Consider the following 191,351-nt stretch of genomic DNA (forward strand, 5'->3'; position numbering starts at 1 on the left):
ACCCGCGCTACCGGAACAGTAGTCCTGCACTGCTGCCAGTTTTACTTGCTCTGTGTACTTACCCATGACACCCCCAAAGGTTGTGTTCAACCTTTGGGGGTCAGTTCACTCTGCGTGGGAACGATCAACAATCCCGCCGTTGAGAATTCCTGCCAATTGACGCCCAACCCCCGCCCATGCTCTCCTACACGCCTTGTTACGGGTGCCCTTCACAGGGTGAAACGGGAAACCGGTGAATCATGTGCTTTACTCAAAGCCATGTCAGTCCGGTGCTGCCCCCGCAACGGTAAGCGAGCGGAGAATCGAATCCACTGTGCCAGCAGTTCGGCATGGGAAGGTGATTCTTGCAGGTTTCGGCTTTAGCCCAAGCCCCTCGTGAGCCCGGAGACCGGCCCGCAACACATAGATAACAAACCCGCGGTGGGCGGGCGCTGTTTGAATCTCTGCGTGCCCGATTCGCAGGGTTTTCATGCGCTCAATTCACCCACTGACAGACCAGAGGGAAGCGCCATGTCGATCATCAGCAGCACCGGCAGCAACACCGATAAGAGCAGCGCCAGCACTACCACGACCCTGACCCAACGCCTGAGCGCCGCCGCGTGTGCGTCGATCCTTGGCGCGTGCCTGGTGTATTTTGCCGGTTTCTCGCACATCGAAGCAGTACACAACGCCGCGCACGATACCCGTCACAGCTCCGCGTTCCCGTGCCATTGAGACCTGCCGACATGATCAAGCGTATTGCGCAAACCGCAGGTTTCACCGGGCTGCTGGCCGCCCTGTTGCTGACCCTGCTGCAAAGTTTCTGGGTGGCTCCGCTGATTTTGCAGGCCGAGACTTACGAAAAGTCCGAGCCAGCCGCTGTTGAAGTTCACGAACACGCCGCGGGTGCTGTCGCCGCTCACTCCCACGATGGCGAAGCCTGGGAACCGGAAGACGGCTGGCAGCGCGTGCTGTCGACCACAGGTGGCAACCTGGTGGTTGCCGTGGGTTTCGCCCTGATGCTCGCCGGCCTCTACACCTTGCGCGCCCCGACCAAAACCTCTCAGGGCCTGCTCTGGGGTCTGGCCGGTTACGCAACGTTTGTGCTGGCACCGACCCTCGGCCTGCCGCCTGAACTGCCAGGCACTGCTGCTGCTGATCTGGCGCAACGGCAAATCTGGTGGATCGGCACTGCTGCCTCCACTGCGGTCGGCATTTCACTGATCGTGTTCAGCCGCCATTGGCTGATGAAAGCCCTCGGCGTGGCAACTCTGGCCGTTCCTCATGTGATCGGCGCGCCGCAACCGGAAGTGCATTCGATGCTCGCTCCGGAAGCGCTGGAAGCACAGTTCAAAATCGCTTCGCAGTTGACCAACGTAGCGTTCTGGCTGGCCCTGGGGCTGATCAGTGCCTGGTTGTTCCGCCGCAAAAGCGATGGCCAATATCACGCATGACTGATACCCGCACAGTGCCGACGTTAGTGGTCGGCCTGGGCTGCCAGCGCGGCTGCCCTGTCAGCACGCTGCGGGCGCTGCTCGATCAGGCGTTACAGGCTCACAAAATCGAACTTCACCAGATCAAGGCCTTGGCCAGCATTGATCTGAAGCGCAACGAGCCTGGCCTGATCGAACTGGCTGAACAGCTTGGGTTACAAATGATGTATTTCAGCAGCGAACAATTGGCCGGTTATCAAACGCAACTCAGCCACCATTCGGACATCGCGTTCGAACGCACCGGCTGCTACGGCGTGGCGGAAAGCGCCGCTCTGGCCCTCGCTGAACAGCTGGCCCAGGCACCGGCAAAACTGCTGATTTTGCGACAAAAATATGCCCAGGCCACCTTGGCATTGGCCGGCGCGGCCTGAAATCCCCAATAATCCCGCCTTCGATCATGAGCAATATTCATCTGAAGCCTTGCCCAGCCCCCTTTTTTGACAGGAAACGACATGACCGTCTACTTCATTGGCGCAGGTCCTGGCGACCCCGAACTGATCACCGTCAAAGGCCAACGGCTGATCCGCAGCTGCCCGGTGATCATTTATGCCGGCTCTCTGGTGCCCGCCGCTGTGCTAGATGGACATTGCGCCGAACAGGTGGTCAACAGTGCCGAACTGCACCTGGAACAAATCATCGAGCTGATCAAAGCCGCCCACGCCAACGGCCATGACGTGGCCCGGGTACACTCCGGCGATCCGAGTCTTTACGGCGCCATTGGCGAGCAGATTCGCTACCTGCGCGAACTCGACATCCCTTTTGAAATCATTCCTGGCGTCACGGCCACTGCGGCCTGCGCCGCACTGTTGGGCGCCGAGCTGACGTTACCCGACGTGTCGCAAAGCGTGATCCTGACCCGCTACGCCGACAAAACCGCGATGCCCGCCGGCGAAGAGCTGGGCAGCCTGGCGCAGCACGGGGCGACTATGGCGATTCATCTGGGGGTCAATCATCTGGAGAAGATCCTGGCCGAATTGCTGCCGCATTACGGCGCGGATTGCCCGATCGCGGTGATTCACCGGGCGACCTGGCCGGATCAGGATTGGGTGGTCGGGACGTTGGCCGATATTGCCGAGAAGGTCGAGGCGAAGGGGTTTCGCCGTACCGCGTTGATTCTGGTGGGTCGCGTGCTGGGCAGTGACCACTTCAGCGAATCATCGTTGTACCGCGCGGGGCACGCGCATCTCTTCCGACCCTGATCGTTCCCACGCAGAGCGTGGGAACGATCAAACGCGCAGCATGGAAACGATCAAAAAAAACGGCGCTCACGGGGCGCCGTTTTTTTATGTCTGCAGCGAACACCTTACTTAGTAGTAGGCGTTTTCTTTCTGCGTGTGGTCGGTGACGTCACGAACACCCTTGAGCTCGGGAATGCGCTCGAGCAAGGTGCGCTCGATGCCTTCGCGCAAGGTAACGTCTGCCTGGCCACAGCCCTGGCAACCCCCGCCGAACTTCAGTACGGCAATGCCGTCTTCGACCACATCGATCAGGCTGACCTGACCGCCGTGGCTCGCCAGCCCCGGGTTGATCTCGGTTTGCAGGTAGTAGTTGATGCGCTCGTTGATCGGGCTGTCGGCATTGACCATCGGTACTTTGGCGTTTGGCGCCTTGATGGTCAGCTGGCCGCCCATACGGTCGGTGGCGTAGTCGACTACCGCGTCGTCCAGGAAGGCTTCGCTGAACGAATCGATATAAGCGGTGAAGCTTTTCAGCCCCAGCGCCGTGTCTTCAGGTTTTTCTTCGCCCGGCTTGCAGTAGGCAATGCAGGTTTCGGCGTACTGGGTGCCAGGCTGGGTGATAAAGACGCGGATGCCGATGCCCGGGGTGTTCTGCTTGGAGAGCAGATCAGCCAGGTAATCGTGGGCGGCGTCGGTAATGGTAATAGCGGTCATGGAAACTCCTCGCAGGCTTGGGCGCAGTTTACGCCAATCATCGCGCCGTACAAAGTCCTAGTATTTTTGTCGGGAAAGCACCCGCTCGCCACGACCGAACAATTCCTCGCCGATCCAGTCTTTGTCAACCCAGTATTTAAAGCCACCAATAGCCTCAGATCACCGCAAATCCCCGTGGGAGCGGGCTTGCCCGCGATAGCGGTGGATCAGTCGCTACCAGTGGTGAGAGTGAAGGTCCCATCGCGGCAAGCCCGCTCCCACAGTGGTTCGTTGGTGTCCCTGAATTGGGACACCCGCCAAACATCAAAGCTCGATCAAAGATTCTCGTACCGGTTCATGTCCAGCACGCCCTCTTCCACCGGGTCGGTCTGGTGCACGTACCGGCTCAGGTCGTGGAAGTAAAACCAGAACTGCGGATGGCTGCGGCGAATGCCCCAGCGCTCCACGATCTTCTCGAAGCGGTGGGCGTCCTTGGCGTTTTCCATTGCATCAACGAACGCCGGCACTTGCTCGGCCGGAATATTGAACATGAAGTTCGGGTAACTGCTGAGTACACCCGGAAAAATGGTGATCGTGTCCAGTCCCGGCTGATAACGCAGCGATTCACCGAGCAGGAACGCCACGTTGCTGTGAGCGCGGTTGCGCAACAGGCTATAGACCTCGCGCTTGCCACTCGTGGTTTCAATTCGCAGCAGGGTGGCTTCCGGCAACTGATCGATAACCTTCAGCCCGGCGGCCGGACGTGACGTCAGGCGACTCAGAGCCTGCTCGGCACTCTGCAAGGCCGGGTCGATGTTCGGCCGCGAACAATAGGCCCCGTCGCAGCGATTGATCGGATCGGGCCTGGCGTCGAGCTCACCGTAACGGGCCAGCAACTGCATGGCGAAGTCGCGCTTGGGATCCTTTTCGTCCAGTACCAGCGCCGTAGGCTTGTCGTTGTCGATGGACTCGTAATCCATCCACATCTTGAACTTGCCACCGCTCTGGTACCAATCGTCGAGGTAATCGTCCCTGGAATCGGCGGGCATCAGGCGCAGGAAGTTTTGCTCGGCGCCGTTACGAATCAGGTCGAAGTACAGGCGCGTCTGGGCCTGATGGGAGACGTTGCCGAAGACATCGAAGTCGACCGCCAGCTGGTAATACGTACGCTCCAGCAGCGGGTAGTCGAACAACCACATCGTTTGCGGCACGTCACCGATCAGGCCCTTGCTCACCGAGGCGCTGTCGAAGTGCCGGAAGATCGTCAGCAAGGCGTTGTCGTTACCGGCCCACAAGGTCGACCAGCTCGGCGCCGGCACATCGGCGTAACTGTCGCGGCGCAGCGCTTCGTACTCGTTGCGCTTGTCGCGGTAGTCGTGCCACAGGCTCAGGACGCTGCCGACATCGTCATTCTGTCCCGGCATCGCCAGCAACGGTGTGGCCTGGCCACGGTAGTTCGGGTCGGTGATATAGAGATCGTGTTCAGGCGCCTGGAACAGCGCCCAAAAGTTGTCGCGAATAACGTCAGTGGCGATCTGGCCACGACAGACCGGGCCACGAATAAAGGTACGCACGAAGTACTCGGCGTTATCGAGCATGAACTGATAACGCGCCTGGGCCGGGATCGCCTCGAATGTGGTGAACGGATTGGCCCGGCGTTCCGGCCCATACCCCGGCAAGGCGTAGACCTGCCAGTTGCCGCTATAAAAGAGGCTTTTGATCCGCGCCATCTTCGCCGCGCTCAGCGGATAGGTGATGTGGGTTTTCTGCACAATCACGCCTTGCACCGGCCACAAACGGTAATACACCTGAGTACCAGGATCGTCGTTCGGGCGGCGGGTATTGATCAGATCGATAGGTTGCCCGGTCGGGGTTCGGGAACGTACCCATTGGAAGAAGTGCCCCGGCTCGTCATCCTTGAAGTAGATATGAGCGAGAAACCAATGCTCGAACAACCAGCGCCCCACCAGGCTTTGCCGGGCACCGGGGCATTGAGCAGGTTTTCCCACTGCACCACTTGCAAGGCTTCTTTAGCGGAAGGCACCAAACCTTGCTCATCGATCGGCGCGCCGGAGGCCAGCCAGCGTTGCAGCGTCTGATATTGCTGGTCGGTCAGGCCGGTGACTGCCAGCGGCATGCCTTCTTTCGGATGCGCGCTGGCGTAGCCGTCGAACTCCGCCGGCATGGCGCAGGTGTTTTCCCGATTCAGTCCCAGAACGATGTCTTGGGGCAACTTGGCATTGGGCTGCAACGGAGTTTGGTGGCCCAGCTCCAGCATTCGCGCCATCAGTGCTGCTTGGCTGCCCTGTGCATCGAGCACCGAATAGAAACCCTTCTGCTGCCAGGCTGGCTTGCCAAAGGCGTCATGAAACAGCCGGGTCGGCGCCGCGGCCACACTGCGTTCGCCATCGTAGACCGGGACTGTGGTGGCGCCACGGGCCGCACCTTCGCCGCTGCCCAGGTTGAGCTGACAGGCGGAGTCGTAGCAGGCGTGGCAGGCCACACACTTTTCAGTGAAAATCGGTTGTATGTCGCGGGTATAGGAAATTTCGGGACTTTGCCCAGCGGCGCCCCAGCTTGAAAGCAGCAAAAAAATACTGATGACAATGCGATACGACATGTCCCTAGTCCCAAATCCTGAAAAACGCCGCGATTCTACCGGTCCGGCTCCCGCACCAACATGAATGATATTCATGCAAAACCGCGACATGCTCTAACACCGCGCAGGTTTGCTATTATCCCGCCCCTTCGTCATGGTCTTTCCGAGTAGTCCAAATGTCCGATCGCAGTGTTCGCCTTCAAGCTCTCAAGCACGCCCTCAAAGAGCGCATCCTGATTCTCGACGGCGGCATGGGCACGATGATCCAGAGCTACAAGCTCGAGGAGCAGGATTACCGCGGCAAACGCTTCACCGATTGGCCGAGCGATGTCAAAGGTAACAACGATCTGTTGATCCTGACGCGCCCGGATGTGATCGGTGCAATCGAGAAAGCCTATCTCGACGCCGGTGCCGATATTCTGGAAACCAACACCTTCAACGCCACCCAGGTTTCCCAGGCCGACTACGGCATGCAGGAACTGGCGTACGAGTTAAACGTAGAAGGCGCACGCCTGGCACGCAAGGTGGCCGACGCCAAGACCCTGGAAACCCCGCACAAGCCGCGCTTCGTCGCCGGCGTCCTCGGTCCGACCAGTCGTACCTGCTCGCTGTCGCCAGACGTGAACAACCCCGGCTACCGCAACGTGACTTTCGATGAACTGGTGGAGAACTACACCGAGGCCACCAAAGGCCTGATCGAAGGCGGTGCCGACCTGATCCTGATCGAAACCATCTTCGACACCCTGAACGCCAAAGCTGCCATCTTCGCCGTGCAAGGGGTTTTCGAAGAGTTGGGCATCGAACTGCCGATCATGATCTCCGGCACCATCACCGACGCCTCCGGCCGTACGCTGTCCGGCCAGACCACCGAAGCCTTCTGGAACTCCGTGGCCCACGCCAAGCCAATCTCGGTCGGCCTGAACTGCGCCCTCGGCGCCAGCGAATTACGCCCGTACCTGGAAGAGCTGTCGAACAAGGCCGGCACCCACGTTTCGGCGCACCCGAACGCTGGCCTGCCAAACGAATTCGGCGAGTACGACGAACTGCCGGCGGAAACCGCAAAAGTCATCGAAGAATTCGCCCAAAGCGGCTTCCTGAACATCGTCGGTGGTTGCTGCGGCACCACGCCTGGCCACATTGAAGCCATTGCAAAAGCCGTGGCCGGTTATGCACCGCGTGAAATACCGGAGATTCCGAAGGCCTGCCGCCTGTCGGGCCTGGAACCGTTCACCATCGATCGCAGCTCATTGTTCATCAACGTCGGCGAGCGGACCAACATCACCGGCTCCGCAAAATTCGCCCGTCTGATCCGTGAAGACAATTACACCGAAGCCCTGGAAGTCGCCCTGCAACAGGTCGAAGCCGGTGCCCAGGTGATCGACATCAACATGGACGAAGGGATGCTCGATTCGAAGAAGGCCATGGTGACCTTCCTCAATCTGATTGCCGGTGAACCGGACATCTCGCGCGTCCCGATCATGATCGACTCCTCCAAGTGGGAAGTGATCGAAGCCGGCCTCAAATGCATCCAGGGCAAGGGCATCGTCAACTCCATCAGCATGAAGGAAGGCGTCGAGCAGTTCATTCATCACGCCAAACTGTGCAAGCGCTACGGCGCCGCCGTCGTCGTGATGGCCTTCGATGAATCCGGTCAGGCCGACACCGAAACGCGCAAGAAAGAAATCTGCAAACGCTCCTACGACATCCTGGTCAACGAAGTCGGCTTCCCGCCGGAAGACATCATCTTCGACCCGAACATCTTCGCCATTGCCACCGGCATCGAAGAACACAACAACTACGCTGTGGACTTCATCAACGCCTGTGCCTACATCCGCGACGAACTGCCGTACGCGCTGACCTCCGGTGGCGTGTCCAACGTGTCGTTCTCGTTTCGTGGCAACAACCCGGTGCGCGAGGCGATTCACTCGGTATTCCTGCTGTATGCGATCCGCAACGGCCTGACCATGGGTATCGTCAACGCCGGTCAGCTGGAGATCTACGACCAGATCCCGACCGAGCTGCGTGACGCCGTGGAAGATGTGGTGCTCAATCGCACCCCGGAAGGCACCGACGCCCTCCTCGCCATTGCCGACAAGTACAAAGGTGACGGCAGCGTCAAGGAAGCCGAGACCGAGGAATGGCGCGGCTGGGACGTCAACAAGCGTCTGGAACATGCGCTGGTCAAAGGCATCACCACGCACATTGTTGAAGACACCGAAGAATCCCGTCAGTCGTTCGCCCGCCCGATCGAGGTGATCGAAGGCCCGCTGATGTCCGGCATGAACATCGTCGGCGACCTGTTCGGCGCCGGCAAAATGTTCCTGCCGCAGGTGGTGAAATCCGCCCGCGTGATGAAACAGGCCGTGGCCCACTTGATCCCGTTCATCGAACTGGAAAAAGGCGACAAACCGGAAGCCAAGGGCAAGATCCTGATGGCCACGGTAAAAGGCGACGTGCACGACATCGGCAAGAACATCGTTGGTGTGGTGCTGGGCTGTAACGGCTACGACATCGTCGACCTCGGCGTGATGGTGCCGGCCGAAAAAATCCTGCAGGTGGCCAAGGAGCAAAAGTGCGACATCATCGGCCTGTCCGGCCTGATCACCCCTTCGCTGGATGAAATGGTCCACGTGGCCCGCGAGATGCAGCGTCAGGATTTCCACCTGCCGCTGATGATCGGCGGTGCGACTACGTCCAAGGCCCACACCGCGGTGAAGATCGAGCCGAAATACAGCAACGACGCAGTGATCTACGTCACCGACGCCTCCCGCGCCGTGGGCGTGGCGACACAGTTGCTGTCCAAGGAATTGAAACCCGCGTTCGTCGAGAAGACCCGTCTGGAATACATCGAGGTCCGTGAGCGTACTGCCAATCGCAGCGCTCGCACCGAACGCCTGAGCTACCCGGCCGCCATCGCCAAGAAGCCGCAGTTCGACTGGAGCGCTTACACGCCGGTCAAACCGACCTTCACTGGCGCCAGGGTGCTGGACAATATCGATCTCAAGGTTTTGGCCGAGTACATCGACTGGACGCCGTTCTTCATCTCCTGGGATCTGGCCGGCAAGTACCCGCGCATCCTTCAGGACGAAGTGGTCGGTGAAGCCGCCACCGCGTTGTTCGCCGATGCCCAGGAAATGCTCGCCAAACTGATCGACGAGAAGCTGATCAGTGCCCGTGCGGTGTTCGGTTTCTGGCCGGCCAACCAGGTGCGCGACGATGACATCGAAATCTACGGCGATGACGGCAAGCCATTGGCCAAGCTGCATCACCTGCGCCAGCAGATCATCAAGACCGACGGCAAACCGAACTTCTCCCTCGCCGACTTTGTTGCACCGAAGGACAGCGAAGTCACCGACTACGTAGGTGGTTTCATCACCACTGCCGGCATCGGCGCTGAAGAAGTGGCCAAGGCGTACCAGGATGCTGGCGACGATTACAACTCGATCATGGTCAAGGCGCTGGCCGACCGTTTGGCCGAGGCCTGCGCCGAGTGGCTGCACCAGCAGGTACGTAAAGAACACTGGGGTTACGCCAAGGACGAGACGCTGGACAACGAGGCGCTGATCAAAGAGCAATACACCGGTATCCGTCCTGCTCCGGGCTACCCGGCGTGCCCGGACCATACCGAGAAAGGCACGCTGTTTGCCCTGCTCGACCCTGAGGCCAGCGAAATGCAGGCCGGGCGCAGCGGCGTGTTCCTCACCGAACATTACGCGATGTTCCCGGCAGCCGCGGTCAGCGGTTGGTATTTCGCTCACCCACAGGCGCAGTATTTTGCCGTGGGCAAGATCGACAAGGACCAGGTGCAGAGCTACACCTCGCGCAAAGGTCAGGAGTTGAGCGTGACCGAGCGGTGGTTGGCGCCAAACCTCGGGTACGACAACTAAGCTGCCACTGGACACCTTGTAGAAGCATGCGGGCGACGATCCGCATGCTTCTACAAAAGCAGTTCAGGCGCGTGAGTTAAATGCCCTCAACCTCATTTCGTGACAGCTCGATCATCTTGCTGTTACGCGCAGCCGCAAGCTCAAAAAGCTTTACCATCAGCGCGGCATCGTCCGCGTCCGCAACCTCCTCGGACATATCAGCCTCATCGAGTTTCCTGAATACTTCCGGATATTTTTCCTTGAGGTAATCCACCCAGTAATCACGCTGGATCAGGTCTTCAAAAAACCCATCGCTACGTTCGGCATTGATCACCTCGAGGCGAGCGTCGGCCAGTTGCTGGGGTGAGACACCCGAGGCATAGGTCATGTGTTTCGGTTGCCCGGGCAGTTCCAGACCGTCGCTCCACCCGCCTGTCAGACCGATTCGATAACCCAGGCGCACTTCTGCCTGATCCTGACCGTTGCGGACAGCCGCTTTCGTCGCCAGGTCGTCTACCTTGTCCAGCCGGAAAAGTTGCCTCGACAACTTCAATAGCGCTTCCCCCTTCAGCGCCAGTCGCCCGGCAGGAATGTCGAGCAAGGCGTTGTGTGTGAACACCTTGCTTTCCAGCCCGCTGAACGTGAGGATTCGGCCATCAACACAGGTGCCATGGGTACTCGAACTGGCGAACAGGATTTCCCTGAGTTCGGAATTGCTGGCAGCGGCATCCATGACAATCCACACCCGGCGTGTCAGATCGGCATTCGCCACCCTGAATTCGCGCGTGTCCTGCAATCGCGACAGTAGATGAAAGAACGCAGCGTTGTCGGGTTCCGTCGCAAGCTGATCCCAGATTTGCGTTCTGGAAGCCAACTGCTCGGGAGTAGCGTTGGCTAACCACGGCGCTTTCTGCGCGGAGTCCGGCACCTCATCAGGCAGCGTCTCATCGGACTCGACGCTTTCACTTTCACTTGCGGCCTCACCCTCAGCTTCCTCAAACAACTCGTCGAGATCAGAGCGCGACAGCCCCAGGACCGTATCGCGCTCACCTGTCTCGCGGTAATCCCTGAGTTGCTCAAGGCTCTCTCGCGTCAAGTTGAAGTTGTCGCTCAGGTCAGTACCGGCCATCAACACATCGTGACTGCCATCAAGGGCCCTTGAAGGAATGGACGTGATGTCGTTACTACTGAGGTTCAGCGTTCTCAGGCTGGACGCATCCAGCACACCTTCCGGCCAGTCGGTCAGACTGTTGTTGCGCAGATCGAGCGTCTCAAGCCGCTCGAAACTGCCGGCATCGAAGGCGTCCAGCTCGTTGTAGCTCAGATCCAGCCATTGCAACCGTCCCAGCCGGCTCAATGAGGCATACAACGGCTCAGCGTCACTCAACATGTTGCTAGATAGCTCCACCCTTTCTAGTGTGTTCATGAACTGGACCTGCTCAGGGATCGTTTCTAGGTCATTGCCACTAAGCTCCAGGGTTTTCACCTGAGTAAAAGCCTTCAGAAAACCATCAGAGCCCTGGGCGGACAGCCGCACACCGGTCAGATTCAAGGTGCTTACATGAGAGAACTCCGCCGGCAGTTCGGGAAGATCGCCGAGTAACAGTCCGTTCAGACTCAAGACATGATCCGCGACACCCTCTCCCACGAGCAGGCCTTCGCGCCAGCACTCGATAATTCGTAAGGCACCAAGCCTGCGACTTTCGGCCGACACTATCCATCCAGTACCGTGCGACTCCCGCGTAAACAGCCAGCCATTCAGCCGGCGCGTCAGCGTTTCGCAAGATTGCTCCCACCCTACCAACCGCTCACCGATCTGCACGTCAGTAGCCCCGCCCCCGCGCAGTCGCTCAATCGCTTGCAAGGCTTCATCGTCCGCGAGTTTTGGATTCAACTGTTGCAGGCGTTTTGCAAAATGCGCGGAGCCTTCGCCCACAGGAGCTTCGGGTAGTGGCAGCAAAAGGCGTGCGAGTGAAAAGCCGCTTTCGGTCGGCGGGAAGTTTGGCGGCACTTCATCCAGAGCAAATCTGCCTAGCGTGCCGGCTGGCAGGCCTTTTGCTATCTCGATCCGCCGCCAAGCCGTTTCCAGATATGCCACGGATTGTGCAGTCAACGGCGCACCGGTGAGATCAGTTTTGAGCAGCACATCATCCTGAAGCACTGAATCCGGCAACGAAGTAATCTTGCTGTCACGTAAATCCAGCCAAGCCAGCTCCGTCAGATCTTGCGTTCCCGCCGGCCACTCGTGCAGCTCTGTTCCCCTTAGACTCAGCGCCTTGAGACGCTTCATGCCGCTGACATCAAGCGTATTGAGCGGGTTGTTGCGCAAATCCAGATATTCGAGGGAGGACAAACCGGCAAGACCTTCCTGGACCGCAGGGCCGGATACAATCCGGTTATCCGAGAGATCCAGACGGGTCAACTTTACCAAGTCACCAGACGCAATCGGCACTTCGGTCAGGCCATTGCGGCTCAGGTCGAGTGTGTGCAGCTCGGTAAATCCGCGAATAAAGCCTTGCAGCTGTCCGGCAGTAGTTTGTGTCCCTGTCAAATACAAGGTTTGTACATGCGCAAAGGCGCCATCGGGCAACTCGGGGAGCGATTGCAATTGCAAATTCGGCAACTCGAGCACCGAGGCGTCAGCCGTCGCAACGTAGCGTTTGAAGGCGCCGTTACGCCAACAGGCTTTCAGGGAGATTGTCGCCATTGATCGCTTGACGACCTCCTCAACGTCCAGCTCCAACTGCATCGCCTGCCTGGTCCATTGATGAAGTTGCCGATCAAGCAATTGATACTGCTCACTCAAGGCGTCCACTGCCTCGAACCTTGCCTCGGCGCCCTGCCATTGCTCGAAAAAACGGCCAGGCAAGGTGTTGATGGTCTCACCGAGACCCTCGCCAAGGCGTCGCAGTTCAGCCTCGGAATAATCTCTGACCATCTCTTCCCGATCGAGAAAATGTTGTGGTCGACTTTTGAGGTATTCATAAGCCGGTTTGAAGTTCTCGCGGGAAAAATTCGACCATTCCAGAGACAACCCGGACCACAGTTGTTCATGTCCCTCGTACATGGCGCGGGGTAATGTGCTGATTCCCGTGCCTTTCAGGTTCAGCTGCTCAAGGTTTGGCAATTCGAGAATACCGGCCGGCCATTCCCGCAGTCCGCTTGCCGTTATTCCCAGCCTGCGCAGGTTGCGCAAACCGCTCAGATCGAAAGCCACCGGGGCGTAACCGGGTAAATAGACGCTGAGCTCTTCAAGATGGGTCAACTTGCTCAGTTTCGCCGGCATCTGCGCTGCGAAAGGCTCGGCCGAATACAGGCTCAGACTCTTGAGACGCTGCATCCCGGCCAACGCGTCGGGTACATCAGTGAAGCCGCTTCCGGTCGCATTTATCCGCAGACGTTCTACCTGGGGGAAGTTCTCTAACAGCGCACCGATACTCGCATCAGTGATAAAGCGTCCGCGCATACTCAACTCGCGAACATGTGAGAAATCCGCTGACAGCGCAGGTATAGGGTCATCGCAAGTCAGGTCGAGCCAACTGAAACGCGGCTGCTCCTCGGCCAGCGGTGAATTTCGCCAGCACTCCTTGATGTTACGAGCGACTGAAGCCCTGCCTCCGAGCATGGACTCCAAAACAGGCTGCGCCCCCGATTCACCAACCCACGGATCGAGCGTCGATTGAAGCTGCTCCCACTCACGCATACGCGTCTGCAAATGGCTGAAAATCTGCGCGTCGGTTTTCCCCGCACGCAACTGCTTGAGAATAAACCCGCTGGCCTGCTGATCGGAAAGTCCCGGATAGACATCCCGCACGCGAGTCACCAGCGAAGGATTTATGCCTTGTCCGCGCCCGCTGGCGTAGTACCCCAGCGTGCGTTCTGTCACACGAACCGGCGGTTTGAATGCCTTGCTGCCGCCCTTTCGTTTCTCCAGTCGCTGTGCCAGTTCAGCGCGATGTCCGATTGCCGAGTCGATGACTGCAGTTTGCAGATCGGCACGTTGGCTGACGTGAGGAACCCCCAACGACTGACGTGATTCATCGGGTAAGGCATGCATGATCGAGGTGAAAAAGTTGTCGCCACTCGCAGGGACACCATTGAGTTCCTCTCCGCGCTCATCAAACGCCTGATAGACCGCCCCCTTTTTGACGACATACTTGCGGCTCGCGGCGTTGTCGCTGCCAATGCCATCAATCAAGGGGCCGGTGATGTGGCCGTCACGGATTTCCAGGCGCACGTTGTCGGACCAGCCCGGCAGTTTTTCCAGAGCATGCAATGCAAGCCACTTGCTGTCAGCCGACCCCCCACTCTTCATGTGCAGACCGGCAAACGCCTGATCCGCTCGCCCCTGTTGTGCATACCAACGGGCCTCCTCAAGGATTCGAAGAGGGATTCGACGAGTCGTTTTCAGGCGTGTGAGTTCCTCGGCACTGGCATCCAGCAAAACCCTCTGCGCCGCGGACTCGCCAAGCCCCGGACAGGCTCGTTGTAGCCTGTTGATGAATGGGTCACTGCTGATCTGTTCGCTGGCTTCAACCAGCCCAAGGTCAGCGGCGAACAACTGCATGGCATCAGCCAGTTCAGGTGACGGAGGTAAATGATCAAGGTGCATTTTGCGCAAGGCGTTGTCATTGATACCCACGGCATCGGCAACCTTGAGCAGTTGCTCGTCTGTCAGCGCCTCGGTCACATGCCCCATGCGCCGCAGCAGCGTCAAGCGGTCCCACTGCAATGGACGCTCCAGCGTATGACGCCAGGCCCCGTGGCCGTTATGCTCAAGTATGGGCTGATAGGCAGCTGTGTCGGTGGGATGTTTGATGCGCCATTTTTTCAGTGAGTCATCGAAGGTTGTTTCATAGACCTTACCGTTCTGTCGGATGCAGGTCTTGCCGTTTACCTGAAATTGCCCCAGTGCGTCAGGGGCGGCGTCGCGATCCGGAACGACTTCATGCTCATAAGCCTCAAGATCCGGTTTCCACAATCGGCTTTCGCCATTGGGCAGCGTGACGGGCTCCAGGCTTTCGATCACGGGTTCGGGTTTCACCGCCGTCAGTTTGCCAACCCCTTTGCCCACGCCCGCCATCACTGCGATGAACGCAAGGTTTTCCGCCACGTCGATCAGATGCGCCTTGGCGGCTGTGCGATCGCCCTCGCTCCACTCGATCGCCCCCTCGAGGGATTCATAAAGCAGCTGCCCGGCCATCACCGTGATCATGATCTCGCCCAGCACCGGTACGAACATCGACACCATGTTCAATCCCAGCATGCCGATTTCCAACAGATGATTGAGCTTCTCCGCGCGTACTCGCGCATCGACATCGGCCGTAGGGACCGCGTGGCTGCGCGCATCGGCGATGACCTTGGCGCGGTTTTGTTCAAAGAGATAGGTCCAGAGATCGGTGTTGGCGGACCAGATGCCGGCAACCCCTTCACGATTGATACCGAAAGGATTGAGGTAAGGATCATCGACTGCCTCCAGCTTGGCCCGGGGCTCAGGTGGCAATTCTTTGATGCGGGTGATGGTCGAAAACGGCGGAATGAGCTGGGCGACTTTCACCCAGATGGAGCGCAAGGGATCAGACGGAGAATCTGCGGCTTTACGGGTGAACTGGCTGAAGTAAAAAGGACGGTCGGCGTAGGCCACGAACTGGCTGAAAAAACGTTGGTGAGCAGTCGGCCCCTCATCGCCGGATGGCGATGTATCGCGGAGCGTAAACTGGCGCTTGAATTCATCGCGCCACTGCGCGGTCGTGTAGCGTTTGAGCGGGTGCTGCGGATCATGCGGAACGTAGACAATGAAATCACTGGTATAGCGGAATTGCTCACTGATACTAAAAACCACGCAGCCCGTCATCCTGCGCTTCATCAAACTCAGGTCGCGAAACCAGACTTGCTTATCACCCAGTCGTGGATGGACTTCACCGTTAATGATCGACAGGATCATTGTGTAGTCTTCGGGCTCGATATCCTTTTTCAGCAGGGCGAGTTCGGCAGCCGCCCGCAATGCCGTTTTTTGACTGGTCATGAATTGCTGGCGCAGTGTCGTATCCGCCTGCGCATCCGCAGGCTGTAAAAACGCCTTCACGCAGGTTTGATATTGCGCGCCGATATCCAGGGTGCGACAGAGGGACAAGAACTGCCTGACCGTCATATTGACGTTAACGTTCTGAAACGTACCGGGAGTCGATGTTTCTACAACGAATCCGGAGTTGCGATGGAAGGCGCCTTCCTCGCACTCGGACGCTTCAAAGTTATGCAAAGAAGCCTGTAGCAGCGAAAGTTTCATGACCTCGAAGTTGGCAATTTCAATTTCAAGATCACCGATTTCCAGTGGTCGCCTCAGACACACAAAGGTCTTGTTGACATCCACTTCTACGCCGAGCTGATCCTTCAGCGCCTGATTCAGTCGTGGATGCGCGAAGGTGTCGATGTCCTCAAGTGTCGACATCGTTTTGTCCAGCAGAGTCTGGGCAGTAAAACTGGCGGTGAAACTTTCCCTCAATGCCTGCTGTTGCGCGATAGAGGCGCGCAAGTACCAGTCTGGCAGGCGCGTGCCGGTCTCTTTCAGCGCGGCACGCCTTTCGGGCGTAGCATGGATCAGCCAGTCGGGAGACATCTGTTTAAGCAGGTCGCCATGAATGCTGGTTTTTTCCGGGGGAGTGGTGGACATGTGGTTGCTCCTGACAAGTGGAGCGACAGAACACCATTTCAAGCGGCAGCATCTGCGGTACATAGTTATTGCGTGAACGCCGGTTTGTTACCAACGGCTTCGATCGCACCAAGGGTGGCCACAGCACAATTCATCGGATTGGCTATGCTCTTGGGACATTCTTTCAGACGAGGGATTTATGAACGACCCAGTCGACAACAAGCCGCCAACGTTCTGGCAGATGCTGCACAGCGTGATGGCGGCGGCGTTCGGGGTGCAAAGCGGAAAGAACCGGGCCCGGGATTTCACTCACGGCAAGCCCAGTCATTTCGTGATTCTGGGGATTCTGTTCACGGCGGTGTTTGCACTGACCCTGTTCGGCATCGTCAAACTGGTGCTGCTTCTGGCGGGCATTTAGGCGTGGCTCAGTGCATCAGGGTTTGCAGGCTGAACGGGTAGCGATAGGTCGTTGGCTTGCTCTTGGCCGAGAGCTTGTGAAAATTCACGCCGTAATCCTGCGACGCGCCCATCGCCAGCAATTGCCTGGCTTGTGCCCGATCAATCAGTTGCAACAGCGGAATCTGCCGGTCACGACCACCGTACTGACTGACGTCCACGCCCTGGTCGTAGTCATGCAACTGCACCACGGCCCACCCTCCAAGACTGAAATGCCCGCCCAGCAACACGCTCAATCGGTTGTCCAGCAGCGCCTGTAATGCGGCGGGAGAAGTGTTGATGGCGCCAAACAGCACACCCGTGCCCGGTTTTCCGCCAGTTTCGGAATATGCCTGCATGGCACCAAAGGCCATTTCGTCATTGGCAGACCAGACCAGTGAGGCCTGTGGGTAACGCTTGAACAACAATTTGGCCTGCTCGTAGGCTCGCTGATGGGTCCAGCCGCCATACACCAATTGCCGTAAACGCACTTCAGGGTGCTCGGCCAACGCCCGCATCATCCCTTTCTCACGCAACTGCGCGGCCGGCGTGATCTTCAGACCGGAAAAGGCCAGCAGTTCGATGAACTGACCGGGAGCGACCGGGCGGTGCAGGCGAATCAGCTCCTTGAGCATCAGGTAGCCGCCCTCCTCATCGTTGGGCACCAGGCTACCCAGCCAATCGGGGTATCTGTCGGGTTGCGAGCCGAGCAGCCTCATCTGGTCCGGGGTCGGGGCGTTGTTGACCATGAACAGCTTCACGCCACTGCCTTGAGCCAGGCGCAGAATTTCGGGAGCTACATACTGCTCGTTGACGAACACCAGATAGTCCGGACGGTCTGGCCCCTGCAAGACTTCGCGCGCGTGTTTGATGGTGGTTTCAGCCACCCGGTCGGAGTACAGAATGCGCAAATCCATGTCCAGGTCCTTCGCGGCGGCCTGCATGAACTGCGAGTAGCTGACCCAAAAATCTTCCCTGGTGGTTCCGGGATTCAGGAATGTCACCGACGCCGCATGGGCACACGGGCCCACGACCGCACCCAGCGCCAGTAATACACCACAGAGAAACTTCAACATTTGTCGTCCGAGCCCCGGAAATTCGCCGCGCATTATAGCCAGCGAACTCCCGTAAAACGGCGTTTATTCCGGTTTTTGTCCGACAATCGCCGGAACAGGCCCGGACGGGGTCGGTTATTGATGGCTGACCCAGAATACCGCTGTACCCACGACCAGAATGATCAGAAACAGAATCGCCCAAGCATCCGCTGTGCTATCGGGTTTTGTCGCTTTGGTAGGGTTGCTCATTGCATCGCCTCTTGTCGGTTTTATCGGTGATTGCATAAAGACTCGACCACAGTAAAGACGACGATTGCCCGCACTACAAATACGGGTTTAGTAATAACGGTTCTCGTTAGTCGTTTTGGTTCTTTACATATACTCAAACATCACTTTTGCGCATAACTACAAACTGGTATCTTGCCCCGGCTCCGTTGGGAGTGCGCGGCCGTGCGCGCAGAATTGCCGAGGCAGTATCGGAGACTTCAGCAAGCGAAAAACGCAGCTGGATCCGACCGGCCCAAGCCTGAGAACAGGACTTATATGTACGTATACGACGAGTACGATCAGCGGATCATCGAGGACCGCGTCAAGCAGTTCCGTGATCAGACCCGACGCTATCTGGCAGGCGAGCTGAGCGAAGAAGAATTCCGCCCCCTGCGCCTGCAAAATGGGCTTTATATCCAGCGCTTCGCGCCGATGTTGCGGGTTGCGGTGCCTTACGGCCAACTGACTTCGCGCCAGACGCGAATGATGGCCAAGATTGCCCGCGACTATGACAAGGGCTATGCCCACATCAGCACCCGGCAGAACGTGCAGTTCAACTGGCCGGCGCTGGAAGACATCCCGGACATCCTGGCTGAACTGGCTACCGTGCAGATGCACGCGATCCAGACCAGCGGCAACTGCCTGCGCAACGTCACCACCGACCAGTTCGCCGGTGTCGCTTTCGACGAGTTGATCGATCCGCGCCCGTGGTGCGAGATCGTCCGCCAATGGACCACGTTCCACCCTGAATTCGCTTACTTGCCCCGTAAGTTCAAGATCGCCATCAACGGTTCGACGTCCGACCGAGCGGCCATCGAAGTCCATGACATCGGCCTTGAGCCGGTGCACAACGCCGCTGGCGAGCTGGGCTTCCGTGTGCTGGTGGGTGGCGGTCTCGGCCGTACCCCGGTGGTTGGCGCGTTCATCAATGAGTTCCTGCCCTGGAAAGACCTGTTGAGCTACCTCGACGCCATCCTTCGGGTTTACAACCGCTACGGCCGTCGTGACAACAAGTACAAGGCGCGGATCAAGATTCTGGTCAAGGCGCTGACGCCTGAAGTGTTCGCGCAAAAAGTCGATGCGGAAATGGAACACCTTCGCGGTGGCCAAACCACATTGACCGAGGCCGAAGTGCATCGCGTTGCCAAACACTTCGTTGATCCAGAGTACAAGGCTCTGGATAACCAGACCCAGGCGCTGGCCGACCTTGATAAAGAACACCCGGGTTTCGCCCGCTGGCGTACCCGCAACACCCTGGCCCACAAAAAGCCGGGTTATGTGGCCGTTACGCTGTCCCTGAAGCCGACCGGTGTTGCACCGGGCGACATCACCGACAAGCAGCTCGATGCCGTTGCCGACCTGGCCGATCGTTACAGCTTCGGTCAGTTGCGCACTTCCCACGAGCAGAACATCATTCTGGCCGACGTTGAACAACAACAATTGTTCGCGATGTGGGGCGAACTGCGTGAGCAAGGTTTCGCCACGCCGAATATAGGCTTGCTGACCGATATCATCTGCTGTCCGGGGGGCGACTTCTGCTCCCTGGCCAACGCCAAGTCGATCCCGATCGCCGAGTCGATTCAGCGTCGTTTCGACAATCTGGATTACCTGTTCGACATCGGTGAACTGGACCTGAACATCTCAGGTTGCATGAACGCCTGCGGTCACCACCACGTCGGCCACATCGGCATCCTCGGGGTGGACAAGAAAGGCGAAGAGTTCTACCAGGTTTCCCTGGGTGGCAGTGGCAGTCGCGACGCCAGCCTGGGTAAAATCCTCGGCCCGTCCTTTGCCCAGGACGCCATGCCTGATGTCATCGAAAAGCTGATCAACGTGTACATCGAACAACGTACCGAAGACGAGCGTTTCATCGACACCTATCAGCGTATTGGCATCGACCTCTTCAAGGAGCGTGTCTATGCAGCGAATAATTAAGAACAACGAAGTCGTCGACGAAACCTGGCACTTGCTGCCCAAGGACTTCAACATCGACGAGATCAGCAACTGCGACGACTACATCGTCCCGTTGCAGCTGTGGCGCGAGCACAGCCGTATGCTCAAGGCCCGCGATGGCGGCCTGGGCGTGTGGCTGGATGCCGATGAAGAAGCTGAAGAGATCGGTGAAGACGTGGAGAATTTCCAGGTCATCGCCTTGAACTTCCCGGCCTTCACCGACGGCCGCAACTACTCCAACGCCCGCCTGCTGCGCGACCGTTATGGTTTCAAAGGCGAATTGCGGGCGATTGGCGACGTGCTGCGCGACCAGTTGTTCTACCTGCACCGCTGCGGTTTCGACGCGTTTGCAATCCGCGCTGATAAAGATCCGTACGAAGCCCTGGAAGGTCTCAAGGACTTCTCGGTGACGTATCAGGCTGCTACCGACGAACCGCTGCCGCTGTTCCGTCGCCGCTAAGTACGTGTAAAACAAAAAGCCCTGAATCGGAAATCCGGTTCAGGGCTTTTTTGTGTCCGGCGTCAACGATTACCGGATGATGCTTACCAGAAGCGTTGTTGGGTCAACCGGCTCCACCAGCTCAACAGCACCCGATCGACCGAACCGCTGGCCGCCATGCCGATGCGTTCCTGCAGGCTTTTGCGTTCGGCGTAGTGCAGGTGATAGAGCTCGGACTTCTTGGCGCGTTCGGCGAGGTACTCGTCGCTGGTCTTGAGTTCATCCACCAGTTGTTTGTCCAGTGCCGCGACGCCGAGCCAGATTTCACCCGTGGCCACTTCATCAATGGCCAGTTGCGGGCGATAGCGGGAAACAAAGTTCTTGAACAGCTGATGGGTGATGTCCAGGTCCTCCTGGAACTTCTCACGGCCCTTTTCGGTGTTTTCGCCAAACACCGTCAGGGTGCGCTTGTACTCACCGGCGGTCAGCACTTCAAAGTCGATGTCGTGCTTTTTCAGCAGGCGGTTGACGTTAGGCAACTGCGCCACAACACCGATCGAGCCGAGGATCGCGAACGGCGCGCTGATGATCTTCTCGCCGATGCACGCCATCATGTAGCCGCCGCTGGCCGCGACCTTGTCGATGCACACGGTCAAGGGCACACCGGCATCACGGATACGCGCCAGTTGCGAGGACGCCAGGCCGTAGCTGTGAACCATGCCACCACCGCTTTCCAGACGCAGCACCACTTCATCCTTGGGCGTGGCGAGGGTCAGCAGCGCGGTGATTTCATGGCGCAGGCTTTCAGTCGCCGATGCCCTGATGTCGCCGTCGAAATCCAGCACGAACACGCGCGGTTTGGCCTCGGTTTTTTTCTTTTGTTTTTTCTCGGTTTTAGCCTCTACCTTGCGCAAGGTCTTGAGCTGGTCCTTGTCGAGCAAGGTTTGCTCCAGGCGTTCGCGCAGCCCTTTGTAGAAATCATTGAGTTTGCTGACTTGCAACTGGCCGGCCGTTTTGCGTCGACCTTTGCTGCGCAATGCCGCAAAACTGGCCAGGACCACCAGAATGGCGATCACCAGTGTCACGGTCTTGGCCAGAAAAACGGCGTACTCGGCAAAAAACTCCACAGGGACTCCTTTAATACGATGCGCTGCAAAAACGCGCGCGGGATACCGCCAGCATACCCATGCACCGGCTCGGCGGCCAGCCGTGAAACCTCTGGCAACAGCCCTGTAACGGACATTTCAAACAAGCGTATGTTTTTTCATTGACAGCTCACCGTCATCCTCATAACCTCGCCGGACCTTCAACGTACCGGGATGACGCGGACGTGGGCAGTATCTATTTGATTCGACATGGCCAGGCCTCCTTTGGTGCAGACGACTATGACGTCCTGTCGCCGATCGGTGTTCGCCAGGCAGAAGTCCTCGGCCAGCACCTGGCCGGGCTGGGTATCAGCTTCGATCGCTGCCTCTCGGGCGACCTGCGCCGCCAGCAACACACGGCCAACAGCGCGCTGGAACAGTTCGCTGTCGTGGGTCTGCCGGTTCCGGTCCTGGAAACCGATTCCGCCTTCAATGAATTCGACGCCGATGCGGTGATCCGCGCGCTGCTGCCGGCCCTGTTGCCGGACGAACCCGAAGCGCTGCACATCCTGCGCAATGCGGTGCAAAACCGCGGTGAGTTCCAGCGTATCTTCGCCCTGATCATCGAACGCTGGCTCGCCGGCACCTACGACACACCGGGTCTGGAAAGCTGGCTGGGGTTTGTCGAACGCGTGCAAGCCGGTCTGCAGCGCATTCTCGAACAGGCCGACAACACACAGAAAATCGCCGTGTTCACCTCCGGCGGCACCATCACTGCCCTACTCCACCTCATTACGCAAATGCCGGCTAAGCAGGCGTTTGAACTGAACTGGCAAATCGTCAACACCTCGCTCAACCTGCTGAAGTTTCGCGGCCGCGAGGTGGCACTGTCTTCTTTCAACAGTCATGCGCACCTGCAACTGTTGAAAGCCCCGGAACTCATCACGTTTCGCTGAGTCCGGACTATTGTGACCCTGGCTGTATTCACACAGCTCTACTTACCCAAGAAAGGATCGAACCATGACCTCCGTAGCTGATGCCGTACAAGCAATGAAAGCCAAGTTCAACCCAGCCGCTGCTGCCGGTCTGGACTTGGTATTCGGTTTCCGCATCGACGACACCAAGAACTTCTCGCTGATCGTCAAGGACAGCACCTGCGAGCTCCAGGAAGGCGAGAACCCGGACGCCCAGGTGACGCTGGTGATGGACGGCGAAACCCTGGAAGGCATCGTCAGCGGCGAAACCGACGGCATGCAAGCATTCATGGGCGGCAAATTGCGCGCTGAAGGCGACATGATGCTGGCCATGAAACTGTCCGAGCTGTTCCCGGCCTGATCGCGTCGCTCCCGACCTTCGGGGGCACACTTGGCTGCAAACGAATCCCGCCCCTCGTGGCGGGATTCGTCGTTTTTCGCCAATGGAAACGGCCACCCGCGGATTTGCCGTCTATATTCCTTCTGGCCGCATGCGTCAGACATCGGCTGTTCAATCCGATTATTTTTGCGGAGAACATTGCATGAGCCCACCTGACGACCACGGCGGTTTCAACCGCCGACGTGTACTGCAAGGCCTGACGGCAGGTGCCGTTGGTGCCTGGATCAGCCCGTTAATCGCAGGGAGTAAAACCATGCCCGATGCCCCGGCCGACCTCATTCTGTACAACGGACGCTTGCACACCGTCGATCGCAAGAAACCCCAGGCCAGTGCTGTCGCGATCAAGGACGGACGCTTCGTGGTGGTCGGTAGCGATGCGCAGGCCATGGCCCTGCAAGGCCCAGGCACGCAGATCATCGACCTGCACGGTCGCACGGTGATCCCCGGTCTCAACGACTCGCACCTGCACCTGATCCGCGGGGGCCTCAATTACAACCTCGAACTGCGCTGGGAAGGCGTGCCGTCATTGGTCGATGCCTTGCGCATGCTCAAGGATCAGGCCGACCGCACACCAACGCCACAATGGGTGCGGGTGGTCGGTGGCTGGAACGAATTCCAGTTCGCCGAAAAACGCCTGCCAACCATTGACGAACTGAACAAGGCCGCACCCGACACCCCGGTGTTTGTCCTGCACCTCTACGACCGCGCCCTGCTCAATCGCGCTGCGTTGAAGGTGGTGGGTTATACCCGTGACACGCCGAACCCGCCGGGCGGAGAAATCCAGCGCGACGCCAATGGCGACCCAACGGGCATGTTGATCGCCCGTCCTAACGCGATGATTCTCTACTCAACTCTGGCCAAAGGGCCGACACTGCCACTGGAATACCAGGTCAACTCAACCCGCCAGTTCATGCGCGAACTCAATCGGCTCGGCGTCACAAGCGCCATCGACGCCGGCGGTGGTTATCAGAATTATCCGGACGACTATCAAGTCATCCAGCAACTGGCCAAAGACCAGCAGCTCACGGTTCGCATCGCCTACAACCTGTTCACCCAGAAACCGAAGGAAGAACTGACTGATTTCAAAAACTGGACCAGCACCTCTCACTACGGTCAGGGCGACGACTTCCTGCGACACAACGGCGCCGGGGAAATGCTGGTGTTCTCGGCGGCGGACTTCGAAGACTTCATCGAGCCACGCCCCGACCTGCCACAAACCATGGAGCAGGAACTGGAGCCGGTGGTGCGGCATCTGGTGGAACAACGCTGGCCATTCCGTTTGCACGCCACTTACAACGAATCCATCAGCCGCATGCTCGATGTGTTCGAGAAGGTCAACCGCGACATTCCTTTCGATGGATTGCCGTGGTTTTTCGACCACGCCGAAACCATTACTCCGCAGAACATTGAACGGGTAAAAGCACTCGGCGGCGGCATTGCGATTCAGGACAGGATGGCGTTCCAGGGTGAATACTTCGTCGACCGTTACGGGGCGAAGGCCGCTGAACACACGCCGCCGATTGCCCGAATGCTGGCCGAGGGTATTCCCGTCGGTGCCGGTACCGATGCCACGCGCGTGTCCAGCTACAACCCCTGGACTTCGTTGTATTGGCTGGTCAGCGGCCGCACCGTCGGTGGTCTGGAGCTGTACCCGCAAGGCTTGAGCCGCGACACCGCACTGGAACTCTTCACCCACGGCAGCGCCTGGTTTTCCTCCGAGCAAGGCAAGAAAGGCCAGATCAAGGTCGGGCAACTGGCAGACCTGATTGCGCTGTCGGCGGACTATTTCCACATCGAGGATGAAGCAATCAAATGGATCGAGTCGGTGCTGACCATTGTCGACGGCAAGATCGTCTATGGCGCCGTCGAGTTCGAAAAACTCGGGCCGCCCCCAGTGCCTGTGGTGCCTGAATGGTCGCCGGTCACCAAAGTACCGGGCCACTGGAAACCCTTGGCGCCACTGACCGCGCAGGTTCATCAATGTGTAGGGGCTTGCGCGGTGCATGCCCACAGTCATGAACGGGCGCGGTTGTCGTCAGCACCAGTCAGTGACTTTCAGGGGTTCTGGGGAGCGTTTGGCTGTTCGTGTTTTGCGTTTTGAACTGAAGCGGTCGGGGCGCCAGAACGGCCGCCCCTCGGGGCCGTCTTTCAGCGCCGAGCGTTCTCGGCAGCGTCGAGTTCACTGAATATTTTTCGATATTGCGTTTGGGGTACGCGCTCGCCTTCGATTTTTTCCGCGCTCAGTTTAGGGAGCATTTTCTGGCGAACTGCTATTGCTGAGATTGGTGCCGTGCCTGGTCACAGGACAGGTATTGAGATCACTGAGTCGAGCGGCTGGTTTCGCCATCGTCTACGTCCTTGTATGAGCCAGGGCGGCGGATTCACCCGACTTGCAACAACAGCGCCACCAACGCACTCCACCCGGTTTGATGACTGGCCCCCAGACCGAGCCCGGTTTCTCCATGAAAATACTCATGGAACAACACCAGGTCGCGGCTGGCGGGGTCCGCCTGCAACTGCGGATACCCCGCCATCGACGGCCGATTACCCTCTTCATCGCGAAGAACAAGCTTGGTCAGCCGCTGACTCAAGCTGTCGGCCACCTCGTCCAGTGAAGCCAGAAACCCCGATCCCGAAGGATATTCCACCGAGAAGTTCTGATCGTAATAGCGGTGAAATTCACGCAAGGATTCGATCAGCATGTAGTTGATCGGCATCCACACCGGCCCGCGCCAGTTGGAATTGCCGCCATACAGACGCGATTCGGATTCTGCCGGCTCGTAATGGGCACACAGTGCGTCACCGTTGATCCGTATGCCAAAGGCCATCTCGGCGAAGGCTTTTGACAGCGAACGGATACCGAATGGCGAGAGAAACTCGCCCTCGTCGAGCATGCGTTTGAGTAAGTCTTTGGTGCGCTCGCCCCGCAACAATGCCAACAGCATCCGGTTGCCTTCACCCGGTTCGGTCCAGCGCGAGACCAGGCTGGCAAGGTCCGGCCGGTGGCGCATAAAGCCGAACAAACGCTCACGCGATCCCGGCAACCCTTCGTGTTCGTGCTGCTCCAGCACTTGCACGGCGAACAGCGGCATCAGGCCGACGATCGAACGCAAGCGCAGCAGCTCGTTGACGCCGTCGGGACGGTGCAGCACGTCGTAGAAAAACCGGTCTTGTTCATCCCACAAGCCTTCGGCATCGGAGTCGACCCGATTGATGGCACCGGCGATGTACAGGAAGTGCTCGAAGAATTTCACCGCGATGTCGACGTACACGCTGTTGCGCTTGGCCAGTTCCAGAGCGATGCGCATCAGGTCCAGCGCATAGGCGGCGACCCACGCGGTGCCATCGGCCTGGTCCAGTTGGTAACCGGGCGGTAGCATCGCCGAGCGGTCGAACAGCGCGATGTTGTCCAGCCCGAGAAAACCACCCTGAAACAGGTTGCCGAAGCCTGCTGCTACATGAACTGGCTTACAATGCCCGCACTTTCCACACCGGCCGCCCCATGGACATCGATCTCGCCCGCACCTTTCTGGAAATCGTCCGCCACGGCAGCCTCGCCGCTGCCGCCGAAAAACTCCACGTCACCCAGACCGCGATCACCGCGCGTGTGCAGAAACTCGAGAGCCATCTGGGCAGCACGCTGTTCGTGCGTAATCGCGCCGGAGCCCGTCTGACACCGAACGGCGAGGCTTTTGTGGTCTACGCCAATCAACTGGTCGAGACATGGGAAGCAGCGCGCCGGGACTTGCCACTGCCCGAGGGTTACCACGACGTACTGCACATTGGTGGCGAGGTCAGTCTGTGTAACCCACTGATGCTCAGCTGGGCCGGCGAGCTGCGCGAGAAAATCCCCAGCCACGCCCTGCGCATGGAAATCCGTGACGGCGAAAACCTGCTGCGCCAACTGGAACTGGGGGTCCTGGATGCGGCGCTGGTCTATCAGCCCGAATATTGGCCGCGCCTGCAAGTCGAGCAGGTACTGGAGGAAAAGCTCATCCTCGTCCGTCTGGCCGGGCGCCCCGACCCTTACATTTACATCGACTGGGGCCCGGACTTCCGTCGCCAGCACGATGCTGCTCTGCCGGAAAAGGCCAAGGCTGCCCTGAGCTTCAACCTCGGCCCCCTGGCCTTGCAATACATTCTGGAAAACGGCGGCAGCGGCTACTTCCGCACACGGGTGGTCCAGAGTTACCTGGAAAACGGCCTGCTGGAGCAAGTGCCCAAATCCCCGGAATTCAGCTACCCGACCTATCTGGTTTATTCCCGCGACCGCGACTCGGCGACCCTGCAACGGGCCTTCGACCTGCTGCGCGAAGTCATCAAATCCGATGAAGACTGGTCGCAACGCTGGAACCCTCTGACCTGAGTGCGGTTTGCACCGGATCATGGCGCTTGTGCCATTCAGGTTCGGTCCGCCTGAAACGGCGGGATCGACTAATCTGCTGGTTATAACAATAACCACAGGTGAACGCAGTGAGGCAGACCACCGAAGCATTTCGCGCTCGTTATCGCGCCGACATTCATCCGCTCTATAACCCATGGCTGCACGGTGCTTTTGTGCTGCTGTTCGGGTTGCTGGCCATCGCCGGCTTCTGGAGCACCGTGCACCAGGTTCAGCCTCTGGAATGGCTGGCAGTGCCGCTGACCTTATTGTTTTTCAACTTCGGCGTGTACATGGTGCATCGCCACCTCGGGCATCACAAAAAGAGCTTCGCGCGGATGTTCTATGCCCGGCATGCCGGCGACCACCACAGCTTTTTCGCTCCCGGGCACATGACCTACTCCAGCGCCCGCGACTGGCGGGTAATCCTGTTTCCGGCGTGGCTGATCGTGTTGCACACGGTCGTCATCACTCTGCCCCTCTGGTGGTTGCTTGTGCAGTTCGATGCCAACGTCGCCGGGTTGTTCGGGGGCTGTCTGGTCCTCGGTTACCTGATGTATGAAGTGTTCCATGCCTGCGAGCACCTGCCACCCGAAAACCCGGTCACGCGTTTGCCGTGGATCCGCCAGATGCGCCGCCTGCATGAACTGCATCACCGCCGCGAGGTGATGCAGGAACGTAATTTCAACATCGTTTTCCCACTGATGGACTACCTGTTTGGCACCCTCTACTGGGAGCCGGAGCAGATCACCCCGCACCTGACGAGCACGCCCATGACCCGCATGCAGCATCAGATCGATATTGCTGGAAACCCGATTGCCGTGCTCGCCTACGCCAGCACCGTGACCCACTGGCCGCAGTGGCACCCCTCCTCCCTCAAGATCGATGGCCAGGGCGGTCCGCTGCATGCCGGGTCGCGATTCGAGGAAGACATTCGGGCCGGCGGGCGTGAGGGGCATTTGAGCTGGGTGGTCGACGAGTATTTGCCTGGACGCCGCTGGAGCGCTCGGGCCCGGGGCGATCATGGTCTGTCGCTGGTGGTCACTTACGAATGCGAGGCCGAAGGTGACGGCACGCGGTTTGTCCGCACCCTGGAGTATCGGTTCAGCGGTCTGGCGATGCGCATTGCCAATCGACTGCTGCTCAAGCGGCGCATCGATCATGAGTCGGCAGCGTCGATGCTGGCGTTACGCGAAATGGCGCAAAAACATTTGGCTTCGACAGGAGTCACGGCGTGAGTCGAACCGTCAAGTTTCGCCACTGGGTGTTGCTGGTGATCGTGGCCATCGCCGCGTTCCTGTTGTTGATGCCGACCAAGGTGCAACCGGTGGCCTGGACACCGTCGCCGGCGCCCTCCCTCACCAGTGGACTCTACGCCGACAACCTGCGCCTCAAAGGCGTGGAGCGCGTGGGTGCTGAGGGCATCGACGGGCCGGAAGCATTGCTGCTGGAGGATGACGTGCTCATCACCGGCTTGCACGACGGCCGCTTGATTCGCACCAGCCTCGACGGCAAGGTCACCAAGGTTCTAGCCGATACCGGCGGCAGGCCCTTGGGCCTGGCCCGCCACCCCAATGGCTTGCTGGTGATCGCCGACGGGGTCAAGGGCTTGCTGTCGCTGGACGCCCAGGGCCGGTTGATTCCATTGACCACCGCCGCCAACGGCGTGCCCTTCGGTTTCACCGACGACGTGGCCATCGACAAGTCCGGGCACTATGCCTATTTCAGTGATGCGTCCAGCCGCTTTGGTTACGGCAACGACGGCGAGGCGATCATCGAGCACGGCGGCGACGGTCGTTTGCTGCGTTATGACTTCCAGACCGGCAAAACGACGGTCCTGCTGGACAAGCTCGAATTCGCCAACGGCGTGACCCTGGGGCCAGACGATGCGTATGTGCTGGTCAATGAAACCGGTGCCTATCGCATCAGCCGCTACTGGCTGAGCGGGCCGAAAGCCGGCACCCACGATGTGTTCATCGACAACCTGCCGGGGTTACCGGACAACCTGGCGTTCAATGGTCGTGATCGTTTCTGGGTGGCGCTTTATTCACCGCGCAATGCGCTGCTTGATGCCACCGCCCCGCATCCATTTGTACGCAAAATAATTGTGCGGGCGATGACAGTGCTGCCCAAACCGGTGGAGAAGCGTGCATTTGCGTTGGGGCTGGACCTTCAGGGCAAGGTGATTGCCAATCTGCAGGATGGCAGCGGCGGTAACTATTCACCGATTACCACCGTTCGCGAGTATGGAGATTGGCTGTATTTGGGGTCATTAAAAGCCAAACACATGGCGCGATTGCCGCTAAGCAAGGCATTGCAATAAACCTGTGGGAGCGAGCCTGCTCGCGAAGAGGCCATGCCAGTCAACACTGATGGTGACTGATAAACCGCTATCGCGAGCAGGCTCACTCCCACAGGGGATTGTGGTGGGCCAACTCAGCGTGTGTCCATCTCGTCATCGCGTACCGCGTTGTCCGTTTCTTCCCGCGCGCGCTCCGGATCTATGGTGGTGATGTCATCGTCGTCCATCGGAATGGCACCTTCGTTATCCGGCAGTTCGTCGATGCCCGGTTCATCTTCCGGATTGATGGTGGTGCGGCCCGGACTCAAGGGTTCGGGGTGCGTCGGAATCGGGTCGTAACCGCCCTGTTCTTCGCTGGGGTACTTTTCTTTGCCGGGAAAGGTTGGATCAGTCATGGGGCACCTCGCATGGAGCCGTACATTCGGACTCTGATCATTCGAGGTGCCGGTATTTATCGCCGTTCCAATTATTGCGTCACCGATCGTCGGTGGCGACTCGGCACGTCAGGAGGGCGTCTGAAGTCGGTCAACGATCTGGTTCTTGACCTGCACGCGCTTCTCCTTGAGCTTCTTCAGGGCGTCATCGCTCGGCGCATCCGATTTGGCGGACTCAGCCTTTACCACCTCGGCGTCCGCTTGCGAATACTTGTTGATCAGTGAATCCAGTAATGGATCCTTGGTGCGTTTTTGCTGGATATCTTCCTTTGACAGTTTCAGGTCCTGATAAAGATCGTGTGGCACCGGCATGGAACACCTCCGTTTGTTGATCGGAGGCAAACGCGATCAATTGCGTTCACCAACTATCAGAATGGCCTCGGTTAGCCGGTTCTGTCGACCGCCTATCAGACCAGCGGTGTCCGTTCGTCGTCCTGTCGCAAATGCGATAAAACCTTTGTCCGCTCGTCAGTCTCCACAGATTAACGATCACCCGATCGCCCATGAAAACCTGTGTGGAGAATAACCAATGGACGGATTTACCCCGCGCCACCTGACTCTGGCCGTCGCCTTGAGCACCAGCATGGGCATGGCCTGCGCTGCCAGTTCCAATGACTTCGTCGATAAAGCAGCTGCGGGCGGCATCGCCGAAATCGAAACCAGCCGACTGGCCTTGGAAAAAAGCTCATCGGCGGACATCAAAGAGTTCGCCAACATGATGATCACCGATCATTCCACGGCCAACGATGAACTGGCAACGATAGCGAAAAAGAATGACATCGAGGTGCCGGACACCACGACGCTGGTCAAGCAGGCGAAAGAGAAAATACTCGACATGCGCGATGAGTCCTTCGATGCGGCCTATGCCAACAATCAGGTCAAGGCCCACGAAGAAACCATCGAGCTGTTCAAGAAGGAAGCCAACACGGTGACGGACGACAAAGTCAAAGGTGCCACGGAGTTGAAAGGTTTTGCGCAAAAAATGCTGCCCGGGCTGGAAAAGCATCTGGATATGGCGAAAAAACTCCAGGCTGCTCATCCGAGCAAATAACTCCAAAACAAAAAAGGCCGCATCAATGGATCGGGCCTTTTTGTTTGATCCAGATCTAACCGCCGTCGGTATCAATGTCGGCGTCGGTGTCATCACTTGGTTTCGGCCGGTCCGGATTCGGTTTGAAGCCCGGGCTGAACTCATTGTCGTTATCGGTGTGGCGGTTTTTCTGGTCGACCGCATCATCGGCACTTTCTGGCGCCGGGGTTTCTCCTTGGTGTTGACTGCCTGGTTCACCCGGAGCCTTGGGGTCAATCGCCGGATCATCTCTTTGGACCGGTGCCCCCGTTTGATCCTGCTCCTTCGTCATCGATGGTTCTTTCATAAGTACCTCATTCATCACGGCATGTGCGCGGCTGAAACAGTCGGCCTTGTAGATTCGAAGCCTTGCGGCACCCAACGTTCCATCAAATGGTTTATCGCACCTACAGGAGATGCCAGCGCCAACTAGAGTTCATAGGCGCCGCATGAAAAAAACCTGGCAGAACAACCAACTATTTCATACGGCAAATGTCACTGATTTGACCGGTCATTTTTTGGGGAACCGGACACACACTTCCAAGGAGTCAAGGCACATGGCGGCACTGCAAACCAGCACACTCGATGCGATGAAAAAAAACCAGACGCAACTGCTTGCCGAATGGACGAGCGGCCTCGAGGCCAGCGGTGCCACACGCAACCTTAAGGAGCAGGATCTACGGCAACAGACGTCAGAGTTTCTGCAACTGATCATCGCCGGCCTTGAACACGGTAACAGCCAGAACGTTGTGGCCCCCGGCTGGGATGAGATTCGTCAGTTCCTGGAAAAACTCTCCCACAGCCGCGCCCTGCTCGGCCAGGACTCGCACCAGACCGCCAGTTTCATCTTTGCGCTGAAAGGCCCGCTGTTTGTGCTGCTACAAAATCATTACCAGGACAATCCAGCACTGCTGGCCGAGCAACTATGGGAAATCTCTGAATTGCTCGATGCTCTGGGCATGCACACCATCCGCACCTTCCAGAAGTCCCGCGAAGCAGTGATCAAGCGCCAGCAGGAAGACTTGCTGGAGTTGTCTACCCCGGTGGTCAAGTTGTGGGATGGCGTGTTGGCACTGCCGATGATCGGCACCCTTGATTCGCAACGTACCCAGGTCGTCATGGAGTCGCTGTTACAGCGCATTGTCGACACCGGTTCGGAAATCGCCATTATCGACATCACCGGCGTGCCGACCGTCGACACCCTGGTGGCCCAGCACCTGCTCAAAACGGTGACTGCGATTCGCTTGATGGGCGCCGATTGCATCATCAGTGGCGTGCGCCCGCAGATCGCCCAGACCATCGTGCACCTGGGGCTGGACCTGCAAGGCGTGGTGACCAAAGCCAATTTGGCCGATGCCCTGAAACTGGCCCTGACCCGGCTGGGATTGACTGTCAGCAAGGCGGACTGAGCCGATGGAGCGCATTCCGATTCTGCAAATGGGCGACTTCCTGCTGGTGACCATTCAGGTCGACATGCATGACCAGTTGGCCCTGACCCTTCAGGATGACCTGTCCGAGCGCATCAGCAGGACCTCGGCACGCGGTGTGCTGATTGATATCTCCGCGCTGGACATGGTCGATTCGTTCATCGGCCGAATGATCGGAACCATCTCCGGGCTGTCGAAAATCATGGATGCCCAGACTGTGCTGGTGGGGATGCAACCCGCGGTTGCGATCACGCTGGTGGAGCTTGGCCTGACCCTGCCCGGCGTCAGCACCGCGCTGAACGTCGAGCGAGGGATGAAACTGTTGCGGGACCGAGTACGCGAACAATGACCGTGTGCAGCAGCGGCACTCACCCGATTCACATTGAGCAGGACGTGGTGCTGGCCCGGCAGCTGGCGCGCAAGCTGGCCACCGAGTGCGGCATGCGCCTGATCGACCTCACCAAACTGGTGACCGCCGTCAGCGAGCTGGCGCGCAACACCATGGTGTATGGCGGTGGTGGCGACATGGACTGGCAGATCCTCGACGAAAACGCGCGCACCGGCCTGCGCCTGACCTTCCGTGACGAAGGCCCTGGCATTCCCGACATCAAACTCGCGATGACCGACGGCTGGACCTCCGGCACCGGCCTCGGGCTGGGCCTGACCGGTGCCAAGCGGCTGGTGGAAGAGTTCGAACTCGATACCGCGCCCGGCAAAGGCACTCGCATAACGATCACCCGATGGACATGAACATTGGCGGTTCAATGACGCAAGTGCTGCCGATCGAAGACAGCAGCCAGATCGGTCATGCGCGACGCATCGCGCAGAAACTGGCGGAAGAACATGGCTTCGACGCGACCGATGCCGGACGGGTGGCGCTGGTGGCCACCGAACTGGCCAGCAATATTCTCAAGCATGCCACTCGGGGCGAACTGCACCTGAGGGTCTTGCCGCGCCGGTCCGGCGCGGGCATTGAGATGCTCGCCGTTGACCGCGCTAACGGCTTCGATTTACAGGCGTGCCTGACCGATGGGTTTTCCACTGGTGGCACCCAGGGCATCGGGCTGGGCGCGGTGTCGCGCCAGACTGAAGTGTTCGATGTGTATGCCGACTCACGGGGCGCTGTGTTGCTGGCCCGGTTGTATCCGCGCAGCGACAAGGCCCCGGATCGACGAATCGGCGTCAGCCAACATTCTTTGGGTAATGACCCCGCCTGCGGCGATGTCTGGCATCTGGCGTTTGACGGACAACGCATCAGCGCCCTGGTGATCGACGGCCTGGGGCATGGAGAAGAAGCCAAACGTGCGGCCCGCGCCGGTGAGAAAACCTTCGCCCTGTCGCCGTTTGCCTCACCGCTGCTGTTGCTCGAGGACATTCATCACGCCATGACCGGCACCCGTGGTGGTGCCCTGGCCATCGCGCAGTTCGACGGCGACAGCGACGCACTGAGATTCGTCGGCATCGGCAACATTGGTGCCTGCCTGATTGCCCCGGACAAATCCCGCGGCCTGGCCTCCCACCCCGGCATCGTCGGCGGACAGTATCGAAAGGCGCACCCCTTTGACTATGCTCAAGTGAACGGACATTTACTGATCATGTACAGCGACGGCCTGCAGTCCCGTTGGAACCTGCAAGATTACCCCGGCCTGGTGCATCGCCATCCCGCCGTGATTGCCACCATTTTGCATCGCGACTTCTGCCGTGGACGGGACGATGTCACGGTGCTGGTCATTGCTCTGGAGGCAGCCCATGGCTGAGACACCCATGAGTCAGATTGACGAGCAAGCTGCGCTGATCGTCCAGTTGCAGGGCGAAGCCAATGCCCTGCGCGAAGAACTGAATGAAACCAACCAGGGCGTCCTGGCGCTGTACGCCGAGCTCGACACCCAGGCCGAACAGTTGCGCCAGGCCTCAGACCTCAAAAGCCGTTTTCTGTCGTACATGAGCCATGAGTTCCGCACGCCACTGGGTTCGATCCTGAGCATTACCGGTCTGCTGACCGATGAGCTCGACGGTCCCTTGAGCCCCGAGCAGCATAAGCAGGTGGCCTTCGTCAGTGGTGCCGCGCGCGAGCTGAGCGACATGGTCGACGACCTGCTGGACCTGGCGAAGATCGAAGCCGGACGCATCACCATTTCACCGGCCTGGTTCGACATGTTCGACCTGTTCGCCGCCCTGCGCGGCATGTTTCGACCGATTGTCGATGCCAGCGCCGTGGACCTGATTTTCGAAGAGCCGGTTGGCCTGCCCAGGCTGTACACCGACGACAAGAAACTTGCGCAGATCCTGCGCAATTTCATTTCCAACTCACTGAAGTACACCACCCGTGGGGAAGTTCGTGTTTCGGCGCAGCTGGAAAACAGCTCCCACGTGCGGTTCGCCGTCAGCGACACCGGAATAGGTATCGCCCCGGAGCTACATGGCGCATTGTTCGAAGACTTCTCTCAAGTCGACTCACCGTTGCAAAAACGCCTTCGCGGAACCGGGCTCGGACTGTCCTTGTGCAAACGCTTCGCGGCGCTGCTGGGCGGCGAAGTCGGGGTTCAGAGTACGCCAGGCACGGGTTCGACCTTTTTTGTGATCATCCCGCTGGCCATCGCCATGGAGCCTGCCGATGAAGCGTGACATTCGTTTGCTGATCGTCGACGACAACGTCGTCACTCGCTACGCCCTGCGCCGGCGCCTGGAGCGCCACGGCTACGAAGTGCTCGAAGCCGGCACCGGCAGCGAAGGCTTGGTGTTGATCGAGAGCGTCGCGATCGACGCGCTGATTCTTGACGTCAACCTGCCGGACATGAGCGGTTTCGACATCGTGCGCAAACTGCGCTCCGAAAGCACCACTGCCCTGCTGCCGGTGATTCACGTGTCCGCAGCCTCGATCCAGACCGGTGACATCATCACCGGTCTTGACGCTGGCGCCGATGCCTACCTGATTCACCCCGTGGACCCGGATGTGCTGCTGGCGACCCTGCGCACCCTGCTGCGGGTGCGTGAAACCGAAAACGCACTGCGCGAAAGCGAGGCGCGGTTTCGGGAGATCTTTGTCAATGTGTCGGCGCCCATCGCGGTGCTGGACGCCGAACTGAAAGTGCACGAATGCAACCATGCCTTCGCGCAGCTGATACAGGACAACCTCGACCCGGACGCCCTGCGCGAGTGCTTCGCCGAGGACCAGAGCACCGTGATCGAAGAACTGCGCCTGCGCCTGGCCTACGGCGAGCGCTGGAAAGGCACGTTGGCCATGCGGGCCCACGGTGCGGTGCGCGAAACCGAATGGCAAATTTCTCCCTACCGCACCCCGGAATTGAGCCTGGTGTTCGTCGAGGATGTCACCGAACACCGTCACCGCGAACGCTCGCACCTGGCCCGCCTTGACGATGCGACTACCCAACTGGCCAAAGAAGTCGCCGAGCGCGTGCGTACCGAAGCCCAGCTGTTGCAAGTGCAGAAGATGGATGCGCTGGGCAAGCTGACAGGAGGCATCGCCCACGACTTCAATAACTTGCTGACTGGCATCATCACCAGCCTGGAACTGATTCAGAAACGGATCGCCGCCTCGCGCACCGACAAGGTCCAGTTTTACGCCGAAGCAGCGTTGAACTCAGCCATGAGCGCCGCGTCCCTGACCCATCGCCTGCTCGCCTTTGCGCGCCAACAGCCACTCGATACCCGGCCCGTGGACATCAACGAGCACGTGCGTTCCCTTGAGGAACTGCTGGTGCGCACCATCGGCGAGCGCATTTCCCTGAAACTGGAATTGACCTCTAAAGCCGCCATCGCCCTGGTCGACCCGATTCAACTCGAAAGTGCCATGCTCAACCTGGTGATCAACGCCCGCGATGCGTTGCCCCAGGGCGGCAACATTTGGGTCAGCACCTATGCCGCCTATTCCCACGGCGACCCCAATCTGGCCGATGGCGCGTATGTCGCGTTATCGGTCCGCGATGACGGCACCGGTATCGAACACAGTGTGATCGACAAAGTGTTCGACCCGTTCTTCACCACCAAACCGCTGGGCCAGGGCACCGGGCTGGGGTTATCGACCATCTATGGTTTCGCCCGGCAATCGGGGGGTGATGCGCACATCCGCAGCGTCGCCCGGCGCGGTACCGAAGTCACCATCATGCTGCCGGCCAGTTCCGACCCCATGGCTGGCGAAGTCGAGTCGCCGACCGTGGATTGCCAGGGTGCCGGCGAGCACGTATTGATCGTTGAGGACATGCCGTCGGTGCGCATGTTCGTGGCCGAAGTGTTGGTGGATGCCGGGTACCGCTGCACTCAGGTGGGCGACATCGAAACGGCCCTTGAGCGCTTGCAGAACGACGAGTCCATCGACCTGTTGCTGACGGACGTCGGGCTGCCCCGCATGAGCGGTCGCGAGTTGGCGGATGTTGCGCGCGGCTGGCGCCAGAAATTGCCGATCCTGTTCATGACCGGTTACGCCGAAACCGCGATCAATCGCCAGGTGTTCCTCGGCGACAGGATGGAGATGCTGATCAAGCCGTTCCAGATCAATGAATTGCTGGACAAGGTTCGGCGCACGCTCCACGGCACCTGACCAATCGCCATCGCGGGAAAGCCCGCAAGAACACCCTGCATTCAAGCCAAACCAAGGACCCTGGCCAAAAACGGCGCCGTCCGGCTCTTTTTGCTTTTAGCCACTTTCTGCGGCGTACCACTGACGACAATCTTCCCGCCCTGATCCCCTGCCCCCGGCCCGATATCGATCACCCAGTCACTCTGCGCAACCACGCGCATTTCGTGTTCGACGACGATCACCGTGTGCCCCGCCGTCACCAGCGTATTGAGCTGTTCAAGCAAGCGATCGACATCCCTTGGGTGCAAACCGGTGGTGGGCTCATCGAGCACATACAAGGTCGCTCCACGCTGGTTACGTTGCAGTTCGGTGGCCAGTTTGATCCGCTGGGCTTCGCCGCCCGACAACTCGGTCGCAGGCTGGCCGAGGCGCAGGTAACCCAGACCGATATCGCGCAGCACCTCCAGAGAGCGGTGAATGCCCGGTTGTTCGGCAAACACTTCGACCGCTTCGTCCACCGTCAACTGCAACACCTGAGCGATGTTCAATCCTTGCCAGATGATCGCCAGCGTCTCGGGGTTATAGCGGGCACCGTGGCAGGTCGGGCATGGTGCATAGACGCTAGGCATGAACAGCAACTCAACACTGACAAAGCCTTCGCCTTCGCAGGTCGCGCACCGGCCCTTGGCGACGTTGAAGGAGAACTGGCCGGCGTCATAACCCTCGGCCTGCGCTTCGGGCGTGGCAGCGTAGAGCTTGCGCACGCTGTCGAACAGCCCGGTGTAAGTCGCCAGGTTTGAGCGCGGTGTGCGGCCGATGGGTTTCTGATCGACTTGCACCAGGCGCTTGATCGATTCCAGTCCAGCCGTCACCTGGCCGCCGCTGACTTGCGGTGTGTCGTCTTCAAGGCTCAACGCTTCGGGCTCGCTGTCACTTATCGCCCGCCCAAGATGAGCGCCGACCAGTTCGAGCAACGCCTGACTGACCAGGCTCGATTTACCGGAACCCGAGACACCGGTCACCGCAGTAAAACAACCCAATGGAAACTCCGCGCTGAGGTTGTTCAGGTTGTTGCGGGTGATGCCTTCGAGCCGCAGCCAGTCGGTCGGCTTTCGGCTGACACGCGGTTGGGTGACCTGCTCGGCGAACAGATAGGCGCGGGTCTGGGAGTTCGTTACCCCGGCCAACCCTGGCGGCGGCCCGCTGTACAGAATTCGGCCGCCATGCTCGCCAGCCGCCGGGCCGACGTCGATCAACCAATCGGCGCGGCGCATGGTTTCCAGGTCATGCTCGACCACAAACAAGGTGTTACCGGCGGTTTTCAAGCGTTGCAGGGCTTCGAACAGCGCTTCGCCATCCGCCGGATGCAGACCGGCCGACGGTTCATCCAGCACGTAGATCACGCCGAATAACTGCGAACCCAATTGCGTGGCCAGACGCAAGCGCTGCAACTCGCCAGACGACAACGTCGGCGTGCTGCGCTCCAGTGCCAGGTAACCGAGCCCCAGGTCAGTCAAGGTGCTGACCCGTTCCAGCAAGTCCTGGGCGATGCGCTGCGCAGCCAGGCGTTTCTCCACCGACAGGTTCGGCGTGTGGCGCACATCCGGCGCGTTGGCGTGACCACTGGCGCCATGGGCCACGCGCTGCTCACGCGCCTCGCGGGTCTGACGGTGAGTCAGCACCTCGCCCGCCTCGTCAGCCTGTTCGAGGTAACTGTGCGCGGCCACCGGTTTGAGCACTTGCGCCACTTGCAGCAATGGCATCTGCGACAGTTCGCCGATGTCGTAACCGGCAAAAGTCACCGACAACGCCTCGCGCTTGAGCCGTTTGCCGTCGCACAACGGGCAAGGGCTGCCGAGCATGAACTGCGAGACCCGCTTCTTCATCAGCGCGCTTTGCGAATGGCTGAAGGTGTGCAGGATGTAGCGCCGGGCACCGGTGAACGTGCCCTGGTAGCTCGGTTCCATTTTGCGTTTTAGGGCGTCTTTGGTTTCTTCGGGAGTGAGCCCGGCATACACCGGAACCGTTGGGGTTTCTTCGGTGAAGAGAATCCAGTCGCGCTGCTTTTTCGGCAGATCACGCCAGGGTTTGTCGACGTTATAACCCAGGGTCACCAGGATGTCGCGCAGGTTCTGTCCCTGCCAGGCGGTGGGCCAGGAGGCCACCGCGCGCTGGCGAATAGTCAGGCTCGGGTCTGGAACCATCAGGGCTTCGGTGACTTCATACACCCGGCCCAAACCATGGCATTCGGCGCACGCCCCCTGCGGCGTGTTAGGCGAGAAGTCTTCGGCATACAGCATCGGCTGCCCCGGCGGGTAACTGCCGGCGCGCGAATACAGCATGCGGATCAGGCTCGACAACGTCGTCACGCTGCCCACCGAAGAACGCGTACTCGGCGTGCCTCGCTGTTGCTGCAACGCCACCGCCGGCGGCAAGCCTTCGATGGAGTCGACGTCCGGCACGCCGACCTGATCAATCAGGCGCCGAGCATAAGGCGCCACCGACTCGAAGTAGCGTCGTTGCGCTTCAGCGTAGAGGGTCGAGAACGCCAGCGACGACTTCCCCGAACCGGACACACCGGTGAACACCACCAGGGCATCCCGGGGAATATCGACATCGACGTTCTTGAGGTTGTGTTCCCGGGCGCCGCGCACCCTGACCATGCCGGAGGGAGGGTTGGAAGTCATGGACCAGCCTTGATTTGAGAGTTCGAAGGAATGATTTATCTCTGATCGTTCCCATGCTCCGCGTGGGAACGATCAATGTGTTCAGCCGTTGAGCACTGTGCGAACCATTCGTGTCAGTGCCTCGGGGCCATAGGGTTTGCTCAGCAAATACGTATCGGGGCTGAGCTGGTGATTGCGCGAGATAATGTCACGGGTGTGGCCCGAGGTGAACAGCACCGCCACCGGCGGATTCTGCACCTTGGCCCAGGCAGCCAGGTCCGAACTTTTGATCAAGCCCGGCATGACCACATCAGTGAAGATCAGGTCCACCGCCACACCCTCCAGCAACATCTGCATGGCAGTGTCGCCGTTAGTGGCCGTCAAGACCTGATAGCCCTCTTCGCGCAGCAATTCCACCGCCGAAACGCGCACCGCTTCATTGTCCTCGACCACCAGAATGTTTTCGTGTCCACCGCGTTGCTGCACATCATTGATCGTGGTTTCGCTGAGTATCGGGCGCAGGCTGCGAGGGAAATAAAGCTGCACCCAAGTGCCTTGCCCGACCACGCTGGAAATCTCGATATGACCGCCGCTCTGCTTGACGAAACCGAACACCATGCTCAAGCCCAGTCCTGTGCCCTGGCCGTCGGCCTTGGTGGTGAAAAACGGTTCGAAAGCCTGCGCGAGCACTTGAGAGGGCATACCGACACCCGTGTCGGCCACCGCGACGCAAACATAGTCGCCGGCGGTAATGCCCTTGCCTGCGCAAAATTTGCTATCGAGGGTTATGTTCTCGGCGCTCAGATTAATGGTCCCCTCGCCTTTCATGGCGTCCCGGGCATTGATCGCGAGATTGAGGATGGCGTTTTCCAGTTGGTTGCGGTCCACGTAGAGGTGCCAGGAATCTTCGGGAACAGTCACGTCGATCTGGATGGTTTCCCCCAGCGCCCGCTGCAACAGCTCACCAAGCCCATCAAAGATCTGCTGCGGGTTGCAGACCGCTGGCGACAAAGGTTGCCGGCGGGCAAACGCGAGCAATTGCGAGGACAGCTTGGCACCACGTTCGACCGCGGCAATCGAAGCACTGACCCGGCGCTGCACGTTGGCGTTGTTCGGCTCATGTCGCGCCAGCAAGTGCAGATTGCCGGCGATCACCTGCAACAGGTTGTTGAAGTCATGGGCTACGCCGCCGGTGAGGCCGCCGATGGCTTCAAGCTTCTGGGATTGACGCAGTTGCTCTTCAGCGGCCAGCCGCGCTTCGACTTCGTCGGCGACGCGCTGTTCCAGGTTTCGGGTGAACTTGAGCAAGGATTCTTCGGCAGTCTTGCGCTCGTGGATGTCGATCAGTACCCCGGGAAACCGAAACGCTTCGCTTTGTTCATTGAACTCGCAGCAACCACTCGCCAGCACCCATAAGTAACTGCCGTCGGCGCGCAGGACCCGAAACTCGGCGTTGAAAGGCACGCCGGTTTCCACTGATTGATTGACCTGCTCGCGGACCCAACTGCGGTCGTCGGGATGAATATGCGCTTCAACGATGTGTGCGGGCAAATTGTCCAGGTCCTGGCCGGCAGGATAGGAAAAGGTGCGGGCGAATCGTTCATCACCGGTCAGCACACTGGCCTTGATGTCCCAGACGAACGAACCGAGCAAGGCCCCGGCATTCAGTGCCAGCCGTACCCGTTCGTTGTCGGCGCGATAGGCGTTTTCGGCGGCCCGACGCCGGCGCTCGGAAATCACATGCTCAGTGGTGTCGACCACCATCGCCATGACCCCAGCCGGTTGCCCGTGATCATTGGCGACCGGGCTGTAATAGAGGTCCAGCCAGACGTCTTCGGGGACGCCGTCGCGTAACAGCACCAGCACCTTATTGCGATAGGACAAGGTGCCGCCCGCCAGGCAGATGTCGACCACGTGCCGATTGAATTCGGCGACCTCCGGCCAGCCCAGCTCCACCGGTGAACCCAGCAGATAGGGATGGCGACCACCGGCGAATACCGAGTAAGCGTCGTTGTAGATCATGTAACCGGGCCGGCCCCAGAGCATCACCATCGGCAGTGGAGACGCGAGCATCAACTGCACCGCGCTGCACAGGCTTCTGGGCCAGTTGTCCATGTTCCCCAGCTCGGTCAGGCTCCAGTCGAACGTGCGAATACGCTCGGCCATTTCACCGTTCCAGCCGGCACACCCATGGCTATCGTCTAGAAACTGCATCAGCTGGTTCTGTGTCCCTGTAAGTGGCCGACTTGCGGGATCGCAACTTCATGAGAACAGCACGAGCCCGTTTGTTTCGAGCGTCGCCGTCGCCAATGGTTTCATAGAGGTTAGCTGATTCTTGCCCGGCGGATCTTTGTGGCAATGCAGCTTGCCCTGAGCACGAACCTTTATAGCGGCTGCAACCCGTCCCTGGCGGATGAACAGCCATTCAGGGAACGGTCAGTGTAGCGGGGATCAACGGAAATCCCGGCTGTGCACGCTGATGCCATCCAGCAACGGGCTCAGATCACTCAAGCGTCCGGCAATCAGATGTCGCACCTCGCCTTCCTTTTCCCAGCGCCCATCAACTTTGAGCAGCTGCGAGCCGACCAGTACCTGGCGCTGCCGGTCGGCCAGGTCGCGCCAGACGATGACGTTGACGTTGCCGAACTCGTCTTCCAGGGTAACGAAGGTCACGCCACTGGCGGTGCCCGGACGTTGCCGACCGGTCACCAGCCCGGCGACGCTGACGGGACGGCCATGCTCGACATCGAGCAGCTCCTTCGAACTGCGGCAGCGTCGGGATTTCAACTCACCCCGCAGCAGCGCCAGCGGATGCGGCCCCAGGGTGGTGCCGACGCTGGTGTAATCGGCTTTCAGGTCCTCGTCCACAGTGGGTTTGGGCAGGTACACCGCCGGTTCTTCCTGACTGGGCAAACCGGAAAACAAGCCGAGCTGTTTCTGCACACCCGCCACTTCCCAGCGCGCCCGATGACGGTCGCCGGCCAGCCCACGCAGCGCACCGGCATCGGCCAGTTGCTCCTGAGCGCGAGCATCAAGGCGCGCCCGCTCGCCGAGGTCGGCGATGTCGATAAACGCCCCCTTCGACCGAACGGCTTCGATACGCCGGGCATCGTCCTCGCGAAAGCCCTTGATCATCCTCAACCCCATGCGAATCGCCGGTTGCGCGCCGGTGATCGGCTCAAGGCTGCAATCCCAATCGCTGGCGCGCACGTCCACCGGTCGAATCTGCAAATGATGCCGGCGCGCGTCCTGCAGAATCTGGTCCGGGCTGTAGAAACCCATGGGCCAGCTGTTGATCAGCGCACAGGCGAAGGCCGCCGGCTCGTGGCATTTCAACCAGCAACTGGCGTAGGTCAACAAGGCGAAACTGGCGGCGTGGGACTCGGGAAAACCATAACTGCCGAAGCCTTTGATCTGCCCGAAAATCTGCGCGGCAAACTCGGCTGTGTAGCCGTTTTTCTTCATCCCGACGGCCAGACGATCCTTGTGCGGTTCGAGCCCGCCGTGGCGTTTCCAGGCGGCCATGGAGCGGCGTAACTGATCGGCCTCGCCGGGGCTGTAATCGGCGGCGACGATGGCGATCTGCATCACCTGCTCCTGAAACAGCGGCACGCCGAGGGTGCGTTTGAGCACGGTTTCCAGTGCAGGGGATGGATAAACCTCCGGTTCTTCCTTGTTTCGACGGCGCAGGTACGGATGCACCATGCCGCCCTGGATAGGCCCCGGACGGACAATCGCCACCTCAATCACCAAGTCATAGAACTTCACCGGTTTGAGCCGGGGCAGCATCGACATTTGTGCCCGGGACTCGATCTGAAACACGCCGATGGTGTCGGCGCGGCCAATCATTTCGTAGGTAGCCGCGTCTTCGGACGGGATCGTCGCCAGGCTCAGATCAAGGCCCCGATGTCGTCGCAGCAAATCGAAACAGCGGCGAATCGCACTGAGCATGCCCAGCGCCAGGATATCGACCTTGAGCAGCCCGACCGCGTCCAGGTCGTCCTTATCCCACTGAATGATAGTGCGCTCGGCCATGGCGGCGTTTTCCACCGGCACCAGGCTGTCCAGCGGCTGCTCGGAAATCACGAAGCCGCCGGGGTGCTGGGACAGGTGTCGGGGGAAACCGATCAGCTGTCCCGTCAGGCTCAGTACCCGGCGCAACACCGGGCTCTCAGGGTCGAAGCCGCCTTCGCGCAGGCGCTCCACGGGCGGTGTTTCATTGCTCCAGTGGCCGCAACAGTCGGCCAGGGCGTTGATCTGATCCGGCGGCAAGCCCAAGGCCTTGGCCACATCACGTACCGCGCCGGCCGCATGGTAAGTGCTGACCACTGCTGTCAGCGCCGCGCGAGTCCGGCCATAACGCTGGAACACGTACTGCAAGACCTCTTCGCGACGTTCGTGTTCGAAATCGACGTCGATGTCCGGCGGCTCGTTGCGCTCTTTGGAGAGAAAGCGCTCGAACAACAGCGTGGTGCGATCCGGATCGATTTCCGTGATGCCCAAGGCATAACACACCGCCGAGTTGGCGGCTGAACCACGTCCCTGACACAGAATGTGCTGATCACGGGCGAAACGCACGATGTCGTGAACCGTCAGGAAATAACTTTCGTAGGCCAGTTCGGCGATCAGTTCCAGTTCCTTGTCGATCTGCACCAACACCTCGGCTTGCGGTCCTTTTGGCCAGCGCCACTCAATGCCTTTTGCAGTCAACTCGCGCAGCCAGGTCGTGGCCGTGTAACCGTCTGGCACCAGCTCGCGGGGATACTGATAACGCAACTGGCCAAGGTCGAAAGTACAACGCCGGGCGATGTTCAGCGTCTCGTCGAGCAAGGCCTTCGGATAAAGACCGGACAAGGCATCGAGACCGCGCAGGTGCCGCTCGCCGTTGGGGTGCAGACGCATTCCGGCCTCGGCCACCGGCAGGTGATGACGGATCGCGGTCATGGTGTCCTGCAAGGCGCGCCGGCCACGGGCGTGCATGTGCACATCGCCGCTGGCCACCGCAGGGATTCGCAGTTCGCCCGCCAGGGTCAACAGCGCGGCCAGTCGCCGGGTGTCGTCCTGGCCACGATGCAACTGGACCGCCAGCCACAGGCGTTCGGCGAAGGTCTGCCTCAGCCAGTGACCGTTTTCAACATCATCGACAGCGTCCGGCACCCACAACGCCAACAGCCCTGGCAAGGGTGCGTTGAAGTCCTCGCGCAGCACTTGATACTGGCCTTTCTGCGTGCGGCGTCGCGCTCGGGTAATCAGTCGGCACAGGGTTTGGTAACCCTCGAGATTTTCCACCAGCAGCACTAGTTTCGGGCCGTCTTCGATGCGAATTTCGCTGCCGATGATCAGCGGCAGTTCCGAGGATTTGGCCGCCTGCCAGGCGCGGACGATGCCGGTCAGGGTGCATTCATCGGTGATCGCCAAGGCTTTATAGCCCTGCTTTTTGGCCCGTTGAAAGAGTTCAAGGGCACTGGAAGCGCCGCGCTGGAAACTGAAGTTCGACAGGCAGTGCAGCTCGGCATAGTCGACGCTCATGCGAACCAGCCTTGCAGCCACAACGGGCCGTCTTCACCCACCGCCCGATAGGCCCAACCCTGTTGACCGGAGCGGGTTTCAATCAGGTAGTAATCCCGACGCACGTCGTCGCCGTCCCACCAGCCGGACTCGATGCGCTCCGGCCCCATGAGAATGCGCGTCGAGCCTTGGTGTACCGCCAGCGGTTCAGTCAACAGCCAGCCCGGCCGATGCAGGGCTGGGAGCCCCGCACAGCGCTGACTGTCGACACGGGCCTGCCACGCGCATTCCGGGCGGTGATCGGCCTGAAACCGCAAGCCATGCACCGCGTCATCCCCCAGCCGTGCGCGCAGGCGCTCGCGCAGTTGTTCCCAGGGCAAGGACTGCTGCGGGCGATCGTCGAACAGTTCCTGATACTGGGGAACGAAGACTGGCAAGTCTTCGGCGCGCAGACGAAAGCCGCGCACCGGGGCCTCGACCTGGACCTGTTCCAGCCGCCCCCGGGCCAGTTCGAAGAGCATCGCCGGATCGCGTTCGGCGCTGAGCAGGCCGACCTTGATCACGGTGTCCGGCAAGCCTGCGTGCTCAAGATGCAGGTCAAAACGCTGCACACCGCTGTCCCGACCGCAGAGAAACGCCGACAGATCGCCGGTCAGCCGGCGTAACGGAAACAGCAGCGCCTGATGGGACTGCACATCGAAGTTGAGCTCGATGCGCACATCGAAGCGGTCCGGCGGCAGGTAGAACGCGAGCGCCAGCCGCCGCTCACCGAACAAGGCATCCAGGTGCTTGAGCACTTGCGCTTCGAAACGACGCGCAAGGCTATGCCGCGGCAGCGCCTGAACCTGACTCAAGGTGCGCAGCCCCATGCGCGATAACGCCGTGGCCACCGTTGGTTCCAAGGCAATCCGGTCGATGGGCAGCTGCCCGAGGTGGTAGTGCAAGGCTTGATCGTCCGGCACCACCAGACCGTCATAAACGTTGGCCAGCACCCGTGCGGCCACCGGGTTGGGCGCAGCGACGATCCGATGACGAAAGCCCAACTCGCCGAGCTCAGCCCGTAAGCGCGCCTCGAACTGTGGCCAGGGCCCGAACAACCCCAGGCTGGATTCGATTTCAAACACCACCGCACGTGGGTAATGCACGCTGACCTGAGAGCTGAACCGATAGGCCCAGGCGGCCAGAAACTGCTGCCAGTGTTCGATCTCGGCAGCGTCGTATTCCGCCGTGACAAACCCTTTACTCAGGGTCTGCGCAGCCGTCATTGATTGGCCCGGACGCAAGCCCAGCGCCCGCGCCGGACCATTGACCGCCTGCAACACCCGGCGCTGAGCCGGGCCAGTCAGCAGCGCCAACGGCTCATCGGGGTTGGAGCGCTGACGCAGTACCGCGTCCAGCGCCAATTGCGGGAAGAGAATGCAAACCCAGCGCATGGCAACCTCAATGCCCCACGGCAAAGGCAATCGGCGCCGAACGCGCCAACCCGCCGCGACACTTGAGCACCCGTAATTGCGCAGGCCTGCCGTCGATGGCAATGCGCAGGGCTGCTGGTGAAGGGTTGATCGCTTCACTGATCGAGCGATAGGCAAACGCCAGGGTCTGGCCGGTTTCCGCGGCCACTTGCAGGCGTCGCAAGGCGCGGTCATCGGCCTTGTGAGGCCAGCACAACACCGCACCGCAACTGCCCGAACGCAGGCATTGTTCCGTCGCCCACAGCGCATCGCGTTCGCTGGCCTGGATGATCGACAACTGCCGCAGGTCGACCCCGGCGTTCTGCCAGGCCTGGGGATACGGCACGTAAGGCGGCGCTACCAGCACGATGCGTTCACCCGCCGCCGACAACCGCGCCAGCGCCGGCCACACCAGTTGCAACTCACCGACGCCCTGCCCGGCCAGGAGGATTTCAGTCAGCGCCGCTTCCGGCCAGCCCCCCGTGGGCAACGCCGCATCCAGCGTGGCATGCCCGGTGGGTTGCGGGCTGACGGCAGGTGGCGCAGGCCGGCCCTTCCAGACCTGGCCGCCATTGAACAGCGTATCCAGCGCAACGACGGCGCCCATCACCCTTGCCTCACCAGACCGCAGAACACCCCTTCGATGGCCAGGTCCTGATCGACGCGAACGATGATCGGCTTATAGGCCGGGTTGCGCGGTAACAGGCGAACAGCGTCGCCGACCCGCTCGAAGCGCTTGATGGTGACTTCCCCGTCAAGTCGCGCCACCACAATCTGGCCGTTGAGCGCCTCGGGATTGCGGTGCACGCCCACCAGATCGCCGTCGAGAATGCCGTCCTCGATCATCGAATCGCCCTGGACCCGCAGCATGTAATCCGGCACACGGGAGAAGATCGACGGGTCGAGCAGCAAGCGGCTATGGACCTCGGCATCGGCACCGATCGGCGCACCGGCCGCCACCCGGCCGAGTACCGGAATGTCCAGCAACTCGGGCCGTACCGGCTGCCCGAGCAAACGAATGCCCCGGGCCTGATGGGGGTTGACCTCGATAAAACCGGCTTCGGTCAGCGCGAGCACATGCTTGCGCGCCACGCTACGGGAGGCGAAACCGAACGCCTCACTGATTTCAGCGAGGCTCGGGGACTGACCGTGCTCCGCGATTCGATCACGGATAAAAGTCAGGATGGCGGTACGGCGGGGAGTTAAAGTCGTCATGGAGTACATTTGTACTCTTTCTGGATTTTCCTGGCAAGGACCGCCAGTCAGTTCAACTCTCAGACCTTGTGGTTTCCCCTTGTGGGAGCGGGCTTGCCCGCGATAGCGATTTCTCATTCAACATGGATGTCGCCTGACACGACGCCATCGCGGGCAAGCCCGCTCCCACAGGGGATTCAGTCGTTTTAGGGGGAGAGTTGTGCCAGGTAGGGCCATGGGTAGATTCCGCGTTCGTGGCCATCGCTGAACACCAGTTGCAAGCCATAGCCCTGGACGTTGAGTTCGATCACGCGAACCCGGGCATCGACCTTCGGCGTCACGCCTTGCAGACGGAAGGCGCGGCACTGAGAGCAAGGGCACTGACGACGTAACTCGGCGTGATCGAGCAGTTGCTCGCGGCCGCCCGGCCAGTTCAATCGCAACTGCTGTTTGCTCTGGGAATTACCGATCGCCACCGGGTTCATTGCAGCTGGCTCAAGGCGATGCGCACGGCTTTGCGCACTTCCGGGTCGCCATCATCCTGCGCGGCCTGCAAAGGCGCGATGGCATCTTTGTCGTTCAATTCTCCGAGGGCCAGGGCGGCTTCCTTGCGCAGGTTGCTGATGCGATGCGCGAGGGTTTCGATCAGCGCATCGAGGGCCGGAACGTAACGCAAGCGACCAAGGCTGCGGGTGGCGCGCAGGCGGACTTGCCAGTAATCGTCGCTCAAGGCTTCGACCAATGCTGAACCTGCATCGACGTGCCCGACCTTGCCCAGCGTGGTGGCGGCTTCTTCGCGCACTTGCCAGGCCGAATCCTGCAACGCCTGGCGCAACGCTGGCAGCACTTGCGCGTCGGATGCCAGGCCGAGGGCGCCGGTGGCCGCGCGGCGGACTTCGGTGTCCGGGTCGTGGCTGGCCAATCGAGCGAGCGCCGGCAAGGCATCGAGCTGCTTGAGCCAACCCAGCACACCGACCGCCTCGCGTCGGACATTGGCGTCTTCATCATTCAATGCACCCGCCGCCGCCTGAGCGGCATCGGGAAAACGCAGCTCGCGCAATGCCCTGAACGCGGCGATGCGCACGCTAATATCGGTATGCCCGGTCCACGGCAGAATCACCCGGCCCGCCGCCTCGCTCTTGAGCAAGCTAAGGCTTTGCGCCGCGGCAGCCTGCACCACTTGCGAGGGATCGGTCAGGGCCTGGCACAGCGCCTCGACCACGGGTTCATCTTCCCAGGCTTCCAACAGCCTCGCGGCTTCGGCACGAACCTCTTCAGTGGGGTCTTCAGCCAGTCGATTGACCAGCCAAAGCAGGCCATCCGGCTCCTCAAGATCAGCCAGTTCGATCAGGGCGACCCGGCGTACGCCGGGGTCTTCATCGGTCAGGCGCGTTTGCAAGGCAAGAATGTCGTCGTTATCGGTTACATCAAATAGAGAGGTCATAGGGCAAATCGCGGCAGTTTGTTTTCTACAGGAAGTCCGAGAGGGTTCAGGCGCGGTAACTGCCGACCGTCTTCGTGACGCAGCAACTCGAGGCAGTGACGCTTCAAGCGGGAAAATTCGTGGCGGGTGACCAGTTCGGTGGTGCGTGGCCGAGGGAAATCGAGGCGCAGGTCTTCGATGATCCGCCCCGGTCGCGAACTCATCACCAGCAGGCGATCGGCGAGGAACAGCGCTTCGTCGATGTCATGGGTGACGAACACCACGGTGGTGCGAATCTGCGTCCAGATGTCCAGCAACAATTCCTGCATGTTCAACCGGGTCAACGCATCGAGGGCGCCGAAGGGTTCGTCCATCAACAACAGGCGCGGACGGTTGATCAACACCCGTGCGATTTCCACGCGTTGCTGCATGCCACCGGACAGTTGATCCGGCCAGCGCTCGGCAAAGCCTTCGAGGCCCACCAGGGCAAGGATTTCATCGGCGGCTTTATGGCGTTCGACCTTACCGATGCCGCGCATTTTCAGGCCGAAGGCGACGTTGTCACGCACCGTGCGCCAGGGAAACAGCGTGTGTTGCTGGAAGACCATGCCGCGCTGGGGCGATGGCGCCGAGACTTCTGCGCCGTCGACCTTGAGGGTGCCGGCGCGGGGTTGCAGGTGTCCGGCCAGCGCGCCGAGCAAGGTCGATTTGCCGCAACCGGATGGCCCGAGGATGCACACAAACTGCCCCGGTTCGATCTGGCAGTCCAGGCCTTGCACGGCTTCGAAAGCAGCGCTGCCCTCCCCCAGACTGATCGCCAGGCCGCGAATATCGATTTGCCCTTCAGGGTGTTGAAAAATGCTCATCAGGCTTTTCCTCGTGGTCGATGCCAGGGCGTAAACAACCCGCCCAATCGTTTGATCAGCAGACTGCTGCCCATCCCGAGTACGCCAATCAGCAACATGCCGACCACGATGTCGGCGTAGTTCTGAATGGTGTAGGACTCCCAGGTGTAATAGCCGATGCCGTACTGGCCGGAGATCATTTCCGCGGTCACCAGACAAAACCACGAAGTGCCCATGCCGATGGCCAGCCCGGTGATGATGCTCGGTGCGGCGCCCGGCAAGATGACCTCCAGCAGAATCGCCCGACGCCCGGCCCCGAGGCTTTTTGCCGAAGCAATCAGCCGAGGATCGACGCCTTCAACGCCGTGCACGGTGTTGAGCAGGACCGGAAACAGCGCACCGGTGAAGGTGATGAAAACCATCGACAGTTCTGACGACGGGAACATCAGGATTGCCAGCGGAATCCACGCTACCGCCGGGATTGGTCGCAGCACTTCCAACGGTGGCAGCAACACATCTTCGGCCCATTTCGAGCGACCGATCGCCAGGCCCAGGGCGATGCCGATGATCAGTGCGCTGAGATAACCGGCGAAGACCCGGCTGAGGCTGCTGCCGAGGTGTTGCGCGAGTTTGCCGGAGTCGCCTAGGCCGAGGGCGGCTTCGATGACCGCCAGTGGCGTCGGGACGTTGGCGAAGGTGACCAGGCCGAGGTTCCAGTGGTGGCAGGCGGCGAGTTGCCAGAATAGGAGGCAGAGCAGTAAGGAGGCTGCTCGGGGGATCCAGCGGGCGAATGATCTGTGCATGGATGGAATACCAGCTTGATTCGGTTGGATTGAAGATCTTTGTGTGGGTTGAAATCCACCCCTCACCCCAGCCCTCTCCCCAGTGGGGAGAGGGGGAAAGGGAGCCGATCTCCATGTTTTTCAAGTCCTGAGTTCGACTCGTAGTGCCAAGTCGGCAAAGTTTGACCAAACACCTCGATCAGCCCCCTCTCCCCTCTGGGGAGAGGGTTGGGGTGAGGGGTAGTTCTTGAGTCCACCCCACAACTCAGCGGGTAGCGACGGCCTGGGCGGTGGCATCGGTGAAGTCGAAGACTTTGCCGCCCTGGGCCGTGGCGAATTGCTGAGCCTGGCCTTTGAGCAAGAACGCACTCAGGCGGCCCTTGGCATCACTGGCAAACCACGCCTGATCCGCCAGCAACTTGATCCCGCTGTCATTGGCCTGGGCATACACCGCGCGAATGTTTTTGCCTTCCTGCTTCAGGCTGGCCAACGCGGTGAACGCCGACTCTGCCGAGGCGTACTGCCGAACCTTCGGCTCGCCACGCACCCAGATCTCGGCCACATGACTGAAATCGGTGATGGCTTCGCCACTCAGCGCATCCACCGCCTTGAGCGGCGTCTGTGCGTAGTTGGCCAGTTGCGCGGTGTAGTCCAGGTTCGAAGCCTTGAATGCGGCGCGGATGTACTGGTCATCGATAAAGGTATTGAGGTCCAGACCGCGATCGGCTTTGTTCAACAATTTGAGGGTGTCGATGGCGGTGCCGACGGCCTGACGGTATTCCGGCTTCCAGCTCAGGTCGCGGGTCTGTACGCCGAGCGGACCGTAGAACAGATAATTGACCTCCGCATCGACGCCGGTGACCTTGGCGATCAACTCGCTGTACTTCTCAGGTTCCGCCGTCAGCAACTGGTTGGCTTCGATGCTAGCGCGCAGGTAAGCGACGACAATTTCCGGGTACTTTTTCGCGTAGCTCTGATCGACCAACGCACCGTGGAAGGTCGGCGCATTCGCCTGGGAACCGTCATAAATCTTGCGAGCAAAACCACGGCTCGGGAACAGCTCGGCGAACGGTACGAAGTCGGCGTGGGCGTCGATCTTCCCGGCCTGCAACGCCGAGCCTGCGACTTCCGGCGGCTGGGCAATGATGTTCACGTCTTTGAGCGGATCCCAGCCTTGGGCCGCGACCGCCCGCAGCAACATGCCATGGGCGGTGGATGCGAACGGCACAGAAATGGTCTTGCCCTTGAGCTCGGCCAGCGACTGCACGCTCGATGCGCTCGGCACCACGATGCCGTTGCCGCTGCCCTTGATGCTGCCCGACAGCACGCTGATGAACAGGCTGTGCTTGCCCGCGGTTTCGAACGCCACACCGTTGAACGAACCGGGGAAATCGGCCATGGCGCCGAAGTCGAGTTTGCCGGCGACCATCTCGTTGGTCAGCGGAGCGCCGCTGGTGAAGTTCTTCCACTGCACCTCGTACGTGGCGTCTTTGTATTGGCCATCGCGGGGCAAGTATTTGTCCAGGAGGCCGAGCTCGCGGATCAACAGACCGCCAGCGGCGCAGTTGATCGTGGTGTCCTGGGTGCCGATGGCAATGCGGATGGTTTCTGCTTGCGCAGACAAGGTGAATGAGGCCAGTACCAGACCGGCAAATGCTGCACGCAATAACATGGGTATTCCCCTCGAATCATTTATCAGGATATTCGTCTCCGCCACGATCAGGGCGTGGTGGGAAACGAGGGGTGTTCTGAATCAGGCGTCCGGGGGTTACCGGATGGCTTTGTGGTTGTTTGGACTGGCCTCTTCGCGGGCAAGCCCGGCTCCCACAGGTTTCTTTGGTGTCTACAAAGTTTGGGATTCAGCACAAATCACTGTGGGAGCGGGCTTGCCCGCGAAGGCGTCCGGACAGCACCCACACTTAGCGCAGCAGATACGGGATCTCGACTTTCACTGCGCCGGTCGGGCAATCCTTTTCACACGGCATGCAGTACCAACATTCGTCGAACGCCATGTAGGCCTTTTGCGTGGCCGGGTTAATCGCCAGCAGGTCCATCGGGCAGACATCGACGCACACGGTACAGCCTTTGTGGGCGATGCAAAGGTCCTCGTCGACCGTGACCGGTGCGTTGGAGCGGAAGAAGATTTCCTGGGGTTGATAGGCCATTTCACGGTCTCTCTTTTTTGTAAGGCTCAGGCCGCAAAGGCACCGACTCGCAGCCGGTCGTAGGCCTGCAGTTCTTCGGCGTCCAGCGGGATGATGTAAGGCTCGACGGCTTTCTTGAAACTGGTCATCTGGCCGTCATCCCCCTTCTTCAGGTGGCAATGGCAGAACCATTCGCTGTCGTTGCGTTGTGGGTGATCGACCCGATAGTGGTAGAGCCCCCAGCGACTTTCGGCGCGGAACAGTGAAGCGCGGGCGGCCATTTCGGCGCAGTCGCGGATCATGCTGACTTCCATCGCACGCATCAGCTCGTGGGCGTTGTGGGCCTTGATCTGATCGAGATCGCGCTGGATATCGCTGAAGCGTTGCAGGCCGATCTGCATCTTTTTCGTCACTTTCGGCGGTTGCAGGTAGTCGTTGACGAAGCGCCGCAGCTTGTATTCGACCTGCGCGGGCGGCAGGCCGTGTTCGCGATCCAGCGGCGCGTAAACCCGTTGTTGTTCCGTTTCAATCTGCCTGGAATCGACTGCGGAAAATTCACGACCAGCCACAAAATCCGCCGCGTTGGTACCGGCAAACCAGCCGTAGGTAAACGCGCCGAGCATGTAGTTGTGCGGCACGGCAGCCATGTCGCCCGCCGAGTACAAACCCTTGACCGACGTTTCCGCCCGCTCGTTGACCCACACCCCCGACGCCGAGTGACCGCTGCAAAAACCGATCTCGGAGATGTGCATCTCGACCATTTGCGTGCGGTAATCGGTGCCACGATTGGCGTGGAACTGGCCGCGACTCGGGCGTTCGTTGCTGTGCAGGATCTCTTCGATGTTCTGGATGGTTTCCTCGGCCAGGTGATCGAGTTTGAGGAACACCGGGCCGTTGCCGCTTTCGAGCTCCTGGTGGAACTCCCACATCATCTGCCCGCTCCAGTAGTCGCATTCGATGAAGCGTTCACCCTTGTTGTTGGCGGTGTAGCCGCCCAGCGGGCCGGTGACGTAGGCGCAGGCCGGGCCGTTGTAATCCTTGATCAACGGGTTGATCTGGAAGCATTCCAGGTTCGAAAGTTCCGCCCCGGCGTGATAGGCCATGGCGTAACCGTCGCCGGCATTGGTCGGGTTTTCGTAGGTGCCCATCAGGTAACCCGAGGACGGCAGCCCCAGGCGTCCGGCGGCGCCGCAGCACAGGATCACCGCTTTGGCCTTGATCACGTGGAAGTCGGCGGTGCGGCAGTCAAAACCCATCACACCGTTGACCGCGCCCTCTTCATCCGTCAGCAAGCGGGTGCAAACCAGCCGATTGGTGATGCTCACCCGCGCCCGTTTCAACTGGCGGTACAGGACTTTTTTGATGTCATGCCCTTCCGGCATCGGCAGCACGTAGGCGCCCATGTGGTGGACCTTTTTCACCGCGTAGTCGCCGGTTTCGTCCTTCTCGAATTTCACGCCCCAACGGTCCAGTTGCTCGATCGTTTCAAAGCTGTGGGTCGCATAGGCATACACCGCTGCCTGATTGACGATGCCGTCATTGGCGATGGTGATTTCCTTGGTGTACTGCTCCGGCGTCGAGTGACCGGGAATGATCGCGTTGTTCAGGCCGTCCATGCCCATGCTGATGGCGCCGCTGCGCTTGACGTTGGCCTTGTCGATCAGCAACACCCGCAGATCGCGGTTGCGCTCCTTGGCCTTGATCGCCGCCATCGGGCCAGCGGTGCCGCCGCCAATCACGACGATGTCGTATTCCTGTTCCAAAGTCGTTCGGGTCATGCCTGATCCCCTTTTTGCCGGTCGATCCGCAAGCGGTACTGGAACGCATCGCCGCGGTAGTAAAGGTGTTCGAAGTCCACGGGAAGGCCTGCGGTATCGTGGGTCAGACGCTCGATGCGCATGATCGGCGAGCCGGCCTCGACGTTCAGTGCCTGGGTCAGGTCGCTGTCGGCCAGCACCGCGTCGATGGCCAGGTCGGCATGACCGAGCGCCAGGCCGCAGTCGTTTTCGAGGATCAGGAAAATGTCGCGTGTGACCAGATCGGCCTTCTCCAGCCGTTCGCCGATGGTTTTGGGCAGGTAGGTGATTTCCAGCGAGATCGGCTCACGGTTAATTAACCGAACGCGTTTGATCTGCGCCACGGTCTCGCCTTCGGCAACCTGCAAACGCTCGGCGACCAGTTTGTCGGCAGGAATGAATTTGAAACTGCGCAGGCGGTTGATCACCTCGTAGCCGCGACCGGTCATGGACTCGGCCAGGCCTTGCAAGGTGCTGACGTTCTGGAAGGTTTTTGGCTTGGCGACGAAGGTGCCCTTGCCATGAATCTTGAAGATCAGCCCTTCTTTCTGCAGATCTCCCAAGGCCTGGCGCACGGTGATGCGGCTGACTTTGAACAGCGCGCCGAGCTCGCTTTCGGAAGGCATCTGACTGTCTTGCGAGTATTCGCCGTCGAGAATGCGGGCGCGCAGCACATCCCGCAGCTGGGTGTGCAGCGGGACGCTGCTCAGGGAAAGAATGTTATCGGTCATGGCAGATCACTTGTTATAACGAGTTATGACGTGATCTTAAAGTTCTAATAACAAGCTTGAGAAATACTATTTGAGCATAAGGTTAGATTCGCCGGGTGAGCGCGATCCTGTGTAGCACCGCGAGGCCGCGTTCGGCTGCGCAGCAGTTGTGAAATCAGACAATGCGGTGTGTCTGGGGCGCCCTGCATGCAGGGTTTACGACGGCTTCGCAGGCTCGGCAGCTACAGGGTTGCGCTAGCGTTTCAGGATCTGGTCCATTACCCAGTCGGTTTTCAGCGCTTGTTCGGCCACCGCCGGATGCTGCGATTCACCCCGAATGTGTGCATTCATGCCCAGCACGTGATGCCACTGGATGTGCGGGTGATTCTCGATGTTCAGGCTGAGGCTTTCATCAGCTTCAAGCTGTACTGGGTGCTCATCAAACACGGAGAAAGTGATCCGGCCTTTGCCGCCAATCACCTCCACTCGATCCTCGCGGCGGTCCGCGACGAAGTTCCAGCAACCCATGCCCATGGCCCCGCCAGCAAACCGCCAACTGGCGCTGACGGCATCTTCCGCGGCGTACAACCCGGCCTGCCGAGCTGTAAACCCTGCGACTTCATTGATGTCACCGAGCAGGTACTGAAACAGATCGAAGCCATGACTGGCGAGGTCAGCGAAATAGCCACCGCCGGCGATCGACGGATCGGTGCGCCAGTTGTCGGTGCCGTCGAGATCCGCTGCCGACGGGGCTTTGGTCAAGGTCCAGGTCAGGTGCCGGACTTCCCCGATCCGCCCCTCTTCCAGCCATTGCCGCACCTGCTGGAAGCGTGGCAGCGAACGACGGTAGTAGGAAACGAACAGGTGCAGCCCGGCCTCGCTAAAGACCTTTTGCATCTCCAGGCTTTGCCCGGCATTCAGCGACATCGGTTTTTCAACGCAACAATATTTGCCGGCGGCGGCCACCAACAGGGCATAAGCGTGATGACTGTCGGGCGGCGTGGCGATGTACACCGCGTCGACCTCGGGATCATTGATCAGCGCTTCGACGTCAGTGTAGACCCGAGCAATGCCGTGGCGCGCAGCATAATCGGTCACCGCCTCCAGCCGCCGCCCCATCACCGCCACCAACGCCGAGCCGGGAGCCTTGTAAAAGGCCGGCCCGCTCTTGCGTTCAGCGACGCTGCCGCAACCGATCATGCCCCAGCGCACCACGTTCATATTCACTCCTTGATTGTTAGCCGATGCGCAATGCGCGCAGGTCCAGATGACCGTCCTTGAGCGGCGGGCACCAGTAGTAGCCACCGGTGATCGGTCGGCTGATGCGATACAGACCGTCGGTGATACCGTCTTCCAGACCGCTCATGCGGCGCAGTTGGGCTTCGAAGGCATCGAGGGAGAAACCAAAGGCGAGGAACATCAGGCCGGCGCGGTCGCCTTCGATCCATGGCATAGAACGCCGAACCACGAACGCTTCGGGGGCGAAGCTTTCCTGGGCGGTGCGTTTGACGTGGGCGGAGATTGGCGCGTCGTCGAGTTCTTCGTTGTCGCTCAAGCGACGGCCCATGATGTCGTCCTTGTCATGGGACGGCATCGCGTGAAAGCCTTTCAGGTCATGCTGCCACTGCTGGATCGCGGCGAAACTGCCACCGACCATGCCGTCCGCGCCGTCACTCACCAATGCGGCGGCCACGGCAGCTTCGTCGTGAGGGTTTTCAGTGCCGTCTTCGTAACCGGTCAGGTCGTGGCCGGTGAGGTGGCGGAAGGTTTCGTTCATTTGTACCAGGCGCAAGGCCGGTGCCAGCGCGGCTTCGATGGCGTTGCTGCGATTGAGCAATTCCCCACGGTCGACACCGTGCAACCAGCACCAAAGGGCATGTTGGGTCGACGGGTTGTCGACGCCGACACCGGTCAGCGCAGGAAAGGTGCGCAGGTTCTCGATTTGACCGTGCAGCGCTTTGACCAAAGATTCACCGAAGCCGACCACTGCCGACTTTCCGTCCACCAGGCCCTTCAGATTGTCGAGCGCGGCCGGCAGTGCAGCGGCGGATTCGAGTGCGAAGAACATATGACGGGCTTGAGGTGGAACTGGGGTGGCGAGAATGCCCGGCTGGTAATAACTCATATGAACTCCTTCAGAAAGAGCGCGAAGTTTAACCGCAGCATCGGCCGTTGTGTGTTCTCAGGTCAAAAGATCGCCTGTTCCCGGGGCGACTTGGAGAGCCGCTGCTTTCCGGTACAACGCAAAGCGGTCTACGCTTGGGACACAAGATCCAGACCATCACCCCCTCTGCTCTGCCCGCCTCAGCTCGATTGCCGGTAAAAAGTCGAGTCATTAAGGCGTATAACCGTTGAAGCGAATTCTGAACTGCAAGCCGCCAGCGTATGGCTTACATCACACACGGGGTAGCGACATGAGCACAGCACATATCCTTGGCAACCTGTTTCCCGACGCAAGCGACATTCCGGAAAAATACCGCCTCGACGGCCGGACCGAGCAGCGTGAATACCTGGTCGACGGCGAACTGAAAACCTGGGCCGGGCCCCTCGCCCAGGTTCGTAGCCCGGTGTACCTGACCGGCGAAAATGGTGACGAACAAGTCATTCTCGGCAGCACACCCCTGCTCGATGCCGACACTGCATTGACCGCCCTCGATGCCGCCGTTCGTGCCTATGACCGAGGTCAGGGCCTGTGGCCAACGATGCGTGTGGCCGAACGCATCCAGCACGTCGAAACATTCCTTAGGCGCATGCGTGAACAGCGCGAAGCCGTGGTCAAGTTGCTGATGTGGGAAATCGGCAAGAACCTCAAGGACTCGGAAAAAGAGTTCGACCGTACCTGCGACTACATCGTCGACACCATCAACGCCCTCAAGGAACTCGACCGTCGCTCCAGTCGTTTCGAACTGGAACAGGACACCCTCGGCCAGATCCGTCGCGTACCGTTGGGCGTTGCATTGTGCATGGGACCTTACAACTACCCGCTGAATGAAACCTTCACCACGCTGATTCCGGCGCTGATCATGGGCAACACCGTGGTGTTCAAACCGGCGAAATTGGGCGTGCTGCTGATTCGTCCGCTGCTGGAAGCCTTCCGCGACAGCTTCCCGGCCGGTGTGATCAATGTGATCTACGGCAGCGGTCGCGAGACCGTCAGCGCGCTGATGGCCAGCGGCAAGATCGATATCTTTGCGTTTATCGGCACCAACAAAGCCGCCAGTGACCTGAAAAAACTCCATCCCAGGCCTCACCGCTTGCGTGCGGCGCTGGGCCTGGATGCGAAAAACCCTGGCATCGTTTTGCCCGAGGTGGACCTGGACAACGCGGTCAGCGAAGCAGTCACCGGCTCGCTGTCGTTCAACGGTCAACGTTGCACTGCGCTGAAAATCCTTTTCGTCCACGAAGATGTGGTCGACACCTTCATCGAAAAATTCAACGCCAGACTCGCCAGCCTCAAACCCGGCATGCCCTGGGACAGCGGTGTGGCGCTGACACCGCTGCCGGAGGCGAGCAAGGTCGATTACCTGCACTCGCTGGTGGCGGATGCCGTGAGCAAAGGCTCCACCGTGGTCAATCCCAATGGCGGTGAGTCTCGCGCCTCGTTCTTCTACCCGGCCGTGTTGTACCCGGTAACCCCGCAGATGCGCGTCTATCAAGAAGAGCAGTTCGGCCCCGTGGTACCGATCGTGCCTTACCGCCATCTGGACACGGTGATCGATTACGTCCTGGAATCGGACTTCGGCCAGCAGCTGAGCATCTTCGGCACCAACCCGGTGGCGGTCGGCAGGCTGGTGGACACCTTCGCCAACCAGGTCGGCCGGATCAACCTCAACGCCCAGTGCCAACGCGGCCCGGACACCTACCCGTTCAACGGTCGCAAGAACTCCGCCGAGGGCACGCTGTCGGTACATGATGCGCTGCGAGTGTTTTCAATCCGGACACTGGTCGCGACCAAGTTCCAGGAAACCAACAAAGACCTGATCAGCGAGATCATCAGCGGGCGGAGTTCGAGTTTCCTGACCACCGACTACATCTTCTGAGGAAACCGAGCCTGAGCACATTCAGAGACACTCGACTGCCGCCACTGATGCGCCGACTACTGCGTCCGTTGCTGGACCCGTACCGGCGTTATCGCCACGCCAGAGTGATCCATGCGGTGCGCGTGTCGCTGGGGTTGTTGGCAACGATCCTGCTGACCACCGGGATCAACCTGCCCCACGGTGAGTGGGCGTCGGTGACGATGCTGGTGGTGATCGGCGGCTTGCAGCATCACGGCAACATCGGCAAAAAAGCCGCCGAGCGCGCCATCGGCACCTTGATCGGGGCCGGTGTCGGCCTTGCGCTGATGGCGCAAGAGGCCTGGCTCGGAATGCCGTGGCTGACCTATTTCGCGATGGCGGTGGTGTGTGGGTTCTTCTCGTACCACGCCATCGGCAAGGGCGGTTACACCGCGCTGCTGTCGGCGATTACCGTGTTCATCGTCGCGGGGCATGGCGACAATCCGGTCACCGACGGGTTGTGGCGCGGGGTCGATATCCTGATCGGCATTGCCCTGGCCTTGGCGTTTTCCTTCGCCCTGCCGCTCTACGCGGTCTATTCCTGGCGCTACAACCTGGCTGACGCCTTGCGCGACTGCGCGACGCTTTACGGGCGCATCATCAATGGGCAGCCGGTCACCGATGACGTACACCTCAAAGTCATGGGCCGCCTGAACACAGTGATGGTGCAACTGCGCTCGCTGATGCCGTCGGTGTCCAAGGAAGTGCGGATCTCCATGACTGAACTCGACGCTATCCAGCGTCATTTGCGGATGTGCGTCAGCACCCTGGAAATCCTCGGCAGCACCCGACCCGATGCCGGCAACCCTGACGCCATGGCCGATCTGCAATCGGCATTGAAAGCCGAACATCGGCAGATTCGGGTACAGCTGATCGGCATGGCCCGGGCACTGAAATCCGGCGTGTCCCAGCGCCTCAATCGGCCAATGGACTTGCCGGATGCCAGTCTCGATGCGCCGGTCTACGGCGCGCTGGACGGCTATCGTTTATTGACGCAGCAACTGGCCGCCAACATCGGCCAGATGCGCCAGCGACTGGCCAAGACCGCGCCGCGGTGGAACATCTGACGCCTGTTTATTGGATAACCGTGCGACGAGACTTCAGGCTCCAACCCTGCTGCATGCCGGCAGCGGCCAACAGAATCGCGGCGACACCGATCCATTGCAACGGCTCCAGGCGATGACCGAAGGCAAACCAGTCAACGAAAATCGCCGCGATCGGATAGATGAACGACAACGCGCCGGTCAGTGCGGTCGGCAGTTTTTGGATCGCGCCATACAGCAACACGTACATTACGCCCGTGTGGACGATGCCCAGCGTTACCAGGCTGGCCCACGCGCTCGGTGCTTGCGGCAGCACCGAAAAGTGCGCGAATGGCGCGAGTAACAGCACCCCGGTGGTGACCTGAATCAACGCGATCAGATGGGGCGGAGTGCCGGTCAGCCGTTTGATGATCAACGCGGCAATCGCATAAAGAAATGCCGCCCCCAGTGCCAGACCGATGCCCATCAGGTAATCGTTGCCGCTTTCGCCCTGCCCGCCATGTGTGCTGACAATCGCCAGCATTCCGAGAAACGAAATGCCCAGCCAGAACAACTTCTGCAGGGTGATTTTTTCGTTGAGGAACAGCGCGGCCAGCCCCACCAGCATGAACGGTTGAACGTTGTAGACCGCCGTGCCGATGGCAATCGATGCGCGGGAGTAGGATGCAAACAACAGCACCCAGTTGCCGACAATCGCCACACCGCTGAGCACGGCCAGCAAGAAAGTGGTGCGGGTCAGAATGCCGAGGCGCAGGAAGCCGAATGCCGCGCAAATCAGCAACAAGGTGCCGGCACCAAACACGCAGCGCCAGAACACCACGTCCAGCACCGGTTGGCCCGACACCAGCACGAACCAACCGATGGTCCCGGAAATCAGCATGGCGGCGGTCATTTCAAATGACCCGTGACGAAGTGTTTTGTCCATCATCAGACTCCTGTGTTTGAGTCCAAAGTATGCCAATCCGTCGGGGGGCTTCTCCAGCGCAAAAATCAGGCTAAACTCGACTTCTGCCTTTTTTATCAAGGCGATTTCAATTAACTGCCTAATAGGGGGTTTCGCCATGACCGACGACATCGACCAAGTGCTGATCACCGCATTGATGGAAGACTCACGGCGCTCGCTCAAGGCCCTGGCGCACCTCAGCGGCCTGTCCTCGCCCAGCGTCGCCGAGCGTTTGCGCCGCCTCGAAGAACGTGGCGTGCTCAAAGGCTATACCGTCGAGATCGACCCAAAATGCTTCGGTTATCAACTCCAGGCTATCGTGCGCATCCGCCCGCTGCCGGGCCAATTGCAGGAAGTGGAGCGGCAGATCCAGGCCATTGCTGAATTTACCGAGTGCGACAAGGTGACCGGTGACGACTGTTTCATCGCCCGCCTGCATGTGCGCTCGATGGAACAGCTGGACACCCTGCTCGACCGCCTCAACACCCACGCTGAAACCAACACTGCGATCGTCAAGAAGACCCCGGTCAAGCGTCGGTTGCCACCGATGGCGTAACCGCTGAACCAAATCGCAGGCAATAAAAAACCCGCCGTAGCGGGTTTTTCACTCAAGGCCTGCGATTAATCATCGCGGCTCATGATGCCGAACAGCTGCAACAAGCTGATGAACAGGTTGTAGATCGATACATACAGGCTGATGGTCGCCATGATGTAGTTGCGCTCGCCGCCGTGAATTATGGCGCTGGTCTGGAACAGAATGCAGACCGAGGAAAACAGCACGAAACCTGCGCTGATCGCCAATTGCAGACCGCTGATCTGGAAGAAGAAGCTGGCAACCACCGCGCCCAGCAACACGAAGAAGCCCGCAGTGATGAAGCCACTGAGGAAACTCATGTCCTTGCGGGAGATCAGCACATAGGCCGACAGGCCACCGAACACCAGCGCGGTCATCGCGAAGGCGGAACTGACGACTTCAGCACCGCCTTGCATACCCAGGTAGCGGTTGAGGATCGGGCCAAGCAGGAAACCCATGAAACCGGTCAGGGCAAATGCCGACACCAGGCCCCAGGCAGAATCACGGAGTTTGTTGGTGAGAAAGAAAAGGCCGTAGAAACCGATCAGCACCACGAAAATGTTCGGGTAGCCGACACGCATCTGCTGAGCCACGAACGCCATCACGCCGCTGAATGCGAGGGTGAGTGCGAGTAAGCCATAAGTGTTGCGCAGGACGCGGCTAACCTCTAGCTGCTCAGCCTGCACGCTGTTATTAACTGCGTAATCCTGTTCGCGCATGGCGACACTCCTGTTGGTTTGAAACGTTCAGTCGCAAAGATCATAACAGACGCTCTGTAACAAGCTATGGAGAGAGTTTGACAGTGTGTTTCATTCAGGTATTATGGCGCCCGCAACGCAAACGGAGGTGTGGCCGAGTGGTTTAAGGCAACGGTCTTGAAAACCGTCGACTGTAACAGGTCCATGAGTTCGAATCCCATCGCCTCCGCCATATTTGTGCCGACAAAGCCCTGATTATTCAGGGCTTTGTCGTTTCTGGCTTTTGAGAATAGTTAACAGCCCATACCCTGGATAAATCGTCGATTTTCGACGAGCGGATACTATTTGAATCCCTCTTGGCTTATAGCCCAGCGCGGTAGCAGCGCAAGCCGTATCGCATTGGTCTGCACTGAAAAACGGAATCACGCGCCTGTGGAGCAGCTCGACAAAACACGCACATACGAAAACGCCGCTCACTGAGCGGCGTTTTCGTACTGGTTGATGTACATATTTTCGAGATTAGAACGTGGTCATTTCGTACAAATCACTTCCGCGACTGCCTACACGAATAAAGAAGTCTGAGCGTCTGTTCAAGACAGCCTTACGCGGCTTCAAAAAGGTGATCCACCCCCTGCCCATTCAGTCCTTGATCGATTTGGGTATCGCTATACGGCTACTGGTCTTGACCTCGCGCAAGGCCAGACTGGACTGGATGGATGCGATACCCACCTGACGCCTGAGCACCTGCTCAATGAAATCACCGTAGCTATCTAGATCCTCTGCCAATACTTGCAGCACGTAATCGGCATCCCCGGTGATCTTGTGACAGGACAGCACTTCAGGCAGTTGCGCAATCACCGCCTCGAAGTCGTCGGGAGCGTGATCGGCGTGGGTTGAAAAACGAATGTGCACGAATGCGATGATATCCAGCCCCAGCATTCGTCGATCAAGGTTCGCCTGGTAGCCCTTGATGACGCCCGCCTCCTCCATTCGCTTACGACGCCGCCAGCAAGGCGTAAGGCTTAACGACAGCCGCTCACTGAGTCAGGCGTTGGAAATGCTCGCGTCCTCCTGCAGCAACGCGAGTATCGCCAGGTCGGTGTCGTCGAGACTGATGCGCAGAATGTTTACAGTTTTCAGTGACTCCCACCGTTTGCACCATGGCCCCGAATTGAAAGACGGCGTGTTCAAGCCGTCTTTCGAACACTCAGTCGGGCCGATACCGTCCATAAACGGGTCAAGCAGGTCGGGCTTGGCCAGATCATCGAGCCGCGAGCATTTGACAGGTGGTCGTGCTATGTCAACGCGCACTGCGAGCGCTACGTAACCTTTCTGGAAACCGCCTGGTCTGAATCGTGCGCAACCGGACGCACCCACGATGCCTTGCCGCTGGTATGGCCAGTGCGCGAATACATGGGCGGCTGGCTATCTCAACAACGCTGCCATTGCTGCACAACAGGCCGTCACCAAAGGCGCAAAACGTGTCGCGGTTCTGGACGTCGACTTCCATCATGGCAACGGCATCCAGAACATTTTCTACGGGCGTCGCGACGTCATGTTTGTCTCGCTGCACGGCGAACCTGCGGTGTCCTATCCGTACTATTCAGGCTTCAGTCACGAAGTCGGCTTCGGGCAAGGCGTCTTCCCCCTGAATCGCAGTGTTTCAAATCTTGAATCGGAGCATAAAAACATGACTCTATTTATCGATGTCGATCATGCCGCACGCCTGTTCGCCAAGGTGGGAATCCGCCGGGCAATCCGCGAAATGGCGACTTACATCGAAGCCGACTATTCACGCTGGGCGCAGTTTGATAAGTCGCCCCGCACAGCCAATCACCGTCTACCAGCGCCGCCTTGGAAAGCCGTAGGCAGCGGCCGGTGATTTACCGACGAAGGTGCGCAGCGGATGAACGCAAGTTTGCGCGGGGCGCGCAGTGGCGGGTGTTCGAATCGTAGCGTTTTGAAACCACACCGCAAGACTGCGGTGGGTGGTCATTTTCCTGAGCCATGGAGTCGACCGGTGCTCCCTGTCGACTCCATCACCTGTTAATGATCAGCCCGCCGCAACCACGGTGATTTCCACCAGCAGGTCTGGTGCGGCCAGACGCGACTCAACGGTGGCACGCGCAGGCGCGTGGCCTTCTGGTGCCCAGGCGTCCCACACTTCGTTCATGCCGGCGAAGTCGGCCTGGATGTCCGACAGCCAGACTTGCGCGGTGAGGATACGGGTTTTATCCAGGCCAGCCTGGGCCAGGAAATTGTCAATCTTCGCCAGCACCTGAGCGGTCTGGCCTTTAATGTCCTGGGTCCGGTCCGTGGCGGTCTGGCCGCCGAGGAAGGTGAAACCGTTGCACTGAACGACGCGGCTCATGCGTTGATTGGTTTCGATGCGTTTAATTTCCAGCATGTGAACTCCTCAATGTTGCGGGATGATTGAAGCGGATGGAAAAGATGAAGCCTGCGTACCGGCGGCCTCGTTAAAACGGTCGATGGCGAACGGCTCCAGTGAAATGTCCGAATGCTCGCCAAGAATGAGTTGGGCCAGACGTTTACCGGTGCCGGGGCCCATCTGAAAGCCGCTGCCGCAAAAACCAAATGAGTAACTCAGGTTACTGGCTTTGCGACTGGCACCTATCACCGGCAGATCATCGGCAGTGAAGGCTTCAACGCCGGCCCAGACGCGATTGACGCCCAAGTGTTTCAGATGCGGAAACAAGTCAGTGACCGTGCGCGCGCTGCTGCCCAGACGGTCTATCTCGACCTCGCCGTGGCGCGCCAGAAAATCCAGCGACCCGATCAGCTTGCCACCGATGACCACCGTACCATTTGCAAACTGCTTGAACGACAGTGCTCTGCCCGTAGCACCCAGCACCGGGATACAAAAAGGCGCGACGCGATGGGTGACCATCAGCATCAGGCCTTCAGGGTGCACGGGCACCGGCTCACCAATCTGCGCAGCCAATCCTCCGGCCCAGGCGCCCGCCGTCACCACCAGGTGTTCGGCACTGAAACTGCCTGCGGGCGTACTCACCCGCCACTGAGTACCGGTCTGCTCGATGCGTTGCGCAGGGGTGTTTTCGTGAATCTGTACGCCGCGGTTTTCCGCGGCCAGGCGAATCGCGGTGACGGTTTTGTAAGGCACCGCGTAACCATCGTCCTCGACCCAGATGCCGCCCGTCACATGCCGCGCCACTGCCGGCACTTTGTCGAACACCTGTTGCTGATCAATCAACACTTCATGGGTGAAGCCCAACGCCTGAAGGTGCTCGACCCGCTGCCGGCACTCCTCCAATTCGGCCTGGTTCTCCGCCAGCTTGAGCTGACCGCTGGGGACAAAACCGCCGTCGTCGCCCAACGTATTTTTGAGTTGATGCCAAAGATCACGCGAGGATAGCGCCAATGGAATTTCCGCTACGTGACGGCCCAGGGTACGCACGCCACCAGCATTGACGCCGGAGGCATGGCGACCGCAATACTCCGCTTCCAGTACGATCACCTTGACGCCGGCTTGCGCGAGGAACAACGCCGTGCTCAGACCATGGATGCCGCCGCCGATCACCAGCACGTCAGCCTGGCGTTTGCTCGACTCACTCACCGGCCAGCTCTCCCAGAGTGATGGGCTTGATCGGCGGACGAATACGGTAATAACCCACCTCGGCCGCCGACACACCGCGAGCCTTGGCGATGACTTCGGTCACCGTCAGACCGCACATGCGCCCCTGGCATGGCCCCATGCCGCAACGACCGAATGACTTGGCCTGGTTCGGGCCCGCGCAACCCAGGGCGACGAAGCCGCGCAGTTCGCCCGCCGTCACTTCTTCGCAGCGGCAGACCATCACCTCGTCAGCCGGAATGCGGTTTTGTTCTTTTGGCTGATAAAACACGTCGAGAAACGGCCGAATCCGCAGGTTGACCTCAAGTTGCACGCGCAACACGCGAGCTTTGTCATCACGTTCAGCGGTGCTGAGGATCTTGAGTTGCGTGGCAATCCCAAGAGCCGCCAATTCGCCCTGCACCGCCGCTGCCTGAGCGCCACCGATACCGGCGCCATCTCCGGCGACGTAAACACCCGGCACATCCAGCTCACCCCACGGATCGGTGACCGGTCTGAAGCACAGCTGATCCAGATCCCATTCATGCCGCGCGCGCAATGCCTGACTGAACTGGATATTCGGCACCACGCCTTGATGCAGCAGCACGCAGCGGGTGTCGATGCGCTGCGCCTTGCCGGACACGCTGAATGTCAGTGCCTGCGCCGCCTCTTCGCCCTCGACCGCCAGTTGCTCGGCCCCGCTGTAATGAGCGATCCCGGCACTGCGCAGGCTGCGCATCAGTTCCAACCCCTTGCGCAGATAAGGCCAGGCGCGCAGAGCGGCAAACAGGTGACGGCGGGCACGCCAGTAATCTTCGGGCCGCGTGGTGTCGACCAGGGCCTTGATCGTCACGCCGGCACGCAGGTACTGCCAGCCGAGCAAATACAGGAGCGGGCCACAACCGGCCAAGACCACCGGTTCGCTTGGCGCCAGGCCTGAGCTTTTCAGCAGAATCTGTGCAGCCCCGGCGCTCATCACGCCGGGCAAAGTCCAACCGGCAATCGGAAACGGTCGCTCCATGGCACCGGTCGCCAGCAGCACGGCTTTGGCATCGAGCGTATACAGGCGACCGTCGCGCAGGTAACTGACCTGATGATCCCGGGTCACCTGCCACACCGATGCGCCTTTTTCATAGCGCACGCTCGACGATGCCAAGGCCTGAGCCAGTTGATTGCCGTGAGCATAATCGGGGCCCAGCAGGTCCCGTCGCGACAGCGGTGCCAGGGTGATGCCGCGGTAAATTTGTCCACCCGGACTGCCCTGCTCATCCAGCAACACCACCTGCAAGCCCAGCCCGGCCATGTGCGTGGCTGCGGCCATGCCGGCCGCCCCTGCACCGACCACCACGACATCGACGGTTTCGCGGTTCATGACTGCACCTCCACAGGCTGGACATTCATCGGTTGATAGATCAAATCCCGGGCGCCTTCCTGGGAACGAATGCGCATGCCGTCAGCCACTTCGATCAGGCAGCTTTGCCGGTTGGGAACGCCGTCGATGTCCACCAGGCACTCGAAGCACACGCCCATCATGCAATACGGTGCACGGGGCGACTCGCTGACCGGCGTGGCGCGAAACCGGCTGATGCCGGACATCAGCAGTGCAGCGGCGACGCTCATGCCGGCGGGCACACTCAGCGGTTGATCGTTGAAGGTCAGGCTCACGGTCCGCGTCGCCCTGACTTCACTGACGACGGGTTGAAACAGCGGATCAGTGCGCATGTGAAAACACCTTGTCAGTTAGAAAACGGTCACCGGTAAACACCTCCAGCTCATCGGGGGGAGCTCCGCCCATGATCCACGGCGCGATGCGCAGGGCATGGGCCGCCGCCAGGGTCACGCCGCTGTGGCAGGTGACCACGAAGGCACCGGGATGAGCGCTGGATTGCTGATAGATAGGAAGTCCATCCGGGCTCAGCACCCGCAATGCGCCCCAGGCCCGGACCAGTCGCACATCGCGCAGCAAGGGAAAGGTCGTGACACCACGTTTGGCGATGGCGGCCAACACCTCGGTGGAGGTGCCGTCATCGAAGCCCACCTCCTCCATGGAGTCGCCAAGTTGCACGGTGCCTTCGTCGGTCTGTCGGACGTTCAGCGTCGGGTAGTCGAGAAATGGCCGGACCCGCTCGCTGATCAACACCTGCCCGCGATTGGGCGCTACCGGTGCATACAAGCCCACCTGCCGCGCCAGCGTCGCATTGCCCAGCCCGGCCGCCAGTACGATCCGTGGCGCGACAAAGTAACGCTGCCCGGCTCTGACCCGAAACTCACCGGGCGCGCATTCGATACGATCGACCTGCACGCCGCCATGCAGCCGCGCGCCCTTGGCCTGCGCCGAGGTGTGCAGGGCCCGCAGCAGTTTCAACGGATTGACGTGCCCGTCCTGTGGCGTGTAACTGGCGCCGATCACTGCAGGCCCAATCAGCGGCAAACGCGCTTTGACTTCGGCGGCGTCCAGCATTTCGAACGGATAATCGCCCAGTGCATCCTGCAAGGTCTGCAGTCGTGACTGGCGCTCCAGCAGTTCTTCGTCACTGAAGCACATGTGAAAACCACCCGGTTGCTTGAGCTGGACGTCGACGCCGCTGTCGGCCATCAATGCTTGCGCGAATGCAGGCCAGCGACTCGCCGAAGAACGTGTCCAGCGCGCGTAATCCGGCAGGTCATGACCTTTACCCTGGACCCAGACCAGGCCGAAATTGCCCCGCGAAGCGCGAAACGCATCGTCGCCCTGATCGAGGACCACGGTGTCGACACCGCTGCGAGCCAACCCATAGGCCACCGCCATGCCCACCAGCCCGCCGCCGATCACAATCACGTCCGACTGCACGACGTTGTGTCTGTCCTGGCTCATTTACCTTCTCCGATCAGTACCCGATCCAGTCCGACCATGCGATCGAGCACCAGCATCAACAACACGGTGCCGACGATCAGCACTGTGGAAACGGCGGTGATCAACGGATCAATGGTCTGGGAAATCTGGTTGTACATGGCCACCGGCAAGGTCGTGGTACCGGGCGTGGCGACGAATACGGTCATGGTCAGTTCGTCGAAGCTCTGGATGAATGCCAGCATCCAGCCGCCGATGACACCGGTGCGTATACGCGGCAGGACCACCCGGTAAAAAGCCGTCCAGCGCCGCGCGCCAAGAGACAGAGCGGCCTGTTCGATGTCGCGTTCCAGGCCAATGGTCGAGGCCAGCGTCAGCCGCAGCGCATAGGGCAGCACCACGATCACATGGGTAATGCTCAAGGCCCAGAACGATCCGCCAATCTGCGCCATGGAGAAAAACCGCAGAAAGGCAATGCCCAACACCACGGAGGGAATCATCAGCGGCGACAGCAAAAAACCAGTCAGGGTGCCGCGCCCCGGAAACTCGTATCGGCTGATCGCCAACGCAGCCGGGACCGCCAGCAATGTAGCGACGGTGGCCGAGACCAGGCCCAGTTTGAGCGACAGGAAGAACGCATCGAGCATTTCCTGGTTCTCCAGCAACGCCCGGAACCAGCGTAACGACAAACCGTTGGTGGGCAGCGACAGGTAACCCTTGTCGGTAAACGCCATCGCCATGACCACCACCAGTGGCGCGACGATAAAAGTGATGAACAGCAAATGAAACAGCAGCGAGAAAAATCCGTTCTTGTGCATGGCGGGTTACTCGAAGACTTGCTTGAAGCGACGCTCGGCCAGCTTGCTGCAACCCAGAATGATGATCAGGTTGGCAACCAGCAGGAGCATTGCGATGGCGGCGCCGAGAGGCCAGTTGAGGGTGCCGAGGAATTCGTCGTAGGCCGCCGTCGCCACCACTTTCAAACGTCGGCCACCAATGATCGCGGGGGTCGCGAAGGCGGACGCTGCCAGGGCGAAGACAATGATCGAGCCGGAGAGAATGCCGGGCATGATCTGCGGCAGGATGATGCGGCGGAACACCGTCAGACGTGACGCGCCGAGGGACAGCCCGGCCCATTCCACCTGCAGATCCAGGCGCTGCAAGGTGGCCCACACGGCAATCACCATGAACGGCACCAGCACATGGGTCAGCGCAATGACCACACCGAACTGGGTGAACAACATCTTCACCGGCTGATCGGTAATTCCCAACGCCTGCAAGGCATCGTTGATCAGGCCGTTATTGCCCAGCAGGATCGCCCAGCCGAGCGTGCGCACCACCACCGAGATCAACAGCGGCCCCAACACCACCAGCAGAAACAATGAACGCCAGCGTGGCGCCATGCGCGCAATGATGATGGTTTCCGGTACGCCGAGCAGCACGCAGAGGACCGTGACTGCCAGCGCCATGCCGCCGGTGCGCAGGAAGATTTCGTGGAAATAGCCGTCCTTGAACACTTCCAGATAATTGCCGAGGCTGTAGACCGGCAACACGCCTTCAGTGTCGCTGAACAAGTTGAGTGATAACACTGCGGTCAACAGCAGCGGCACCAGCAACAGCGCGACGAACACCAGTAATGCCGGCCCGCTCAGCAACCACGGCGCGACGCCGACGTGTTCGGCATCATACCTGGCCATGAGCGACCTCCCGATCCAGCAGGCGCAGGTCGTCGTCGGACCAGTCCAGCCCGACTTCAGCATTTTCACCGGGTGGTGGCGTGCCCAGGTTGGGCTGGGTCATGTGCACCACACCGAAGTTGCTTTCCACCGCGATCAACCACAGGTTGCCGAGGAATACGCGCAAGCGGATGCGTCCGCTCAGACGCCCCTTGCCTGCCTCTGTCAGACGGATTTTTTCCGGGCGGATGTAGACGTTGACGTCGTTGCCCAGCGAGCGATCTTCGTGAGGCACGTGCAACAGCGTGTCCTTGACCTGCACATTGCAGCAGCGATCGTTGCGGGTTTGCACCGCGCCAGCGAAGGCGTTGGTCTTGCCAAGAAACGCCGAGGCGAACGGTGAATGCGGGCGCTCGTAAGCTTCATAGGGTGTATCGATCTGCACGATCCGGCCTTTTTGCATCACCGCGATGCGGTCGCTCATGGTCATGGCCTCGACCTGATCGTGGGTCACCAGAATCGTGGTGATGCCCAAGTCGCGCTGAATCGCCCGCAACTCGATGTGCATCTCTTCGCGCAGTTTGGCGTCGAGGTTGGACATCGGTTCGTCTAGCAGCAACAAATTGGGCCGGATCGCCAGGGCCCGGGCAATGGCGACCCGCTGCCGTTGACCGCCGGACAACGCTTTGGGATAACGCTCGCCGAGACCGCCGAGGCGCACCAGGGCCAGCGCTTCGTCGATGCGCTTGCTGCGTTCGGCCTTGGGCACGCCACGCATTTCCAGGCCAAAACTGATGTTCTGTGCCACGGTCATGTGCGGGAACAACGCGTAGCTTTGAAAGACGATGCCCAGGCCCCGCTGCTCGGGACGCACATGGGTGATGTCGCGGCCATCGAGGACGATGCGCCCTTCGGTTGGCTGGACGAAACCGGCAATGGATTGCAGGGTGGTGGTTTTGCCGCATCCGGAGGGCCCGAGCAGGGCGATGAATTCGCCGTGCCGGACTTCCAGGTTCAATCCGTCGATGGCCCTGAAACTGCCATACGTCTTGACGATACCTTCGAGTGTGAGAAACGCCATTGGCTTGCCACGCAGGCGTACGCCTGCGTCTCCAGAATGATTTCGGGAAGGATCGGAGCCATCGAGCGGCTAGCGTTCGACCGTGCGATTCCAGCGCGTCGTCCACTCGCTGCGCTGCTGGTTGATCGTGTCCCAATCGACCTTGATCAACGCATTGACCTTCTCCGGGCCATAGGGCATGCGTGCGGCGATGTCCGGCTCAAGCTTGACGGTCTGGTTGACCGGCGCGAAGCCGTTTTCGTGAGCCTGGATTTTCTGCACTTCAGGTGACAGCACGTACTGAATGAATTGCTGCGACAGCTCGGGCTGAGCGTTGGGCGTGATACCACAGGCTGCGATCTGCAGGGCGATGCCGCCTTCTTTCGGGTAGATGAATTTGAGTGGGAAGCCGGTGCCCTGCAACGCCACCGCACGACCACTGCCATACACCGCCATGACCACATCGCCGTTCTGCATCATGCCGTCCATCTCACCGGGTGCCGACACCCAGGCCAGTACGTTCGGGCCGATCTCGTCTTTGAGTACCTTGAAGCCCGGGTCGATATTCTTTTCGCCTCCTCCACGCAAACGGGCCATTTCCACCAAGGTGTGCAAGCCATAAGTGTTGGTGACGGGCGGCATGCCGAGCAGTTGCTTGTAGCGTGGGTCGGTCAGGTTTTCCCAGGAATCGGGCGGGGCCCAGCCACGTTTCTTGAACGCGTCTTCGTTGTAGCCGATGCCCGTGGCGACCATGCCGACACCGGTGGCTTCAGGGCTGAGGCGTGCCAGTGGATAGAGGTCTTTGTAGACCGGTGCGTCGCTGAGTTTCTCGCACAGGCCCAATTGCAGCGCCTGGTACATCGGCCCATCGTCCATCATCGCCACATTGATCTGCTGGCGCCCTTTCTGAGCCTGCAGCTTGGCCAGGGTTTCGGTGGAGTTGCCTGCGACGTAGACCACTTTGACGTTGTGCTGTTTCTCGAACACGGGGATGACTTTGGTCTTGTACATCTGCTCGGTGGAACCGCCGACACCGGCGACGTACAGCGTCGGCTCGGCGAATGCGGCGCCACTGCCCAGCCCGACAAGGGCGACAGCGACAGCAGTGGCAATGCGGGTCAGAGGGCGAAACGGCGGTGTTGCTGAGGTCGGGTTATGGCTATTCACAGACTATCTCCGAAGTGCGTGGGGCAGATCGAACAATGCGTCAGTTGCTTCGGCGTCAATCGAAGCCATGCACTACGGTGCATGTCCCGGCGAATACATCACGGGATGGCGCATCTTCATGTGCGCTATGGGTTGCTGGTCTGGAGTATTGCGATGCACTATCCATATGGTCAAATCACAATATCCGGGTTAGTTATTCATATTTGATATGGAAGGTCGGGCATGAACCTAAGGCAAATAGAAGCGTTCCGCAGCGTCATGCGATTGGGCTCCATGACCGCGGCGGCGGAAGTGCTGTACACATCGCAGCCCAATGTCAGTCGGCTGATTGCCCAGCTGGAACTGAGCACCGGGCTCACTCTGTTCAAGCGCGCGGGCGTGCGGCTGATCCCGACCCAGGAAGGTCAGGCGTTCTTTCATGAAGTGGAACGCGCCTATGTCGGCCTCGACAGCCTCAAGCATTCGGCGAAGAACATCCGCAATCTGGGCACCGGACGTTTGCGTGTGGCGGCCGTGCCCTCGACCGGCATGAGCGTGCTTCCCGGGGTGATCAAGACCTTCACCGACTCGCGCCCGGAGCTCACGGTGTCGTTGCACGTGAACTCCTCACCGACGGTGGAGCAATGGGTCAAATCGCAGTTCTGCGACATCGGCATCGTGGTTCATCCCGGCGACGTCAACAGTCAACAGGTCGAGTTGCTCGCCGAGATAGCGGCCGTGTGCGTGTTGCCGCGCTCACATGCGCTGGCTGAACGATCGCAGATCACCTTCGCGGACCTCGAAGGGCAAGCGTTCGTTTCGCTGTGTCATGGCGATGGCACGCGTTCGATGGTGGATGGTTTGTTCGAACAGGCAGGCGTCGAGCGGGTGATGGCTGTCGAGGCGCAGTACAGCGCGATCAACTGCGAAATGGTCGCGCTCGGCATGGGCGTCACCCTCGCCCATCCGTTGGTCGCCAAGGATTATCAGCATCGGGACATCGTGATCAGGCCGTTCAAGCCAGACATCCTCTTTCCGACCTATGTGATCTGGCCGACCGCACAGACGAGGACGCGACTGGCCGAGGAGTTCGTCGATACGCTGAAGGTGTACTATCGCTCAGCACTTCTCCCGCCGCACCCAGGCTAAAACATCCACCTCAAAAGAACGTGGGAGGCAATCCAGGGAGACGCCATGGTCACGCCCCATGCAACAAGGAGGCAAACGGACAAGTAAGCCGCAAAGAATTTGAACATCGTCCGCCTCCCCATCACACCTCTCCCGCCTTGGTAAACCATCGAAACCCCCAGAGAAATTGAAGGCTTCAAAACGCTCGATCGCCCGTGCTGCTTGGATGCAATTCAGTGCCTTCAGTTCAACGCCCGAAAAAACCGCTTTGAAAGCACACCTATAAGCGGTCGAGTACTGATCTACGCTGAAAGATCAACGTGAGGATCTGGCCATGTGTGGAAAACTTTCACAGTACCGGGGCATTCATGACTTCGTGGCGGTGCTGAGCATCCCCGATGCCTTGATCAGTCGGGCTACACCGACGACACGGTTGGTTTTGGCGTCGACGCACTGGGGTTGATGGGAATTACGCTGGACAGCGGCAAGGGGCGGCACATCGGCAGCAGCATGATTCCGTCGCAGAGCGATGACAGTGCTGTCGATGAGTGGAGCCGGTTGGGGTTGACCGACAAGGTCAAGGTGTCGAAAACCGAACTTCGCCTGGGCACGCTGATGCCGAAATTTCCGATCCTGGTCTCCAATGACGGCCGCCTGCTACCACAGACATTCGAAGGCGGTCAGATTACTTCGAGCGAGTTCAAGGACCTGACCCTTACCGGTGGACGAATCGAACATGCAACGGGCCGGGGTTCAAGCGATCAGACAGGGCTGGCCGTCGCGGGCGGCACCCGTGAAAGCAATAGGTGGCCATGGCATCACGGCGGGTTACCAAAGCGTTTCGAGCGGCAGTAACTTCACTCAGCTCAGCCACGGCAACCTGCCAGACAAAGGCGCCGGTGGTGCCAGCGTTTACCTTTATACCGATCGCCTGATTCAAACCTTCACCCGCGCGGGCCTGGCCGAGTTAATCACTGCACTCGATTGCGTCCACTGCGCTTGGCCCGGTAGAGCGCATCATCGGCACGGGTCAGGAGGCTTTCCGAGCTGTCGCCGGTTTTGGAGAGCGCAACACCGAAGGATGCCGTAATCGTATCGAGCACCGTGTCAGTGACTCGCGCCTTGATCCGCAGTGACTGGATTTTCAGGCGCAGCTGTTCAGCAAACACGCGCGCACTGTCGAGATCGGTGCAGCCTTGCAGGATCACGCAGAATTCTTCTCCCCCATAACGTGCCGCTACGGCTGCGGCCGGAAGCGAGTTACGCAGCACCTGTCCGACATGTTCAAGTACCCGGTCGCCCAACGGGTGACCGTACTGGTCATTGAATTGCTTGAAGTGGTCGATATCCAGCATGACCAGCGCGACTGTTTCAGGCGATTTGCGCAGTGCTTTTTCCAACACGCGGTTGAAGGCATTTCTGTTCAACACCTGGGTCAGGCCATCCAGCGTGGCGGCCAGGCTGGTACTCTCGAGTTTGTCGCGCAGGGTTTTAATTTCATTTTGAGCGGCGCGCAGCTGGAAGAGAAAAAGCGCTTGTTGATCCTGCATCAACTGGGTGCTTTGTTGCAGCTCATTGAGGATGGTCGGGAGGTTGGTGTCCAGCGGAGACTCAAGCATCTCCAGGCAATGCCCCAGACTGTCCTGAAAATTGCGGCTGCCATTCACACTGCGTGTGACGTCCCGTTCCATGCCGTCGACCAGATTGATCGCTTGCTGTTGCCCGGCCCGGGCATCCTCCAGCTCGTCGCGAATGATGTACTCGCGAAACAGCTTTGCGGCGGACTCAGGCGGAAAACTGTCGAAGTCTTTCACCACTCGATCCAGATGGCGATTAAGTTCGGGCTCGACGCCTTTGCTATAGGTGTACCAGAGCGCGTAGTGCACCGGATTGGGCGGAATATTGTGACGCACCATCAGCGGCACAGCTTGCTTGAGCAGCGCCGCCGCTTCGCGGGAATCCTCGGGATATAACGCTAGAGCCGTTGCACGTGTCTCTGATTGATTCATGCCGTCACTGTTGTTTATTAAAGGAAAACGGAAGTAGCCGGAGCATAACCTCACACAGAGCAAACAGCCATGTCCACGCTGACTGTGCTGCAGGAAAAAAAGCAGGGGGAAATTTGAAAAAAACTGAACCGGCATTGAGCCACCAGTGTCGTAGCGGCATACCAGGAGAACCGGATGACCCGCCCTCGGCATTTTGAAGTTACCTACTGCTTCAACAAGCAGCGGCACATTTTTGTCCAGCCTGACTCGCACATGAGCGATGAAGATGCCTGGTACTACGCGTGCCTGCACGCTGGCGTGGATCTTGTGTATGGGGAAATCCACTCTCAACATAACGACGTGCAACTGCGCGAACACGCTGAAAAGTCCGGTTTGACGCAGGTTAAATGGGAGGAGCTGCCGTAAGAACGCACCAACGAAAACGCCGCTCATTGAGCGGCGTTTGCGTTTTTGGCGTTTTAAGCGGGTTCAGCGGTGTCGACGATCAACAGCACTTCGGCCCTGCCTTGCTTCCATAACGAGCCTCTTGGCGTTCCCGAAAGAACATCTCGTAGTCCATCACCGGTTTGTCCGGGTGCTTGGTTTGCATATGCTCGACGTAGTTGTCGTAGTCGGGCATGCCGACCATCAGGCGTGCGGCCTGACCGAGGTATTTACCGAGGCGACTCAGGTCATTGAACATCGTTGCAATCCTCGATCAAGCTTGCGGAATGGCCTGGAACGGTGCTTCTTTATCGGTGCGTTCTTTGGTGCCCCAGGCGGCGATGCCGACTTTGAGTGCAAAGAACAGGATGCTGAAGACCACGAACAAGAACAGCGCCGTCAGTGTCGCGTTGGTGTAGGCGTTGTAGATCACGTGCTGCATCTGCTCGATGCTCTTGGCCGGTGCGAGTACTTGACCGTTGGCCAGCGCATCGCTGTATTTCTTGGCCAGGGCCAGGAAGCCGATCGCCGGGTTGGCATCGAACAGTTTGATGAAGCCTGCGGTCACGGTGCAGATCAACAACCACACGGCGGGCAGCATCGTCACCCAAACGTAGCGTTGGCGTTTCATTTTGATCAGCACGACAGTCGCCAACATCAGCGCGATACCCGCCAGCATCTGGTTGGAGATACCGAACAGCGGCCACAAGGTGTTGATGCCACCGAGCGGGTCGATCACGCCTTGGTACAGCAGGTAACCCCACATCGCCACGCAACCGGCGGTTGCGATCAGGTTGGCGGTCCAGGAATCCGTGCGTTTCAGCGCGGGCACGAAGGAGCCGAGCAAGTCCTGCAGCATAAAACGTCCGGCACGGGTACCGGCGTCGACGGCGGTCAGGATGAACAGCGCTTCGAACAGGATCGCGAAGTGGTACCAGAACGCCATGGTGTTTTCACCCGGCAGGACGTGATGCAGGATTTGCGCGATACCGACCGCCAAGGTCGGCGCACCGCCGGCACGGGCCAGGATGGTGGTTTCACCAATGTCTTTGGCCACCGCTTGCAGCGCTTCCGGGGTAATGGCGAAACCCCAGCTGCTGACCGTCTGTGCAACTGAAACAGCATCGGCGCCGACAATGGCCGCCGGGCTGTTCATCGCGAAGTACACGCCTGGCTCGATCACCGAAGCGGCCACCATGGCCATGATGGCGACGAAGGATTCCATCAGCATGCCGCCATAACCGATGTAGCGGGCATGGCCTTCGTTAGCCAACAGTTTCGGGGTGGTGCCGGAAGCGATCAGCGCATGGAAACCGGAAACCGCGCCACAGGCGATGGTGATGAACAGGAACGGAAACAACCCGCCCTTCCACACCGGTCCGGTGCCATCGATGAACTGGGTCAGCGCCGGCATTTTCAGGTCGGGCATGGTGATCAGGATGCCGATCGCCAGCGCGACGATGGTGCCGATTTTCAGGAAGGTCGACAAATAGTCACGCGGTGCCAGAATCAGCCACACCGGCAGCACTGCGGCGACGAAGCCGTAGCCGATCAGCATCCAGGTAATCTGGATTCCGGTGAAGGTAAAGGCCTTGGCCCACACCGGGTCGGCGGCAATCTGCCCGCCCAGCCAGATCGAACCGAGCAGCAACAGCACGCCGACGATGGAGATTTCACCGATGCGACCCGGGCGGATGTAACGCATGTAAATGCCCATGAACATCGCGATCGGGATGGTCGCCATCACCGTGAAAATACCCCAAGGGCTTTCCGCCAGGGCCTTGACCACGATCAGCGCCAGCACCGCGAGGATGATGATCATGATCAGGAAGCAGCCAAACAGCGCGATGGTCCCGGGGATGCGCCCCATTTCCTCGCGGACCATGTCGCCCAGGGAGCGGCCGTTGCGGCGGGTGGACAGGAACAGGACCATGAAGTCCTGAACCGCACCGGCCAGCACCACGCCGGCAATCAGCCACAGCGTGCCGGGCAGGTAGCCCATCTGCGCCGCCAGCACCGGACCGACTAAAGGCCCCGCGCCAGCGATGGCCGCGAAGTGGTGACCGAAGAGCACATGTTTGTTGGTCGGTACGTAGTCCAGACCGTCGTTGTTGAGTACGGCGGGAGTGGCTCGATTAGGGTCGAGCTGCATCACCTTGGTGGCGATGAATAGGCTGTAGTAACGGTAGGCAACAAGGTAGATGGCGACTGCTGCGACTACGATCCAGAGGGCGTTGATTGCTTCGCCGCGGCGCAAGGCCACGACACTTAGCGCAAACGCTCCCAAGACAGCCACAGCAAACCAGGCGAAGTGTTTAGCCAGACGGGGCATAGAGTGTCTCCTGCCGACAGCCGATGGACTGCGGCGGTAATTTTTATAATTGTGTCCGCTATGCGGAGCTGGCCCAATATCCCCGCATGCCGTCTACAAATAAATCCGCGTTACTACGTACGTGCTGTCTACGTAGTTCTACGTAGACACGCCGGATCTGTCAGTTGAAATGCAAAACCTGTGGGAGCGGGCTTGCTCGCGAAGGCGGTATGTCAGTCGCCATCGATGTTGAATGACAGATTGCATTCGCGGGCAAGCCCGCTCCCACAGGGGTATGCATTTCAACTGACTGACATTGTATCCATCGGTCATTCCGTCCAGCAGCGCTACTGGACGCGCGTATCTTTGGCATATGATGCCGGGCCTTCGCCTTCCCCCGGTCCGGACAGGAGCAGAGATGCAGCTCAAACACAAAATCGTCGCGCTCGGGATTCTGCCGCTGGTGTTGGCCATCGCCGTCATCTGCGCGCTGGTGATTTCCATGAATCGCCAACTGGGTGATCAACAGGCGCAGCTGATCGAAGACAGCATTCTGGCCAGCAAGCGTGCAGAACTTAAAAACTACGTTGAAATGGCGAAAAGCCTGATCGAGCCGCTGTACGACGACGGCCACGGTGACGCGCACGCCCAGCAACAAGTGCTGGAAGAACTGCGCAAGCTGAGCTTTGGCATCAATGGCTACTTCTTCGTCTACGACCACGAAGGCCGCAGCCTGATGCACGCGCGCCAGTCGGACCTGGTGGGCAAATACCTCTGGGACATGAAGGACCCGCACGGCTTGCCAGTGATCCAGGCGCTGCTCCAAAGTGCGCAATCGGGCGAAGGCTTTCAACGCTACGCCTGGAACAAACCCTCTTCCGGCCAGGTGACCGACAAGCTCGCCTACGTGGTGATGCTGGACCGTTGGGGCTGGATGCTCGGCACCGGCATTTACCTTGAGGACGTTGAGCGCGCCACCCAGCAGGCGCGTGACGAAGTGGCTCAAGGCATCCGCAAAACCATGCTGGCGATTGCCGTGGTGGCCCTGGTGGCGGTGCTGTTTGTCTTCGCCAGCGGCATGACACTGAATGTCAGCGAGCATCGTCTGGCGGACAAAAAACTTCAGCGTTTGACCCAGCGCATTGTCAGTTTGCAGGAGGAGGAGCGATCTCGGGTTTCCCGTGAGCTGCACGACGGTATCAGCCAGCTACTGGTCTCCATCAAGTTTCAGTTCGAACTGGCCAGCCATCTGCTCGAGAACGGGCAAGCACAAGACAAAGGTTTGAGCACTCTAAGGGACGCCACGGAGCGCCTGGGGGAAGCGATTGGCGAAGTTCGCAGCCTCTCCCACGACTTGCGCTCCTCGCTGCTCGACACCTTGGGCTTGCCGGCGGCGATCGGTCAACTCGCCGCAGAATTCGAGCAACGCAGCGGGCTGGTGGTGACCTACGACGATAACGAATTCGACTGTGATTTGGTCGATGGGGCCGCCGTCTCGCTGTTTCGCATCGTGCAAGAAGGCCTGACCAATATCGAACGACACGCGCAGGCGAAGAATGTCTCGATTACCCTGCACGGGTGTGAAGAGTCCGTACGATTGACGGTGGTAGACGACGGCATCGGTTTCAACGTCGCCCAGGTCGAACGTCGTCATGCGGGCATTGGCCTGCGCAATATCCGTGAACGAGTCGAGCATTTTGGTGGCCGCTTCGACCTGATCTCGATGCCGGGAAGAAGTGAGCTGGACGTTTGGCTGCCGATGAAAATGCCCGCTACAAAACGCTGAGTCGCCCCAACAACAAGAGTGAATGCCTGCGATGAACCTGCCCTACCCGATCCGCGTCGCCCTGGTCGACGATCACTCCCTGGTCCGCGACGGGATCAAAGCGTTGCTCGCTGTTATGGCACCCCTGGAAGTAGTGGGCGAAGCCGAGAACGGCGCCGAGGCGATCGAGATGGTCGGGCGCTGCCAGCCGGACCTGTTGCTGGTCGACATCGGCCTGAAGGACATGAACGGGCTTGAGCTGACCCGGGTGCTACGCAGCCAGTACCCGACGCTCAAGGTGCTGGTGCTGAGCATGTACGATAACAATGAATACGTCAGTGAATCGGTTCGCGCGGGTGCCAGCGGTTATGTATTGAAGAACTCACCGTCGCGGGAAATCATTGCGGCGATCGAAGCCATCGCCAGTGGCGGCACGTTCTACAGTGCCGAAATCGCCCAGAGGCTCATTGCCGATAAAAGCACCGACAACGAGCTGACACCGCGCGAGAGTCAGGTGTTGTCCAAGATGGCTCAAGGGCTGAACAACAAGGAGATGGCACGGGCACTGGACATCAGCGTTCGCACGGTAGAAACCCACCGCCTGAGCATCCGTCGCAAACTCAGCATCGACAAACCGGCGGCGCTGGTTAAATACGCGATCGATCACGGGATTATCTCCCGGTAGCAGGCATTAACACTCAATGGAAAAACCCGGCCTCATCAACCGGGTTTTTCGGGCCTTTCTGTGCGCCGGCGGCGCCGCCGCTGACCGGTGCATCGACGGTTTCAATCCCGCTGGTGAAAAGGCCTGCGGCGACTTCCTGTTCAGCGCGAGAGCCCACCGTCGACAGATCGACCAGAGTCCGCACCGCAGTGCCCTCGACAATGCCATTCGTGCCTAAGGCCACGGCTTTGAAAATCGCCGCAGCGCTGGGCATCCTCTTGCTCAATTGTGGCAGTGCAACGCTGGCCACCTGGTCCGCACCGGTGACCTTCATCAGTGCCTTCGGTGCCTACTGGTTACTGCTCAACAACGCCAGACGCAGCGGGTTCGTGCGCGCCAGTTGCACCTGAAACCTCGTCGACCAGCAGGCAATACATCGTAAAAACCAGTGCACTGAAAATCAAAAAACAGTGCACTTTGCGCCAAGCCAGCCACCGGATCGAGCGCGTAGTTTTGTGTCGTGGGTTAGACGTTCGTCCTGACCTTCACCTGGATAACAACAAGATTTCTGGTGACCCATGAGTACAGTAGATCCGATCACCCTGGCAGTCGTGAGAGGCGCGCTCGAAACCGCGCAGCGCGAAATGACCATCACCCTTGAAAAAACCGGTCGTTCGAGCGTTTTCAACCTGGCTCACGACTATTCAAACGCACTCTTCGATCACCTTCCGGAAATGATCCTGCAAGGTCAGGACATCCCGATTCACCTCGGGTCACTGATTCCGGCAATGAAATGCGTTGCCGGTTTCTTCGGTGACGACATCCACGAAGGCGATGTGATTTACCACAATGACCCCGCCTACATGGGCAGCCATATCCTCGACTGCTGCATGTACAAACCGGTGTTCTACAAAGGTGAACTGGTGTTCTGGGCCGTCTGCAAAGGTCACCTCACCGACATCGGCGGCCCTGTGCCTGCTGGCTACAACCCGGATGCCAAGGAAATCTACGCCGAAGGTCTGCGTATCCCGCCGGTGAAGCTCTGGTCACACGGCAAGCGTCGTGAGGATGTGATCAACCTGCTGCTGACCAACATGCGTGCCCGCGCCTATCAGGAAGGTGACCTCAATGCCCAATATGGCGCTTGCAACGTCGGCGAACGCCACTTGCTCGAGCTGCTTGATCGCTACGGCGTGGAGCAGGTACGCGCGTGCATCGCCGAGTTGAAAGACATGGCGGACCGGCACATGCGTGCCCTGCTGCGAGATGTACCGGATGGTTTCTATAGCGGCACCGCCGTGCTTGAAGACTCGGGCCATGGGCTGGGTGAGCTGTCGATTACCGCGCAGGTGGAAATTCGCGGTGACGAGGCCCACATACTGATCGAAAGCCCGCCACAGGTGCCTTACTTCATCAACTCTTACGCCGGCAACTCGGTGTCCGGGGTTTACTTGGGGCTGATGATGTTTGCTCAGGTGCCGCCGCCGTACAACGAAGGGCTATACCGCTGCGTGTCCATCGACCTCGGCCCACCGGGCACCTTGTGCAACGCGCAAGAACCGGCACCGCACGTCAACTGCACCACCACGCCGATGGAAACCCTGGCCGACGCGGTGCGTCAGGCACTGGAGCAAGCGGCGCCCGATCGCGTCACGGCCTCCTGGGGTCACGCCAGCGGGATCAACATCGCCGGCCACGACCCGCGCAATGCCAACAGCGAATACGTGACCATGGTGCTCGCGTCGATCATCTCCGGTGCCGGCGCGAACAAAGCCATGGACGGGTGGCCGGCGTGCGGCCCGCTGTGTTGTTTCGGCGCGCTGATGTCCGGCGATATCGAGTTGCTGGAGTACTCCTATCCGATCCTCATTCACCGCTACAGCCTGATGACCGACAGCGGTGGCGCCGGTGAATTTCGCGGCGGTTCGGGGACCCGTATCGAAATCGAACCGCTGAACCACGCGATGACCGTGGTCGGGTTCGGTGAAGGTCGACAACTGACAACGTCAGGTGCCGCAGGCGCGAACAACATCATGCTCGAACCCAAGCTGGGCCGGCTGATACACCGCAAGGTCGACGGCGAAGAACAGTCCTTTATCTACAACGCGCAACTCACCGCGCAACCGGGCGAACGGGTGATCAACGTCAACCCTGGCGGGGGTGGCTATGGCAATCCCTTGCGACGCCCGATCGCCAGCGTGGTGAACGATGTGCGCAACGGCCTGGTGTCTCGCGAAGGCGCCCGCCTGGAATATGGCGTGGTGATCGAGAGTAACGGCCAGGTCGATGAAGCCGCGACCAGCGCCTGTCGTGCCGCGCATTAATTGAGCCCAGCCCCTTTGAGCAACCTGGAATCCCTCATCATGACCAAGCAACAATATCGTCTGGGCATCGACGCCGGCGGCACCTTTACCGATTTCATCCTGGCTGATCGCAGCGGTAACGTGCAGCTGTTCAAGGCCCCCTCGACGCCACAGGACGGCACTATCGCGATCCGCAACGGGCTGGCGCAAATCGCCGATGCCATCGGCCGCTCCCCTGCCGAGATCATTGGTGACTGCGACCTGTGCATCAACGGCACCACCGTGGCCCTCAACGCACTGATCGAGAAAACCGGGGTCAAGGTTGGTCTGCTGTGTACCGACGGGCATGAAGACAGTCTGGAAATCCGCCTGGGCCACAAGGAAGACGGCCATCGCTATGACGCCAGTTACCCGCCCGCCTACATGTTGGTACCGCGTCACCTGCGTCGGCCAATCCGCGGGCGGATCATCAGCGACGGCAGCGAATACGCCCCGCTCGACGAAACCGCGATTCGCGAAGCCATCGAGTATTTCCGCGAGCAGGAGGTCAAGGCCGTTGCGATTTCGTTCGTCTGGTCGGTGCGCAACCCGAGCCACGAACAACGCGCCGCCGAAATGGTGCGGGCGGCATTGCCGGACGTGTTCGTCTGCACCGGCAATGAAGTGTTCCCGCAGATCCGCGAATACACCCGCACCTCGACCACTGTGGTCAACGCCTACCTGAGCCCGATCATGGGCCGTTACATCGAACGTATCGACGCTTTGTTCGAAGAACTCGGCGCGCAACAGCCGACTCGTTATTTTCAATCCAACGGCGGGCTGGCGCCCGGCGTGGTGATGCGCGAACGTGCGGTCAATGCGATCAACTCCGGCCCGGCGTCCGCACCGCAAGCCGGATTGTGCGTCGCGCAGCCGTTTGGCATCGACAACGTGATCACCGTGGACATGGGCGGTACCTCGTTCGACATCACCTTGAGCAAGTCCGGACGCACCAACTTCAGCAAGGACACTGACTTCCTGCGCTATCGCATCGGTGTGCCCATGATTCAGGTGGAAACCCTTGGTGCCGGTGGCGGCTCGATTGCCTTTCTCGATGACTTCGGCATGCTCCAGGTCGGCCCGCGCAGCGCCGGCGCCAACCCGGGCCCGGTGTGCTATGGCAAGGGCGGCACGGAGCCGACCGTCACCGACGCTAACCTGGCCCTCGGCTATTTGGCCGACGGTGCACTGTTGGGCGGTAGCATTCGGCTTGATCGCAAGGCGGCTATCGAGGCCATCAAAAACAAAATCGCCGAGCCCTTGGGGATCAGCGTTGAACGCGCAGCCATCGGCATCATCACCCTGGTCAACCTGAACATGGTCAGCGGCATTCGACGGGTGTCGGTCGAGCGTGGTTATGACCCACGGGACTTCGCCCTGATCGGTGCAGGAGGTGCAGCGGGTATGCACGTGATGCGCCTGGCCGAGGAAATCGGCAGCACAGTGGTGCTCATTCCGAAAGTGGCTTCCGGGCTGTGCGCTTACGGGCAGATTCTCTCGGACATCCGCTACGACCAACTGACCACACTGCCGATGCGCCTGGACGACGAACTCGTCAACCTGCCCTTGCTCAACCAGACGTTGCGTGACCTGCGCGAGCGCGGCATGAACAACCTGCGCGACGATGGCTTCAGCGCCGGTAACAACATTGAGTGCCTGTACAACCTGGAGATCCGCTACCTCGGCCAGATTCACGAATGCAGCGTCGAACTGACCTGCGATCAATTGGATCAGGCGGGTCTCATCGCCCTGCGTGAAGCCTTTCATACGCGACACAAGGCGCTGTTTTCCTACAGTGAGCCTGAGAGCCCGGCGGAACTGGTGAACCTCGAATGTTCGGTGATTGCACGCCTGCAACGCCCGCCGATGCCGGAACTGCCACAACCCTGCGAGGACGTTGCGCCTCAAGCAAGCGGAGCACGGCCGATGCTGTTCAGCGCGCAATCACCCTGGCAGGAAACGCCGGTGTACAACGGTGACCGGCTGCAATCGGGGCAAACGGTTCAAGGCCCTTGCGTGATCGAAGAGACAACTACCAACATCGTCGTACCACCGGGCTGGCAGGCAACGCTTGCGCCCTCGGCCACCTACCGGCTGACGCCTAATGATTGACCGCCCATAAGCATTGGCAAATGATGGCAAACCAGCGGTGCCGACGGCTCTTTGCGTCGGCACCGTCCTCATAATAAAAATGATACGAGGGCAGCCATGGCGTACAAACTCTCCACCCGCTCCTGGCCCGACAGTCAACGCCAGCCGCTCTGGGCCCAGGCAATCGGCAGTGCCTATTTTCCGCTGTCCCTGGAGTTCGCGCCCAGCAGCAGTTTCAGCGGCAGCCTGCAAATCTGGGAAACCGGCAGTACCCCGCTGACCCTGTCACGCTTGCGCTCCAGTCAGCTCGGCTATTCGCGCAGCAAAGCCCAGGTCAGTGAAGATCAGGAAGCCTGCTACCTCGTCACCGTGCCGCGCCGTAGCGAAGTCCATTTCGAGCAAGACGGCCGGGCACTGCATTGCCAGCCCGGAGGGTTCATCTTCGAACGTGGCGATGCGCCCTATCGCTTTCACTACGCCAGCGACAACGATCTTTGGGTGTTCAAGCTCCCCGAGCGCGCGTTGCATGGACAACTGCGCGGTGCCGAGCGCTACACGCGCTTCTGCTTCGACGCCAAGCGCGCGCTTGGCCGCATCTTTGTCGATCAGTTGGCCATGTGTGCCGCACGTTTCGACGAATGCGACGATGCCGCTCGCCACATGTTGCTTGAGCAAGCACTCTCAACCTTATTGATGGCTCTGCGTGATGACGAGCGAGTGCTCAACAGCGAAAGTTCGAACCTGGCCGCCATGCATTTGCAACGCATCGAACATTACGTCGACAAACAGCTGGGCAATCCCGACCTGGCGCCGCAAATGATCGCTGACGCCTGTGGCCTGTCAGTGCGTTATTTGCACAAACTCTTCAGCAGCACGCCCTACAGCCTCGGGGAATGGATTCGCCTGCGGCGTCTTGAAGCAGTCAATAGAGGCCTGCACGACCCCAACTGTCACCTGTCGATCGGCGAATTGGCCATGCGTTGGGGGTTCAGCGATCAGGCCCAATTTACCCGCAGCTTCCGCCAACACTTTGGCTGCACGGCCAGAGAAGTGCGCAGCGGTGCGGTTCGTTCGCCTGGGGCATCGACGCTTTGTGTTTGAGCCGGGTTTTAACTCCCGACCCCTTGGGAATCAAGGGTCTACTTGCCCCATCAGTTCAGCGACTGATTCCGTGCGTTTTGCGTAGCGCTGCGCCAGCACCGCACAGACCATCAGCTGAATCTGATGGAACAGCATCAGCGGCAGGATCAACACGCCGATAGTGCTGCCGGCGAACAGCACTTGTGCCATCGGCACGCCGGTCGCCAGGCTTTTCTTCGAACCACAGAAAAGAATGGTGATGCGGTCTTCCTGATTGAAGCCAAAGGCTTTGCCGAGCACGGTGGCTGCCACCAACACCAGCCCCAGCACCACGCAGCAGGCAACCACCAGCCCGGCCAGGTCCCGCAGCGGAATCTGATGCCAGATGCCTTCGTTCACGGCTTCGCTGAATGCACCGTAGACCACCAGCAGAATCGAGCCCTGATCAACGAACTTCAGCCAACTCTTGTTGCGCCCCACCCAGGCGCCGATCCAGCGCCGAGCGATTTGCCCGGCAATAAACGGCAGCAACAGCTGCACGCTGATCTTCAGAATGGCATCGAGCGTCGAGGCTCCATCACCGTGCACATCCAACAGCAACGTCACCAGCAACGGCGTGAGGAAGATCCCGAACAGACTGGACGCCGCCGCGCTGCAAATCGCCGCCGGAATGTTTCCGCGAGCCAGAGAGGTAAAGGCAATCGCCGACTGTACGGTTGCCGGAAGTGCGCAGAGGTAGAGCATGCCCATGTACAAATTGTCGCCGATCATCGGCGCCAGCAACGGTTTGAGCGCCAGACCGATTAACGGAAACAGCACAAAGGTCAGCCCGAACACCAGCAAGTGCAAACGCCAGTGGCCGGCACCGGCGATGATCGACTCACGCGACAGTTTGGCGCCGTGCAGAAAAAACAGCAGGGCAATGGCGACGTTGGTCAGCCAGCCAAAACCAACCGCGACCTGACCACTGGCGGGCAGCAAGCTGGCGAGAATCACCACACCAATCAGCGTCAGGGTGAAGTTGTCGGGTAAAAAACGAGGGCGGGTCATCAGCATCATCCGGGGTTACCAAGAACGTGATGATGACTCTAACGCGCCTGCTGATTACCCACTAACGCCCATGAGCCAGCAGATGCCGTCTAAAGGACATGCCAAGGGAATCAGACGCCCTGTCGTTTCAGCTACCCGCACCGCCGTGGGCTTCTTCAAAGAAGTAATCCTTCCAGCTGGACGCCTTGTTTTTCAGTACGCCTAACGCCTGCAGCTTCTGGGCATAGATAAAGGTACGCTGAGGCACGACGGTGAAGTCGATTTCAGGGTCGGCGACGATTTTCTCAATCAGTGCCAACGGCTGCTTTGATTGCTCCACCCGAATATAGGTCTGGGCTGCCGCGGACTTGTCGGCCTTAATGATTGTCTCGGCCTCGGCCAATGCGTCGTAGAACGCCTTGTAGGTTTTCGGGTTTTCGTCGTGAAATTTTTCAGTGGTGTACAGCACGTTAAACGTGGCCTGGCCACCCAGCACATCGTAGGAGCTCAACACTTTGTGCACGTTGGGACTCTGCAGTTCCTGATACTGGAACGGCGGGCTGGAAAAATGCGAGTTGATCTCCGAGCCACCCGCGATCAGCGCCGCCGTCGCATCCGGATGGGCAAGGCTGATCGAGATGTCGTCGAATTTCTTGAAATTGTCATTGCCAAACTGTTTAGCCGTTTCGATCTGTAAGGTGCGTGACTGGAACCCGACTCCCGCCGCCGGTACAGCGATGCGGTCCTTTTCCGTGAAGTCCTTGAGGCTCTTCACATTCGGATTATTGGTCAGCAAGTAGTTGGGCATCGAACCCAGCGACGCGATGGCCTTGACGTTCTGTTTGCCCTTGGTCCGGTCCCAAAGCGTGAGCATCGGCGGCACGCCCGCCGACACCACATCCAGCGCGCCAGCCAACAGCGCCTCATTCATCGCCGTGGCACCGGAGATGCTGTTCCAGTCGACTGCTATGTCGAGGCCCTGCTCCTTGCCATGCTTCTCGATGAGCTGTTGATCGCGAACCACATCCAGAATCAGGTAACCGATACCAAATTGCTGGGCAATGCTGATTTTGCCTTCGGCCTGAACACCGGGGCTGAGTAATGCACTCACCGCAGCCACGGAGGCGGCCAATACGGTCAACGCTGAACGCGTGAAGCGAGTCTTCATGAAAACCTCGTACTGGTTAAAAAAACGGACTGCTACACGCGGATATCGAATTCAGAGCTTGGCAATCGAGACTTCGGTGGATTTTACGAAGGCAATGACTTCGCTACCCACCTTCAATTCAAGGTCGCGCACCGAGCGGGTGGTAATCACGGAGGTGACGATGCCGGAGGCGGTTTGCACGTCGATTTCAGAGACCACTTCGCCTTCCACTATTTCCTTGATGACGCCTTTGAACTGGTTGCGGACGTTGATCGCTTTGATGGTCATGATGAGGCTTCCTGTCTGATGTCGAGCACTTCCGCATGGATGAGCAGGCCTTCAAAATGCACCGACTGGACCAACAACAAAAGGAATATATAATTATCTTCTTATTCTTTATTTGCATATAAAGATTCATACAGCAAGGCGCGCCTCACAACTGAAACCAGCCCTAGGTTTAATTGATACTGAGTTTCAGGCAAAAAAAAATCCCAGGCAGCTGATGGACGCCTGGGACTTAAAAATGCATAAACCGTGGTGGTGAACGCGGGGCGGATATTACGTAATATTTCGGTTTGTAACAAGATATCTTGATTCACCATCCAGTTACTAAGTCTTCTAACCCGTTAAATATCCGCACTATTTTTAAGGTTTACTACAAAAACCAGCGATATTCACGCGCATTGATGTCTTGCATGAACGCCAAATGGTCCTGTCGTTTGTTTTCGCAATACACATCGACAAACTCCGCGCCCAAACCCTCGCGTAACAGCGCATGGCTTTGCATGGAGCGCACGGCCTCCAGCATCTCCAGCGGGAAATCGATACCACTGGCACGGTCTTCATTGAGTGATGCAATCGGTTCGCGGCCGGCTTCCAGCCCTTGCTCCAGCCCCACCAGAATTGCCGCCAACACAAGATAAGGATTGGCATCGGCACCGGCCAGGCGATGTTCGATCCGCAGGTTTTCAGCATCCGAGTCAGGCACCCGCAGGCAGGCGTCGCGGTCTTCAAACCCCCAACTGGCGCGCGTCGCGACGTTCACCGTGCCACTCAAGCGACGCATTGCGTTGTGATTGGGAGCAAAGATCGGCATGCAGTGCGGCAACAATTCCAGGCAACCGGCCACGGCATGGCGCAGCGCCTTTTGCCCGTTCGCCGCCAACACATTGTTGCTCGCCTCATCGTAAAGACTCACATGAACATGCATGCCGCTACCGGGGTGCTGCAAGTAGGGTTTTGCCATAAAACTGGCACGGTGGTTGTGTTTGAGCGCCACACCACGGGTGCTACGGCAAAACAGAGCGGCCCAGTCGGCGGCACGCAGACCGTCATCAAGATGACCAAAATTGATCTCGTACTGACCCGGGCCCAACTCTGCAGTGATCACTGTAGTGTCGATGCCTTGCGTACGTGCGGTCTCGACCATTTCATCGAGCACCGGTGAAAATCTCGACAGCCGTTCAATGTGCATGTTTGGCTGATCGTCTGGGTCGTCCGTCAGCTGATCACGCGGAAACTGTGGCAAGCCGTCACGTAACTGGCGATCGAACAGATAGAACTCCAGCTCGAAAGCGACTACCGGGAAAATCCCTTTGCGGCCGAGTCGCTCCAGCACCTGCGCCAACACTTCGCGCGGCTCGAAGACGATAGGCTTTTGAGTACCGCTCGAGGTAATCAGCATCTGCCCCAATGGTTGTTTTTCCCAGCCAACCGGTTTGAGCGTGCCGGGCACCAGTCGGCGTGGAGCATCCGGATCGCCGTCGTTAAAACAGTAGTCGCCGATTTTGAACAGCCCGCCCTGGGTCCCCAGCAATACGCAGTTTTGTGGAAGCTTGAGCGCGCTGCCAGCGGCGACTTTCTCGAGCATTTCTATCGGGTAGCGCTTGCCGTAGAAGTGCCCGGGGATGTCCAGGGAAATCAAATCGACGTAGCGAACATCGGGGAAGCGCTGACGAAACGCGCGAACCTCGACAAGCAGATCAGAGCAGACAGCATCCATCGTTGGTGTTCCTTGTTGTTTTTATCAGGTGTAAACCCAGAGAACCCGGGTGAGCTGATCCGAGAGGTTGCCGTAGCGGCAGTGGGTATGACTGGCCAGCTGAAAACTGTCACCGGCATGCAAGGTCACCGGTTTGTCGTCATCCAGCCACAGCGTCAGCTCCCCCTCGAGGACATAACCGCCCTGCTCCGAGCTGTCATTCATGTGCCGGTCACCACTGCTGGCACCGGGTTCCAGATGGCTTTCAAGCATCGAGAAGGACGCTCTCATCTTCGGCGAGACAAGGATGTCGGTAATCCCGTCGGCGTAATACAGCGTGCGTCGCTCGTCCGGACGGGTCACCCAGCGCAATGCCATGGGTTTGGGCAAACTGTAGAAATAGGTGGTCGGTACGCCCAGGGTTTCGCTGATGGCGGTCAGGTCCGCCACGGTTGGACGTGACAGGCCACGTTCGACTTGCGAGAGAAAGCCAACGGAGCGACCGATTTTGTCGGCCAGCGCTTTGAGCGTGTATTTTTTGTGCTTGCGCAGGTCCTGAATCAGGATCGCCAGCGCCGAGATTTCTTCTTGCATGTCCATAGAGAGGGTTTCCAGAAATAGGTGCTTCAAATGCTGTCGCGCAGCCGATACCAGGCTTTGCCAATGGCTTCCAGCGGTGCGGCGAAATACTTTCCACCGGGAAAACTGCCGTTGACCAAACCTTGGTACAACGCCAGCTCTTCTGGTTGGCCAAGTATCGCGTCAGACACGGCGTGCGCACCGGCCAGCGTCGGCAACACGCCGTGCCCGGAGTAACCCTGCAGCCAGTAAAGATCGCCACGTCGACCGAGGTCAGGCGTGCGCTTGAGCGTGAGATCGATGTGCCCTCCCCAGGCGAATTCCAGTTCGACACCTTTAAGTTGAGGAAACACACGCTCCAGATAGGGCCGGGTCGCGGCGGCAATGTCTGTCGGCATTCCTCCAAGATAGGTGCAGCCGCCACCGAACAGCAGCCGGTTATCCGGTGTACGACGGAAATAATCGAGGACAAACTGATTGTCGGTGACGCACACATTGCTCGGTAGCAGCGCGGTCGCCTGTTTTTCTGAAAGCGGCGCGGTGGCCACCTGATAGGTGCCGACCGGCAACACGCAACTCGAAAGTTCCGGATCAAGCCGATCAAGGTAGGCGTTGCACGCCAGCACCAGCACGTCGGCGCGAATCCGACTGCGCTCAGTGGTGACAACGTACTGATCGCCCTCCTCGCGATAACTCAGCGCCTTGCTTTGTTCATGAATGCGTCCACCGGCACGTTCAATCGCGGCGGCCAGCCCGAGCGCCAGTTTCAGCGGATTGAGATGTCCGCCTTCAGGATCAAACAAGCCTGCCTGGTAGCGCTCACTGGCGACCCATTCAGGCAACTCAGCGCGCGAAATGAACTGCAGACCATCGTGTCCCCACTTGTGGCTGGCCTCGTGTTGCCACTCTGTCAGCAGACTCACCCGACGCGGCATCACCGACGTCCAGAGGTGACCGGGCCGATAGTCACAATCGAAATCATGGCGAACGGGCAAGTCTCGTAACTCCTGCGCGGCCCAGCGCATGCCGTCCCATAGTCGCCGCGCGCGCTCATAACCCAGCGCAGCCTCCAACGACGGCATGTCACACGACCAGCCGAGAATTGCCTGACCGCCATTGCGCCCCGATGCCCCCCAGGCAACCCGACTGGCTTCCAGCACCGTCACGCGCTTGCCGGCCAGGGCCAGTCGCAACGCGGTGTGCAAGCCACTGAAGCCGGCGCCAATGATCAACACCTCAGTGTCCTGCTCACCTTCCACCGCCGCTCGTTCCACCAGGCGATCGGCGCAGGTGTGGGCGTAATAACTGTCTACGTGCCGGGCTGATTGCTGAAACATGCAAGCCTCGTGAAATTTGATACTTATAATTTCATGAAAAAGTACAGGTTAAATTTCACCACTGCAACATTTCGGCAGACAAAAAAAATCCCGCCCAAGGAAAGCCGGGCGGGATTTTTGAAGCAGACAGCGTCTTCAAGAAAACCTTGATGACCTCTTAAGCAATCGGGATCAGCGGATCCGCAGCGGCCCAGGCCGCTTCACGATTGGCCACCGGCGGGTAGATCCACTGGGTGTTGATCTGCGTCTTGAGCGCCTTGCCTTCCTGCTTGACCAGCTTGACCTGACGATCCCACCCTTCGGTGTACACCGCGCCCCAGGCTCCGAGATCCAGACAGGTCACGTATTTAGGCTGGCTATACGGCGTCGGGTCCACGCCCAGGATTTGGGCGGCCACGTTGTTGCCAGCATGGCGACCCAACACGATGGCATGCTGGCAGGTCATCAATGCGAAGTTGCCGATATCGTCGGAGGCGGCGTAGGCAACATCACCGGTGGCGAAGATGTCTTCCTGGCCAATGACTTTGAGGTGCGCATCGACGTGCAGACGACCCAGGTGATCGCGTTCTGCCGGAATCTGCTCGGTCAGCGAGCTGGCGCGTACACCGGTAGTCCAGACGACTGTTTTCGCGTCGATGCGCTGACCATCGGCCAGGGTCACGCCGTTTTCATCGACGGCGACGACCGACGATTTCAAGCACCATGTCACGCCCGTTTCAATACTGGCTTCAGCGATCGACTTGGCGATCTCGGCGCCCATGGACCCGCCAACTTCATCGCCGCGATCAACGATGATCACTTCGATGTCGGCACGATTACCCAGGATGGCGCGCAGACGCGCCGGCATTTCAGTCGCCGTTTCAATCCCGGTGAAGCCACCACCAGCAACCACTACCGTGTTGCGGGCTTTGCCAGGCGGCAGGTTCACCAGGGATTTGAGGTGGTTTTCCAGGCGTACGGCTTGTTCGATCTGGTCGACGTCAAAGGCGTGATCGGTCACGCCTGGAGTGTTCGGCAGTGCCAGGCGGCTGCCGGTGGCCAGAACGAGTTTGTCGTAGCTGCACACTTGCTGATTGCCGAAAGCATCGACGTAGCCGACACGCTTTTGTTGCACGTCGATGGTCTGCGCCGTGCCCTTGATGAACTTCACGCCTACCGAATCGAACAGTTCGCCGATTGGTGCAGTCAGCTGGTGAGCATTCGGCTCGTAGAAGCGCGGACGCACACGCAGCTCGGCCTGCGGGGCCAGCACGGTCACTTCAACGTCGTTGTGACCATGAATGTCAAAAAGGCGCGTAGCGCTCAACGCCGTCCACATACCACCGAAACCTGCGCCTATTACCAGGATGTGTTGTTTCATTTTTAACTCCAGAGAAGACCAAGTGTTGAATTCGCTTAAGGTCCCAGGTAGCGGATGCTTATCACTGCCGACCGGACAACGGCGACTCTATTGATCCTAGTTAAAACACACAACTGGTTTTTTTTGATAGTTACCATCGAGCACTTTGATTTCTCCCATGAGCGACAACAGCCTAGAGAAGAAGGCCACCTACGAGAGGAAAGAAATCGCGGGCACAGGATCTGCTTCGTTGCTTAGCGCCTAGCCGACTGATAACATTTACGACTACATTTGTCGGAGATCTACATGTCTCTTTATAGCGCGGGCGTTGAGTACGGCATTCATTGCCTGATTTTTCTGGTGGGTAATCGCGGCGATACCCGCGAGGCGAGCGTGCGCGACCTTGCCGAGTTGCAAGGCGTGCCTCTGGACTATCTGGCAAAAATTTTCACCAGACTGGCCAAGGCAAAACTGGTGGTGGCCACTGAAGGTGTGCGCGGCGGGTTCAAGCTGGCGCGGCCTGCTGATGAAATCAGCATTCTGGATATCGTCAACGCCATCGACGGCCAGAAGCTCATCTTCGATTGCCGCGAGATTCGCGGTCGTTGTGCCTTGTTCGAAGGTTCCGCGCCCGACTGGGCGCTGAGCGGTCCCTGCTCCGTTCATGCCGTCATGATGACTGCGCAGAATCGCATGGAAGAAGCACTCGCCCAGCAGACCATACTTGATCTCGCGAGAAAGGTCGGGCGCAAAGCCCCGGCAGAATTCAATGCTCTGGTGGACAACTGGATCAGTGATCGTCGAGAAAAGAAAAGCAGCGCCCAAGCAACTGGCGAGCACTTCATCCCGGTCACCGATATCGGCAGCTAAGCCTTACAAACAGTCGCGCACGGCTTTGCGCAGCGCGCCTGACTTGGCCCAGGGCGGTCCCTGATAAAGCGATACCCGACTGCCATCCTTCGATTTGACGATATCCAGGATTTCGTCCGCCGTGATGATGCTTGGCGCCGTGACCCTGTAGCCATTGGAAATCGCCGATTGAGCCGCGTTCGGTATCTCCTGCTGCCACGCAGGCAGCACACACGCGGCATATTCTTTTGGTGGTTTGTTGCTGTATTTGCTGTAATTCGGCTCACCTGGCACCAGGGAAGCAGGCAACGAACAACCCGCCAGCGACGCCAGCAACACTCCCCCCATCAACATCCGCATGACGCTTCCTTAATCCTGAAAAACGGGAATGTAGCGCGTCGCCGTCCAGACATCCATCCATCCATTGGACATATTTCAGCGAGGCGCATTGTTATCGCCGCGATCCGGACTTGACTGCTCGTTCAGATAGCTCGTCCATCTTTCGTACGCGTCATGCTGCCATTGATTGACCCACTCCCATTCCGGACCGCTCAGTTGATGTGCAGAAATCAGTTTCATCATTTCCGTGGTGGCCGCATCCAGATCCACGATCAGCTCATGAGCGTGAAACCTGAAGTCATCGGTAGTTGTCATTTAAGGTCGCCTCGCCCTAGCGAAAAGTCGCTACATCACTACGACATCAGATCTGCGCAGGCGCGTGCATCTTCCCGACCAAAGGCAATACCAACGAGTCAGACGAACATTACAGCCCACGCATAGAAATGGGACTAATATTTCTTAGCGGAGATTGGCAGGAGGTCATCATGTGGCTTAACGAATCTGAAAACGAACTTCGGCGTGGCCTGCAAGGCGTTGCGTCAGATCTTCGGTGGTCGGCAGTGGAGCTTTTGCGCATCGCGGAGCAACTGCGCCAGGCCGGCAACGATGTGGACGCGCAGGCAACCTTGAAGCTGTGCGAGTTGTTTCAGGGAGATGAAGAACGACTGAAGGGTTATGCCGAGGAAGTTAAAGCCAAAATCATCACTCGAACAAAGCCCGGTAGTGAGAGCGCTGTGCCATGAACAAGCCGCTATGCGCGCTGTTCGTCGCAATGACAGCGGCGGGCGGCTGCAGCACCGATTCACATATCTATCGAGACCAGCCGCTGGTTGCAAAGGTCGAGACCGGCATGAGCAAGGAGCAAGTCCAGCAGATCGGCGGTCAGCCCCTGACGATAACGGATCGCACCGCAGTGCCGGGCACCTGCTTTGACTACAAGTTGACGCAGGACGGACATCAAAAACCGTACAACGTCAGCTTCGACGGCCGCGGCAAGGTCGACCACACAAGCTTCATCACCTGCGCAGAATGGAGCCACATACAGCAAAAAGCCCGAAAGCCCTCCCATGGCAGCAGCGGGATGGGCGGAGGCGGCGGTTACTAATACTCACTCAATCGATGTGAAAAGCCCCGGTTAACCGGGGCTTCAGCGCACTATCGATCTGACTTCTGGCTGCGTGCAGGCCGACTCGGCTTGGCCTTGTAGCCGGGAAGGGACGCCGCATAAGCCAGTGCCTCTTCTCTGCTGCCAAAAGATCCAAGGCGGTCGCCTTTGGTGCAAACCCGCCAGGGCCCGTTGTTAACGCTGAGTACGTCATAGCCGTTCATGTGCATTTTATTCAGCATCGGAACGCTCATAGTCACCTCCATTCGGCAGTGATATCAGATTGACCTGCCTACCATACACCCACCCTTTGCCAAGGTGCCGACCAGACGTCGCGACAGGATTCCGGTATTCGATTGCACTTTCAGGCCCCGCGTGGCCTCCAACTAGCCAAATAGAGATCAAAGCCCTCCCGGCCTGAATATTGCAGTTTTATGACTGTTTCATGACAAGCGGCAGTTAAGTAACACATGAAAGTACGCGCAACCGTCATTTGTGAGCACGACCGGCATATTCTCCTGGTGCGCAAGCCAAGGTGTCGCTGGACGTTGCCCGGCGGAAAGGTCGAGCCCGGTGAAACCATTGCTGACGCCGCCACGCGAGAACTTCAGGAGGAGACCGGGCTTGGAGTCGACGGTTTGCTGTACCTGATGGAGCTGCAAACCGGCAACACTCGACACCACGTCTACGAAGCGTCAGTGGTGAACTCGGACGAAGCCCGCCCGCAAAACGAAATCTTCGATTGCATCTGGTACCCACTGGACGCGGTACACAACCTGAACACAAGCGATGCCACACTCAGGATCGTCAGAGCGTTCCAGCGTCGCCTCTAGGCTGTTCAACCCTGATCGCCACCACCCACGGGCATGATCATGCCGGTGATATACGACGCTTCGTCGCTGGCCAGAAACAGAATAGCGCTGGCCTGCTCATCCAGCGTGCCGTAGCGCTTCATCAAACTGCTGTCGAGCGTCTGGTCGACGATCTGCTGATACCACACCTTCTCCTGAGCGCTCTGCTCGGCACTGTTGCGCGGAACGACTCGCGGCGGGGCTTCAGTTCCACCGGGCGCGGTGGCATTGACCCGAACCCCACGCCCCGCCGTTTCGAACGCCAGACAGGCGGTCAGCGCATTCACTCCGCCCTTCGCCGCACCGTACGGCACGCGATTGACACTGCGAGTGGCGATGGAGGAAACGTTGACGATCGCTCCGCTGCCCTGCCCCAGCATGAACGGCAGCGCGGCATGGCAGCACCATAACGTCGGGAACAACGAACGGCGGACTTCAGCCTCGATCTGCTGCTCTTCGTAATGCTCGAAAGGCTTGGTCCAGATGGTCCCGCCGACATTGTTGATCAGTATGTCGAGGCGGCCGAAACGCTCGACGGCGGCTTGCATCACGCGGCTGCATTCGGCGTATTGCTCAAGGTCGGCGGTCAGCGCCAGCACCTGATTGGTCTGCGCCAATTGCACCTGCACCTCGAACACCAGGTCGGAGCGATCGACCAGGATCAATCGCGCACCCTCAGCAGCCATGCGCTCGGCAACGCGCCGACCGATGCCCTGTGCTGCACCGGTAATCAGCGCGACTTTTTCGTGAAATCTGTTCATGGACACCTCATGCCACGCTGGCGGAAAACTTCTCGTAGTAGAAATTCGCCGGCGCGATGCCTTGTTCGCGAATGTACTGACTGACCGCCTCGACCATGGGTGGCGGGCCGCACAGGTAGACATCGACGTCACCATCGTTCAAATGCTGCGGCTCGATGTGCTGGGTCACGTAGCCTTTGCGCGGGTGCTGACTGTCGGGGTTAGCCACACAAGCGCTAAAGCTGAAATTCGGAATTCGCGAAACCAGGGCTTCCAGCCGATCAAGTTCCACCAGGTCGAAATCGTTGGTCACGCCGTAGATCAAATGCAGCGGATGCTCACTGCCCTGCTCGGCAATTTTCTCGAGCATCGCGGTGAACGGTGCCAAACCTGTGCCACCGGCCAGCAACAGCAATGGACGGCGAATGTCGCGCAAATAGAAACTGCCCAACGGCCCGGCCAGGCTCATGCTGTCGCCGGCCTTGGCCATGCCGGTGAGGAAGCTGCTCATCAAGCCGCCGGGCACGTTACGAATCAGGAAACTGACCTCGCCGTCACGCTGCAGCGAGCTGAATGAATAGGCGCGGGTCTGCTCGCTGCCGGGAATCGCGAGGTTCACATATTGCCCCGGCAGGAACGCCAATTTGCTCAAGGCTTCGCCCTTGATCGACAACGCGATGGTGCTGTCGGACAACTGGCGCACGGCGCTGATGGTCGCGTCGTAACTGGCCTGGCGGGTGCGGCAGACATCCGAGGAGGTCGGCACGCGGACCACGCAATCACTCTGGGCGCGCATCTGGCAGGTCAGGACAAAACCCTGCTCGGCTTCTTCGGCGCTGAGCGCATCTTCGATGTATTCCTCGCCCAGGTCATAGGTGCCGGCCTCGGCGAAACACTTGCAGGTTCCGCAAGCACCGTCGCGGCAATCCAACGGAATATTGATGCCCTGGCGATACGCGGCATCGGCCACGGTTTCGCCGGCATTGGCGTCGATGAATCGGGTGACGCCATCTTCAAAATTGAATGCGATCGAATGAGTCATGACGGCTGCCTCACAAGTGGTAAACATCGATGACCTGGCGAACGTAGTCGTTCTTCAGGATCACTTTCTTGGCCTTGATCTGCGGGGTTTCACCGCGCACATCGAGGGTGTAGAAACTGCTGCCGAAATAGCTGTCGACGGTCTTGTAGCGGAAGCTCAGGGTGTGCCAGTTGAAGCGCACCTTGCACTGTCCGTCGGCCTGTTCGAGCAGCTCGATGTTGCTGATGTTGTGCGAGGTGCGGGTGTCCGGAATGCTGGCGCTGGAGCGCTCGGTCTTGATGCGGAAGATGCGGTCTTCCAGGCCGGTGCGGTTGCCGTACCAGATCAGCGAGATTTCCCGCTGCGGGTCTTCCGTCAATTCGTCGTTGTCGTCCCAGGACGGCATCCAGTACGTCGCGTCCGGGGCGTACAACTCCAGCCACTCGTCCCATTGCTTGTCATCGAGGTAGCGCGCTTCGCGGTAGAGAAAATCGCGAACGGTGTCGTAGGTGATGGTCATTGCACGGCCTCCACTGCAATCAGCTCCGACTGTTCAGCGGCCAATGCCTTGAGCATCGTCTGCTGCCAGTATTTGTGTTGCAGCACGAACAAGCCTTCGTCTTCGGTGCGCACGCCGCTGAGCAGCGGATGCAGATCGATTTCTTTTGCCGCTTCATCGGCGCCTTCGACCCAGTGCTCAGCGCCACGGGACATGTCGTTCCAGGTGGTGACGCTGCCCTGATAACTGGTCTGGCAGGAGCGAAACTCCTCAAGATCGTCCGGCGTGGCCATACCGCTGACGTTGAAAAAATCCTCGTACTGACGAATCCGGCTCGAACGGGCGTGGTCGCTTTCGCCTTTGGGGGCGATGCAGTAAATGGTGATTTCCGTGCGGTCGACCGAGATCGGCCGGGCGATGCGAATCTGCGAGCTGAACTGGTCCATCAGGTACACGTTCGGGTACAGGCACAGGTTGCGCGAGTTCTCGATCATCCAGTCGGCACGGGCCCGGCCAAAGTCCTGGGCCAACTCATCACGACGCTCGTACAGCGGACGATCTTCAGGGTTGGACCAACGGGTCCAGAGCAGCATGTGGCCCTTGTCGAAGGAATAGAAACCACCGCCCTGCTTGGCCCAACTGCCAGCGCTCATGGTCGGGTTGCAATCGCCGGCCTCACGCTGCTTGCGCTGGTTCTGGGTGGCTGCGTAGTTCCAGTGCACCGAACTTACGTGGTAACCATCGGCGCCGTTTTCGGCGGTGAGTTTCCAGTTGCCTTCGTAGATGTAGCTCGAGGATCCGCGCAACACTTCCAGGCCGTCGGCGGACTGGTCGACAATCATGTCGATGATCTTTGCCGACTCGCCCAAGTGCTCGACCAACGGCACCACGTCGGCCTTCAGGCTGCCGAACAGGAAGCCGCGATAGGACTCGAACCGCGCGACTTTGGTCAGGTCGTGGGAGCCTTCGCAATTGAAGCTCGCCGGGTAGCCGGCCGCCGCCGGGTCTTTGACCTTGAGCAGCTTGCCGGAGTTGTTGAACGTCCAGCCATGGAACGGGCAGGTGTAGGAGCTTTTGTTGCCGGTCTTGTGCCGACACAGCGTCGCGCCGCGGTGACTGCAGGCGTTGATGAAGGCGTTGAGCACGCCGTCCTTGTTGCGCGCGATGAAGATCGACTGGCGCCCCATGGTGGTGGTGTAGAAATCGTTGATATTGGGGATCTGGCTTTCGTGGGCCAGGTACAGCCAGTTGCCTTCGAAGATGTGTTTCATCTCCAGATCAAACAACCGCGGATCGGTGAACATCTCGCGCTTGCAGCGATAGATGCCCTGTTCTTTGTCATCTTCGAGCAGGGAGTGAAGGTATTCGGGTCGCAGGGACATGGCCGCCGCCTCCATTGTTTTTATTCAGGCAGGGCCATGCTAGGACGGGGGGATGTGGCGGACTATCCGCGGGGTGCAGACCTGTATCCGTTTACTGCAAAGGGTTTTTTGCCTGATCGTTCCCACGCTCTGCGTGGAAATGCAGCCCGGGACGCTCTGCGTCCCAAAAGCGGACGCGGAGCGTCCGTTGAGGCATTCACATGCAGGAGCATGGGAACGATCAACAGGGAGGTGGCGTTTTCGAGGTCAGTGCCGACGCTTGAGGGTATCGGATGGTAACTCGCCGAACTGTTTGCGGTAGCTGTCGGAGAACCGGCCCAGGTGCAGGAAGCCATAATCCATGGCCACTTCCGTGACGTTGCGCACGTTGCAGGTCGGGTCGCTCAGACAGGCGTTGATGCGTTCGAGGCGTTTCTGGCGGATGTAATTTTGTGGAGACGCACCCACATGGCGTTCGAACAATCCATACAACGAACGCAGGCTCATCCGCGCCTGGCGCGCCAGTTCTTCACTGTCGATGTCCTGCTTGAGGTTGCGCGCGATGTAGTCGGCGATCACTTCGAAAGTGGCCGTCTGCGAGCCGAGACTGATCCGGCTGACGTTGGTCTTCATCAGGCTGAGCATCTTGCTGACGATGATCTGCGCGTAGTGCTCCTGCACCTTGGGAATCTGCTCGGTGGCCTCGGCTTCCTGGCAAATCATCGCCAGCAGACCGACAAAACCTTCCAGCTCATTGAGCTGATAACGGTTCTCCAGGAACCGCACGCCTTGCCCCGGATACCGCCAGCGCTGTTCATCGCAGACGGACGTCAGCAACGGCGTGGGGATTTTCAGAATGAATTTTTCGCAATCGTCCGAATAGGTCAGGTCTACCGGATCGTCTGGATTGATCAGCAATAATTCGCCCGGGGCGAAGTAATGTTCCTGACCGTGGCCCCGCCACAGGCAGTTGCCACGCAGCAACACTTGCAGGTGATAGATGCTTTCCAGCGCGCCGGAGGTGACCCGTACGCTGCCGCCATAGCTGATGCGACACAGGTCGAGGCTGGCAAACTTGCAGTGATTGAGGCTGGCCAGCGGTCGCCCGGCCCGGGGCATCAAGATGCAATGGTTACCGACATGCTGATTGACGTAGCCCGACACCGCGTAAGGGTCGGCATGGTCGAATACGGTGCTGCGCTGACTCAACAGTTGCGCTTGCATATCGGGTCACTCTCATTGTTGTTATCGATTGCGTCGGGCCATTCTAGAACAGTACGAGCAACGGTGTATCAGTACGCCGACGTGCTGCCAGTCAGTTAACCGAAACTCCTGTGGGAGCGAGCCTGCTCGCGAAAGCAGAGTGTCAGTCAACAGGGATGTTGAAGCTGATTCCCTCTTCGCGAGCAGGCTCGCTCCCACACGGTGGATAACATTGCGCGATCAGTCCTCGAGTGCGCGAACCCGCTCGTGGCGTTGCTGCTCTTCAGGCTGGGCAGACGACTGCAACGTGAAATCGAAGTCGATTTCAGCAAAACGACCGCTGACACCGTGCGCCGCTGCACGCGCTTGATCGTCACTGAAGGTGATCTTGGCGATCAGTTCATCACGGGTGGCATAGGCGAAATCGTCATGCAGGTATTGATCGCCGTCGAGGTTGATCTGAGTGGTCAGGTGGCGATGATCCGGGGCGGAAATGAAGAAGTGGATATGCGCCGGGCGCTGACCATGACGGCCCAGCTGGTCGAGCAGTTGCTGGGTCGGACCGTCCGGTGGGCAGCCATAGCCCGACGGCACGATGCTGCGGAAGCGATAACGACCCTCGGCATCGGTGACGATGCGGCGACGCAAGTTGAACTCCGATTGTGTGGTATCGAAATACGAGTAGGTGCCACCGGTGTTGGCGTGCCAGACATCCACCACGGCGCCCGCCAGGGGTTCGCCGGCAGTGTTGAACACCTGGCCTTGCATGAACAGCACCACACCCGGATCGACGCCGTCATCAAGGCGCGCTTCGACATTCGACAGCGGCGCACCGGCCACATACAGCGGCCCTTCGATGGTCCGCGGGGTGCCGCCGGATTTCCCGGCCTGTTCGTCTTCGGCATCCATCAACAGGTCGAGGTAGTGCTCCAGGCCGAGCCCGGCCACCACCAGCCCGGCCTCTTGACGCGCACCCAGCACGTTGAGGTAGTTGACGGCTTTCCAGAACTCTTCCGGCGTCACGGCCAGGTCTTCGATGATGTTCACCGAGTCACGCAGAATGCGGTAAACCAGCGCTTTGACCCGTGGATCGCCGGCATCGTTATGCAGGCCGCTGGCCTCTTCGAGAAACTTCTGGGCACTGGCAGTGTGGGAAATCTTGACGTTCATGGTGGTTCCTCATCTTGTAATTATTGGCGTAGCTAACTGAACAGGCTGGGTTCAGCGGTCATCCTCGCGGATGGAAGAAGGATGGCGGCACATCGCGGTGACCTCGATCGCCATGTACGGATACAACGGCAATTGCATCAGCAGATCATGCAGCTCCTGAACGCTGTCGACATCGAACACGCTGTAATTGGCGTAGAGCCCGGCGATGCGCCACAAGTGGCGCCACTTGCCCTGCTCTTGCAGGCGCTGGGCCAGGGCTTTCTCGTCAGCCTTCAGCTTGGCGGCCATTTCCGGATTCAGGTCGACCGGCAGATTCACGGTCATTTTCACGTGGAATAACATGATGCACTCCTTAGACTTGATGAAGAACAGAAGAAGTCTTGTCGCGACGGAAAAACGCCAGGCGCTCTTCATCCAGCGTCAGGCCCAGACCCGGTGTTTTCGGGACGTGCAACTCGAAATCGCGATAGACCAGCGGCTCGCTGAGAATGTCTTCGGTCAGCAGCAACGGACCGAAAAGCTCGGTATCCCAGCTCAATTTGTTCAGGGTGATAAATGCATGGGCCGACGCAAGCGTGCCGATCCCGCCTTCAAGCATGGTGCCGCCGTACAAGCCAATACCCGCCGCCTCGGCAATCGCGGCGGTTCGCAACACGGCACGTGGGCCGCCGTTCTTGGCGATCTTCAGGGCAAACACCGAAGCCGCGCCCTCCCGTGCCAGATTGAAGGCATCCTCGACGCATTCGATGGACTCATCAGCCATAACCGGCGCCGGGCTCATGGCATTCAGGCGCACCATGCCCGAGCGGTTATTGCGCGAGATCGGCTGTTCGATCAGGTCGATGCCGTTGGTTCCGAGGATCCGGCAGGCGCGCAGTGCAACCGCTTCGTCCCAGGCCTGATTGACATCGACCCGCACGCTGGCGCGGTCGCCCAAGGCCTTCTTGATGGCAATGACGTGGGCCAGGTCGCGATTGACCTCGCCGGCACCGATCTTCAGTTTGAAGATCCGGTGGCGGCGCAGGTCGAGCATTTGCTCCGCTTCGGCGATGTCCTTGGCTGTGTCGCCACTGGCCAGGGTCCACGCCACTGGCAGCGCATCACGAACGCGACCGCCGAGCAGCTCACTGACCGGCAGGCCCAGTCGTTTGCCCTGGGCGTCGAGCAAGGCGGTTTCGATACCTGATTTGGCGAAGGTGTTGCCGCGGATGCTGCGCTCAAGACGCAACATCGCGGCATTCACATTGCCGCTGTCCTGGCCCAGCAGCAGCGGCGCGAAGTGCCTGTCGATGTTGGTCTTGATGCTGTCGGGGCTTTCGTTGCCGTACGCCAGGCCACCGATGGTAGTGGATTCGCCGATACCTTCGATGCCATCGGCGCAGCGCACACGGATGATCACCAGGGTCTGGTTCTGCATGGTGTGCATCGCCAGCTTGTGCGGGCGGATGGTCGGCAGATCGACGATGATCGTCTCGATCGATTCAATGGCTGTAGCAAGCATGTCGATACCCGTCAGGTTCTTGAAGTTCTGATTTGGATTCTCGTACGGCTTTTTCCGGGCGGCCAATATAGAATTGGTCTGGCTTGATACCTTAAAGGTATTTAACCATCCGACATCTGGAGGCCTCATGGAACTGCGTCACCTGCGTTACTTTCAGGTGTTGGCTCAAACCCTCAATTTCACCCGTGCCGCAGAGCTGCTGCACATCGCCCAACCGCCATTGAGCCGGCAGATCCAGCAACTGGAGGACGAACTCGGGGTGCTGTTGCTGGAGCGTGGGCGGCCGCTGAAGCTAACCGACGCCGGGCGGTTTTTCCATGAACACTCCACCGCCCTGCTCGAGCAACTGGGCAAGGTCTGCGACAACACGCGACGGATCGGTTTGGGTGAAAAGACCTGGCTGGGCATCGGTTTCGCGCCGTCGACGCTCTACGGCGTGCTGCCGGAACTGATTCGCCGTTTGCGCAGCGGTGAGCCGCTGGAGCTTGAACTGGGGCTCTCGGAAATGACCACGCTGCAACAGGTGCAGGCGCTCAAGGCCGGGCGTATCGACATCGGTTTCGGGCGAATCCGCATCGACGACCCGGCCATCATCCAGACCGTGCTCACCGAAGACCGGCTGGTCGCCGCCCTGCCCGCCGGCCATCCGTTGCTGGCCGGGCCGATCAGCCTTCGCCAACTGGCGAAAGAACCCTTTGTGCTGTACCCCGGCAACCCGCGACCCAGCTACGCCGACCATGTGATCGCGCTGTTCGAATCCTATGGCGTGAGCATCCATGTAGCGCAATGGACCAACGAGCTGCAAACCGCCATCGGGCTGGTGGGGGCAGGCATCGGGGTCACATTGGTGCCGGCCTCGGTGCAGTTGCTGCACCGCGACGACATTGGCTTCACCCCGCTACTGGAAGAAAACGCCACCTCACCCATCATCCTCAGCAGACGGGTGGGCGACGTGTCGCCGGGGTTGAATCATTGCTTGCAGATGATTGATGAACTGCAACCGCGGGACTAGCCCGAATGCCCGCTGTAATGCAATCCGCGTAGCAGCTGGCGCAGCCTGCGTTCGGCTGCGCAGCAGTCGTGAATCAGGCTATCTCGGCCTAACTGATTCACCGCGGTGTCTGATTTTACGGCTGCTTGGCAGCCGAACGCAGGCTTCGCCTGCTGCTACAGGGCTCAATGGGAATCCCCACCCCAGAGCCAGTTCCAGATCCCCGGCAGTTTGACCGCCTCTGAACTGTCCTTGACGGTACGCGCCATGGCCGCCCGTTGCAGAGCCGCCTGATCGTCGTAAAACGGCTTTTCTGCCAACTTCACCCCAGCGGCGCTTGCGCTGTCGAGGAGGATTTGCAGGTACTCCCGGGCATGCCGGGCGGAGTAGCGATTCAGGTCGTGGAAGGTCACCACCACCGGTATCACCCCGTCCACAGTTGGCAACTCTCCCCGCGCAATACGCTCACGCACTTCGGACATCGAGCGCAGCATGTGCGAGCGCCGTCGAGGGCTGGCGTTGAAGCCCCAGATCTTGCCGTCATTGGCGCTCAGGTCGGTGAGCAGTATATGCAAGCCGTGTTGCTGATAAGCCGCGAAAGTGCGTTTGTCGTAGTTCCAGAATGGCGGACGCACCAGGGTCGGTGGCGCGCCAGTGATCGCGGCGATATCGGCGCTGCCTTTGCTCAGCGATTGCTCCAGTTCTTCCGGAGTCAGGGAGCGGTGATTGGTGTGCGAGTGGGTGCCCGTGTGGAAGCCCAGAATCTGCCCTTCTGCATGCTCGCGGCGCATGACCTCGCGACCGATGTCGCTGTCGCCGGCACGTGGCGCACCGGTCTGCACGAAGAACACCGCTTTGATGTTCGGTTGCACCGGGTTACTGGCCAGACTGTCGAGCACGGTCATCGTCGGGTTCCAGAAGCTCGATGCGCTGGGACCATCATCGAAGGTCAGCAGAAAGCGGACAGGTGGGTGTGCGCGCAGACGCTGTTCGGTCTGCGGCGTCATTTCGATGGGAGAAGCGATGCAACCCAGCAGACTGACTGCCATGGCGAACGCCGATAGAACCTTGACCAACTGTTTCATGTTTTGCCTTGAGCCAGACCGTTGCGCCCGCATCTGTGCGGGCGCAGGTTGGATCAGGGTACACAGAGTTTGGTTCCGGTGCTGCCCGGCATCGTCGGTTATTGGGTAAAGGACTGCTGGAACGAATTGTCGATGATCGGCGCCGTTGCCAGTTCGGCCGGCAGCGCCTTGACCTTAAACAGAAAGTCTGCGGTGCTTTGTAGATCCTTGGCGGCCTGCTCATCCACCGGGCCGACAGTCATGTGCGCCTGGCGCAGCCAGTGGCGCGAAACGTTCTGGTCAAGGTTGGCCTTCTTCGCCCAGAGGTCGGCGTACTCGTCAGTGTTGTTGTCGACCCAGGCCCGGGCCTTTTTCAGCCGCACCAGAAAGTCGGCGATGGCTTCGCGTTTGCTGTCGATCGAGGGCGTCGACGCGGCGATGGCGCTCAGGCCGGGCATCAGGTTCTTGGCGGTGAGAATCGGCCGGGCGCCGGAGAACAGAATCTGCTGGGAGATATAGGGTTCCCAGACCGGGAACGCGTCGATGCTGCCCTGCGGCAACGCTGCTGCGGCATCGATTGGCATCAGTTTGATGAAGTCGACGTAGTTTTCCGGCAGCTCGGCTTTTTCAAGTGCGCGCAAGGTCAGTTGCTGGCTCCAGGCGCCGGGCCAGTAAGCGACTTTCTTGCCCTTCAGATCAGCGATGGTTTTGACCGGTGAATCCTTGGGCACCAGCAAGGCGATGGTGTCCGGGTTTTGCCGCGTGACACCGATCAGCTTCACCGGCGCCTGTTTGGCGGCGAGAAAGAGGAAGCCCGAATCGCCAAGAAAGCCCAAATCCAGCGCGCCGGTATTCAGCGCTTCGGCCAACGGCGCAGCGGCCTGGAAGTGTTTCCAGTCGACGGTATACGGCGCCCCTTTCAGCACACCCGAAGCCTCCACCGAGGCACGAACGTTGTAGTAGTTCTGATCACCGACGTGCAAGACAACGGGCTCTGCGGCGTAAGCCATTGGCGCGGTAAACAGTGCGCAGGTCAACAGACTGCGCACGAATCGGGACAGGTTCATCGGGGGCTCCTTGAGCGTGATTTATATAGACCATAACGCTCTTAAACGAAGATTTTTAAATTCTATTTAGTCATAAGCTCATGACCCGCCGCGAACAGTGTTTGCCCTGCAACAGCGACTTAACAGACTGTTCTCCCCTGAACATTCCCCGACCGTGATCAAGTGCGAGCCTCAGTTGCCCGAGACCAGCTTGAGTCCGATAACACCGGCCAAAATGACCACCAGGCAGAGAATCCTCAGCGGCGTCGTCGCGTCGCCCAGCAGCACCATGCCCAGAACAGCGGTGCCCGCTGCACCAATACCGGTCCAGACCGCGTAGGCCGTCCCCACCGGTAGTGAACGAAGCGCGAGTGAAAGCAGAAAGACGCTCGACAAGCCAGTAGCAGCCGCCAAGAGTCCAGGGGTCAATCGCGTGAAACCTTCAGAGCTCTTCATGAAAAAGGCAAAGGCGATTTCGAGAATGCCAGCGATGCCAAGCAGTGCCCATGCCATAGGTAAATGTCCCGTCAAGTTGGCTCAAGGAAGCGAGCGCCAGCGAATAGACTGGTCTATGCGCCAGGCACTCAATGAGGGGTGGGAATCAAGCTTTTTCAGCGGCAGCCGGTTTCGAGCGGAACGTCACACCGAGTCGATTGAAGGCGTTCATCAAGCCAATTGCGTAAGTGAGATCCGCGAGTTCTTTATCGCTGAATTCAGCGGCGGCGGCCTCGTAGTCGGCATCCGGAACACCAGTTTCAGCGACGCGGGTGACGGTTTCCGCCCACGACAGCGCAACGCGCTCACGCTGACTGAATACGTTCCCCGCGTCGTGCCACACCGGTACCAATACCAGCTTGTCGACCGACACACCGAGTTTCAGCAGGTCGCGAGAATGCATGTCGATGCAAAAGGCGCAGCCATTGATCTGCGAAACCCGCAGGTACACCAGATCGATCAATTCTGCCGAAAAGCCGCAGTTCTGCAGATAGACGTACACGCCGCCGAACGCCTTGTAACCTTCCGGTGAAGCGTTAGCGTAGTTAAGACGATTGCTCATGATGAATCCTTATGTTTGCTGTTTGAAGGACTCAATGGTGCTGCTGCTTGGCCTATGTTAGAAGGTCCATGATCTATCTTGAGTTCTAGGCCATGACCAAGCCCATCAGCAGCTTTTCACCCCTCGACCCCTCCTCCACGGAACCAATCTATCGGCAAATCTACTGGCGGTTTCGCGGGGCGATTACGGACGGCGTACTCACTCCCGGCGACCGCATTCCTGCGGCACGGGCGCTGGCCAAAGAACTCGGGTTGGCCAGAGGCACGATCGATACCGCGTATTCACTGCTGACCGCCGAGGGATACATTCAGTCCCGTGGCCAGGCCGGCACGGTCGTGGCGCCGGGGATCAACGTCAGAGCTCCCACAACTCCCGCCGAACAAACCTTCAGCCCGGTGAAAAACACTTCCGTCAGGAACAAGGCACCGGTCCTGCCCTTTCAAATGGCCTTGCCCGCGCTGGACGCCTTTCCGAGAAAAATCTGGGCGCAAATCGGCGCACGGTGCGTGCGTGCCACGCGCATCCCGGACATGGCCAATCCGTCGGTGTATGGCCTGGAATCTTTGCGCACTGCAATCGCCACTTATCTGCAAGTCGCACGGGGCATTACCTGCTCGCCCGCTCAAGTGTTCATCACCTCGGGCTACCGCAACACCCTGACGCTGATTGCGCACGCGCTCCTCAAGCCTGGGGACCAGGTACTCGTCGAAGACCCGGGATACCCTCCCACCCGCGAGTTGCTGGAACATCTGCAAATACAGGTGGCCCCCGTTCCGGTGGATCAGGACGGCATGCTGGTTTCGCAAGGCGTGAACAGTGCGCCGGAAGCGCGCGCCGTCGTCGTCACGCCGGCCCATCAAAGCCCGTTGAGTGTGTCGCTGTCGCTGCCGCGGCGCCTGGAACTGCTGGAGTGGGCGAGCCGCCAGCAAGCCTGGATTGTCGAAGACGACTACGACGGCGAGTACCGCTACATCAGCCGTCCGCTGCCCGCGCTCAAGAGTCTGGATCGCGATGGACGAGTGCTGTATGCCGGCACCTTCAGCAAGGTGCTGTTTCCTGGGATCCGGCTCGGCTATCTGGTGGTGCCCCAGGCGCAGGTCGAACGCTTTGAACACGTCAGCCAGACCTTCCTCGGCAATTGTCCGGAACTCACCCAGGCCATCGTGGCGACCTTTCTGACCGAGGGCCATTTCGCCCGGCATATCCAGCGCATGCGTAAACTCTACGGCGAGCGCCGGGAAGCGACCGCGAGGGGGCTGAAGAAAGCCTTGGGCGACCACATCAGCATTGATGCGCAGCCGGGGGGTATGCATTTGATCCTGCGACTGACCGACCAGCAGTCCGATCGTGCGTTGGCCGATCGCATGAGGGAGGCCGGTATTTATGCAGAAGCCCTGTCAGGCTGGAGCACTGTTGGCCAGACGCACTCCGGGTTGATGCTCGGGTTCGCCAACATCGACTCGCAAGACACCGCCGAACAACTGGGAAAACGCATCCTGGCGCTGCTGTAACCGTATCAGCCTTGACGCCCGGGCCGACGATCATGGCCCATTAAAACAACCGATTCTTGGATCTTCTTCACTGATCCAAGAGAACGCATCATGCAGTCCTGTCTCCCAAAGCGCTTCAAAGGCCCCGTCATGAGCAGTGCAGTCATGAACACCCACGTTATACGTCACGCAAAAACCTCGGCTGAAGTCGGGGCGTGTTTTTCTGTCATGCAGTCACTCAGGCCGCACCTGCATGACGAGGTGGACTTCGCAGACAGAATCAGTCGAATGCGTGGAGAAAACTACCACTTGCTGGCGGTATGGCACGGCACAAGCGTCATTGCACTGGCGGGTTACCGGTTCCAGGAAAACATGTTGTATGGGCGTTTCCTCTACGTGGATGACCTGGTTGTCAGCACGGAGCATCGCCGCGAGCAATGGGGCGCACGCTTACTGGAAGAGCTCGATAGCATTGCTCGCGCTTCGGACTGTCGCCAACTGGTGCTGGATACCGCGCTTTCGAACGCTCACGCACAGCGCTTTTATTTCCGTCACGGATTACTCACCAGTGCGATTCGTTTCTACAAAGTATTGGTGGTAACCCCGACATGAAAATCCTGCGCGTGATTTGCAGCCCTCGAGGCACATCTTCCGAGAGTTATCGACTCTCGCAAACCATCATCAACAACCTGATCACCCGCCATCGCGGTCGCGACTTCATCATTACCGAGCGAGGTGTCGGTGGGCTCGCGCATGTCGACGCCGACTATGCAGCGGCGGTGAGCAAACGACGCGATCCCTCCAGCGCAGTCGTCGCCAGCGGTTCCTTGCTTCAGTCCGAGCGATTGATTCGGGAGCTTGAAAGTGCGGATTACGTGGTGATTGCCACCCCCATGCACAACATGACGATCCCCTCAGCGCTGAAGGCCTGGCTCGACCATATGATTCAAGCAGACCGAACGTTCAGGATTACGCCGGAAGGTAAAATCCCATTGCTGCGCGACCGCCCCGTTTTCATCGCTGTCGCCTCGGGCGGAACGTTCTCCACGGACAACGCTTCGCAACCTGACTTCCTGACGCCTTATTTGAAGGCTGCACTGGCGACCATTGGACTGTTGAACGTGAAGTTCTTCTCGGTTGAAGGCACCGCTCAAAAACCCAGTGTCTTGAACGTCAGGCGAGAAAAAACGGAACATGAAACGGCGTTGTATTTTTCCAACCCGCTGCCGGCGACCGTTTAAATCACTCAATCCTCAGCACAACCGACCGGGAAAAATCCAATGCCCACTCCCCCTCCACTGCGCAGCATTGCTGTGTTCTCAGGTTCCAACTTCGGCTTCAACCCAGCGTATGTCGAAGGCGCCAAGGCCTTGGGTCGGGAAATTGCAAAACGCGGCCTGCAGCTTGTCTATGGCGGCACCGACAAAGGTTTGATGGGCGTCATGGCCAATACTGTGCTCGCCGAGGGGGGTGAAGTCGTCGGCATCATTACTCGCCTGCTATCTGACCTCGGGCATCTTCATCCTGGACTGACCCGGCATGAAGTGACGCAAGACATGCGCAGCCGAAAGACGCGCATGAGTGATTGCGCCGATGCATTCATTGCGTTGCCGGGTGGTCTGGGGACGTTTGAAGAGCTGTTTGAAGTGGCGACATTGACGCAACTGGGTGAGCACCACAAAGGTGTCGCCTGCCTGAACATCGGCGGCTTTTTCGATCCGGTTCGCAGCCTGCTCAACCATGCGGTGAAAGAAGGCTTCATGAAAACCGAACACAACGAGATGCTGATTTTCAACACCGATCCGGCGGCCCTGATCGATGCGCTCGAACAGTGGCAAGCCCCGACCGTCACGAAATGGATTGGCCCTGCGGGTGCTTGATCCCGATTTTCGGCCTTGGTGATGCAGCTCCCAAAACCTTTCACCAAGGCCTTTTTTATTCGTGCTTAAACCCGGTGCCTTGCCCTGCTGGCCAAGCACCGGACAACCTCAAAACCGCGGTTTGACCGCCTTCCACTCGGGTTTGTAACGCTGCATCTGCTTGACGTCATCGCGCTGGCGAATGCCGCAAGTCAGGTATTGATCGTGCAGCTTGCCCAGTTGGTCGTGATCCAGTTCCAGGCCCAAGCCGGGCGCGCGAGTGATTTTCACGCAGCCATCGACGATGGGTATTTTGCCGCCCTTGATGACTTCTTCATCTGGTTCCTGCCACGGGTAATGGGTGTCGCAGGCGTAATCGAGATTGGGCACCGCAGCGGCCACATGCGCCATCGCCATCAGGCTGATGCCCAAGTGCGAGTTGGAATGCATGGACACGCCAAGGCCAAAGGTATCGCACATTTTGGCCAATGCCTGGGTGTCGCGCAGACCGCCCCAATAGTGGTGGTCAGCGAGGACGATCTGCACGCTGTTCAATGCAACGCTGCGCCGGAACTCATCGAAATCGGTGACCACCATGTTGGTGGCCAGCGGCAGGCCGGTGCGCTTGTGCAACTCGGACATGCCCTCCAGCCCCGGTGTCGGGTCTTCGTAATATTGCAGATCGTCACCCAGCAGTTCGGCCATGCGAATCGAGGTTTCCAGCGACCAGTTGCCGTTCGGGTCGATCCGCAACGGGTAACCGGGAAACGCCTTTTTCAGCGCCTTGATGCACGACACTTCGTGCTCCGGCGGCAGCGTGCCGGCCTTGAGCTTGATGCTCTTGAAACCGTTGGCCTCAATCATGCGCCGCGCCTGGGCGACGATCTGCTCTTCGTTCAGCGCTTCGCCCCAACTGTCCGGTTTATAGGGCGAATCGACATGCTGGGCGTACTTGAAAAACAGATACGCACTGAACGGGATCTCGTCGCGGATCGCACCGCCGAGCAAGTCCACCAACGGCACGTTCAACGAGTGCGCCTGCAAATCCAGGAACGCCACTTCGAACGCCGAATACGCGTTGCTCACCGCTTTGCTGGCGTGGGAACCGGGTGCCAGTTCCGCACCGGCAATGCTCGCCGGTTTGTTCGCCGCCACCGTGGCTTGCACGATACTGCGCAACTGATTGAGGTTGAACGGGTCGAGGCCGATCAGTTGATTTTGCAGTTGCTGCTGGATCAACAGCGCCGGGGCGTCGCCGTAACTTTCACCCAGGCCAATGTAGCCATTGTCGCTCTCGATTTCGATGATCGAGCGCAGCGCGAAGGGTTCGTGGATACCGCTGGCGTTGAGCAGCGGTGGATCACGAAAGGCGATTGGCGTGACGGTGACTCGTTTGATTCTCAAGAGGCTGCTCCCTTTGGATCAGGTTTCAAAGCTGGGTGGCTTGCAGATTTTTGTGATGAAGAGTTGGCGACAGGTTGGCCGGTCAGCGATCGGAGCGCATCACCACGCGGCGCGGTGCGAGCGAAAAAGATCACCACCGCGGCCACCAGCGAAGTGGCTGCCAGGCCGTAAAGCCCGCCTTCGATAGAGCCGGTTTTTTGCTCCAGAAAACCGAACGCTGTCGGCGCGACGAAACCGCCGAGGTTACCGATCGAGTTGATCAACGCGATCACCGCGGCGGCGATCCGTGCATCGAGATAGCCTTGTGGAATCGGCCAGAACAACGCCGAGGCCGCCTTGAAACCAATCGCGGCAAAACAGATGGCGACGAAAGCGAAAATTGGCCCGCCGGTGGTGGACATGAACATGCCGAACGCGGCAATCACCAGGGTCAAGGCAACCCAGGCCTGCTGGTGTTTCCATTTGCCGGCCATCGCGGCGAAGCCATACATCGCGATGATCGAAATGATCCACGGAATCGAGTTGAACAGGCCGACCTGGAAGTCGCCGAGGTTGCCCATTTTCTTGATCATGCTCGGCAGCCAGAAGGTGGCGCCATAAATGGTCAAGGCAATGGAAAAGTAGATAAAGCAGAACAGCGCAATCTGCTTGTCGGCCAGCAGCTTGAACATCGACGGCTTGACCGTCTGCGCGGCTTCACGAGCCTGCTGTTCCAGCGCGATGGCGCTCGTCAGTGCATCCTTTTCTTCGGTGCTCAGCCATTTCGCTTCACGCGGATGCGATTGCAACCAGAACCAGACAAAACCGCAGAGCACGATGGAGGCAAAACCTTCAATCAGGAACATCCACTGCCAGCCATGCAGGCTGAACCCGCTGACGTTCAACAGCGCACCGGACACCGGGCCGGAAATCACCGAGGCAATGGCTGAACCACTGAGGAAGATCGCCATGGCCTTGCCACGTTCGGTCGACGGCAGCCATTGGGTGAAGTAGTAAATGATGCCGGGGAAAAAGCCCGCTTCGGCTGCACCGAGAACAAAACGCAGCACATAAAAGCTGGTTTCACCGCGCACAAACGCCATGGCCATCGCCGCCGCGCCCCAGGTGAACATGATGCGCGTCAGCCAGGCGCGCGCACCGTAACGTTGCAACAGCATGTTGGAGGGCACTTCGAAAATCGCGTATCCGATGAAGAACAACCCGGCACCCAGGCCATAGGCTGCAGCGCCAATGCCCAGGTCGGTTTCCAAGTGGCTGCGCACAAAACCGATGTTGACCCGGTCGATGTAGTTGACGATGAACATCACCACGAACAGCGGCAGCACATGGCGCTTCACCTTCGCCGCTGCGCGGGCAAGCACAGTCGGGTCTGGCGGACTCTGGAGGGTATTCAAGGGCAACTCCCGTTCATTGTTTTTTTAGGGACGAGCCGATCATGGACGTGCACATTGATCCCGTCTAATCTAACTTGGCATTCGATTGATACCTGGATTAGATCAATGTTCGAACTCACCCAATTGCGCTGCTTCACCACCGTGGCGACGGAACTCAACTTCCGTCGTGCCGCCGAACGGCTGAACATGACCCAACCACCCCTCAGCCGACAGATTCAACTGCTGGAACACCATCTGGGCGTCGAGCTATTTACCCGCACCACCCGCAGCGTCGCCCTGACGGCTGCCGGCCGCGCGTTCTTCATCGAAGCGCAAAATCTGCTGGAGCGCGCCCAGCAAGCCGCCGTGACCGCCCGACGTTTTGCCGAAGGCGATATCGGTTCGGTCAACATCAGCTTCGTCGGCAGCGCGGTGTACGAATTCCTGCCCAAGGTCATCGCCGAAGCGCGGCTCAAACAACCGCATGTGAAAATCGATCTGTCAGAGATGAACACCTACCAGCAGCACGAAGCCCTTCGCGCTCGGCGTATCGATTTGGGCATCGTTCGCGCGCCCTTACTGGAGCCGGGCTACGCCACCGAGTGCCTGGTGCGAGAACCGTTCGTACTGGCCGTCCCCAGCAATCATCGATTGGCCAGCGCCGAAACCGTGTCCGTCAAAGACCTCGACGCGCAACCTTTCCTGATGTACTCCCACGCCGCCTACCCACCGTTCAACGAACTGCTGACCGGCATGCTTCGATCCGCCCGCGTCGCCCCGGAATACGTGCAATGGCTGGGTTCTTCACTGACGATTTTGGCGCTGGTCAACGCTGGAATGGGTCTTGCGTTGGTGCCGCGTTGTGCCAGCAGTGTGGTGTTCAAGAATGTGGTGTTTCGGGATATTGATTTGGGGGAAGGCGTACAGAGCGAACTGCATTTGATCTGGCGCGAGAACAATGACAATCCGGCGTTTGCGATGTTGCTGGAGGGGATTCGGACGGCTGTACGGGAAGGATGGGGATTGTGATTTTTTAGGGAGGACGTGGCAACAAGCACCCATCACTAAAAAACAAATCCCAAGCGCACTACACAGGTATGATCCAAAAGCCCCAACCCACCCACGGCCCCCATTCATGCCAGCATCTCAGACCCGCCCCTCCTCCGCGCCCTTACTCCAGCAAGGCGAAACCGTCGTCCTGTTCGACGGCCTATGCAAATTGTGTAACGGCTGGGCAAGGTTTCTGATCCGCCACGATCTGCACCGACGCGTGCGGCTGGCGTCAGTGCAATCCCCTGAAGGTCAGGCACTGTTGGCGTGGGCAAATTTACCGGTGGATCAATTCGACACCATGGCGGTGATCCGCGACCGGCATTACTGGGTGCGTTCAGATGCCTTCTTCGAAGTTATCAACCTGCTGCCCGGTCTTTGGCGCGCGGTGATGTTGCTGCGCGGTTGCCCTCGCTGGCTGCGGGATTGGGCCTACGATCGCGTTGCGCTGAATCGGTATCGGCTCTTCGGCAAATACGACACGTGCCTTTTGCCCCATCCCGACCATGAACACCGCTTCTTGAAAGCCCCAAGATGAGCGTCCTGAAACGCGTCCACTGGATCGCCCGCGGCGGCCTGGTTTTCATGTTTGCCTACCACGGTCTGGTGCCCAAGCTGCTCTGGCTGAGTCAAGGCGAGCGAACCATGATCCAGGCGCATGGTATCCAGCAAGTGGAGCTATTCGCCTATGCGGCAGGCGTTGCGGAAATTGGCCTGGCCTTGTGGTTGTTGCTGGCGCGGCGCACTGCCTGGCCGCTGATCGTCGCTTCGTCGGCGCTGACCGGCCTGTTGCTGGATGTCGCGATTTTCAATCCGGCCATGCTCAGGGAGGCCTTCAATCCCGTTACGCTGAATGTGGCGGGATTGGCCCTGTGCGCGGTGGTCTGGAATACACGGCTTGAGCAAAAGTGAGGTCGCCGCGACTACATCAAGAACTCAACCAACTGTCCCGGCGTGAACTTCGTCACCATGATCATCATGATCATCACGATCATCACGATCATCACGATCATCACGATCACAAAGAGTAGCCAGCAAACTGCTCGTCGATGATCGCGACCGTCAACCGATTAAAGTTTTCCACCCAGCGTGTAAGGTGTCGCTCCAACTGGGTCTGCCATGCATGTTCATGATCGGGTTCCCAGCACCGGATGTAGTCCTGCTCTCCCCGATATATCGAAGGAAGATCTGTGACACACGCTTGCCGTAATTTGAGCGCCGTCCTGGTGCCTTTAGGTAATGCATAGGGACATACGCCAAATCATAGGCGCAAGTGGTTGGCCCTCGTCAATAGTCGCCATGACCGACAGCTTTGAACCCACGATCGTTGAATCCACAGCCAAAAGCGGTCAGTGCGTGTCGATTAGATAAATGGGCGATTCCGATTTTAAATAACAATCAAATCAGTCCAGTCGTGACTAAGTCAGGTTCCTCAAAGGCTTTAGATCGTCGTTGGGCGCTTTTGAAACCATGCGACACATTTTCTGTAAACGTAGACAACTGCGCGGTTTGATCTAGCCTTGAGTGATAGCACGCGGGAGAAAAACCATGCCCCTCGCTCTCAGAAATCTGTTCGCCCTTGCTTTGGGCTTCTTGTTTTGCACAACAGCGTTCGGTCAAGGGGTAGCAGACACCAATCCCCCATCGGCAATACTCCCATTGAAATCTGAGACGCTGCCAAAACTCATTGCCTATCCGCCGCTTGCCGAGGCGCTCGCCCGCGGTGTTGTCATCATCCAGTATCGAACAGAGCACGCCAGGATCATGCCGGTATTTGGCAAAGCGGCGGCTGATGTATCACCACGTTTGAGTCACCTTCACGTGACCGTCGACGACTGGAAAGGTACATGGGCGCACACCAGTGAAGATCCAATTATCGTGGTTGGACTGAAGCCCGGCATTCACAATGTTCTTCTCGAAGTGGCCGACCCGACTCACAAAATCCTCACCAGTACGACAGTGAGTTTTATCGTCCCGGACAAGAAGCCAGCAGACGCCTCCCACATTGACGATGGTCACGCAATAAAACCATAACTGTTGGGTGTATATCGCCTTGACTCGACACCGGCTAATGGACGTCCCTTTTTTCGTTGGCTTTGAGGACATTCGAGTGAACATTTTCGACTGGTCATGTCGATTCTGCTGCTGGTCGGAATGCTGTCGTACCACCGCCCACCTGATGCCGCGGACCAACGAATGTAGGTCCGCCCGTGGTTGACCTGGATAGGACTGTTCCTGCTGGTTGACGTGGCGGTGGCGTACGTTGCGAATTCGCCGATCGCCGGCAATCTCGCGGTGCGCCTCTCGATGGAAGGTGATGCCCTAGGAACTCCAGCGCACCAATCAGGAACTGGGCCCTGACCCTCCTCTCTGAGTCGCTGAAAGCGTCGGCACGGATACTCGGCTTTGCACCACAGCATTGGGCATTTGCGATGTTGCTGGAGGGGATTCGGGCGGCTCTGCGGGAACGATGGGAGTGTGAGTTTTCACGTCAGATGCGTCCTCGATTTTCTTGACGTTCACCGCGTGTAGGACGCGCCCGCCCACCGATTCAACAGCGCCGCAATGCGCTTGGTGGATCATCTGGACGGGGGGTCGCGCAATGCCCTGCCGGGCATTTCCAACAGCATGATGTTGGCGGAAATCATCGCGAACCGGGTGCTGGAGCAAATCGATCCGCCTGCGTAGTGAAAGATGCGTGTGGCGAGGGCGCTGCTGCGCACTCGCCATCACGCCCACAAGGGCGGCCACTTTGCCGGCCGGAAATCAGCTCAAAAACGGTAGTTCAGACCGACGCTGACACTGCGAGCATTGCCGGACAGGAACGTCGGCTGGCTGGTATCGGCACGGCATTCAAGCCCCAGACAGTTTTCGAAATCTCACCGCACGGTCGACGCTGTCGACCATTTGCGAGGCCGCATGAATCGTCAGCGGGTGCTGGGTGAAACCCGGCCTGGGCGTGATGTAGCCAGCCATTTCGCGTGCGACCGCAAGCTGTTGATCCGACCCTTGGGCGAGCAAAGCGATCACCAGGTTTTCCAAGGCAATCACACGGATCCTAAGGTGGACCAGTTCGGCGTTGGACAACTCTGGTATCTCGTTCGCCTCGTTGCTCTGGAGGGTATCTGCTGCGCCTTCATTGTCCCATTTCGACAATGCCATCAGGAGCTGCTGTGAAGAGGCTGAGGAATCTTTGTTATCTTCAGGCATTCGAGGTTCTCCGGTAGAAGTGGATGCTTGTCGGCAGGCCGGCGCAGCTGACCTAGATGATCTTTGTTCGGCCAAGACCTCAAACGTTTGACTCCGCGAGCACTCGCATGAGTTTAGCCCAGGGCCTGACGATCAGCGTAATTGCCGCTGGCGCCTTGAGCATCTGTGCATTTCCTGCGCCGAAAGCCTATGAATATGCACCAATCACCCACTTCACTTTTTCAAGCGCTTCGCGCAATGGGCCGATCTGCGCAGAGCCCAGTGCCAACCGAATCGCATGAGGCACATGCACAGAAATCGCAAACGGCTCCGCCGTTGAAACGGCGACTTTTTCATGCAGCAATGCCTTGGCGATCTGGTCAGCCCTTGCATCTTCAAACAGAGGCAACCAAAGAAAATACGACGACGGATGACTAACGCACTCCAGCCCCGCCAGCACCTCGGCGGCCACGACTTGACGGGCCTGCGCGTCCCGGCGTTTTTCACCTTCGAGCTGCATGACAGTGCCATCGTCGAGCCACGCGCACGCGATTGCCGTCATCACGCCCGGGGTATTCCAGGTGGTCGATCTGATGATGCGCTCCAACGCAGGGACTTTTTCGGCGGGGGCAGCGACGAAGCCTACGCGTAAACCGGTGGACACGCTCTTGGACAGCCCTGAAACGTAAACCGTCCGCTCGGGGGCGAGTTGCGCCAATGGCGGCGGTGGGTTCTCGACCAGGAAGGCGTAAGCGGCGTCCTCGATGATGAGCAGTCCATGTCGGCGCGCAATCGTCACCAAGTGCTCGCGTTGTTCGGCACTCATTACCCATCCCAGCGGATTGTGCAGTGTCGGCATCGTGTACACGGCTCGCACGCGCCGACTCCGGCACAGACTGTCCAGTGCCTCCAGATCAGAGCCATGAGCAGCGACGGGAATGGGCACGATTTCCAGGTGCAGGGCTTCGGCCAGTACTTTGAAGCCGGAATAGGTCAATGCATCAGCGGCAATCACATCGCCGGGTTGCAGCAGCGCCATCAGGGTGACGGCCAGCCCGTGTTGTGCGCCACTGACCATCAACACTTGCCCGGCGTCCACCGTCAGTCCCCGGGCGCGCAGATGGCCGGCCACCGAGGCGCGCTCATGAGGGCGTCCCGCGTGTGGCTGGTAACGCAGCAAGGACTCCAGGTCGCCGGCCAAGGCGAGTTGGCGCAGCGCTGTTCGCAACAGTTCTGCCTGTCCGGGCAGCGATGGATAGTTGAAGTTGAGATCGGTCATGCCGGTTGCAACGACTTTCTGATCGATGCCCTGGCCAGGGGATAACAAAATCTCCCGCACGAATGTGCCTCGCCCGGTCTCCCCGCTGACCAGGCCCATGGCTTCGAGTTCGGCATAGACCCGGCTTGCCGTCACCAACGCCAGCCCTTCTGTCGTGGCGAGCTGACGATGCGTCGGCAAGCGCGTGCCCGGCAGCAATCGCCCAGACCGGATGTCAGCTGCCAAAGCATCCACTAAAGACTTGTACCGTGATCGAGGCATGTCGAGATGTATCCATGACAATTTTTTGATTGTGCTGATCTTCGATCATACGATGGCTGTCACGCAAACAGTCCTTGAGTGTGACCTAAATGGAACGGATCTCTCGCCTGCAAAACCCCACGACGCAAAGGACGGCGAGTGGATGGCTCAACGGCTTCATCGGCGTGTTGATTTTCAGCGGTTCACTGCCGGCAACACGGGTGGCGGTGCTGGAATTTGACCCGGTTTTCCTGACGGTAGCCCGAGCCACCATCGCCGGGCTCCTGGCGCTGTGCCTGCTTGTGCTCTTTAGAGAAAAGCGCCCGGCCAGACACCAGCTTTTGTCCTTGGCCATCGTGGCACTGGGCGTTGTAGTGGGTTTTCCGCTGCTGACGGCGCTGGCGTTGCAGTATGTGTCGTCTGCGCATTCCATCGTCTTTGTCGGCCTGTTGCCGCTTGCCACCGCTGCGTTCGGTGTGTTGCGCGGTGGCGAGCGGCCGCGACCGGTTTTCTGGATCTTTTCGGTGCTGGGAAGCGCCCTGGTGGTGGGGTTTGCACTCTCCCAAGGCCTGACCGCCAATCCTGCGGGGGACATTCTGATGTTGCTGGCGATCCTCGCCTGCGGCCTCGGCTATGCCGAAGGTGCGAAGCTTTCAAGGACGCTCGGCGGCTGGCAAGTGATCTCCTGGGCGTTGGTATTGTCGTTGCCCGTCATGATTCCGTTGACCTGGTTCATCGCACCGTCCTCGTTCACCGGCATCAGTACCGGCGCGTGGGTCAGCCTGGCTTATGTATCGATCTTCAGCATGCTGGTCGGCTTCGTATTCTGGTATCGGGGACTGGCACAAGGAGGGATTGCTGCTGTTGGTCAGCTTCAGTTGCTACAGCCGTTTTTTGGACTGGCATTGGCTGCCACGTTGCTTCACGAGCAGGTCAGCATCGGCATGCTGGGCGTCACCGTTGCGGTGATTCTGTGCGTGGCGGGCGCGAGGAAATTTTCGAAGTAAACACCGTTATCCTCGTTTGGAGCGATTGCGCGCCAGGCGTTGCTGCCAGTTGCCGGCATGGGCGCGCTGACATTGCTCTTCAGAATCGAATTGCACATGGGCCGAAACCTGGCTGAGCAGAACATCCGCTTCGCTTAACGCAATGGCGGTCAGCTCGACCATGCGCTCGCCCTGCCCGCTTGCCAGTGCCAGGTCTTTTTGCGCCTGGGTGTCGAACACCCAGATGACGCTCAGGCTGGAGGGGAATTCAGCGTAATCGACTTCGTGAGTCAACCAGGTGAACCCGATGATTTCCGCTTTGGCCGTCTCACACGCCTCGGTCAGGGTAGCGACCAGGCGACGCTCGATATGTGCCTGATCACGTTTGCTCAAGCCCATGAGTGGGTCCTTGTCTGTGGCGAGAAAAGGCCATGATACGACACCTCCCCGCCGCTTCGGCGTCCTTCCTGAATTTGTATCCCGCCTCGTGAACCAAGTCTCGAGAAGCCAGTCTTAAACCAGCCGCGAAGCTCATCAACACCGACAAATAAACGGTCTTCGCCCGGCTCCACTTTCACCCTTTAGCGTGTCACTTCATCAGAGCCGTCCTCCCCATGCGCCACTTCGTTCGCTCGTTTCGCGTTGTTTCACTGTGCCTGATTCCGCTGATTTCACTGTTCGCCAGCCCCGCCCATGCGGGCGCGGAACGACAACTGGTGGAAGCCATCAACGACTACCGCGCCCATCCTTATCGCTGCTCAGGGCGGACCGGGCGAGCGTTAACGCCGTTGGCGCTGAAGTCGAACCTGGCCTTGCCGATCGGCTATGGCGGCGGCTTGCGGGACAGGTTGAAAGCGTCCGGCTACCAACCGGTGACAGTGCGAACCCTCCGGGTGGTCGGTGCGCAGGATGCCGACGAGGCGTTCGAGATGCTGCAGAACGATTACTGCGCGGCGTTGCTCGATACCCAGTTCGCCGATATTGGTGTCAGTCGCGCCCGGAGTGAGTGGCAGGTGGTGCTAGCGCGGCCGGTGCTCGATGGTCAGGTGGGCGATACACGCGCCGTCAGCAAGGCGTTGCTGGCGCAAGTCAATTCGGCGCGTTCAAAGCCGCGCCTGTGCGGCCGTCAGCGTTTCGCCGCTGCACGACCGTTGGCCTGGAACGCCGCGCTGGGCGCTGCGGCGCAAGGGCACAGCAAGGCCATGGCCTACGGCAATTACTTCGCACACCGCGATTCCGACGGCGATATGCCGGCAGATCGGGCCAGAGCCGCTGGTTTCCGTGGGCGACAGATTGGCGAGAACATTGCTGCCGGCCAGGGTTCGCCGAGCAAGGCGATGTCGGGCTGGCTGGCCAGCCCTGGGCATTGCGCCAATCTGATGAACCCGATGTTTACCCAAATGGGTGCGGCTTATGCGGCGGATTCGCGTAGCGATGAAGGGGTTTACTGGACGATGTTGTTTGGGGCGCCTTGACTGGCAATACCGATCAGTCAAACCAAGACGGGAACAAGGTATGCGTTGCTGCTGAATTGCTTGACTAACCGGCATTAGCTTTGAGGGCCGGTTTTTACTCGATGAGTCTTTTGTTGGTTGGACGGGCCTCATCGCGGGCAAGCCCGCTCCCACAGGGGATGGTGTTTACAGGGGAGCTTGCTGCGGTCATTTCGGCCGGCGAACTACCCTCACCTTGCCACTGTCACCGCCGCCGCAGAAAAACTGATCGGCGCCATCGGATTCAAGCCCTGAAACCCCGACGCCGGCCGGCATCTTCATACTCTCCAGCACCTCGCCGGTCTTCGAATCAATGTGCCGCAACTCACTCTCATTCCCTTCCCACGTGGCATGCCACAACTGACCCTCGACCCAGGTCACGCCGGTCACAAAACGGTTGGACTCGATGGTGCGCAGAATCGTCCCGGTTTTGGGATCGATCTGATGAATCTTGCGATCTTGATATTCACCGACCCACAGCGTCCCTTCAGCCCAGGTGAGCCCCGAGTCACTGCCGCCCGGCGCCGGAATCGTGGCGAGCACCCGTCCCGTCTGCGGATCGATTTTCTGGATGCGATCCTCGGCGATCTGGAACAGGTACTCGCCGTCAAAGGCTGTGCCGGCATGGGCGGCGACATTGATCGAGCGCAACGTCTGGCCGCTCGCAGGGTCCAGAGCGTTGAGTTTTTCGCCGGTCGCAAACCAGACGTTTTGGCCGTCGAAGGTGACACCATGGATCTTGTCGACGCCCGCAAACGGGCCATATTCACTGAGGATTTCTGCTGATGAGTGTTTCATGTTGGCTTCCTCGTCACTGGGTGTGTGGAGTGATCCTAGTCACTGGGCAGTGGCGCCGGGAGTAACAAGGTCGTCGCGAAACCCGGCACCGGCGGGGTCATCCAGCGCCGTGCGCGACCGCGACCGTACGACTGCACGTTGCCAGCGCAGGCCAGTACGTCGAGTGCGCGTTGCACCGTCCGCTGGCTGGCACCCAGGGCTAGCGCCAGCGCCGAGCTCGACCACGATTCACCGTCGGCGAGGAAGGCAAACAGTGCCGCGTGCTTCTCTTCCACCGGCCGAGCCAGCACCACAATGTCGACGGCAATCAGCGGCACCAGCACAAACCCGCGCTGGGTCGCCGTCACACCGGCCAAGGGTTTAAGCGCCGTGCGCAATCGCCCTACTTCGACGCGCAACCGTGCGCGAAGGGACTCATCGGCGAGCTTCAATCGAAAGGCCTTGGCAATCAGCGTTTCCCTCGGGACGTCAGCGGGCCAGGCTTCAGCCAGCGCCCTGGCGAGGGTGAACAACACCGGGCGTGTGGCAAGGGAAACCGACATGCCGGCGCCACGCACGCTGTACCGGCACGCGTCCACCACCAGCGATTTCGACGCCAGCAACGCTTCAACTTCATCCAGCAACAGCGGCCGCTCCTCGCCCAGGGCGATCAACCGCGCTGCTGGGGTATTCAGAACCAGCGCTACGCTTTCGACCTCTGCCGTCAGCGCAGCAATACCGGCCTCGTGGGCGGCGTGCGCGGCCCTCGTGAGTGCAGACCGCGCCTTTTTCGTTTCGAGTCGCCGCATCGCGATCCCCGTCACGACCAGTTCATGGGCGGCCCGCAATGCCGGCGGCAATGGCGCGGGGTCGAGTTCGGCGAGCAGGATTTCGGCCTCATCGAGCCGCCCGATCAACAGCAAACGCCGGATCTGCAGATACCGCGCATGGGCGGCATTGACCCGATCGCCGTGGGCCTCCAGCGTCACCCGCGCCGCCTCGAGCGCCTTCACCGGCCAACCCAAGTCGCGGGACGCCAACGCAATCTCGGCCTCGGCCACCACGCACCGCGCCCGAGCCACGGCCTCCTTCGGACCGAAGGCCCGCGCCGCTTTCTGCACCAGCGCCTTCGCCCGAACCAGATCGCCGAGCTGCGCCATCGCGATACCCCGCAGCGCAAGCGCCGGCGCATCGTCACGCAGCGCGACCCGGTTCAGCGCGCCAAGCGGGTCACCCCTCGCCAGCGCCTGCGCTGCGGCCGTAATCAGCGAATCCATCGGAATCCCGCCACATTTGTCACTCCCACCATCGGATGTACGCTGTTTAGTCTATCTCACGACTACCCACTACGAAGGACGACCCCAAGGGAGCGAACAATCATGCCCACACACATGATCGCAACGCGTGAAGAATGGCTGTCTGCAAGGCTCGAATTGCTCGAAGCGGAAAAGGCGCTGACGCGACGCAGCGACGAACTGGCGCGCCAGCGTCAGGCACTGCCGTGGGTTCGGGTCGACAAGGATTACCGCTTCGACACCGACCAAGGCAGTGTCACGCTGACAGACCTGTTTCAGGGACGCTCACAACTGCTCGTCTACCACTTCATGTTCGGACCTGACTACAAGGCTGGCTGCCCGTCCTGCTCGGCCATCGCGGACGGCTACGACGGCATCGTCACTCACCTGGCGAACCATGACGTCACACTGATCACCGTCTCCCGCGCGCCCTTGGCGAAACTGCAAGCCTACAAGCAGCGGATGGGCTGGACGTTCCCTTGGGCGTCTGCGCCCGACAGCGACTTCACCGCTGACTTCAACGTCTCGTTCACCGAGGCGCAACAGCGCGAAGGGACGGTCGACTACAACTACCAGCGCGGCGGACATGCGATGGACGCCACGCAAATCCCGGAACCTGTCGCCCGGTTCGCGGCCACTTGCGGAACGGATGCGCCGACCTACTCGCGCGACAGGCCGGGGTTGAGCGCGTTTGTGCTTGAGGACGGTGTGGTTTATCACACCTATTCCACCTATGCGCGGGGGGTGGATGGGCTCTGGAACATGTATCAATGGCTTGACCGCGCGCCCAAGGGACGCAATGAAACGGGGCCCTGGTGGCGTCGGCATGATGAGTACAACTAATTCGGGATTTTCTGGTGTTTGTCTGGGCCTCTTCGCGAGCCTGCTCGCGAAGAGGCCCTCACAACCACTACAAATCCCGGCCTGATCGAATGGCGCTCAGCAGCAACGCGTCGTACATGACCGCTTGCCGTAACGTGCTTCCTGACGTTCGCGGAAAAACGCTGAATAGCTCATGACTGGCTGGTCCGGATGATTCAGCGCCATTTGCGCGACATAGTTGTCGTAATCCGGAACGCCGACCATCAAGCGCACGCTCTGGCTGAGGAACTTGGCGGCATGCTGCAGTTTGCGGTACATGGCAAATATCTCGCTGTAGTGTTGGACGGAGCCATGAAACCGCGCCTATGTATCTGCAATGTGTCAGCACCCGGGTGATTTGTATTTTCAAGTATGCAAAAGCAGCGACGCCGACCTGTGGAAGCGAGCCTGCTCGCGAAAAGGCCCTCACAGTCACCCACAACCCATAGTCATACGATCTCCTCTGCAAGACTCCTTTCCCGCCAAACCCGTCAAATGCAGCCAGTATGCTCCGCCAAGCCTGTAAATCCGTGCATTTGAAATACCTATCACTCTTGTCCCCTCAAACCAAATACGGTACAAACCCTCAAGTTGTACGACAACTAAATAAATACACCAAGCCATCCTCCAACGGTGGCACGCACTGTATGAGACCCTGCCATGACCCGCCCGGCCCCCGCACAAACCACCCCTCTTCCATTCCCCCGCCACCTCGCCGTGCTCATATTGCTGTGCATGGGTTGCGCCTTTGCCGGCAATCATGTGGCGGCGCGGGTGGCGTTCGATGATGGGGCCGGGGTGTTACTGGCAATTCTGATGCGCTCCGGCGGGACATTATTGGTACTGGCCGCGATAGTGCTGTGGCAGCGCCAAAGCCTGCGCCTTGCCCCGGGAGCCTGGCGTTGGCAGCTGCTGCTGGGATTGCTGATCACAGCCCAAAGCCTTTGCCTTTATTCAGCCGTAGCGCGGGTGCCGGTGGCGCTGGCGCTGCTGGTGGCCAACGTCTTTCCCATCTTGCTGGCACTGCTCACCTGGGCGCTGGGCGGGGCGCGACCCACCGCTCGCACCGCCACGCTGATGGGCTTGATTCTGCTGGGGCTGGTGTTTGTGCTGGACGTGCCTGGACGCCTGTCGGCCAACAGCAGCGTCGGCCCGCAGTGGCTGTTGGGCGTTGCCCTCGCCTTCGGTGCCGCCAGCGTATTCGCCTGCGCGCTGTGGATCACCGATCACAAGCTGTCCCAGGTGCGTGGCTCCGTGCGCAGTCTGCTGACCATCTTTATTGTCTTCAGCAGCGTCAACCTCGCCGGCCTGACCGGCGCCCTCCCCGGCGGCCTGAACCTGCCGGCAACTTCCACTGGCTGGCTGGCCCTCGCCACTTTGGTGGTGCTCTATGGCACCGGTTTTATCGTGCTGTTCATTTCCGTGCCGCGGTTGGACATGCAGAAGAATGCGCCGGTGATGAACATCGAGCCGCTGGCTACCTTATTAATGGGGTGGATCGTGCTGGATCAAATGCTCAGCGCAGGGCAAGTGGTCGGCGGTGTAATCGTCGTCACCGGCATTGTGCTGTTGACCTATCGCAAGTCTGATCGCCCCCACGCAAAGCTGACCTCAGGCGCAAAGCCTCGATCCCTGTAACGACCCGCCTGTTTCGTATGTAAAACAAAACCGCTGTTTAAGCGTTACCTCCTACAACCCCTCTCTTTCACAACATCCATTGCATGCGCAATGGATGTGCAATTTCGTGCCATATAGAAAACCATGTTTCATATATGAAACATCAACAAAACATCTAAATATCCGCAAACCCTTAATAAACAAGCATTTTTTAACAACAATTCAACTTGGCCTACCTCTGGCATTGTTCATGCACTAAACGGCGTATCACCTATAAAACAGACCAGAGACCCTTCCCAATGGCTGTGAACGAGATGTACGCCATCGCTCCTCAATGGAATAAACCCGCTCCCAAGGAAGATCTGGAGCCCACCGAAATTGAATTCCGCAATGTCGGCAAATGTTTCCCGGCCAAAGGAAAGTCCGAAGCGCCGTTTGCCATTCGTGAAGTCAATTTCAAGATTCGCCGCGGTGAAGTGGTGTCGATCATCGGCCCTTCCGGTTGCGGCAAGAGCACCATCCTTAATATGGGTTCCGGCTTGTACCGGCCGACTGAAGGCGAAGTCTTCGTCGGCGGTGAAGCGGTGACCGGCCCGGTTCGCCAGGTCGCTTTCATGCTGCAAAAAGACCTGCTGATGCCATGGCGCAGCATTTGTCGCAACGTCGAACTGGGCCTGGAAATTCAGGGCGTACCTGCCGCCAAGCGTCAGGCGGTGGCCAAAGATCTGCTCGATCGCTGCCACCTGCAAGGCTTTGCCGACCACTACCCGTTCCAACTGTCGGGCGGCATGCGTCAGCGCGCAGCCCTGGCTCGGACCCTGGCCATCGACCCGCAGGTTCTGTTCCTCGACGAGCCATTCTCGGCCCTCGATGCGCAGACCAAGATGATCCTGCAACAGGACATGGCGCGAATGCTGTTCGATGAAAAGAAAACCGCCCTGTTCATTACCCACGACCTGATCGAAGCCATCGCCATGTCCGACCGGCTGCTGGTCATGAGCGCGCGCCCGGGCACCATCATCGAAGAAATCACCGTCGACCTGCCGTTTCGCGACAACCCGCTGGAGCGCCGCAAGCTGCCGGAAATCGGCCCGCTGGCCGGTCGCCTGATGGAATTGCTGAAAGTCGGCGAAGACACCGAACTGCATTGATCAATGCCCTTGCGGCCATCAACCGATTCAGGAGTACGCATGTTCAAGTCTCTGTTTCAACGCTTCAGCCAGGCCAGCGGCATCGCGCTCGGCCTGGGCATGGCTTTCGCCGCGCAGGCGCAGCCCACCGACGTGACCTATTTGTTGCCGGCGCCGCCGAATTCGCCGGCGTTCGCCCCGTGGATCATCGCCCAGGAAAAGGGCTACTACGCCGCCCAGAACCTGAACATGACCTTCATCGCCGCCAAGGGCGGTGTGGACGTGGCGAAACAGATCGGTGCCGGTAACGCCATGCTCGGCGGTGCCCTGGGCGATACCCCGATTGTGGTGCGGGCTAACGGTATTCCGGTGCGCTCCGTCGCGGTGTTGGGCGCCGGCGGTGTGACCATGATTGCCACCAATGCGGCCGAGAACATCAACTCGATCACTGACCTTAAGGACAAGACCATGACGGTGATGTCCTACTCGGACACCACTTATTACGCCTTGCTCGCCTCGTTGCGCAAAGCCGGCCTGAGCAAAACCGACGTAAGCATCCAGGCTGCCGGCCCGGCGGGCGTCTGGCAGTTGTTCTCGGCTGACAAAGCCCAGGCGATGGCGGGCGTACCGGACTGGGTGGTCAACGCCGAAGAAGCCGGGGTGAAGATCAAACTGATCCCGCAATCGCAGATTTTCGAGAGCATGGCCCAGGCGATCCTCGCTTCAGACGACGCCATCAAGACGCACCCGGAGATTGTTCGCGGCGTAGTTCAGGCCACCCTGCAAGGCATGCGCGACATCATCCAGGACCCGCGCGCCGCCGCGGTCACCTTCGCCAAAGCCGTGCCCGCCTACGCCGGCAAGGAAGATTCGCTGGAGAAGGTCTTCAAGCTTTACGTCGAACACGTCTACGCCAATCAAACCGTACTCGGCCGCATCGATCCGGCGCGACTGGAAGCGGTCCGCAAGTTCTACGTCAGCGAAGGCATCGTCACCCAGGAACCGAAGCTCGACGACCTGTACACCAACCAGTTCATCGACACCCAAACAGCTGCGCAATAACGGCGAGTGACAACAAGGTAACGACACGATGAAAAACCTCAATAACTCCATGCTCGGCAGCGTTGCCCTGCTGATCCTGTTCCTGGTGCTCTGGCAATGGGGCCCGGGACTGCTCGGCATGCCCGAATTCGTCATGCCGCACCTGAGCCGCGTGGTTCAGGAAAGCGTGGTGATGTGGCAAACCGGCGGCCTGCTGCAACACACCCTGATTACCGCGTTCGAGATCATTGTCGGCTTCGGTCTGGGCGCGCTGCTCGGCGTGGCGATCGGTGTTTCGCTCGGGCTCTCGCCCGCTGCTGAAGCCATGCTGTCGCCTTACATTCTGGCCCTGCAAATCGCCCCGAAAGTCGCCTTCGCCCCGCTGTTCGTGATGTGGCTGGGCTACACCATCTACCCGAAGATCCTGATCGCCATCCTGATCGTGTTCTTCCCGGTGATGATCAACGTGCTCTCGGCCATCCGCACCGTTGATCCAGACATGATCAACCTCGTGCGGACCATGAACGCCAGCCGCTGGCAGATCTTCCGCCTGGTGGAGTTTCCCTCGGCCATGGCCGCGCTGTTCTCGGGTTTGCGCATTGCCTCGACCCTGGCCGTGATCGGCGTCACCGTCGGTGAGCTGGTCGGCGGCAACCAGGGCTTGGGCTTCCTGCTGGTCGATGCTGAAGGCCAGGGCAACACCGCAGGCGTATTCGTCGCGATTGTCATGCTCACGCTGATCGGTGTGCTCTCCTACGGCGCGGTGGTCTGGGCCGAGAAACGCGTGCTGCATTACATGCCTAAAGCCATGCTGAGTACGCAATGATGACGGCCCTCAATCGTTTGCTCGAAGGCCGCCGGATCCTGGTCACCGGAGGCGCCCGCGGATTGGGTTATGCCTTTGCCCAGGCCATCGGCCGCGCCGGTGCCCACGTGGTGATCGCCGACATTCTCGCCGAACGCGTCCAGCAATCGGCCGCCGAACTGGTTGCCGAAGGCCTGAACGTTCATGGGGTGACGGTTGACCTTGCGCAACCCGATTCGATCGATGCCTGCGTGGCCGAAACCACTCGGCTGCTCGGCGGCCTCGACGGCCTGGTGAACAACGCTTCGATCACCAATTCCGGCGGCAAGACCTGCGAAGAGCTGAGCCTCGAGACCTGGGACCAAGTCATGCAAGTCAACGTGCGCGGCACCTGGCTGATGACCAAGGCGTGCCTGCCAGCCCTGCGCGCCAGTGGTCATGGCGCCATCGTCAACCTGGCGTCCGACACACCGCTGTGGGGCGCGCCGAACCTGCTGGCCTATGTCGCCAGCAAGGGCGCAATCATTGCGATGACCCGCAGCCTGGCCCGCGAACTGGGCACCGACAACATCACGGTCAACGCCATCGCGCCGGGCCTTGTGCTGGTCGAAGCCACCGCCTACGTGCCCGAAGCACGTCACCGTTTGTACAACGACCACCGGGCCATTCAACGCCCACAACTTCCCGAAGACGTCAGCGGCGCCGTGCTGTTTGCGCTGTCCGACCTCGCCCGTTTCATCACTGGACAAACCTTGCCGGTCAACGGCGGGTTCGTCATGCCCTGAATCAGGAGACAGCCATGACCGATTTATCTGCACACTCATCTTCACAGCAACCAACCCCGAAAAGCTGGGAACAGCCGGCCGGCAGCGATCTCGAAAGCTGGATGAAAACCCGCATCGCCCGCTACGACACGCGCAAGTACGACTGGAACGCGCTGAAGTTCCAGGCCGACTACGACCCGAAATTCCGCCGCGCGCAAATGCGCTACATCGGCACCGGCGGCACCGGCGTGAGCACCGACATGAACACCATCCCGTCAGAGAACTTCACGTTCTCCACCATGGTGATTCCCGCCGGTCACGAAGGCCCGCCACACCTGCACACCGACGTTGAAGAAGTGTTCTTTGTGCTGCGCGGCAAACTCAAAGTGGTGATCGAAAAGGACGGCGAGCGTTTCGAAACCATCCTCACCGACCGCGACGTGATTTCCGTGCCGCCCGGCGTGTACCGCGAAGAGATCAACATCGGCGATGAAGACGCGCTGATGTGCGTGATGCTCGGCGCGAAAAAACCGCTGACCCCGACCTACCCGCCAGAACACCCTCTGGCCTCGATCAAGCGCGGATAAGCCCATGTTGCACGCCATCGATAATCTCGTCCCGCAGCTGACGGCTGACCTCCAGGCACAACTGGCCCTGCACTTTCCCCAGCGCACGCTGAAGATTGCAGGCGGGCGCCAGGCCATTCGCGAATGCGGAACCGGGCCGGCCATTGTGTTGCTGCACGGGATCGGCTCGGGCTCGGCGTCGTGGTTAGAGGTGGCGCAGGAGCTTGGCCAGAGCGCCCGGGTGATTGCCTGGGACGCGCCCGGCTACGGAGATTCCACGCCGTTGAGATCGCTGGCCCCCGACGCTTCGGACTATGCCGAACGCCTGCTGCAGATGCTCGACGCACTGGGCATCCAGCGCTGTGTGCTGGTGGGTCATTCCCTGGGCGCGATTACCGCCACAGCGTTCGCCAGCGGCGTGCAGCAGCAGCGAATCAGCCGGCTGGTATTGATCAGCCCGGCGCAGGGTTACGGCCATCCATCACGCGCCTTGCAGCGTCAGGAAGTGCGCAGCAAACGTCTGCGTGCCCTGGAACAACTGGGCATTCAACACATGGCCGAGCAACGCAGCGCCTACATGCTTTCCCCCGCGGCCAGCCCCAAGGCACAGGCCTGGGTGCAGTGGAACATGGGCCGGCTCAATCCCGATGGCTATCGCCAGGCGATTGAACTGCTGTGCGGCGAAGACTTGCTGCGGCACGCGCCGCTGTCGATGCCCTGCGAAGTGCATTGCGGCGAAGCCGATGGCATCACCGCACCTGAAAGCTGCCTGACCCTGGCCAAAGCATTGGGCGCCACGTTCAACCTGATTCCCGATGCCGGGCATGCCAGCCCGATCGAACAACCTTATGTGGTGGCGGGTCGTCTGGCCTTTGCCATCAAAGAATCCCTGACTGGTGCATCTCTATGAACGATTCAGATCTGCTGAAGGACGCTCAGGACAAATACATCGTGCCGGGCCTGGAGCGCGGCTTGTTGCTGCTGTGCGAGTTCAGCCGGCGCAATCGCACGCTGACCGCACCCGAACTGGCCCGACGTCTGGCGCTGCCACGTTCGACCATATTTCGTCTGCTGACGACCCTGGAAACCATGGGCTTCGTCACCCGCAGCGGCAATGAATACCGCCTCGGCATGTCGGTGCTGCGCCTGGGCTTTGAGTACCTGGCGTCACTGGAACTGACCGAGCTCGGCCAACCGCTGCTGGCGCGTTTGTGCGACCGCCTCAACTACCCGAGCAACCTGGTGGTTCGCGATGGTCGTTCGATCGTTTACGTGGCCAAGGTCTCGCCGCCGTCAGTGTTCTCCAGTGCGGTCAACGTCGGCACTCGCCTGCCCGCCCACGCCACTGTCCTCGGGCGAATTCTGCTCGAAGACCTGTCGCTGGCCGAATTGCGTGAGCTGTACCCGGAAGACCACCTGGAGCAGTTTTCGCCGTGCACGCCGAAAACCGTGATGGAACTGTTCGACCTGGTTCAGGCCGACCGCCAGCGCGGTTTCGTCAGCAGCGAAGGTTTTTTCGAATCAACGATTTCGACCGTCGCCGCACCGGTGCGCGATGAGACGAGCAGGATCGTCGCGGCGCTGGGCGTCACGATCCCGACCGCACAGATCGCTCACGTCAACTTCAACGAGTTGCTGCTGCAAGTGCGCCGCAGCGCCGACGAACTGTCGCGGCTGCTCAACTACAACAGCGGTGCTGCCCATGACGGGCAGCACCGCGTCACTGCATTGATGAGGGATTGAGATGAGCCTTTATCAACTGCAAGACAGCACCGCGATTGTCACTGGTGGCTCTTCGGGCATTGGCCTGGCCTGCGTCGAGTTGTTGCTCGAAGCCGGCGCGGCCGTGGCCTTCTGCGGTCGTAACGAAGACCGCCTGCGCAGCGCCGAAGCCGAGTTGCGTCAACGCTTCCCCGAAGCACGGCTGCTGGCCCATGTTTGCAACGTGCTCGACGCGGATTCGGTCAAGGCGTTTGCCGCGGCCAGTCTGGCCGCATTGGGGCCGGCCAGCGTGCTGATCAACAACGCCGGGCAAGGTCGGGTGTCGACTTTCGCCGACACCACCGACAGCGCCTGGACCGAAGAGTTGAACCTGAAATTCTTCTCGGTGATCAACCCGGTCCACGCCTTCATGGCACAGCTGCAACGCCAGCCGAACGCGGCCATCGTCTGCGTCAATTCGCTGCTGGCCAGCCAGCCGGAACCGCACATGGTCGCCACCTCGGCCGCTCGCGCCGGGGTCATGAACCTGGTGCGCTCGATGGCCACCGAATTTGCCGGTCAGGGCATTCGGGTCAACGGCATCCTCATTGGCCTGGTCGAGTCCGGGCAATGGCGCCGACGTTTCGAAGCCCGCGAAGAGCGGGACCTGGACTGGACCCAATGGACCGCCCAGCTGGCTCGTAAAAAACACATTCCCTTAGGGCGCCTGGGCCTGCCGATTGAAGCGGCCCGCGCGATCCTGTTTCTGGCCTCGCCTCTGTCGGCTTACACCACAGGCAGCCATATCGATGTTTCTGGAGGCCTGTCCCGCCATGCGTAATGAAAATACTGTCACCGTTGGCGCCGCCATCACCGCGTTTCTCGAGCAATGCGACGTCAAGGCCGCGTTCGGCGTGATCTCGATCCACAACATGCCGATCCTCGATGCCTTCGCGGTTCGCGGAAACATCCGCTTCGTCATGGCTCGTGGTGAAGCCGGCGCCACCAACATGGCCGACGCTTATGCCCGCACCACCGGTGGCCTCGGTGTTTGCCTGACCTCCACTGGCACCGCGGCCGGCAACGCCGCAGGCGCCATGGTCGAAGCGCTGACCGCCGGCACGCCGCTGCTGCACATCACCGGGCAGATTGAAACGCCATACCTGGATCAGGAATTCGCCTACATCCACGAAGCACGCGACCAACTGACCATGCTCAAAGCCGTGTCGAAGGCTGCGTTTCGCGTACGCAGCGTCGAAACCGCCATCAGCACGATGAAGCTGGCCGTGCAAACCGCCCTGACCGCTCCTACCGGTCCGGTCAGCGTGGAAATCCCGATCGACATCCAGTCGACCTTTATCCCGATGCCGACCGACCTCTCACCGCTGCCGATTCCAGTGGCCGTACCCGCACCCGAAGCGCTGGACCTGGTGGCCGAGCGTCTGGCCACAGCCACCCGTCCACTGTTGTGGCTCGGTGGCGGCGCGCGGCATGCCGGGCCTCAAGTCAAACGCCTGCTGGACATGGGCGTCGGCGTGATCACCTCGACCCAGGGTCGCGGCGTGGTCAACGAAGATGACGAACGCTGCCTCGGCGCGTTCTCGCAAAACAAATTGGTCGAGCAGTTCCTGCAAAGCTGCGATGCCTTGCTGATCGCCGGTTCCCGCCTGCGCAGCAACGAAACCTTCAAGTACGCACTGAAGCTGCCACGCAATACCCTGCGTATCGACGCCAACCCGGCGATCGAAGGTCGCAGCTATAACAGCGAATTGTTCATCTGCGGTGACGCGGCGCTGGCCCTCGACGGCCTGGCTGATCGTCTGGAAGGTCGCCTGCAGATCGACCCGACGTTCCTCGCCGAACTCAAGGAAGTCCGCGAAAAATCCCGGACTCAACTGATCGCTGACCTCGGCCCGTACTCGGCCATGGTCGAACAGCTGCAAGCCATCACCGGGCGCAATTTCTCTTGGGTGCGCGACGTCACGCTGTCCAACAGCATCTGGGGCAACCGCCTGCTGACCCTGTACCACCCGCGTTCCGGCGTACATGCGCTGGGCGGCGGCATCGGCCAGGGTTTGTCGATGGGCATCGGTGCCGCCGTGGCCGCTGCTGAAACTGCGCCAGATCGCAAAGTCTTCGCCCTCGCCGGTGACGGCGGCTTCATCCTCAACCTCGGCGAACTGGCAACGCTGGTGCAAGAGAAGGCCAACGTGGTGATCCTGCTGATGAACGACCAGCGCTACGGGGTGATCCGCAATATTCAGGACGCGGTTTACGGCAGCCGTCATTGCTACGTCGACCTGCACACCCCGGATTATTCCAAGCTGGCCGAGTCCCTGAACCTGCGCCACGGGTTGGTCACCGACCTGAAGAATTTCGGCAGTGTTGTCGACAGCGCGCTGGCTCAACCTGGCCCGTTTTTGCTGGAAGTCGACATGCTCGCCGTCGGCAGCTTCGCCACCCAGTTTGCCGGTCCGCCCAACAGCGAAACCAAAGCGCAAAAAGCCACGGCCTGAGGACTTCGTCATGTTGCATATCACCATGATCGGCTGCGGCGCCATTGGTGTCGGCGTGCTCGAACTGTTGGAGAAGGATCCGCAGCTGTGCGTTGATTACGTCATCGCTTCGGCCGGGTCTGAAGAGCTTGTACGTCAAAGGCTGGCCAGCTTCACGCAACCGCCGCAGGTGCTGACCGCGTTGCCGGCCGACGCCCGCCCTGACCTGCTGGTCGAGTGCGCCGGCCATCGCGCCATCGAAGAACATGTGTTGCCGGCGCTGGAGCGTGGCATTGCCTGCCTGATCGTGTCGGTCGGCGCGCTGTCCGAAGTCGGCCTGGTGGAACGCCTGGAAGCGGCAGCCGAACGCGGCCAGACCCGCATCGAATTGCTGCCCGGTGCCATCGGCGGCATCGACGCCTTGTCGGCGGCCAAGGTCGGCGGGCTCGATTCGGTCAATTACACCGGACGCAAACCGGCTCGCGCCTGGAAAAACACTCCCGGTGAGCTGGTCTGTGATCTGGACAGCATCACCGAAGCCACGGTGATTTTTCAGGGCAGCGCCCGGGAAGCGGCACGGCTCTATCCAAAAAACGCCAACGTCGCGGCAACCTTGTCGCTGGCCGGGCTCGGCCTGGATCGCACTCACGTGACGCTGATCGCCGACCCGCTGAGCGAGGAAAACGTCCATCACTTCGAAGCCCGCGGTGCCTTTGGCGGTTTCGAACTGAGCTTGCGTGGCAAGCCGCTGTTGGCCAACCCGAAGACCTCGGCACTGACCGTTTATAGCGTCGTCCGCGCCTTGGGCAACCACGCCCACGCGATTTCGATTTAGGGGACCGCCAATGACTCTCGAACAGACTTTACCGATCTGCATTGCCGGCGACTGGCGCCTCGGGCGCGGCGAGCGTTATGCCACATGCTACCCCGCCACGGGCGAAGCGGTTGCCTGGCTCAACGCCGCCAGTGTCGACGACGTTGAAGACGCCGTGCAAGGCGCCCACCAGGCGTTTTTGCACAGCGGCTGGGCGCAGCGCAAACCCCATGAGCGCGCCAGCGTGCTGTATCGCATTGCCGAGCTGATCCGTGAGCGCAGCGAAGAACTGGCGCAATTGCAGCGCCAGGACAATGGCAAGCCGATCAACGAAACCCGTGCTTTGGTCGCCAGTGCGGCGGGGACTTTTCAGTTCTTCGCTTCAGCCTGCGAAACCCTCGAAGAAACCATCACGCCGTCCCGTGGTGATTTCGTCAGCATGAGTGTGTACGAGCCGATGGGCGTGATCGCCGCGATCACTCCGTGGAACTCGCCGATTGCCAGCGAAGCGCAGAAGGTTGCTCCGGCGCTGGCGGCCGGCAACGCGGTGGTGATCAAACCGGCGGAAATCACCCCGTTGATGGCGTTGCAACTGGCACGCATCTGCGAGGACGCCGGCTTGCCTAACGGCCTGCTCAGTGTGTTGCCAGGCAAGGGTTCGCTGCTCGGTGATGCGCTGACGCGTCACCCGCTGGTCAAGCGCGTGTCGTTCACCGGTGGCACCAAAACCGGCAAACACATTGCCCACATCGCCGCCGACAAGATGATGCCGGTATCGCTGGAACTGGGCGGTAAGTCGCCGACCATCGTTCTTGACGACGCCGACCTCGACCACGCGGTGGCCGGTGTGCTGTACGGCATCTTCAGTTCTTCGGGCGAAGCCTGCATCGCCGGTTCACGTTTGTTCGTCGCCCGCCCGTTGTATGAGCCGTTCATGGCTCGCCTGGTCGCAGCGGCGGCTGAGTTGCGCGTCGGTGATCCAGCCGATGAACGTACGCAAATGGGCCCGTTGATCAGCGCCGGACACCGCGAATCCGTGGAGCGGTATGTTGCTTTAGGACTGGCCGAAGGTGGGCGTTTGCTGCTGGGTGGCAAGCGTCCGAGCGGCGGCGTGTACGACCAGGGTTATTACTACCCGCCGACCATTCTCGAAGGCCTGAACAACAGCCAACAGGTTTGTCAGGAAGAAATCTTCGGCCCGGTGCTGGTGGCCATGCCGTTCGACGACGAAGCGCAATTGCTGGAGCAGGCCAACGACAGCCTGTACGCCCTCGCCGCCGGCATCTGGACCCGCGACTACAAACGCGCCTGGGCGCTAGGCCGAAAAATTCAGGCCGGTACGGTGTGGATCAACACCTACAAACAGTTCTCGATTTCCACACCGTTCGGCGGCTGGCGCGACAGCGGTCTGGGCCGTGAAAAAGGTCGCCTCGGCATCCTGCAGTACATGGAACAGAAAAGCCTTTATTGGGGCATGAATGAACAGCCACTGGCCTGGGCCGGTGTGCAACGAGAGGTAGCGGTATGAGCGTTTTAGGCATTGATGAAGTCACCTACGGCGTCGAGGACCTCGACACCAGCGTGCGTTTTTTCAGCGACTGGGGCCTGAGCAAAGTCAGCGAGCAACCTGACGAGGTGGTCTTCGAAACCCTCAACGGTTGCCGCGTGGTGCTTGCCGACATCAACAAGGCGGGGTTGCCGCCCGCCATCGAACCCGGTTCGACCGTGCGCGAAGTGGTCTGGGGCGTCGAAAGCGACGCTGACTTGAAGCTTTATAGCGAGCGCATCGCCAACGATCCGGGCTTCATCGAAGCGGCTGGGCGCATCGGTTGCACCGACCCCAACGGCCTGGCGATCCGCCTGCAAGTGACCCGCAAGCGTGAACTGGAGATCGAGTGCAGCGGCCATAACACCTGGCAGACCAAAGGCCGGATCAACAAGGCTGCGCCAATTTACGACCGCGCCACGCCGATCGAAGTCGGCCATGTGGTGTTTTTCGTCAAGGACGTCAACGCCTGCGAAGCCTTCTACCACGAGCGTTTCGGCTTCCAGGCCTCGGACCGCTACCCGGATCGCGGGGCGTTCCTGCGCACCGCCGAAGAAGGCGGCCACCACGATCTGTTCATGCTGCAACTGCCCGCCCCTCGCGCCGGCCTGAACCACGTTGCCTTCACCGTGCGCGATGTGCACGAAGTGTTCGGCGGCGGCATGCACATTTCCCGACGCGGCTGGGCAACGGAAATCGGCCCGGGTCGGCACCCGGTGTCGTCGGCGTTCTTCTGGTACTTCAAGAACCCGGCCGGCGCATTGGTCGAGTACTACGCCGATGAAGACCAACTGACCGGCGAATGGCAGCCGCGGGACTTCGAGCCGGGCCCGACGATGTTCGCCGAATGGGCGATTGCCGGCGGCATCGATGGCAATACCCGTCGCCAGCAAAACGTCGAGGCGCCGCAAGGCAAGTTCCTCACCGACAAACCGAAACCCTGAGCAGGAGTCGTCCATGTCTTCGCTGAATATCGCTATCGCCGGTGCCGGAATCGGTGGCCTGACCGCCGCCATCGCCCTGCACCGCGCAGGCCATAACGTCACCGTTTTCGAACAGTCGAAAGCCTTTTTGCGGGTCGGTGCCGATATCAACCTGACGCCTAATGCCGTGCGTGCTCTGGATGGTCTTGGGGTGGGCGCTGCCGTGCGCATTCCAGCCGCTCGTCCAACGCACCGGATCAGCCGTCTCTGGGACAGCGGCGAGGAAACGTCGCGCCTGGAAATGTCCGATGCCGCCGAACAGAAATACGGTGCGCCGCAACTGACCATTCACCGCGCCGATCTGCTGGCCGCGCTGGCGGACGTCTTCCCGCAAGAACAGGTGCAGTTCGGCAAACGTGCCGAGCACGTCGTGCAAACCGCCAACGGTATCGAGTTGCGCTTCAAGGATGGCAGCCGCCATGTCACTGATCTGTTGATCGGCGCCGATGGCATCCATTCGGTGGTGCGTAATGCGCTGTTCGGTGATGAGCAGCCGCGCTTTACCGGAGTGGTCGCTTACCGCGCCGTCGTACCTGCCGAAAGCGTGGCCCATGTGCCGAACATTCAGGCGTTCACCAAATGGTGGGGCCCGACGCCGGAAAGCCAGATCGTGACGTTCCCGTTGAATCAGGGCCGGGACATTTTCATCTTCGCCACCACGGCTCAGGACAGCTGGCATGAAGAGTCCTGGACCAGCCACGGCGATGCCGACGAGTTGCGCAGCCACTATCAGGACTTCCACCCGGATGCTCGGGCCCTGCTCGATGCGTGCAACGAGGTGCTCAAGACCGCGCTGTACGAACGCGATCCGCTGCCGTTCTGGTCCAAGGGCTCGATGACCCTGCTGGGCGATGCCTGCCATCCGATGATGCCGTTCATGGCGCAAGGCGCCGGCCAGGCGATCGAAGACGCCGTTGTGCTCGCTCGCCATTTGCCAGACCTGACCAGCACCGCGCAGATCGCCGAGGCCCTGCAGGCGTATCAGCAGGCACGACTGCAACGCACCAGCCAGATCCAGATCGGCTCGCGTGGCAACCAATGGCTCAAGGACGGCGGCAACGCCGACTGGGTTTATGGCTATGACGCCTGGGCCGTGTCGATGCCGAACGTGGCGTGAGCAGGACCGTAGCCATGAGCGAGACCTTGCTGGTGACCGTGCTGCTCAAGCACGACCAATCAAAGAACCTGGAAGAGATTCAGCGGCACATGAAGCAGCAGGACTGGTGGGAGCGGTTTCCACCGCAAGGCGTCGAGGTGGTGTCCTGGACCGTGGCCATGGGCCTGGGTCAGATCGTCACCCTGCGATTGCCACCGAGCCTGCTGCCGCCCCTCAATGTCGAGCTCGAACGCTCGGCCTGGGGCGTGTTCAGCACCGAAGTTTTCCCGACGTATGACTTTATTCCCGTGCGCGAAATGATCCGCGAACGGGTACGTAACGGAGGTCAATGAGATGAGCAATACCGAACCCTACCTGGAGCCCCATCAGGCCCGTAAACGCCCCAATACCCAGTTCGAAGAGTTGCTCGGCGACTCCATCGAACGCGCTTTTGGCAATGGGGTGACCGAGTTGCCCGACCTGCTCGCGCACCTGAATCTGGTCGGGCCGCCCTGCCCGCTGACCACCGGAGAGTGGACACCAGACGCCTATAAAACCCTGATGGCTCGGCTGGGCGAATGACCCGCCGGAGGACAATAAGAAATGAACATGAATACAACCGTCGATCCTGCTGAAAACCTCCTGGCCAATGGGTTGAAGAACCTGTGGTTCCCGGTCCTGCCCTCCGATCAACTGGGCGAAAAACCGGTGTCGATCCGTCGCCTCGGCTACAAAATTGCGCTGTGGCGCGACAATGATGGCAGCGTCCATGCGCTGGAAGATCACTGTCCTCATCGCGGCGCACCACTGTCCCAGGGCCCGGTTCTGGGCGACCGGCTGCAATGCCCGTATCACGGCGTGGAAGTGCGCTGCGACGGCACGGTCACCAAAGTCCCCGGCAGCCCCGGTTGCAAGCTCGAAGGCAGCCGCCCGACCCGCATGTTTCACACCCGTGAAGCCGCTGGCGCGATCTTTCTGTACAACGCCGCTGACCCGCACGTGGATACCCCGCCGGAGCTGGTGCTGCCCGAGCAACTGACCTCCCCCGAATGGAGCAGCTTCGTCTGCTACACCGAGTGGAAAGGCGACTATCGCTACGTGATCGACAACGTCATGGACCCGATGCACGGCACCTACCTGCACAAGATGTCGCATTCCATGAGCGAAGGCGAAGCCACCGCCAAGTTCGTCACCCGCGACACCGACAATGGTTTCTTCTTTGAAAAAGAAGGCCAGCGCGGGGTGAATTTCGACTGGACCGAATTCATGGACAACGGCTGCCATTGGCTGCGTCTGGAAATTCCGTATCCGAAAACCGGCGGCCCGGGTGGCAACTTCACCATCATCGGCAGCTACACGCCGAGCAGCCGCTCCTTGTCGGCGGTGTTCCACTGGCGTTGCCGTCCACTGACCGGCTGGCAGCGCGACACCTGGCGTTTCCTCTACAAAAACCGTCTGGAAGCACGGCACTGGGCGGTGCTGGAGCAGGATCGAGTGCTGCTCGAATTCATGGAACCGGACGCCAACCAGCGGGAAAACCTCTACCAGCATGACCTGGGTGTGGTGCGTCTGCGCCGCTACCTGAAAAACGCGGCCAAGGCCCAACTGGAGCTGATCGACGCGAAGCAGTTGTCATGAACGCAGCCGTGCAACGTGTTCAGGCCGGATCGTTGATCGAACCGGCCAGCGCCACCTGGTCAAATGCCTTGCTGATCGGCAATGAAGTGGTGATGTCCGGCATGACCGGCCATCCCGCTACACGCCTGGCCGTTGTGGCTGACGCGCCGCTCGATGCCTACGCCCAGACCCTGGTGGTGCTGAACAAGGTCCAGGCGCTGGTTGAAGCGGCGGGTGGGCATGTCGGCAACATTTACCGGTTGACGGTGTATGTCACCGACATCGCCGACAAGGACGAAGTGGGTCGCGCACGCCGTGACTTCTTCGAAGGTCAGGCGGTTTTTCCTACCTCCACGCTGGTTGAAGTGAGCGCGCTGGTGTTTCCCGAACTGCGGGTGGAGATCGAGGCCGGCGCGCGTCTCGATCTCGATTTGCGAACTGTCGAAAAGAGGTGACCGATGTCCCATTCCTCCCCCCTCACCGCTCGCGTGCATACCCTGCGCTACGAAGCCGAAGGCATCATCAGTGTCGAGTTGCGGCCGTTTGGCGACACGGTGTTCCCCCCTTTTGAAGCGGGCTCGCACATCGACCTGCATTTGCCCAATGGCTTGGTGCGCAGTTACTCATTGCTCAACTCGCCGAGCGATCACGGCCGTTACGTGATCGGCATTTTGCGTGATCGCAACAGCCGCGGTGGCTCGGAGTATGTGCACGCGCAACTGCGGGTCGGCATGCAACTGCCGATCTCGTCTCCGCGCAATAATTTCCAGCTCGATATGAGTGCCAAACACAGCGTGCTGGTGGCCGGCGGTATCGGCATCACACCGATCTACTGCATGTTCCGCCAGTTGCTGGCACTGGGAAAATCCGCCGAGCTGATCTACTGCGCCCGTTCGCGGCAGGAAGCCGCGCTGGTGGAAGAACTCAGCGGCCTGAGTGCCAAAGTCGTCTACCACTTCAACGATGAAAAGGGCATGCCGCCCGACCTCAGCGCTTACTTGGCGGATAAGCCCGGCGACACGCACTTCTATTGCTGCGGCCCGACACCGATGCTCGATGCTTTCGAAAGCACCTGTGAAGGTCTCGGTTATCCCCATGCGCATATTGAACGTTTCGCGGCGGCTGAATTGCCACCGTCGGAAGATGCGCAGAGCAGCTACAGCGTGGAGCTGAAAAAATCTGGCAAGACGCTGTCGATCGAGCCCGGTTTGAGTTTGCTCGACGTGCTGCTCGAGGCTGGCTGCGATATCGAGTACAGCTGTCGCGAAGGAGTTTGCGGTTCGTGCGAAACACGTGTGCTGGAGGGTGATGTCGATCATCGTGATGGCGTGTTGACCAAAGCCGAGCGTGCGGCGAATAAATCCATGATGGTGTGTGTGTCAGGTTGCAAGAGCCGGCGGTTGGTACTGGATCTATAACGCGAGTATCAAGTTTCCAGGGTTAAACAGGCCGACAGGTATGTCGGCCTTTTTTTATGCGCGTGAAATAAAAAACGCACAGTGAATGTGCAGTTTCGTTACCCCTCGACGCGCCTGTTTCATGGGCAATACAAATAAATATGTTTCCTATATAAACAATTGTTTTTATTGAATTTTTAAACCAAAAACAGCTTTCTGACAGTTGGCATAATTTCTGCTCAGGTAATCATGAGTTCATAGGCCATACGCCGTATTACCCATGAAACAATAAAAACAGAAACGCACTTAATCAAAGCAACACTCGACGTTATCCGCCCCTCGCCACTTTCAAGGCGAACGGAACAGTGTTGCCGGTCACTTTGTAGCGTTCAATTGAGCAGCGGAGTCAACATGAAGCATTACGTTATATGTGTGGGGCTGATGATGAGCAGTTGCGTGAGTTTCGCCGGCGAACCCGGTCCCGCTGCGCCCGTGACATCTACTACCGGTAAAAAGCCGTTTCCGCATATCGCCTGGCGCAGCGATGATGGCGAAAGCAGCCTGGATATCGGCGGAGCGCTGCGCACCAACTACCGTGACGAACACTGGGACACCACCGAAAACAACGGACGTTTTCTCTTCGATACCTTCCGCATCGACGTGGCGGCGACTTACAAAAACCTGTTCAGCGATGTCGGCTACTGGTTTCAGGATGACGGCAAACGCTCCATCGACCGCGGCTTCGTCGGCTATCGGATCAACAGCAACTCAAACCTGCAGCTGGGCGCGCCGTTCAAGCCGTTCGGCCTGGAACCTTATCCGCAATTTGGCTGGAGTTATCACCTGCCCTTCTTCATGGGCTATGGCGTCAGCGCCGGCACCGGTTTGAAGTACAGCTACAAGGACAAGGACTGGGATGTACAGCTGGGGTACTTCCCGCGCATGTTGCCGTCGGACATTCGCTACTCGCCGGAAGTCGGGCGTTATGCCGACCTCAAGGACAATGCGATCCCTTTCACCCAGTCGCGCCAGGATAACGAGAAGCACAACCAGATCAACGCCCGGGTTGCGCGAACCTTTACCAATGATGGCTGGAAAACCGAAATCGGCGCATCGATTGCCGCCGCCCAACTGTACAACGCCACCACCAAAGACGACGGCGACTACTGGGCCGGCGGTATCCACGCGATCATCAACGCTGGCGCGTGGACCGTCAGCACCCAAGGCATTCGCTACGAATACGACCCGAAAAACCCTGCCGGTGTCAGCAACAACTCGGTACTGATGGGCGGCAACGGCCTGACGCCGGCTTATTTGATTGCCTCCAAAGCCACCATCGCCTCGTTGAACGTCAGCTACGACATCGCCACGCCGAAGTTGGGGCAACTGAAGAAGATCAAGCTGTACAACGACTACAGTCGCATGATGAAAGACGAGAGTGGTTGGGACGACTCGCAGATGTACACCGTCGGTGCGCAGTTCCTGGCCATGCCGATCATGGCGTGGGTTGACCTGACCTGGGCGAAAAACGCCAACCCTTACGGCGGCGCGGAAAACGGTACTGGCTTTACCAATACCAACTCGATCGGAAGTAATGAGTGGTACTACCGGACTAATATCAATATCGGGTACTACTTCTAATCAGATCCGGCTGAGCCAACGGCACACCCCACGCCGGCCCGGCTCAGTAGGGCCCATCACGGCGGTTCGGGTAAAAGATTATGCCTATCAGGACCGAATACTCCACCTATTAGCTGACTTGCGGATAGGGGTCTAACCTTAATCCAGCGCCGGCGTAAGCTGGCCGGATTAGAGCTGATAAGGAGACAGGAATGAGTCAGAAACGTGACTGAGCCTGCCGTGGGCCACCGTGCTGGCAACTCGATTGCCGATGTTCAGAATTCCCGTGCGGTCAAAAACAATCAGTTGCTCAAACTGCTGGCCCAGCAGCCTGTGTCATTGATTTCGCTCGTCACTATTGCGAGCCCACAACGGGCCGTATAGCCGGATGAACACGACCTAAAGGTAGCTCACACATGGCAAATGAATCGAAATGCCCGTTCAATCACGCCGCTGGCGGTGGCACGACGAACCGCGATTGGTGGCCAAACCAACTGAATCTGAAGATCCTGCACCAGCACTCGTCCCTGTCAGATCCCATGGATGAAGGCTTCAACTACGCCGAAGAATTCAAAACCCTGGACTTCGAAGCGGTCAAGCGAGACTTGACTGCGCTGATGACTGATTCGCAAGACTGGTGGCCTGCGGACTTCGGTCATTACGGGCCGCTTTTCATTCGTATGGCCTGGCACGCCGCAGGCACGTACCGCACCGGTGATGGTCGCGGTGGTGCCGGCTCCGGCCAGCAGCGTTTTGCGCCCCTCAACAGCTGGCCGGACAACGTCAGCCTCGACAAGGCGCGCCGGCTGCTGTGGCCGATCAAGCAAAAATACGGTCGTAAGATTTCCTGGGCTGACCTGATCGTGCTCACCGGTAACGTCGCGCTGGAGTCCATGGGCTTCAAGACCTTTGGTTTTTCCGGCGGCCGCAAGGACGTCTGGGAACCGGATGAAGACGTCTATTGGGGCTCGGAGAACAAGTGGCTGGGCGGCGACACCCGCTACGGCAAAGAAAACGAGCCCATGCAAGAGCCCGGCGAAGGTCCACTCGTTGCTGAGCCGGGGGAAAACGAGGAGAGCCGTACCGACCAGGGACGTAACCTGGAAAACCCGCTCGCCGCAGTGCAAATGGGCTTGATCTACGTGAACCCGGAAGGTCCTGAAGGCAATCCCGATCCCGTGGCTGCGGCCATCGACATCCGTGAAACCTTCGGTCGCATGGCGATGAACGACGAAGAAACCGTGGCCCTGATCGCCGGCGGCCATGCCTTCGGCAAAACCCATGGCGCCGGGCCTGCCGACAACGTTGGCGCCGAGCCCGAAGCGGCTGGCCTCGAAGCTCAGGGGCTGGGCTGGAAGAACAGCTTCGGCACCGGCAAAGGTCCTGACACGATCACCAGCGGCCTGGAAGTGACCTGGACCACCACGCCCACACGATGGAGCAATAACTACCTGGAAAACCTGTTCGGCTTCGAGTGGGAACTGACCAAAAGCCCGGCGGGTGCGCACCAGTGGACACCCAAAAACGGCGCTGGCGCCGGCATCATTCCGGATGCCCACGACCCGTCCAAGCGTCGTAACCCGACCATGCTGACCACCGACCTGTCGCTGCGATTCGACCCGATCTACGAACCGATTTCCCGGCGCTTCCTGGAGAATCCGGATCAAATGGCCGACGCGTTCGCCCGCGCCTGGTTCAAGCTGATTCACCGCGACATGGGCCCCCTCTCGCGCTACCTCGGTCCGGAAATGCCGGCCGAAGAACTGCTGTGGCAAGACCCCATCCCGGAGGTCGACCATGAGTTGGTCAACGACAGCGACGTCGCCGCACTCAAGAGCAAACTCCAGGCCTCGGGTCTGTCGGTTTCGCAGCTAGTGTCAACGGCGTGGGCGGCCGCTTCGACCTTCCGTGGCTCCGACAAGCGCGGCGGCGCCAACGGTGGACGCTTGCGTCTGGCCCCCCAGAAGTTCTGGCAGGCCAACCAGCCTGAGCAACTGGCAAACGTGCTGACGAAACTCGAGGGTATCCAGAACGAGTTCAACAGCGGCGGCAAGAAAATATCGCTGGCGGACCTGATCGTGCTGGCCGGTAATGCTGGCGTCGAACAGGCTGCGAAAAATGCTGGCCACAGCGTGACGGTGCCGTTCACACCAGGTCGGATGGACGCCTCCCAAGAGCAGACGGACGTGGAATCGTTCGGCTTCCTCGAACCCATCGCCGATGGCTTCCGTAACTACGTCAAGGGCAGATACAGCGTATCGGCCGAGGCGTTACTGATCGACAAGGCGCAACAACTGACCCTCAGCGCACCAGAAATGACCGCGCTCCTTGGCGGCTTGCGCGTGTTGAACACCAACGTCGGGCAAACCAGACACGGCGTGTTCACCCAGCAGCCGGAGGCGTTGACCAACGACTTCTTCAAGAACCTGCTGGACATGGGCGTGGAATGGAAACCGACCTCCGAGGCCAATGAAGCGTTTGAAGGGCGCGATCGCAAAACCGGCGGAGTGAAGTGGACGGCTTCCCGCGTCGACCTCGTCTTCGGCTCGAATGCGCAGCTGCGAGCCTTGGCCGAACTCTATGCAAGCGAAGACATGAAGGACAAGTTCGTTAAAGACTTCGTAGCGGCGTGGGCCAAAGTGATGGACCTGGATCGCTTCGACGTTCGGTAACACGAGCGGTATTTTCTGAAAACCCGCAACGCCTCCCAGTGTGGAGGCGTTGTGCTTTTTGCCGGGCGAGTGTTTTGTAGCGCTGAGCCAGGCGTACTTGACGCTTCACGCCGTTCAATGGGAAAACGTCCGTGGCCCAAATGGAAGACTCAATGAATTAAGGAAGATTCGTCAAACCATGAAAAGCCTATTGTGTTTGCTGATCGCCACCGGCGTCGGCACCGCGCTGCAATACGCCGGCATCCCCCATGGTCTGTTGCTGGGCTCGATACTCGCGACCGCGTTGATCGCCAGCAACTTGCGATTTGCTCCCACACTGCCCTTCGGCCTTGGCTACGTGCAAATCGTGTCGGGGATCGCAACCGGTCTGATGTTCACGTCGTGGAACAGCCAAACGGCGGCGGCCATGTTGCCCAGCCTGGGCTTCATGTTGCTGGGCCTGACGGTCCAGAGCGCGGTGGCCGGTTTGTGGCTGCTCAAAGTCTCGGGATGGAACCTGAAAGACTCGCTGTTAGCCGTGTACCCCGGCGCACTCGCCGCCGTGTTCGATTTGCTCGAGTCCGAGCGTGCGTCGAGCAAGGTGATCGTCGTGCACCTGGTCAGACTGCTGTCGATCACCGTGCTGGTCAGCCTTTGCATTCCCGGGCATACCGATATGGCGCTTGGCGAGAGCAACCCACTGCTCACGAGCACGGCGCTGACCCTACTGTCGCTGATCGCCTTGAGCATGTTGCTTGGCCGCGTGCTGTTGAGCGTCGGCGTGCCGGCACCGTTCATGCTTACCGCGATCGTCATCACCGGCGTCTACTTGAAGATGGGCTATCTCCAGACTTTCCACATGCCGCCATGGAGTGTCGACACCGCCGTGGTTCTCCTCGGTGTGCTGATTGGCTCGAAATTCAAGGACATCAGCCTCAACGAACTGATCCGCCACGGACGGGCCGGACTGATGTCCGTCGCCCTGATGTTACTGATCGCGACAGCGTTTGCCGGCGTGGCCGGGCGGGTTCTGGGCAGCGATCCCTTGTCGCTCTGGCTGGCCTACATGCCTGGCGCCATCGAGACCATCACCCTGGTCGCGGTCAGTGGTGGACTGAACGTCGTGTTCATCCTGACTCATCATCTGGTGCGGATGGTCGTGCTGCACTTCGCCCCGGCGTTGCTCGTTCAGGCCCGGCGCTGGCGGGAGAACGTCTGATCGCAGGAAGGACTAAGCGGGAGAGATCGTGGCGAGTGCACCAATCAAAATGGTTAACACCAGAAATCCACCCAGGAAAATAGCCATCTTGCCCATTGGGGCCTCCTAACTTGTGAGTTTGCGGTGCAGCAGTTGCTGCGGATGTGGAGCGTGCTGTCATTGTGAGGCGCAGGCTGGGTGCATTACAGATGCAGATAACGACAGAAAATACGGATCAGAATAGAACCTACACACGCAAAAGCCCGCTGACCATTTTATTTTTCCGTAGCACACCGACAGCACGGTTTGCCAGGCGTGATCACCGGACGCTTGCCACTGAAGTAAGTAATTAATGAGCGCTTAACCATAGTGGCGAGGGAGTTCGGTCCCTCGCCACGGCAGCCCTCACCTACGCAGGCGGATCAATCTGATCCAGCACCCGGTTTGCCGTGATCTCCGCCAGCATCACGCTGTTGGAAATGCCCAGCAGCGCATTGCGTGTCCCGCCCTCCAGATGGTCCACCAACTGATGGACCATCACATCGACCGAGGCCAGCGTCTCGACCAAATACACCACAAGGGTTTCGGTCGTGGCCTCTGGGTCAACGGAAAATAGAGCGCTGGGTGTACGTGGTGTGGCTTTGATATCGGCCATCGACGGGAAGTGGAAGTCGAGGGCTCGTTCGGCGGCGTTGTTGAGTTTTTTTGAATCGAGGCTTTCGTACGGGGATGCAGGATCGGTGTCCGGCGGGTTGGGTGTGACTTTGAACATGGTGAATCCTCGTTTACTGGTGGAGCTGCCACGTTCGTTTCCAAGCGAAGGGGTGGCAGCTGTACGCGGGTTGGAAAACCAGGGTAAACGAGCCCGGCAGACCTAGAAGGTCTCCCACGCACAGCCGCCATAACGGAATGCACAAGGTGTGCAAGAGGGCGTTATGAAGAGTGCTTTAGTGCCGTTTACCCGTCGAGTTTCCAAGCCCGACCGCTGAACCGTCAGCGACACGGAAACAATAGAACCCAGGCCCAAGGCGCACAAGCCGGCGGATTCTGGCGTAGCCGTAGGCAACGGCGCAAGGTCTTGTAGCTTTCAGGAAGTAACGTCTAGAGCTTTTAAACACGCAAGGTGTGTTGGGCGGACGCTTACCCTGGCAGCCCAGTTTCGCTGAAAAATAAAGCGCTTCTGGAGTTCGCAACTGAGTGAATACGGTACGCTTGCGGCCCAGCGCGCCTTTTCACGCCACAAAGCATCTCCGTTTAGCACCTCTCGCAAATCATCCACACTAAATCCCAAGCACAAAAAAGCCCACTGACCGTCACCGGTTCAGTGGGCTTTTCGATTACGCCTCTAGTTACAGAGCCATATCACTAGCAGCATTCTCTTTCACAGCCTTTGGCTTTTCAGCGGCGGCAGGTGCGGCAGGAACAGCCACCTGACCAATCACCGGCGGCGGAGTCAGCTGCAGCACCTTGGCGGTGTAAGCCCACTCCTCCGCGACCTTCTCAGGACTGCCATTCAGCTGAGTGCCATAGCTCGGCACGATCTGATGCAGCTTTTCCTGCCAGGCTGGCGAAGCAACCTTGTCTTTGAACACTTTCTGCAGCACGGTCAGCATGATCGGTGCAGCGGTCGATGCACCCGGCGAGGCGCCCAGCAGACCAGCAATGGTGCCGTCTTGCGAGGCAACAATTTCGGTACCCAACTTCAGCACGCCACCGGCAGCTTCATCACGCTTGATGATTTGCACGCGTTGGCCGGCTTGCCACAGGCGCCAGTCTTCAGCCTTGGCGTTCGGGAAGTATTCTTTGAGGGCGTTGAGGCGGTCTTCGTCAGACAGCATCAGTTGGCCAGCAAGGTACTCGACCAGCGGGTATTCCTTGATACCGACCTTGGTCATTGGCCACACGTTGTGCGTGGTCGTGGTGGTCAGCAGGTCCAGGTACGAGCCTTCTTTGAGGAACTTGGTGCTGAAGGTCGCGAATGGGCCAAACAGGATGACGCGCTTGCCGTCCAGCACGCGGGTGTCCAGGTGCGGAACCGACATTGGCGGTGCGCCAACGGAGGCTTTGCCGTAGGCCTTGGCTAGGTGTTGTTCGGCGAGGGTCGGGTTTTCGGTGACCAGGAACGAGCCGCCTACCGGGAAGCCTGCGTATTCCTTGGCTTCAGGAATGCCGGACTTCTGCAGCAGGTGCAGTGCACCGCCGCCCGCGCCGATGAAGACGAACTTGGCGTTGGTTTCGGATTTGGTGCCGTCTTTCAGGTTTTTGTAGCTGACGCGCCAGCTGCCGTCTTCGTTCTTGGTGATGTCTTGCACTTCGCTAGACAGTTTCAAGTCGAATTTCGGTGTGGTTTGCAGGTGCGCAACGAACTGGCGGGTAATCTCGCCGAAGTTGACGTCGGTGCCGATTGAGGTCCAGGTGGCCGCGATTTTCTGGTTCGGGTCACGCCCTTCCATCATCAGCGGAACCCACTTCTTGATCACAGCCGGGTCTTCGGAGTACTGCATGCCGGCGAACAGTGGGCTCGCTTGCAGGGCGTCGTAACGCTTTTTCAGGAACTTGATGTTGTCATCGCCCCACACAAAGCTCATGTGCGGTGTGGAGTTGATGAACGAACGCGGGTTTTTCAGCACGCCTTGCTGAACCTGCCAGGCCCAGAACTGACGGGAGATCTGAAAAGCTTCGTTGATTTCAACGGCTTTCGGGATCTGAACGTTGCCTTTATCGTCTTCCGGGGTGTAGTTCAACTCGGCAAGCGCGGAGTGACCGGTACCGGCGTTGTTCCAGCCGTTGGAGCTTTCCAGGGCAACGCCGTCGAGGCGCTCGACCATTTCCATCGACATTCCCGGTTCCAGCTCATTGAGCCAGACGCCGAGGGTCGCGCTCATGATGCCGCCGCCAATGAGCAGCACATCAACTTTCTTTGCCTCTTCCGCGTGAACGGAAGTGATCCCCATCGACAAAGCCAGCCCCAGCAGGGCCGTGTTCATTTTCTTAAACATCTGTAGCACCTATGATAAAACGTCATCCGCCCTTCCATCCTTACTCATACGGCCCCTGATTCACGGCATGCAGGCAGCATGCTGTGGGGTCCGGCACATAAGGATTAGAGGGTGGGCACACAAGGCCGACGTGTCTCCATCGACCTCAGTTTATATGTCCCTCGTGCACTGACTTTTTATCTTTATTGGCTTCAGCTACTTGAGCGACAGTGATTCTGCTGGCACGTCTTTGGACGCGCAAACTGAATAGGTCAAAGCAAGTTGATGCGAAGAATATCACGACACGGCAAACCCGCGCGTCTGTTCCCGACTTGATAGTCTGCCTCGGCCACTATACTCATTCTGCTTTTCTCGACGAGCCAATGAGGAGACGTCATGAGTGACAAAAACGATCTGCGCAAATTTTCCTCTCAAGTGGTCGACGGCGTGGAGCGTGCACCCGGACGCTCCATGCTGCGTGCCGTGGGTTTCACCGACGAGGACTTCAAAAAACCGCAGATCGGCATCGCCTCCACGTGGGCGATGGTCACACCCTGCAATATGCACATCGACAAGCTGGCCATTGAAGCCGAAAAAGGCGCGAATGCCGCTGGCGCCAAGGGCGTCATTTTCAACACCATCACCATTTCCGACGGCATCGCCAATGGCACCGAAGGCATGAAATATTCGCTGGTGTCGCGGGAAGTGATCGCCGATTCGATTGAGGTGGTGGCCGGTTGTGAAGGCTTTGACGGCCTCGTGACGGTGGGCGGTTGTGACAAGAACATGCCGGGCTGCCTGATCGGCATGGCGCGGCTGAATCGCCCTTCGATTTTCGTCTATGGAGGCACTATCCGGCCGGGTGCCGGGCACACCGATATCATTTCCGTGTTCGAAGCCGTGGGCCAACATGCGCGCGGCGATATCAGCGAGATCCAGGTCAAGCAGATCGAGGAAGTGGCGATTCCCGGCCCCGGTTCCTGCGGCGGGATGTACACGGCCAACACCATGGCGTCTGCCATTGAAGCGTTGGGCATGAGCCTGCCCGGTTCCAGCTCTCAGGACGCCGTGGGCAGTGACAAGGCTTCAGACAGTTACCGCGCCGGTCAGCAGGTCATGGAGCTGCTCAAGCTCGACATCAAACCGCGCGACATCATGACCCGCAAGGCGTTTGAAAATGCCATTCGAGTGGTGATCGCCCTCGCCGGCTCCACCAATGCTGTGCTGCACCTATTGGCCATGGCGCATGCCGTGGAGGTCGAGCTCACGCTGGACGATTTCGTCGAGTTGGGCAAGGTGTCCCCGGTGGTGGCCGACCTGCGCCCCAGCGGCAAATACATGATGAGTGAACTGGTCGCCATTGGCGGTATTCAACCTTTGATGAAGCGCATGCTGGCGGCCGGGATGCTGCACGGCGATGTGCTGACGGTCACCGGCAAGACCCTGGCGGAAAACCTGGAAAACGTCAGCGATTACCCCGACGGTCAGGACGTGATTCTGCCCTTCGATCAACCGGTCAAAAAGGACTCCCACCTGGTGGTGCTGCGCGGCAACCTCTCGCCCACCGGCGCCGTGGCCAAGATCACCGGCAAGGAAGGTCTGCGCTTTGAAGGCACGGCACGTGTCTACCACGGCGAAGAAGGTGCGCTGGCCGGCATACTCAATGGCGAAGTCAAAGCAGGCGAGGTCATCGTCATCCGTTACGAAGGCCCCAAGGGCGGCCCCGGCATGCGCGAAATGCTCTCGCCCACCTCGGCGGTCATGGGCAAGGGGTTGGGCAAGGACGTTGCGCTGATTACCGATGGCCGTTTCTCCGGCGGCTCTCATGGGTTTGTGGTGGGACATATCACGCCCGAAGCGTTTGATGGCGGGCCGATTGCGCTGATTGAAGATGGCGACAAGATCACCATCGATGCCGAAACCCGACAGATCACCGTCGATGTTTCCGACGACGAATTGGCCGAGCGCAAGACCCGCTGGGTGCGCCCGCCATCCAAATACAAACGCGGGGTATTGGCCAAGTACGCGAAGACCGTGTCCAGCGCCTCGGAAGGCGCCGTCACGGATAAATACCTCTAGGCGGTTGGCTGGTAACCGAACATCGACTTCAGTTCCAGATACTCCTCCAGCCCGTGTACGCCCCACTCGCGGCCGTTGCCCGACTGCTTGTAGCCGCCGAAAGGCGCGCCGTTGGCTGACTTGCCGCCCAGTTCCTGCGATACCCGCTTGACCGTATCTGCCGCCGCTTTGGCCACGGCGATACCTGCACCGGTGGAGCCCGTGAACGACAGCATATCGATGTCTGGATGCCGGGCGATGCCATCACCGATGGTCGGACCATCGCCGTTGACCAGATTGAACACACCCTTGGGCACCCCCGCTTCATGAAGGATGTCAGCCCGCAACATGGCCGGGCAGCGGCGCCTTTTCGCTGGGTTTGAGCCAACCCTTGAAGACCAGAGGGGTGTATTCGCTGTGTCCGCAACCCTCGGCCGCCTCGCATCCGGCGTGTTCGCTGATCATGCAATGGTTCGCCCGGCAGGCTGAAGTGCAGGCACCTGCCCTTAATCAAGAGTCACAGACAGATACATTCTTTTGGGGCGTATTTCGGCACGCTGAAATGGGCCGACTATTCTAAAAACCATCTGCGGGACAACTTTTATTTGCCAAACAACACAGGTGAATCGCGCTTCGCGTTAATTAACGACCTGCAACAGGAGAACCGTGTCATGAACGTCATGCTCAAGGGCATTGCAGTGTCATTGCTACTGGTTGCAACGGCGGCATTTGCTCATCACGGCTGGAGTGAGTACGACTCAACCAAATCTTTGCAGCTGACGGGCACGATAGAGCAATCCGGCTACTCCCATCCGCACGGGTTCGTGAATCTCAAGACAGCCGACAAGACCTGGAACGTGGTACTGGCGCCGCCATCACGTATGGAAAACCGAGGTCTTTCGAAGGAAATGCTGGCAGTCGGAAACCAGGCCACCGTGATCGGCTATCAGAACCGCAACAAACCCGATGAACTACGAGCAGAACGCATCACGGTTGGCGATAAAACCATTGAGTTGCGTTGATGGAATCGACACCTACCAACGAGCCGGGTCCGCAAGGCTGGCTGGACTGGCTGGATGGCTCGCAACTGGGGGCCGCCATGCGCGGCGAGTTGTGGCTGTATCCGCTGGTCGAGGTGATGCACATCATTGGATTCATTGTGCTTGTCGGCTCCGTGATCATGTTTGATCTACGGGTGCTTGGGCTGTCGAAGGATATTCAGGTGACGGCCCTGGCTCGCCACCTCCTGACCTGGTCGATTGCGGCCCTGCTATTGATCGTACCTGCCGGGCTGATGATGTTTTCCGCTCATCCTCATGACTTCGCCTCCAACGATATTTTTATCTTGAAGCTGTGCCTGATCGCTACGGCAGGCCTGAATGCCGTGCTTTTCCACGTCGGCGCATACCGTTCCGTCACCCAGTGGAACACCGGTGTCTCAGCGCCTGGCGTGGCAAAACTCCAGGCGCTGTTTTCAATTGCGCTATGGGTCAGCGTGGTGCTTTGCGGTCGATTGCTGGCCTACACCTGACGTACATGTCGCGGCGCTACGTTCCACCACCCACCCCTTCTATCGCTCTGGCAAAAGCGACTCCGGCCTCGCGCACCAGCTTGCGCCATTCACTGCTGGTAATGAGTCCCTTGCGCTCCATCTCATCGGCGGCCTTGAGCAGTTCGTCATACTGCTCTTCAACATCCATGCGGATTTCTGGCTCTTTCAGGAGCTGATACCAGGCAGTCAACGCCTGCTCTTTTTGATCATCATTCATGGCGGGATTCTCAAAGGACTGTCTTCGATTGGAAATTTGCACATGAATGGCTGTTCCTTGACGCCGACAGACGGTGTCAGCCGCTGAAGGCAGAGGTCCTTGCATTACAAACTTGTCATTGAGTTGTCAGCGTAGCCAGCACCCTCACTTCATACAGTGGCGTCGTCAGTCACCCACACCGGGTGACACACCTCCTACTGATGATGACAAGGGTCGATACCATGAAACCAATGAGCAAACTCTGCCTGATCGCCGCCAGCCTGTTCATGTTGGGCACCGGTTCCGCCATGGCCAGCGACATCGCGCCGGTCAAGGCCAACAACGTCGTACTGGTGCACGGTTCCTGGGCCGATGGTTCCAGCTGGGCGGACGTGATTTCCCGGTTGCAGGCCGCCGGTTTGCACGTCACCGCGGTACAAAACCCGTTAACCTCAGTCGCCGACGACGTCGCCGCCACCCAGCGCGTGCTCAATCAACAAGACGGTCCGACCGTGCTGGTCGGCCACTCCTACGCCGGCACCGTGGTCAGCGAAGCCGGGGGCAATCCGAAAGTCAGCTCACTGGTTTATGTCGCTGCCCGGGCGCCGGATGCCGGGGAGGACTTCGTCGCGCTGTCCGCCAAATACCCGACCATGCCGGTGCGCGCCGGTACCGAAGAACACGATGGCTACATCAGCCTGAAGCAAGACGCCTTCCTCAAGTATTTTGCCAGTGACGTGCCCCACGATAAGGCGATGGAGTTGTTCGCCGTCCAACAACCGATCGCCAAAACCCTGTTCACCGACCGCACCACCGCCGCGGCCTGGCACACCAAGCCTTCGTGGTACGCGGTTTCCAGTCTCGACCAAACCATCAACCCGGATCTGGAGCGTTTCCTGGCCAAGCGCATGGGCGCGACCACCATCGAGCTGCCGTCGAGTCACTTGTCCCTGGTGTCCCACTCCAGGGAAATCGCCGACCTGATCCTCGAAGCCTCCGGCCGCCAGCCGTAGGTCCAAACCGCGTTGCATTACAACTTTGTCATTGAACTGTTGGTCGGCTGTCCGGATCGCCTGGTTAACCTGACGTCACTGCCAGGCAAGACCGCCGACAGCCACCCCAAACCTTGAATAGAGAGACTCATCATGAAAATGTTTATGCTCGGTTTCACCGCCCTCCTCGCCACCGGTTCGGCGTTTGCCGCTACCCAGAGCGCCGCGCCCGTGATCCACGACAAAACCGGTTTCTTTGTCCACCTGGACGTCGACAAAGTGCTTTCCAGCACCGACATTTCACAGCAATGCGGCATCATCCCCGCACGGCTCGACTACCTCGACCATCAAGGCCAGGAGCATGTGCTGGATTACCAGGTCGAGGGCGGTGGCTGCATCGATGATCATTGATCGGGCTACACTGGCGCCAACTGACTGAGGCAACTATCCATGAACATCCTCGTTGTCGAAGACGAACCCAAGGCAGGCAACTACCTGCTCAACGGCCTGCAGGAACTCGGGTACTCCGTGAGCCTGGCACGCGATGGCGTCGATGGTTTGCACCTGGCCCTGGAGCACGATTTCGATGTCATCGTGCTGGACGTCATGATGCCGAAAATGGATGGCTGGGAAGTCCTGCGTCGCTTGCGCAAGGAAGCCGATACGCCAGTGCTGTTTCTCACCGCCCGCGATGACATTGCCGACCGCATCAAGGGCCTGGAACTGGGCGCCGACGATTACCTGATCAAACCCTTTTCCTTCGCCGAACTGGTGGCGCGCTTGCGCACCCTGACCCGGCGTGGCCCCACCCGTGAAGAAGAACAACTCCAAGTCGATGACCTGCAGATCGATGTCCTCAAACGTCGCATCACTCGCGCCGGTGTGCGAATCACCCTGACCAACAAGGAATTCGCCCTGCTGCATCTGTTCGCCACTCACCAGGGTCAGGTCTTGTCACGCTCGATGATCGCTTCACGGGTCTGGGACATGAATTTCGACAGTGACACCAACGTCGTGGATGTCGCGGTGCGGCGTCTGCGGTTGAAAATCGACGACCCGTTCCAGCTCAAGTTGATCCACAGCGTGCGCGGTATCGGCTACCGCTTCGATACCCAACCATGAACCGCGTGCGCCATTCCCTGACGCTGCGCCTGGCGCTGGTGTTTGCCTTGCTGGCTTTCGTCTCGCTGACCCTCTTGGGCGTAGCGTTGTACCGAGACCTTGAACACGAGTTGATCCGCCGCGACGACGCCGCCCTGGTGAACCGCATCGATCAACTGCGCACCTTTCTTAACGACAGCAACACCCTGGACCTGATCAAGACCAAACCGGCGCTGTTTCAGAACATGCTGGGCAACCGCGAGTCCCTGCTGACTATTGGTGCCCCCGGACAAAAGCCGTTGCTGGTGGTCAACCCCGGAAACCTCGCCATGCCGTCGCTATCGCCGGTCGCGATGGACCATCCATTGACACTGGATGACGTGCAGCATTACCCGAGTGTGGATGGCGTGCCCTTCGCGGCGTTGGCGGCGACTATCGATTCCGGCGACCTGGGCAGCCTGCAAGTTGTCACCGGGCGCCTGATGACCGAGCGCACCGCCGTGCTCGCCAGCTACCGACTCAACGTGTACCTGTTCGCCAGCGTGGCGGCGATTCTGCTGGCGCTGTCCGGTTATCTGCTGGTTCATCGCGGGTTGCTGCCGTTGCGGCGCCTGGCCCGACACGCTCACGGTATCGGCGTCGGCAACCTGACCGAACGCCTCGACAGCCAAGGGGCGCCACGGGAACTGCTGCCGATGATCGAGGCTTTCAACGCAATGCTCGACCGGTTGGGCAAGGGCTTCGTGCAACTGGGTCAGGTCTCGACCGACATGGCCCATGAGCTGCGCACACCGATCAACAATCTGCTCGGCGAAACCCAGGTTGCCCTGCAGCAAAACCGCAGCATCGAGGCTTATCAGCAACTGCTCGCCTCCAATGTCGAGGAGCTCGAACGCCTGGCCCGCATGCTCGACAACATGCTGTTTCTGGCCCGCACCGATCCGGCCAGTGCCCTTAGCCAGCGTCAGGAACTGGATGCCGCTGATGAAATGGAACGCATGGCTGACTATTTCGAAGGGCCCGCTGCGGACGCCGGGATCAGCATCAATGCCCAAGGCAGCGGACTGATCTGGGCCGAACCGATGCTGCTGCGCCGCGCCCTGGCCAACCTCTGCGCCAACGCCATCAAATACGGTGCCGCCAATTCCGAGCTGTTCATCCGCGCCACACCTTCAGCGGATGGCATCCGCCTGCAGGTGCGCAATCGCGGCCAGACCATCGCGCCCGAACACCTGCCCCGACTCTTCGAGCGTTTCTACCGCGTCGATCAATCCCGCGAACGTTCAGCCCACTCCAATGGCTTGGGCCTGTCGATCGTGGCGACGATCATGCAATTGCACCACGGCGCTTACAGCGTCAGTAGTAGCGAGGGAATTACGTGTTTTGAATTATTTTTTCCGGCGCGGCGAGTGGGTGAGTGAGGTCGAAACCGACTTTCGAACGAAATTAATCTGCCCGTCCCTGCCGGTTGGCACCGTCTGGTTCTCCGCCAGATGTCTCATTTTATTTCCTTGCTTTTACATTCGACACTTGAGCTTTAGTCTGTCGCAACCTATAAATACTATAGAAAATCATGAGCGACCTACTGCCGTTTCCGCTGTCCAAAAAGAAAGCCTTGGAAATCATTAGGGCGCTTTCTAATAGATCCGAGCGTGTTTTTTATTCTAAACACGCACGGTCTCGCATGATTGAGCGTGAGATAACCATGCCTGATGTTATGGATTGTCTGCGTAGAGGACAGGTCACTGATGGCCCCTATCAAGCACCAGGGGGTGATTGGAGATTTACAATTTCATGGTTTAGGGCTGGGTCACCCCTCCAAATTGTCGGCGCAATCGATGTCGACGAAGATGGGAAATATCTCGTTATAGTGACCACGATGCAAAGGGAGAGATAATTTTATGTACCACTACGTTGAAAGCGGCCTGCCGAACGTCTGGCTCAGCAACGGCTACGTGGTGAAAGAGACCGCCTATGGCGAGTCTGTTGCTATCACCGATGTCGAGGGTCTCCACGACTTTATCGGCAAGACCATTGCGGAAAAACCGGCAGCTCTTACCGGGGCAGAATTTCGTTTCCTGCGCAAAGAGCTGGGCTTATCTCAAGAAAGACTGGCCGGTATCGTTGGGCTTACCTCCCAGGCGGTAGCGATCTGGGAAAAGACTGACAAGATTCCGACGGTAAATGATCGCTACCTGCGCGGGCTTTACCTGGAAGCCAAGACTGGAGAGGCGGATCTGATGGCAGCCATTAACTCGATCAATGAGCTGGACCATGAGCTTCACAAGCTCAACTTTCAGTTCGAAAATGGCTGGCACAAGCAAGACAAAACCTGTGCCTGACACAGACCTCATTTACAAAGCCCGGATTTGTACCGGGCTTTTTTATTTCTCTTCTGCGCTCGATCGGCTCAACCGGATCTAAAAAAAACTCCACCTAAAATGGCAAAAAACACCAACCCCCTTGAGCAGTTTTGGCATAGGCCAATAACGCTGCCGACTCTAGACTCGCCCCCCAATAACCGCGCCAAAGTGCAACCGAATCCGGGACTGAGCCAGGGGAACCCGCATGAACCCATCCGATATTTTTGTTATCAGCGCCGTCCGCTCTGCCATCGGCAGCTTTGGCGGTTCGCTCAAAGATGTATCGCCTATTCAATTGGCGACTGACGTTTGCCGCGCCGCCATCGAACGTTCTGGGTTGGCGCCGGAGCACATCGGCCATGCGGTGATGGGTCATGTGATCCCGACGGAGGCGCGTGATGCCTACATCTCCCGGGCGGTGGCGATGAATGCCGGCCTGCCGAAAGAGACGCCCGCCTTCAACGTCAACCGCCTCTGCGGTTCCGGTTTGCAGGCGATTGTCAGTGCGGCTCAAAGTCTGATGTTGGGGGATGCGGGGGCCGCGCTGGCGGGTGGCGTCGAGTCCATGAGTCGCGGCGCCTACCTGTTGCCACAGGCGCGCTGGGGCGCACGAATGGGCGACATGCAAGCCATCGACTACATGCTCGGCGTCCTGCAAGACCCGTTTGCCGGTTTCCATATGGGCATTACCGCCGAGAACATTGCCGAGCGCTACGGCATCACCCGCCAGGCCCAGGATGAACTGGCGCTGGTCAGCCAACAACGGGCTGCCCGGGCGATTGCCGAAGGCCGATTCCTCGAGCAGATCGTGCCGATCGAAGTGGCGACCCGCAAAGGTCCGGTGTCGTTTGCGACGGACGAGCATGTCCGTGCAGAGGCCAGTTTCGAGCAATTGAGCAAGATGAAACCGGCCTTCAAAAAAGATGGCAGCGTCACCGCCGGCAACGCGTCTGGCCTGAACGATGGCGCCGGAGCACTGATCATGGCCACGGGGCAGATGGTTCGCGAGCAAGGCCTCAAGCCAATGGCCCGCCTGGTCGGTTATGCCCATGCCGGCGTCGAGCCGGAACTCATGGGATTAGGCCCGATTCCCGCCACCCGGCTGGTACTCAAACGCGCGGGCCTGACCGTGGCTGACCTGGATGTCATCGAATCGAACGAGGCATTCGCCGCGCAGGCGTTTGCCGTGGCGCACGAACTGGGCTTTGACCCGGAGAAGGTCAACCCCAACGGTTCGGGTATCTCTCTGGGCCATCCGGTGGGCGCCACTGGCGCGATTATCGCCACAAAGGCCATTCACGAACTGCACCGTTGTCAGGGCCGATATGCCCTGGCGACCATGTGCATTGGCGGCGGCCAAGGCATCGCCGTGTTGTTCGAACGGGTCTGATGGGGCTCAACGTTGACGGCGCCTGTTGCGGGCGCCGTCAATGTGAATGACTGACCGTTACTTCGGTTGCGCCACCGTGCGCAAATAAGGTTTCACTGTCTTGAAGCCATCCGGGTATTTCTTCTTCGCGTCTTCGTCGGATACCGACGTAGGAATGATCACGACCTCTCCCGGACGCCAGTTCACCGGGGTAGCAACGGTGTGCTTGGCATTCAATTGAAGAGAATCGAGCAGCCGCAACACTTCATCGAAGTTGCGCCCGGCACTCATCGGATAGATCAGCATCGCCTTGACCTTCTTGTCCGGGCCGATGATGAACACTGAACGCACCGTGGCGTTGTCGACGGCGGTCCGTGAGCCACCACTGGCATTTGGGTGAATCATGTCGTAGAGCTTCGCCACCACCAGGTTCTCGTCACCGATCATGGGGTAGTTGACTGCGTGCCCCTGAGTCTCCTCAATGTCTTTGGCCCAGCTCTGATGATTACTGACGGGGTCGACGCTGAGCCCGACAATCTTGGTGTTGCGCTTGTCGAACTCCGGCTTGAGCCCTGCCATGTAGCCGAGTTCAGTGGTGCACACAGGGGTGAAATCTTTCGGGTGCGAGAACAGGATGGCCCACTTGTCACCCATCCACTCATGGAAATTGAGGGTGCCTTCGGTGCTCTCAACGGAAAAGTCCGGTGCTTCGTCGCCAATGCGGATTGCCATGTTCTTTCTCCTGTGGTTGGTAGGGAAACGCTCGGAACGCTTCAGTATAGGAGACGCTTCAAAACACGACGGTTACCGGCGCATTCACTCGACAAGCCCTGGTTGATGCTTCCCGCCCTGCAACCATTGGCGAGGACTTACACCCGTTTTACGACGAAAAGCCCTGGCCAGTGCCGAAGGGCTTTCATAGCCGACTTCATCGGCGATCAATGCAATGGACTTGCCTTCACGCAAGCGTTTCTGGGTCAGACTGATCCGCCAGCTCACCAGATAATCGACCGGCGTCTGCCCCACCACCAGACGAAAGTGTTCGGCAAAACTGGCGCGAGACATGTTCGCCGCCGCCGACAACTCGGCCACCGTCCAGGCCTTGCCGGGCGAGTCGTGCATCAGACTCAAGGAGCGCGCCAGACGCGGATCGGCGAGGCCGGCCATCATTCCGGGGCTCTGGTCACGGCTGGTCAGAATGTGCCGCAGCAGCTGAATCACCAACACTTCGAACAGCCGATCCATCATCGCTTCGCGACCACAAATGCCGCCGAAGGCCTCGTTGAACAACCAGTCCAAAGTACCGGCCATCGTCGGTAGTTCATCGAGTTCAAGGATCAGGTAATCGGGCAAGGCCGCCGCCAGTGCATTACCCGCGCCGCCATCGAAGGTCAGCGAGGCACACACCAGCTGAGTGCCGGACGTTTCAGGGGCCAACAAGCGATGACGGTAGGGCCGCGGGAAAAAAATCAACGTAGGCTTGTTGAGCTGGATATTCCGCTCATCGGCCAGTTTGAGGCTCAACTCGCCGGCCTGAAGCAAATGCAGATGCCCACTCGTTTGATGGCCATCAAAGCCCGTGGTGCCACAAAAAGCCCCGCTGTGGAACGTGCCGGCGCTGACACCGAAATGCGTAAGCAAGGTAGATAAACGATCCATAGAGCGGCTCCCGAGGGCATATCTGGACGATCTGTCGCATATCCTCGACGATTAGCACCCTGAACACCAGCTCTCGTCACTAGCATGGACCCCGTACCCAGCGCACATCCGCGCTTGAATCGACGGAGAGTCCCCATGAGCCGCATCACCACCCTCAGCCTTGAACACGTCAGCGACACCACCCGTACGTTGCTGGAAGGCGTGCAGAAAAAAATCGGCTTCTTGCCCAATGTCTTCAAGACACTGGCCCATGCACCCGCGGTGCTGGCGGCCTATCTGCAACAGTCTGTAGCCCTGGGCAAGACGTCCTTGAGCGCCACCGAGAAAGAAGCGATCTATCTCGCCACCTCGCAGGTCAACGGCTGCGAATATTGCCTGGCGGCGCATACGGTGTTTGCCGGCAAGGCAGGGCTCAGCGGGCAAGACATTCTCAGCGCCCGCCATGGCCAGCTCAATGCGTTTGCCACCCTCGCCCGGCAAGTCACTGAAAGCCGCGGCCACCTGAGCAGCGAACAGGTCGAAGCGGCACGAGCAGCCGGTATCGACGACGCCAGGATCATTGAAGTGATCGCCCACGTGGCGGCTCAGACGCTGACCAACTACCTCAACAACCTCGCCCTGACTGAGATCGACTTCCCTGCGATCGATGCCTGAACCAGACTTTTAACTTCGCGAGTACTGACCATGAACACTGTGACGCTTTACACCACCGACACTTGCCCCTATTGCCGCAACGCCAAGGCGCTGTTGGCCCGCAAAGGCATAGAAGCCCGGGAAATAAACGTTCAATCGGAACCCGGAAAATTTGAGGAGATGCTCACCCGAAGCGGTCGTCGCACCGTCCCGCAAATCTTTATTGGCGACACTCATGTCGGAGGTTTCGACGACCTGGCCAAACTGGATCGTCAAGGCGGTTTACTGTCCATGCTGGCCTGAAGCCGTATCGAAAAGCACATTGAATGAGCCCGGCACATGACGTGCAGTGCCGGGTGATTTTCAACACTTCATTTACGCGCCAACTTATACCTGACGCACTCTTCATAGAAGCTCTCCCGCACCGCAGCGGGTTTGATCCGCGAGTTACTGTCGTAGGTCTGCTCGGTAATGCCCATGGCCATCATGCGCATCCACGATTTGTTGAACTTGTAAGCATGAATCTTCTGGCGAGCGGCATACAGAGAGACGCCCGACAACTTGAGTTCCTGTGCTCTTGCGGCGGTCCCCGCCCCCCAACTGCACATAAACTTGTCATTCGACATCAGTTCCTTGGCCTGGACAGAGACTGCAACACTCGCCAGGCCAAACGAAATCAGCGTGAACAGCACATTGCGCATTCAAATCCCACCCTAACCACCTGAAATTGAAGTGATTCTGGCGACAAATCCTGCGCTTCGGGGCCAGCAAAATGCCTTACATTCACTCGATCAGGCTTGCTCGCTGCCTCAGGCCTTACCGTTTGAGCTGGCGTAGGCTGCGAATCAACATTCAGTGCATCACGCCAGCCATGCGCCGAGCTGCCTGCGTGTACGCAGCCGCGGTCCAAAACCCTATGGGCAAACCCGATCGGAGCACTCTATGATTGAACCCCATGACGACCTCTGCTTCGATCCGCCAACCCTGCCCGCCCGGCGCCTGCGACTGCGGGCGTGACCCGCTGCTGGAAACGCCGGGGGCGGATGTGCGCATCCTGTTTCTGACCCGCCCGGAGGAGAAACGCCTGATCGAGCGCCTGGAAAACCTCCAGAGCCTGAGCGACCTGGAGCATCTGCAACGGCGGATGTACGAACAATTGGGCATCCGCGTGGAGATCGTCCCGAGCTTCAATGAGGTGCGGACCATGCGCGGCATCGGCATCAATATCGGCGAACTGCCGGGGCTGTGCCGCAAGACTCGCTCGTCCATCCCCGCCGCCATCCGCCGCTCGATGGAGAAGCGCCCCGAGATTGCCTACGAGCTGCTCAACGCCAACGACCTGTTGCGCGACGCTTGACCCCTTCTCCCCCCCTGAAACCGAAAGAGGATCAGCGGTCGTACGCGTCACGCGCGCGGGTGCTATGCCTTCTCCAGGGAGAAATCGTTTCAGGCCAGCCAGGACAGAGCTGCAAACAGAGGCGTGACCATGGCCCCGGCGCCAGCCAGGTGCGCAAAGAGAAGCAGGTGCCAATCCGTAGCAGGAGGTGACAGACGTTATTCATAGTGAGTTGGTCGATCAGCCCGGAAAACCGGAACGTCGCGATCGGTCGCTTTCTCAAGACCGGGGCCCTCCCACCCGATGGCGTCACGATGAAGGGTCGCTGGCACGCCGTGGGAGGTTCGAGTGGTTTTGGTATTGCAGAGGCCAATGATCTGGTGCCGATTCAGAAATGGGTGCTGGAGTGGAACGACATCATGAAGATGGAAGTCCAGGCAGCACTGACCGATGAACATATGGCACCGTTGCTGAACGCCGCTGTCGGCAAATAACAGCCATGGGGGTGGCGAATGCTGCTGGCCGCCCCCCTGTCGTACCCCGGATCGTGACGCCTATTTTTTCATCCCGACCCGCCGACGCATCTCGGCGGTGATCGTCTGCCTGGTTTTCTTCACGTCCGCCCAAGGTTCATCGCCCACTTCCGCCAGGCGTTCATGCACGGTGTGCAGGTTCCACTGATTGCCACCCTTGAGCTCGGCCACTTCTTCGCGAAAGACCGGCACCGACACCGGCAGCCCTTCGCGGGTGCGCACGGCGTAGGCACAAATGGTGGTGGCGCCCAGGCCGTTGCGCAGGTAGTCGATGAAGATCCGCCCGACCCGATTCTTGGGACCCGACACCGCCGAAAAACGCTCCGGCAGCAACTTGGCCATGTGGCTGACGATGGCATGACTGAAGTCCTTGACCTCGTCCCAGCCCAACTTGCGCGTCAGTGGCACCACCAGGTGAATGCCCTTGCCGCCACTGGTTTTGAGGAACGCCTTGAGCCCCAGCTCATCGAGCACCGAGAGGGTCAACTGGGTCGCTTCGACCATGCTTTTCCACGGCAGCGCCGGGTCCGGATCGAGGTCGAGGACGAAGCGGTCGGGTTTGTCGAGATTGTCCGAGGTGGCATTCCATGTGTGCAATTCCACGGTGCTCATCTGTACGGCGCCGATCAAGGCTTCGGCATTATTGATGATCATCACGGGTTGGCCGGTGAGTTCCTTGTCCAGGGTGGAGATTCCCGGAATGGCCAGGCGCTCGGCATTTTTCTGGAAGAACAGTTCGCCAGCGATACCGTCCGGCGCGCGCACTAGCGCCACCGGGCGGTCCTTGAGCTCGGGCAGAATCCATTCGGCGACGCTGGCGTAATACTCCGCCAGCTGCACTTTGGTCGTGCCACTGCTGGCATCGATGACCCGGTCGGGGTGAGTAATGCGCACCTTGCCCTCTCCCAAATTGAGTTGAGAGGGTGCAGGCGCGGCTTTCTTTTTTGTCGTGGCGGAAGGCTTTTCGGCAGTGCTTTTCTTCACCACTTTTGGACGCTCCTCGGTAATTTCTTCGGCCGGTTTGTCGTCACGCAGGCCATGGAATACGGCGTGGCGCACCGAGCCGTCCTTGGTCATTTCGGCAAAGGCCACTTCGGCCAGCAGGCTGGGTTTGAGCCAGTGCACACCCTTGGCCTCAAAGCCGCTCGGCGGGTTGACCACCGACGTTTTTTTCGTCTGTAACGGCTGCAATTGCTGGTAGATGCTCTTGAGCGTCGTCTCGTTGAACCCGGTGCCAACCTTGCCCGCGTAACGCAATTCACCGCTGTCGCGGTCATGCAGCCCCAGCAGCAACGCACCAAAGGCATTGCGCGATCCTTTCGGATCGGTGAAGCCAACGACCACGAACTCCTGCCGATGCTTGCACTTGAGTTTGATCCAGTCGCTGCTGCGTCGGGACACGTAAGGCGAACCCAGACGCTTGCCGATCAACCCTTCCATCTGCATTTGGCAGGCGCTGTTGAGCAAGGCTTCCGGCTCTTCACCAAACGCGTCGGAGAACCGCAGTTGTGGGTCTTCGTTGGGTTTGAGCACCGTTGCCAAAGCGACTCTTCGCTCTTCGACGGGCACCCCGCGCAGGTCGACGCCATTGAGGTAAGGCAAATCGAACAAGTAGTAAACAATGTTGTCACTGTGGCCCGAATCGAACGCGTTTTGCAGGGCCTGGAAGTCGGGCACGCCCTGCTCATCGGCGACCACCATCTCACCATCAAGCCAGGCCGATTCAAGACCCATCGCCGCCAGCGCCTCGGCTTGTTTCGGCAATTTGTGAGTCCAGTCGTGGCCGTTGCGGGTGAAGAGTTTGACCTCACCGTGGTCGATGCGGGCCATGATCCGGTAACCGTCGAACTTGATCTCATAGCTCCACTGGCCGTCCGGGGCTTTTTCGACCAGCGTCGCCAGTTCCGGTTTGAGCAGTTGCGGCAGTTCGGCTTTGTGGGCGCCGGTCAATTGCGCCGTCTTTCCTTTGCGCGCCGGAGCCGCCGGTTTTTTGATCGGTTTTGGCTTCGCAGCCTTGGTTGCCTTTGTTGCTTTGGGAGCCTTGGCAACAATGGTCCGATCGCTGAGCACGCTGTCGGGCTCGGCGGCGACCACGTCGTAATCACTTTCGGGTTTGGCCGCGCCGTCCTGATGTTTGATCAGAAACCATTGCTCCTGCTTGCCCGGCATGTGCGTGCGCACCAGGTTCCACAGGCCGCCGAGTTTCTCCCCTTGCAGTTCGAATTTAAGCTTGCCCTTGGCATAGGCCTTGGCCGGATCATCCTGGGGAACCCACACACCACGGTCCCAGACGATCACATCGCCGGCACCGTAATGCCCTTCGGGAATGCTGCCCTCGAACGTCGCGTAATCAAGCGGATGGTCTTCGACGTGCACCGCCAGACGCTTGACCTTCGGGTCCAGCGACGGACCTTTTGGCACGGCCCAACTCTTCAACGCGCCATCGAGCTCCAGGCGAAAGTCATAATGCAGGCGCGAGGCGTCATGCTTCTGGATGCAGAACTGCAAGGCGTGATCTTGCGCCGACCTCTTGCCCTTACGCTTGGCGGCGGCCGGTTCGGACGTCGCCGAGAAGTCGCGCATGCGGTTGTAATCGTCCAGATTCTTGTTCATGGCGCACCTGCTGCCGACGCAACGCTTCCCCCGATGCCAGGGCCGATGCGGGTGACGATCAGCGCAACAACCGCAATCCGCTCCACTCGCTGATAGCCTGCGGTCAGCAGCTCTTCACCGAACACATCGGGATCGAGTTCGCGGTAGGTCCAGCCGAACGTTGGCGCCTCCAGACGCGGGATCAATGCGTCCAGAAACGGATCGCGACCATCAATCATCGCCACGCCGGTGTACAGCACCAGCGAGCCACCAGGCGCCAGTCGATACAGGGCTTGCTCGACAATGCGCAACGATAGCTGCTCACCGTGCGCCCCGCCGCCATGGCGGTAGGCACGCTCGGCCGGGTCGGCCATGTAGGGCGGATTGGCGACGATGAGGTCGAAGTTACCGTCGACGTCTTGCAGCACATCACTGGGCTCGACCGTGACGTTGGCGACTTCAGCAAGCGCCACGTTGACCGCCGTCATGCGTAGCGCCGCCGGGTTGATGTCGACCGCCAACACCTCGGCCTCACGACGTGCGCGGGCAATCACAATCGCCCCGACGCCTGCGCCGCAACCGATGTCCACGGCACGTCTGATCGGTGCGAAATTCTGTTGCAGGTGGGCGTGAATCAGCTGGGCAAAACGGTAGGTATCCGGACCGAAAAACACTGCGTCGTTTGCTTCGGTGGGGAACCCCGAATGCACGAACAGCAAATCGTCCAGACTCGACCAGCGCACGCGGCTTCTCAGCCGTCCGTTGCTTTCTTCGAGGACGCCCGTCTGTTGCAACTGGCGCTGTTCGTCCACTGACAACAGCCCAGGTTCAAACGGGCGTGACCAGCCGAAAACGTCGCGCAGGGTCCGGGCGCATTGGCCGAAGGAGCGATCGTTGACCCGCTGGTGGGTGAGTGGTGTCGGTGTGATGAACCGATAACCGTCAGCCTGCAAGCGGCGACCCAGTTGCAGCAACGCCAGATCGGCGGCAGACAGATGTTCTTCCTGATTCATGGCGTACTCCCTATCGAAGGCTGGATTGGAGTTCGATAAACCGTCGCGTGGCCATCAGGCCGGCCGGGTGGGAATGCCGATGCGCAGACAGCCACGGGATCAACACCTGCATCTGCTCAAGTGCGCTCAACCCGTCCAGCGCAGCACGCAGGCTCTGGATATCCGGGTCATTGGCGGGCACGGGGGGCTCTGTTGCGGCGCGGGGGCCGCGACGAGTCGCTACCGGCGAACGCCCAGGCTTCCAGTCTCCGCCAATCCAGTCATGCAGCAATTGTTTTTCGTAGGGGCTGAACACTCCGAACATGGCCGCGCCGTCGCCTTCGATCAATTGCCAGAACCGGCTGTCCTGCGGGTCCTGGTGATGCTTGATCCAGCCTTTGTTTTCCAGGGCCGTGAGGAAATCCGGCAACTGTTCAGGCATCGACAACCATTGATTGACGGTCTTGCCTTCAAAGCGGCAGTAGTCGGAATGCAGGTGCTGGCCGAACGAGCTTTTGCGCTCAAGCATGCTCAGCACTTCGCCATACAAGTCGAACGATTCGATGATGGCGCGACTGCCCTGCCCCAGATCGTTGAGCCGGTAGCCCGCCGAAACCCGGCGCAAAAATGCCTCGCGATCGCCTTCCAGCGGCATCAGTTGCAGCACCGATTGCACAGCCTTGTGTGCATGGCCGGTGCTGGCATTGTCGATGGTCACGTGCAGGGTGAAGTAATACGGATCGATGCCCAACTCGCTGAGTTCGTAAGCGCTGATCAGCAGATGCAGCGGTAGCTGTTCATAGCCGAGGTTGTAGCCGATGACCTCCGGCAAAAACTCGTCGCTACAGTAACCCAGCGCCAATTGCACCGCGCCTTGCAGGTAGCGCTCGTCGGCGATGACGCCGCTGTCCTGCAAGCCATGTTCGGCGAGCAATTTGCGGTAGATCACCACATGATTCTGCGCCGGGTTGCCGTCGCCCAACTCCTCCAGATAGGTGCGAATCAACCCGTCAAAACGAGGGTCGCGCCACTGTCGCAGCAGACCGTAGAGCCAGGCGCCGTCCACCAGTTTGGTAGGGGCAACGGCTTGCAGGAAAAACAGTGCATGCGCCTTGCTGCCGAAGAACTGCCGAGGCCCGCCAGCCTTGCGTTGTTGCAGATAGTCGGCGTATTGGCGCGCCACTTCGGCGCTGTGCTGCTCGACAAAGCTTTGCAGTGCCAACAGGTCTTGCGGCATTTCTTCAGGCAGGTCGGCAGCGTCCTGGAGCCGGGCTTGCAGGAAGCTTTTCGCCAGTGTGCGTTGTTGCGCGGCGTCGTCGCTCAGCAGCAGCTGTTCGTAGATCTGCTTCATGCTGCCGGCGCTGGACATCGCGTGTGCATGGGCCGGCCGGGATTCAAGTCGTGTCAGGGCAGTCATGGGTGTGTCTCTCGGTCTGAGGCCAGTGGCAGAACGCTGAATCAGCACGTCTCTACATCAGCAGAGCGACACGCCCGGAAAAAAATTCCATCGGCGTTGAAATTGCCCTGACAGACGGGCTTGTGGCCAACATCAGGCCTTTTTGCAAAGCGCGGCTATAGTCATTCATTCAGGCCCTGGTGACAGGGCTTATAACCAGCCTGCCCCTTTGCGGCAGCGTCGGACTTTCCTTTTCTGAGGAGATTGATATGAAGCGTACCGCACTTGCTGGACTGTTCATCTGCGCAGCATTGATAGCGCCCTCGGCGTTTGCCGCCGAGGATCTGTGTGATACCCAACTGAAGGGAGTCGAAAATTCGCTGGCGTCCAGTGAAGCGCAAAGCGAAGGGCTGAAAAACGATATCGACAAACTGCTCAAAGACGCAAAAGCGGCCAAGGCCAAAGGCACGGATGCGGGCACTAAAGACTGCATTGAGTTGACTTCACAGGCACAGAAAAAAATCGACGACGACCAGAAGGGCGATCAATAAGCATTGCTAGCGACGCCAGGCGATTGGCAGGCTTTGACCTGACAATCGCCCGTTCCCCAGCGCCGCCATAAGTCAGCGCTGGCCACTGTGTTTCATGGCTGATCCGGCGACCGGTCAAGGCCATGCTGCGCCAAGCGAATATACTGACGCAGGAACGCCTCGATCTCAGTAAGAGCGTGGGAACGATCATCAAACAGCGCCACCCTTGGCTTTTTGTTCCAGTTGCACTTGCAGCTCTGGATCAATCTGCAGCGCCGCCGCCAGTTCATCCAGATAGCTACGCTCGGCGTCCTGCTGATCGTCCACCAACATCACACTGGCCAGGTACATTTCCGCCGCCATGCCAGGATCCGTTGCCGATTGCGCCACATCGGCGGCATCCAGCGGTCGGGCGACTTCATCGTCCAGCCATTGCTGCAGCTCTGGATCATCGGTGTGCCGGCCGATTTCGCTGCTGATCATTTGCTTCTCGGTGTCATCGATCCGGCCATCGGCCTTGGCCGCCGCAATCAATGCGCGGAGGATTGCGTGGCTGTGGTCCTCGACTTCCGGGCCTGACAACAAGTCGACCGTGCGCGGTGCCTGTTGCGGCGCCGAGGCCTGGTTACGCTGCCAGGCCTGATACGCCTGGAATGCCATCATTCCCAACGACGCCAGTGCCGCATAGTTGGTGCCGCCACCCGACCGGGTCCGGGTCGAACCGCCCGTCGGTGAGCCACCGCCCAGCAGGCCACCGAGCAACCCACCCAAGCCACCTCCCGCGGCGCTGGAACCGGTGCCACCGCCCATCAGACCGCCGAGCAATCCGCCGAGACCGCCGAGGCCACCAGGGGCAGAGGTACCACCGCCGCCCTGTTGCGGCATCGAACCTTGGCCCGCCCGCAATAACTGTTCGAGCAAATCGTTGGTGTTCATGACGACATCCTCATCGATAGGAGTGATCCAGTCAGGCAACAATAGTCCTCGCAGGCAAATGCGCCACCACCGTTTGGCCGACGTCAACTGCGTCCTGCTTTACGCTGCTCGCGACGGGTGAGCGGCCTTCTGTGGCAGCCCGGCCCTGATCCGTTCGAGCCCCGGCCAGCCGGACAACGCCATTTATTTAATACCCTGGATTTATCCGGGGTATTTTGTTGCGGCCCAGCTAAGATTTACAGGTGGTGAACCTTATCCCCGGATACCCGGTCGATACATGCAACCTGACTTGGTTTGCCGACACCCCCATTAAAGGGGTGATAACTGGCTTGCTTCACTTTTTGGAGAACGCCCCCGTGATATCGACCGTACACATTGCCAGGCTCAAAGCATGGGGCGCCCATGGTTTTACCGCCACCGGCGTGGTCACTGCCTTCCTCGCGACGCTGGCCCTGCTGGAAAACCAGGCTACAAACTGCCTGCTGTGGCTGGGCGTTGCGCTGATCGTCGATGGCCTGGACGGTGCACTCGCGCGCAAGGTTAATGTCCAGTCGGTGCTACCGAGTTTCGACGGATCGATCCTCGACCTGGTGATCGACTACCTGACGTATGTGTTTATCCCCGCGTTGTTCATCTATCGCTACATCCCGTTGCCGGACTACACGCTGTTGCTGACCGTGTCGCTGATTCTGGTCTCGTCGCTGTTTTGCTTCTGCAACGTCAATATGAAGAGCGAAGACAATTACTTTCAGGGCTTCCCGGCCGCCTGGAACGTGGTTGCCCTGTGCCTGTACATCGTCGCCCCGACGCCGTGGATCACTTTTTTCACTGTCATCGGCCTGGCACTGTTGACCGTAACCCGGATGAAATTCCTTCACCCGTTTCGCGTGCGCAAGTTCATGCCGATCAACATTGCGGTGACGGCCATCTGGCTGCTGTGCAGCTTGTCGCTGGTGATTAACCATCCGGTCATCAACCCGATGGTGATGGGGCTTTGGCTGCTGATGTCGGCTTACTTCCTGGGGATCTGCATCTGGCGCACGGCGATGGAGTGGTTTGACGGGTCGCGGCACAAGTAACCCGCCATGGCCATCCACATCGTTCGACTCGGCTCACCCCGCACGCCCGATGAAGGCCTGCGGATCGGCACGGTTCGCCGCCCACCGCGCGGCGTACCGAAAGCCGAATTCGCCAGCCGTGATTTTTATGATGTCTGGCAGCCGCTGCTGTCACCCAGCCCGGAACTGGTGGCCGAAGCCAAGGCTGCCACCGATGAAAAAGCCTGGGACAGCTTTCGACGCAAGTTCAAGGCTGAGATGAACCATCCCGCGCCCAACCACTTGCTGGACCTGCTGGCCGCCCTTTCCCATCAAACCTCGCTGGCTGTTGGCTGTTACTGCGAGGAAGAAGCGCATTGCCATCGATCCGTGTTGCGAGAGCTGCTTGAGGCACGGGGTGCCAAGGTTGTGTGAAAGCACGTGATTGTTCCCACGCTCTGCGTCCGCTCTTGGGGACGCGGAGCGTCCCGGGCTGCATTCCCACGCTGAGCGTGGGAACGATCATCACCGGGTTCGGGATCGAGACACCAAGGATTGAGGTACTCACCATGAACAGCCAGATTCGCCTCGCAACGCCTGAGGATACGGCGGCTATCAGCCAGGTCATCATTCAATCGCTTCGCCAGTCCAATGCCCGGGACTACTCCCCTGAAATCATTGCGCAGGTGGAGAAAAGCTTTTCCGCCGAGGCTATTTGCACCTTGTTGAGCCAACGCCAGGTCTTTGTCGCGAACATCGAAGCATTGCGCGTCCGTTCTTCCATCACCGCAGAAGGCTTCTACTCCAGGCTGGGGTATCGAAAAGTTCACGACGAATTCCACGGTGCCGAGCGCACGATCATCATGCAGCGCCGTTTGCCCCGTTTAAATTCCAGGCACGCAAACGAGCTTGCTCGCGATATTGGTCAATAATTAAAGATTAGATGTTTAACCAATGACCGTTGTCTCCTTACCCACAGGAGGTTTGTCATGTCAGAACAATCACGCTTCATGCTCGTTGCCTCGCCGCTGATGGAACACAGCCCCGCCTTCGACCGGGCTGCGGCGCTGGCCAAGGCCGAAGACGCGGCACTGCACATCGTGGCGTTCGACTATCTGGAAGGCCTGGCGACCGCCAGTATGGTCAACGAAAAGGCTCTGGAGCAGATGCGGTTGGGCTACGTCGATCGCCACCGCCAGTGGCTTGAAGAGCAAGCCCGGCCCTTGCGCAAGATCGGCGTGCAGGTCACCACGGAGGTGCAGTGGGTCGAACGCCCGCTGGAGGAAATCCTGATTCACCTCAAAGAGCAGCCGATGGACGTGCTGATCAAGGCGCTGGAGCACCAATCGTTGCTGTCGCGACTGATGTTTACCCCGCTCGACGTGCATTTACTGCGCGAATGCCCGGTACCGCTGCATTTCGTCAGCCACGCCATCCACGCACTGCCCCGCAAGGTCGTCGCCGCGGTCGACCCCTTCCATCGCGATGATCACTACAAAACGTTCAATGACCGGATCCTTCACGAAGCGGCAAAACTGGCCAGCGCCTGTAATGCCGAACTGGATGTGGTCTACGCCTATGACCTTTCATCCATCAGCGCCGACGAATTCGGCTTCGACAATGGTTCGGCGTTTTTCTCGTCGGGCAAGGCTAAAACCCTGTTCGACTACCAGGAGGATGCCTTCAACGATCTAGCCGAGCGCAACGGCATCGCGCCGGAGCAGCGACACATGATCATGGGCAACCCGGCCAAGGTCCTGACCCGCTTTGCCGATGCCTATGACGTCGACGTGATTGTCATGGGCCGGGTCGGTCATCGCGGCCTGGGCCGGCTGATTGGCAGCACGGTGGAGCATCTGCTGTACAAAATGCCATGCAGCGTCTGGGTGATGCACACCGAGCGGCTGGATGAGTGATTGATCTACCGGACACCACAAAACCCTGTGGGAGCAAGCTCCCACAGGTGAGGTGTTGGCAGGTCAACGCCGGGTGATGACCACCTCAAGGTATTCACTCGGCACCACCATCGACTTGTCTCCCGCCCGGTTCATGCGGTTGATCAACTCGGTCAGGTCATCCTCCAGCCCCTTGGCGCCTTCGGGTGGCAGCGCCGCGAACGCCTTGTGGATCGGGCCGTACCAGTTGCGGAACGTGTCGATGAAGTGCGCGGCCGAGCGGTAGCGGAAGTTGAAGGTCTTGCGAGTGACCTGAACCAGGAATTTACTCTCGTCAAACTGCGAATGCAGCCAGGCTTCGGTGCCCCACTGCGAAGGCGGTTGTGCCCCCGGCGGTGGCGGCATGTGGCGGCCCAGGGTCTTGAACATCTGACCGACGAAACCTTCGGGCGTCCAGTTGGCGAGGCCGATCCGGCCGCCAGGGCGACAGACGCGCGCCAGTTCCGCGGCGGCTTTGGGCTGGTCCGGCGTAAACATCACACCGAATGTCGACAGCACGGCATCGAAACTGGCGTCCTCGAACGGCAGCGCCTCGGCGTCGGCCACCTGGAAGATCACTTCCAGACGTTCTGCCCTGGCCCGGTCTTCGCCACGCTCAAGCAGCGCGGCCACGTAGTCGGTGGAGGTGACGTGGCAGCCACGGCGCGCAGCAGCGAGTGTCGCATTGCCGTTGCCGGCAGCCACGTCGAGCACGCGTTCATCGCACAGCAAGTCGCAGGCTTCGGCGAGCTGCTCGCCGACGATCTGCAACGTGGTGCCGATGACGGCATAGTCGCCACTGGCCCAGGAGGCCATCTGGCGGTTTTTCAGGGCAGTAAGATCAATGGGTGTACTCATGAAGTCTGCTCCGTACGGATTGGAACGCGGCCGCGGATTATTCCGCCGTGGTGGGATCGATGATGGTCATGACCTGGGAAATGCGATTGGCCGGGAAGCCGCCCTGCCTGGCGTGCTCCTTGATCAGCTCTTCGTTCGGCGAGATGTACACGCAGTAGAGCTTGTCACCGGTGACGTAACTCTGAAGCCACTGCACCTCTGGCAAATCGCGCAATACCCTGCAGGACTTTTGCGAAACCGCTTTCAAATCCCTTTCTGACAGTGTTCCAGCACCCGGAATCTCGCGTTCTATGACGAACTTCGGCATGGCAACCTCTCATTCTTGTTATTGATGACAGGGTCGGCAGTGACCCCGTGCGCAAACTATCGCTCTGCCGCACGCTGGCGTCCTGCCCGATCGTCGGCCAACCCTGTCCGATCGTCCGGAGAATTCACCTTGCGCGGCATCGCACTCACAATCAGAAAGCCCTCAGCCGCTCGGGAAACCATCATGGACGCCCTGTCCCAGACGCTGCGTGTCGCGCGCCTGGTCGGCGCGATTTTCATCAATGCCAAGTTCACTGCGCCCTGGTGCCCCCAGTCGCCCAGCGCCGACACGGCGGCACCGTTTCTGGAGCCCGGTGCCGAACGCGTGGTGATGGCAGGCCCACGGCGCGCAGCCTGTGAGCCATTGATCTAGAGGGTTACGCGGTTGGAGCGGCAGCTTTGGCGTCAGCCTTGGCCTCTTCCAGCAACTGCTGAATCATCTTCTCCTGAGTCTCGTAGCGACCTTCACCAAAGTGGGTGAAACGCACCTGGCCCTTGGCATCGATCAGGTAGTGAGCAGGCCAGTACTGGTTGTCGAAGTTGCGCCAGATCGCGTAGTTGTTGTCGATCGCTACCGGGTAGGTGATGCCGAGCTGTTTCACCTGATCCTTGACGTTGTCGATGATGCGTTCGAAACCGTATTCAGGCGTATGAACACCGATCACCACCAAGCCATCCTTCTCATATTTCTTCGCCCAGTCCTTCACATAAGGCAGGGTGCGCTGGCAGTTGATGCAGTCGTAGGTCCAGAAATCCACCAACACCACTTTGCCTTTCAGAGCGTCGTTGGTCAGGGCTGGCGAGTTGAGCCATTGCACGGCGCCGGCAATCGAAGGCATGGCGCCTTGGGCGTTGTCCAGGGTCGAGTCGGCCTTGACCTTGCTGACGAAGTAATCGACGACTTTCGGTACGGTTTCCAGCACGCTCTTTTCGACGTTGCTGACGCCTTCGGACGAAGTACCGGCCAGCAGAACGTTGTCGGCACCGGTGGAAATCACCGCCGCCGCGGCCAGCACCGCCACACCGGTGCCACGACGCAGCCAACCGGTCACCGGGATCGACGGTTTCAAGCGATTGACCAGGCCGCGACCGGCGAAGATCAAGGTGCCCAGGGACAACGCGCTGCCCAGGCCGTACGCCACCAGCAACAGACTGGTTTGAGCATTCGCGCCTTGCAGCATGGCGCCGGTGAGGATCACCCCGAGGATCGGCCCGGCACACGGTGCCCAGAGCAGGCCGGTGGCGACGCCAATCATCACCGAACTCAACGGGCCGGACATTTTGCGGGTGTCAGGGTCGAGGCGATTGCCGAGCAATACGAATGGGCGGGCCAGCCAGTCACCGACACGAGCGGAAATCAGCGACAGGGCGAACAGCACCATCACCATGAGGGCGACGTGGCGACCGGTGTTGCTGGCGTTTACCACCCATTCGCTGCTCACCACGGCCAGGCTGGAGATCAGGGCGAAGGTCAGGACCATGCCGCCGAGGGTCAGCATGATCGAGGAACGTGTACGTTTGACACCGGCGAACAGGAACGGCACGACCGGGAGGATGCAAGGACTGAGGACGGTCAATATGCCGCCCAGGAACGCGATGAGAAACATGGGATCACCTTGGAATAAAGAAGGGGCGACACACAAGACATCCCTGTGGGAGCGAGCTTGCTCGCGATGAGGCCGGAACATTCAACATTGACGTCGACTGACACTCCGTCATCGCGAGCAAGCTCGCTCCCACATGGACATGTGGTGTTCACACAAACAGTGTCGGACTTCAGGCCGCATGGTTATCCAGCAACTGGCCCTGTGGTGTCCGGCTGGAACCATTTTCTGCAACCATCTGCCCCTGCGGTGTGCGGCTGGAACCGTCTTCAGCCAAAAAGGCACCAGCGCCCTTCTGCGCCACTGGTGTCAGCTGGAAGCAAGTCGCGCTGCCACAGCTTTTTTGTTCAACGGCTGCGTTGGCATGGGCAGCCGCGCCGGCCGCGGAGAAGGCGATTGCTGTCAAAAAGCGGGTTACGTTGTTCATGGCGTTCTTCCTGTTTCAAATGGGGTTGGCAATCGGTGATCGAAGCACTCAGTTTTCCGAGTTGCAGCTGTCAGCAAATTTGCGATAGTCCAGGACCTGGGTTTTGCTCTGGGAATCCAGGTAGGTCAGCTGGGCATCGACAATCCCGCAGGTCGGCGAGTCGTCCTGTTTCAGCGACACCACTTTCTTGATGTCCAGGTGAGTACCGTAGGTGTAGGTTTTAGGGGTGACATCGGCTTCGGCGCGGGCCGACAAGGTGCAGATGTTCAGGGCGGCAAACAGGCAAGCGGCGTAGACGGCTTTGGTGTTCATGGTGGTTTCCTCAAGGCTTCAATAGGTCAATCGTTTATTGGGCCGAGGCGGTTTGGGTTTGCCTCGATGGAACCTATTAGAAACTCGCGAGGTATCCCGTATGTGTCGGGAACAGGCGCGTGTAAATCGGTACGTATCAAAGCGGTCCCCGGATACACAGCGATACAAAACCCCCGAAAATTCGTGTTTTTGCGTCTGCATGTATCCGCTAACAGGCCAGATACACTGCAATACAAACGGCTGCGGGCGAGCGGGCCAAGGCTCGATAGACTGCGTGATATCCCCATCCACAGAGGCAAGGCCCCATGGAACACGTCGATCACATTCTCATCGTGGACGATGACCGCGAGATCCGGGAACTGGTAGGCAACTACCTGAAAAAGAACGGCCTGCGCACCACCGTCGTGGCGGATGGGCGGCAGATGCGCTCGTTCCTGGAGTCCACACCGGTGGACCTGATCGTGCTCGACCTGATGATGCCGGGCGACGATGGCCTGATGCTTTGCCGCGAATTGCGCGCCGGCAAACACAAGGCCACCCCGGTGCTGATGCTCACCGCGCGCAATGATGAAACCGACCGCATCATTGGCCTGGAGATGGGCGCCGATGACTACCTGGTCAAGCCGTTCGCGGCTCGTGAACTGTTGGCGCGCATCAACTCTGTGCTGCGCCGCACACGCATGCTGCCGCCTAATCTGGTGGTCACTGAAAGCGGTCGTCTGCTGGCTTTCGGGCGCTGGCGTCTGGACACCTCGGCGCGGCACTTGCTCGATGAGGACGGCACCATGGTCGCCCTCAGCGGCGCCGAATACCGGTTGCTGCGGGTGTTCCTCGATCATCCCCAGCGGGTGCTCAATCGCGATCAATTGTTGAACCTGACCCAGGGCCGTGACGCCGACCTGTTCGACCGCTCCATCGATTTGCTGGTCAGCCGTTTGCGTCAGCGCTTACTGGACGATGCCCGCGAACCGGCCTACATCAAGACCGTGCGCAGTGAAGGCTATGTGTTTTCCCTGCCGGTGGAAGTCCTCGGGGCACCGTCATGAATCGCTCGATTCGGTGGCCCCGCACCCTCGCCTCACGGCTGTCGCTGATTTTCCTCATCTGCCTGCTCCTCGCGCAGGCGCTGTCCTTCGGTGCGCAGTATTACGAGCGTTACGAAAGCGCGAAAAACACCATGCTCGGCAATCTGGAAACCGACGTCTCGACCTCCATCGCCATCCTCGACCGCTTGCCGGCCGAAGAACGCATGAGCTGGCTGAAACAACTGGACCGCCGTAATTATCGCTATTTGCTGAGTGAGGGTTCGCCGGGCACGGCTATGCGCGATACGCCCATCGCGATGACCTCGATCAAAGACGCCATCGGCAAGGATTATCCGATGACGGTGACCGACATTCCCGGTCCAATAAAACACTTTCAGGTCCACCTGAAACTGGCCGATGGAAGCCCGGTGACGATCGACGTGCTTCCGTCGATGGTACCGTTGTCGCCGTGGTTGCCTATCGTTTTGCTGGGTCAACTGGCGCTGATGATTCTCTGCACCTGGCTGGCGGTGAGAATCGCCATCCGCCCCCTCACCCGTCTCGCGCAAGCGGTGGAAACCCTGGACCCCAACACCCACGCCGTGCACCTGGACGAAAAAGGTCCGACCGAAGTCGCCCATGCGGCCAAGGCGTTCAATGCCATGCAGGCGCGCATCGCGGCCTATCTCAAAGAGCGCATGCAACTGCTGGCGGCGATTTCCCACGACTTGCAGACCCCGATCACGCGCATGAAGCTTCGCGCCGAATTCATGGACGACTCCACTGAGAAAGACAAACTCTGGAATGACCTGGGCGAGATGGAACACCTGGTGCGCGAAGGCGTCGCCTATGCCCGCAGCGTCCATGGCGCCACCGAAGAGAGTTGCCGCACCAATCTGGATTCGTTCCTCGACAGCCTGGTGTTCGACTATCAGGACATGGGCAAAGACGTTCAGCTGGGGGGCAAAAGTGACGCGGTGATCGACACCCGGCCACATGCCTTGAAGCGGGTGTTGGTGAACCTGACGGACAACGCACTCAAATTCGCCGGCGCCGCGCAATTGCGGGTGGAATCGAAGGCGGACGGCAGCTTGTCGATAAAAGTCATGGACCGCGGGCCGGGGATTGCCGAGGAGGAATTGGCTCATGTGATGGAGCCGTTCTACCGCGTGGAAAACTCACGTAACCGCAGCACCGGCGGAACCGGTTTGGGCCTGGCGATTGCGCAGCAGCTGGCAATAGCGATTGGCGGGTCGTTGGCATTGAGTAATCGTGAAGGGGGGGGGGTGTGCGCTGAGCTTAAATTACCGGCTCAGTAGCATGATCGTTCCCACGCTCTGCGTGGGAATGCCTCAATGGATGCTCCGCGTTCCAGCTCTCGAAAGGGACGCGGAGCGTCCCGGGCTGCATTCCTTTGCTGCGCGTGGGAACGATCATGCAAGCCCCAAAACTCCTTCCCCGTGCATCTGCCGCAACAACGCCAGCCCGCTGTCGATGAACTCCGGCGACCCGCTCGTCCCCGCCTCCACTGCCAACCCTTCCAGCTGCGCCCGTCCGTTCAACTCGGGAAACTCCTCAATCCGCTGCAGCAACCGCCACGCCAACGGACTCAGTTCGGAAAACTTCACACTCCAGTCCTCACACCGGCGCACCAACAGCAACGTCGGTTGAGCCGGTGGCGCTTCAGGCTGGTAATCCGGCCCCACCAACTGCACCGGCCAGCCATACGCCAGCGGCCAGGCCAGCGGCGACACCTGCAACGGTCGATCCAGCAACAACCCGGCATCGCTGGGCGGCAGCGGCTCAGCGTCGGACTGTTGCAGGGCCATCTCCACCCATTCGTAATGCGCCAGCTCCACCATGAACGGCGGCCAGGGCTCATCGACCAAGGCTTGCGGTTGCGAGGCGAGAAACTCGACAAACTCCCTGGCGATCTCGCCGAATTTCGGCGTGTGCGCGCGGTAGTCCCGCAGGAAGATCCGCACCAGCGAACGCCAGTGCTCATCGCCCAACACCTTGATCAGCACCGGGAAGGTCCCGCTGAGCAGCGATGACAGGTTGGCGAACACCAGGTCGCGATATACCTGCACCCGCGCAGCATCCATCTCGGCCGGTGGCGCGCAATGATCGGGATCGCGCAGGTAAAGGCCAAGGGTGTTTTGTTGATGAAACAGGTTTGGCTTATCCACGGTTCACCCCTTCGGTTTGCAGGCGGCGGATGGTTTGCAATTCGGCGACCAATTCAGAGAACGCCGGGAAGTTAAAATCCCGCTCCAGCAAGGTGGGTTGCGCGCCGAATCGAGCGTAAGCCTCGGCCAGCAGCGACCAGACCACCGGTTTCACCGAGGCGCCATGGGTGTCGATTTTCAAGGTATCGGACTCATCGAAGTGCCCGGCCACGTGCATGGCAACCACCCGGCCCGAGTCGATACCGGCCAGAAAAGTCTGCGGATCGAAACCGTGGTTGATCGAATTGACGTACACATTGTTGACGTCCAACAGCAGGTCGCAATCGGCTTCGCGCAGCACCGCGTTGGTGAAGGTCAGCTCGTCCATGTCCTGTTGTGGCGCGGCGTAGTAAGAGACGTTTTCCACCGCCAGGCGGCGGCCGAGAATGTCCTGGGATTGACGAATTCGCGCGGCGACGTGGTGCACCGCTTCTTCGGTAAAGGGCAATGGCAACAGGTCGTAAAGATGACCGTCATCGCTGCAGTAGCTCAAGTGTTCGCTGTAAAGCGGCACGTTGTACTGATCGAGAAAACCCCGAACCTCTTGTAGAAACCCGACGTCCAGCGGTGCCGGCCCGCCCAGTGACAGGGACAAACCGTGACAGGACAACGGATAACGCTCGGCCAGGGCCCGCAGCGCAGCGCCATGGGCGCCGCCGATGCCGATCCAGTTTTCCGGCGCGACTTCCAGAAAGTCGAAATCGCCCACCGGAGCGGCTTGAAGGTCCTTCATTAAACCGCGACGCAGGCCTAGCCCGACGGTGGCCTTCGTTGATATGAGGGGGGTCTGCATGATGTCGATCTCAGGGTTGCCAAAACGGAATCACAGTTAACCGAAACGGTGTATCGGGTCTGTGTTCCGCTCCAGCAGAAAACGGCAGCGGTTGTATCGCGGGCGGGTCTGTACACACTGTGGTACAAACCGCCAGATGGCGTTACGGCAAGTCGTATTTCTCACGCACCACATGGCCGATGCCGATGCGATCCAGCACGTTCATCGGGCACAGGAACGTCACGCGAACGGTGCCCGGCAAGCGGCTGATGTCGATGGAGCCGGTGATGGTCGCGCGGTTGAGCACTTCGTCATACGGCAGGCCGGTGACCGAAGCGGCGCGTTTCAAGCCGTTCTCCACCGCGACGTTGAGGTTCTCGCCGCTGCCGATAAAGGTGATCAGCCGCTCTGCTCGATTTCGTGGTGGCCCCAGCGTTCGCCCAGTTCACGAACTTTCTGGCGCTGCTCGGCATTTATCGGCCGGGCCATGGGTGGCAGGTCGTCGAGGTTTTGCAGGAGGACCGGCCCTTCGAGCGTCAGGTTTTTGATGACTTGCACCTGCACTTCGGTTTCTCCGGAGCAATCAGTGGCATGCCCGGCGATCTCGCCGTTGCCTTGCTGGGCGTGCATGTCGCCCATGTACGCCCCCGCACCCGGCACCTTGACCGGGCAAATCAGCACGCAGCCCTCGCGCATCGAACACGATCACGTAGCCGTGGCTGAAGCGAAACGCACTGACCTCGGCACCCCAGTTTTTGCAATGAATCGCCTCCTCGCCGATGCCTTCGACATGGCTGGCCGGATGATCGATGCCGCACTGGGCACGGTATCGAGAGGGGGGCTGGATACATTGAGATACATGCGATCTTTGCACTCACCTCTGAACCCTGTGGGAGCGGGCCGGTGTAAGTCAGGGAAAGTAGATTTCGTCGCTCCGGGCAGCGGTACGTGGACCCCGGACTAAACTTAATGCACTCAGGACGAGCTTATCGTCCTGTTCATTCCCACGACCACCGCCCAGAGGTGAACGCCTCGAAAAACAAGGCTTCTGGACCGTGATCCTGCTGAAGGAGCACACGTGATGGACGAGGCCAGACTCAATGAATTCATGGGCAAACTGGTGAACGACATGGGCGGCGCGGCGATGCTCGCCAACGTCATCCTCGGCGAAGAACTCGGACTGTACCGGGCCATGGCCGACAGCCAGCCAGTCACCCCTGAAGCACTCGCCGACAAAACCGGCTGCAACACCCGCCTGCTGCGCGAATGGCTCAGCGCCCACGCCGCTTCTGGCTACATGGAACACCAGGATGGCCAGTTCCGCCTGCCCGAAGAGCAAGCCCTGGCGCTGGCGATCGAAGACTCGCCGGTCTATATAGCGGGCGGTGTCGGGGTGGTCGCGTCGTTTTTCCATGACAAGGACAAACTGGTCAACGCCATGCGCAGCAACGGTGCGCTGGCCTGGGGTGATCACCATCCGTGCATGTTCAGCGGCACGGAACGGTTCTTCCGCCCTGGTTACAAAGCGCACCTGATCGCCGAATGGCTGCCGGCCCTCGAAGGCGTGGTTGCCAAACTGGAGACCGGTGCCAAGGTGGCGGACATCGGCTGCGGGCATGGAGCGTCAACCGTGATCATGGCCCAGGCGTTCCCGGATTCGCGGTTCGTCGGCTTTGACTACCACGCGCCTTCCGTCACCGTCGCCACCCAGCGCGCCGAAGAAGGCGGTGTGTCCGGGCGTGCGCGGTTCTTCCAAGGCACCGCAAAAAGCTACCCCGGCGACGACTATGACCTGGTCTGCTACTTCGACTGCCTGCATGACATGGGCGACCCGGTAGGCGCGGCGAAGCACGCCTATGACTCGCTGAAACCGGACGGCACGGTGCTGCTGGTAGAACCGTTCGCCAACGATTCGCTCGACGACAACGTTACCCCTGTGGGCCGACTGTTCTACGCCGCATCGACCTTCATTTGCACACCGAACTCGCTGTCCCAGGAGGTCGGCCTCGGGCTCGGCGCCCAGGCGGGCGAGGCGCGGTTGCGCAAGGTATTCACCGAGGCGGGGTTCAAAACTTTTCGGCGGGCCACGGAAACGCCGTTCAACCTGATACTGGAGGCGCGCAAGTAAACACCGATCATCGCCCGGACAGGCCACCTGTCCGGGCGATCCACAAATGCTACCCTGCTGACACTCAAGGTCCTGCGCAGTGTTAACCATGCTCGACAGCCCCCTCCAAGAACAACTCGACCGGCTCCAGCAGCTGATGGCCAATCAACCGTTTGTGGTCCTGACCGGTGCCGGCATCAGCACCCCGTCGGGCATTCCGGACTACCGCGACAATCAAGGCGTGCGGCGCGGTCGGCAACCGATGATGTATCAGGAATTCCTCTCGGCCCCCGAGTCCCGGCGACGCTATTGGGCGCGGGCGATGCTCGGCTGGCCGCGGGTGCGTCAGGCCCAGCCGAACGTGGCCCATGAAGCGTTGGCCAGTTTGCAAAGTTCGCAGCAGATCAGCGGGCTGATCACCCAGAACGTCGACACCCTGCACGACCAGGCCGGCAGCCATGACGTGATCGAACTCCACGGCAGCCTGCACCGGGTGCTGTGCCTTGACTGCGGACAGCGCAGCGAGCGCGATTCGATCCAACGACTGATGGAAGCGCAGAATCCCTACCTGGCCGGGGTAGATGCGGTGCAAGCGCCGGATGGCGATACGCTGCTGGATGCAGCATTTGAAGCGCGCTTTCAGGTGCCCCACTGTCCGCATTGCGCCGGTGAGCGAATGAAGCCGGACGTGGTGTTTTTTGGCGAGAATGTGGCGCAGGTGACGGCGGCAAAGGCGATGGCGGCGGTCGACAAGGCTGCGGGACTGTTGGTGGTCGGGTCTTCGCTGATGGCGTATTCGGCGTTTCGGTTGTGCCGGGCGGTGGCGGATCAGGGAAAGCCGTTGATTGCGATTAATTTGGGCAAGACACGGGCGGATGACCTTCTGGATTTGAAAATAGAGGCGTCGTGTGAGCGGCTTCTACCCCTACTGACGCAACGCCTGTCCCGATGATCGTTCCTACGCTCTGCGTGGGAATGCCTCAACGGACGCTCCGCGTTCGGCTCTCGAAGGGACGCAGAGCGTCCCTGGCGGCGTTCCCACGCGGAGCGTGGGAACGATCAGCGGTCGAGGCGCTGGCCGAGGTTTTCGGCTTTAAGAATATCGAACAACGCCTGCGCCGCCGCCGACAGTTCAATCCCTGGCTTGGTCAACACCCCGATCGCCCGCTCCACCACCGGATCGCGCAAGGTAATGCACCGTGCGCCCAGTTCCCGCATCTGCCCGACACACAACGCCGGCACTGCACTCACCCCCAAACCGCTGGCCACCATCCGCCCAACCGTCGCCAACTGATGGCTTTCAAACTCCACCGGCAATTTCATCCCCCGCGACTGCAAGTGCTCTTCGAGCATCACCCGCACCGTGGACGGTCGCTGCAAAGTGATGAACGGTTCCTTGAGCAAGGTCTGCCAATCGATGTCTTCCCGTTCGGCAAAAGGAGAATCTTTCGGCACCACTGCCACGAAACGATCCATGTACAACGGCGTGAATGCCAGCGATGAACTCTGACTCGGCTCAAACGCCACCCCCAGCTCAACCTGCCGGTCACGCACCATCTCCAGCACCTGCTCGTTGATCACGTCATTCACCGTGACGTTGACCTTGGGATAGCGCGCGCGGAAGGTTTTCAGGATCGGCGGCAGCAGGTTGCCGGCAAATGAGGGCATTGCCGCCAGCGTCACCCGCCCGCGCTGAAGGGTGAAGCGTTGCCGCAGCTCATCCTCGGCGTTATCCCAGTCAGCGATCAGGCGACGTGCCAGTGGCAGCAGTGATTCTCCCTCCGCCGTCAGCGCGACATTGCGCGTATTGCGGGTGAACAGGCGCCCGCCCAGCCCCTCCTCCAGCGCCTTGATGGTCAGGCTCAACGCCGATTGCGACAGGTGCAACCGCTCGCAGGCCACGGCAAAACTCAAACTCTGGGCCACTGCCAAAAATGCCCTGATCTGCTTGACTGTCATGACCACTGGCTCCAACGTAGTACGGATGATTGATTGGTGAGTTTTATCTATCAATCAACCTTAAAAATCAACTTAACAAATAAATCCTTCAGCGAGACACTCCATTCCATTACGGCTAGCCAGCCGCCCACAAAGAATAAAAGAGGTGCATATGGCAGGTTTCGACAAGCGCGTGAGTTCCTACGAGGAAGCTCTGGCAGGTCTTGAAGACGGCATGACCGTGATCGCCGGCGGCTTCGGCCTGTGCGGGATCCCGGAAAACCTCATCGCCGAGATCAAGCGCAAAGGCACGCGCGACCTCACCGTGGTTTCCAACAACTGCGGCGTCGATGGTTTCGGCCTCGGTGTGCTGCTGGAAGACCGGCAGATTCGCAAGGTGGTGGCCTCCTACGTCGGCGAGAACAAACTGTTCGAAGACCAACTGCTGAAAGGCGAAATCGAAGTAGTCCTGACCCCTCAAGGCACCCTGGCCGAAAAAATGCGCGCTGGCGGCGCCGGCATCCCGGCATTCTTCACCGCCACCGGCGTCGGCACTCCGGTTGCCGAAGGCAAGGAAGTGCGCGAATTCCATGGCCGCAAGTACCTGATGGAAGAGTCCATCACCGGTGACTTCGCCATCGTCAAAGGCTGGAAAGCCGACCATTTCGGCAACGTCATCTATCGCCACACCGCCCAGAACTTCAACCCGCTGGCCGCCACCGCGGGCAAGATCACCGTGGTCGAAGTCGAAGAAATCGTCGAACCCGGCGAGCTGGACCCGGCGCAGATCCACACCCCTGGCATCTACGTCGACCGGGTTATTTGCGGCACGTTCGAGAAGCGCATCGAACAGCGCACCGTGCGTAAGTGATCCCCTGCCCCCGGACCGAATGAAGGAATAACAACAATGGCACTTTCCCGCGAACAAATGGCTCAACGCGTCGCCCGCGAAATGCAGGACGGCTTCTACGTAAACCTGGGCATCGGCATTCCGACCCTGGTCGCCAACTACATCCCGGAAGGCATGGAAGTCATGCTGCAGTCGGAAAACGGCTTGCTCGGCATGGGTCCCTTTCCTACTGAAGAAACCATCGATGCCGACATGATCAACGCCGGCAAACAAACCGTGACCGCGCGTATCGGCGCTTCGATCTTTTCCTCGGCCGAGTCCTTCGCGATGATTCGCGGGGGTCATGTCGACCTGACGGTGCTGGGCGCGTTTGAAGTGGACGTCGAAGGCAACATCGCCTCGTGGATGATTCCCGGCAAACTGGTCAAGGGCATGGGCGGCGCCATGGACCTGGTGGCCGGAGCAGACAACATCATCGTCATCATGACCCACGCGTCCAAGGACGGTGAGTCCAAGCTGTTGTCCAAATGCAGCCTGCCGCTGACCGGCGCCGGGTGCATCAAGCGTGTGCTGACGGACCTGGCTTATCTTGAAATCGAAAACGGCGCATTCATTCTCAAAGAACGTGCGCCGGGCGTCAGCGTCGAAGAGATTGTCGCCAAGACCGCCGGTAAACTGATCGTGCCGGATCACGTTCCGGAAATGCAGTTCGCTGCCCAGTGAGGAATCATTCCATGCAAGAAGTCGTCATTGTCGCCGCCACCCGTACCGCCATCGGCAGTTTCCAGGGTGCCCTGGCGAATGTTTCCGCCGTTGACCTCGGCGCTGCGGTAATCCGCCAACTGCTGGCGCAAACCGGCCTGGACGTTGCTGAAGTCGATGAAGTGATCATGGGCCAGGTTTTGACCGCCGGCGCCGGGCAAAACCCTGCGCGCCAGTCCGCGATCAAGGCCGGCCTGCCCTTCACCGTGCCTGCCATGACCCTGAACAAGGTCTGCGGTTCGGGCCTGAAAGCCTTGCATCTGGCCACTCAGGCGATTCGCTGCGGCGATGCCGACGTGATCATTGCCGGCGGCCAGGAAAACATGAGCCTGTCCAACTACGTCATGCCCGGCGCGCGCACCGGTCTGCGCATGGGTCACGCGCAAATCGTCGACACCATGATCAGCGACGGCCTGTGGGATGCGTTCAACGATTACCACATGGGCATCACCGCCGAGAACCTGGCAGACAAGTACAGCCTGACCCGCGAACAGCAAGACGCCTTCGCCGCGGCCTCGCAGCAGAAAGCCACGGCGGCCATCGAAGCCGGGCGTTTTGCCGATGAGATCACGCCGATCCTGATTCCTCAGCGCAAGGGCGATCCACTGTCCTTCGCTACCGACGAACAGCCACGGGCCGGCACAACTGCCGAAGCCCTGGGCAAACTGAAACCGGCCTTCAAAAAGGACGGTTCGGTGACCGCCGGTAACGCCTCGTCGCTGAACGACGGTGCCGCTGCGGTGATCCTGATGAGCGCCGAAAAAGCCAAGGCGCTGGGCCTGCCGGTGCTGGCGAAAATCGCTGCCTACGCCAACGCGGGTGTCGACCCGGCGATCATGGGCATCGGCCCGGTCAGCGCGACTCGTCGTTGTCTGGACAAGGCCGGCTGGTCCATCGACCAACTGGACCTGATCGAAGCCAACGAAGCCTTCGCTGCACAATCTCTGGCGGTGGCCAAGGACCTGGAATGGGACTTGAACAAGGTCAACGTCAACGGCGGCGCCATCGCCCTGGGTCATCCGATCGGTGCGTCGGGTTGCCGTGTGCTGGTGACGTTGCTGCACGAAATGATCAAGCGTGACGCCAAGAAAGGCCTCGCCACCCTGTGCATCGGTGGTGGTCAGGGCGTGGCACTGGCGATCGAACGGGCGTAAAGCGTTCAACAGACGGCGCGGGGACCCACGAATATCCGTTCGCCGTTTGGCAAAACACCCGGTGCGATTCACGTCGCACCGGGTTCTTTTTGTCTGGCCATCAGGCGAATTTCACCAGATTCAGCACTGGCAGCGGACCGCCTGGAAACTGCACCAGCCGCGCCCCGACGCTCAATTCCCCAAGATCGATCCCGAAGAAGCCCAGCTGTTCGATCAGCACCCCCACTTGAGCTTTCGCATCGGCATCATCACCCGAGAGAAACAGCACCCGTCGCCCTCCCTCCGCTGCCGGATCACTTTCCAGAAAACGCGCCTGCAGGTGATTGAACGCCTTCACCACCCGCGCACCGGGCACCCATTCGGCAAACACTTCACTGGACATCCGTCCCTGCAAATCCACCGCTTTGAACGACGGCGCCTCGATCGAGTTATTCGCGTCGATTACGATCCGCCCAGCAAAATCAGGCAAACCGGCCAGCGCGGTCGGCGATTTCGACCAGTTGACCGCCACCAGCACAATCGACTGGGCCGCCGCTTCTTCGCGGGTGCCGGCGCGTGCCGTCGGGCCGAGTTCTTCCACCAGCGAAGCCAGGGTTTGCGGGCCGCGACTATTGGCGATGACAACTTCAATGCCCTGACGGGACAGTGCTTTGGCAAAAGCTGCACCGATTGCGCCGGCGCCGATGATTCCAATTGTGCTCACGGGTATTCACTCCGAGGGTGGTTGATGGCGTGAATACTGCGCTTGTCATTAACACCTGATTAGTCGGTAATGCCTTGAATGATTTTCAAGCTTTACTAGCAGGTGGCAGCCATGGAAACCCAGCGCGGCGAATTGGTGCGCCTGTTACCCGACTGGCACGCCGATGCGGGGCCGATCTCGTTGTACTACCCGAGCCGGACGTTGATGCCGGCCAAGACTCGGGTGTTCATCGACTTTGTGGTTGAGGCGTTTGCGCACAAATGATCGTTCCCACGCGAAGTGAACTGACCCCCAAAGGTTGAACACAACCTTTGGGGGTGTCATGGGTAAGTACACAGAGCAAGTAAAACTGGCAGCAGTGCAGGACTACTGTTCCGGTAGCGCGGGTTTGAGGGATGTGGCACA

Annotated in this window: 185 protein-coding genes, 1 tRNA gene, 11 pseudogenes and 1 riboswitch; of the genes and pseudogenes, 104 read left to right on the forward strand and 93 right to left on the reverse strand. The window is 59.6% G+C overall.

Annotated elements, in window-relative coordinates; translation table 11 throughout:
* Positions 1 to 183: 183 nt before the first annotated feature.
* A riboswitch (cobalamin riboswitch) is annotated at positions 184 to 412 on the forward strand.
* A gap of 98 nt (positions 413 to 510) precedes the next feature.
* The 4 genes from FQ185_RS18715 (at position 511) to cobM (ending at position 2,671) form a co-directional block, all read left to right on the forward strand.
* Positions 511 to 714 (forward strand): CbtB-domain containing protein, encoded by a 204-nt coding sequence (locus FQ185_RS18715; protein ID WP_149418711.1) that lies wholly within the window; start codon positions 511 to 513, stop codon positions 712 to 714.
* A gap of 11 nt (positions 715 to 725) precedes the next feature.
* Positions 726 to 1,433, forward strand: coding sequence for a CbtA family protein (locus tag FQ185_RS18720; protein ID WP_149418712.1), 708 nt, complete (start codon positions 726 to 728; stop codon positions 1,431 to 1,433).
* A complete protein-coding gene (locus FQ185_RS18725; protein ID WP_149418713.1) occupies positions 1,430 to 1,843 on the forward strand; it encodes a cobalamin biosynthesis protein in 414 nt (137 codons plus the stop codon). The genes FQ185_RS18720 and FQ185_RS18725 overlap by 4 nt, the downstream gene beginning before the upstream one ends.
* Before the next feature lie 81 nt (positions 1,844 to 1,924).
* Positions 1,925 to 2,671, forward strand: a complete 747-nt coding sequence (gene cobM / locus FQ185_RS18730; protein WP_149418714.1) for a precorrin-4 C(11)-methyltransferase — start codon at positions 1,925 to 1,927, stop codon at positions 2,669 to 2,671.
* A 108-nt stretch (positions 2,672 to 2,779) separates the two neighbouring features.
* Here cobM and nfuA read toward each other — a convergent pair whose 3' ends face one another.
* Positions 2,780 to 3,364, reverse strand: coding sequence for a Fe-S biogenesis protein NfuA (nfuA, locus tag FQ185_RS18735; RefSeq protein WP_046048486.1), 585 nt, complete (start codon positions 3,362 to 3,364; stop codon positions 2,780 to 2,782).
* A 314-nt stretch (positions 3,365 to 3,678) separates the two neighbouring features.
* Positions 3,679 to 5,963 (reverse strand): annotated as a pseudogene (locus FQ185_RS18740) (fatty acid cis/trans isomerase).
* A gap of 155 nt (positions 5,964 to 6,118) precedes the next feature.
* On the opposite strand from FQ185_RS18740, the gene metH reads away from it, so the two are divergent.
* A complete protein-coding gene (gene metH / locus FQ185_RS18745; RefSeq protein WP_149418715.1) occupies positions 6,119 to 9,829 on the forward strand; it encodes a methionine synthase in 3,711 nt (1,236 codons plus the stop codon).
* Between the two features lie 76 nt (positions 9,830 to 9,905).
* Here the strand turns inward: metH and FQ185_RS18750 are convergent, their stop codons facing one another.
* Complete coding sequence (locus tag FQ185_RS18750) at positions 9,906 to 16,478, reverse strand: NEL-type E3 ubiquitin ligase domain-containing protein (RefSeq protein WP_149418716.1); 6,573 nt, start codon at positions 16,476 to 16,478, stop codon at positions 9,906 to 9,908.
* A 178-nt stretch (positions 16,479 to 16,656) separates the two neighbouring features.
* On the opposite strand from FQ185_RS18750, the gene FQ185_RS18755 reads away from it, so the two are divergent.
* Positions 16,657 to 16,875, forward strand: a complete 219-nt coding sequence (locus FQ185_RS18755) for a DUF2970 domain-containing protein (protein WP_149418717.1) — start codon at positions 16,657 to 16,659, stop codon at positions 16,873 to 16,875.
* A gap of 7 nt (positions 16,876 to 16,882) precedes the next feature.
* Here the strand turns inward: FQ185_RS18755 and FQ185_RS18760 are convergent, their stop codons facing one another.
* Positions 16,883 to 17,968: an ABC transporter substrate-binding protein gene (locus FQ185_RS18760; protein WP_149418718.1), complete on the reverse strand. Its 1,086-nt coding sequence runs from the start codon at positions 17,966 to 17,968 to the stop codon at positions 16,883 to 16,885.
* A gap of 522 nt (positions 17,969 to 18,490) precedes the next feature.
* On the opposite strand from FQ185_RS18760, the gene FQ185_RS18765 reads away from it, so the two are divergent.
* Entirely contained in the window at positions 18,491 to 20,149 is a 1,659-nt protein-coding gene (locus FQ185_RS18765) for a nitrite/sulfite reductase (protein ID WP_149418719.1), read from the forward strand.
* Positions 20,133 to 20,627: a DUF934 domain-containing protein gene (locus tag FQ185_RS18770; RefSeq protein ID WP_149418720.1), complete on the forward strand. Its 495-nt coding sequence runs from the start codon at positions 20,133 to 20,135 to the stop codon at positions 20,625 to 20,627. Before FQ185_RS18765 ends, FQ185_RS18770 begins: the two co-directional genes overlap by 17 nt.
* 83 nt (positions 20,628 to 20,710) lie before the next feature.
* On the opposite strand, the gene sohB is transcribed toward FQ185_RS18770, so the two are convergent.
* Entirely contained in the window at positions 20,711 to 21,733 is a 1,023-nt protein-coding gene (gene sohB / locus FQ185_RS18775) for a protease SohB (RefSeq protein ID WP_149418721.1), read from the reverse strand.
* A gap of 203 nt (positions 21,734 to 21,936) precedes the next feature.
* On the opposite strand from sohB, the gene FQ185_RS18780 reads away from it, so the two are divergent.
* The 3 genes from FQ185_RS18780 (at position 21,937) to FQ185_RS18790 (ending at position 25,166) form a co-directional block, all read left to right on the forward strand.
* Complete coding sequence (locus tag FQ185_RS18780; RefSeq protein ID WP_149418722.1) at positions 21,937 to 22,647, forward strand: histidine phosphatase family protein; 711 nt, start codon at positions 21,937 to 21,939, stop codon at positions 22,645 to 22,647.
* Between the two features lie 64 nt (positions 22,648 to 22,711).
* Positions 22,712 to 23,026 (forward strand): SCP2 sterol-binding domain-containing protein, encoded by a 315-nt coding sequence (locus FQ185_RS18785; protein WP_008154977.1) that lies wholly within the window; start codon positions 22,712 to 22,714, stop codon positions 23,024 to 23,026.
* A gap of 292 nt (positions 23,027 to 23,318) precedes the next feature.
* The gene (locus FQ185_RS18790; protein WP_149418880.1) at positions 23,319 to 25,166 is read left to right on the forward strand and encodes an amidohydrolase; all 1,848 of its coding nucleotides are present in this window, start codon (positions 23,319 to 23,321) and stop codon (positions 25,164 to 25,166) included.
* 280 nt (positions 25,167 to 25,446) lie between these two features.
* On the opposite strand, the pseudogene FQ185_RS18795 reads toward FQ185_RS18790, so the two are convergent.
* Positions 25,447 to 26,505 (reverse strand): annotated as a pseudogene (locus FQ185_RS18795) (glucosidase); the annotation flags it as partial.
* A gap of 62 nt (positions 26,506 to 26,567) precedes the next feature.
* Between FQ185_RS18795 and FQ185_RS18800 the strand changes: the two are divergent.
* The 3 genes from FQ185_RS18800 (at position 26,568) to FQ185_RS18810 (ending at position 29,769) form a co-directional block, all read left to right on the forward strand.
* A complete protein-coding gene (locus tag FQ185_RS18800; protein WP_149418723.1) occupies positions 26,568 to 27,431 on the forward strand; it encodes a LysR family transcriptional regulator in 864 nt (287 codons plus the stop codon).
* Between the two features lie 107 nt (positions 27,432 to 27,538).
* Entirely contained in the window at positions 27,539 to 28,684 is a 1,146-nt protein-coding gene (locus tag FQ185_RS18805) for an SRPBCC family protein (RefSeq protein WP_149418724.1), read from the forward strand.
* A complete protein-coding gene (locus FQ185_RS18810) occupies positions 28,681 to 29,769 on the forward strand; it encodes an SMP-30/gluconolactonase/LRE family protein (RefSeq protein ID WP_149418725.1) in 1,089 nt (362 codons plus the stop codon). Before FQ185_RS18805 ends, FQ185_RS18810 begins: the two co-directional genes overlap by 4 nt.
* A gap of 113 nt (positions 29,770 to 29,882) precedes the next feature.
* Here the strand turns inward: FQ185_RS18810 and FQ185_RS18820 are convergent, their stop codons facing one another.
* Together FQ185_RS18820 and FQ185_RS18825 are read right to left on the reverse strand one after the other, a co-directional pair.
* Positions 29,883 to 30,143 (reverse strand): hypothetical protein, encoded by a 261-nt coding sequence (locus FQ185_RS18820; RefSeq protein ID WP_149418727.1) that lies wholly within the window; start codon positions 30,141 to 30,143, stop codon positions 29,883 to 29,885.
* A gap of 108 nt (positions 30,144 to 30,251) precedes the next feature.
* Positions 30,252 to 30,494 carry a DUF465 domain-containing protein gene (locus FQ185_RS18825; protein ID WP_149418728.1) on the reverse strand — a complete coding sequence of 81 codons (243 nt, stop codon included), beginning with the start codon at positions 30,492 to 30,494 and terminating at the stop codon, positions 30,252 to 30,254.
* Positions 30,495 to 30,711: 217 nt separating this feature from the next.
* Here FQ185_RS18825 and FQ185_RS18830 point away from each other — a divergent pair, with 217 nt between their 5' ends.
* On the forward strand, positions 30,712 to 31,233 hold the full coding sequence (locus FQ185_RS18830) for a DUF4142 domain-containing protein (RefSeq protein WP_149418729.1): 522 nt from the start codon (positions 30,712 to 30,714) through the stop codon (positions 31,231 to 31,233).
* Between the two features lie 55 nt (positions 31,234 to 31,288).
* Here FQ185_RS18830 and FQ185_RS18835 read toward each other — a convergent pair whose 3' ends face one another.
* Positions 31,289 to 31,558 carry a hypothetical protein gene (locus tag FQ185_RS18835; protein ID WP_149418730.1) on the reverse strand — a complete coding sequence of 90 codons (270 nt, stop codon included), beginning with the start codon at positions 31,556 to 31,558 and terminating at the stop codon, positions 31,289 to 31,291.
* Between the two features lie 250 nt (positions 31,559 to 31,808).
* Between FQ185_RS18835 and FQ185_RS18840 the strand changes: the two genes are divergently transcribed.
* The 6 genes from FQ185_RS18840 to FQ185_RS18865 are packed head-to-tail and all read left to right on the forward strand — an operon-like array spanning position 31,809 to position 37,236.
* Complete coding sequence (locus FQ185_RS18840) at positions 31,809 to 32,660, forward strand: STAS domain-containing protein (RefSeq protein ID WP_149418731.1); 852 nt, start codon at positions 31,809 to 31,811, stop codon at positions 32,658 to 32,660.
* Positions 32,661 to 32,664: 4 nt separating this feature from the next.
* Complete coding sequence (locus tag FQ185_RS18845) at positions 32,665 to 33,027, forward strand: STAS domain-containing protein (RefSeq protein ID WP_149418732.1); 363 nt, start codon at positions 32,665 to 32,667, stop codon at positions 33,025 to 33,027.
* Positions 33,024 to 33,428, forward strand: coding sequence for an anti-sigma regulatory factor (locus FQ185_RS18850; RefSeq protein ID WP_149418733.1), 405 nt, complete (start codon positions 33,024 to 33,026; stop codon positions 33,426 to 33,428). The genes FQ185_RS18845 and FQ185_RS18850 overlap by 4 nt, the downstream gene beginning before the upstream one ends.
* Positions 33,425 to 34,435, forward strand: coding sequence for an ATP-binding protein (locus FQ185_RS18855; RefSeq protein WP_149418881.1), 1,011 nt, complete (start codon positions 33,425 to 33,427; stop codon positions 34,433 to 34,435). Before FQ185_RS18850 ends, FQ185_RS18855 begins: the two co-directional genes overlap by 4 nt.
* Positions 34,428 to 35,303: a sensor histidine kinase KdpD gene (locus FQ185_RS18860; protein ID WP_149418734.1), complete on the forward strand. Its 876-nt coding sequence runs from the start codon at positions 34,428 to 34,430 to the stop codon at positions 35,301 to 35,303. Before FQ185_RS18855 ends, FQ185_RS18860 begins: the two co-directional genes overlap by 8 nt.
* A complete protein-coding gene (locus FQ185_RS18865) occupies positions 35,293 to 37,236 on the forward strand; it encodes a response regulator (protein ID WP_149418735.1) in 1,944 nt (647 codons plus the stop codon). The genes FQ185_RS18860 and FQ185_RS18865 overlap by 11 nt, the downstream gene beginning before the upstream one ends.
* A 41-nt stretch (positions 37,237 to 37,277) precedes the next feature.
* Here FQ185_RS18865 and FQ185_RS18870 read toward each other — a convergent pair whose 3' ends face one another.
* The 16 genes from FQ185_RS18870 to FQ185_RS18950 form a co-directional block, all read right to left on the reverse strand.
* Positions 37,278 to 39,902 (reverse strand): excinuclease ABC subunit UvrA, encoded by a 2,625-nt coding sequence (locus FQ185_RS18870; RefSeq protein WP_149418736.1) that lies wholly within the window; start codon positions 39,900 to 39,902, stop codon positions 37,278 to 37,280.
* An 81-nt stretch (positions 39,903 to 39,983) separates the two neighbouring features.
* The gene (locus FQ185_RS18875) at positions 39,984 to 42,047 is read right to left on the reverse strand and encodes a PAS domain-containing sensor histidine kinase (protein WP_149418882.1); all 2,064 of its coding nucleotides are present in this window, start codon (positions 42,045 to 42,047) and stop codon (positions 39,984 to 39,986) included.
* Positions 42,048 to 42,332: 285 nt separating this feature from the next.
* Positions 42,333 to 45,410, reverse strand: a complete 3,078-nt coding sequence (locus tag FQ185_RS18880) for an error-prone DNA polymerase (RefSeq protein WP_149418737.1) — start codon at positions 45,408 to 45,410, stop codon at positions 42,333 to 42,335.
* Complete coding sequence (locus tag FQ185_RS18885) at positions 45,407 to 46,822, reverse strand: DNA polymerase Y family protein (RefSeq protein WP_149418738.1); 1,416 nt, start codon at positions 46,820 to 46,822, stop codon at positions 45,407 to 45,409. Before FQ185_RS18885 ends, FQ185_RS18880 begins: the two co-directional genes overlap by 4 nt.
* Before the next feature lie 7 nt (positions 46,823 to 46,829).
* On the reverse strand, positions 46,830 to 47,447 hold the full coding sequence (gene imuA, locus FQ185_RS18890; RefSeq protein WP_149418739.1) for a translesion DNA synthesis-associated protein ImuA: 618 nt from the start codon (positions 47,445 to 47,447) through the stop codon (positions 46,830 to 46,832).
* Positions 47,447 to 48,064: a transcriptional repressor LexA gene (gene lexA / locus FQ185_RS18895; protein ID WP_149418740.1), complete on the reverse strand. Its 618-nt coding sequence runs from the start codon at positions 48,062 to 48,064 to the stop codon at positions 47,447 to 47,449. Before lexA ends, imuA begins: the two co-directional genes overlap by 1 nt.
* Before the next feature lie 176 nt (positions 48,065 to 48,240).
* Positions 48,241 to 48,519, reverse strand: a complete 279-nt coding sequence (locus FQ185_RS18905; RefSeq protein ID WP_149418741.1) for a DUF971 domain-containing protein — start codon at positions 48,517 to 48,519, stop codon at positions 48,241 to 48,243.
* Positions 48,516 to 49,478 carry a HEAT repeat domain-containing protein gene (locus FQ185_RS18910; protein ID WP_149418742.1) on the reverse strand — a complete coding sequence of 321 codons (963 nt, stop codon included), beginning with the start codon at positions 49,476 to 49,478 and terminating at the stop codon, positions 48,516 to 48,518. Before FQ185_RS18910 ends, FQ185_RS18905 begins: the two co-directional genes overlap by 4 nt.
* Positions 49,475 to 50,323 carry an ABC transporter ATP-binding protein gene (locus FQ185_RS18915; RefSeq protein ID WP_149418743.1) on the reverse strand — a complete coding sequence of 283 codons (849 nt, stop codon included), beginning with the start codon at positions 50,321 to 50,323 and terminating at the stop codon, positions 49,475 to 49,477. The genes FQ185_RS18910 and FQ185_RS18915 overlap by 4 nt, the downstream gene beginning before the upstream one ends.
* Complete coding sequence (locus tag FQ185_RS18920; RefSeq protein ID WP_149418744.1) at positions 50,323 to 51,105, reverse strand: ABC transporter permease; 783 nt, start codon at positions 51,103 to 51,105, stop codon at positions 50,323 to 50,325. Before FQ185_RS18920 ends, FQ185_RS18915 begins: the two co-directional genes overlap by 1 nt.
* A gap of 244 nt (positions 51,106 to 51,349) precedes the next feature.
* The gene (locus tag FQ185_RS18925) at positions 51,350 to 52,756 is read right to left on the reverse strand and encodes an ABC transporter substrate-binding protein (RefSeq protein WP_149418745.1); all 1,407 of its coding nucleotides are present in this window, start codon (positions 52,754 to 52,756) and stop codon (positions 51,350 to 51,352) included.
* A 247-nt stretch (positions 52,757 to 53,003) separates the two neighbouring features.
* On the reverse strand, positions 53,004 to 53,249 hold the full coding sequence (locus tag FQ185_RS18930) for a ferredoxin family protein (RefSeq protein WP_007946457.1): 246 nt from the start codon (positions 53,247 to 53,249) through the stop codon (positions 53,004 to 53,006).
* 26 nt (positions 53,250 to 53,275) lie between these two features.
* Positions 53,276 to 55,006 carry a fumarate reductase/succinate dehydrogenase flavoprotein subunit gene (locus FQ185_RS18935; RefSeq protein WP_149418746.1) on the reverse strand — a complete coding sequence of 577 codons (1,731 nt, stop codon included), beginning with the start codon at positions 55,004 to 55,006 and terminating at the stop codon, positions 53,276 to 53,278.
* On the reverse strand, positions 55,003 to 55,755 hold the full coding sequence (locus FQ185_RS18940; protein WP_149418747.1) for a GntR family transcriptional regulator: 753 nt from the start codon (positions 55,753 to 55,755) through the stop codon (positions 55,003 to 55,005). The genes FQ185_RS18935 and FQ185_RS18940 overlap by 4 nt, the downstream gene beginning before the upstream one ends.
* 234 nt (positions 55,756 to 55,989) lie before the next feature.
* Positions 55,990 to 56,955, reverse strand: coding sequence for a Gfo/Idh/MocA family protein (locus FQ185_RS18945; protein WP_149418748.1), 966 nt, complete (start codon positions 56,953 to 56,955; stop codon positions 55,990 to 55,992).
* Between the two features lie 16 nt (positions 56,956 to 56,971).
* Positions 56,972 to 57,859: a Dyp-type peroxidase gene (locus FQ185_RS18950; protein ID WP_149418749.1), complete on the reverse strand. Its 888-nt coding sequence runs from the start codon at positions 57,857 to 57,859 to the stop codon at positions 56,972 to 56,974.
* Between the two features lie 289 nt (positions 57,860 to 58,148).
* On the opposite strand from FQ185_RS18950, the gene FQ185_RS18955 reads away from it, so the two are divergent.
* Positions 58,149 to 59,774, forward strand: coding sequence for an NADP-dependent glyceraldehyde-3-phosphate dehydrogenase (locus FQ185_RS18955; RefSeq protein WP_149418750.1), 1,626 nt, complete (start codon positions 58,149 to 58,151; stop codon positions 59,772 to 59,774).
* Positions 59,775 to 59,821: 47 nt separating this feature from the next.
* Positions 59,822 to 60,859 (forward strand): FUSC family protein, encoded by a 1,038-nt coding sequence (locus tag FQ185_RS18960; protein WP_178113563.1) that lies wholly within the window; start codon positions 59,822 to 59,824, stop codon positions 60,857 to 60,859.
* 7 nt (positions 60,860 to 60,866) lie between these two features.
* Here the strand turns inward: FQ185_RS18960 and FQ185_RS18965 are convergent, their stop codons facing one another.
* Entirely contained in the window at positions 60,867 to 61,760 is an 894-nt protein-coding gene (locus FQ185_RS18965) for a DMT family transporter (protein ID WP_149418751.1), read from the reverse strand.
* Between the two features lie 136 nt (positions 61,761 to 61,896).
* Here FQ185_RS18965 and FQ185_RS18970 point away from each other — a divergent pair, with 136 nt between their 5' ends.
* A complete protein-coding gene (locus FQ185_RS18970; protein ID WP_149418752.1) occupies positions 61,897 to 62,334 on the forward strand; it encodes an Lrp/AsnC family transcriptional regulator in 438 nt (145 codons plus the stop codon).
* A gap of 65 nt (positions 62,335 to 62,399) precedes the next feature.
* Here the strand turns inward: FQ185_RS18970 and FQ185_RS18975 are convergent, their stop codons facing one another.
* Positions 62,400 to 63,071: a Bax inhibitor-1/YccA family protein gene (locus tag FQ185_RS18975; RefSeq protein WP_095129659.1), complete on the reverse strand. Its 672-nt coding sequence runs from the start codon at positions 63,069 to 63,071 to the stop codon at positions 62,400 to 62,402.
* Between the two features lie 123 nt (positions 63,072 to 63,194).
* Here FQ185_RS18975 and FQ185_RS18980 point away from each other — a divergent pair.
* Positions 63,195 to 63,282, forward strand: a tRNA-Ser gene (locus FQ185_RS18980).
* Between the two features lie 407 nt (positions 63,283 to 63,689).
* Here the strand turns inward: FQ185_RS18980 and FQ185_RS18985 are convergent.
* Positions 63,690 to 64,190, reverse strand: a pseudogene (locus tag FQ185_RS18985) (Lrp/AsnC family transcriptional regulator).
* On the opposite strand from FQ185_RS18985, the pseudogene FQ185_RS18990 reads away from it, so the two are divergent.
* A pseudogene (locus FQ185_RS18990) lies at positions 64,174 to 64,785 on the forward strand (histone deacetylase family protein); the annotation flags it as partial. The pseudogenes FQ185_RS18985 and FQ185_RS18990 sit on opposite strands and share 17 nt — an antisense overlap.
* Before the next feature lie 318 nt (positions 64,786 to 65,103).
* On the opposite strand, the gene FQ185_RS18995 reads toward FQ185_RS18990, so the two are convergent.
* From FQ185_RS18995 to FQ185_RS19035, 9 genes are all read right to left on the reverse strand, one after another.
* The gene (locus FQ185_RS18995) at positions 65,104 to 65,454 is read right to left on the reverse strand and encodes a RidA family protein (protein ID WP_224790959.1); all 351 of its coding nucleotides are present in this window, start codon (positions 65,452 to 65,454) and stop codon (positions 65,104 to 65,106) included.
* Between the two features lie 12 nt (positions 65,455 to 65,466).
* Positions 65,467 to 66,645 carry an FAD-binding oxidoreductase gene (locus FQ185_RS19000; protein ID WP_149418753.1) on the reverse strand — a complete coding sequence of 393 codons (1,179 nt, stop codon included), beginning with the start codon at positions 66,643 to 66,645 and terminating at the stop codon, positions 65,467 to 65,469.
* Positions 66,638 to 68,014: an NAD(P)/FAD-dependent oxidoreductase gene (locus FQ185_RS19005; RefSeq protein WP_149418754.1), complete on the reverse strand. Its 1,377-nt coding sequence runs from the start codon at positions 68,012 to 68,014 to the stop codon at positions 66,638 to 66,640. Before FQ185_RS19005 ends, FQ185_RS19000 begins: the two co-directional genes overlap by 8 nt.
* Positions 68,011 to 68,364: a (2Fe-2S)-binding protein gene (locus FQ185_RS19010; RefSeq protein ID WP_149418755.1), complete on the reverse strand. Its 354-nt coding sequence runs from the start codon at positions 68,362 to 68,364 to the stop codon at positions 68,011 to 68,013. The genes FQ185_RS19005 and FQ185_RS19010 overlap by 4 nt, the downstream gene beginning before the upstream one ends.
* Positions 68,354 to 69,496, reverse strand: coding sequence for an FAD-binding oxidoreductase (locus tag FQ185_RS19015; RefSeq protein ID WP_149418756.1), 1,143 nt, complete (start codon positions 69,494 to 69,496; stop codon positions 68,354 to 68,356). The genes FQ185_RS19010 and FQ185_RS19015 overlap by 11 nt, the downstream gene beginning before the upstream one ends.
* The gene (locus tag FQ185_RS19020; RefSeq protein WP_149418757.1) at positions 69,493 to 70,290 is read right to left on the reverse strand and encodes an ABC transporter permease; all 798 of its coding nucleotides are present in this window, start codon (positions 70,288 to 70,290) and stop codon (positions 69,493 to 69,495) included. The genes FQ185_RS19015 and FQ185_RS19020 overlap by 4 nt, the downstream gene beginning before the upstream one ends.
* 6 nt (positions 70,291 to 70,296) lie before the next feature.
* Positions 70,297 to 71,169: an ABC transporter permease gene (locus FQ185_RS19025; RefSeq protein ID WP_149418758.1), complete on the reverse strand. Its 873-nt coding sequence runs from the start codon at positions 71,167 to 71,169 to the stop codon at positions 70,297 to 70,299.
* Positions 71,156 to 72,229 (reverse strand): ABC transporter ATP-binding protein, encoded by a 1,074-nt coding sequence (locus tag FQ185_RS19030; protein ID WP_149418759.1) that lies wholly within the window; start codon positions 72,227 to 72,229, stop codon positions 71,156 to 71,158. Before FQ185_RS19030 ends, FQ185_RS19025 begins: the two co-directional genes overlap by 14 nt.
* Positions 72,230 to 72,298: 69 nt before the next feature.
* Positions 72,299 to 73,375, reverse strand: a complete 1,077-nt coding sequence (locus FQ185_RS19035) for an ABC transporter substrate-binding protein (RefSeq protein ID WP_149418760.1) — start codon at positions 73,373 to 73,375, stop codon at positions 72,299 to 72,301.
* Positions 73,376 to 73,597: 222 nt separating this feature from the next.
* On the opposite strand from FQ185_RS19035, the gene FQ185_RS19040 reads away from it, so the two are divergent.
* The 3 genes and pseudogenes from FQ185_RS19040 to FQ185_RS19055 form a co-directional block, all read left to right on the forward strand.
* Positions 73,598 to 74,503: a LysR substrate-binding domain-containing protein gene (locus FQ185_RS19040; protein WP_149418761.1), complete on the forward strand. Its 906-nt coding sequence runs from the start codon at positions 73,598 to 73,600 to the stop codon at positions 74,501 to 74,503.
* 313 nt (positions 74,504 to 74,816) lie between these two features.
* Positions 74,817 to 74,924 (forward strand): annotated as a pseudogene (locus tag FQ185_RS30670) (DUF159 family protein); the annotation flags it as partial.
* A pseudogene (locus FQ185_RS19055) lies at positions 74,891 to 75,440 on the forward strand (OprD family outer membrane porin); the annotation flags it as partial. The pseudogenes FQ185_RS30670 and FQ185_RS19055, both read left to right, overlap by 34 nt.
* Positions 75,441 to 75,453: 13 nt before the next feature.
* Here the strand turns inward: FQ185_RS19055 and FQ185_RS19060 are convergent.
* Complete coding sequence (locus FQ185_RS19060) at positions 75,454 to 76,491, reverse strand: GGDEF domain-containing protein (RefSeq protein ID WP_149418763.1); 1,038 nt, start codon at positions 76,489 to 76,491, stop codon at positions 75,454 to 75,456.
* Between the two features lie 174 nt (positions 76,492 to 76,665).
* Here FQ185_RS19060 and FQ185_RS31100 point away from each other — a divergent pair, with 174 nt between their 5' ends.
* The gene (locus FQ185_RS31100; protein ID WP_149418764.1) at positions 76,666 to 76,896 is read left to right on the forward strand and encodes a DUF6555 family protein; all 231 of its coding nucleotides are present in this window, start codon (positions 76,666 to 76,668) and stop codon (positions 76,894 to 76,896) included.
* Positions 76,897 to 76,975: 79 nt separating this feature from the next.
* On the opposite strand, the gene FQ185_RS19070 is transcribed toward FQ185_RS31100, so the two are convergent.
* Positions 76,976 to 77,173, reverse strand: a complete 198-nt coding sequence (locus FQ185_RS19070) for a YbdD/YjiX family protein (protein WP_054050768.1) — start codon at positions 77,171 to 77,173, stop codon at positions 76,976 to 76,978.
* 15 nt (positions 77,174 to 77,188) lie between these two features.
* Positions 77,189 to 79,246, reverse strand: coding sequence for a carbon starvation CstA family protein (locus FQ185_RS19075; protein WP_149418765.1), 2,058 nt, complete (start codon positions 79,244 to 79,246; stop codon positions 77,189 to 77,191).
* Between the two features lie 397 nt (positions 79,247 to 79,643).
* Between FQ185_RS19075 and FQ185_RS19080 the strand changes: the two genes are divergently transcribed.
* Both FQ185_RS19080 and FQ185_RS19085 read left to right on the forward strand, forming a co-directional pair.
* Positions 79,644 to 81,011, forward strand: a complete 1,368-nt coding sequence (locus FQ185_RS19080) for a cache domain-containing protein (protein ID WP_149418766.1) — start codon at positions 79,644 to 79,646, stop codon at positions 81,009 to 81,011.
* Positions 81,012 to 81,042: 31 nt separating this feature from the next.
* Positions 81,043 to 81,675, forward strand: a complete 633-nt coding sequence (locus FQ185_RS19085) for a response regulator transcription factor (protein ID WP_149418767.1) — start codon at positions 81,043 to 81,045, stop codon at positions 81,673 to 81,675.
* A gap of 13 nt (positions 81,676 to 81,688) precedes the next feature.
* On the opposite strand, the gene FQ185_RS19090 is transcribed toward FQ185_RS19085, so the two are convergent.
* Positions 81,689 to 81,898 (reverse strand): NAD(P)-binding domain-containing protein, encoded by a 210-nt coding sequence (locus tag FQ185_RS19090; RefSeq protein WP_256730438.1) that lies wholly within the window; start codon positions 81,896 to 81,898, stop codon positions 81,689 to 81,691.
* A gap of 4 nt (positions 81,899 to 81,902) precedes the next feature.
* Between FQ185_RS19090 and FQ185_RS30675 the strand changes: the two genes are divergently transcribed.
* From FQ185_RS30675 to FQ185_RS19105, 4 genes are all read left to right on the forward strand, one after another.
* Positions 81,903 to 82,064 carry a hypothetical protein gene (locus tag FQ185_RS30675; protein ID WP_256730440.1) on the forward strand — a complete coding sequence of 54 codons (162 nt, stop codon included), beginning with the start codon at positions 81,903 to 81,905 and terminating at the stop codon, positions 82,062 to 82,064.
* Between the two features lie 168 nt (positions 82,065 to 82,232).
* Positions 82,233 to 83,978, forward strand: coding sequence for a hydantoinase B/oxoprolinase family protein (locus FQ185_RS19095; RefSeq protein WP_149418768.1), 1,746 nt, complete (start codon positions 82,233 to 82,235; stop codon positions 83,976 to 83,978).
* A gap of 39 nt (positions 83,979 to 84,017) precedes the next feature.
* Complete coding sequence (locus tag FQ185_RS19100; protein ID WP_149418769.1) at positions 84,018 to 86,108, forward strand: hydantoinase/oxoprolinase family protein; 2,091 nt, start codon at positions 84,018 to 84,020, stop codon at positions 86,106 to 86,108.
* Between the two features lie 96 nt (positions 86,109 to 86,204).
* On the forward strand, positions 86,205 to 87,188 hold the full coding sequence (locus tag FQ185_RS19105; protein ID WP_149418770.1) for a helix-turn-helix domain-containing protein: 984 nt from the start codon (positions 86,205 to 86,207) through the stop codon (positions 87,186 to 87,188).
* Between the two features lie 30 nt (positions 87,189 to 87,218).
* On the opposite strand, the gene FQ185_RS19110 is transcribed toward FQ185_RS19105, so the two are convergent.
* The 7 genes from FQ185_RS19110 to FQ185_RS19140 form a co-directional block, all read right to left on the reverse strand.
* Positions 87,219 to 88,217 (reverse strand): bile acid:sodium symporter family protein, encoded by a 999-nt coding sequence (locus FQ185_RS19110; RefSeq protein ID WP_149418771.1) that lies wholly within the window; start codon positions 88,215 to 88,217, stop codon positions 87,219 to 87,221.
* A gap of 127 nt (positions 88,218 to 88,344) precedes the next feature.
* Positions 88,345 to 89,364, reverse strand: a complete 1,020-nt coding sequence (locus FQ185_RS19115; protein WP_149418772.1) for an ABC transporter substrate-binding protein — start codon at positions 89,362 to 89,364, stop codon at positions 88,345 to 88,347.
* A 51-nt stretch (positions 89,365 to 89,415) separates the two neighbouring features.
* Entirely contained in the window at positions 89,416 to 89,631 is a 216-nt protein-coding gene (locus FQ185_RS19120) for a molybdopterin-binding protein (RefSeq protein WP_038983759.1), read from the reverse strand.
* 367 nt (positions 89,632 to 89,998) lie between these two features.
* Positions 89,999 to 91,345 (reverse strand): glutamine synthetase family protein, encoded by a 1,347-nt coding sequence (locus FQ185_RS19125; protein ID WP_149418773.1) that lies wholly within the window; start codon positions 91,343 to 91,345, stop codon positions 89,999 to 90,001.
* Positions 91,346 to 91,369: 24 nt separating this feature from the next.
* On the reverse strand, positions 91,370 to 91,924 hold the full coding sequence (locus FQ185_RS19130) for a helix-turn-helix domain-containing protein (RefSeq protein WP_149418774.1): 555 nt from the start codon (positions 91,922 to 91,924) through the stop codon (positions 91,370 to 91,372).
* Between the two features lie 26 nt (positions 91,925 to 91,950).
* On the reverse strand, positions 91,951 to 93,240 hold the full coding sequence (locus tag FQ185_RS19135) for an FAD-binding oxidoreductase (RefSeq protein ID WP_149418775.1): 1,290 nt from the start codon (positions 93,238 to 93,240) through the stop codon (positions 91,951 to 91,953).
* Positions 93,241 to 93,397: 157 nt separating this feature from the next.
* Entirely contained in the window at positions 93,398 to 94,600 is a 1,203-nt protein-coding gene (locus FQ185_RS19140) for an NAD(P)/FAD-dependent oxidoreductase (RefSeq protein ID WP_149418776.1), read from the reverse strand.
* Between the two features lie 285 nt (positions 94,601 to 94,885).
* On the opposite strand from FQ185_RS19140, the gene FQ185_RS19145 reads away from it, so the two are divergent.
* The gene (locus FQ185_RS19145; RefSeq protein WP_149418777.1) at positions 94,886 to 95,449 is read left to right on the forward strand and encodes an Rrf2 family transcriptional regulator; all 564 of its coding nucleotides are present in this window, start codon (positions 94,886 to 94,888) and stop codon (positions 95,447 to 95,449) included.
* 3 nt (positions 95,450 to 95,452) lie between these two features.
* On the opposite strand, the gene FQ185_RS19150 is transcribed toward FQ185_RS19145, so the two are convergent.
* Entirely contained in the window at positions 95,453 to 95,788 is a 336-nt protein-coding gene (locus tag FQ185_RS19150) for a hypothetical protein (RefSeq protein ID WP_149418778.1), read from the reverse strand.
* 75 nt (positions 95,789 to 95,863) lie between these two features.
* Positions 95,864 to 96,082, reverse strand: a complete 219-nt coding sequence (locus tag FQ185_RS19155) for a hypothetical protein (protein WP_149418779.1) — start codon at positions 96,080 to 96,082, stop codon at positions 95,864 to 95,866.
* A gap of 170 nt (positions 96,083 to 96,252) precedes the next feature.
* On the opposite strand from FQ185_RS19155, the gene FQ185_RS19160 reads away from it, so the two are divergent.
* Entirely contained in the window at positions 96,253 to 96,510 is a 258-nt protein-coding gene (locus FQ185_RS19160; RefSeq protein ID WP_149418780.1) for a hypothetical protein, read from the forward strand.
* On the forward strand, positions 96,507 to 96,872 hold the full coding sequence (osmE, locus tag FQ185_RS19165; RefSeq protein WP_149418781.1) for an osmotically-inducible lipoprotein OsmE: 366 nt from the start codon (positions 96,507 to 96,509) through the stop codon (positions 96,870 to 96,872). The genes FQ185_RS19160 and osmE overlap by 4 nt, the downstream gene beginning before the upstream one ends.
* Positions 96,873 to 96,922: 50 nt before the next feature.
* Here the strand turns inward: osmE and FQ185_RS30680 are convergent, their stop codons facing one another.
* A complete protein-coding gene (locus FQ185_RS30680; RefSeq protein ID WP_149418782.1) occupies positions 96,923 to 97,126 on the reverse strand; it encodes an SPOR domain-containing protein in 204 nt (67 codons plus the stop codon).
* 216 nt (positions 97,127 to 97,342) lie between these two features.
* On the opposite strand from FQ185_RS30680, the gene FQ185_RS19175 reads away from it, so the two are divergent.
* Positions 97,343 to 97,705, forward strand: coding sequence for an NUDIX hydrolase (locus FQ185_RS19175; RefSeq protein WP_149418783.1), 363 nt, complete (start codon positions 97,343 to 97,345; stop codon positions 97,703 to 97,705).
* A gap of 5 nt (positions 97,706 to 97,710) precedes the next feature.
* Here FQ185_RS19175 and FQ185_RS19180 read toward each other — a convergent pair whose 3' ends face one another.
* The 8 genes from FQ185_RS19180 to FQ185_RS19215 all read right to left on the reverse strand — a co-directional run bounded on the left by FQ185_RS19180 (position 97,711) and on the right by FQ185_RS19215 (position 105,218).
* Positions 97,711 to 98,484, reverse strand: coding sequence for a 1,6-dihydroxycyclohexa-2,4-diene-1-carboxylate dehydrogenase (locus FQ185_RS19180; protein WP_149418784.1), 774 nt, complete (start codon positions 98,482 to 98,484; stop codon positions 97,711 to 97,713).
* Positions 98,485 to 98,491: 7 nt separating this feature from the next.
* The gene (gene benC, locus FQ185_RS19185) at positions 98,492 to 99,505 is read right to left on the reverse strand and encodes a benzoate 1,2-dioxygenase electron transfer component BenC (protein ID WP_149418785.1); all 1,014 of its coding nucleotides are present in this window, start codon (positions 99,503 to 99,505) and stop codon (positions 98,492 to 98,494) included.
* 10 nt (positions 99,506 to 99,515) lie between these two features.
* A complete protein-coding gene (benB, locus tag FQ185_RS19190; protein ID WP_149418786.1) occupies positions 99,516 to 100,004 on the reverse strand; it encodes a benzoate 1,2-dioxygenase small subunit in 489 nt (162 codons plus the stop codon).
* Positions 100,001 to 101,365, reverse strand: coding sequence for a benzoate 1,2-dioxygenase large subunit (gene benA / locus FQ185_RS19195; RefSeq protein ID WP_149418787.1), 1,365 nt, complete (start codon positions 101,363 to 101,365; stop codon positions 100,001 to 100,003). The genes benB and benA overlap by 4 nt, the downstream gene beginning before the upstream one ends.
* 246 nt (positions 101,366 to 101,611) lie before the next feature.
* Complete coding sequence (locus tag FQ185_RS19200) at positions 101,612 to 102,568, reverse strand: AraC family transcriptional regulator (RefSeq protein WP_149418788.1); 957 nt, start codon at positions 102,566 to 102,568, stop codon at positions 101,612 to 101,614.
* Between the two features lie 219 nt (positions 102,569 to 102,787).
* Positions 102,788 to 103,717 (reverse strand): catechol 1,2-dioxygenase, encoded by a 930-nt coding sequence (gene catA, locus FQ185_RS19205; protein WP_149418789.1) that lies wholly within the window; start codon positions 103,715 to 103,717, stop codon positions 102,788 to 102,790.
* Positions 103,718 to 103,768: 51 nt separating this feature from the next.
* Positions 103,769 to 104,059 (reverse strand): muconolactone Delta-isomerase, encoded by a 291-nt coding sequence (catC, locus tag FQ185_RS19210; RefSeq protein ID WP_149418790.1) that lies wholly within the window; start codon positions 104,057 to 104,059, stop codon positions 103,769 to 103,771.
* Positions 104,060 to 104,069: 10 nt separating this feature from the next.
* Positions 104,070 to 105,218 carry a muconate cycloisomerase family protein gene (locus FQ185_RS19215; RefSeq protein ID WP_178113564.1) on the reverse strand — a complete coding sequence of 383 codons (1,149 nt, stop codon included), beginning with the start codon at positions 105,216 to 105,218 and terminating at the stop codon, positions 104,070 to 104,072.
* 127 nt (positions 105,219 to 105,345) lie between these two features.
* On the opposite strand from FQ185_RS19215, the gene FQ185_RS19220 reads away from it, so the two are divergent.
* The gene (locus tag FQ185_RS19220; RefSeq protein ID WP_149418792.1) at positions 105,346 to 106,230 is read left to right on the forward strand and encodes a LysR family transcriptional regulator; all 885 of its coding nucleotides are present in this window, start codon (positions 105,346 to 105,348) and stop codon (positions 106,228 to 106,230) included.
* A gap of 164 nt (positions 106,231 to 106,394) precedes the next feature.
* On the opposite strand, the gene FQ185_RS19225 is transcribed toward FQ185_RS19220, so the two are convergent.
* The 4 genes from FQ185_RS19225 to FQ185_RS19240 form a co-directional block, all read right to left on the reverse strand.
* Positions 106,395 to 107,294 carry a polysaccharide deacetylase family protein gene (locus FQ185_RS19225; RefSeq protein ID WP_149418793.1) on the reverse strand — a complete coding sequence of 300 codons (900 nt, stop codon included), beginning with the start codon at positions 107,292 to 107,294 and terminating at the stop codon, positions 106,395 to 106,397.
* A 98-nt stretch (positions 107,295 to 107,392) separates the two neighbouring features.
* Entirely contained in the window at positions 107,393 to 108,340 is a 948-nt protein-coding gene (locus FQ185_RS19230; RefSeq protein WP_149418794.1) for an ABC transporter substrate-binding protein, read from the reverse strand.
* A gap of 171 nt (positions 108,341 to 108,511) precedes the next feature.
* Entirely contained in the window at positions 108,512 to 108,832 is a 321-nt protein-coding gene (locus FQ185_RS19235) for a multidrug efflux SMR transporter (RefSeq protein WP_149418795.1), read from the reverse strand.
* A gap of 88 nt (positions 108,833 to 108,920) precedes the next feature.
* Positions 108,921 to 109,376 (reverse strand): carboxymuconolactone decarboxylase family protein, encoded by a 456-nt coding sequence (locus FQ185_RS19240; protein ID WP_149418796.1) that lies wholly within the window; start codon positions 109,374 to 109,376, stop codon positions 108,921 to 108,923.
* A 92-nt stretch (positions 109,377 to 109,468) separates the two neighbouring features.
* Here FQ185_RS19240 and FQ185_RS19245 point away from each other — a divergent pair, with 92 nt between their 5' ends.
* The 4 genes from FQ185_RS19245 to FQ185_RS19260 all read left to right on the forward strand — a co-directional run bounded on the left by FQ185_RS19245 (position 109,469) and on the right by FQ185_RS19260 (position 112,746).
* Positions 109,469 to 110,887, forward strand: coding sequence for a PLP-dependent aminotransferase family protein (locus FQ185_RS19245; RefSeq protein ID WP_149418797.1), 1,419 nt, complete (start codon positions 109,469 to 109,471; stop codon positions 110,885 to 110,887).
* A 207-nt stretch (positions 110,888 to 111,094) separates the two neighbouring features.
* Complete coding sequence (locus FQ185_RS19250) at positions 111,095 to 111,478, forward strand: GNAT family N-acetyltransferase (RefSeq protein WP_256730442.1); 384 nt, start codon at positions 111,095 to 111,097, stop codon at positions 111,476 to 111,478.
* The gene (locus tag FQ185_RS19255) at positions 111,475 to 112,107 is read left to right on the forward strand and encodes an FMN-dependent NADH-azoreductase (protein WP_149418799.1); all 633 of its coding nucleotides are present in this window, start codon (positions 111,475 to 111,477) and stop codon (positions 112,105 to 112,107) included. Before FQ185_RS19250 ends, FQ185_RS19255 begins: the two co-directional genes overlap by 4 nt.
* A 39-nt stretch (positions 112,108 to 112,146) precedes the next feature.
* Positions 112,147 to 112,746 (forward strand): TIGR00730 family Rossman fold protein, encoded by a 600-nt coding sequence (locus FQ185_RS19260; RefSeq protein WP_149418800.1) that lies wholly within the window; start codon positions 112,147 to 112,149, stop codon positions 112,744 to 112,746.
* A gap of 108 nt (positions 112,747 to 112,854) precedes the next feature.
* On the opposite strand, the gene FQ185_RS19265 is transcribed toward FQ185_RS19260, so the two are convergent.
* Both FQ185_RS19265 and FQ185_RS19270 read right to left on the reverse strand, forming a co-directional pair.
* Positions 112,855 to 114,129 (reverse strand): glucarate dehydratase family protein, encoded by a 1,275-nt coding sequence (locus FQ185_RS19265; protein WP_149418801.1) that lies wholly within the window; start codon positions 114,127 to 114,129, stop codon positions 112,855 to 112,857.
* A complete protein-coding gene (locus FQ185_RS19270; RefSeq protein WP_149418802.1) occupies positions 114,126 to 115,523 on the reverse strand; it encodes an MFS transporter in 1,398 nt (465 codons plus the stop codon). The genes FQ185_RS19265 and FQ185_RS19270 overlap by 4 nt, the downstream gene beginning before the upstream one ends.
* A 105-nt stretch (positions 115,524 to 115,628) precedes the next feature.
* On the opposite strand from FQ185_RS19270, the gene FQ185_RS19275 reads away from it, so the two are divergent.
* From FQ185_RS19275 to FQ185_RS30685, 5 genes are all read left to right on the forward strand, one after another.
* Positions 115,629 to 116,531 carry a LysR substrate-binding domain-containing protein gene (locus FQ185_RS19275; protein WP_149418803.1) on the forward strand — a complete coding sequence of 301 codons (903 nt, stop codon included), beginning with the start codon at positions 115,629 to 115,631 and terminating at the stop codon, positions 116,529 to 116,531.
* Between the two features lie 106 nt (positions 116,532 to 116,637).
* Entirely contained in the window at positions 116,638 to 117,090 is a 453-nt protein-coding gene (locus tag FQ185_RS19280) for a thiol-disulfide oxidoreductase DCC family protein (protein WP_149418804.1), read from the forward strand.
* Positions 117,087 to 117,464, forward strand: coding sequence for a DoxX-like family protein (locus FQ185_RS19285; RefSeq protein WP_149418805.1), 378 nt, complete (start codon positions 117,087 to 117,089; stop codon positions 117,462 to 117,464). Before FQ185_RS19280 ends, FQ185_RS19285 begins: the two co-directional genes overlap by 4 nt.
* Positions 117,465 to 118,100: 636 nt before the next feature.
* Positions 118,101 to 118,586: a DUF6130 family protein gene (locus FQ185_RS19295; RefSeq protein WP_149418806.1), complete on the forward strand. Its 486-nt coding sequence runs from the start codon at positions 118,101 to 118,103 to the stop codon at positions 118,584 to 118,586.
* A 531-nt stretch (positions 118,587 to 119,117) separates the two neighbouring features.
* A complete protein-coding gene (locus tag FQ185_RS30685) occupies positions 119,118 to 119,240 on the forward strand; it encodes a hypothetical protein (protein ID WP_256730445.1) in 123 nt (40 codons plus the stop codon).
* A 165-nt stretch (positions 119,241 to 119,405) separates the two neighbouring features.
* Here the strand turns inward: FQ185_RS30685 and FQ185_RS19305 are convergent, their stop codons facing one another.
* Both FQ185_RS19305 and FQ185_RS19310 read right to left on the reverse strand, forming a co-directional pair.
* The gene (locus FQ185_RS19305) at positions 119,406 to 119,762 is read right to left on the reverse strand and encodes a hypothetical protein (RefSeq protein WP_149418807.1); all 357 of its coding nucleotides are present in this window, start codon (positions 119,760 to 119,762) and stop codon (positions 119,406 to 119,408) included.
* A gap of 187 nt (positions 119,763 to 119,949) precedes the next feature.
* Positions 119,950 to 121,281, reverse strand: coding sequence for a PLP-dependent aminotransferase family protein (locus FQ185_RS19310; protein ID WP_149418808.1), 1,332 nt, complete (start codon positions 121,279 to 121,281; stop codon positions 119,950 to 119,952).
* Between the two features lie 89 nt (positions 121,282 to 121,370).
* Here FQ185_RS19310 and FQ185_RS19315 point away from each other — a divergent pair, with 89 nt between their 5' ends.
* The gene (locus FQ185_RS19315; RefSeq protein ID WP_149418809.1) at positions 121,371 to 122,267 is read left to right on the forward strand and encodes a DMT family transporter; all 897 of its coding nucleotides are present in this window, start codon (positions 121,371 to 121,373) and stop codon (positions 122,265 to 122,267) included.
* 6 nt (positions 122,268 to 122,273) lie between these two features.
* On the opposite strand, the gene FQ185_RS19320 is transcribed toward FQ185_RS19315, so the two are convergent.
* Entirely contained in the window at positions 122,274 to 122,645 is a 372-nt protein-coding gene (locus tag FQ185_RS19320; protein WP_149418810.1) for a hypothetical protein, read from the reverse strand.
* Positions 122,646 to 122,860: 215 nt separating this feature from the next.
* On the opposite strand from FQ185_RS19320, the gene FQ185_RS19325 reads away from it, so the two are divergent.
* Complete coding sequence (locus tag FQ185_RS19325; protein WP_149418811.1) at positions 122,861 to 123,721, forward strand: CAP domain-containing protein; 861 nt, start codon at positions 122,861 to 122,863, stop codon at positions 123,719 to 123,721.
* Positions 123,722 to 123,907: 186 nt separating this feature from the next.
* Here FQ185_RS19325 and FQ185_RS19330 read toward each other — a convergent pair whose 3' ends face one another.
* On the reverse strand, positions 123,908 to 124,537 hold the full coding sequence (locus FQ185_RS19330; RefSeq protein WP_149418812.1) for a PQQ-binding-like beta-propeller repeat protein: 630 nt from the start codon (positions 124,535 to 124,537) through the stop codon (positions 123,908 to 123,910).
* Positions 124,538 to 124,572: 35 nt separating this feature from the next.
* Complete coding sequence (locus FQ185_RS19335) at positions 124,573 to 125,793, reverse strand: helix-turn-helix domain-containing protein (RefSeq protein WP_149418813.1); 1,221 nt, start codon at positions 125,791 to 125,793, stop codon at positions 124,573 to 124,575.
* Positions 125,794 to 125,895: 102 nt separating this feature from the next.
* Between FQ185_RS19335 and FQ185_RS19340 the strand changes: the two genes are divergently transcribed.
* On the forward strand, positions 125,896 to 126,654 hold the full coding sequence (locus FQ185_RS19340; RefSeq protein WP_149418814.1) for a DUF899 domain-containing protein: 759 nt from the start codon (positions 125,896 to 125,898) through the stop codon (positions 126,652 to 126,654).
* A gap of 96 nt (positions 126,655 to 126,750) precedes the next feature.
* On the opposite strand, the gene FQ185_RS19345 is transcribed toward FQ185_RS19340, so the two are convergent.
* The gene (locus FQ185_RS19345; RefSeq protein WP_149418815.1) at positions 126,751 to 126,951 is read right to left on the reverse strand and encodes a YbdD/YjiX family protein; all 201 of its coding nucleotides are present in this window, start codon (positions 126,949 to 126,951) and stop codon (positions 126,751 to 126,753) included.
* A 381-nt stretch (positions 126,952 to 127,332) separates the two neighbouring features.
* Between FQ185_RS19345 and FQ185_RS19350 the strand changes: the two genes are divergently transcribed.
* The 22 genes from FQ185_RS19350 (at position 127,333) to FQ185_RS19455 (ending at position 149,734) form a co-directional block, all read left to right on the forward strand.
* Complete coding sequence (locus FQ185_RS19350; protein WP_149418816.1) at positions 127,333 to 128,310, forward strand: EamA family transporter; 978 nt, start codon at positions 127,333 to 127,335, stop codon at positions 128,308 to 128,310.
* A 293-nt stretch (positions 128,311 to 128,603) separates the two neighbouring features.
* Positions 128,604 to 129,440 carry an ABC transporter ATP-binding protein gene (locus tag FQ185_RS19355; protein WP_256730443.1) on the forward strand — a complete coding sequence of 279 codons (837 nt, stop codon included), beginning with the start codon at positions 128,604 to 128,606 and terminating at the stop codon, positions 129,438 to 129,440.
* 39 nt (positions 129,441 to 129,479) lie between these two features.
* Complete coding sequence (locus FQ185_RS19360) at positions 129,480 to 130,481, forward strand: ABC transporter substrate-binding protein (protein ID WP_149418818.1); 1,002 nt, start codon at positions 129,480 to 129,482, stop codon at positions 130,479 to 130,481.
* Between the two features lie 28 nt (positions 130,482 to 130,509).
* On the forward strand, positions 130,510 to 131,286 hold the full coding sequence (locus FQ185_RS19365) for an ABC transporter permease (protein ID WP_149418819.1): 777 nt from the start codon (positions 130,510 to 130,512) through the stop codon (positions 131,284 to 131,286).
* Positions 131,283 to 132,050, forward strand: coding sequence for an SDR family oxidoreductase (locus tag FQ185_RS19370; RefSeq protein WP_178113565.1), 768 nt, complete (start codon positions 131,283 to 131,285; stop codon positions 132,048 to 132,050). Before FQ185_RS19365 ends, FQ185_RS19370 begins: the two co-directional genes overlap by 4 nt.
* A gap of 14 nt (positions 132,051 to 132,064) precedes the next feature.
* Positions 132,065 to 132,616, forward strand: a complete 552-nt coding sequence (locus FQ185_RS19375) for a cupin domain-containing protein (RefSeq protein WP_149418820.1) — start codon at positions 132,065 to 132,067, stop codon at positions 132,614 to 132,616.
* Between the two features lie 4 nt (positions 132,617 to 132,620).
* A complete protein-coding gene (locus FQ185_RS19380) occupies positions 132,621 to 133,505 on the forward strand; it encodes an alpha/beta fold hydrolase (protein ID WP_149418821.1) in 885 nt (294 codons plus the stop codon).
* Positions 133,502 to 134,338 carry an IclR family transcriptional regulator gene (locus FQ185_RS19385; protein ID WP_149418822.1) on the forward strand — a complete coding sequence of 279 codons (837 nt, stop codon included), beginning with the start codon at positions 133,502 to 133,504 and terminating at the stop codon, positions 134,336 to 134,338. Before FQ185_RS19380 ends, FQ185_RS19385 begins: the two co-directional genes overlap by 4 nt.
* Before the next feature lies 1 nt (position 134,339).
* Positions 134,340 to 135,137 carry an SDR family oxidoreductase gene (locus FQ185_RS19390; protein ID WP_149418823.1) on the forward strand — a complete coding sequence of 266 codons (798 nt, stop codon included), beginning with the start codon at positions 134,340 to 134,342 and terminating at the stop codon, positions 135,135 to 135,137.
* A complete protein-coding gene (locus FQ185_RS19395; RefSeq protein WP_149418824.1) occupies positions 135,130 to 136,812 on the forward strand; it encodes a thiamine pyrophosphate-binding protein in 1,683 nt (560 codons plus the stop codon). Before FQ185_RS19390 ends, FQ185_RS19395 begins: the two co-directional genes overlap by 8 nt.
* A 10-nt stretch (positions 136,813 to 136,822) precedes the next feature.
* Positions 136,823 to 137,626, forward strand: coding sequence for an aspartate dehydrogenase (locus FQ185_RS19400; RefSeq protein ID WP_149418825.1), 804 nt, complete (start codon positions 136,823 to 136,825; stop codon positions 137,624 to 137,626).
* A 10-nt stretch (positions 137,627 to 137,636) separates the two neighbouring features.
* A complete protein-coding gene (locus FQ185_RS19405; RefSeq protein WP_149418826.1) occupies positions 137,637 to 139,133 on the forward strand; it encodes an aldehyde dehydrogenase in 1,497 nt (498 codons plus the stop codon).
* Positions 139,130 to 140,095 carry a VOC family protein gene (locus FQ185_RS19410; RefSeq protein WP_149418827.1) on the forward strand — a complete coding sequence of 322 codons (966 nt, stop codon included), beginning with the start codon at positions 139,130 to 139,132 and terminating at the stop codon, positions 140,093 to 140,095. The genes FQ185_RS19405 and FQ185_RS19410 overlap by 4 nt, the downstream gene beginning before the upstream one ends.
* Before the next feature lie 13 nt (positions 140,096 to 140,108).
* Positions 140,109 to 141,251 (forward strand): FAD-dependent monooxygenase, encoded by a 1,143-nt coding sequence (locus FQ185_RS19415; protein ID WP_149418828.1) that lies wholly within the window; start codon positions 140,109 to 140,111, stop codon positions 141,249 to 141,251.
* A gap of 14 nt (positions 141,252 to 141,265) precedes the next feature.
* Positions 141,266 to 141,583 carry a hypothetical protein gene (locus FQ185_RS19420; RefSeq protein ID WP_149418829.1) on the forward strand — a complete coding sequence of 106 codons (318 nt, stop codon included), beginning with the start codon at positions 141,266 to 141,268 and terminating at the stop codon, positions 141,581 to 141,583.
* Position 141,584: 1 nt separating this feature from the next.
* Entirely contained in the window at positions 141,585 to 141,812 is a 228-nt protein-coding gene (locus FQ185_RS19425) for a recombinase-like helix-turn-helix domain-containing protein (protein WP_149418830.1), read from the forward strand.
* Between the two features lie 21 nt (positions 141,813 to 141,833).
* The gene (locus FQ185_RS19430) at positions 141,834 to 142,868 is read left to right on the forward strand and encodes an aromatic ring-hydroxylating dioxygenase subunit alpha (RefSeq protein ID WP_149418831.1); all 1,035 of its coding nucleotides are present in this window, start codon (positions 141,834 to 141,836) and stop codon (positions 142,866 to 142,868) included.
* Positions 142,865 to 143,302, forward strand: a complete 438-nt coding sequence (locus FQ185_RS19435; RefSeq protein ID WP_149418832.1) for a Rid family hydrolase — start codon at positions 142,865 to 142,867, stop codon at positions 143,300 to 143,302. Before FQ185_RS19430 ends, FQ185_RS19435 begins: the two co-directional genes overlap by 4 nt.
* A 3-nt stretch (positions 143,303 to 143,305) precedes the next feature.
* Positions 143,306 to 144,265 carry a PDR/VanB family oxidoreductase gene (locus tag FQ185_RS19440; protein WP_149418833.1) on the forward strand — a complete coding sequence of 320 codons (960 nt, stop codon included), beginning with the start codon at positions 143,306 to 143,308 and terminating at the stop codon, positions 144,263 to 144,265.
* Between the two features lie 390 nt (positions 144,266 to 144,655).
* Positions 144,656 to 145,885, forward strand: coding sequence for a hypothetical protein (locus tag FQ185_RS19445; protein ID WP_149418834.1), 1,230 nt, complete (start codon positions 144,656 to 144,658; stop codon positions 145,883 to 145,885).
* A 395-nt stretch (positions 145,886 to 146,280) separates the two neighbouring features.
* The gene (gene katG / locus FQ185_RS19450; RefSeq protein ID WP_149418835.1) at positions 146,281 to 148,536 is read left to right on the forward strand and encodes a catalase/peroxidase HPI; all 2,256 of its coding nucleotides are present in this window, start codon (positions 146,281 to 146,283) and stop codon (positions 148,534 to 148,536) included.
* A 178-nt stretch (positions 148,537 to 148,714) separates the two neighbouring features.
* Positions 148,715 to 149,734 (forward strand): AbrB family transcriptional regulator, encoded by a 1,020-nt coding sequence (locus FQ185_RS19455; RefSeq protein WP_149418836.1) that lies wholly within the window; start codon positions 148,715 to 148,717, stop codon positions 149,732 to 149,734.
* 388 nt (positions 149,735 to 150,122) lie between these two features.
* On the opposite strand, the gene FQ185_RS19460 is transcribed toward FQ185_RS19455, so the two are convergent.
* Together FQ185_RS19460 and mqo are read right to left on the reverse strand one after the other, a co-directional pair.
* On the reverse strand, positions 150,123 to 150,485 hold the full coding sequence (locus FQ185_RS19460; RefSeq protein WP_149418837.1) for a DUF6124 family protein: 363 nt from the start codon (positions 150,483 to 150,485) through the stop codon (positions 150,123 to 150,125).
* 577 nt (positions 150,486 to 151,062) lie between these two features.
* Positions 151,063 to 152,712: a malate dehydrogenase (quinone) gene (gene mqo / locus FQ185_RS19465; RefSeq protein WP_149418838.1), complete on the reverse strand. Its 1,650-nt coding sequence runs from the start codon at positions 152,710 to 152,712 to the stop codon at positions 151,063 to 151,065.
* 375 nt (positions 152,713 to 153,087) lie between these two features.
* Between mqo and ilvD the strand changes: the two genes are divergently transcribed.
* Positions 153,088 to 154,770 (forward strand): dihydroxy-acid dehydratase, encoded by a 1,683-nt coding sequence (gene ilvD, locus FQ185_RS19470; protein WP_149418839.1) that lies wholly within the window; start codon positions 153,088 to 153,090, stop codon positions 154,768 to 154,770.
* On the opposite strand, the gene FQ185_RS31105 is transcribed toward ilvD, so the two are convergent.
* Both FQ185_RS31105 and FQ185_RS19475 read right to left on the reverse strand, forming a co-directional pair.
* On the reverse strand, positions 154,767 to 154,901 hold the full coding sequence (locus FQ185_RS31105) for an aldehyde dehydrogenase family protein (protein WP_371926645.1): 135 nt from the start codon (positions 154,899 to 154,901) through the stop codon (positions 154,767 to 154,769). The genes ilvD and FQ185_RS31105 overlap by 4 nt on opposite strands.
* Positions 154,881 to 155,133: pseudogene (locus FQ185_RS19475) on the reverse strand (aldehyde dehydrogenase family protein); the annotation flags it as partial. The gene FQ185_RS31105 and the pseudogene FQ185_RS19475, both read right to left, overlap by 21 nt.
* Position 155,134: 1 nt before the next feature.
* Here FQ185_RS19475 and FQ185_RS30690 point away from each other — a divergent pair.
* From FQ185_RS30690 to FQ185_RS19490, 3 genes and pseudogenes are all read left to right on the forward strand, one after another.
* Positions 155,135 to 155,233: pseudogene (locus tag FQ185_RS30690) on the forward strand (LysR family transcriptional regulator); the annotation flags it as partial.
* Between the two features lie 187 nt (positions 155,234 to 155,420).
* Positions 155,421 to 155,771: a DUF6152 family protein gene (locus FQ185_RS19485; RefSeq protein ID WP_149418840.1), complete on the forward strand. Its 351-nt coding sequence runs from the start codon at positions 155,421 to 155,423 to the stop codon at positions 155,769 to 155,771.
* Positions 155,771 to 156,280, forward strand: a complete 510-nt coding sequence (locus FQ185_RS19490; RefSeq protein WP_149418841.1) for a DUF6644 family protein — start codon at positions 155,771 to 155,773, stop codon at positions 156,278 to 156,280. The genes FQ185_RS19485 and FQ185_RS19490 overlap by 1 nt, the downstream gene beginning before the upstream one ends.
* 16 nt (positions 156,281 to 156,296) lie before the next feature.
* On the opposite strand, the gene FQ185_RS19495 is transcribed toward FQ185_RS19490, so the two are convergent.
* Positions 156,297 to 156,518, reverse strand: a complete 222-nt coding sequence (locus tag FQ185_RS19495; protein ID WP_149418842.1) for a hypothetical protein — start codon at positions 156,516 to 156,518, stop codon at positions 156,297 to 156,299.
* Between the two features lie 221 nt (positions 156,519 to 156,739).
* Here FQ185_RS19495 and FQ185_RS19500 point away from each other — a divergent pair, with 221 nt between their 5' ends.
* The 7 genes from FQ185_RS19500 to FQ185_RS19530 all read left to right on the forward strand — a co-directional run bounded on the left by FQ185_RS19500 (position 156,740) and on the right by FQ185_RS19530 (position 162,343).
* Positions 156,740 to 157,510 carry an alpha/beta hydrolase gene (locus FQ185_RS19500; protein ID WP_149418843.1) on the forward strand — a complete coding sequence of 257 codons (771 nt, stop codon included), beginning with the start codon at positions 156,740 to 156,742 and terminating at the stop codon, positions 157,508 to 157,510.
* A gap of 132 nt (positions 157,511 to 157,642) precedes the next feature.
* Entirely contained in the window at positions 157,643 to 157,900 is a 258-nt protein-coding gene (locus tag FQ185_RS19505) for a DUF2790 domain-containing protein (RefSeq protein WP_149418844.1), read from the forward strand.
* A gap of 39 nt (positions 157,901 to 157,939) precedes the next feature.
* Positions 157,940 to 158,611: a heavy metal response regulator transcription factor gene (locus FQ185_RS19510; protein WP_149418845.1), complete on the forward strand. Its 672-nt coding sequence runs from the start codon at positions 157,940 to 157,942 to the stop codon at positions 158,609 to 158,611.
* Positions 158,608 to 160,011, forward strand: coding sequence for a heavy metal sensor histidine kinase (locus FQ185_RS19515; protein ID WP_149418846.1), 1,404 nt, complete (start codon positions 158,608 to 158,610; stop codon positions 160,009 to 160,011). The genes FQ185_RS19510 and FQ185_RS19515 overlap by 4 nt, the downstream gene beginning before the upstream one ends.
* 152 nt (positions 160,012 to 160,163) lie before the next feature.
* Entirely contained in the window at positions 160,164 to 160,487 is a 324-nt protein-coding gene (locus FQ185_RS31110; protein WP_149418847.1) for a DUF4258 domain-containing protein, read from the forward strand.
* A gap of 4 nt (positions 160,488 to 160,491) precedes the next feature.
* On the forward strand, positions 160,492 to 160,932 hold the full coding sequence (locus FQ185_RS19525) for a DNA-binding transcriptional regulator (protein ID WP_149418848.1): 441 nt from the start codon (positions 160,492 to 160,494) through the stop codon (positions 160,930 to 160,932).
* A 226-nt stretch (positions 160,933 to 161,158) separates the two neighbouring features.
* Positions 161,159 to 162,343, forward strand: a complete 1,185-nt coding sequence (locus FQ185_RS19530; RefSeq protein WP_149418849.1) for an acetyl-CoA C-acyltransferase family protein — start codon at positions 161,159 to 161,161, stop codon at positions 162,341 to 162,343.
* A 57-nt stretch (positions 162,344 to 162,400) separates the two neighbouring features.
* Here the strand turns inward: FQ185_RS19530 and FQ185_RS19535 are convergent, their stop codons facing one another.
* Complete coding sequence (locus FQ185_RS19535; protein ID WP_149418850.1) at positions 162,401 to 163,054, reverse strand: peroxiredoxin; 654 nt, start codon at positions 163,052 to 163,054, stop codon at positions 162,401 to 162,403.
* 84 nt (positions 163,055 to 163,138) lie between these two features.
* Positions 163,139 to 163,981, reverse strand: coding sequence for an AraC family transcriptional regulator (locus FQ185_RS19540; protein WP_149418851.1), 843 nt, complete (start codon positions 163,979 to 163,981; stop codon positions 163,139 to 163,141).
* A gap of 135 nt (positions 163,982 to 164,116) precedes the next feature.
* Here FQ185_RS19540 and FQ185_RS19545 point away from each other — a divergent pair, with 135 nt between their 5' ends.
* Together FQ185_RS19545 and grxC are read left to right on the forward strand one after the other, a co-directional pair.
* Positions 164,117 to 164,635 (forward strand): carboxymuconolactone decarboxylase family protein, encoded by a 519-nt coding sequence (locus tag FQ185_RS19545; RefSeq protein ID WP_149418852.1) that lies wholly within the window; start codon positions 164,117 to 164,119, stop codon positions 164,633 to 164,635.
* 30 nt (positions 164,636 to 164,665) lie between these two features.
* Positions 164,666 to 164,917 carry a glutaredoxin 3 gene (gene grxC / locus FQ185_RS19550; RefSeq protein WP_149418853.1) on the forward strand — a complete coding sequence of 84 codons (252 nt, stop codon included), beginning with the start codon at positions 164,666 to 164,668 and terminating at the stop codon, positions 164,915 to 164,917.
* A gap of 68 nt (positions 164,918 to 164,985) precedes the next feature.
* On the opposite strand, the gene FQ185_RS19555 is transcribed toward grxC, so the two are convergent.
* Positions 164,986 to 165,315: a hypothetical protein gene (locus tag FQ185_RS19555; protein WP_149418854.1), complete on the reverse strand. Its 330-nt coding sequence runs from the start codon at positions 165,313 to 165,315 to the stop codon at positions 164,986 to 164,988.
* Between the two features lie 254 nt (positions 165,316 to 165,569).
* On the opposite strand from FQ185_RS19555, the gene FQ185_RS19560 reads away from it, so the two are divergent.
* The gene (locus FQ185_RS19560; RefSeq protein ID WP_149418855.1) at positions 165,570 to 165,971 is read left to right on the forward strand and encodes a hypothetical protein; all 402 of its coding nucleotides are present in this window, start codon (positions 165,570 to 165,572) and stop codon (positions 165,969 to 165,971) included.
* 206 nt (positions 165,972 to 166,177) lie between these two features.
* The gene (locus FQ185_RS19565; protein ID WP_256730441.1) at positions 166,178 to 166,444 is read left to right on the forward strand and encodes a DUF3303 domain-containing protein; all 267 of its coding nucleotides are present in this window, start codon (positions 166,178 to 166,180) and stop codon (positions 166,442 to 166,444) included.
* A 60-nt stretch (positions 166,445 to 166,504) separates the two neighbouring features.
* Here the strand turns inward: FQ185_RS19565 and ligD are convergent, their stop codons facing one another.
* The 3 genes from ligD to FQ185_RS19580 are packed head-to-tail and all read right to left on the reverse strand — an operon-like array spanning position 166,505 to position 171,484.
* Complete coding sequence (gene ligD, locus FQ185_RS19570; protein ID WP_149418857.1) at positions 166,505 to 169,096, reverse strand: DNA ligase D; 2,592 nt, start codon at positions 169,094 to 169,096, stop codon at positions 166,505 to 166,507.
* Entirely contained in the window at positions 169,093 to 170,088 is a 996-nt protein-coding gene (locus FQ185_RS19575) for a class I SAM-dependent methyltransferase (RefSeq protein ID WP_149418858.1), read from the reverse strand. The genes ligD and FQ185_RS19575 overlap by 4 nt, the downstream gene beginning before the upstream one ends.
* Positions 170,089 to 170,098: 10 nt before the next feature.
* Positions 170,099 to 171,484, reverse strand: coding sequence for an iron-containing redox enzyme family protein (locus FQ185_RS19580; RefSeq protein WP_149418859.1), 1,386 nt, complete (start codon positions 171,482 to 171,484; stop codon positions 170,099 to 170,101).
* A 248-nt stretch (positions 171,485 to 171,732) separates the two neighbouring features.
* Here FQ185_RS19580 and FQ185_RS19585 point away from each other — a divergent pair, with 248 nt between their 5' ends.
* A complete protein-coding gene (locus tag FQ185_RS19585) occupies positions 171,733 to 172,014 on the forward strand; it encodes a hypothetical protein (protein ID WP_149418860.1) in 282 nt (93 codons plus the stop codon).
* Positions 172,015 to 172,203: 189 nt separating this feature from the next.
* On the opposite strand, the gene FQ185_RS19590 is transcribed toward FQ185_RS19585, so the two are convergent.
* A complete protein-coding gene (locus tag FQ185_RS19590; RefSeq protein WP_149418861.1) occupies positions 172,204 to 172,929 on the reverse strand; it encodes a tellurite resistance TerB family protein in 726 nt (241 codons plus the stop codon).
* 356 nt (positions 172,930 to 173,285) lie between these two features.
* Between FQ185_RS19590 and pcsA the strand changes: the two genes are divergently transcribed.
* From pcsA to FQ185_RS19610, 4 genes are all read left to right on the forward strand, one after another.
* The gene (gene pcsA / locus FQ185_RS19595) at positions 173,286 to 174,008 is read left to right on the forward strand and encodes a phosphatidylcholine synthase (RefSeq protein WP_149418862.1); all 723 of its coding nucleotides are present in this window, start codon (positions 173,286 to 173,288) and stop codon (positions 174,006 to 174,008) included.
* Positions 174,009 to 174,014: 6 nt separating this feature from the next.
* Entirely contained in the window at positions 174,015 to 174,401 is a 387-nt protein-coding gene (locus FQ185_RS19600) for a DUF488 domain-containing protein (protein WP_149418863.1), read from the forward strand.
* 134 nt (positions 174,402 to 174,535) lie between these two features.
* Positions 174,536 to 174,898, forward strand: coding sequence for a hypothetical protein (locus FQ185_RS19605; RefSeq protein WP_149418864.1), 363 nt, complete (start codon positions 174,536 to 174,538; stop codon positions 174,896 to 174,898).
* A gap of 57 nt (positions 174,899 to 174,955) precedes the next feature.
* Entirely contained in the window at positions 174,956 to 175,882 is a 927-nt protein-coding gene (locus tag FQ185_RS19610; RefSeq protein WP_149418865.1) for a universal stress protein, read from the forward strand.
* 63 nt (positions 175,883 to 175,945) lie between these two features.
* Here FQ185_RS19610 and FQ185_RS19615 read toward each other — a convergent pair whose 3' ends face one another.
* Both FQ185_RS19615 and FQ185_RS19620 read right to left on the reverse strand, forming a co-directional pair.
* Positions 175,946 to 176,758: a class I SAM-dependent methyltransferase gene (locus FQ185_RS19615; RefSeq protein ID WP_149418866.1), complete on the reverse strand. Its 813-nt coding sequence runs from the start codon at positions 176,756 to 176,758 to the stop codon at positions 175,946 to 175,948.
* A 37-nt stretch (positions 176,759 to 176,795) separates the two neighbouring features.
* Complete coding sequence (locus FQ185_RS19620; RefSeq protein ID WP_149418867.1) at positions 176,796 to 177,065, reverse strand: DUF4242 domain-containing protein; 270 nt, start codon at positions 177,063 to 177,065, stop codon at positions 176,796 to 176,798.
* Positions 177,066 to 177,248: 183 nt separating this feature from the next.
* Here FQ185_RS19620 and FQ185_RS19625 point away from each other — a divergent pair.
* Positions 177,249 to 177,398 (forward strand): annotated as a pseudogene (locus tag FQ185_RS19625) (AraC family transcriptional regulator); the annotation flags it as partial.
* 43 nt (positions 177,399 to 177,441) lie between these two features.
* Here FQ185_RS19625 and FQ185_RS19630 read toward each other — a convergent pair.
* The 3 genes from FQ185_RS19630 to FQ185_RS19640 form a co-directional block, all read right to left on the reverse strand.
* Positions 177,442 to 178,671: a cytochrome c biogenesis protein DipZ gene (locus FQ185_RS19630; RefSeq protein WP_149418868.1), complete on the reverse strand. Its 1,230-nt coding sequence runs from the start codon at positions 178,669 to 178,671 to the stop codon at positions 177,442 to 177,444.
* Positions 178,672 to 178,840: 169 nt separating this feature from the next.
* Complete coding sequence (locus FQ185_RS19635; RefSeq protein ID WP_149418869.1) at positions 178,841 to 179,095, reverse strand: hypothetical protein; 255 nt, start codon at positions 179,093 to 179,095, stop codon at positions 178,841 to 178,843.
* A gap of 48 nt (positions 179,096 to 179,143) precedes the next feature.
* Positions 179,144 to 179,407, reverse strand: coding sequence for a DUF2790 domain-containing protein (locus FQ185_RS19640; protein ID WP_149418870.1), 264 nt, complete (start codon positions 179,405 to 179,407; stop codon positions 179,144 to 179,146).
* Between the two features lie 305 nt (positions 179,408 to 179,712).
* On the opposite strand from FQ185_RS19640, the gene FQ185_RS19645 reads away from it, so the two are divergent.
* Both FQ185_RS19645 and FQ185_RS19650 read left to right on the forward strand, forming a co-directional pair.
* A complete protein-coding gene (locus FQ185_RS19645; protein WP_149418871.1) occupies positions 179,713 to 180,453 on the forward strand; it encodes a response regulator in 741 nt (246 codons plus the stop codon).
* Positions 180,450 to 181,751, forward strand: a complete 1,302-nt coding sequence (locus tag FQ185_RS19650; protein WP_149418872.1) for an ATP-binding protein — start codon at positions 180,450 to 180,452, stop codon at positions 181,749 to 181,751. Before FQ185_RS19645 ends, FQ185_RS19650 begins: the two co-directional genes overlap by 4 nt.
* Before the next feature lie 114 nt (positions 181,752 to 181,865).
* Here FQ185_RS19650 and FQ185_RS19655 read toward each other — a convergent pair whose 3' ends face one another.
* From FQ185_RS19655 to FQ185_RS19665, 3 genes and pseudogenes are all read right to left on the reverse strand, one after another.
* The gene (locus FQ185_RS19655; protein ID WP_149418873.1) at positions 181,866 to 182,621 is read right to left on the reverse strand and encodes a DUF2063 domain-containing protein; all 756 of its coding nucleotides are present in this window, start codon (positions 182,619 to 182,621) and stop codon (positions 181,866 to 181,868) included.
* Positions 182,614 to 183,453, reverse strand: coding sequence for a DUF692 domain-containing protein (locus tag FQ185_RS19660; RefSeq protein ID WP_149418874.1), 840 nt, complete (start codon positions 183,451 to 183,453; stop codon positions 182,614 to 182,616). The genes FQ185_RS19655 and FQ185_RS19660 overlap by 8 nt, the downstream gene beginning before the upstream one ends.
* A 142-nt stretch (positions 183,454 to 183,595) precedes the next feature.
* A pseudogene (locus FQ185_RS19665) lies at positions 183,596 to 184,267 on the reverse strand (acetamidase/formamidase family protein); the annotation flags it as partial.
* A gap of 246 nt (positions 184,268 to 184,513) precedes the next feature.
* Here FQ185_RS19665 and FQ185_RS19670 point away from each other — a divergent pair.
* Entirely contained in the window at positions 184,514 to 185,560 is a 1,047-nt protein-coding gene (locus FQ185_RS19670) for a class I SAM-dependent methyltransferase (protein WP_149418875.1), read from the forward strand.
* A gap of 88 nt (positions 185,561 to 185,648) precedes the next feature.
* Entirely contained in the window at positions 185,649 to 186,491 is an 843-nt protein-coding gene (locus tag FQ185_RS19675; RefSeq protein WP_149418876.1) for an NAD-dependent protein deacetylase, read from the forward strand.
* A gap of 107 nt (positions 186,492 to 186,598) precedes the next feature.
* Here FQ185_RS19675 and FQ185_RS19680 read toward each other — a convergent pair whose 3' ends face one another.
* Positions 186,599 to 187,498: a LysR family transcriptional regulator gene (locus FQ185_RS19680; RefSeq protein WP_149418877.1), complete on the reverse strand. Its 900-nt coding sequence runs from the start codon at positions 187,496 to 187,498 to the stop codon at positions 186,599 to 186,601.
* Between the two features lie 151 nt (positions 187,499 to 187,649).
* On the opposite strand from FQ185_RS19680, the gene FQ185_RS19685 reads away from it, so the two are divergent.
* Genes FQ185_RS19685 through FQ185_RS19695 form a run of 3 tightly spaced genes read left to right on the forward strand, consistent with a single transcriptional unit; the run spans position 187,650 to position 190,243 of the window.
* Positions 187,650 to 188,348 carry a CoA transferase subunit A gene (locus FQ185_RS19685; protein WP_149418878.1) on the forward strand — a complete coding sequence of 233 codons (699 nt, stop codon included), beginning with the start codon at positions 187,650 to 187,652 and terminating at the stop codon, positions 188,346 to 188,348.
* Between the two features lie 36 nt (positions 188,349 to 188,384).
* The gene (locus tag FQ185_RS19690; protein ID WP_054051104.1) at positions 188,385 to 189,050 is read left to right on the forward strand and encodes a CoA transferase subunit B; all 666 of its coding nucleotides are present in this window, start codon (positions 188,385 to 188,387) and stop codon (positions 189,048 to 189,050) included.
* Between the two features lie 11 nt (positions 189,051 to 189,061).
* On the forward strand, positions 189,062 to 190,243 hold the full coding sequence (locus tag FQ185_RS19695; protein ID WP_123367263.1) for an acetyl-CoA C-acetyltransferase: 1,182 nt from the start codon (positions 189,062 to 189,064) through the stop codon (positions 190,241 to 190,243).
* 100 nt (positions 190,244 to 190,343) lie between these two features.
* Here the strand turns inward: FQ185_RS19695 and FQ185_RS19700 are convergent, their stop codons facing one another.
* Complete coding sequence (locus tag FQ185_RS19700) at positions 190,344 to 190,946, reverse strand: NADPH-dependent F420 reductase (RefSeq protein ID WP_149418879.1); 603 nt, start codon at positions 190,944 to 190,946, stop codon at positions 190,344 to 190,346.
* A gap of 114 nt (positions 190,947 to 191,060) precedes the next feature.
* Here FQ185_RS19700 and FQ185_RS19705 point away from each other — a divergent pair.
* A pseudogene (locus FQ185_RS19705) lies at positions 191,061 to 191,210 on the forward strand (LysR family transcriptional regulator); the annotation flags it as partial.
* Between the last annotated feature and the right edge of the window lie 141 nt (positions 191,211 to 191,351).

This window comes from Pseudomonas sp. ANT_H12B, assembly GCF_008369325.1.
In the GTDB taxonomy this organism is placed as follows: domain Bacteria; phylum Pseudomonadota; class Gammaproteobacteria; order Pseudomonadales; family Pseudomonadaceae; genus Aquipseudomonas.

Coding starts and splice junctions, on each gene's coding strand:
- benC (WP_149418785.1), bottom strand. CDS start 99,505: ATGACTCATTCGATCGCATTCAATTTTGAAGATGGCGTCACCCGATTC.
- FQ185_RS19225 (WP_149418793.1), bottom strand. CDS start 107,294: ATGAAACAGTTGGTCAAGGTTCTATCGGCGTTCGCCATGGCAGTCAGT.
- FQ185_RS19240 (WP_149418796.1), bottom strand. CDS start 109,376: ATGAGCAATCGTCTTAACTACGCTAACGCTTCACCGGAAGGTTACAAG.
- FQ185_RS18940 (WP_149418747.1), bottom strand. CDS start 55,755: ATGACCGATAACATTCTTTCCCTGAGCAGCGTCCCGCTGCACACCCAG.
- FQ185_RS19255 (WP_149418799.1), top strand. CDS start 111,475: ATGAAAATCCTGCGCGTGATTTGCAGCCCTCGAGGCACATCTTCCGAG.
- FQ185_RS18750 (WP_149418716.1), bottom strand. CDS start 16,478: ATGTCCACCACTCCCCCGGAAAAAACCAGCATTCATGGCGACCTGCTT.
- FQ185_RS19495 (WP_149418842.1), bottom strand. CDS start 156,518: ATGAATGATGATCAAAAAGAGCAGGCGTTGACTGCCTGGTATCAGCTC.
- FQ185_RS19260 (WP_149418800.1), top strand. CDS start 112,147: ATGCCCACTCCCCCTCCACTGCGCAGCATTGCTGTGTTCTCAGGTTCC.
- FQ185_RS19395 (WP_149418824.1), top strand. CDS start 135,130: ATGCGTAATGAAAATACTGTCACCGTTGGCGCCGCCATCACCGCGTTT.
- FQ185_RS19215 (WP_178113564.1), bottom strand. CDS start 105,218: ATGCTTGCTACAGCCATTGAATCGATCGAGACGATCATCGTCGATCTG.
- FQ185_RS19125 (WP_149418773.1), bottom strand. CDS start 91,345: ATGGATGCTGTCTGCTCTGATCTGCTTGTCGAGGTTCGCGCGTTTCGT.
- FQ185_RS19630 (WP_149418868.1), bottom strand. CDS start 178,671: ATGTTTCTCATCGCGTTCCTGGGCGGCATATTGACCGTCCTCAGTCCT.
- FQ185_RS18875 (WP_149418882.1), bottom strand. CDS start 42,047: ATGGCCGAGCGTATTCGCACGTTCGACTGGAGCCTGACCGAGCTGGGG.
- FQ185_RS19020 (WP_149418757.1), bottom strand. CDS start 70,290: ATGCACAAGAACGGATTTTTCTCGCTGCTGTTTCATTTGCTGTTCATC.
- FQ185_RS19115 (WP_149418772.1), bottom strand. CDS start 89,364: ATGAAGACTCGCTTCACGCGTTCAGCGTTGACCGTATTGGCCGCCTCC.
- FQ185_RS18885 (WP_149418738.1), bottom strand. CDS start 46,822: ATGCGCTGGGTTTGCATTCTCTTCCCGCAATTGGCGCTGGACGCGGTA.
- FQ185_RS19100 (WP_149418769.1), top strand. CDS start 84,018: ATGACCAAGCAACAATATCGTCTGGGCATCGACGCCGGCGGCACCTTT.
- FQ185_RS19110 (WP_149418771.1), bottom strand. CDS start 88,217: ATGACCCGCCCTCGTTTTTTACCCGACAACTTCACCCTGACGCTGATT.
- FQ185_RS19505 (WP_149418844.1), top strand. CDS start 157,643: ATGAAAATGTTTATGCTCGGTTTCACCGCCCTCCTCGCCACCGGTTCG.
- FQ185_RS19560 (WP_149418855.1), top strand. CDS start 165,570: ATGACGACCTCTGCTTCGATCCGCCAACCCTGCCCGCCCGGCGCCTGC.
- FQ185_RS19080 (WP_149418766.1), top strand. CDS start 79,644: ATGCAGCTCAAACACAAAATCGTCGCGCTCGGGATTCTGCCGCTGGTG.
- FQ185_RS19645 (WP_149418871.1), top strand. CDS start 179,713: ATGGAACACGTCGATCACATTCTCATCGTGGACGATGACCGCGAGATC.
- FQ185_RS18860 (WP_149418734.1), top strand. CDS start 34,428: ATGGCTGAGACACCCATGAGTCAGATTGACGAGCAAGCTGCGCTGATC.
- FQ185_RS19130 (WP_149418774.1), bottom strand. CDS start 91,924: ATGGACATGCAAGAAGAAATCTCGGCGCTGGCGATCCTGATTCAGGAC.
- FQ185_RS19375 (WP_149418820.1), top strand. CDS start 132,065: ATGACCGATTTATCTGCACACTCATCTTCACAGCAACCAACCCCGAAA.
- FQ185_RS19575 (WP_149418858.1), bottom strand. CDS start 170,088: ATGAATCAGGAAGAACATCTGTCTGCCGCCGATCTGGCGTTGCTGCAA.
- FQ185_RS19345 (WP_149418815.1), bottom strand. CDS start 126,951: ATGTACCGCAAACTGCAGCATGCCGCCAAGTTCCTCAGCCAGAGCGTG.
- FQ185_RS19010 (WP_149418755.1), bottom strand. CDS start 68,364: ATGCGCACTGATCCGCTGTTTCAACCCGTCGTCAGTGAAGTCAGGGCG.
- FQ185_RS18715 (WP_149418711.1), top strand. CDS start 511: ATGTCGATCATCAGCAGCACCGGCAGCAACACCGATAAGAGCAGCGCC.
- FQ185_RS19075 (WP_149418765.1), bottom strand. CDS start 79,246: ATGCCCCGTCTGGCTAAACACTTCGCCTGGTTTGCTGTGGCTGTCTTG.
- FQ185_RS19155 (WP_149418779.1), bottom strand. CDS start 96,082: ATGACAACTACCGATGACTTCAGGTTTCACGCTCATGAGCTGATCGTG.
- FQ185_RS19335 (WP_149418813.1), bottom strand. CDS start 125,793: ATGGATTCGCTGATTACGGCCGCAGCGCAGGCGCTGGCGAGGGGTGAC.
- FQ185_RS18955 (WP_149418750.1), top strand. CDS start 58,149: ATGAGCACAGCACATATCCTTGGCAACCTGTTTCCCGACGCAAGCGAC.
- FQ185_RS18820 (WP_149418727.1), bottom strand. CDS start 30,143: ATGACTGATCCAACCTTTCCCGGCAAAGAAAAGTACCCCAGCGAAGAA.
- FQ185_RS19245 (WP_149418797.1), top strand. CDS start 109,469: ATGACCAAGCCCATCAGCAGCTTTTCACCCCTCGACCCCTCCTCCACG.
- FQ185_RS18785 (WP_008154977.1), top strand. CDS start 22,712: ATGACCTCCGTAGCTGATGCCGTACAAGCAATGAAAGCCAAGTTCAAC.
- FQ185_RS19275 (WP_149418803.1), top strand. CDS start 115,629: ATGTTCGAACTCACCCAATTGCGCTGCTTCACCACCGTGGCGACGGAA.
- FQ185_RS19120 (WP_038983759.1), bottom strand. CDS start 89,631: ATGACCATCAAAGCGATCAACGTCCGCAACCAGTTCAAAGGCGTCATC.
- FQ185_RS31100 (WP_149418764.1), top strand. CDS start 76,666: ATGACCCGCCCTCGGCATTTTGAAGTTACCTACTGCTTCAACAAGCAG.
- FQ185_RS19385 (WP_149418822.1), top strand. CDS start 133,502: ATGAACGATTCAGATCTGCTGAAGGACGCTCAGGACAAATACATCGTG.
- FQ185_RS19390 (WP_149418823.1), top strand. CDS start 134,340: ATGAGCCTTTATCAACTGCAAGACAGCACCGCGATTGTCACTGGTGGC.
- FQ185_RS19325 (WP_149418811.1), top strand. CDS start 122,861: ATGCGCCACTTCGTTCGCTCGTTTCGCGTTGTTTCACTGTGCCTGATT.
- FQ185_RS19610 (WP_149418865.1), top strand. CDS start 174,956: ATGTCAGAACAATCACGCTTCATGCTCGTTGCCTCGCCGCTGATGGAA.
- FQ185_RS19405 (WP_149418826.1), top strand. CDS start 137,637: ATGACTCTCGAACAGACTTTACCGATCTGCATTGCCGGCGACTGGCGC.
- catA (WP_149418789.1), bottom strand. CDS start 103,717: ATGAACGTCAAGATTTCCCACACTGCCAGTGCCCAGAAGTTTCTCGAA.
- FQ185_RS19220 (WP_149418792.1), top strand. CDS start 105,346: ATGGAACTGCGTCACCTGCGTTACTTTCAGGTGTTGGCTCAAACCCTC.
- FQ185_RS19615 (WP_149418866.1), bottom strand. CDS start 176,758: ATGAGTACACCCATTGATCTTACTGCCCTGAAAAACCGCCAGATGGCC.
- metH (WP_149418715.1), top strand. CDS start 6,119: ATGTCCGATCGCAGTGTTCGCCTTCAAGCTCTCAAGCACGCCCTCAAA.
- FQ185_RS19640 (WP_149418870.1), bottom strand. CDS start 179,407: ATGAACACCAAAGCCGTCTACGCCGCTTGCCTGTTTGCCGCCCTGAAC.
- FQ185_RS18725 (WP_149418713.1), top strand. CDS start 1,430: ATGACTGATACCCGCACAGTGCCGACGTTAGTGGTCGGCCTGGGCTGC.
- FQ185_RS18935 (WP_149418746.1), bottom strand. CDS start 55,006: ATGACCCGAACGACTTTGGAACAGGAATACGACATCGTCGTGATTGGC.
- ligD (WP_149418857.1), bottom strand. CDS start 169,096: ATGAACAAGAATCTGGACGATTACAACCGCATGCGCGACTTCTCGGCG.
- FQ185_RS19535 (WP_149418850.1), bottom strand. CDS start 163,054: ATGGCAATCCGCATTGGCGACGAAGCACCGGACTTTTCCGTTGAGAGC.
- nfuA (WP_046048486.1), bottom strand. CDS start 3,364: ATGACCGCTATTACCATTACCGACGCCGCCCACGATTACCTGGCTGAT.
- FQ185_RS19305 (WP_149418807.1), bottom strand. CDS start 119,762: ATGCCTGAAGATAACAAAGATTCCTCAGCCTCTTCACAGCAGCTCCTG.
- mqo (WP_149418838.1), bottom strand. CDS start 152,712: ATGTTTAAGAAAATGAACACGGCCCTGCTGGGGCTGGCTTTGTCGATG.
- FQ185_RS19680 (WP_149418877.1), bottom strand. CDS start 187,498: ATGACAGTCAAGCAGATCAGGGCATTTTTGGCAGTGGCCCAGAGTTTG.
- imuA (WP_149418739.1), bottom strand. CDS start 47,447: ATGGGCGCCGTCGTTGCGCTGGATACGCTGTTCAATGGCGGCCAGGTC.
- FQ185_RS19580 (WP_149418859.1), bottom strand. CDS start 171,484: ATGACTGCCCTGACACGACTTGAATCCCGGCCGGCCCATGCACACGCG.
- catC (WP_149418790.1), bottom strand. CDS start 104,059: ATGTTATTCCACGTGAAAATGACCGTGAATCTGCCGGTCGACCTGAAT.
- FQ185_RS18975 (WP_095129659.1), bottom strand. CDS start 63,071: ATGCGCGAACAGGATTACGCAGTTAATAACAGCGTGCAGGCTGAGCAG.
- FQ185_RS18825 (WP_149418728.1), bottom strand. CDS start 30,494: ATGCCGGTGCCACACGATCTTTATCAGGACCTGAAACTGTCAAAGGAA.
- FQ185_RS18970 (WP_149418752.1), top strand. CDS start 61,897: ATGACCGACGACATCGACCAAGTGCTGATCACCGCATTGATGGAAGAC.
- FQ185_RS19590 (WP_149418861.1), bottom strand. CDS start 172,929: ATGAACACCAACGATTTGCTCGAACAGTTATTGCGGGCGGGCCAAGGT.
- FQ185_RS18930 (WP_007946457.1), bottom strand. CDS start 53,249: ATGGCCTATCAACCCCAGGAAATCTTCTTCCGCTCCAACGCACCGGTC.
- FQ185_RS18920 (WP_149418744.1), bottom strand. CDS start 51,105: ATGCACAGATCATTCGCCCGCTGGATCCCCCGAGCAGCCTCCTTACTG.
- FQ185_RS19540 (WP_149418851.1), bottom strand. CDS start 163,981: ATGGATCGTTTATCTACCTTGCTTACGCATTTCGGTGTCAGCGCCGGC.
- FQ185_RS18760 (WP_149418718.1), bottom strand. CDS start 17,968: ATGTTGAAGTTTCTCTGTGGTGTATTACTGGCGCTGGGTGCGGTCGTG.
- FQ185_RS19605 (WP_149418864.1), top strand. CDS start 174,536: ATGAACAGCCAGATTCGCCTCGCAACGCCTGAGGATACGGCGGCTATC.
- FQ185_RS31110 (WP_149418847.1), top strand. CDS start 160,164: ATGAGCGACCTACTGCCGTTTCCGCTGTCCAAAAAGAAAGCCTTGGAA.
- FQ185_RS19230 (WP_149418794.1), bottom strand. CDS start 108,340: ATGAACCTGTCCCGATTCGTGCGCAGTCTGTTGACCTGCGCACTGTTT.
- FQ185_RS19140 (WP_149418776.1), bottom strand. CDS start 94,600: ATGAAACAACACATCCTGGTAATAGGCGCAGGTTTCGGTGGTATGTGG.
- FQ185_RS19340 (WP_149418814.1), top strand. CDS start 125,896: ATGCCCACACACATGATCGCAACGCGTGAAGAATGGCTGTCTGCAAGG.
- FQ185_RS19585 (WP_149418860.1), top strand. CDS start 171,733: ATGAAGCGTACCGCACTTGCTGGACTGTTCATCTGCGCAGCATTGATA.
- FQ185_RS19350 (WP_149418816.1), top strand. CDS start 127,333: ATGACCCGCCCGGCCCCCGCACAAACCACCCCTCTTCCATTCCCCCGC.
- FQ185_RS18765 (WP_149418719.1), top strand. CDS start 18,491: ATGTACGTATACGACGAGTACGATCAGCGGATCATCGAGGACCGCGTC.
- FQ185_RS19060 (WP_149418763.1), bottom strand. CDS start 76,491: ATGAATCAATCAGAGACACGTGCAACGGCTCTAGCGTTATATCCCGAG.
- FQ185_RS18915 (WP_149418743.1), bottom strand. CDS start 50,323: ATGAGCATTTTTCAACACCCTGAAGGGCAAATCGATATTCGCGGCCTG.
- FQ185_RS19695 (WP_123367263.1), top strand. CDS start 189,062: ATGCAAGAAGTCGTCATTGTCGCCGCCACCCGTACCGCCATCGGCAGT.
- FQ185_RS18960 (WP_178113563.1), top strand. CDS start 59,822: ATGCGCCGACTACTGCGTCCGTTGCTGGACCCGTACCGGCGTTATCGC.
- FQ185_RS19420 (WP_149418829.1), top strand. CDS start 141,266: ATGAGCGAGACCTTGCTGGTGACCGTGCTGCTCAAGCACGACCAATCA.
- FQ185_RS19360 (WP_149418818.1), top strand. CDS start 129,480: ATGTTCAAGTCTCTGTTTCAACGCTTCAGCCAGGCCAGCGGCATCGCG.
- FQ185_RS18840 (WP_149418731.1), top strand. CDS start 31,809: ATGGCGGCACTGCAAACCAGCACACTCGATGCGATGAAAAAAAACCAG.
- FQ185_RS19685 (WP_149418878.1), top strand. CDS start 187,650: ATGGCAGGTTTCGACAAGCGCGTGAGTTCCTACGAGGAAGCTCTGGCA.
- FQ185_RS18945 (WP_149418748.1), bottom strand. CDS start 56,955: ATGAACGTGGTGCGCTGGGGCATGATCGGTTGCGGCAGCGTCGCTGAA.
- FQ185_RS19600 (WP_149418863.1), top strand. CDS start 174,015: ATGGCCATCCACATCGTTCGACTCGGCTCACCCCGCACGCCCGATGAA.
- FQ185_RS19530 (WP_149418849.1), top strand. CDS start 161,159: ATGAACCCATCCGATATTTTTGTTATCAGCGCCGTCCGCTCTGCCATC.
- FQ185_RS19440 (WP_149418833.1), top strand. CDS start 143,306: ATGTCCCATTCCTCCCCCCTCACCGCTCGCGTGCATACCCTGCGCTAC.
- FQ185_RS19005 (WP_149418754.1), bottom strand. CDS start 68,014: ATGAACCGCGAAACCGTCGATGTCGTGGTGGTCGGTGCAGGGGCGGCC.
- FQ185_RS19430 (WP_149418831.1), top strand. CDS start 141,834: ATGAACATGAATACAACCGTCGATCCTGCTGAAAACCTCCTGGCCAAT.
- FQ185_RS30685 (WP_256730445.1), top strand. CDS start 119,118: ATGCGCTTGGTGGATCATCTGGACGGGGGGTCGCGCAATGCCCTGCCG.
- FQ185_RS19415 (WP_149418828.1), top strand. CDS start 140,109: ATGTCTTCGCTGAATATCGCTATCGCCGGTGCCGGAATCGGTGGCCTG.
- FQ185_RS19295 (WP_149418806.1), top strand. CDS start 118,101: ATGCCCCTCGCTCTCAGAAATCTGTTCGCCCTTGCTTTGGGCTTCTTG.
- FQ185_RS19320 (WP_149418810.1), bottom strand. CDS start 122,645: ATGGGCTTGAGCAAACGTGATCAGGCACATATCGAGCGTCGCCTGGTC.
- benB (WP_149418786.1), bottom strand. CDS start 100,004: ATGACCATCACCTACGACACCGTTCGCGATTTTCTCTACCGCGAAGCG.
- FQ185_RS19660 (WP_149418874.1), bottom strand. CDS start 183,453: ATGCAGACCCCCCTCATATCAACGAAGGCCACCGTCGGGCTAGGCCTG.
- FQ185_RS19315 (WP_149418809.1), top strand. CDS start 121,371: ATGGAACGGATCTCTCGCCTGCAAAACCCCACGACGCAAAGGACGGCG.
- FQ185_RS19460 (WP_149418837.1), bottom strand. CDS start 150,485: ATGTTCAAAGTCACACCCAACCCGCCGGACACCGATCCTGCATCCCCG.
- FQ185_RS19670 (WP_149418875.1), top strand. CDS start 184,514: ATGGACGAGGCCAGACTCAATGAATTCATGGGCAAACTGGTGAACGAC.
- FQ185_RS19545 (WP_149418852.1), top strand. CDS start 164,117: ATGAGCCGCATCACCACCCTCAGCCTTGAACACGTCAGCGACACCACC.
- FQ185_RS19435 (WP_149418832.1), top strand. CDS start 142,865: ATGAACGCAGCCGTGCAACGTGTTCAGGCCGGATCGTTGATCGAACCG.
- FQ185_RS19455 (WP_149418836.1), top strand. CDS start 148,715: ATGAAAAGCCTATTGTGTTTGCTGATCGCCACCGGCGTCGGCACCGCG.
- FQ185_RS18880 (WP_149418737.1), bottom strand. CDS start 45,410: ATGAGCGTCGACTATGCCGAGCTGCACTGCCTGTCGAACTTCAGTTTC.
- FQ185_RS19180 (WP_149418784.1), bottom strand. CDS start 98,484: ATGAACAGATTTCACGAAAAAGTCGCGCTGATTACCGGTGCAGCACAG.
- FQ185_RS18950 (WP_149418749.1), bottom strand. CDS start 57,859: ATGAGTTATTACCAGCCGGGCATTCTCGCCACCCCAGTTCCACCTCAA.
- FQ185_RS18835 (WP_149418730.1), bottom strand. CDS start 31,558: ATGAAAGAACCATCGATGACGAAGGAGCAGGATCAAACGGGGGCACCG.
- FQ185_RS19070 (WP_054050768.1), bottom strand. CDS start 77,173: ATGTTCAATGACCTGAGTCGCCTCGGTAAATACCTCGGTCAGGCCGCA.
- FQ185_RS18790 (WP_149418880.1), top strand. CDS start 23,319: ATGCCCGATGCCCCGGCCGACCTCATTCTGTACAACGGACGCTTGCAC.
- lexA (WP_149418740.1), bottom strand. CDS start 48,064: ATGTACTCCATGACGACTTTAACTCCCCGCCGTACCGCCATCCTGACT.
- FQ185_RS18770 (WP_149418720.1), top strand. CDS start 20,133: ATGCAGCGAATAATTAAGAACAACGAAGTCGTCGACGAAACCTGGCAC.
- FQ185_RS19145 (WP_149418777.1), top strand. CDS start 94,886: ATGTCTCTTTATAGCGCGGGCGTTGAGTACGGCATTCATTGCCTGATT.
- FQ185_RS19620 (WP_149418867.1), bottom strand. CDS start 177,065: ATGCCGAAGTTCGTCATAGAACGCGAGATTCCGGGTGCTGGAACACTG.
- FQ185_RS19175 (WP_149418783.1), top strand. CDS start 97,343: ATGAAAGTACGCGCAACCGTCATTTGTGAGCACGACCGGCATATTCTC.
- FQ185_RS19330 (WP_149418812.1), bottom strand. CDS start 124,537: ATGAAACACTCATCAGCAGAAATCCTCAGTGAATATGGCCCGTTTGCG.
- FQ185_RS18830 (WP_149418729.1), top strand. CDS start 30,712: ATGGACGGATTTACCCCGCGCCACCTGACTCTGGCCGTCGCCTTGAGC.
- FQ185_RS19250 (WP_256730442.1), top strand. CDS start 111,095: ATGCAGTCACTCAGGCCGCACCTGCATGACGAGGTGGACTTCGCAGAC.
- FQ185_RS19690 (WP_054051104.1), top strand. CDS start 188,385: ATGGCACTTTCCCGCGAACAAATGGCTCAACGCGTCGCCCGCGAAATG.
- FQ185_RS19410 (WP_149418827.1), top strand. CDS start 139,130: ATGAGCGTTTTAGGCATTGATGAAGTCACCTACGGCGTCGAGGACCTC.
- FQ185_RS19285 (WP_149418805.1), top strand. CDS start 117,087: ATGAGCGTCCTGAAACGCGTCCACTGGATCGCCCGCGGCGGCCTGGTT.
- FQ185_RS19040 (WP_149418761.1), top strand. CDS start 73,598: ATGAACCTAAGGCAAATAGAAGCGTTCCGCAGCGTCATGCGATTGGGC.
- FQ185_RS19675 (WP_149418876.1), top strand. CDS start 185,649: ATGCTCGACAGCCCCCTCCAAGAACAACTCGACCGGCTCCAGCAGCTG.
- FQ185_RS19380 (WP_149418821.1), top strand. CDS start 132,621: ATGTTGCACGCCATCGATAATCTCGTCCCGCAGCTGACGGCTGACCTC.
- FQ185_RS19310 (WP_149418808.1), bottom strand. CDS start 121,281: ATGCCTCGATCACGGTACAAGTCTTTAGTGGATGCTTTGGCAGCTGAC.
- FQ185_RS19445 (WP_149418834.1), top strand. CDS start 144,656: ATGAAGCATTACGTTATATGTGTGGGGCTGATGATGAGCAGTTGCGTG.
- FQ185_RS18755 (WP_149418717.1), top strand. CDS start 16,657: ATGAACGACCCAGTCGACAACAAGCCGCCAACGTTCTGGCAGATGCTG.
- FQ185_RS18850 (WP_149418733.1), top strand. CDS start 33,024: ATGACCGTGTGCAGCAGCGGCACTCACCCGATTCACATTGAGCAGGAC.
- FQ185_RS19160 (WP_149418780.1), top strand. CDS start 96,253: ATGTGGCTTAACGAATCTGAAAACGAACTTCGGCGTGGCCTGCAAGGC.
- FQ185_RS18925 (WP_149418745.1), bottom strand. CDS start 52,756: ATGTTATTGCGTGCAGCATTTGCCGGTCTGGTACTGGCCTCATTCACC.
- FQ185_RS19425 (WP_149418830.1), top strand. CDS start 141,585: ATGAGCAATACCGAACCCTACCTGGAGCCCCATCAGGCCCGTAAACGC.
- ilvD (WP_149418839.1), top strand. CDS start 153,088: ATGAGTGACAAAAACGATCTGCGCAAATTTTCCTCTCAAGTGGTCGAC.
- FQ185_RS19355 (WP_256730443.1), top strand. CDS start 128,604: ATGTACGCCATCGCTCCTCAATGGAATAAACCCGCTCCCAAGGAAGAT.
- FQ185_RS19635 (WP_149418869.1), bottom strand. CDS start 179,095: ATGAACAACGTAACCCGCTTTTTGACAGCAATCGCCTTCTCCGCGGCC.
- FQ185_RS18965 (WP_149418751.1), bottom strand. CDS start 61,760: ATGGACAAAACACTTCGTCACGGGTCATTTGAAATGACCGCCGCCATG.
- cobM (WP_149418714.1), top strand. CDS start 1,925: ATGACCGTCTACTTCATTGGCGCAGGTCCTGGCGACCCCGAACTGATC.
- FQ185_RS19510 (WP_149418845.1), top strand. CDS start 157,940: ATGAACATCCTCGTTGTCGAAGACGAACCCAAGGCAGGCAACTACCTG.
- FQ185_RS19280 (WP_149418804.1), top strand. CDS start 116,638: ATGCCAGCATCTCAGACCCGCCCCTCCTCCGCGCCCTTACTCCAGCAA.
- FQ185_RS18720 (WP_149418712.1), top strand. CDS start 726: ATGATCAAGCGTATTGCGCAAACCGCAGGTTTCACCGGGCTGCTGGCC.
- FQ185_RS18800 (WP_149418723.1), top strand. CDS start 26,568: ATGGACATCGATCTCGCCCGCACCTTTCTGGAAATCGTCCGCCACGGC.
- FQ185_RS19085 (WP_149418767.1), top strand. CDS start 81,043: ATGAACCTGCCCTACCCGATCCGCGTCGCCCTGGTCGACGATCACTCC.
- FQ185_RS19515 (WP_149418846.1), top strand. CDS start 158,608: ATGAACCGCGTGCGCCATTCCCTGACGCTGCGCCTGGCGCTGGTGTTT.
- FQ185_RS18910 (WP_149418742.1), bottom strand. CDS start 49,478: ATGACCTCTCTATTTGATGTAACCGATAACGACGACATTCTTGCCTTG.
- FQ185_RS19030 (WP_149418759.1), bottom strand. CDS start 72,229: ATGGCGTTTCTCACACTCGAAGGTATCGTCAAGACGTATGGCAGTTTC.
- FQ185_RS19650 (WP_149418872.1), top strand. CDS start 180,450: ATGAATCGCTCGATTCGGTGGCCCCGCACCCTCGCCTCACGGCTGTCG.
- FQ185_RS19525 (WP_149418848.1), top strand. CDS start 160,492: ATGTACCACTACGTTGAAAGCGGCCTGCCGAACGTCTGGCTCAGCAAC.
- grxC (WP_149418853.1), top strand. CDS start 164,666: ATGAACACTGTGACGCTTTACACCACCGACACTTGCCCCTATTGCCGC.
- FQ185_RS19150 (WP_149418778.1), bottom strand. CDS start 95,788: ATGCGGATGTTGATGGGGGGAGTGTTGCTGGCGTCGCTGGCGGGTTGT.
- FQ185_RS19095 (WP_149418768.1), top strand. CDS start 82,233: ATGAGTACAGTAGATCCGATCACCCTGGCAGTCGTGAGAGGCGCGCTC.
- FQ185_RS18855 (WP_149418881.1), top strand. CDS start 33,425: ATGAACATTGGCGGTTCAATGACGCAAGTGCTGCCGATCGAAGACAGC.
- FQ185_RS18845 (WP_149418732.1), top strand. CDS start 32,665: ATGGAGCGCATTCCGATTCTGCAAATGGGCGACTTCCTGCTGGTGACC.
- katG (WP_149418835.1), top strand. CDS start 146,281: ATGGCAAATGAATCGAAATGCCCGTTCAATCACGCCGCTGGCGGTGGC.
- FQ185_RS19365 (WP_149418819.1), top strand. CDS start 130,510: ATGAAAAACCTCAATAACTCCATGCTCGGCAGCGTTGCCCTGCTGATC.
- FQ185_RS19370 (WP_178113565.1), top strand. CDS start 131,283: ATGATGACGGCCCTCAATCGTTTGCTCGAAGGCCGCCGGATCCTGGTC.
- FQ185_RS19500 (WP_149418843.1), top strand. CDS start 156,740: ATGAAACCAATGAGCAAACTCTGCCTGATCGCCGCCAGCCTGTTCATG.
- FQ185_RS30680 (WP_149418782.1), bottom strand. CDS start 97,126: ATGAGCGTTCCGATGCTGAATAAAATGCACATGAACGGCTATGACGTA.
- benA (WP_149418787.1), bottom strand. CDS start 101,365: ATGTCCCTGCGACCCGAATACCTTCACTCCCTGCTCGAAGATGACAAA.
- FQ185_RS19485 (WP_149418840.1), top strand. CDS start 155,421: ATGAACGTCATGCTCAAGGGCATTGCAGTGTCATTGCTACTGGTTGCA.
- FQ185_RS18870 (WP_149418736.1), bottom strand. CDS start 39,902: ATGACTTCCAACCCTCCCTCCGGCATGGTCAGGGTGCGCGGCGCCCGG.
- osmE (WP_149418781.1), top strand. CDS start 96,507: ATGAACAAGCCGCTATGCGCGCTGTTCGTCGCAATGACAGCGGCGGGC.
- FQ185_RS19235 (WP_149418795.1), bottom strand. CDS start 108,832: ATGGCATGGGCACTGCTTGGCATCGCTGGCATTCTCGAAATCGCCTTT.
- FQ185_RS19025 (WP_149418758.1), bottom strand. CDS start 71,169: ATGGCCAGGTATGATGCCGAACACGTCGGCGTCGCGCCGTGGTTGCTG.
- FQ185_RS18865 (WP_149418735.1), top strand. CDS start 35,293: ATGAAGCGTGACATTCGTTTGCTGATCGTCGACGACAACGTCGTCACT.
- FQ185_RS19015 (WP_149418756.1), bottom strand. CDS start 69,496: ATGAGCCAGGACAGACACAACGTCGTGCAGTCGGACGTGATTGTGATC.
- FQ185_RS19490 (WP_149418841.1), top strand. CDS start 155,771: ATGGAATCGACACCTACCAACGAGCCGGGTCCGCAAGGCTGGCTGGAC.
- FQ185_RS19135 (WP_149418775.1), bottom strand. CDS start 93,240: ATGTTTCAGCAATCAGCCCGGCACGTAGACAGTTATTACGCCCACACC.
- FQ185_RS19555 (WP_149418854.1), bottom strand. CDS start 165,315: ATGCGCAATGTGCTGTTCACGCTGATTTCGTTTGGCCTGGCGAGTGTT.
- FQ185_RS19400 (WP_149418825.1), top strand. CDS start 136,823: ATGTTGCATATCACCATGATCGGCTGCGGCGCCATTGGTGTCGGCGTG.
- FQ185_RS19200 (WP_149418788.1), bottom strand. CDS start 102,568: ATGCAAGCGCAACTGTTGAGTCAGCGCAGCACCGTATTCGACCATGCC.
- FQ185_RS18905 (WP_149418741.1), bottom strand. CDS start 48,519: ATGAACCCGGTGGCGATCGGTAATTCCCAGAGCAAACAGCAGTTGCGA.
- FQ185_RS19105 (WP_149418770.1), top strand. CDS start 86,205: ATGGCGTACAAACTCTCCACCCGCTCCTGGCCCGACAGTCAACGCCAG.